214 protein-coding genes, 15 pseudogenes and 1 riboswitch (2 of these 230 only partly in view) are annotated in these 230686 nt (G+C 44.7%); of the genes and pseudogenes, 199 read left to right on the top strand and 30 right to left on the bottom strand.

Features of this window, described 5'->3' with window-relative positions; genetic code table 11:
- The 29 genes from ADU23_RS27745 to ADU23_RS27610 form a co-directional block, all read left to right on the top strand.
- Positions 1 to 510, top strand: partial view of a purine-nucleoside phosphorylase gene (locus ADU23_RS27745; protein WP_053376721.1) — the 3' portion only. 330 nt of this gene lie to the left of the window's left edge; only the last 510 of its 840 coding nucleotides appear in the window; its start codon lies off the left edge, out of view; the stop codon is at positions 508 to 510.
- 111 nt (positions 511 to 621) lie between these two features.
- Positions 622 to 780, top strand: a complete 159-nt coding sequence (locus ADU23_RS32495; protein WP_141680465.1) for an aspartyl-phosphate phosphatase Spo0E family protein — start codon at positions 622 to 624, stop codon at positions 778 to 780.
- A gap of 37 nt (positions 781 to 817) precedes the next feature.
- Positions 818 to 2149 (top strand): pyrimidine-nucleoside phosphorylase, encoded by a 1332-nt coding sequence (locus ADU23_RS27740; RefSeq protein ID WP_053376720.1) that lies wholly within the window; start codon positions 818 to 820, stop codon positions 2147 to 2149.
- Positions 2150 to 2301: 152 nt separating this feature from the next.
- Positions 2302 to 3510 carry a D-alanyl-D-alanine carboxypeptidase family protein gene (locus tag ADU23_RS27735; protein WP_082311234.1) on the top strand — a complete coding sequence of 403 codons (1209 nt, stop codon included), beginning with the start codon at positions 2302 to 2304 and terminating at the stop codon, positions 3508 to 3510.
- 251 nt (positions 3511 to 3761) lie between these two features.
- Positions 3762 to 4115, top strand: a complete 354-nt coding sequence (gene spoIIAA / locus ADU23_RS27730) for an anti-sigma F factor antagonist (protein WP_053376719.1) — start codon at positions 3762 to 3764, stop codon at positions 4113 to 4115.
- Positions 4112 to 4558 carry an anti-sigma F factor gene (gene spoIIAB, locus ADU23_RS27725; protein ID WP_053376718.1) on the top strand — a complete coding sequence of 149 codons (447 nt, stop codon included), beginning with the start codon at positions 4112 to 4114 and terminating at the stop codon, positions 4556 to 4558. Before spoIIAA ends, spoIIAB begins: the two co-directional genes overlap by 4 nt.
- 19 nt (positions 4559 to 4577) lie before the next feature.
- Positions 4578 to 5333, top strand: a complete 756-nt coding sequence (sigF, locus tag ADU23_RS27720; RefSeq protein ID WP_053376717.1) for an RNA polymerase sporulation sigma factor SigF — start codon at positions 4578 to 4580, stop codon at positions 5331 to 5333.
- Between the two features lie 116 nt (positions 5334 to 5449).
- Positions 5450 to 6100, top strand: coding sequence for a stage V sporulation protein AA (locus ADU23_RS27715; RefSeq protein WP_053376716.1), 651 nt, complete (start codon positions 5450 to 5452; stop codon positions 6098 to 6100).
- Entirely contained in the window at positions 6093 to 6521 is a 429-nt protein-coding gene (locus ADU23_RS27710; protein ID WP_053376715.1) for a stage V sporulation protein AB, read from the top strand. Before ADU23_RS27715 ends, ADU23_RS27710 begins: the two co-directional genes overlap by 8 nt.
- A 25-nt stretch (positions 6522 to 6546) precedes the next feature.
- On the top strand, positions 6547 to 8196 hold the full coding sequence (locus ADU23_RS27705; RefSeq protein WP_053376714.1) for a spore germination protein: 1650 nt from the start codon (positions 6547 to 6549) through the stop codon (positions 8194 to 8196).
- Between the two features lie 131 nt (positions 8197 to 8327).
- Positions 8328 to 9659 carry a diaminopimelate decarboxylase gene (gene lysA / locus ADU23_RS27700; RefSeq protein WP_053376713.1) on the top strand — a complete coding sequence of 444 codons (1332 nt, stop codon included), beginning with the start codon at positions 8328 to 8330 and terminating at the stop codon, positions 9657 to 9659.
- 53 nt (positions 9660 to 9712) lie between these two features.
- Complete coding sequence (locus ADU23_RS27695; RefSeq protein ID WP_053376712.1) at positions 9713 to 10144, top strand: peptidylprolyl isomerase; 432 nt, start codon at positions 9713 to 9715, stop codon at positions 10142 to 10144.
- Between the two features lie 33 nt (positions 10145 to 10177).
- Positions 10178 to 10386, top strand: a riboswitch (FMN riboswitch).
- Positions 10387 to 10606: 220 nt separating this feature from the next.
- On the top strand, positions 10607 to 11704 hold the full coding sequence (gene ribD / locus ADU23_RS27690; RefSeq protein WP_053376711.1) for a bifunctional diaminohydroxyphosphoribosylaminopyrimidine deaminase/5-amino-6-(5-phosphoribosylamino)uracil reductase RibD: 1098 nt from the start codon (positions 10607 to 10609) through the stop codon (positions 11702 to 11704).
- Between the two features lie 20 nt (positions 11705 to 11724).
- Positions 11725 to 12384, top strand: coding sequence for a riboflavin synthase (gene ribE / locus ADU23_RS27685; protein ID WP_053376710.1), 660 nt, complete (start codon positions 11725 to 11727; stop codon positions 12382 to 12384).
- Between the two features lie 585 nt (positions 12385 to 12969).
- Positions 12970 to 14205 carry a bifunctional 3,4-dihydroxy-2-butanone-4-phosphate synthase/GTP cyclohydrolase II gene (locus ADU23_RS27680; protein ID WP_053376709.1) on the top strand — a complete coding sequence of 412 codons (1236 nt, stop codon included), beginning with the start codon at positions 12970 to 12972 and terminating at the stop codon, positions 14203 to 14205.
- A gap of 22 nt (positions 14206 to 14227) precedes the next feature.
- Entirely contained in the window at positions 14228 to 14698 is a 471-nt protein-coding gene (ribH, locus tag ADU23_RS27675) for a 6,7-dimethyl-8-ribityllumazine synthase (RefSeq protein WP_053376708.1), read from the top strand.
- Between the two features lie 36 nt (positions 14699 to 14734).
- Positions 14735 to 15514: a segregation and condensation protein A gene (locus ADU23_RS27670; RefSeq protein WP_053376707.1), complete on the top strand. Its 780-nt coding sequence runs from the start codon at positions 14735 to 14737 to the stop codon at positions 15512 to 15514.
- Positions 15483 to 16085: an SMC-Scp complex subunit ScpB gene (gene scpB / locus ADU23_RS27665; protein ID WP_053376706.1), complete on the top strand. Its 603-nt coding sequence runs from the start codon at positions 15483 to 15485 to the stop codon at positions 16083 to 16085. The genes ADU23_RS27670 and scpB overlap by 32 nt, the downstream gene beginning before the upstream one ends.
- A gap of 58 nt (positions 16086 to 16143) precedes the next feature.
- Positions 16144 to 16836 carry a DUF2953 domain-containing protein gene (locus tag ADU23_RS27660; RefSeq protein ID WP_053376705.1) on the top strand — a complete coding sequence of 231 codons (693 nt, stop codon included), beginning with the start codon at positions 16144 to 16146 and terminating at the stop codon, positions 16834 to 16836.
- Positions 16809 to 17294 (top strand): GerW family sporulation protein, encoded by a 486-nt coding sequence (ytfJ, locus tag ADU23_RS27655; RefSeq protein WP_053376704.1) that lies wholly within the window; start codon positions 16809 to 16811, stop codon positions 17292 to 17294. The genes ADU23_RS27660 and ytfJ overlap by 28 nt, the downstream gene beginning before the upstream one ends.
- A gap of 133 nt (positions 17295 to 17427) precedes the next feature.
- Positions 17428 to 18618, top strand: a complete 1191-nt coding sequence (locus ADU23_RS27650; protein ID WP_053376703.1) for a D-alanyl-D-alanine carboxypeptidase family protein — start codon at positions 17428 to 17430, stop codon at positions 18616 to 18618.
- 66 nt (positions 18619 to 18684) lie between these two features.
- The gene (locus ADU23_RS27645) at positions 18685 to 19344 is read left to right on the top strand and encodes a nucleoside recognition domain-containing protein (RefSeq protein ID WP_053376702.1); all 660 of its coding nucleotides are present in this window, start codon (positions 18685 to 18687) and stop codon (positions 19342 to 19344) included.
- A 25-nt stretch (positions 19345 to 19369) separates the two neighbouring features.
- The gene (locus tag ADU23_RS27640; protein WP_053377859.1) at positions 19370 to 19873 is read left to right on the top strand and encodes a spore maturation protein; all 504 of its coding nucleotides are present in this window, start codon (positions 19370 to 19372) and stop codon (positions 19871 to 19873) included.
- Between the two features lie 54 nt (positions 19874 to 19927).
- Positions 19928 to 20674: a pseudouridine synthase gene (locus ADU23_RS27635; protein ID WP_053377858.1), complete on the top strand. Its 747-nt coding sequence runs from the start codon at positions 19928 to 19930 to the stop codon at positions 20672 to 20674.
- Between the two features lie 87 nt (positions 20675 to 20761).
- Positions 20762 to 21292 carry a redoxin domain-containing protein gene (locus ADU23_RS27630; protein WP_053376701.1) on the top strand — a complete coding sequence of 177 codons (531 nt, stop codon included), beginning with the start codon at positions 20762 to 20764 and terminating at the stop codon, positions 21290 to 21292.
- Between the two features lie 17 nt (positions 21293 to 21309).
- Entirely contained in the window at positions 21310 to 22968 is a 1659-nt protein-coding gene (gene resB, locus ADU23_RS27625) for a cytochrome c biogenesis protein ResB (RefSeq protein ID WP_053377857.1), read from the top strand.
- Entirely contained in the window at positions 22965 to 24224 is a 1260-nt protein-coding gene (gene ccsA / locus ADU23_RS27620; RefSeq protein WP_053376700.1) for a cytochrome c biogenesis protein CcsA, read from the top strand. The genes resB and ccsA overlap by 4 nt, the downstream gene beginning before the upstream one ends.
- Before the next feature lie 26 nt (positions 24225 to 24250).
- The gene (locus tag ADU23_RS27615; protein WP_053376699.1) at positions 24251 to 24967 is read left to right on the top strand and encodes a response regulator transcription factor; all 717 of its coding nucleotides are present in this window, start codon (positions 24251 to 24253) and stop codon (positions 24965 to 24967) included.
- Positions 24968 to 26443, top strand: coding sequence for a HAMP domain-containing sensor histidine kinase (locus tag ADU23_RS27610; RefSeq protein WP_053376698.1), 1476 nt, complete (start codon positions 24968 to 24970; stop codon positions 26441 to 26443).
- 127 nt (positions 26444 to 26570) lie between these two features.
- Here ADU23_RS27610 and serA read toward each other — a convergent pair whose 3' ends face one another.
- Positions 26571 to 28163 carry a phosphoglycerate dehydrogenase gene (serA, locus tag ADU23_RS27605; protein ID WP_053376697.1) on the bottom strand — a complete coding sequence of 531 codons (1593 nt, stop codon included), beginning with the start codon at positions 28161 to 28163 and terminating at the stop codon, positions 26571 to 26573.
- A 240-nt stretch (positions 28164 to 28403) separates the two neighbouring features.
- On the opposite strand from serA, the gene ADU23_RS27600 reads away from it, so the two are divergent.
- Positions 28404 to 28730 (top strand): rhodanese-like domain-containing protein, encoded by a 327-nt coding sequence (locus ADU23_RS27600; RefSeq protein ID WP_053376696.1) that lies wholly within the window; start codon positions 28404 to 28406, stop codon positions 28728 to 28730.
- A gap of 20 nt (positions 28731 to 28750) precedes the next feature.
- Here ADU23_RS27600 and ADU23_RS27595 read toward each other — a convergent pair whose 3' ends face one another.
- Positions 28751 to 29671 carry a hypothetical protein gene (locus tag ADU23_RS27595; RefSeq protein ID WP_053376695.1) on the bottom strand — a complete coding sequence of 307 codons (921 nt, stop codon included), beginning with the start codon at positions 29669 to 29671 and terminating at the stop codon, positions 28751 to 28753.
- Between the two features lie 112 nt (positions 29672 to 29783).
- Here ADU23_RS27595 and ADU23_RS27590 point away from each other — a divergent pair, with 112 nt between their 5' ends.
- The gene (locus ADU23_RS27590) at positions 29784 to 30377 is read left to right on the top strand and encodes a CPBP family intramembrane glutamic endopeptidase (RefSeq protein WP_053376694.1); all 594 of its coding nucleotides are present in this window, start codon (positions 29784 to 29786) and stop codon (positions 30375 to 30377) included.
- Complete coding sequence (locus ADU23_RS27585; protein WP_053376693.1) at positions 30374 to 30607, top strand: hypothetical protein; 234 nt, start codon at positions 30374 to 30376, stop codon at positions 30605 to 30607. Before ADU23_RS27590 ends, ADU23_RS27585 begins: the two co-directional genes overlap by 4 nt.
- Here the strand turns inward: ADU23_RS27585 and ADU23_RS27580 are convergent.
- A complete protein-coding gene (locus ADU23_RS27580) occupies positions 30597 to 31448 on the bottom strand; it encodes a polysaccharide deacetylase family protein (RefSeq protein ID WP_053376692.1) in 852 nt (283 codons plus the stop codon). The genes ADU23_RS27585 and ADU23_RS27580 overlap by 11 nt on opposite strands.
- Before the next feature lie 177 nt (positions 31449 to 31625).
- Between ADU23_RS27580 and ADU23_RS27575 the strand changes: the two genes are divergently transcribed.
- The 47 genes and pseudogenes from ADU23_RS27575 to ADU23_RS27355 all read left to right on the top strand — a co-directional run bounded on the left by ADU23_RS27575 (position 31626) and on the right by ADU23_RS27355 (position 69651).
- Positions 31626 to 31949 carry a hypothetical protein gene (locus ADU23_RS27575; RefSeq protein ID WP_053376691.1) on the top strand — a complete coding sequence of 108 codons (324 nt, stop codon included), beginning with the start codon at positions 31626 to 31628 and terminating at the stop codon, positions 31947 to 31949.
- 203 nt (positions 31950 to 32152) lie between these two features.
- Positions 32153 to 32767 (top strand): genetic competence negative regulator, encoded by a 615-nt coding sequence (locus ADU23_RS27570; RefSeq protein WP_053376690.1) that lies wholly within the window; start codon positions 32153 to 32155, stop codon positions 32765 to 32767.
- A 137-nt stretch (positions 32768 to 32904) separates the two neighbouring features.
- Entirely contained in the window at positions 32905 to 34155 is a 1251-nt protein-coding gene (locus ADU23_RS27565) for a Glu/Leu/Phe/Val family dehydrogenase (protein ID WP_053376689.1), read from the top strand.
- 15 nt (positions 34156 to 34170) lie between these two features.
- On the top strand, positions 34171 to 34866 hold the full coding sequence (gene prsW, locus ADU23_RS27560) for a glutamic-type intramembrane protease PrsW (RefSeq protein WP_053376688.1): 696 nt from the start codon (positions 34171 to 34173) through the stop codon (positions 34864 to 34866).
- Between the two features lie 74 nt (positions 34867 to 34940).
- Entirely contained in the window at positions 34941 to 35102 is a 162-nt protein-coding gene (locus tag ADU23_RS33360; RefSeq protein WP_176707684.1) for a hypothetical protein, read from the top strand.
- Positions 35103 to 35206: 104 nt separating this feature from the next.
- Positions 35207 to 36562 (top strand): germination protein YpeB, encoded by a 1356-nt coding sequence (gene ypeB / locus ADU23_RS27555; protein WP_053376687.1) that lies wholly within the window; start codon positions 35207 to 35209, stop codon positions 36560 to 36562.
- 58 nt (positions 36563 to 36620) lie between these two features.
- Entirely contained in the window at positions 36621 to 37274 is a 654-nt protein-coding gene (locus ADU23_RS27550) for a flagellar brake protein (RefSeq protein WP_053376686.1), read from the top strand.
- Positions 37275 to 37328: 54 nt separating this feature from the next.
- Complete coding sequence (locus ADU23_RS27545; protein WP_053376685.1) at positions 37329 to 37526, top strand: hypothetical protein; 198 nt, start codon at positions 37329 to 37331, stop codon at positions 37524 to 37526.
- A gap of 171 nt (positions 37527 to 37697) precedes the next feature.
- Positions 37698 to 38366: a (d)CMP kinase gene (cmk, locus tag ADU23_RS27540; protein WP_053377856.1), complete on the top strand. Its 669-nt coding sequence runs from the start codon at positions 37698 to 37700 to the stop codon at positions 38364 to 38366.
- A 3-nt stretch (positions 38367 to 38369) separates the two neighbouring features.
- Positions 38370 to 38948: a lysophospholipid acyltransferase family protein gene (locus ADU23_RS27535; protein WP_053376684.1), complete on the top strand. Its 579-nt coding sequence runs from the start codon at positions 38370 to 38372 to the stop codon at positions 38946 to 38948.
- 81 nt (positions 38949 to 39029) lie between these two features.
- Positions 39030 to 40265 carry a 30S ribosomal protein S1 gene (gene rpsA, locus ADU23_RS27530; RefSeq protein ID WP_053376683.1) on the top strand — a complete coding sequence of 412 codons (1236 nt, stop codon included), beginning with the start codon at positions 39030 to 39032 and terminating at the stop codon, positions 40263 to 40265.
- Positions 40266 to 40362: 97 nt separating this feature from the next.
- Positions 40363 to 41007, top strand: coding sequence for a YphA family membrane protein (locus ADU23_RS27525; RefSeq protein ID WP_053376682.1), 645 nt, complete (start codon positions 40363 to 40365; stop codon positions 41005 to 41007).
- Positions 41007 to 41825, top strand: a pseudogene (locus ADU23_RS27520) (YIEGIA family protein); the annotation flags it as partial. The gene ADU23_RS27525 and the pseudogene ADU23_RS27520, both read left to right, overlap by 1 nt.
- A gap of 91 nt (positions 41826 to 41916) precedes the next feature.
- Entirely contained in the window at positions 41917 to 42096 is a 180-nt protein-coding gene (locus ADU23_RS27515) for a capping complex subunit for YIEGIA (protein ID WP_053376680.1), read from the top strand.
- Between the two features lie 78 nt (positions 42097 to 42174).
- The gene (der, locus tag ADU23_RS27510; protein WP_053376679.1) at positions 42175 to 43497 is read left to right on the top strand and encodes a ribosome biogenesis GTPase Der; all 1323 of its coding nucleotides are present in this window, start codon (positions 42175 to 42177) and stop codon (positions 43495 to 43497) included.
- A 12-nt stretch (positions 43498 to 43509) separates the two neighbouring features.
- Positions 43510 to 44106: a glycerol-3-phosphate 1-O-acyltransferase PlsY gene (gene plsY / locus ADU23_RS27505; protein WP_053376678.1), complete on the top strand. Its 597-nt coding sequence runs from the start codon at positions 43510 to 43512 to the stop codon at positions 44104 to 44106.
- Positions 44107 to 44116: 10 nt separating this feature from the next.
- Positions 44117 to 45151, top strand: a complete 1035-nt coding sequence (locus ADU23_RS27500; RefSeq protein WP_053376677.1) for an NAD(P)H-dependent glycerol-3-phosphate dehydrogenase — start codon at positions 44117 to 44119, stop codon at positions 45149 to 45151.
- A gap of 81 nt (positions 45152 to 45232) precedes the next feature.
- Positions 45233 to 45508, top strand: a complete 276-nt coding sequence (locus ADU23_RS27495) for a stage VI sporulation protein F (RefSeq protein ID WP_053376676.1) — start codon at positions 45233 to 45235, stop codon at positions 45506 to 45508.
- A gap of 138 nt (positions 45509 to 45646) precedes the next feature.
- On the top strand, positions 45647 to 45826 hold the full coding sequence (locus ADU23_RS27490; protein WP_053376675.1) for a DUF2768 family protein: 180 nt from the start codon (positions 45647 to 45649) through the stop codon (positions 45824 to 45826).
- Positions 45827 to 45882: 56 nt separating this feature from the next.
- Complete coding sequence (locus ADU23_RS27485) at positions 45883 to 46179, top strand: 2Fe-2S iron-sulfur cluster-binding protein (protein ID WP_053376674.1); 297 nt, start codon at positions 45883 to 45885, stop codon at positions 46177 to 46179.
- A 38-nt stretch (positions 46180 to 46217) separates the two neighbouring features.
- The gene (locus tag ADU23_RS27480; RefSeq protein ID WP_053376673.1) at positions 46218 to 46820 is read left to right on the top strand and encodes a hypothetical protein; all 603 of its coding nucleotides are present in this window, start codon (positions 46218 to 46220) and stop codon (positions 46818 to 46820) included.
- On the top strand, positions 46820 to 47167 hold the full coding sequence (locus ADU23_RS27475; RefSeq protein WP_053376672.1) for a 2Fe-2S iron-sulfur cluster-binding protein: 348 nt from the start codon (positions 46820 to 46822) through the stop codon (positions 47165 to 47167). Before ADU23_RS27480 ends, ADU23_RS27475 begins: the two co-directional genes overlap by 1 nt.
- Positions 47168 to 47256: 89 nt before the next feature.
- Positions 47257 to 48009, top strand: coding sequence for a DUF3939 domain-containing protein (locus ADU23_RS27470; protein WP_053376671.1), 753 nt, complete (start codon positions 47257 to 47259; stop codon positions 48007 to 48009).
- A gap of 297 nt (positions 48010 to 48306) precedes the next feature.
- Complete coding sequence (gene spoIVA, locus ADU23_RS27465; RefSeq protein WP_053376670.1) at positions 48307 to 49785, top strand: stage IV sporulation protein A; 1479 nt, start codon at positions 48307 to 48309, stop codon at positions 49783 to 49785.
- Positions 49786 to 50014: 229 nt separating this feature from the next.
- On the top strand, positions 50015 to 50290 hold the full coding sequence (locus tag ADU23_RS27460; RefSeq protein ID WP_053376669.1) for an HU family DNA-binding protein: 276 nt from the start codon (positions 50015 to 50017) through the stop codon (positions 50288 to 50290).
- Positions 50291 to 50536: 246 nt separating this feature from the next.
- Entirely contained in the window at positions 50537 to 50758 is a 222-nt protein-coding gene (mtrB, locus tag ADU23_RS27455) for a trp RNA-binding attenuation protein MtrB (RefSeq protein ID WP_053376668.1), read from the top strand.
- A 131-nt stretch (positions 50759 to 50889) separates the two neighbouring features.
- Positions 50890 to 51465 carry a hypothetical protein gene (locus ADU23_RS27450; protein ID WP_053376667.1) on the top strand — a complete coding sequence of 192 codons (576 nt, stop codon included), beginning with the start codon at positions 50890 to 50892 and terminating at the stop codon, positions 51463 to 51465.
- Between the two features lie 125 nt (positions 51466 to 51590).
- Complete coding sequence (locus tag ADU23_RS27445) at positions 51591 to 52460, top strand: heptaprenyl diphosphate synthase component 1 (protein WP_053376666.1); 870 nt, start codon at positions 51591 to 51593, stop codon at positions 52458 to 52460.
- A gap of 8 nt (positions 52461 to 52468) precedes the next feature.
- A complete protein-coding gene (locus tag ADU23_RS27440) occupies positions 52469 to 53179 on the top strand; it encodes a demethylmenaquinone methyltransferase (RefSeq protein WP_053376665.1) in 711 nt (236 codons plus the stop codon).
- Between the two features lie 2 nt (positions 53180 to 53181).
- Positions 53182 to 54057 (top strand): UbiA-like polyprenyltransferase, encoded by an 876-nt coding sequence (locus ADU23_RS27435; RefSeq protein WP_053376664.1) that lies wholly within the window; start codon positions 53182 to 53184, stop codon positions 54055 to 54057.
- A gap of 8 nt (positions 54058 to 54065) precedes the next feature.
- Positions 54066 to 54701 (top strand): UbiX family flavin prenyltransferase, encoded by a 636-nt coding sequence (locus ADU23_RS27430; RefSeq protein ID WP_053376663.1) that lies wholly within the window; start codon positions 54066 to 54068, stop codon positions 54699 to 54701.
- Positions 54688 to 55539, top strand: coding sequence for a menaquinone biosynthetic enzyme MqnA/MqnD family protein (locus ADU23_RS27425; protein WP_053376662.1), 852 nt, complete (start codon positions 54688 to 54690; stop codon positions 55537 to 55539). Before ADU23_RS27430 ends, ADU23_RS27425 begins: the two co-directional genes overlap by 14 nt.
- Before the next feature lie 8 nt (positions 55540 to 55547).
- Positions 55548 to 56522 (top strand): polyprenyl synthetase family protein, encoded by a 975-nt coding sequence (locus ADU23_RS27420; protein WP_053376661.1) that lies wholly within the window; start codon positions 55548 to 55550, stop codon positions 56520 to 56522.
- A 29-nt stretch (positions 56523 to 56551) separates the two neighbouring features.
- Positions 56552 to 56995 carry a nucleoside-diphosphate kinase gene (gene ndk / locus ADU23_RS27415; RefSeq protein WP_053376660.1) on the top strand — a complete coding sequence of 148 codons (444 nt, stop codon included), beginning with the start codon at positions 56552 to 56554 and terminating at the stop codon, positions 56993 to 56995.
- A gap of 27 nt (positions 56996 to 57022) precedes the next feature.
- A complete protein-coding gene (locus ADU23_RS27410; RefSeq protein ID WP_053376659.1) occupies positions 57023 to 57802 on the top strand; it encodes a CheR family methyltransferase in 780 nt (259 codons plus the stop codon).
- A gap of 73 nt (positions 57803 to 57875) precedes the next feature.
- Positions 57876 to 58043, top strand: a complete 168-nt coding sequence (locus tag ADU23_RS33355; protein ID WP_176707683.1) for a hypothetical protein — start codon at positions 57876 to 57878, stop codon at positions 58041 to 58043.
- A 198-nt stretch (positions 58044 to 58241) separates the two neighbouring features.
- Entirely contained in the window at positions 58242 to 59411 is a 1170-nt protein-coding gene (aroC, locus tag ADU23_RS27405; RefSeq protein WP_053376658.1) for a chorismate synthase, read from the top strand.
- A 2-nt stretch (positions 59412 to 59413) separates the two neighbouring features.
- Positions 59414 to 60514 (top strand): 3-dehydroquinate synthase, encoded by a 1101-nt coding sequence (aroB, locus tag ADU23_RS27400; protein WP_053376657.1) that lies wholly within the window; start codon positions 59414 to 59416, stop codon positions 60512 to 60514.
- Complete coding sequence (aroH, locus tag ADU23_RS27395; protein ID WP_053376656.1) at positions 60514 to 60882, top strand: chorismate mutase; 369 nt, start codon at positions 60514 to 60516, stop codon at positions 60880 to 60882. Before aroB ends, aroH begins: the two co-directional genes overlap by 1 nt.
- Positions 60883 to 61238: 356 nt before the next feature.
- On the top strand, positions 61239 to 62807 hold the full coding sequence (trpE, locus tag ADU23_RS27390; RefSeq protein ID WP_053376655.1) for an anthranilate synthase component I: 1569 nt from the start codon (positions 61239 to 61241) through the stop codon (positions 62805 to 62807).
- A complete protein-coding gene (trpD, locus tag ADU23_RS27385; RefSeq protein WP_053376654.1) occupies positions 62807 to 63859 on the top strand; it encodes an anthranilate phosphoribosyltransferase in 1053 nt (350 codons plus the stop codon). Before trpE ends, trpD begins: the two co-directional genes overlap by 1 nt.
- Positions 63846 to 64646, top strand: coding sequence for an indole-3-glycerol phosphate synthase TrpC (gene trpC / locus ADU23_RS27380; protein ID WP_053376653.1), 801 nt, complete (start codon positions 63846 to 63848; stop codon positions 64644 to 64646). The genes trpD and trpC overlap by 14 nt, the downstream gene beginning before the upstream one ends.
- Positions 64643 to 65320, top strand: a complete 678-nt coding sequence (locus ADU23_RS27375) for a phosphoribosylanthranilate isomerase (RefSeq protein WP_053376652.1) — start codon at positions 64643 to 64645, stop codon at positions 65318 to 65320. The genes trpC and ADU23_RS27375 overlap by 4 nt, the downstream gene beginning before the upstream one ends.
- A complete protein-coding gene (gene trpB / locus ADU23_RS27370; RefSeq protein WP_053376651.1) occupies positions 65317 to 66522 on the top strand; it encodes a tryptophan synthase subunit beta in 1206 nt (401 codons plus the stop codon). The genes ADU23_RS27375 and trpB overlap by 4 nt, the downstream gene beginning before the upstream one ends.
- Entirely contained in the window at positions 66509 to 67318 is an 810-nt protein-coding gene (trpA, locus tag ADU23_RS27365) for a tryptophan synthase subunit alpha (protein ID WP_053376650.1), read from the top strand. Before trpB ends, trpA begins: the two co-directional genes overlap by 14 nt.
- A gap of 139 nt (positions 67319 to 67457) precedes the next feature.
- The gene (hisC, locus tag ADU23_RS27360; RefSeq protein WP_053376649.1) at positions 67458 to 68555 is read left to right on the top strand and encodes a histidinol-phosphate transaminase; all 1098 of its coding nucleotides are present in this window, start codon (positions 67458 to 67460) and stop codon (positions 68553 to 68555) included.
- Between the two features lie 4 nt (positions 68556 to 68559).
- Positions 68560 to 69651, top strand: a complete 1092-nt coding sequence (locus ADU23_RS27355; RefSeq protein ID WP_053376648.1) for a prephenate dehydrogenase — start codon at positions 68560 to 68562, stop codon at positions 69649 to 69651.
- A 395-nt stretch (positions 69652 to 70046) separates the two neighbouring features.
- Here the strand turns inward: ADU23_RS27355 and ADU23_RS32490 are convergent, their stop codons facing one another.
- The 3 genes from ADU23_RS32490 to ADU23_RS27335 all read right to left on the bottom strand — a co-directional run bounded on the left by ADU23_RS32490 (position 70047) and on the right by ADU23_RS27335 (position 72484).
- Complete coding sequence (locus ADU23_RS32490) at positions 70047 to 70838, bottom strand: recombinase family protein (RefSeq protein ID WP_082311231.1); 792 nt, start codon at positions 70836 to 70838, stop codon at positions 70047 to 70049.
- A 296-nt stretch (positions 70839 to 71134) separates the two neighbouring features.
- Complete coding sequence (locus tag ADU23_RS27340) at positions 71135 to 71509, bottom strand: hypothetical protein (RefSeq protein WP_197286172.1); 375 nt, start codon at positions 71507 to 71509, stop codon at positions 71135 to 71137.
- Between the two features lie 375 nt (positions 71510 to 71884).
- Positions 71885 to 72484: a TetR/AcrR family transcriptional regulator gene (locus ADU23_RS27335; RefSeq protein WP_053376645.1), complete on the bottom strand. Its 600-nt coding sequence runs from the start codon at positions 72482 to 72484 to the stop codon at positions 71885 to 71887.
- Between the two features lie 231 nt (positions 72485 to 72715).
- On the opposite strand from ADU23_RS27335, the gene gap (ADU23_RS27330) reads away from it, so the two are divergent.
- From gap (ADU23_RS27330) to ADU23_RS33830, 12 genes and pseudogenes are all read left to right on the top strand, one after another.
- Positions 72716 to 73726: a type I glyceraldehyde-3-phosphate dehydrogenase gene (gene gap / locus ADU23_RS27330; protein ID WP_053376644.1), complete on the top strand. Its 1011-nt coding sequence runs from the start codon at positions 72716 to 72718 to the stop codon at positions 73724 to 73726.
- A gap of 27 nt (positions 73727 to 73753) precedes the next feature.
- Entirely contained in the window at positions 73754 to 74161 is a 408-nt protein-coding gene (locus ADU23_RS27325; protein ID WP_082311225.1) for a MarR family transcriptional regulator, read from the top strand.
- 55 nt (positions 74162 to 74216) lie between these two features.
- A complete protein-coding gene (locus ADU23_RS27320; protein ID WP_053376643.1) occupies positions 74217 to 74456 on the top strand; it encodes a NifU family protein in 240 nt (79 codons plus the stop codon).
- 99 nt (positions 74457 to 74555) lie between these two features.
- Positions 74556 to 74777, top strand: a pseudogene (locus tag ADU23_RS32485) (aldo/keto reductase); the annotation flags it as partial.
- A gap of 406 nt (positions 74778 to 75183) precedes the next feature.
- Positions 75184 to 75513 carry a glyceraldehyde 3-phosphate dehydrogenase NAD-binding domain-containing protein gene (locus ADU23_RS33995; RefSeq protein ID WP_269433141.1) on the top strand — a complete coding sequence of 110 codons (330 nt, stop codon included), beginning with the start codon at positions 75184 to 75186 and terminating at the stop codon, positions 75511 to 75513.
- Positions 75514 to 75564: 51 nt separating this feature from the next.
- Positions 75565 to 76197, top strand: a complete 633-nt coding sequence (locus ADU23_RS33990; RefSeq protein WP_269433140.1) for a type I glyceraldehyde-3-phosphate dehydrogenase — start codon at positions 75565 to 75567, stop codon at positions 76195 to 76197.
- Between the two features lie 40 nt (positions 76198 to 76237).
- A complete protein-coding gene (locus ADU23_RS27310; protein WP_053376642.1) occupies positions 76238 to 77611 on the top strand; it encodes an MFS transporter in 1374 nt (457 codons plus the stop codon).
- Between the two features lie 176 nt (positions 77612 to 77787).
- The gene (locus tag ADU23_RS27305) at positions 77788 to 79152 is read left to right on the top strand and encodes a cytochrome ubiquinol oxidase subunit I (protein WP_053376641.1); all 1365 of its coding nucleotides are present in this window, start codon (positions 77788 to 77790) and stop codon (positions 79150 to 79152) included.
- Positions 79152 to 80165 (top strand): cytochrome d ubiquinol oxidase subunit II, encoded by a 1014-nt coding sequence (locus ADU23_RS27300; RefSeq protein WP_197286117.1) that lies wholly within the window; start codon positions 79152 to 79154, stop codon positions 80163 to 80165. The genes ADU23_RS27305 and ADU23_RS27300 overlap by 1 nt, the downstream gene beginning before the upstream one ends.
- 75 nt (positions 80166 to 80240) lie before the next feature.
- On the top strand, positions 80241 to 81974 hold the full coding sequence (gene cydD, locus ADU23_RS27295) for a thiol reductant ABC exporter subunit CydD (RefSeq protein WP_442950663.1): 1734 nt from the start codon (positions 80241 to 80243) through the stop codon (positions 81972 to 81974).
- Positions 81971 to 83710, top strand: coding sequence for a thiol reductant ABC exporter subunit CydC (gene cydC, locus ADU23_RS27290; RefSeq protein ID WP_053376639.1), 1740 nt, complete (start codon positions 81971 to 81973; stop codon positions 83708 to 83710). Before cydD ends, cydC begins: the two co-directional genes overlap by 4 nt.
- A gap of 172 nt (positions 83711 to 83882) precedes the next feature.
- Positions 83883 to 84510, top strand: a pseudogene (locus tag ADU23_RS33830) (MFS transporter); the annotation flags it as partial.
- A 621-nt stretch (positions 84511 to 85131) separates the two neighbouring features.
- On the opposite strand, the gene ADU23_RS27285 reads toward ADU23_RS33830, so the two are convergent.
- The 3 genes and pseudogenes from ADU23_RS27285 to ADU23_RS27275 all read right to left on the bottom strand — a co-directional run bounded on the left by ADU23_RS27285 (position 85132) and on the right by ADU23_RS27275 (position 86975).
- The gene (locus ADU23_RS27285; RefSeq protein WP_157265996.1) at positions 85132 to 86052 is read right to left on the bottom strand and encodes an IS3 family transposase; all 921 of its coding nucleotides are present in this window, start codon (positions 86050 to 86052) and stop codon (positions 85132 to 85134) included.
- Positions 86010 to 86247 (bottom strand): annotated as a pseudogene (locus ADU23_RS34420) (helix-turn-helix domain-containing protein); the annotation flags it as partial. The gene ADU23_RS27285 and the pseudogene ADU23_RS34420, both read right to left, overlap by 43 nt.
- A gap of 284 nt (positions 86248 to 86531) precedes the next feature.
- On the bottom strand, positions 86532 to 86975 hold the full coding sequence (locus ADU23_RS27275) for a GNAT family N-acetyltransferase (protein ID WP_053376638.1): 444 nt from the start codon (positions 86973 to 86975) through the stop codon (positions 86532 to 86534).
- A gap of 1066 nt (positions 86976 to 88041) precedes the next feature.
- Between ADU23_RS27275 and ADU23_RS33000 the strand changes: the two genes are divergently transcribed.
- Positions 88042 to 88197 (top strand): hypothetical protein, encoded by a 156-nt coding sequence (locus tag ADU23_RS33000; RefSeq protein ID WP_157265992.1) that lies wholly within the window; start codon positions 88042 to 88044, stop codon positions 88195 to 88197.
- A gap of 32 nt (positions 88198 to 88229) precedes the next feature.
- Here the strand turns inward: ADU23_RS33000 and ADU23_RS27265 are convergent, their stop codons facing one another.
- The 3 genes from ADU23_RS27265 to ADU23_RS34415 form a co-directional block, all read right to left on the bottom strand.
- On the bottom strand, positions 88230 to 89210 hold the full coding sequence (locus tag ADU23_RS27265) for an NAD-dependent epimerase/dehydratase family protein (RefSeq protein ID WP_053376636.1): 981 nt from the start codon (positions 89208 to 89210) through the stop codon (positions 88230 to 88232).
- A 579-nt stretch (positions 89211 to 89789) separates the two neighbouring features.
- Entirely contained in the window at positions 89790 to 90440 is a 651-nt protein-coding gene (locus tag ADU23_RS27260) for a DUF2306 domain-containing protein (RefSeq protein ID WP_231637546.1), read from the bottom strand.
- Positions 90441 to 90562: 122 nt separating this feature from the next.
- On the bottom strand, positions 90563 to 90757 hold the full coding sequence (locus tag ADU23_RS34415; RefSeq protein WP_082311228.1) for a response regulator transcription factor: 195 nt from the start codon (positions 90755 to 90757) through the stop codon (positions 90563 to 90565).
- Positions 90758 to 91256: 499 nt separating this feature from the next.
- Between ADU23_RS34415 and ADU23_RS27250 the strand changes: the two genes are divergently transcribed.
- Together ADU23_RS27250 and ADU23_RS27245 are read left to right on the top strand one after the other, a co-directional pair.
- The gene (locus tag ADU23_RS27250; RefSeq protein WP_053376634.1) at positions 91257 to 91856 is read left to right on the top strand and encodes a TetR/AcrR family transcriptional regulator; all 600 of its coding nucleotides are present in this window, start codon (positions 91257 to 91259) and stop codon (positions 91854 to 91856) included.
- A gap of 241 nt (positions 91857 to 92097) precedes the next feature.
- The gene (locus tag ADU23_RS27245; protein WP_442950631.1) at positions 92098 to 92400 is read left to right on the top strand and encodes a transposase; all 303 of its coding nucleotides are present in this window, start codon (positions 92098 to 92100) and stop codon (positions 92398 to 92400) included.
- Positions 92401 to 92577: 177 nt separating this feature from the next.
- Here the strand turns inward: ADU23_RS27245 and ADU23_RS34410 are convergent.
- Positions 92578 to 92916, bottom strand: a pseudogene (locus tag ADU23_RS34410) (transposase); the annotation flags it as partial.
- 287 nt (positions 92917 to 93203) lie between these two features.
- On the opposite strand from ADU23_RS34410, the gene gap (ADU23_RS27240) reads away from it, so the two are divergent.
- The 8 genes from gap (ADU23_RS27240) (at position 93204) to ADU23_RS34405 (ending at position 98480) form a co-directional block, all read left to right on the top strand.
- Positions 93204 to 94205, top strand: a complete 1002-nt coding sequence (gene gap, locus ADU23_RS27240) for a type I glyceraldehyde-3-phosphate dehydrogenase (protein WP_053377852.1) — start codon at positions 93204 to 93206, stop codon at positions 94203 to 94205.
- A 27-nt stretch (positions 94206 to 94232) separates the two neighbouring features.
- On the top strand, positions 94233 to 94640 hold the full coding sequence (locus tag ADU23_RS27235) for a MarR family transcriptional regulator (protein ID WP_082311225.1): 408 nt from the start codon (positions 94233 to 94235) through the stop codon (positions 94638 to 94640).
- A gap of 147 nt (positions 94641 to 94787) precedes the next feature.
- Complete coding sequence (gene hemQ / locus ADU23_RS27230; RefSeq protein ID WP_053376632.1) at positions 94788 to 95534, top strand: hydrogen peroxide-dependent heme synthase; 747 nt, start codon at positions 94788 to 94790, stop codon at positions 95532 to 95534.
- A 186-nt stretch (positions 95535 to 95720) separates the two neighbouring features.
- On the top strand, positions 95721 to 95924 hold the full coding sequence (locus ADU23_RS27225) for a hypothetical protein (protein WP_053376631.1): 204 nt from the start codon (positions 95721 to 95723) through the stop codon (positions 95922 to 95924).
- Positions 95906 to 96574 (top strand): GerAB/ArcD/ProY family transporter, encoded by a 669-nt coding sequence (locus tag ADU23_RS32460; protein ID WP_082311224.1) that lies wholly within the window; start codon positions 95906 to 95908, stop codon positions 96572 to 96574. The genes ADU23_RS27225 and ADU23_RS32460 overlap by 19 nt, the downstream gene beginning before the upstream one ends.
- A gap of 63 nt (positions 96575 to 96637) precedes the next feature.
- Positions 96638 to 96820 (top strand): hypothetical protein, encoded by a 183-nt coding sequence (locus ADU23_RS33350; protein ID WP_197286113.1) that lies wholly within the window; start codon positions 96638 to 96640, stop codon positions 96818 to 96820.
- A gap of 107 nt (positions 96821 to 96927) precedes the next feature.
- Positions 96928 to 97605 carry a helix-turn-helix domain-containing protein gene (locus tag ADU23_RS27215; protein WP_053376629.1) on the top strand — a complete coding sequence of 226 codons (678 nt, stop codon included), beginning with the start codon at positions 96928 to 96930 and terminating at the stop codon, positions 97603 to 97605.
- Entirely contained in the window at positions 97563 to 98480 is a 918-nt protein-coding gene (locus ADU23_RS34405; protein ID WP_157266197.1) for an IS3 family transposase, read from the top strand. Before ADU23_RS27215 ends, ADU23_RS34405 begins: the two co-directional genes overlap by 43 nt.
- A gap of 214 nt (positions 98481 to 98694) precedes the next feature.
- Here ADU23_RS34405 and ADU23_RS27205 read toward each other — a convergent pair whose 3' ends face one another.
- On the bottom strand, positions 98695 to 99405 hold the full coding sequence (locus tag ADU23_RS27205) for a response regulator transcription factor (protein WP_053376627.1): 711 nt from the start codon (positions 99403 to 99405) through the stop codon (positions 98695 to 98697).
- A gap of 341 nt (positions 99406 to 99746) precedes the next feature.
- On the opposite strand from ADU23_RS27205, the gene ADU23_RS27200 reads away from it, so the two are divergent.
- From ADU23_RS27200 to ADU23_RS27160, 9 genes and pseudogenes are all read left to right on the top strand, one after another.
- Positions 99747 to 100400 (top strand): response regulator, encoded by a 654-nt coding sequence (locus tag ADU23_RS27200; RefSeq protein ID WP_053376626.1) that lies wholly within the window; start codon positions 99747 to 99749, stop codon positions 100398 to 100400.
- The gene (locus tag ADU23_RS27195) at positions 100400 to 100726 is read left to right on the top strand and encodes a c-type cytochrome (protein WP_053376625.1); all 327 of its coding nucleotides are present in this window, start codon (positions 100400 to 100402) and stop codon (positions 100724 to 100726) included. The genes ADU23_RS27200 and ADU23_RS27195 overlap by 1 nt, the downstream gene beginning before the upstream one ends.
- 450 nt (positions 100727 to 101176) lie before the next feature.
- A pseudogene (locus tag ADU23_RS33820) lies at positions 101177 to 101773 on the top strand (SDR family NAD(P)-dependent oxidoreductase).
- Positions 101774 to 101857: 84 nt separating this feature from the next.
- A complete protein-coding gene (locus ADU23_RS27185) occupies positions 101858 to 103033 on the top strand; it encodes an MFS transporter (RefSeq protein WP_197286112.1) in 1176 nt (391 codons plus the stop codon).
- Between the two features lie 512 nt (positions 103034 to 103545).
- Positions 103546 to 104490 carry an ABC transporter permease gene (locus ADU23_RS27180; protein WP_053377851.1) on the top strand — a complete coding sequence of 315 codons (945 nt, stop codon included), beginning with the start codon at positions 103546 to 103548 and terminating at the stop codon, positions 104488 to 104490.
- Positions 104484 to 105380, top strand: a complete 897-nt coding sequence (locus ADU23_RS27175; RefSeq protein ID WP_053376622.1) for a carbohydrate ABC transporter permease — start codon at positions 104484 to 104486, stop codon at positions 105378 to 105380. The genes ADU23_RS27180 and ADU23_RS27175 overlap by 7 nt, the downstream gene beginning before the upstream one ends.
- Positions 105381 to 105491: 111 nt before the next feature.
- Positions 105492 to 107096, top strand: coding sequence for an extracellular solute-binding protein (locus ADU23_RS27170; RefSeq protein WP_053376621.1), 1605 nt, complete (start codon positions 105492 to 105494; stop codon positions 107094 to 107096).
- Positions 107097 to 107217: 121 nt separating this feature from the next.
- A complete protein-coding gene (locus tag ADU23_RS27165) occupies positions 107218 to 108663 on the top strand; it encodes a response regulator transcription factor (protein ID WP_053376620.1) in 1446 nt (481 codons plus the stop codon).
- 165 nt (positions 108664 to 108828) lie between these two features.
- Complete coding sequence (locus ADU23_RS27160; protein WP_231637544.1) at positions 108829 to 110490, top strand: cache domain-containing sensor histidine kinase; 1662 nt, start codon at positions 108829 to 108831, stop codon at positions 110488 to 110490.
- Between the two features lie 45 nt (positions 110491 to 110535).
- Here ADU23_RS27160 and ADU23_RS27155 read toward each other — a convergent pair whose 3' ends face one another.
- Entirely contained in the window at positions 110536 to 113241 is a 2706-nt protein-coding gene (locus ADU23_RS27155; protein ID WP_053376618.1) for an MGH1-like glycoside hydrolase domain-containing protein, read from the bottom strand.
- A 146-nt stretch (positions 113242 to 113387) separates the two neighbouring features.
- Here ADU23_RS27155 and ADU23_RS27150 point away from each other — a divergent pair, with 146 nt between their 5' ends.
- The 15 genes and pseudogenes from ADU23_RS27150 to ADU23_RS27095 all read left to right on the top strand — a co-directional run.
- Positions 113388 to 114320 (top strand): AraC family transcriptional regulator, encoded by a 933-nt coding sequence (locus ADU23_RS27150; protein ID WP_053376617.1) that lies wholly within the window; start codon positions 113388 to 113390, stop codon positions 114318 to 114320.
- Between the two features lie 4 nt (positions 114321 to 114324).
- Positions 114325 to 115236: an extracellular solute-binding protein gene (locus ADU23_RS27145; RefSeq protein WP_269433138.1), complete on the top strand. Its 912-nt coding sequence runs from the start codon at positions 114325 to 114327 to the stop codon at positions 115234 to 115236.
- A gap of 111 nt (positions 115237 to 115347) precedes the next feature.
- Positions 115348 to 116139, top strand: a complete 792-nt coding sequence (locus ADU23_RS33815) for a response regulator (RefSeq protein ID WP_053376616.1) — start codon at positions 115348 to 115350, stop codon at positions 116137 to 116139.
- A 13-nt stretch (positions 116140 to 116152) separates the two neighbouring features.
- Positions 116153 to 116503 (top strand): hypothetical protein, encoded by a 351-nt coding sequence (locus tag ADU23_RS33810; protein ID WP_053376615.1) that lies wholly within the window; start codon positions 116153 to 116155, stop codon positions 116501 to 116503.
- Entirely contained in the window at positions 116485 to 116649 is a 165-nt protein-coding gene (locus ADU23_RS33805; protein ID WP_231637542.1) for a helix-turn-helix domain-containing protein, read from the top strand. Before ADU23_RS33810 ends, ADU23_RS33805 begins: the two co-directional genes overlap by 19 nt.
- Before the next feature lie 165 nt (positions 116650 to 116814).
- Complete coding sequence (locus tag ADU23_RS27130; protein ID WP_053376614.1) at positions 116815 to 117114, top strand: hypothetical protein; 300 nt, start codon at positions 116815 to 116817, stop codon at positions 117112 to 117114.
- 134 nt (positions 117115 to 117248) lie between these two features.
- Positions 117249 to 117473 (top strand): DUF6597 domain-containing transcriptional factor, encoded by a 225-nt coding sequence (locus ADU23_RS34400; protein ID WP_442950630.1) that lies wholly within the window; start codon positions 117249 to 117251, stop codon positions 117471 to 117473.
- Positions 117474 to 117614: 141 nt separating this feature from the next.
- Entirely contained in the window at positions 117615 to 118067 is a 453-nt protein-coding gene (locus tag ADU23_RS32450; protein WP_053376613.1) for a helix-turn-helix transcriptional regulator, read from the top strand.
- A gap of 86 nt (positions 118068 to 118153) precedes the next feature.
- The gene (locus tag ADU23_RS27120) at positions 118154 to 118534 is read left to right on the top strand and encodes a VOC family protein (protein WP_053376612.1); all 381 of its coding nucleotides are present in this window, start codon (positions 118154 to 118156) and stop codon (positions 118532 to 118534) included.
- 238 nt (positions 118535 to 118772) lie between these two features.
- Positions 118773 to 118994: an AbrB/MazE/SpoVT family DNA-binding domain-containing protein gene (locus ADU23_RS27115; protein ID WP_053376611.1), complete on the top strand. Its 222-nt coding sequence runs from the start codon at positions 118773 to 118775 to the stop codon at positions 118992 to 118994.
- 597 nt (positions 118995 to 119591) lie between these two features.
- Positions 119592 to 121511, top strand: a complete 1920-nt coding sequence (locus ADU23_RS27110; protein WP_053376610.1) for a family 43 glycosylhydrolase — start codon at positions 119592 to 119594, stop codon at positions 121509 to 121511.
- A gap of 193 nt (positions 121512 to 121704) precedes the next feature.
- The gene (locus ADU23_RS32990; RefSeq protein WP_157265990.1) at positions 121705 to 121857 is read left to right on the top strand and encodes a hypothetical protein; all 153 of its coding nucleotides are present in this window, start codon (positions 121705 to 121707) and stop codon (positions 121855 to 121857) included.
- Between the two features lie 284 nt (positions 121858 to 122141).
- Positions 122142 to 122555: a hypothetical protein gene (locus tag ADU23_RS27105; protein WP_053376609.1), complete on the top strand. Its 414-nt coding sequence runs from the start codon at positions 122142 to 122144 to the stop codon at positions 122553 to 122555.
- Positions 122548 to 123381 (top strand): uroporphyrinogen-III synthase, encoded by an 834-nt coding sequence (locus ADU23_RS27100; RefSeq protein WP_053376608.1) that lies wholly within the window; start codon positions 122548 to 122550, stop codon positions 123379 to 123381. The genes ADU23_RS27105 and ADU23_RS27100 overlap by 8 nt, the downstream gene beginning before the upstream one ends.
- 24 nt (positions 123382 to 123405) lie before the next feature.
- Positions 123406 to 123888: pseudogene (locus ADU23_RS27095) on the top strand (nitrilase-related carbon-nitrogen hydrolase); the annotation flags it as partial.
- Between the two features lie 161 nt (positions 123889 to 124049).
- On the opposite strand, the gene ADU23_RS27090 reads toward ADU23_RS27095, so the two are convergent.
- The 4 genes and pseudogenes from ADU23_RS27090 to ADU23_RS34395 all read right to left on the bottom strand — a co-directional run bounded on the left by ADU23_RS27090 (position 124050) and on the right by ADU23_RS34395 (position 126395).
- Positions 124050 to 125240 (bottom strand): MFS transporter, encoded by a 1191-nt coding sequence (locus tag ADU23_RS27090; RefSeq protein ID WP_053376607.1) that lies wholly within the window; start codon positions 125238 to 125240, stop codon positions 124050 to 124052.
- A gap of 104 nt (positions 125241 to 125344) precedes the next feature.
- Positions 125345 to 125437, bottom strand: a pseudogene (locus ADU23_RS33800) (sugar ABC transporter permease); the annotation flags it as partial.
- Entirely contained in the window at positions 125421 to 125951 is a 531-nt protein-coding gene (locus ADU23_RS27085) for a DUF2306 domain-containing protein (protein WP_231637541.1), read from the bottom strand. The pseudogene ADU23_RS33800 and the gene ADU23_RS27085, both read right to left, overlap by 17 nt.
- A gap of 219 nt (positions 125952 to 126170) precedes the next feature.
- A complete protein-coding gene (locus ADU23_RS34395) occupies positions 126171 to 126395 on the bottom strand; it encodes a response regulator (RefSeq protein ID WP_442950662.1) in 225 nt (74 codons plus the stop codon).
- A 121-nt stretch (positions 126396 to 126516) separates the two neighbouring features.
- Here ADU23_RS34395 and ADU23_RS34390 point away from each other — a divergent pair.
- The 4 genes and pseudogenes from ADU23_RS34390 to ADU23_RS32445 all read left to right on the top strand — a co-directional run.
- Positions 126517 to 126648, top strand: a pseudogene (locus ADU23_RS34390) (glyceraldehyde 3-phosphate dehydrogenase NAD-binding domain-containing protein); the annotation flags it as partial.
- A 134-nt stretch (positions 126649 to 126782) separates the two neighbouring features.
- On the top strand, positions 126783 to 127259 hold the full coding sequence (locus tag ADU23_RS34100; protein ID WP_331459292.1) for a sirohydrochlorin chelatase: 477 nt from the start codon (positions 126783 to 126785) through the stop codon (positions 127257 to 127259).
- Positions 127260 to 127276: 17 nt separating this feature from the next.
- Positions 127277 to 127576 carry a hypothetical protein gene (locus ADU23_RS34095; RefSeq protein WP_331459291.1) on the top strand — a complete coding sequence of 100 codons (300 nt, stop codon included), beginning with the start codon at positions 127277 to 127279 and terminating at the stop codon, positions 127574 to 127576.
- A gap of 22 nt (positions 127577 to 127598) precedes the next feature.
- Positions 127599 to 127809: pseudogene (locus tag ADU23_RS32445) on the top strand (diacylglycerol kinase family protein); the annotation flags it as partial.
- 251 nt (positions 127810 to 128060) lie between these two features.
- Here the strand turns inward: ADU23_RS32445 and ADU23_RS27070 are convergent.
- A complete protein-coding gene (locus ADU23_RS27070) occupies positions 128061 to 129266 on the bottom strand; it encodes an IS110 family transposase (RefSeq protein WP_053373193.1) in 1206 nt (401 codons plus the stop codon).
- A 314-nt stretch (positions 129267 to 129580) separates the two neighbouring features.
- On the opposite strand from ADU23_RS27070, the gene ADU23_RS27065 reads away from it, so the two are divergent.
- The 9 genes from ADU23_RS27065 (at position 129581) to ADU23_RS27025 (ending at position 141236) form a co-directional block, all read left to right on the top strand.
- The gene (locus tag ADU23_RS27065) at positions 129581 to 129976 is read left to right on the top strand and encodes a nucleoside 2-deoxyribosyltransferase (RefSeq protein WP_053376604.1); all 396 of its coding nucleotides are present in this window, start codon (positions 129581 to 129583) and stop codon (positions 129974 to 129976) included.
- Positions 129977 to 130271: 295 nt separating this feature from the next.
- Entirely contained in the window at positions 130272 to 131759 is a 1488-nt protein-coding gene (locus ADU23_RS27060) for an IS1182 family transposase (protein WP_063846267.1), read from the top strand.
- Between the two features lie 844 nt (positions 131760 to 132603).
- Positions 132604 to 134325 carry a cache domain-containing sensor histidine kinase gene (locus ADU23_RS27055; RefSeq protein WP_053376603.1) on the top strand — a complete coding sequence of 574 codons (1722 nt, stop codon included), beginning with the start codon at positions 132604 to 132606 and terminating at the stop codon, positions 134323 to 134325.
- The gene (locus ADU23_RS27050) at positions 134318 to 135394 is read left to right on the top strand and encodes a response regulator transcription factor (RefSeq protein ID WP_053376602.1); all 1077 of its coding nucleotides are present in this window, start codon (positions 134318 to 134320) and stop codon (positions 135392 to 135394) included. Before ADU23_RS27055 ends, ADU23_RS27050 begins: the two co-directional genes overlap by 8 nt.
- A gap of 110 nt (positions 135395 to 135504) precedes the next feature.
- On the top strand, positions 135505 to 136683 hold the full coding sequence (locus tag ADU23_RS27045) for an acyl-CoA dehydrogenase family protein (RefSeq protein WP_053376601.1): 1179 nt from the start codon (positions 135505 to 135507) through the stop codon (positions 136681 to 136683).
- Between the two features lie 47 nt (positions 136684 to 136730).
- A complete protein-coding gene (locus tag ADU23_RS27040) occupies positions 136731 to 137996 on the top strand; it encodes an ABC transporter substrate-binding protein (protein ID WP_053376600.1) in 1266 nt (421 codons plus the stop codon).
- 85 nt (positions 137997 to 138081) lie between these two features.
- Complete coding sequence (locus tag ADU23_RS27035) at positions 138082 to 138951, top strand: carbohydrate ABC transporter permease (RefSeq protein ID WP_053376599.1); 870 nt, start codon at positions 138082 to 138084, stop codon at positions 138949 to 138951.
- Positions 138952 to 138956: 5 nt separating this feature from the next.
- Positions 138957 to 139802, top strand: a complete 846-nt coding sequence (locus ADU23_RS27030) for a carbohydrate ABC transporter permease (protein WP_053376598.1) — start codon at positions 138957 to 138959, stop codon at positions 139800 to 139802.
- A gap of 33 nt (positions 139803 to 139835) precedes the next feature.
- Complete coding sequence (locus ADU23_RS27025; protein ID WP_053376597.1) at positions 139836 to 141236, top strand: Sapep family Mn(2+)-dependent dipeptidase; 1401 nt, start codon at positions 139836 to 139838, stop codon at positions 141234 to 141236.
- Positions 141237 to 141711: 475 nt separating this feature from the next.
- On the opposite strand, the gene ADU23_RS32440 is transcribed toward ADU23_RS27025, so the two are convergent.
- Positions 141712 to 142035 (bottom strand): DDE-type integrase/transposase/recombinase, encoded by a 324-nt coding sequence (locus ADU23_RS32440; protein ID WP_269433175.1) that lies wholly within the window; start codon positions 142033 to 142035, stop codon positions 141712 to 141714.
- Positions 141939 to 142226 (bottom strand): transposase, encoded by a 288-nt coding sequence (locus ADU23_RS34385; RefSeq protein ID WP_176707681.1) that lies wholly within the window; start codon positions 142224 to 142226, stop codon positions 141939 to 141941. The genes ADU23_RS32440 and ADU23_RS34385 overlap by 97 nt, the downstream gene beginning before the upstream one ends.
- Between ADU23_RS34385 and ADU23_RS33345 the strand changes: the two genes are divergently transcribed.
- The 41 genes and pseudogenes from ADU23_RS33345 to ADU23_RS32970 all read left to right on the top strand — a co-directional run bounded on the left by ADU23_RS33345 (position 142128) and on the right by ADU23_RS32970 (position 191420).
- On the top strand, positions 142128 to 142430 hold the full coding sequence (locus ADU23_RS33345) for a hypothetical protein (protein ID WP_053376595.1): 303 nt from the start codon (positions 142128 to 142130) through the stop codon (positions 142428 to 142430). The two genes, ADU23_RS34385 and ADU23_RS33345, sit on opposite strands and share 99 nt — an antisense overlap.
- 462 nt (positions 142431 to 142892) lie before the next feature.
- On the top strand, positions 142893 to 144635 hold the full coding sequence (locus ADU23_RS27010) for a sensor histidine kinase (protein WP_053376594.1): 1743 nt from the start codon (positions 142893 to 142895) through the stop codon (positions 144633 to 144635).
- Between the two features lie 5 nt (positions 144636 to 144640).
- Positions 144641 to 146233: a response regulator transcription factor gene (locus tag ADU23_RS27005; protein WP_053376593.1), complete on the top strand. Its 1593-nt coding sequence runs from the start codon at positions 144641 to 144643 to the stop codon at positions 146231 to 146233.
- Positions 146234 to 146307: 74 nt separating this feature from the next.
- Positions 146308 to 147585 (top strand): extracellular solute-binding protein, encoded by a 1278-nt coding sequence (locus ADU23_RS27000; RefSeq protein ID WP_053376592.1) that lies wholly within the window; start codon positions 146308 to 146310, stop codon positions 147583 to 147585.
- Positions 147586 to 147614: 29 nt separating this feature from the next.
- Positions 147615 to 148493, top strand: a complete 879-nt coding sequence (locus ADU23_RS26995) for a carbohydrate ABC transporter permease (RefSeq protein WP_053376591.1) — start codon at positions 147615 to 147617, stop codon at positions 148491 to 148493.
- Entirely contained in the window at positions 148493 to 149323 is an 831-nt protein-coding gene (locus ADU23_RS26990; RefSeq protein WP_053376590.1) for a carbohydrate ABC transporter permease, read from the top strand. The genes ADU23_RS26995 and ADU23_RS26990 overlap by 1 nt, the downstream gene beginning before the upstream one ends.
- A gap of 28 nt (positions 149324 to 149351) precedes the next feature.
- Positions 149352 to 150407 (top strand): Gfo/Idh/MocA family protein, encoded by a 1056-nt coding sequence (locus tag ADU23_RS26985; RefSeq protein ID WP_053376589.1) that lies wholly within the window; start codon positions 149352 to 149354, stop codon positions 150405 to 150407.
- A complete protein-coding gene (locus tag ADU23_RS26980) occupies positions 150404 to 151135 on the top strand; it encodes a ThuA domain-containing protein (RefSeq protein WP_053376588.1) in 732 nt (243 codons plus the stop codon). The genes ADU23_RS26985 and ADU23_RS26980 overlap by 4 nt, the downstream gene beginning before the upstream one ends.
- 106 nt (positions 151136 to 151241) lie before the next feature.
- A complete protein-coding gene (locus tag ADU23_RS26975) occupies positions 151242 to 152804 on the top strand; it encodes a response regulator transcription factor (RefSeq protein WP_053376587.1) in 1563 nt (520 codons plus the stop codon).
- On the top strand, positions 152801 to 154540 hold the full coding sequence (locus ADU23_RS26970; protein WP_053376586.1) for a cache domain-containing sensor histidine kinase: 1740 nt from the start codon (positions 152801 to 152803) through the stop codon (positions 154538 to 154540). The genes ADU23_RS26975 and ADU23_RS26970 overlap by 4 nt, the downstream gene beginning before the upstream one ends.
- Before the next feature lie 125 nt (positions 154541 to 154665).
- Positions 154666 to 155985 carry an ABC transporter substrate-binding protein gene (locus ADU23_RS26965; RefSeq protein WP_053376585.1) on the top strand — a complete coding sequence of 440 codons (1320 nt, stop codon included), beginning with the start codon at positions 154666 to 154668 and terminating at the stop codon, positions 155983 to 155985.
- 63 nt (positions 155986 to 156048) lie between these two features.
- Positions 156049 to 156912: a carbohydrate ABC transporter permease gene (locus ADU23_RS26960; RefSeq protein ID WP_053376584.1), complete on the top strand. Its 864-nt coding sequence runs from the start codon at positions 156049 to 156051 to the stop codon at positions 156910 to 156912.
- Positions 156913 to 156948: 36 nt separating this feature from the next.
- Positions 156949 to 157758 carry a carbohydrate ABC transporter permease gene (locus ADU23_RS26955; RefSeq protein WP_053376583.1) on the top strand — a complete coding sequence of 270 codons (810 nt, stop codon included), beginning with the start codon at positions 156949 to 156951 and terminating at the stop codon, positions 157756 to 157758.
- A 58-nt stretch (positions 157759 to 157816) separates the two neighbouring features.
- Positions 157817 to 158725, top strand: a complete 909-nt coding sequence (locus ADU23_RS26950) for a dihydrodipicolinate synthase family protein (protein ID WP_053376582.1) — start codon at positions 157817 to 157819, stop codon at positions 158723 to 158725.
- 28 nt (positions 158726 to 158753) lie between these two features.
- Positions 158754 to 159659 (top strand): aldo/keto reductase, encoded by a 906-nt coding sequence (locus ADU23_RS26945; RefSeq protein WP_053376581.1) that lies wholly within the window; start codon positions 158754 to 158756, stop codon positions 159657 to 159659.
- Between the two features lie 264 nt (positions 159660 to 159923).
- Positions 159924 to 160868 carry a carbohydrate ABC transporter permease gene (locus tag ADU23_RS26940; RefSeq protein WP_053376580.1) on the top strand — a complete coding sequence of 315 codons (945 nt, stop codon included), beginning with the start codon at positions 159924 to 159926 and terminating at the stop codon, positions 160866 to 160868.
- A 2-nt stretch (positions 160869 to 160870) separates the two neighbouring features.
- Positions 160871 to 161716 (top strand): carbohydrate ABC transporter permease, encoded by an 846-nt coding sequence (locus ADU23_RS26935; RefSeq protein WP_053376579.1) that lies wholly within the window; start codon positions 160871 to 160873, stop codon positions 161714 to 161716.
- 68 nt (positions 161717 to 161784) lie between these two features.
- Positions 161785 to 163542, top strand: coding sequence for a cache domain-containing sensor histidine kinase (locus ADU23_RS26930; RefSeq protein WP_053376578.1), 1758 nt, complete (start codon positions 161785 to 161787; stop codon positions 163540 to 163542).
- Entirely contained in the window at positions 163520 to 165127 is a 1608-nt protein-coding gene (locus ADU23_RS26925; protein WP_053376577.1) for a response regulator transcription factor, read from the top strand. The genes ADU23_RS26930 and ADU23_RS26925 overlap by 23 nt, the downstream gene beginning before the upstream one ends.
- 93 nt (positions 165128 to 165220) lie before the next feature.
- Entirely contained in the window at positions 165221 to 166534 is a 1314-nt protein-coding gene (locus ADU23_RS26920) for an ABC transporter substrate-binding protein (RefSeq protein ID WP_053376576.1), read from the top strand.
- Between the two features lie 47 nt (positions 166535 to 166581).
- Positions 166582 to 167409, top strand: coding sequence for a sugar phosphate isomerase/epimerase family protein (locus ADU23_RS26915; RefSeq protein WP_053376575.1), 828 nt, complete (start codon positions 166582 to 166584; stop codon positions 167407 to 167409).
- A gap of 268 nt (positions 167410 to 167677) precedes the next feature.
- On the top strand, positions 167678 to 169540 hold the full coding sequence (locus ADU23_RS26910; RefSeq protein WP_053376574.1) for a sensor histidine kinase: 1863 nt from the start codon (positions 167678 to 167680) through the stop codon (positions 169538 to 169540).
- Positions 169518 to 171071, top strand: coding sequence for a helix-turn-helix domain-containing protein (locus ADU23_RS26905; protein ID WP_053376573.1), 1554 nt, complete (start codon positions 169518 to 169520; stop codon positions 171069 to 171071). Before ADU23_RS26910 ends, ADU23_RS26905 begins: the two co-directional genes overlap by 23 nt.
- Positions 171072 to 171289: 218 nt before the next feature.
- Complete coding sequence (locus ADU23_RS26900; protein ID WP_053376572.1) at positions 171290 to 172543, top strand: sugar ABC transporter substrate-binding protein; 1254 nt, start codon at positions 171290 to 171292, stop codon at positions 172541 to 172543.
- 96 nt (positions 172544 to 172639) lie between these two features.
- Positions 172640 to 173509 (top strand): carbohydrate ABC transporter permease, encoded by an 870-nt coding sequence (locus ADU23_RS26895; protein WP_053376571.1) that lies wholly within the window; start codon positions 172640 to 172642, stop codon positions 173507 to 173509.
- The gene (locus ADU23_RS26890; RefSeq protein ID WP_053376570.1) at positions 173509 to 174345 is read left to right on the top strand and encodes a carbohydrate ABC transporter permease; all 837 of its coding nucleotides are present in this window, start codon (positions 173509 to 173511) and stop codon (positions 174343 to 174345) included. The genes ADU23_RS26895 and ADU23_RS26890 overlap by 1 nt, the downstream gene beginning before the upstream one ends.
- A 163-nt stretch (positions 174346 to 174508) precedes the next feature.
- Entirely contained in the window at positions 174509 to 176122 is a 1614-nt protein-coding gene (locus ADU23_RS26885; protein ID WP_053376569.1) for a glycoside hydrolase family 13 protein, read from the top strand.
- Between the two features lie 96 nt (positions 176123 to 176218).
- Entirely contained in the window at positions 176219 to 177193 is a 975-nt protein-coding gene (locus ADU23_RS26880) for an aldo/keto reductase (RefSeq protein WP_053376568.1), read from the top strand.
- 79 nt (positions 177194 to 177272) lie between these two features.
- Entirely contained in the window at positions 177273 to 177887 is a 615-nt protein-coding gene (locus tag ADU23_RS26875; protein ID WP_053376567.1) for a hypothetical protein, read from the top strand.
- Positions 177888 to 177941: 54 nt separating this feature from the next.
- Positions 177942 to 178121: pseudogene (locus ADU23_RS34380) on the top strand (class I SAM-dependent methyltransferase); the annotation flags it as partial.
- A gap of 66 nt (positions 178122 to 178187) precedes the next feature.
- The gene (locus tag ADU23_RS32975) at positions 178188 to 178364 is read left to right on the top strand and encodes a hypothetical protein (RefSeq protein ID WP_157265983.1); all 177 of its coding nucleotides are present in this window, start codon (positions 178188 to 178190) and stop codon (positions 178362 to 178364) included.
- A gap of 3 nt (positions 178365 to 178367) precedes the next feature.
- Positions 178368 to 178612 (top strand): annotated as a pseudogene (locus ADU23_RS33790) (IS110 family transposase); the annotation flags it as partial.
- 856 nt (positions 178613 to 179468) lie between these two features.
- The gene (locus ADU23_RS26865) at positions 179469 to 181691 is read left to right on the top strand and encodes a helix-turn-helix domain-containing protein (RefSeq protein ID WP_053376566.1); all 2223 of its coding nucleotides are present in this window, start codon (positions 179469 to 179471) and stop codon (positions 181689 to 181691) included.
- Between the two features lie 758 nt (positions 181692 to 182449).
- A complete protein-coding gene (locus tag ADU23_RS26855; RefSeq protein WP_053377849.1) occupies positions 182450 to 183367 on the top strand; it encodes an ABC transporter permease in 918 nt (305 codons plus the stop codon).
- A gap of 14 nt (positions 183368 to 183381) precedes the next feature.
- Positions 183382 to 184257, top strand: coding sequence for a carbohydrate ABC transporter permease (locus tag ADU23_RS26850; protein WP_053376564.1), 876 nt, complete (start codon positions 183382 to 183384; stop codon positions 184255 to 184257).
- Positions 184258 to 184317: 60 nt separating this feature from the next.
- Positions 184318 to 185955, top strand: coding sequence for an extracellular solute-binding protein (locus ADU23_RS26845; RefSeq protein ID WP_053376563.1), 1638 nt, complete (start codon positions 184318 to 184320; stop codon positions 185953 to 185955).
- 32 nt (positions 185956 to 185987) lie between these two features.
- Entirely contained in the window at positions 185988 to 187595 is a 1608-nt protein-coding gene (locus tag ADU23_RS26840) for a glycosyl hydrolase family 28 protein (protein ID WP_063846110.1), read from the top strand.
- The gene (locus ADU23_RS26835; RefSeq protein WP_053376561.1) at positions 187595 to 188596 is read left to right on the top strand and encodes a glycoside hydrolase family 130 protein; all 1002 of its coding nucleotides are present in this window, start codon (positions 187595 to 187597) and stop codon (positions 188594 to 188596) included. Before ADU23_RS26840 ends, ADU23_RS26835 begins: the two co-directional genes overlap by 1 nt.
- A gap of 31 nt (positions 188597 to 188627) precedes the next feature.
- The gene (locus ADU23_RS26830) at positions 188628 to 189965 is read left to right on the top strand and encodes an FAD-dependent oxidoreductase (RefSeq protein WP_053377848.1); all 1338 of its coding nucleotides are present in this window, start codon (positions 188628 to 188630) and stop codon (positions 189963 to 189965) included.
- Entirely contained in the window at positions 189962 to 190963 is a 1002-nt protein-coding gene (locus ADU23_RS26825) for an SGNH/GDSL hydrolase family protein (RefSeq protein ID WP_053376560.1), read from the top strand. Before ADU23_RS26830 ends, ADU23_RS26825 begins: the two co-directional genes overlap by 4 nt.
- Before the next feature lie 109 nt (positions 190964 to 191072).
- Positions 191073 to 191420: a hypothetical protein gene (locus tag ADU23_RS32970; protein ID WP_053376559.1), complete on the top strand. Its 348-nt coding sequence runs from the start codon at positions 191073 to 191075 to the stop codon at positions 191418 to 191420.
- 40 nt (positions 191421 to 191460) lie between these two features.
- Here the strand turns inward: ADU23_RS32970 and ADU23_RS32425 are convergent.
- A pseudogene (locus tag ADU23_RS32425) lies at positions 191461 to 191727 on the bottom strand (transposase); the annotation flags it as partial.
- A gap of 362 nt (positions 191728 to 192089) precedes the next feature.
- Between ADU23_RS32425 and ADU23_RS26815 the strand changes: the two are divergent.
- Complete coding sequence (locus ADU23_RS26815) at positions 192090 to 192452, top strand: YmaF family protein (RefSeq protein WP_053376558.1); 363 nt, start codon at positions 192090 to 192092, stop codon at positions 192450 to 192452.
- Positions 192453 to 193005: 553 nt separating this feature from the next.
- Here ADU23_RS26815 and ADU23_RS26810 read toward each other — a convergent pair.
- The gene (locus ADU23_RS26810) at positions 193006 to 195141 is read right to left on the bottom strand and encodes a fibronectin type III domain-containing protein (RefSeq protein WP_053376557.1); all 2136 of its coding nucleotides are present in this window, start codon (positions 195139 to 195141) and stop codon (positions 193006 to 193008) included.
- Between the two features lie 305 nt (positions 195142 to 195446).
- On the opposite strand from ADU23_RS26810, the gene ADU23_RS26805 reads away from it, so the two are divergent.
- The 6 genes and pseudogenes from ADU23_RS26805 to ADU23_RS33985 all read left to right on the top strand — a co-directional run bounded on the left by ADU23_RS26805 (position 195447) and on the right by ADU23_RS33985 (position 204079).
- Entirely contained in the window at positions 195447 to 195908 is a 462-nt protein-coding gene (locus ADU23_RS26805) for an MFS transporter (RefSeq protein ID WP_331459289.1), read from the top strand.
- 514 nt (positions 195909 to 196422) lie between these two features.
- Positions 196423 to 196545 (top strand): annotated as a pseudogene (locus tag ADU23_RS33780) (hydroxymethylbilane synthase); the annotation flags it as partial.
- A 542-nt stretch (positions 196546 to 197087) separates the two neighbouring features.
- A complete protein-coding gene (locus tag ADU23_RS26800) occupies positions 197088 to 199124 on the top strand; it encodes a GxGYxYP domain-containing protein (protein WP_053376556.1) in 2037 nt (678 codons plus the stop codon).
- Positions 199125 to 200297: 1173 nt separating this feature from the next.
- Positions 200298 to 201386, top strand: a complete 1089-nt coding sequence (locus ADU23_RS26790) for a GntR family transcriptional regulator (protein WP_053376554.1) — start codon at positions 200298 to 200300, stop codon at positions 201384 to 201386.
- A gap of 359 nt (positions 201387 to 201745) precedes the next feature.
- Positions 201746 to 203932, top strand: a complete 2187-nt coding sequence (locus tag ADU23_RS26785) for a glycosyl hydrolase family 95 catalytic domain-containing protein (RefSeq protein ID WP_053376553.1) — start codon at positions 201746 to 201748, stop codon at positions 203930 to 203932.
- Between the two features lie 24 nt (positions 203933 to 203956).
- Complete coding sequence (locus ADU23_RS33985) at positions 203957 to 204079, top strand: hypothetical protein (RefSeq protein WP_269433136.1); 123 nt, start codon at positions 203957 to 203959, stop codon at positions 204077 to 204079.
- 405 nt (positions 204080 to 204484) lie between these two features.
- On the opposite strand, the gene ADU23_RS26780 is transcribed toward ADU23_RS33985, so the two are convergent.
- The 4 genes from ADU23_RS26780 to ADU23_RS26765 are packed head-to-tail and all read right to left on the bottom strand — an operon-like array spanning position 204485 to position 208579.
- Complete coding sequence (locus ADU23_RS26780; RefSeq protein WP_053376552.1) at positions 204485 to 205594, bottom strand: GerAB/ArcD/ProY family transporter; 1110 nt, start codon at positions 205592 to 205594, stop codon at positions 204485 to 204487.
- A 26-nt stretch (positions 205595 to 205620) separates the two neighbouring features.
- Positions 205621 to 205863, bottom strand: a complete 243-nt coding sequence (locus ADU23_RS26775) for a hypothetical protein (RefSeq protein WP_053376551.1) — start codon at positions 205861 to 205863, stop codon at positions 205621 to 205623.
- A gap of 2 nt (positions 205864 to 205865) precedes the next feature.
- Entirely contained in the window at positions 205866 to 207035 is a 1170-nt protein-coding gene (locus ADU23_RS26770) for a Ger(x)C family spore germination protein (RefSeq protein ID WP_053376550.1), read from the bottom strand.
- Complete coding sequence (locus ADU23_RS26765; RefSeq protein WP_082311216.1) at positions 207035 to 208579, bottom strand: spore germination protein; 1545 nt, start codon at positions 208577 to 208579, stop codon at positions 207035 to 207037. Before ADU23_RS26765 ends, ADU23_RS26770 begins: the two co-directional genes overlap by 1 nt.
- A gap of 268 nt (positions 208580 to 208847) precedes the next feature.
- On the opposite strand from ADU23_RS26765, the gene ADU23_RS26760 reads away from it, so the two are divergent.
- The 4 genes from ADU23_RS26760 (at position 208848) to ADU23_RS26745 (ending at position 214715) form a co-directional block, all read left to right on the top strand.
- Positions 208848 to 212105: an S-layer homology domain-containing protein gene (locus tag ADU23_RS26760; RefSeq protein ID WP_053376549.1), complete on the top strand. Its 3258-nt coding sequence runs from the start codon at positions 208848 to 208850 to the stop codon at positions 212103 to 212105.
- Positions 212090 to 212302: an S-layer homology domain-containing protein gene (locus ADU23_RS26755; protein ID WP_053376548.1), complete on the top strand. Its 213-nt coding sequence runs from the start codon at positions 212090 to 212092 to the stop codon at positions 212300 to 212302. Before ADU23_RS26760 ends, ADU23_RS26755 begins: the two co-directional genes overlap by 16 nt.
- 820 nt (positions 212303 to 213122) lie before the next feature.
- A complete protein-coding gene (locus ADU23_RS26750) occupies positions 213123 to 213917 on the top strand; it encodes an SDR family NAD(P)-dependent oxidoreductase (RefSeq protein WP_053376547.1) in 795 nt (264 codons plus the stop codon).
- Positions 213918 to 214526: 609 nt separating this feature from the next.
- A complete protein-coding gene (locus ADU23_RS26745; protein ID WP_053376546.1) occupies positions 214527 to 214715 on the top strand; it encodes a hypothetical protein in 189 nt (62 codons plus the stop codon).
- A gap of 270 nt (positions 214716 to 214985) precedes the next feature.
- Here ADU23_RS26745 and ADU23_RS26740 read toward each other — a convergent pair whose 3' ends face one another.
- A complete protein-coding gene (locus ADU23_RS26740; RefSeq protein WP_053376545.1) occupies positions 214986 to 215969 on the bottom strand; it encodes an ABC transporter substrate-binding protein in 984 nt (327 codons plus the stop codon).
- 732 nt (positions 215970 to 216701) lie between these two features.
- On the opposite strand from ADU23_RS26740, the gene ADU23_RS26735 reads away from it, so the two are divergent.
- From ADU23_RS26735 to ADU23_RS26720, 4 genes and pseudogenes are all read left to right on the top strand, one after another.
- The gene (locus ADU23_RS26735; protein WP_053376544.1) at positions 216702 to 217151 is read left to right on the top strand and encodes a MarR family winged helix-turn-helix transcriptional regulator; all 450 of its coding nucleotides are present in this window, start codon (positions 216702 to 216704) and stop codon (positions 217149 to 217151) included.
- A 24-nt stretch (positions 217152 to 217175) separates the two neighbouring features.
- Positions 217176 to 217706: a GNAT family N-acetyltransferase gene (locus tag ADU23_RS26730; protein ID WP_053376543.1), complete on the top strand. Its 531-nt coding sequence runs from the start codon at positions 217176 to 217178 to the stop codon at positions 217704 to 217706.
- Between the two features lie 271 nt (positions 217707 to 217977).
- Positions 217978 to 218684: pseudogene (locus ADU23_RS26725) on the top strand (L,D-transpeptidase family protein).
- Positions 218685 to 218887: 203 nt separating this feature from the next.
- Complete coding sequence (locus ADU23_RS26720) at positions 218888 to 219133, top strand: glycine zipper domain-containing protein (protein WP_053376542.1); 246 nt, start codon at positions 218888 to 218890, stop codon at positions 219131 to 219133.
- Positions 219134 to 219885: 752 nt separating this feature from the next.
- On the opposite strand, the gene ADU23_RS26715 is transcribed toward ADU23_RS26720, so the two are convergent.
- On the bottom strand, positions 219886 to 220236 hold the full coding sequence (locus tag ADU23_RS26715; RefSeq protein WP_053376541.1) for a hypothetical protein: 351 nt from the start codon (positions 220234 to 220236) through the stop codon (positions 219886 to 219888).
- 1405 nt (positions 220237 to 221641) lie between these two features.
- Between ADU23_RS26715 and ADU23_RS26705 the strand changes: the two genes are divergently transcribed.
- The 4 genes from ADU23_RS26705 to ADU23_RS26690 form a co-directional block, all read left to right on the top strand.
- Entirely contained in the window at positions 221642 to 222580 is a 939-nt protein-coding gene (locus ADU23_RS26705) for an ABC transporter permease (RefSeq protein WP_053376539.1), read from the top strand.
- Positions 222581 to 222590: 10 nt separating this feature from the next.
- Positions 222591 to 223472 carry a carbohydrate ABC transporter permease gene (locus ADU23_RS26700; RefSeq protein WP_053376538.1) on the top strand — a complete coding sequence of 294 codons (882 nt, stop codon included), beginning with the start codon at positions 222591 to 222593 and terminating at the stop codon, positions 223470 to 223472.
- 98 nt (positions 223473 to 223570) lie between these two features.
- On the top strand, positions 223571 to 225160 hold the full coding sequence (locus tag ADU23_RS26695) for an extracellular solute-binding protein (RefSeq protein WP_053376537.1): 1590 nt from the start codon (positions 223571 to 223573) through the stop codon (positions 225158 to 225160).
- Positions 225161 to 225263: 103 nt separating this feature from the next.
- Positions 225264 to 230686, top strand: partial view of a fibronectin type III domain-containing protein gene (locus tag ADU23_RS26690; protein ID WP_157265980.1) — the 5' portion only. 844 nt of this gene lie beyond the right edge of the window; 5423 of the gene's 6267 nt are visible here — the first part of the coding sequence; its start codon is at positions 225264 to 225266; its stop codon lies off the right edge, out of view.

Genomic DNA, 230686 nt, shown 5'->3' with positions numbered 1-230686 from the left:
GGCGTCAAAACATTGCTCGTTACAAATGCAGCTGGCGGCGTGAATACGGATTATGAAGCGGGCAATCTCATGCTGATTTCCGATCATCTCAATATGACAGGCAAAAACCCTTTGATTGGACCAAATGACAATGAGCTTGGCGTTCGTTTCCCTGATATGTCCGAAGCCTACAGCAAGCGTCTGCGCGCAATCGCTCGCGATATTGCAACAGCACAAGGCATTACGCTTCGCGAAGGGGTGTACGCGGGTCTTCTTGGACCAACGTATGAAACGCCTGCAGAAATTCGAATGCTGAGAGTAATCGGTGCTGATGCTGTCGGAATGTCGACTGTTGCCGAAGTCATTGCAGCGCGCCATTCGGGAATCGAAGTAGTTGGCATTTCGTGTATAAGCAATATGGCCGCGGGTATTTTGGATCAACCGTTGTCGCATGCTGAGGTCATGGAAACAACTGAACGCGTCAAGTCCCAATTTTTGGGACTAGTTAACGCGTTAATTGCTGCTATGTAATGTTTTTTGTAACACAATTGTAATAATTGCGTCGACTCAATATGACAGTGTTTTTTTTGCGTTTCGTCGTATAATGTCCATGATTAAAGAAAGATGGAGTGGACAAAGCCCATGGACAAGCAATTAATCACGCAGATGGAGCAGTTGCGTAAAAAGATGATTGAAGCTGCTCTATTGAATGAAAGCCTTCAGCATTTGGACGTGCTCGTGCTAAGCCAATCTCTTGATGAGATTATTGTCCAGGTGCAAAGGGAACGACGCGCGTTATAAACAAATCAATAACGGGCAGGCGAATGGAGAGGGAACTATGCGGTCGGTAGATCTTATTCAGAAGAAAAGAGATGGCGGCGAGCTGACCGCTTCGGAGTTAACATTTTTGATAGACGGATACTCTCGCGGCGACATACCGGATTACCAGCTCTCAGCATGGGCGATGGCCGTGTTTTTCCAAGGAATGACGCCAAGGGAGACAGCGGCGCTGACGCTTGCAATGGCTAATTCTGGCGATCAGGTTGATCTCGGTCCAATCAGCGGGATTAAAGTGGATAAACATAGTACAGGCGGCGTTGGCGATAAGACAACGTTAATTCTTGCGCCATTAGTCGCTTCGGTTGGCATTCCCGTTGCGAAGATGTCCGGACGCGGCTTAGGCCATACCGGCGGCACGATCGATAAGCTTGAATCTATCGAAGGCTTTCGGACGGAGCTCTCGCGCGAGAAGTTCATGACACAGGTAAATGAGATTGGACTAGCTGTTATCGGCCAAAGCGGGAATCTTGCGCCGGCAGATAAGAAGCTATATGCGCTCCGCGACGTTACAGCTACCGTGGAGTCTATTCCGCTTATTGCAAGCTCGGTTATGAGCAAAAAGATTGCCGCGGGTGCTGATGCGATCGTGCTCGATGTAAAAACGGGCAGCGGCGCGTTTATGAAGACGCTCGAGGATTCTGAGCAGCTTGCTCAAGCGATGGTTAACATTGGTACCGAAGTTGGCCGACATACGGCTGCAGTTATCAGCGATATGGATCAGCCGCTTGGTTTTGCGATAGGGAACGCGCTAGAGGTTCAGGAATCGATTGATACGCTTAAAGGCAACGGACCGGAGGATCTCACGGAACTTTGCTTGACACTAGGTGCCCATATGGTCGTGCTAGGCGGGAAGTCAGATTCCGTGGAAGCGGCGAAGGAACTGCTGCGCGCCCAGATTGAAAGCGGAGCAGCCTTAGCGAAGTTCAAAGCATTTTTGGCTGCCCAGGGCGGCGACGCAGCAGTTGTCGATGATTTTTCGAAGCTGCCGCAAGCACCTGCAATTATTGAGGTAACGGCAGCTTCCTCTGGTTTTGTCAATGCGATTGAAGCGGAGCAGCTAGGCCTTGCTGCCATGCTGCTTGGAGCAGGACGAGCAACCAAAGACGCAACGATCGATTATGCGGTAGGCGTTACGCTTCGCAAGAAGGTTGGCGATTCCGTGGAATCCGGCGAGACGCTTGCGCTCCTCCATGTTCGGGAAGCGAATGAATCGGCGAGAGAGGTCGCTGAACGGGTTCGCCATGCGTATACGATTCAAGCAAATCAACCAGCGGCGCGTCCGCTGTTGTTATCCGTTATTACGGCGGATGGTATTACTCGCTATAACTAACTTATAAAATTCAAAATCCGTCCCAGTCATGGGCGGATTTTTTTGTTGTCCATTTCCATCTAGCTAATGGAATAATTTCCAACTTAAGAGTCAACACTAAAAAGAGAAATATAAGCGAAGTGTGCCGCAATAAAATTCAGGAGGAGATCTCGTTGAAAAATCGTTCTATCAAGCTATGTATACTAATTCTCGCATTTGCGCTTGCGCTTCCGGCGGCCGCGTTTGCCGCTGTGGAGCCAACACCGGCCCCAGGGCCCAAGCCATCAGCTCCGAATCAATCGCCTTCCGCCAATTTGGCGGCATCGGCTCGTTCCGCCATTTTAATGGATGCAGATAGCGGGACGGTTATTTATGAAAAAAATAGCCATGATAAGCTTCCGCCAGCTAGTATCACGAAAATTATGACGCTGCTTCTCATTATGGAGGCGCTTGATGACGGAAAAATCAAGCTGTCTGATAAGGTGCAGACAAGTGAGTATGCCGCTTCTATGGGCGGCTCCCAGATCTTCCTTGAGCCGGGAGAAGAGATGAGCGTTGACGATATGATTAAAGGGATAGCGCTTGCCTCAGGAAACGATGCCTCCGTGGCCATGGCAGAGAAGCTGGCTGGCACGGAGCAGCAATTCGTAGCGATGATGAACGAGCGGGCGCGGCAGCTCGGCATGAACGATACGCAGTTTTCCAATCCAAACGGCTTGCCGGTTGCGAATCATTTTTCCTCGGCACATGACATTGCGGTGATGTCGAGGGAGCTGCTCAAGCATTCGGAAGTTACTAAATATACTGGCTTGTATCAGGATTATTTGCGCAAATCGTCGGAGAAGCCTTTCTGGCTTGTCAATACGAATAAGCTGGTTCGTTTTTATAGCGGTGCGGACGGTCTGAAGACGGGCTACACGAGCGAAGCGAAATATTGTTTATCCGCTACGGCTAAACGCGATAACATGCGCGTCATCGCAGTCGTAATGGGCGAGCCGGACACCAAAACGAGAAACGCGGAAGTATCCCAGATGTTTGACTACACATTCGCGCAATATATGAACCATTCGATCATTAAGGAAGGCGAATCGATGGGGACGCTGAAAATTGAGAAGGGCGTAGCGCCGGAGCTCCCGCTTGTTGCTAAGCATGCGTACAGCGTGCTTCTTAAAAAAGGCAGCCAAACGAAGGATATCCGCTACGAGCTGAAAATTAACGGCCCTCTCAAAGCACCGGTCCAGATCGGGCAGCCAATCGGCAAGCTTGTCGTCTATCAAGGCGATCAGGTGCTCAAGGAATTTGATGTGGATGCGCCGCTCTCGGTTGAACGGGCGGGCTGGTGGAAACTGCTGAAACGTTCCTTCTCCGGGTTGTTTGCTTAATAGTGTACGGTTTCTTCCAGATTACAGCGCATTTTTTGTCAGCTGTTAGCGGTATGCTTCTAGTTTTGTCGGCATGCAGGAAATGGCTTCCGCGGCGGAGAATTGCTAGTTCTATCTCGGCAAGTGTAATCGTTTGTGTCTTGTAGCTTGAAGACCAGCAAACGTTACACGGTGGAAATGTAAGGAAGGGAAATAACGTTTGGCTTATTCTTTCTTATGTTTGAAAAAACCTAGAGGAGATGAACAGCATAATGAGTCTGCAAGCAGAATTGGAGCAATACCGCAATGTGCTGATCGTGAGGCTTCGGGGAGAGCTGGATCACCATACAGCCGATGTCGTGCGCTATAAAATGGAAGAGGCTCTGCTTCGGGGCAGCAGCGAGCATGTCATCCTAAGCTTGAAGGAGCTGCAATTTATGGATAGCTCCGGTCTTGGCGTTATTCTGGGCAGGTACAAGCAAGTGAAGAGCAAGGGCGGCAAAATGGTCGTTTGTGACGTAAATCCGAATGTCCATCGCTTATTCGAGATGTCGGGCCTATTCAAAATATTGACGATTCACGAAAACGAACGTACCGCAATTTCCAGTTTGGAGGTGGTGTCATGAACGGTTCCAATGAAATGACGCTTTCCTTCAGCGCCCGCTCGGAGAACGAAGCCTTCGCACGAATTGCGGTCGCTGCATTTGTGTCACAGCTTGATCCGACGCTCGAGGAGCTGAACGATTTGAAGACGGCTGTGTCTGAGGCAGTGACGAATGCGATTATTCACGGCTACGAGAGCGATTCTTCCTGCAGCGTAACGATCGAGGCGAAAATCGAGGGCGATTCCGTCTCCATCACCGTATCGGACAGCGGCAAAGGGATTGAAGACCTTGAGCTGGCTCGTCAGCCGCTCTACACGTCGAAGCCGGAGCTAGAGCGCTCTGGCATGGGCTTTACGATCATGGAAAACTTTATGGACCATTTCGAGGTTTCGAGTAGGGTGGATGGCGGAACTCGCGTAGCGATGCTGAAGAGAATCGAATCGAAAAAAGCGCTCTACAATTAGCGTATAGGGGTTGAACCTCATGGATGTCAATCTAAAGCAGACGGCCCAGCCATACTTGGATGACGCAGAAGTAAAGCGGCTTATTGCGTTAAGTCAGTCCGGCGATACGCTTGCAAGGGATACACTCGTACAGTGCAATATCCGGCTTGTCTGGTCGGTCGTGCAGCGTTTTATCAACCGTGGCTATGAGCCCGAGGATTTGTTCCAAATCGGCTGTATCGGATTGCTAAAGTCAGTAGACAAATTCGATTTGTCCTACGATGTAAAGTTTTCCACTTATGCGGTGCCGATGATCATTGGGGAAATTCAGCGGTTCCTGCGCGATGATGGTACGTTGAAGGTCAGCAGATCCCTCAAGGAAACCGCCAATAAGGTGCGTAAAATGAAGGATGAGCTGTCCAAAACGTTAGGTCGCTTGCCAACCATTAGCGAGGTTGCGGAACGGCTTGGCATTACGCCTGAGGACGTTGTTTTCGCTCAGGAAGCGAATAAGCCTCCGACCTCCATTCACGAAACGGTGTTTGAGAATGACGGCGACCCCATCACACTGATGGATCAAATAGCGGATGAATCTCAGGATCGGTGGTTCGACAAGCTAGCGCTGGTTGAAGCCATCGAAGGTCTGAGCGAGCGCGAACGGTTAATCGTGTATTTGCGTTATTATCGAGACAAGACGCAATCCGAAGTAGCCAGCAGGCTGGGAATATCACAGGTGCAAGTATCACGGCTAGAGAAAAAAATACTGCAGTCCATCAGAGACCAAATCGCCCTTTGAGGCGATTTGGTTTTTTCTATTTTTTACCTCATATTCAATGAGTATCCGAATCCTCCTTTTCTCATACTAAAAGGGAAACAAACACCAAAGCCTATATGCAGAAGGGAAGCTGACAGATGGCAACATCCAAGCATTCGGTCCTCTATCTGCGTTTGAAAAAACGAATCTATACGAAACCGAATCAACGGGTCTCTTTGGGGCAGGCAGCCAGGCTTCTAGCTGAAGATGATGTGCTTGAGAGACGGCTGAAGGAGCTTGTTCTGTACGAGCACAAAAGCGCAGACGGCAACCGCGTCGTGATCGACCTGCTGCAGATCGTCAAAGCAATCAGGCAGATGGTGCCGGATTTGACGGTTGAAGCTTATGGAGATCCTCAGGTACTGGTCATGGTAGCGGAGAAGCCGGTTAAGCCGCGAATTGCGGTGCTCGTTTTTGCGTGGCTGCTCTTATTTTTTGGAGCGGGACTCGCCATTATGAACTTCCATACGGACGTCAGCATGAAGGAGGTTCACATTCGGATTGTTGAGCTGATTACCGGGAAGCGAACGGAGCATCCGCTATGGTTTCAAATCCCTTATTCGCTCGGAATCGGGCTTGGAATGGTGCTGTTTTTCAATCACCTGTTCCGCAAACGGTTCAATGAGGAGCCGAATCCCCTTGAGGTCGAGCTATATATGTATCAGGAAAACGTGAATGCCTACGTCATTGCTGATGAAATGCGCAAAAAGTCGGATTACGACCAGACAAATGGTAACAAGCATGATTAATACATTATCCAACGTCTTTGTCGCTCTGCTTGGTTTGGCAGGCGGTCTTGCGGTAGGCAGCGGACTGGTGGCACTGCTAATCGTGCTTGATCTGATTCCGCGCCTGGCACAGGTGGCCAATGCTTACCGCATGTCGGTATGGTTTGAGACGGCGGTTATTAGCGGCTCGTTATATTGGACGTTCGCAGATTTTATGAATTGGCGATTAATGCTGCCTTCCGGCGTTTTTTTGAGCGGTGCGGGATTAATCGATGGCATGTTTGTCGGCATGCTGGCCGCCGCGCTGACGGAGGTAATGAACGTTCTTCCTATTTTGGCCAAAAGGATGAATCTATCGGCTTACATGGTTGGACTTGTAATGGCGATGGTACTGGGGAAAACGCTTGGGTCTCTATTCGATTGGCTTGTTTTTCAGTGGTAGCTTATAAACGACGAGGTGACGGAATATGAAGGATCATCATTCAGAACATGGTCATGAAGACGGAGATAGCCAAGAAGCATCCTACGCACAGATTTCCGGAGAACAGCAGCAGCGGGAGGAGTCGGGTTCATCACGCGATGAAGCCTCCGCCGCGCATACAGAGAAGAGGCCAAGAATAGGGAAGTCTGCTACTCATAAAGTGGGGGAGGAGGACAAATCTCCGATTCCTGATGACTTGGATGAAGTGCTCTCCCGCTTGGAGCATGAGATCGGTTATAAAACAAGCTTCGATGTGGTCGTCAGGGAGATGACGTTCGGCGAGAAGAAAACGGCGATGCTCTGCATGAATGGTTTGGTGAAGGACACCGTGCTGACAGAGGTGCTCAAGCGTTTGACCTTCCTGCAGCCAGAGGATTTGTCCGCTCATGCGTTTCATTCGTTCCTTGATTTGTACGTCCCGGCAGCCCAGGTGACGAAGGAAGCGGATTGGAACAACATGCTCACGGGCGTAATGTCCGGCGTGACCGCTTTTTTTATAGACGGGGAATCATGGGTCATCATGATAGACGCGAAGTCCTTCCCTTCAAGGGGGCCGGAGGAGCCGTCGCTAGAGAAGGTTGTACGCGGCAGCAGGGACGGCTTTGTAGAGACGTTGATGGTCAACGTTTCACTTGTCCGCAGGCGACTCCGCGATCCGCAGCTTCGCTATGAAATTGTAAGAGTAGGCGAGCGAACGCAGACCGATGTATGTATCGCTTATATTAATGATATCGTCGACCAAGAGCTTCTTAAATCGATTAAAGATAAAATTTCAATGGTGAAAATAGACGGCTTGCCGCTTGCCGACAAGCAGCTCGAAGAGTCTACCGTAAAGCGCGGATGGAACCCGTTCCCGCTTGTACGGTATTCGGAGAGGCCCGATACGGTAGCGGCGCATTTGCTTGAAGGTTACGTGGCGGTATTCGTTGATACTTCGCCAAGCGTGATGACCCTTCCGACGACGTATGCCGATCTCATGCAGCATGCGGAGGAAAACCGCCAAACTCCGTTTATCGGCACCTATTTGCGCTGGGTGAGATTTATCGGCATTTTTGCTTCTTTGTTCATGCTGCCCCTTTGGCTTCTGTTTGTTATGCATCCGGAGCTGAAGCCGCCTGCGCTTGAATTTCTAGGACCTAATAAAACGGCAAAGCTGCCGCTCGTCGTTCAGTTTCTCCTCGCCGAGATCGGTGTCGATCTGCTGCGGATGGCTTCGGTGCATACGCCAACCTCGCTCGCAACGGCGATGTCGCTCGTAGCTGCGATTTTAATCGGCGATATTGCGGTAAAGACCGGTATTTTTGTCAATGAGGTTATTTTGTATATGGCAGTAGCCGCAATCGGCATGTTTGCCACGCCAAGCTATGAGCTGGGGCTTGCGAATCGAATCGTGCGTCTCGTGCTGATTGTGTCGGTGTCTGCCTTCAGTGTGCCTGGCTTCGTCATTGCGACGACTGCCATATTGCTGATGCTGGTGATGGAGCGCTCATTCAACCGTCCGTACATGTGGCCGTTCATCCCGTTTGACTTGAAGGCGCTGTGGAGCATCCTTATACGCCAGCCGGTGCTGTACAACCGGACGCGTCCAAATAACCTGAGAGCGCAGCAGATCGATAAAATGCCTAAAACCGAGTAGATTCACAAAATGCAAATGAAATGTTGATTTATCCATTTCGCAGTGCGGGTAGATTGCGTTATACTGATGCTATTGATGCAAATTCTATCCGTTCTATCTGCATGCAGATAGAAGAAAGCTGAGGGGAAATTATGTACCTGCATGGAACTAGTAAAATTAACACTAAAGGACATTTGGAAATTGGCGGTTGTGATGTAGCTGATTTGGCTGCACAATTTGGAACGCCACTATATATCGTGGACGAGGCACTTGTACGTCAGCGTGCGAGCGAGTATGTTGAAGCATTCAAGGCTTCCGGCCTTCGTTTCCAAGTCGCTTATGCAAGCAAAGCGTTCAGCGTAATGGCTATGTGCGCGATTGCTGAGCAAGAGGGGCTATCGCTGGATGTCGTGTCCGACGGCGAACTGTACACAGCTATGCAAGCGGGTTTCCCGGCGGAGCGCATTCATTTCCACGGCAACAACAAAACGCCTGAAGAAATCAACATGGCGCTTGATGCAGGCATTGGCTGCTTCGTAGTAGACAATTTCATGGAGCTTCAACTGCTTAACGCACTTGCAGGCGACAAAGGCAAAAAAGTGAATATTTTGCTTCGCATTACGCCAGGCGTAGAAGCCCATACGCATGATTACATCTCTACAGGCCAACAGGATTCTAAGTTCGGCTTTGACCTTGGAAATGGCGCAGCAAAACAAGCTATTCAAGAAGCTCTTGCTTTGCCTAACCTTGTTATTTTGGGCGTTCACTCCCATATCGGTTCGCAAATTTTCGAAGTAGAAGGTTTCCGTATGGCTGTGGACAAGGTTGCTGATTTCGCGGTTTCGATCCGCAACGAGCTTGACCTGACATTTAAAGTAATCAACCTTGGCGGCGGCTTCGGCATTCGTTATGTTGAAGGCGATACTCCGCTTCCAATTGCTGAATATGTTGCTGCCATTACGGGTGCGATTATTACGAACTTTACAAACGCAGAATTCCCATTGCCTGAGATTTGGGTAGAGCCGGGCCGCAGCATGGTAGGCGATGCAGGAACGACTTTGTATACAGTGGGCACTAGCAAAAACATTCCTGGCGTTCGCAAATATATCGCTGTTGACGGCGGCATGACGGACAACCCTCGCCCAGCGCTTTACCAATCGAAATACGAGGCTGTGCTTGCCAACCGTGCGAATGATGCAGCAGAGGAAACCGTTTCTATCGCGGGCAAATGCTGTGAAAGCGGCGATATGCTGATTTGGGATTTGGAATTGCCTAAAGCCGAAAATGGCGATTTGCTTGCTGTTTTCTGTACAGGTGCTTATAATTATGCAATGGCGAGCAACTATAACCGGATCCGTCGTCCTGCTGTCGTTTTTGTTAAAGAGGGCCAGGCTGACCTTGCAGTTAAACGTGAATCGCTTGAAAATATCGTATGTAACGACGTCATTCCGGCAAGACTTCAAAAATCACCGCTTGCGAAATAAGGGCGATATTGGTAACGTAGTCTTATCTGGATAAAAGAAAGGTAGATGCAGCAATGGCAAAACAAGCAAAAATCACACTAGCAAACGGCGGAGAAGTTCTAATCGATCTATTCGATCAAGACGCGCCAAACACAGTAGCAAACTTCGAGAAGCTTGCTAACGAAGGCTTCTACAACGGTCTTACTTTCCACCGTGTTATCCCTGGTTTCGTTGCACAAGGCGGTTGCCCGAACGGAACTGGTACAGGCGGTCCTGGTTACACAATCAATTGTGAAATCAATCCGAACAAGCATGAGCGCGGAACGCTTGCTATGGCACATGCTGGCCGTAACACAGGCGGCAGCCAATTCTATATCGGTTACGCTCCACAGCCGCATTTGGATGGCGGACATACTGTTTTCGGTAAAGTATCGAAGGGTATGGAGTTTGTTGATGCTTTCAAAGGCGGAGACAAAATGGAAAAGGTTGAAGTTGAAACGATTTAGTGTTAAGATACTAACTATAATTATGTAAGTGCAGCTTTCCTTCGGGGTCAGGTGAAATTCCTAACCGGCGGTGATCGGCAGGTGCAGGGGGATCGGATAACCGAACTTCTGTGCTTGTCGTCAGTCCGTGACCCGGTCTAAGATGCTTTTACTCGGAGTTATCCGAATAAAATGCGGATTGGAACGGTGGACCTGGTGTAAATCCGGGACCGACAGTACAGTCTGGATGGGAGAAGGGGATGCTACGACAGCTATAATATCAGCTTATTTGTGTGTGTGTTTTATTTCACATACGAAGTAGGTTTGTTTTTTTAGCGTATTTTACAAACCGTCATCGCGATTTTGCGGTAAAGGATTAGTCGGATTTCAAAGCCGACAACGCCGATCGGTTTTGTCGCAGTTATCTATTCATTCACTCATCACCCCTGTCGGATCGTTTGCCGATAGGGGTGTTTTTTGTATATGGACTTGTTAAACGATGAGTATTACATGGGGCTAGCGTTAGATATGGCTTCAAAAGCTTCCGGTCAAACAGGGATTAATCCCGTCGTCGGCTGCGTAGTCGTAAAAGATGGACGTATCATCGGAATCGGAACGCATCTGAAGCGCGGAACCGGTCATGCTGAGGTGCACGCCCTACAGATGGCTGGGGATGAGGCGGAAGGCGCCACGGTATATGTGACGCTAGAGCCTTGCAGCCATTTTGGCAAGACGCCTCCCTGCTGCGAGCGCATCATCGCTGCGAAAGCGGCAAGGGTAGTGGTCGCGTGCGGTGATCCTAACCCAGAGGTGTCGGGCAGAGGAATCGCTAGGCTTCGCGAAGAAGGCATTGACGTTACCGTAGGCGTTCTGGCGGAGCGCTCCGAGCTCATGAACGAGAAATTCAACAAGTTCATTACGACAAGGCAACCGTTTGTCACTTTGAAAACCGCCAGCACGCTTGATGGAAAAATTGCATCGCGAACGGGTGACAGCCGCTGGGTAACCGGCTCTGCAGCACGTGAGCAGGTTCATACGCTCCGACATCAGCATGAAGCCATTATGGTTGGAATAGGTACGGTGCTGGCCGATGATCCTTTATTGAACACACGTGCTTCCGTTCCAGCTATCGACCCGGTACGGATTATCGTAGATTCAAAGCTCCGATTGCCGCTTGATGCTCGGGTAGTAACCGATCGTTCGATCCGCACCATCGTGTTAACTTCTGGTGAAGCAAGTGCAGAGCAGCGCGTCGCTTTAGAAGCGGCTGGCGTTGAAGTCGTCGTCTGCGGTGCAGATGCGAAGGTGGATTTATCCGCAGCGATGAAGAAGCTCGGAGAGCTAGAGATAGGATCGATCCTGCTTGAGGGCGGGGGACAATTGAACGGCGCGATGCTGGAGGCAGGACTAATCGATAAAATTGTACTGTATTATGCAGCTAAAATTATTGGAGGGACAGATGCGCCTGGCACATTCACCTTCGCGGGATTCGAGAAAATGGCGGATGCCATTCAGCTTGAGCGAGTGAGCGTGGAGATGGCTGGCGAAGACATTTGTGTCTCGGGTTATCCCGTTTATTAAGGTTTTTGAGGAGGAAGCCCATGTTTACCGGATTAGTGGAAGAATTGGGAAAGATGAAAGGGATAACGAAGCAGGGTGAAGCGATGCGTCTCGTCATCGGGGCAACCCGTGTGACAGACGGCGTCATGCTCGGGGACAGCATCTCGGTTAACGGCGTATGTCTTACCGTAACGTCGTTTGACAGCTCTTCATTCACAGCAGACGTAATGCCTGAAACGTATCGCAAATCCAACCTGCAACAGCTTCGGGCCGGTGAGCGAGTAAATTTAGAGCGTGCCATGCAGGCAGGCGGTCGGTTCGGCGGCCATATCGTGCAGGGGCATATCGATGGAACCGGAAAAATAGTCAATCGGGAAACGGACGCGAATGCAGTCGTTTATAAAGTGCAATTAGATGATGCAGGCATGCTGCGTTACGTTATTCCGAAAGGCTCCATCACCATAGACGGAATCAGCCTTACCGTGGTGGATACATCCGCAAGCACCTTTTCCGTATCGATCATCCCGCATACCCTTGGCGAAACAGCCTTGCAGCATAAGCATGCTGGCGACTCGGTCAATATTGAGTGCGATGTCATCGGCAAATACGTCGATCACCTGCTTCATTTCAAGCAGCCAGAATCGGCACCGGCAGGATCAAAACTCACCACATCATTTCTTATGGAAAATGGTTTTTTATAATTTAAAAGGTAAGTATTTTAATAAATAACGGTAAAAACTCCCGTTAAATATTGAAAATGTACGCAATTTCAGCAGTTAACTGGAAAATCTCCATCTAAATACGAGGAACTGGCTTGTTTGGGTGAATATTCGCCAATTTAGCAGGAGAAATTCCATCTAAACGATAAATAAGCAGAAATTCAAGCAAATTAGATGGAGTTTTTCCAGTAAATTTATAAGTTACTCAGGTACGCACCAGAAAGCGTGTCCCGCAGGGACGAAAGCGATCAATGTGAACACTCAGCAGAATATAGCCTTGGTAACCAAACGTTATTTAAGTAGCTAATTTTCAAGTCGGGTGCGCAAACAGAAAGCGTGTCCCGCAGGGACGAAAGCGAGCCTACAGAAAAAGCAGCACACAACCACCTGTTTCCCTTCAACGTTAGTCCAATTGCAGGTGTCCAGAGGACGCAGTCCTTGGGGCCCTCCCTTGGAAGGGAGGGTTTGGGAGGGTTCAAAAAGCCTTTAACGGTTTGGAACTAAAGCCTTTAAAGGTTGGGTAAAAAGCCTTACTAAGGTTGGTTGTCACAAAGGAGGGAATCCCATATGGAACATACAGAAAAAGTTACATTTGATAAAATCGAAGAAGCGCTGGCTGATCTCAAGCTAGGGAAGCCGATCATTGTCGTAGATGACGAGGATCGGGAAAACGAGGGCGACCTAATCGCACTCGCAGATAAAACGACGCCGGAGGTCATTAATTTCATGATCACGGAAGCGCGCGGCCTTGTCTGTGTTCCGATTACGCAAGAGCGTGCGGAGCAGCTTGATTTGCCGCCGATGGTGACGCATAATACCGACTATCATGGCACGGCGTTTACCGTATCGGTTGATTATATTGGGACGACGACCGGTATTTCGGCGTATGAGCGCTCGGAAACGGTCAAGGCGCTTGTTGATCCAACGACAAAGGCAGCCGATTTCCGCCGGCCTGGTCATATTTTTCCGCTGATTGCACGCTCAGGCGGCGTCCTGCGACGTGCTGGACATACGGAGGCGGCGATTGATCTTGCTGTTATGTGCGGTTCCGCGCCAGGTGCAGCCATTTGTGAAATTATCAACGAAGACGGCACGATGGCTCGTTTGCCGGATCTGCTTGTTTTCAAGGAAAAGCACAATCTTAAGCTGATTACGATTCAAGAGCTGATCCAGTACCGCAATGCAAAGGAAAAGCTCGTTGAGCGCGCGGTTGATGTGAAGCTGCCGACTGATTTTGGGACTTTCCGCGCAATAGCTTATACAAACTTGGTCGACAATAAAGAACATATCGCGCTCGTTAAAGGTGATATCGACCCTGAGCGTCCTCTGCTTGTGCGCGTTCATTCGGAATGCCTCACCGGCGATGTATTCCATTCACACCGCTGCGATTGCGGTCCGCAGCTTGAAGCAGCGCTGAAGCAGATTGAAGAAGCGGGAAGCGGCGTACTTCTCTATATGCGTCAAGAGGGAAGAGGCATCGGCCTGATCAACAAATTAAAGGCTTATGAGCTGCAAGAGCAAGGTTTCGATACCGTTGATGCAAATTTAAAGCTTGGCTTTCCGGCTGATTTGCGCGATTATGGTATAGGCGCGCAAATTTTGAAGGATCTTGGCGTTCGCCAAATGCGACTGCTAACGAATAATCCTCGCAAAATCAAAGGATTAGAGGGCTACGGACTCGAGGTTGTAGAGCGCGTTCCTATCCAAATGGACGAAAAAGAAGATAACAAAAGTTATCTCCGCACAAAAAAAACGAAGCTTGGTCACTTATTAAGCTTTGAAGATATTGACTATATCATTTAAAATAACGGAAGGAAGATGACAAATGACACGAATTTATGAGGGACATTTAGTATCAGAAGGTTTAAAATATGGAGTAGTAGTAGGCCGTTTCAATGAGTTTATATCAAGCAAGCTGCTTGGCGGAGCGCTGGATGCGTTTAAACGTCACGGCGCGCAGGATTCCGACGTAGAAGTCGCATGGGTGCCGGGAGCATTCGAAATTCCGTTAATCGCGCAAAAAATGGCGGAGAGCGGCAAGTATGACGCTGTCATCACGCTAGGCGCAGTTATTCGGGGATCAACGCCACATTTTGATTTTGTCTGCAACGAAGCGGCTAAAGGCGTAGCGGCGATTGCATTAAAAACAGGTATTCCGACGATTTTCGGCGTACTGACGGTAGATTCCATTGAGCAAGCCATTGAGCGTGCCGGTACGAAAGCAGGCAACAAAGGCTATGAAGCTGCAACAAGCGCAATTGAAATGGCGAATTTGACCAAACAATTGCAAGGCTAAGCAGCGAAGTTTAAGGCTAGGCGGGAGGAAATGTAAGTGTCGGTGCTTTATAAGCTGGATTCTTTTGAGGGGCCGCTTGATCTGTTGCTCCACTTGATCGACAAAGCCGAGATCGATATCCATGAAGTATCTATCAGCGAAATTACGATTCAATATATGGATTACTTGCATGCGATGAAGGAGCTGGAGCTTGAGGTTACGAGTGAGTTTCTAGTCATGGCGGCCACCCTTTTGGCGATAAAAAGCAAGCAGCTTCTCCCTAAGCCTCCCGTATTTGAGGATGATTATGAGGATTGGCCAGACGACGGACTAGATCCGCGCGATGAGCTCATCCAGAAGCTTGTCGAGTACCGAAAATTCAAACAAATTGCCGAGCAGCTGCGCGAGAAGGAATTCGAGCGCAGCCTTGTCTATTCACGAGAGCCGGAGGATATGTCTCCTTTTATGAAGGAAGAGAAGGTTAATCCAGTAGAAGGCTTGCATCTATCGGACTTAATCGTCGCTTTCCAGAAGGCGCTGCGCAGAGCTTCAAGGCGCAACGTAGTGGCGACGGTACAGCGTGACGAGATTTCGGTAAAGGACCGGATTCGCGATATTGTTGTCGTACTGAAACAATTTGAAACGGTTCGTTTCTCCAAGCTCATTCGCGAAAATATGGACAGGCATGAAATCGTGGTTACTTTTCTAGCGATACTGGAGCTCATGAAAATGAAGCATATTCGCTGCTTCCAGCATCAGTTGTTTGACGACATCGTCATACATTGGAGAGGAGAGTCGTCAGAAATTGGATTATCAGAAGTTGAAGACGATTATTGAGGGCTTGCTGTTCATGGCAGGTGATGAGGGATTGACGAAGCGGCAGCTCGCCGATATTTTGGAGCTGGATGCCGAGCTTGCCTCGGATTTGGTTTATGATTTGCAGCGGGACTTGGAGCGTGAGGGACGCGGCATTCAAATCGCCGAGGTAGCCGCTTCTTACCGGTTAACGACGCATTTGGAGCATGCTCCTTATTTTGAGCGGATGGCTTACACGCCTACGCGCTCACAGCTCTCGCAAGCGGCATTAGAGACGTTGTCGATTGTCGCCTATCGCCAGCCGATTACTCGAATATCGATCGAAGAGATCCGTGGCGTAAAGAGCGACAGAGCGATTCAGTCGCTTGTATCCAAAGATTTGATCGAGGAGGTCGGCCGCGCCGAGCAGATCGGCCGTCCAATTTTGTACGGCACAACGAAATCATTTTTAGATTATTTTGGTTTACCTTCGATCAAGGAGCTTCCAGAACCAGGAAACGTAGATCTGGATGACGCGCTTGAGGAACAAACGCAGCTGCTATTCGAGCGATTGGATGGCAGGCAGATGACAATTGAAGAAATAAAAGAATGAGATTTGACCGCCGGGTCATACTATATTCAACCCATATGAGGGAAACGGAGGAAGCATGATGATGCTCAGTTACCCTTACGGTTGGATAACGGCGGCCGGTCTCTTTTTTTTGCTCATTTTTGTGCTTATCTTTAGCTCTCGGGTCGTTATAAACGGGCATTTGCGGAGACTTGAAGACAACGATGATATTGAATTGAATATAAGAGCACTTTACGGAATCATTCACTACCGATTCAAGGTGCCCATTATTCGATTTACCGGTACATCTGTCCAACTGAAGGAGCAGGTTTCAAAAACGAATGTATCAACGGACACTTGGTCGCAGTATTACGAGGACATCGATGCGGAAAAAGTAATAAAAGGCATCGATAAATTCAAGCATGTGTTGCAAATGACCCGAAATTTAAAGGGCTGGGTTAGGCAGACGCTAACTAAGGTTAGTTTGGTGGAATGGAATTGGACAACATCGGTAGGAACGGGAGATGCGATGTGGACAGCCATGACGACGGGAGCGGTGTGGTCTGTGAAAACATCGATCATCGGCGTCTTATCCCAAATGGTTAAGCTGAAGACGGAGCCGAAAATGACCGTGCAGCCCGTTTATCAGGGATCTTCCTTTCGAACAGAGTGGTCATGCATAGCTCAAATACGCTTCGGTTATGCTATTCTTGCCGGGCTACAGCTTTCAGTTCGGATGAGGAAATTGAAAGGAGGCGTCAAAGCATGGCAGAACATCCTATTCAAGGCTTAATGCAAACCGCAATGGAAAATATTAAAGAAATGGTTGACGTCAATACAATCGTAGGTGATCCTGTTCAAACGCCGGACGGCAGCATTATCATGCCGATCTCCAAAGTGGGCTTTGGATTTGTGGCAGGCGGCAGTGACATTCGATTAGATGATGCCGACCATAAGAATGGATCAAATTCCGATGCACAGCATGCTTCCGTATCGATGCCGTTTGGCGGCGGCAGCGGCGGCGGCGTATCGATTACGCCAATCGCTTTTTTGGTCGTCGGCACACACGGCGTAAAAATCGTTCCGCTCGATAATCAAACGCATCTGCTTGAGCGTGTTATCGATTCTGCTCCGCATGTGTTCGACAAGCTTCAATCCATGATGAAGCAGCCCATTAATACAGCAGCATATAGCGATCCGTCAACTAGCGTAATCAGCGGACGTGTCGAAGCTAACGATCACCTCTTATGACAGAACTGCCCGAGAGGGCAGTTTTTCATTTTTAGTTAGCTTAATTTCGTCTAGAGCAACATGTACAGGCATATACTGGAATATACGAGCAGAAGCTTTACCTACTAACGCTGCGAGAGGGGCAAGCATAAACATGTATTCCAAAAAGCTGCGGCGGATTGCTGCAATAGGTTTATTGGCAGTCTTGTTGGTTGGGACCAGCCAGTGGCCTGCTGTAAGCGCCAAGCCTGGTCCGCTACATACGAATGCGAAGGCTTCGGCGCTGATTGATGTAGAGTCTGGCAGATTGCTGTACAGCGCTAATGGCGATACATCGATGAGAATTGCAAGCCTGACAAAGATAATGACAGCAATCGTGGCTATTGATCATGGAAAGCTGACGGATATGGTGAAGACAAGCAAACGTGCGGTAGGCAAGGAAGGGTCATCCATCTATCTTCAGCTTGGCGAAGAAATGAGCCTTCTCAACATGCTGTATGGACTTATGCTTAGATCCGGCAACGACGCAGCAACTGCAATTGCTGAGCATGTAGGAGGCACCGAAGAGGGCTTCGTTCATCTCATGAACGAGAAAGCAACCTTTCTTGGACTGGAGCATACGCAATTTAAAAATCCGCATGGGCTTGATGAGGATGGGCATTTTTCTTCTGCAAATGATTTGGCCAAGCTTACCGCATATGCGCTGAAAAACGAAGTGTTCGCAGAAATCGTAAGCACGAAGGAGAAAAATGTGCCAAATCCGCACGACAACTGGGAATACAGCTATAAAAACAAAAACAAAATGCTCACGATGTACGAAGGAGCAGATGGCGTGAAAACCGGCTATACGAAGAAATCGCTGCGCTGTTTAGTCAGCTCGGCAACCAGGCAAGGCCAGCAGCTCGCAGCCGTTACCATCAATGACAGCGATGATTGGTCGGATCACCGCAAGATGCTGGATTGGGGATTTGGCAACTACCCGTTGCAGGAAATAGCCTCAAAAGGACAAACGATTGCGGGTTATCCTTACGCGGTTGGACAATCATTCAAATACCCGCTTGCAGAGGAAGAGTCACAAATGATTCAGTCGCGACTGGTTCTTCACGATATGGAATCGATGCGCTACACGTTTGGCGAACGCGGCATGTTGGAGTGGTATATGAATGAGTATCGGATAGGCGCAGTACCGGTCTATGACGTTGCTGGCAGCAGGCTTCAGCTTCCGACGAAATCATTGCATGTTATGCAATCGTTAGAGGAATTCAAAAAAGCGTCTGCGAATGATGATCGCGGGAAGTTGGCTGAGTCCATATCGAAGGTATTAGACGCATTATTTGATCATTAGGACATGCCGGCGAGGGAGACGCTTCATGTCTATCTAAGCAATGTTGCAAATGGGGAGGCGGCATAGATGGTTAACTGGATTTGGTTGTTTTTCATCGTAGCGAGCGTAGTTGTAGCTGCGGCAACCGGCAAGATGGATGCGGTGACGCAAGCTGCTTTCGAAGGAGCCAAATCAGGGGTCACCGTGAGCTTTGGCTTAATTAGCATTATGGTATTTTGGCTTGGAATGATGCGGATTGCGGAGGACGCCGGATTGCTTCAAAAATTAGCTCGCATGCTAGGACCAATCGTGCGTATGTTATTTCCTGACGTTCCCCGCAATCATCCCGCTATCGGATACATCATGAGCAACTTGAGCGCAAATCTGTTTGGGCTTGGGAACGCGGCTACCCCTATGGGAATAAAAGCGATGCAGGAGCTGCAAAAGCTGAATCCTGATCCAGCCACGGCAACCCCGGCGATGTGTACGCTGCTAGCGCTTAATACATCCAGTATTACGATCATTCCGACCACTCTCATCGCCATTCGGATGAACTATGGATCGGCTAACCCAGCTGAGATAATCGGCACGACATTGGCTGCTACATTCGTTGCCACCACCGCTGCCATCCTTGCTGACCGCTGGTATAGAAGGAAATCGCCGCCGCCGCCAATTACGCCAACGCTTTCCGGTCCCACGAATATGAAGGGGGCGCTTCCTGCCGCGGGAGGTGAGACGGTTGTATAGTGTATTTACCAGCTTATCCGCGTGGATGATTCCTGCCATTATCGTATTTATTCCGCTTTATGCAGCTCTCAGACGCAAAGTGCCCGTCTATGAAACATTTGTCGAAGGCGCGAAGGACGGTTTTGGGACAGCCATTAACATTATTCCTCATTTGGTTGGCATGATGGTTGCTATAAGCATGTTCCGCGCATCGGGAGCTTTAGAATTGATGCTATCTGCCGTTAGGCCTTTATTCGATTATGTGGGCATTCCAAGCGAGGTGCTCCCACTCGGCATTTTGAGGCCGCTCACCGGAGCGGGTTCGCTTGCCTTCACTACCGATCTCATTCAAAACTTTGGGCCGGATTCCATGATCGGGAGAATAGCTTCCACCATTCAAGGCAGCACGGATACAACCCTTTATGTGCTTACCGTTTATTTTGGAGCTATTGGCATTCGTCGAACGCGTTATGCACTAAAAGTAGGATTATTTTCGGATTTGGTCGGTTTTTTTGCAGCGATTTTCATTTGCTTATACATATTCGGATAGTGAAGCTTGTACTTTGTTCTTCATATCGTTATGATGGAGATTGAGGTGAAAGCATTGGAACGTTTACAGAAGGTATTAGCCGCTGCGGGAGTCGCATCCCGTCGCAAATGTGAAGAAATGATTTTGGCTGGCATGATTGAGGTTAATGGTGAGAAGGTGACGACGCTTGGCGTCAAAGCAGATCCTGCTGTCGATACCATTACGGTTAACGGCAAGCCGATCCGGAGCGAGAAGAAGCTCTATCTCATGCTAAACAAATCTAAGGGAGTCATAACAAGCGCCAAAGACCCGCAAGGACGCAAAGTGGTTGCTGATTTCCTGCCAGGCATCAAAGAGAGAGTATATCCCGTCGGTCGATTGGATTACGATACGGAAGGACTTCTAATTCTAACGAATGACGGCGAATTCGCCAATTTGTTAACACATCCGAGCCATCACGTACCGAAAACCTATCGCGCTACCGTCAAAGGTGTTCCTCATGGAACTGCGCTTGAGCAGCTTCAGAAGGGCATTAAGCTGGAGGACGGCATGACCGCTCCTGCCGAGGTAGAGTATCATGATGTGGATACGGAAGGTAATGAAGCGACGATTACGATTACGATTTTCGAAGGACGCAACCGTCAGGTTCGCCGTATGTTTGAAGCGATTGGACATAAGGTAATCAGACTGAAGCGCATTCGTTTTGGCGAGGTTGGACTGGAGAATCTAGGCCGAGGCAAGTATCGCCATTTAACGCCGCAGGAAATCAAAGAACTGCTAGCAATAGCGCAAAACAAGACACATAAAGTTCATAAAAAGTAATCGACGGCGGCAGTAATTGCCGTCGACTTTTCGTTATAATGGTAATATTCGTGGCTGTATAGAAAGAAGCTGGTGGTGAATTTAATTATGGGAAAATCGCGCAAGACGGTACAAATCGTCATTTTGATTGCCGTCTTGATCATAGGTGGGTATGCGATAGGATCTACCTTATTTGCCGCGGATGACAAAGGCCCTCTCAAGGAAGGCAGCAAGCCGCCGGCGTTTGAGCTCGTTGACTTAGAGGGGAAAACGCAGAAATTGTCAGACTATGAGGGTAAAGCTGTCGTCGTCAATTTTTGGGGCACATTCTGTCCGCCATGCGTGAAGGAAATGCCGGAATTTGAACGACAATATGCGAAATGGAAAGATCAAGGCCTCGTTATCTTGGCGATTAATTTAAGCGAGGATACGTTAACCGTGAACAATTTTGTTCGCCGCTTTGATTTGAATTATCCTATTTTGCGCGACGTGAATCGTAAAACGGAACGCAGCTACGGATTAAAGTCATACCCTACTACTTTTTTCATAAAACCGGACGGTTCGATTAATGAGATAAAAGTAGGCGGCATGACAGAGGTGGAAATTGACGAACGGATTGAACGGCTTCTTCAGCTGTAGGAGGTTTTACGGTGTTGGTGGTTGAAAACACAAAATGCGAGTGCGGACATCAAAATGCGATCGGTACCGTGCTTTGCGAGAGCTGCGGCAAGCCGCTCGAAAACAACGATGTATCGGATCTGCCGCTTGAGATGCGTTATGACGGGGTAGCGCGAAGGTCTCAGAAGAGCAATCCGAATTACATCGATAAGATTTGGAATTTTTTCTCGTCGGTCAAAATCGCGATTTACCTTATTGTGATCACGTTTATGACCGCGATGCTCGGAACGATATACCCGCAAGAAAACACTTTTGTAAATAACTTTGATCCATCCGTTTATTATGAGGAAGCCTACGGCTTGCCCGGCAAATTGTATTATTTGTTCGGCTTGTCGCACACCTACGAAACTTGGTGGTTTATCGGCTTGCTCGTAATGATCGGCACATCGCTTGTCATTTGCAGCCTTGACCGGGTGCTGCCGCTTTATCGGGCGCTAAGCAAGCAGCAAATTCGCAAGCATTTGCAGTTCATCCATCGTCAAAAAACGGTGTACAAGCAGTCGATTGAAGGTGACGCTGAGCAATGGGTGGAGAAGTTCGGCGCACAGCTGAAACGCAGAGGATACCGCATTCATCGTGATGGCTCCGCGCTTCTTGCCGAGAAGAACCGCTTTAGCCGCTGGGGACCTTACATCAACCATATCGGTCTAATTCTGTTTCTGCTCGCTATACTGGCAAGAAGCATACCGAGCTGGCAGATGGATAGCTATATTACGATTCCCGATGGCGACACGGTGCAGATTGCGGATACTAATTATTTTGTCAAAAACGAAAAGTTTACCGTTGAGTATTACAAGGACGATGAGCTGCCTGATAAGCTTAAGGGAACAGCCCGTGCCAAGCTTTTCGAAACGAAAGCGGTTTTATACGAATGCGTAAGCAACTGCGCCGACCAAACGAAGAAGCCAGAGCTGAGAGAAGTGAAGCGCCACGATATTATCGTGAATGAGCCGCTGAAGTACAAAGGGTTGAAGTTGTACCAATTCGATTTTGATACGACGCCGCGCCTAAATGCGGTTCATCCTGTTCTCGTGAATAAGGAAACAGGCAAAAAATACGGGCCGTTCGATCTTCCGATGAAGGACTCCGCGCTCCAGCATAAGCTTGGGCCGTATACGCTTGATCTCTATGCGAATTACATGGAGTTTGCAATTGGCGACAATGGTGAGCCAACTACCTTATCGCGTGACCCGATCGCTCCGGCTTTCGTCTTTACGGTCAAAGGGCCTGGACTTGCTCCAGAGGGCGAGCCTTATATGTATTTCCCTATGCAGAAGGATAAGGTTAAATTTTCGCAGGATGCCATCAATCACGGAATTTCGGACAAGATTGAAATCCGGGTTGACGGGATGGAAAATGTAGACTTTTCTGAAGCATCCACTTACTTAAATGTCCGTATGGACAAAGCACTGCCTTATGTATGGATTGGAGCAGCTTTCTCGATGATCGGACTGTTGATGGGGTCTTATTGGCAGCACCGCCGCATCTGGCTGCGCGTCGACGACGGAGAGCTGTCATTAGGCGCACATACAAACAAAAACTGGTACGGTATGCGTTCAGATGTTGCGGGAGCGCTTCAAAAAATAGGGATAACCGTAGATCCGAAGTCGCTTGATAACGGAGGGAACAACGCGTGAGTTTAGTCGATTTTAGCAGCGACGCATTTATCGTCGCATTCTTTCTTTACTGCTTTGCCTTTATGTTTTATGTGATCGCGATTGCGGGTAAGAAATGGAGCAACCGTGATCCCAAGCAGCATGAGAAACGTTGGGGCCGGATTGCATTCATTACATCGAGCCTGGGGCTCGCATCGCATTTGACCTTCTTCTTCACCCGCTGGGCAGGAAGCGGTCAAATTCCAACAAGCAATATGTATGAATTTATGACATTTCTCGGAATGGCGATTATGATCGCTTTCACAATCGTATACAGCATCTACAGAAAACCATTGCTCGGCATGTTCTCGCTGCCGCTGACGGTTATCATCGTAGCCTATGCTTCTGTTTTTCCACAGGAGGTACAGCCGTTAATACCGGCACTCAACAACTATTGGTTGAAGGTGCATGTAACGACAGCTGCACTCGGTGAAGCGTTTTTTGCAGTCGGGTTCGCTGCCGGTTTAATGTATTTGCTGCGCGTAGTCGATTTTAAAGGGAAAACAAAGGAAGCAAAAAGATCGCAGTTCTGGGTCGAGTTTTCCCTGTATTCGATTATTCTGATCGTCGGATTTATCGTAGCGGTGTTCGCTTTCCGCGGAATGGGCTATGAGGCTCAATTCGTACAAGAGAAATCCATCATCGATGCAAAAGGCATTGAATCGACAACGACGGAGACAGTCGCTTACACGCTGCCGCCAATCTTTAAACCGTATAACAGCGAAGCAGAAAAATTTGATTCGTTCCTCGGAATGAAAGAAGCTCTCTTCGAAGCTCCATCATGGATGACGGGCGCTAATTCCGGCAGGAAGCTAAATACGGTTGTATGGTCCATCATTGCAGGCACATTGCTTTACGGCTTGCTGCGCCTCGTATTCCGTAAACCGTTAGGGGCAGTCATCCACCCGGTAATGGATGGGATTGACCCGGAAGATTTGGATGAAATCAGCTATCGCTCGATCGCGATCGGTTTCCCAATCTTTACGTTAGGGGCTTTAATTTTTGCCATGATCTGGGCTAACATTGCTTGGGGCCGCTTCTGGGGCTGGGATCCGAAGGAAGTATGGGCGCTTATCACATGGCTGTACTATAGTGCCTACTTGCATTTCCGTTTATCGCGGGGCTGGCAGGGCAAACCGTCGGCTTGGCTTGCGGTAATCGGCTTTGTCGTCGTATTGTTTACGCTTGTCGGGGTTAACCTCGTCATAGCAGGTTTACATTCATATTCTGGTGTTTAGGTATAGATAGAGAGGAGTATTGCCCTATGTCTGATTATTCAAGCCGTATTTTGGTCGTAGATGATGAAGAACGCATTCGTCGTTTGCTCAAAATGTATTTAGAGAAGGAAGGCTATACGATCGACGAGGCGGAAGACGGTGAAACCGCACTAAGGCTTGCCTCGAATACCGATTACGCGCTCATCTTGCTGGATGTGATGCTTCCGGGAATCGATGGGGTAGAAGTGTGCTCGCGTCTGCGCCAAGTGAAGGCAACTCCTGTCATCATGCTAACCGCAAAAGGCGAAGAGATGAACCGTGTGCAGGGCTTTGAGGTTGGAGCCGATGATTATGTCGTCAAGCCGTTCAGCCCTCGCGAAGTCATCTACAGGGTGAAGGCGATCTTGAGGCGCTCGTCAGCAACGGCATTTCTTACAAAAGAAATTAACTCGAGCAACAACATCGTGTTCCCGCATCTTGTTATTGAGCATGATGCGCACCGCGTAACCGCAGGCGGGCAGGAAGTAAGCCTGACGCCTAAGGAATACGAGCTGCTTCACTATTTGGCCGTATCGCCGGATAAAGTGTTCTCGCGCGAGGAATTGCTTAAGGATGTTTGGAACTATGAGTTTTTCGGAGATTTGCGTACGGTCGACACGCATGTGAAGCGGCTTCGCGAGAAGCTGAACAAAGTATCGCCCGATGCCGCATCGATGATTACGACCGTATGGGGCGTCGGCTATAAGCTTGAGGTGCCTAAGTAAATGAAGTTGTGGCATCGCTTAGCCGGTAAGCTGTGGCGCAGTGTAGTCGGAAAGCTATGGGCGACGATTATGCTGCTTGTTGCAGTCGTATTGCTTATAGTAGGCGTTTTTCTGCTTCAATATGTCGACATCTGGTTTGATGACACTACACGAGGCAGCTCACATCAAGTTAAAGTGCTGTTTGTCCTTACGGCGATTGTTGGTTTTCTATTATCGACCTTTTTCGCATTTTTCTTATCCAAAAAGATCCAACAGCCGCTATTGCAGCTTAAAGATGCTGCTGTTTCGATCTCGCAAGGCAATTACACGACAAGAGTGAATATCCGCTCCAGCGATGAAATCGGAGAGCTTGCGGATACGTTTAACCATATGACAGAGCAGCTGGATAAGCTTATTCACGATTTGAATCATGAGAAAAATCATCTGGCCAGCATTTTAAGAAGTATGGGCGATTCAGTCATTACGTTTGATGCGGACGGCAAGGTCATCTTAACGAATCCTAGCGGTCATTTGCTGATTAACCAGTGGTCGGGTGTCGAGCTGGCTTGGCAAGAGGACTTGTATGACGGCAATTCTTCCAGCTCCGAGGTGCCTTTGCCGCTCCGCGATTTATATCAGAGCGTTATGGAAGAAGGACGCGATGCTACGGACAAAATTCATGTGTTAAGCAATGTATGGTCTGTCGTTATGGCGCCCTTGCAATCCAAAGGCGTCGTTCGCGGAGCGGTTGCGGTCATTCGGAACGTAACGGAGGAGCATAAGCTCGAGAAGCTTAGACGGGACTTTGTTGCGAACATTTCACACGAGATCCGAACGCCGCTATCCATGCTGCAAGGCTACAGCGAAGCTCTCCTTGACGATATCGTTGTCTCCGAGGAAGACCGCAAGGAGCTTGTTCAAGTCATTTATGACGAGTCGCTTCGGATGGGAAGGCTCGTAAATGATTTTCTGGACATTGCAAGAATGGAAGCTGGGCATGTGGACATGAACTTTCAACAGGTTGATCTCAGCCATGTCTTGAAGCGTGTCCATCGCAAATTCCAAGTGTATGCGAAGGAGCGGGAGGTTAGGCTTCTGGCCGATCTGCCGGATGAGTCGCTTATTGTTAAAGAAGCAGACGAGGACCGGCTCGAGCAGGTACTGACGAACTTGCTAGACAACGCCTTGCGGCATACGCCTTCCGGGAAGTCCATTACGATTGCAGGCAAGCACGAAAACGTAAATGGCGGCAAGTATGTTCAGCTAAGTGTTAGAGACGAGGGCCAAGGCATACCTAGCGAAGATGTACCGTACATATTTGAACGCTTCTACAAGGCGGATAAGGCGCGCAAAAGAGGAGCTTCAAGCGGTACGGGTCTAGGCCTTGCCATCGTCAAAAACCTAATCGACCTTCACCATGGCCGAATCGTTGTTGAAAGCAACTCCGGAACGGGAACTTCGTTTACATTATTGCTTCCTGTCGAAGCACATCAATAGTTGTCAGGGCGTTCCTTCGGGAACGCTTTTTTTGTAGAATGCAGCAGATAATTCTTGTTGTTCGTGAAACAAAAAGAGCCAATCGGTTACCCGATTGGCTCTTTTGCTATAAATGATATTCTATTTATTAAAATAGTGTAATTTCTTTTGCCGTATTAAGCTCAGGCATATTCGTAAGCTGCTCAAGTACTGTTTTTGGAGTAGCTTTGTCCACTCTAAGCACCATAATTGCGGAACCGCCAACGAGCTGGCGACCTACTTGCATCGTAGCGATGTTCACGTCATTGTTGCCAAGAAGCGTACCAACGCGTCCGATAATACCAGGCTTATCGTTGTGCGAGATGAGGATCAAGTTGCCTTCCGGCGTAACGTCAACAGGGAATTTGTCGATTTGTACGATGCGGGGACCGTAGCCTGTCAGCAAAGTACCCGATACGACGCGCTCTTCTTTTTTCGTGCGAAGAGCTACCGTTACAAGGTTAGTGAAGTCCTTCGAAGCGTGCGACTTTTGAATGACGATGTTCACGTCGCGTACTTTCGCAAGGTGAAGCGAGTTAACGACATTGACATTTTCAGAGCCAAGGTGATGTGCAAGAACGCCACGAACGATGTGGCGCGTAAGCGGCTGCGTGTCAACCTCTGCAAGCTCGCCTGCGAAACCAACTACGATTTCGATTACTGCGCCTTCAGTCGATTGCGCAATAAAGCTGCCAAGCTTCTCGCCAAGCGTAAAGTATGGCTGAAGTATGTTTTGCAGATTTGCCGGAATCGGAGGCATGTTCACTGCATTGATAAACGGCTCGTTGCGAAGAATGTGCAGCACTTGCTCCGATACGTCAATCGCTACGTTTTCTTGCGCTTCAACCGTTGACGCGCCAAGATGCGGCGTTACGATAATTTTAGGATGCGTAAGGAATGGATGATCCTCTGCAGGAGGCTCTACCTCAAATACGTCAAATGCTGCGCCAGCTACAATGCCAGCGTCTACAGCGTCAACCAAAGCAATTTCATCGATGATGCCGCCGCGCGCGCAGTTTACGATACGCATGCCGGGCTTCATGACTTCAAATTGTGCTTTGCCGATCATATGACGAGTTTCTGGAGTAAGCGGCGTATGCACCGTCATGAAATCAGCACCACGGACGATTTCGTCCACGCTAGCCAGCTTCACGCCGATTTTTTCCGCTCTTTCTTCTGTCATAAACGGGTCATAACCCAGAATTTCCATGCCGAAAGCTTTCGCGCGTTTCGCAACTTCGCTTCCGATACGGCCCATGCCGAGCACGCCGAGCGTTTTGCCGCGAAGCTCTACGCCTAGGAAGGATTTGCGATCCCATGATCCATTAACGGTTTTCATGTACGCTTGCGGGATGTGACGGGCAACCGCCATCATCATGGCAAAAGTATGCTCGCAAGTCGTAATGGTGTTGCCGTCTGGCGCATTGATAACGATGATACCACGCTGAGTTGCTGCTTCAAGGTCGATGTTATCAACGCCAACGCCTGCACGTCCAACTACTTTAAGCTGCTTGCCAGCCTCCATAATTTTTGGTGTTACACGCGTTTGGCTGCGAACAAGCAACGCATCGTATTCACCAATGATGGCGACCAATTCGTCTTCGCTTAGTCCAGGTTTTTTGTCGACTGCGACATCTGACGCATCAACAAGCTGCTGAATGCCCAAATCGCTGATTGGATCGGAAACTAACACTTTAAACATGTGAAGTATGCCTCCTAAATTGGGGCGAAGCTAATATGCTCCGCTTAATATGAACAGAAAAACCCTCTTCCCGGCACCGATATGCAGCAGCGGGACGAGAGTTTGATCATCGATCTCAGACTTTACTATTTTAATGCAAGCCAGTGGACAAAAGCAATCCTCAAACTTGCTGAATTGTGAAAATTTCGTTATGATTCAAGCATCATTCGCAACAAAATACGACACAGGAGGTCTTTATACATGAATAATTGGCAGGATGTGACTCCTCGAGATCTGCTTGATTTGCTGAAAAATGGCCAGATCGAAAGCGATCAAATCATAGATGTGAGAGAAGAGTTTGAATGGGATTTTTATCATTTGGAGGCTTCGGTCTTGATCCCAATGAATACGATACCGGCACGTTTGAGTGAAATAGATGATTCAAAACCTATATATATCGTCTGTGCGCACGGCGTGCGCAGCGTCGCGGTTTGCAACTACTTAGAAGAACAAGGCTACAGCAGCCTCCACAATGTTACCGGCGGAATGGCTGCTATAGCCTCGTTAAATGGATTTCAATATGATTAGTGCTTAATTGATTCCTGGATTTAATTTGTTTCTGGGTAGAAGAATGGCAGCTGAGGCAGGAGAGCCTTCTGGTATAACCGTGATTTGCTTTCCGTAAAGTCGCCATTGCGCACGGCCTCCGTGTTAATAAGGAGATCGACAACAGCTGACAAGGTGTGCATTTTCATCTTAGCAGCTTGTCCGGATAGGACAAACTCGTCAACGCGGCTCGTTAAATCTTGCGGATAGTAGGAAGTTAGCTGTTTGCGCGTCATAAGTTGATCGGCGATCAGCTTGTTTTTTGTCGTAATGGCCAGCGTCTTCCAATGCTTCAGCTCCAGGATCGCCGGTGATTTGTAGTCCTCCGGAATATCAAGATCAACCGTAGAAGACCACTTCAACATGGCTGAGTAATATGCTTGCTGCGCACTAAGCGCGAATTGTGAGGCGGATTGGTACGTTTTCTCCTGCTCGACATTTTTCTTAAGCTCATTGAATGACAATGTTTTTGCGCTTGTCGCCGCTTTGTCGGCTGCTTCATTAAACAGCTTTAGGCTGCGTATGTAGCCGACCTGGGACTGGCCAAGCAAGGGAGACTTTTGCATATCGATCGAGCTTGCGTCCTTCGCTTTGGATGCGGCAAGGTTTGCCAAATCCTTGAACATGGACGTTGCATCGCTTGTATTTCCTTGCGATAATTTATTCATTGCTGCGAACCATTCGTTTTGAAATTCACGATAAGGCAAAAATACAGTATGATAGAAAGAGACTAGGTCTTGCTGTTGATAAGGGCTTACGGAAGCAGCCGCCATCTTCGAGCTTTCGTCCTTTTTCTCATATTTAGCTTCCGTTTTTTCGGTACCGATTTGGATGCCATAAAAGAAGGCTCCAACTGTACAAATCAGCATGAATACAAATCCAACACTAAATAACATTGCGGTGGTCGTTAATCGTTTTTCCATTACTTTCTCTATCTCCTTCTATGTAAAAAAAATTATGCTGTCGAATTGTTCTACCAGTATAGGTGAAAAGGTCGAAAAAGAAAATATGAATGATTCAGACAGGCGGGAAGCTATGAAGAAATTTGATATTCGAAATATTCGCATTCGCAAGGTATCCGTAGATGATCTAGATGACCGCATGCTGCTTATTAATTTATACGCAACACAAGGGTTTACTTTTATTATCGGTTTGATATGGGTTTTATTTCAGCATCAAAATGTGATTCGACTATTTACGCCTCCGAAGGAGCTTGCATTCGTATATTGGGGAGTGGGACTTGCCGCCGCCGTTATCGTTGTAGACCTGCTGATTTCCCGCTTTGTGCCTGAGGAAGCGGCTGATGATGGCGGGGTGAATGACCGGATATTTCGAACGCGTCCGGTATGGCATATTGCCGTGCTCTCATTGGTAGTCGCGATATGCGAGGAACTGCTCTTTCGCGGCGCGCTGCAGCATGCCATTGGTCCCTATTGGACAAGCATAATTTTTGCTACGATACATGTACGATACTTAAAGCACTGGATTCCGACAGGCCTCGTTTTTTCGATCAGCTATGGCTTAGGTTGGATCTACATGCAATCAGGCTCAATATTGGCGCCGATTATCGCTCATTTTCTAATTGATTTCATAATGGGGTTAATTATACGATTCAGGAGGGAGTCATGAGCAGGAAAGAAAAATTTGGAAGCTCGAGGGGAACTAGACAACATGAAATGACGGCAGAGCCGTACAGCATCGGAACGGATTCCAACGAAGGTGAGGCTCTGCCGCCAAGGCGAAGAAAACATCCTTCAAGTATAAATAAAGTTACAAAATGGTATTATAATCTGTTGTTTCTATTGTTCGTTTGCCTGGTTGGGGGATTGTTCTGGTACGGCCTGAAGTTCAGCGAATAAGCTCGATGGTGGCCGGATCGATAAACCCGTAGCCCTTGCTCTCTAATGCAGTCAACAATTCCTCAAGTGCGTCGGCTGTCCATTGCAGCTCATGCATGAGAATGTTGGCGCCGGGATGGAGCTGCTCGAGCACGTTTTTAATTACGACATCCGGCTTACCTTTTGCTGATTTATCCCAATCTAGAGAGCCATTCGACCACGTCATGTAAAGCATGCCGTGGTTTTTTGCTGTTTCCTTCACAATTGCGCTGCCCGAGCCGTAAGGCGGTCTGAAAAATAGAGGCTTTCGTCCTATTAAGGCATCAACATCCGTCTGTACATCGCCGATTTGTTTTTCAACGACTTCCTTGGATTCTTCTTTTAAGTTGTTATGGTCGAAGGAGTGATTTCCGATCGTCTGTTCCCGCTTGTTGATCAGTTTCAGGAGATCGGGATTTTGCTTAACCCGGTAACCGTTGACGAAAAAGATAGCTTTCGCCTTATGTCGATCAAGCGTGTCGAGTATGCTGGTCAGAACCTCTTTATCCTTTGGTCCGTCATCAAATGTAAGCAATACGACTTTGCTTGGCGTTTGATCTTCGATCGGTACGAAGCGGTAAGCCTCGCTCATACGGTACAGAGGAGCTGCCGAAGTCTCTTCTTCGCTGACGGGTGATTCAGTTGGTGCTGGCTGGCTCGTCACAAGCGCGGCTTCTGTATCTGGAGTTGATGACGCAGAAGGCTCCTGTGAAGCCGCTGCTTCGCCAGATGCAGGCAGATTATCCTTTGGCTGCTGTTCGGAGCAGGATGCGAGCAGAGCTCCGATAAGCAGGATGGCGATCGTTAGGTTGATTCGCTTCATTATGTTGAACCTCCATAGCTAAGTTGTCTTTCAAGCTAAATCGTCATCATTGTATCATATTTACCCATTCGGAGAGCTAGAATGATTTCCTTATTTTATATGGAATGAGGCTATGCCTAGGCGGTCAAACTAACACCTGAATACGCAAGATGATCTAGGAAAGAGGTGTTCGCGATCATGAAGTTAAGTGGTTTTTTAGTCGGAGGATTGATTGGTGCGGCAGCTACCGTGTATGTCTCGCGCAGACGGCCTGGAGCAGTGTCATGGGCGGCAAACGCGGTGTCGGATGTTTGTTCATCGGTTGCCCGTAAATCTGTATCAAAAATCATGAGTAAATCGTTTAAGGAAGAGGCGGCAAATCTTTCCCCAAAGCATGCAGACGATACCGCCGTAAAATCCGAAGCCGCTTGGGGACAAATTGAAGCAATCGTAAATAGCGACCCGGCGCTGAAGCGCGAGACGGACAAGATCAAAGCGGAATCGTCAGCGGTTGCCCATTAAAAAACACAGCAAGTTAGCTGAATCGTTGGACGTAACGCAGAGATGCGAAGCGCCCAAACGATTCTTTTTTTTCGTTCAATATTAGTGCATTCGATGAAAAGAAATGATAAAGTAGTTACATAGCATGATTTGATCAATTTGATCACATCTTTCTAAAAAAATCATACGTTATTACAACAGATGCTGCAGAGGAGGATCCTGTCATGAAAATCGAACGACTGAGCCAGGATAAGATACGGATTTTCCTGACGTTCGACGACCTGCTGGAACGGGGGATCCAGAAGGACGACATGTGGCGCGAAATTCCAAAAGTACACGAACTATTCAGTGAAATGATGGATCAAGCATATAGTGAACTTGGATTCGATGCCAGCGGCCCATTAGCGGTCGAAGTGTTTGCCCTCCCCGCACAAGGTATGGTAGTGATTGTCACCCGTGGCAAAATGAACAGTCATGCAGGAGATCGGGCAACCGAAGATGACGACACGGAAGACGAAATATATGAGATGGAAGTGACGCTTGAGCAAAGCGATGTGGTTATGTATTCCTTCCGAGAATTTGAGGATGTCATATCGGTATGCAAGCAATTGCAAAGCTCCACACTCACCGAAGACGGACGTTTGTATTCCTATAATGGCAAGTATATATTAGCGTTAGAGCCTGCTCTAATCGATGCTTCCAGGCACAACGCTGTTATCGCATTGCTTGCAGAGTATGGGGAAGCTACTTCAGTTACCTACGCTATGCTTGAAGAATATGGGAAAGTGATTATGCCTGAATCAGCGGTTCGGGAAATTTGTAATCATTTTAAATTTTAAGCGAACGAACATGCTAAGAGCATCTGCAGGCTGAATCTTGTCTGTAAGATGCTCTTCTTGTATGTTAACTGTCTTGAAAAAGGGAATACAGTAGGGTAAAGGCGTTCATATTAGATGTAGACAAAGGCGGTGGAGTAATGAGTGATAAAGAAGCAAACGATGTATTGCAATCTACTCAAATCGTAATTGAGCAAGCGCTGCGAAGACTTGGCTATGATCAGGATATGATTGACCTATTGAAGGAGCCGATGAGGCTTCTGACCGTACGTATTCCCGTAAGGATGGACGATGGCACAACGAAGGTATTTACAGGATACCGCTCCCAGCATAATGATGCGGTGGGGCCTACGAAGGGCGGCGTGCGCTTTCATCCTGCCGTATCGGAAAATGAGGTTAAGGCGTTATCCATTTGGATGAGCTTGAAATGCGGAATAGCGGACCTGCCTTACGGCGGCGGCAAGGGCGGCGTCATTTGTGACCCAAGGACGATGTCTTTCCGCGAGCTGGAGCGGCTCAGCAGAGGATATGTACGAGCTGTCAGCCAAATTGTTGGTCCGAGCAAGGATATTCCAGCGCCGGATGTGATGACGAATTCGCAAATCATGGCATGGATGATGGACGAGTACAGCCGTATCCGCGAATTTGATTCGCCTGGCTTCATTACCGGCAAGCCGCTAGTTCTAGGCGGCTCCAAAGGAAGGGAGACCGCGACGGCGCGAGGCGTTGTCATCATGATTCATGAGGCGCTGCGCATAAAAGGGATAGAGCTGAAAAACGCGCGCATCGTCATTCAGGGCTTTGGAAATGCGGGCAGCTACCTTGCCAAATTCATGCATGAAGCCGGTGCGAGAGTAATAGGTATTTCCGATGTGAACGGAGCATTGTATAATGAAGAAGGGCTCGATATTGAATATTTGCTGGATCGTCGAGATTCCTTTGGCAATGTGACCAATTTATTTACGCAGACGATAACGAATTCAGAGTTGTTAGAGCTTGATTGCGACGTGCTTGTGCCTGCGGCAATCGAGAATCAGATTACGGATCAGAATGCCGCGCGTATTCGTGCATCAATCGTCGTGGAGGCAGCGAATGGGCCAACTACGCTTGAAGCTACGCGTATTTTGTCCGAAAGAGGGGTATTGCTGATTCCCGATGTGCTTGCGAGCAGCGGCGGCGTAATCGTATCCTATTTTGAATGGGTGCAAAATAATCAAGGCTACTACTGGGATGAGCAAGAGGTTGATGATAAGCTGAAGCTTATGATGGTCCGAGGCTTCAACCACGTGTACGAAATACACCGCACCCGTAAAGTCGATATGCGTCTTGCCGCTTACATGGCTGGCGTGCGCAAAATGGCCGAGGCTGTTCGCTATCGCGGCTGGGTGTGAGAAAGTAGGGACGAAATGCTTTTGTTTTCTGTTTTGACTGCGGCCGTTGCGCCAGGCGTTTCGCTGCTTACTTATTTATATTTAAGGGACCGCTATGAAGCGGAGCCGATCCATATGGTTGCCAGAATGTTTGTGCTCGGCATGCTAGTCGTCGTTCCTATAATGGTTATCCAGCGCGGCATGCAGCTGTGGCTGGGGGAGCATTCGGTCTGGTTTGCATTTGGCGAATCGGCAGGCGTCGAGGAGTTTGTGAAATGGTTTGTTTTGTATCACGTCATCTATAACCATACCGAGTTTGACGAGCCTTACGATGGAATAGTGTACGCAGCATCGATTTCGCTTGGCTTCGCCACTCTCGAGAATGTCCTTTACGCGATCTATTCGCCGGCTACCTTCGGCACGCTGCTCGTAAGGGCGCTGCTGCCGGTGTCCGGCCATGCCTTATTCGGCATTATGATGGGCTATTACTTAGGTAAAGCGAAGTTCGCCCCTAAGCATACGAGCAAGTATTTTATAGCCATATCTTTGCTGCTTCCGGTCTTGCTGCACGGCACTTACGATTGGATTATGATAACGGTACGCACCAATTGGATGTGGTTTATCATTCCGTTTATGATCGTGTTATGGGTATGGGGCCTGCGCAAAATGAATCACGCAACTTCCCGTTCTCCCTTTCGTTTTCTTGTCCGCGAGGATGAGATTAAACTGTAGCTGATCCGTCCATACTTACATTATATAGAAATGCCTGAAATGACGGCATTCGAATAATGGCTGAGGAGGAGCATATGGAGGCTGCAAGGATTAAGGTTACAATCCGGTGCAACGTGTGCGGAGAGAAGTTTGTACTGCGCGGACGAAGAGACAAAGGCTCGATAGATACCGGTTTTAAGCAATGCATTTGCAATAACGCAAACGATCTGGATATCGAAGAGCATAGTGTATTTTAAAGAAAATGAAAGCTGCTATGACAATTAAATAGATGGATGCATAAAGCTCCCTTGGGCAAACCAAACTAAAACCAGGTTTTGCACAAGAAAGGAGCTTTTGTATTATGTACCATCGACTCAGCTCGATCCTATTTCCGATTATGTCCCTGCTTTTTATCGGCGCTACTTACTGGGGCTATCAAGAGCATCAAGAAAAAAACTCGATATTGATAAAAGCCGAAAATCAATATCAACGTGCGTTTCACGACTTAACTTACCATGTCGAGCAGCTGCACAAACAGCTAGGCAATACGCTCGCTGTTAACTCCACCTCGCAAAGTTATCACCGTAAAGGGCTTGTCAACGTTTGGCGTCTAACTAGCCAAGCACAAAACGAGATTAACCAGCTTCCGCTTACGCTGCTTCCTTTCAATGAAGCGGGAGATTTCTTGTCGAGAATCGCTAACTTCTCGTACAAGACAGCGGTTCGCGATTTATCTAAGCAGCCGCTTACGCCTGATGAATTCAAAACGATGAAGACGCTCTATGCAAGTTCAGAGGAAATTTCAAAGAGTTTGGCCGGCATGCAAAAAGATGTGCTAGCGAACCATTTGCGCTGGATGGACGTTGAAATCGCTCTAGCCTCCGAGAAATCGAACAATGACAATGTCATCATTGACGGTTTCAAGTCGGTTGACAAGAAGGTAAGCGAATATCCTGAAATCAATTGGGGCCCATCGGTCAGCAGCATGTATCAAAAGCGCACGATCAACATGCTGAGCGGAAAATTGGTAACCGCAGAGGAAGTCAAAAAGCTCGCAGCCAAATTTACTGATGCCAAAAATGCCGAGATTCGTGTTGTCGAAAACGCGAAGGGAACGGAATATGCCTCCTTTTCGGCTACAGTGAATGAGGGCAATAAGAAAAAGCTGCAGATGGATTTTACGCAAAAGGGCGGGAAGCTCATTTGGTTTATGAATCCGCGCGATATTGGAGAGAAAAAGGTTGATCTGGCGAAGGCACAGGCCAATGCGGAATCTTTCCTTGATAAACATGGTTTCTCCGATATGAAAGCCGTAAGTTATGATATGTTCAAAAACATGGGTGCGTTCACCTATGTGAGCATGCAGAGCGGGGTACTCATTTACCCGGATAAGCTGACGGTAAAGGTCGCACTTGATGATGGTGAAACAGTAGGCTTGCAAGCCAATGATTATGTTTATGAGCATCATAAGCGCAACCTGCCCAGCCCGATTATTTCAAAGCCCGATGCGCGCAAAGCGTTAAATCCGGAAATGAAAGTCCAAACGGAGCAATTGGCGCTGATTCTTAATGAATTGGGCGAAGAAGTGCTGTGCTACGAATATACGGGAAAAATCAACGGTTCACTTTACCGCGTGTATATAAACTCGGAGACTGGCGTAGAAGAATCAATTGAGGAAATGACTCCAAACGATACCAAGGTAGCTTCTGACAAATAACGATATGGCTCCCCTCAAATCGACGTGTTATAATGCATGTAAATAGGGGGGAGCCAATTTGTTGCCTAAAGTGAATCAAATGCTTCATTATCAAATCGCTTCTTCGGACGAAGAGGAAGCATCGATTGAATATAAGTCTCGAATTGCCGATGAGCAAGGGGACGGCTTACTGATAGAGATTCCGATTAATGAGAAATCAGGGCGTTACAAGCGGCTTTTTCTTGGCGACGAGCTTTCCGTGTTTTTTGTATCCGCGGACGGTATCAAACATTATTTTGATTCGCATGTACTCGGTTTTATGGAGGATGGCGTCAAGCTGATCAAAATTCGCAAACCGGAGCCAGACCGGATTACGAAGGTGCAGCGCAGAAGTTTTCTGCGCGTTCCGGCGGAGCTTGAAATTGCGGTTAAAATGTCGAATCACGTAAGATTTGTGTGCGAGACCGACGATGTCGGCGGAGGAGGCATTTCGTTTATTTGCAACGGCAAATGGCAGCTTGTGCCTGAGCAGCTGCTGGAATGCTGGCTCCTTGTTCCTTTCAAAAACGGATCAATTGAGCATGCTTTTTTTCAGGGAGAAGTTGTACGAGTTGTCGAGCTTGAATCCGGCAGGAAGCAGGCGATGATTAAATATGCCAGCATTAATGACTCAGAGCGGCAGAAGGTTATCCGTTATTGCTTTGAGAAGCAGCTGGAATATCGCAATCGATGAATAAGTTTTATCAAACATGGAAAACTACCCTGAAATAGGCAGGGAGGAAGCCATGTGCTGAAACATATATTTCGACAAAAAAGAAGCCGCAAGCAAATGCTAAAGCTGACGGAGGAAGTGAGCGGCGTGCTGCGGAAAATCATTATTGGGCTTGTTATTTTATTGGTTTGCTCGCAAGCAGCTTTGCAAAATAATACCGTTCGGCATTGGTTAACGGGCGTAGATCAGTGGGAAGGAACCCGCTTGAACTGACGACCGGCTTTTGCATCTGTGTCTATAGTGTGGTATAATTTTCACGTTCGCAGGCAAAGCCTGCTTTTTTCTTGAGAGGTTTGCGTCGCATTCTTACATGCATTCGGCCAGCCGTCTCTACTAAAAGGGGGTTGACCTTAGGTGGTGCAACACGAAGGTGACAGCGACCGCATGAACATTGCCATTGACGGGCCGGCAGGCGCGGGCAAGAGCACGGTTGCGCGAAAAGTCGCCGAGCAGCTAGGTTATGTGTATATCGATACGGGCTCTATGTATCGCGCAGTAACGCTGTGCGCGCAGCAAGCAGGAGTATCGGTAGAGCAAACTGCCAAACTAGCTGAACTAGTAAGATCCTTAGAGATTGAGCTTGAGCCAGGCGAGCAAGGTCAGTCGGTATTCGTGAATGGAGAAAATGTAACCGCATTGATTCGCTCGCGCGAGGTGACGCTTCAGGTGTCCTACTTTGCAGCGAACGAAACGGTACGTGAAGTTCTCGGGGTCATGCAGCGCAAGCTTGCGGAACGCAAGGGCGTCGTCATGGACGGCCGGGATATTGGTTCGCACGTACTGCCTAACGCGGAACTGAAAATTTTTCTAACCGCATCCGTTAAGGAACGGGCACTTCGCCGTTACCGTGAAATAGTGGACAGCCAATCTATTACGCTTGCGCAATTGGAAGCCGAGATTGCCGAACGTGATCGTTTGGACGAGCAACGTGATATTTCACCGCTGATCTGTGCATCTGACGCGGTTGTTCTCGACAGCACCGCCATGACAATTGACGAAGTAATTGCCGCAATTGTGAAATTAAGCCGAACCAAAATGGCGGAGGCGAAGTAAACTATGTCATATCTGTTTTTCCGTTTTATCCTGCGTGTTATTTACACGCTGCTATTCCGATTGGAAGCTAGAGGCACGGAAAATATTCCAGCCACCGGCCCAGTCGTCCTCGCCTCGAATCATCTTAGCAACTTTGATCCTCCTACTGTAGGCGTCAAGGTAAAGCGCAAGGTGCATTTTATGGCCAAAGAGGAATTGTTTAAAATTCCTGTCTTCGGACCTCTCCTTCGCTCGTTCGGCGCATTTCCGGTCAAGCGCGGCGGCGTGAGCAAGGACGCGATCAAGTCTTCAATCACGATGCTGAAGGAAGGCAATGTGATGGGCATTTTTCCAGAAGGCTCGCGAAACAATCAGTCAGGAGCGGCCAAGAAAGGCGCTGCTATGATTGCTATTCGAAGCGGCGCAGCGATTGTTCCCGTTGCGATCATCGGAAAGTATAGACCATTTAGCAAGGTGGTCGTTTGTTATGGCAAGCCTATCGATCTTACAGCAATTATTGAAGAATCATCGCCAGATATGCTTGAGCAAGTAACAGACGCCATTATGGCTCGCATTCGCGAGCTTGCTGCAAACAATCGTTAATTTATGTTTTAAATGCTGCTTACGCTCTAGGCGATAGCGGATTTAAATAAAGTTGGGGTATGAACTGAGGAGGTTATTTCAATGTCAGAAGAAACTAATGTGCAAGAATCCGTGGCGGAAGAAGTAAGCCAAGACGCTTTGGATAATTTCGTGTCTTTGAAAAAAGGCGATTCCGTTAAAGGTACGATCGTCAAAATCGAAGATAACCAAGCTTATGTAAGCCTTGGATATAAATATGACGGTGTTATTCCAATTCGTGAGCTTTCTGCTGTGCAGATCGAAAACGCTACGGACGCTGTTCAAATCGGTCAAGAGGTTGAGCTTAAAGTAGTAAGCATCGACGACGAGAAAGAGAAGCTTGTTCTCTCGAAACGTCAAGTTGATGGCGAAAAAGCTTGGGATACATTGCAACAACGCTTTGAGAGCGGCGAAGTATTTGAAGTTGCCGTTGCCGACGTTGTTAAAGGCGGTCTTGTAGCTGACGTGGGTGTACGCGGATTTATTCCGGCATCTATGGTAGAACGCCACTTTGTTGAAGATTTCTCCGATTACAAAGGCCGCACGCTTCGCGTGAAGGTTAAAGAAATCGACCGTGAGAACAACAAAGTAATCTTGTCCCAAAAAGAAGTGCTTGACGCTGAGTTCGAGCAAAGCAAGAAGCAAGTAATCGCAGCGCTTGAAGTAGGTCAAGAGCTTGACGGTACAGTTCAACGCCTTACACCGTTCGGCGCTTTCGTTGATATCGGTGGCATTGATGGCCTTGTTCACGTATCTGAGCTTTCATGGCAGCATGTTGCACATCCGAAGGATGTTGTAGCTGAAGGCCAAGCAGTTCGCGTTAAAGTGCTTAAAGTTGATCCGGCAGCTGGCAAAATCAGCCTTAGCTTGAAAGCCGCTCAACCAGGTCCTTGGGATTCTGCTGGAAGCCAATTCGCAATTGGCGATATCGTAACGGGTACTGTTCGCCGCATCGTTCCTTTTGGAGCTTTTGTTGAAATCGCTCCTGGCGTTGAAGGCCTTGTTCACATCTCGCAAATCGCGCACCGTCACATTGCAACGCCTAACGAAGTTCTTCAAGAAGGGCAAGAAGTTCAAGCGAAAGTTCTTGATTTCAACCCAGCTGAGAAACGCGTTAGCCTAAGCATCAAAGAAACAGAAGAAGCGCCTGAGCAAGCTGCTCCTAGCGCTAGACCAGAAAGAGCTCCACGTTCGCCAAAAATCGAGAAAATCGACAATCCGAACGTAAGCTTGAGCAACGAGAGCATGAGCTACTCGCTGGCTGAGCGTTTCGGCGACAAGCTGAAAAACCTTAAATAAACTAATTTTCATACACAAAGGAGCTATTCCTGCGAACCATCGCAGGAATAGCTCCTTTTTTTTGGTGCATAATAGGGGTTACAAGAGGTGATATAACGTGAATCCTGGATTTATGTCGTTATGGATTGTTCTTATTTTGTTCATCCTGATCGCGACGGGGTGGAAGCCCTATCTTGCACCGGAAATAAGTCGTCGTACGCTGGCGATTCTTGGTATCGTGATGGTTTTGCTGCTAAGTTTGTCGATATGGTGGTCGCCATTCTCCGAACATATTCAGGTCGAGCTTCATGTCAGTGTTTGCTTTCTCATGCTAGTCAGCTTGCTGTCTTACAAAGGCTCGGACGATTGGAGTTATATCGGCTATTTGATTTTGTGCACGATGATGATAGCCGTAATTTGGGGTTTCATTCGAAAGATATACAGCTTCGATCCTATTTTCCATTGGGTAGGTCCGAGCTGGGACGCACCGCTGCTCACCGGAATATTTTGCGGCGCATTTACCTCTCAAGCGAAGCATCAATTCGGCATGCTCGTATGGGGGGCCGTACTCGGCGAAACGTTAAATGCCCATTTGCAATCTGGAGCGTATACGGCACACCTTGGGTCATTATCTTGGTGGGACAGCTTTTGGATTGCCCTTGCTGCGGCAAGGCTGTTCAGCCTGCTGCTTAAAACGATTAGGATAGGCACATCAAAGCTAAGCCTTATGCTCATGCAAATCAAAGGGGGACGTCCTTCATAATGCAGCATTTTCTCGTCGAAAATAAATATTTGGTAGGCGTGCTTCTTGGCATCGCTTTTGGCATCCTTTCACGCTTGCTCATGCTCAGAACGGATTATCGACAGTATCCGACATACCCGCATGGCCAGATCATCCATATTTCATTGGGGGTAATAGCTGCGGCACTCGGGGCTGTGGCGGTTCCGGCTTTGTTTAACAAGGACTACACGGCGATAACTTTTTTGACGCTTGCGGCACAGCAGTTTAGAGATGTCCGGAAGATGGAACGTGAAACGTTAACCAAAATAGACAGCATGGAGCTGGTAGGGCGAGGCTCAACTTATATAGAAGGGATTGCCATGGTGTTTGAGGGGCGGAATTACTTGGTCATCATGACGGCGCTGCTTACAAGCTTATTTGGGATATTAGTGAATATTTGGATCGGCATATTAGCCGGAATTATTTCACTTATTATTGTTGAGAAACTAAAATCAGGAAAAGCCGTATCTCATATAGCTGATGTACAAGCAGCCCAGGTAAAAATAGATGGGCCGGACTTGTTTGTCGGAGACGTTTATATTATGAACGTGGGCTTGAAATCAAATCAAGAAATAATTGCAGCGCGAGGCATGGGATTTATATTGACTCCACACAATTCAAACGGAAAGGTTACGCTCAGCAACCTGGGCCAGCGCCAAGCTATCCTTTATGATTTGGCAACCATTCTTGGCGTGTATCGAGACGACGGGGAGCCTGCGCTAATACCGATGGCGAAGCTCGATATGAAGGACGGCCGGTTAGCCGTATTTATTTTGCCGCAGGAGCTTGATTCCAAAAAAGGCAAGGAAGTTATTTTGCGTGTGCCAATCTTGGAATCGGCTGTTCGCATGCCATCAGAAGCATCTGTGAACAAGAAGGAGGCGGGCGAGAATGGCTAATATTGTAGCTGTAGTTTCCTTGAAAGCAGAATCCGTTGGGGGAGGAGCGCCTATTTTCATTGCGGAAAACGAACACAAATTAGAGGAAACATCCTTTCTTTTGGAGAAGATTTTGGATGCAAGCGCACATGATTTGAAGAATGGCACAATTATATTGGTCAATCATCGATAATATGAAAAGTTAGCCAAGAACGTACTTTTTTGCTATGATGGTTATCGTGAGTATTTTTGAAGGAGTGGAAAACAAACTATGGCAAGACCCGTTATCGCTATTGTCGGTCGTCCGAATGTGGGTAAGTCCACCATTTTCAATCGGGTAATCGGCGACCGTCTAGCAATTGTTGAGGATAAACCGGGAGTCACTCGTGACAGGCTTTATGGCACCGGAGAATGGAATGGAAAATCGTTCAGCATCATCGATACCGGCGGTATTGAAATTGATGGTGAAGATGAAATTATGAAATCTGTCCGTATGCAGGCTGAGCTGGCTATTGAAGAGGCAGACGTGATTATCTTTATGGCCGATGCGAAAACAGGCTTGACGCATGCGGATGATGAAGTGGCTCAAATGCTGTTCCGTTCTGGCAAGCCTGTCGTATTGGCCGTTAATAAAGTGGACAATGAAGGCCGTATGGATGAAGTTTATGAGTTCTATGGTCTAGGCTTTGGTCAGCCAATCGCGATATCCGGCTCCCATGGACTCGGAATCGGTGATTTGCTTGATGCAGCAGTAGAGCTTCTGCCTGAGCTTACCGATGACGGCTACGATGAGGATGTCATTCGTGTCGCCCTTATTGGACGCCCGAATGTCGGGAAATCATCGCTTGTTAATGCTTTGCTTGGCGAAGATCGCGTAATCGTAAGCAACGTTGCGGGTACGACGCGCGATGCGATTGATACGCCGTTCGAGCGTGACGGCCAGCGCTATGTACTGATCGATACGGCTGGTATGCGCAAGCGCGGCAAGGTGTATGAATCTACGGAGAAGTACAGCGTTATGCGTGCGATGAAAGCAATCGAGCGCGCAGATGTCGTTCTTGTGCTTATCAATGGCGAAGAGGGCATCATCGAGCAGGACAAGCACATCGCGGGTTATGCTCATGAAGCAGGGAAAGCATCGATATTTGTTGTGAACAAATGGGATGTCGTCGAAAAGGACGAGAAAACGATGCAAAACTTCTCGCAAAACATTCGCGATCATTTCTTGTTTATGTCGTATGCGCCTATCGTTTATCTATCTGCCTTGACGAAACAGCGCTTACAAAAGCTGCTGCCTGTCGTCAAGCACGTATCCGAGCAGCATGCTATGCGCATTCAGACGCATCTGCTTAACGATGTCGTATCCGATGCTGTGGCGATCAACCCGCCGCCGTCTGACAAAGGCAAACGTCTGCGCATTAACTACGTAACGCAGGTTGCCACTAAACCGCCGACGATCGTTGTATTTGTCAATGATCCGGAAATCATGCATTTCTCGTATGAGCGATATTTGGAAAATAAGATTCGTGCTGCATTTAATTTTGAAGGGACGCCAATACGAATATTCTCGCGTCGTAAGTCCGAAGAAGATTAGGGGAGAAGTAGCTTGTTATACGGAGTAATCGCGGTTGCTTTAAGCTATTTGCTGGGATCAGTTTCATTTAGTATCGTTATTGCAAAATGGGTCAAAGGGATTGATATACGCCAGCATGGCAGCGGCAACGCTGGCGCTACGAACACATTGCGGGTGCTCGGCAAAGGGCCGGGCATACTCGTATTTGTTCTTGATATCGCCAAAGGCGTTGCGGCTGTATGGATCGGACGCGTTCTTGGCGAGAATGATTGGATTCCCGTTATTTGCGGTCTTGCGGCTATTATCGGGCACAACTGGCCTATTTGGTTCCGCTTCAAGGGCGGCAAAGGGATTGCCACTACGGTTGGCGTTATCGCGACGCTGGCTTTCTTACCTGCTCTATGCGCAGGTGTCGTTGCGATTGCAACGATTGCATTAACAAGGTATGTGTCTCTCGGCTCGTTATTGTTTGCTGCGCTAACGCCATTATTCATTTCTATCTTTTATTTTTCCGTACCTTTACTTTGTGCAAGTCTTCTGATCTGTATATTTGCTTTTGTACGCCATCGGACGAATATCGTAAAGCTGTTCCAAGGAACGGAGAACAAGCTAGGGGCTAAGAAAGGATAGTGAGCGTCGCATGACAAAACGTAATCCATCAACGACGAAAATTGCGGCAGTGTTAGTTGCAGGCAGTTGGGGAACGGCGCTTGCCTCGGTTCTCGCGAATAATGGCTATCATGTGAGGCTGTGGACGCGGAATGCGGAGCAAGCGGATGACATGAATCAAAACCATGTGAACAGCAAGTTTTTGCCTGGCGTCAAGCTGCCGGAGCTAATCCATGCTACGACGGATATGAAACATGCGCTGCAGGATGCCGAGCTTGCCTTGTTCGTGGCGCCATCGGGGGCCATGCGCGAGGTAGCAAGGCAAGCAGCGCCTCACTTGCACAGCGACACGCTTGTCGTTCATGCAACAAAAGGTTTTGAAACCGATACGCTGAAGCGGATGACAACCGTTCTCTCCGAAGAGCTTAACCGTCCGCTCGAGCAGCTTGTTGTGCTGTCAGGACCAAGCCATGCGGAAGAAGTCATCTTGAAGCAGCCGACTACGGTTGTTGTCGCATCCGCTGACAATCAAGCGGCTGAGCAAGCGCAGGATGCGCTCATGAATACGCATTTCCGCGTTTACACAAATGTTGATGTCGTGGGAGTGGAGGTTGCAGGCGCGATCAAAAACATTATTGCGCTTGGAGCCGGTCTCTCTGACGGTCTTCAGTTCGGCGATAATGCCAAGGCGGCGCTTCTTACTCGCGGCCTGGCTGAGATCGGCAGATTGGGAGCAGCCATGGGGGCGAATCCGCTTACCTTTGCCGGCCTGGCCGGCGTTGGCGATCTCGTCGTTACTTGCACAAGCAAGCATAGCCGCAACTGGCGCGCGGGATACATGCTGGCTGACGGAACGTCTCTTGATGAGGTGCTAAGCCGAATGGGAATGGTCGTTGAAGGCGTTCGGACAACTCGCGCTGCCTTTGACCTTGCGAAGCAGCATAACGTAGAAATGCCGATTACGTTCCAGCTGTACGAGGTTTTATTCGCGAATAAAGCGCCGCGAACGGCTGTCGAGCATCTAATGGGACGTCTTCGCACGCATGAAATCGAAGAGATAGGCTAAGGACCAGCGCCTACACCAAACCTACATTCACCTCATATGATGCATGGAGCAAGACACTAGCGCATCCTGGAGGTGTAGGGCATGGCGAAGGACTTTTCCAAAGACATTCTTAGTTCGATCAACAAAAAAACCGGCAAGAACATTACGGAAAGCTCGGTCAAAAAGCTTGCCAGCGGCGTTACTGCAGAAACAATGCAAGACGAAGCCGAACTGCGCAAGCTGATCAAGCAGGTGTCGGATATGGCTAAGGTCAAGGTTACCGAATCGACGGTCAACGATATCGTGAAAGCAGTCAAGGCCAGCGGCATGAGCGCAAGCAGCATGGAAACACTCATGAAAATGATGATCAAAAAATAAAGCTTAACGGCAAAAGCTAGGGGTGCTTCCGAATTTTCGGATTCGGTGCAGTACCTTGTCAGCTTTTGTCCTTTTTTTTGAGCGATGTTATAATGGGTGAGAATTCATTATGATATAGATTAGGAGAATGGGATTACTATGGATGCAATGACAAAAATGTGGGTTTCGCTGTTCGGCATTGGAATGATGGCGATTGCGGCCCTTTTAATTACGTTTGCCCGTTTGAAAACAAAAGGCGTTCTGAAATTTGTTCTTTCGCTGATTGCCTTTATCGTCCTCATAATCGGATTTATTTGCGGGCTTATTTCAATTATCTAGCCTATCTTACATACGAGACTCGAATAAGCTAACATAAAGGGAGACTTTGACATACAATGATTGAATTGAAGGGTAGAACGAAAACAGCTGTAGTAGAAGGGGAAGCAGGCTTGTCGCTGCTTGATCTTGCGCTGAAGCATAACGTTGATTGGAGCTTTTCCTGCGCCCGTGGAACCTGCGCTCGCTGCCGCTGCCTGATAACCGAAGGAGCGGACCAGCTGGAAGGCATTACGGACGAGGAATGGGACCGCCTTGAGCCGGAGGAATTCGAAGAGGGCTACCGGCTTGGCTGCCAAGCCATTGTCAAGCAGGATAATGCAACGATTGCTGCCGCCAACAAGCCATATTTCTAATGCTACATTACGCCATACGGAAAGAGGATGTGCCGGCGATGACAGAACATGAACGCATTCATAAAGCGCTGGCTGTCCTTATAGATGCCACAGGATCATGCAACGCGAATTGGGTAGTCGGCGGCAGCGCAAGCTTAATGCTGCGAGGGCTGCCGCTGCCAGCGAAGCCGCGGGATTTGGATATTTATTGCGATGACGAGGATGTTGCACCCATTTATGAGTCGCTTAGAGCATTTGCGGTGGATGAGCCGGCAATAAGCGTAACGGATATGTACCGCTCCACCTTGAGCCATTTTCTCATTCATGGCGTGCAAGTTGAGCTAGTTGGCGGATTCCAGGTGCAAGCTGCCGGCAATCTTTATGAAACAAGGGTTCGCGAGCTGCTTATTCCGCATGCCGAACACATTCAATTGTATGAACAGGAATGTCCGGTGCCGATCGTTCCGCTTGCGCATGAGCTGTGGTTCAACTACCTTCGGAATCGGATGGACCGGGTTGAGCTGATCGTCCAAGCATTTGCGGAAGCTCCTAAAAATCATGAAGCAGCCCTGAGAGCCGTTGAAGCTAACAATACGTTCACTGCTGAAGCGAAGGAGAACGTTCATCATTTGATATCAGTTCGAGAGGCTGGAGGCTTGTAATGGACGGAGAGGTTACTTTTTGGCCTTCTGGCCGCAAAATAAAGGTGAAGCCCGGCACGACGCTGCTAGACGCCGCCAGACGCGCTAATATACCGATTCGCACACGCTGCGGGGGCAAAGCTGCCTGTTTCATGTGCAAGGTCACAGTGAGGCCAGGAAGCGAGCTACAGCCGATAGCAGATAATGAAAGAAATAAGCTATCCGGCTTAGATGGCGACTATGTAAGGCTGTCCTGCCAAGCAAAAGTGGCAGGCAAGGTAGAGGTGGAGATTCCGCTCGATCCGCTCCGTGCAGCCGTCGCGCGCCAGCTCGCCCGGCAAGCGGAGGAAGACGGAAGTTTATGGTGACAACGCTTACGATACAGGTTTGTTGCGCAAAGCTTTAACTCATGAATCGCGCTGAAGCTTTGCGCAGCAAATCTTTGAGGAGGAAGGACATGAATCATATTTTTAAGGGCGAGCTGCGCCGTCACACGCGTCAACTGTCGGTGTTTGTTGCTTTAATCATTATGCTGCTTTCTTTATCTGGCTGCTTATATCCTAAGGATCAGTTGAAGCAAAATAAAGTGGCGCCAAAAGAGGCGATAAGAAATGTGCAAGCTGCAATCGACCAATATCAAGCGGAGACGGGTATGCTGCCCATCAAAAATAGCACAGCCGAAACGCCAAAGTATGAAAAATTTCAAGTTGATTTCTTAAAGCTTAACCGGACAGGCTATCTGACCGACATCCCTACTGCCGCATTTGAAAACGGCGGCAACTACAGCTTCCTTGTCATTGATGAAGAGACTAAGCCTCGGGTTAAGCTGCTCGACATTTTGGCCTTCCAAAAAATTAACGATATCCAGAGCTGGGTGAAGGCGTTTATCCAAGCAAATAGCGTGCTTCCAAAAGGGGAGCAAATGTATCCCGGTTATTATCAAATCGATTACAAAAGCATGAAGAAGGAAGCGCCGGTTATTCGCAGCGTTTTCTCCGGCCAGTCGATTCAAGCCTTAGTCGATGAGAATGGCGTCGTTTACTCCGATTACGGAATCGATGTCATGCAATTCGTTCAAAAAAGCGGAAAATCCGATTACGATGAAAATTTTGATTTGCGGACGCTGTTAGTGGATGGAAGCGATTTTGTGCCTGTCAAAGCGCCGGCTTATCGATTGGTAAATAATGAGCCACAGGCCGTGCAGCAGTAGGACAAGCCAGATTTTATCTATAGTTACGCCATTTCCTTTCCCAGACAACTCGTCTTGGAGAGGATTTTTTTTGCCTATTGCGGTCATAGATACGCTTTTAATCTCATATATTTCAATCTTGGAAGGGAAGCTCGCAGACGAGGGAAAAAAGATTTCGCAGAAGGAATCGTCATAATCGGAAAGCTTGCACATATGATGTTACTAGTCCAAAAAGCATGTACGAGTTGCGTCGCTGGCCTGCCCTATTGACCGGTGGATGGCGGCGAACCGGAAAAATCAATTGGGAGGGGATATTCAGTGGAGAAAGTAGATATTTTCAAGGATATAGCCGAAAGAACCGGCGGGGATATTTACCTCGGGGTTGTCGGGGCTGTCCGGACGGGCAAATCAACGTTTATCAAACGGTTTATGGAGACGGTTGTACTTCCGAACATCGCTAACGAATCAGACCGTGTGAGAGCCATTGACGAACTTCCTCAAAGCGCCGCAGGCAAGACGATTATGACAACAGAGCCTAAATTTGTGCCGAATCAAGCGGTTCAGCTCAGGGTTACCGATGGACTTGAGGTAAACGTGAGACTGGTCGATTGCGTCGGATACGCAGTTGAGGGCGCGAAAGGCTATGAGGACGAAAATGGTCCGCGCATGATTACGACTCCTTGGTTCGATGAGCCGATTCCTTTCCAAGAAGCGGCTGAGATTGGAACACGCAAAGTTATCCAAGAGCATTCTACACTCGGTGTTGTTGTCACAACAGACGGTTCGATCGCAGAAATTCCGCGCAACTCCTACGTTGTAGCTGAAGAACGTGTCATTAACGAGCTGAAGGAAGTCGGCAAGCCGTTTGTGCTCGTCATCAACTCCACTCGGCCTAAGAGTGAAGAAGCGCTTCAACTGCGCAGCGAGCTGCAGGCGAAATACGATATTCCGGTAATGACGCTTAGCGTAGCGACAATGGGCGAAGAGGAAGTTATCTCAGTACTGCGGGAAGTGCTCTACGAATTCCCCGTGCATGAAGTGAATGTCAACCTGCCAAGCTGGGTAATGGTGCTGAACGACAATCACTGGCTCCGCACCAACTACGAAAGCTCCGTTCGCGATACGGTAAAAGATATTCGCAGACTGCGGGATGTCGACCGCGTCGTAACCCAGTTCATGGAATATGATTTCATCGCACGGGCCGGACTCAGCGGAATGAACATGGGGCAGGGTGTCGCCGAAATCGACCTGTACGCGCCAGATGAGCTGTACGACCGCATCCTCATGGAGGTTGTGGGCGTGGAAATTCGGGGCAAGGATCATTTGCTGCAGCTGATGCAGGACTTCTCTCATGCCAAAAGGGAGTACGACCGCTTTGCCGAAGCGCTGGAGATGGTCAAGACGACCGGATACGGCATCGCGGCACCGTCACTTGCGGAAATGGCACTCGACGAGCCGGAACTAATTCGCCAAGGCTCACGCTTTGGGGTTAGACTGAAGGCCACAGCACCGTCCATCCATATGATCCGCGTCGATGTGGAATCGGAATTTGCTCCGATTATCGGCACGGAGAAGCAAAGCGAAGAGCTGGTTAGATACTTAATGCAAGACTTCGAGAATGATCCAATCAAGATTTGGGAGTCTGATATATTCGGCCGTTCCCTGCACTCGATCGTGCGAGAAGGCATTCAAGGCAAAATCGCGATGATGCCGGACAACGCGCGCTACAAACTGCAAGAGACGCTTGGACGCATCATCAACGAGGGCTCCGGCGGATTGATCGCGATCATCCTGTAGGTAACTGAATCTAGCATATCGAATAAGCCGCTGCCAAACAGGGAGCGGCTTATTTGTTTTGGAGGAAATGATCGTTAAGTACTTGAAATTGGCAAACGGCTGTATTACTATAGGTTTGTTCGGTCAAAAGGTATATTTTTGAAGTTTTCCGTTAATAAGAGGGATAAGATGAGAGTTTATATGCTTACAGCAAAATCATGTGATGCAGCACTTTGGAGGAGGTGAAACAATGAACAAAACAGATTTGATTACTAAAGTAGCTGAATTGACTGATCTTTCGAAGAAAGATGCAACGAAAGCGGTTGATGCTGTTTTCGATGCGATTTCCGATGCTTTGCAAAGCGGAGATAAAGTGCAATTGGTTGGATTTGGTAACTTCGAAGTTCGCGAGCGTCAAGCCCGTAAAGGCCGTAACCCGCAAACGGGAGATCCAATTGAGATCGCAGCTAGCAAAACGCCTGCTTTTAAACCAGGAAAATCACTTAAGGACCTTGTATCCAATTAAGCATAGGAATGCGTAAGCGGCGATTGCTGCCGATCATCGGCGGCAATGCCCGCAGCGCAGCAAAATATAAGCATGAACAAAAGGCTCTAGCCTATAAATGATTATATTTTGAGCAAGCAACGCTCGAACGGAATGCCGTTCGGGCGTTTTTTTGCACATCCGCAAGCCTGAAGAGATTGCACAAACGTCGTACTTCCACTATAATTCACATGGATAGTTTGCAATTTCGGAAGCGGAGGGATAATGATGGAGCCTACACATGGCGAGTATATTGTTATAAAAGCAAAGGACCAGGGCGTTCAAGTCATCGGTTTAACACGCGGACTGGACACAAAATTTCATCATACGGAAAAGCTGGACAAAAACGAAATATTAATTTGCCAATTTACCGATCATACTTCAGCTATTAAAATACGGGGTAAAGCGGTCGTCATGACGAAATACGGGACGATGGAAACCGATCAGTAGCAACAAACGTGCAGGGCAGGCGAAGCCTGCTTTTTTTTTGCCTGATCCTGTCCGAATAAACAACCTCCAACGCTCGTACAATGAAGTATGAGTCTTTTTTCTATGGACGAGCGACTATTTGGAGGTGCAGGGTGAACATCGGAAAACCACTCCTAACCGCATGCGTGTCGGTTCTGGCTGTCACTTTATTCTTAACCTGGCTGCCGCATATGGCGTCAAAGCGTTCAGCAAATGACCATGATATAGCCGTTTTTCGCGCTTCACCGGCCGTTAGGCTTACCAACAGCAATCTTGTTGATGTTCTTGTGGCTATTTCGCTCAGCGAGCGATTGAATAAGGCGGAGTGGAGCAATGGCATTTTGTCCGTTGACCTAAGGGTGAGCACAAGCAAAGGCAGGCCGACAGTCTGGTTTGCCGACGTGGAGAAGCTGGTGCGCGTATCCTTCCTTCAACTCGAAAATGTGAAGCGGGTGCTCATACGGATCGTTGAGGAGAAGGAAAGCGGCGAAGCGCTGCTTGCCGCTGTCGACGTGAGGAAGACGGATGAATGGCTCATCCATGAGCTGAATGGTCTTGCCGAGGCCGATCCCGTACATGACGAGCTGTGGCGAAACAGGCTGCGGGTCAGCTTTACCTCTGCTTGGGAAGAGCGGTTCGGGCCAGTATCTGGGTTTACAGTAAAGCCTTCGTCTATTTCGCAGCATTAGCTGTGATGGATGTTGCAATTTGTTGAACACGCAGGTTGAATCGTATGCTCTTTAGAAAAAGTTGTGCTATAATAGTTTAGATTATTGAGCGGCGATTTGCGCTTCTCTGTTCGGAGGCTTCCCCCATGAAAACATACCGTATACCTGAAATAGCTCAAAAGTATGTAGAATATGACATGATTAAAGCGCATACGGCGCTACCTGACTTACCGGACGCAAGGCTGCGATTGCTCCATGTATTCCTAAATGAGCAGCAGTCCTTAAAGTCAAACAGCGAGCTCTATACGCTTGTCGTATCTCTCGTTCAGCTAGGGATGGATACGCATGATTTGATCGATACGGAGCAAGAACAGCGCTCTGAGCCGGAGATGCGGTCAAGACAGCTTAAGGTGCTGGCCGGCGATTATTTTAGCGCGACTTTTTATCAATTGCTTGCGCAGGCCGGCCAAATTGACATGATATCCAAAATCAGCAGCGCGGTTTCCGAGGTCAACAGGCTGAAAGTGAATTTATATGTCCGGATGAGGCAGCTCAAAATAACCGCAGAAGATTATTTGAGCTGCACAGTGCAGATTAGAAGCACCTTGTTTCACATTTTCTCGGGCGTGCTTGAGGGAACGCTTGCGCAGGCCTGGTCCGAGATTCTGCTCGGCGTTAGCCGCTGCGAGGTTTTGCGCGAAGAGTTAGCCCGTTTGGAGAGTTCGGCTCGGCTTGATAAGAGCTGGGCCTACTGGCATCTCATGCAGGAGGGAACCGACGATGAGCGGCAGCAGCTATCTTCGCGCATGCAAGATGCTGCATTTGTTAACAGTTTGGCACAAAAATACAAGGTGCGCAGCCAGCTTACAACGAAGCTGAAGCAGTCAGCGGATGCCGTGGTGGCTTTAGCTGGAGAGCTGGAATCGGACAAGTTGCTCGGTGAATTGACTTCTATCGTCGATGCTCTGTTATACGAAAAGCCCGGTTACACGCCTGCGCTCAACGAGACGAGGTGACTTTAGAGATGGATTCGAACTCCAAAAGCCATGTGCATGGCGTATTTGAAAGAATTGCTCCAAAATACGATTTGATGAACGACCTCATCAGCTTTCGCCGCCATAAGGCTTGGCGGAAGTTTACGATGAAGAAAATGAACGTAAAATCAGGACAAACCGCGCTGGATCTTTGCTGCGGAACTTGTGATTGGACGATCGCGCTGGCGGAAGCAAGCGGAACCGGGGAAGTTGTCGGCCTAGATTTTAGCCAAAACATGCTCGATGTCGGAGCCCTCAAAATTGAAAAGCTTGGCCTGAATAAGCAAATTAAATTAGTGCAAGGAAATGCGATGAGCCTTCCCTTCGCGGATAGCTCCTTCGATTATGTGACGATTGGTTTTGGCCTTCGCAACGTGCCCGACTACTTGCAGGTTTTAAAGGAAATGCAGCGCGTTGTTAAGCCTGGCGGGCTAGTCGTATGCCTAGAGGTATCCAAACCTACCTGGCAGCCTTTCAAAGCGATGTACAACTTATATTTCGAGCGTATATTGCCGCAAATGGGCAAGCTTGTAGCCAAGAGCTTCCAAGAGTACAAATGGCTGCCGGAATCGCTTAAAATGTTCCCCGGTCGACAACAGCTTGCTGAGCTGTTTGAAGATGCGGGTCTTGATCAGGTGAAGGCATATCCTCTGACCGGCGGAGTAGCTGCGCTGCATATGGGGACAAAGGAGAAGAAATAGCAATGATTCGCAAATTACGCATTATTTTAGAAATGATTAAGTTTGAACACACCGTTTTTGCATTGCCTTTCGCTTTTATGGGCGCTATTCTAGGGGCGGTGATGATGGAGCAGCGGCTTCCTTCCTGGGCTGAGATCGGCTGGATTACGCTTGCGATGTTCGGCGCCCGCAGCGCGGCAATGAGCCTCAACCGTCTAATCGATAAAGCGATTGACCTGCGCAACCCAAGAACGGAGAAGAGGGCGCTTCCGGCCGGACTGCTGAAATCCGCGGAGGTTTTATTGTTTATTATCGTTTCATTCGTTCTGCTGTTCGTAGCAAGCGCTAATTTGGAGCCTATCGCTCTTAAGCTCATGCCTATTGCGGTAGTCATGCTTGTCTTATATTCTTATACGAAGCGTTTTACATGGTTATGCCATATCTTTCTTGGATTTACGATTGCGCTTTCGCCTCTTGGCGGCTGGGTAGCGATTACGGGCGGCTTTGATTTGGCTGCATGGCTATTGTATATAACAGTAGCGCTATGGATCGCAGGGTTTGACATCATCTATGCTACCCAAGATTTTGAGTATGACCGAAACGTTGGTTTGCATTCGATTCCGGCTCGCTTTGGCATCGCAGGCGCACTATGGATCGCGCGTGCCCTGCATATGGTGACGGCAATCGGCTTTGTTACGTTGTTTTGGCTCACGGACTTAAGCTGGATGTATCTGCTTGGGACGTTAATATCGATTTCCTTATTGTTTTATCAGCACTGGCTCGTTCGTCCAAACGATCTGTCACGGGTCCAAACGGCATTTTTCGGTATGAATGGTACCCTTAGCGTCGTGCTGTTTTTGTTTACAATCGTTGATTTGCTCGTTATTCACGAATGGTAGAAGCTAACATGGCTGCCAGCCCATCGAATTGGACGAATCGTTGGGTGGTCGGCATTACAGGCGCAAGCGGCTCGATTTATGGCATTAGGCTTATCGAGGTGCTGCTTGAAATGAACTATGAGGTTCATCTAGTCGTTACTGAAGCAGGCTGGAGGGTGCTGAAGGAAGAGCTTGGCTGGGAGACGACACGTCGCTCCGCAGCTCTTGAGGCGCGCTTCGGCGAGGCTATCGCGACGAAAAGGCTTGTGTTCCATCCGAATGCGGATATTGGCGCAAGCATAGCAAGCGGCTCTTACCGCGTACAAGGAATGGTTATTGTGCCGTGCTCGATGGGGACGCTTGCCTCAATCTCGCACGGCATTTCCGATGATTTGATGACTAGAGCTGCGGACGTTATGTTAAAGGAGAATCGGAAGCTGTTGATCGTACCGAGAGAGACGCCGCTTCACGCGATTCATCTTGAGAACATGCTGACGCTCGCTCGCCTTGGCGTTCGAATGATTCCGGCAATGCCGGCTTTTTATTACAAACCGCAGTCGATGGATGAAATGATTGATTTTCTGGTCGGTAAAGTGCTTGACAATATGGCTATCGACCATGATTTGTACAGAAGATGGGGAGATGAGCAGAATGGGCATGAATAATCGCCCAATCACCATTGGAAGAATTGATTACGCGAATGCTTGGCCGCTATTCCATCAGTTCGAGGAGCGAGCTGATCGGGACAGCTTTGAAGTGATTAAGCGTGTACCTTCTGAATTAAACCGAATGCTTCAGGTTGGTGAACTGGATATATCAGCAATATCGTCCTTCTCTTATGGACAAAACGCAAATGACTATGTACTTTTGCCGGAATTATCGGTAGGCTCTGTTGGAGCGGTAAACTCGATCCTCTTGTTCTTGAAGGAGCCCATTGAACGCAAACGGCCTGAACGAATTGCCGTAACGACCACATCGGCAACTTCAGTCAATTTGCTCAAAATAATGATGGCTTTGCATTTTGATTGCAATCCCACTTATTTTACCGCAGCACCCGAGCTTGATCGTATGCTTGAGACAGCCGATGCGGCGCTTATTATCGGCGATCCGGCGATTCAAGCCTCTTGGCGAGACCACGGGCTTCATGTCATTGACTTGGGGCAATTGTGGAATGAATGGACGGGTCTTGGAATGACTTATGCCGTTGTTGCGGCACGCAAGGAAGCGGCTTTATCCGCGCCTGAAGCCGTTCATGCTGTATATAAGACGTTAATTGCGAGCAAACAGTATAATAAGGCTCATCTTGGTCCACTAATTGAACAAGCATGTTCACAGCTTGGGGGAGTATCGACATACTGGGAGATGTACTTTCATTCGCTTCAATATGATTTTGGGAGCAAGCTGCAAGAAGGACTTAAGTTATATTTCGATTATTCGAAGCAGTTAGGACTGCTGCCGAATGACGTGGAGCTTACTTTTTTTGAAGACCAATCTGCCCAATAGGTGAAAGAATGAAACTACTAGACTTGTATGCAAAGATGAAAGGCGACCTAAATCAGATCGAGCAGGAGCTGGAGCGAAGTGTGTCAGATGACCATTTGCTGCTCGGCGAAGCTTCTTTGCACTTGCTGAAAGCCGGAGGGAAACGGATCAGACCCGTTTTCGTCCTGCTTGCCGGCAAGTTTGGCGATTATCGGCTTGATGTGATGAAACGGATCGCAGTACCTCTTGAACTTATACATATGGCTTCACTCGTGCACGATGATGTCATTGACGATGCGGAAACTAGGCGCGGCCAGCTAACCGTTAAATCCAAGTGGGACAATCGCATAGCGATGTACACGGGTGATTTTATCCATGGCAAAGCGTTAACGATTGCAGCTCAGCTGCCCAATCCACTGATCCATCAAATTTTATCAAATGCGCTCGTACAGATGTGCATTGGTGAGATGGAGCAGATTCGCGATTTCTTTAATACCGAGCAAACGATCCGCAACTACCTGCTGCGGATAAGGCGCAAAACGGCTTTGCTCATCGCCATTAGCTGCCAGCTTGGCGCTATTGCAGCGAACGCCGACAGTAAAACTGCGAACCGTCTGTACCGTTATGGCTACAATGTAGGCATGGCATTTCAGATCGGAGACGATTTGCTTGATCTCTATGGGACCGAGAAACAGATCGGAAAGCCGCCAGGCTCCGATATGCGTCAAGGCAACATTACGCTTCCGGTATTGCTTGCTCTCCAGGACCTGAGCATACGTGATTCTCTGTTAAAAGAGATCGCATCCATCAGGGAGCATGGAGGCCAAAAGGATGCGGGGCGCGCCATTGAATTGATCCGTAAAAGCGATGGCGGACAGCTCGCTGACCAGCTCGCGAATCGGTATATAAAAAAAGCTCTGCAAGCATTAGAGGGATTACCGAACGTTGCAGCGAAAAAGAACTTGATCGATCTCGCGCACTTTATTGGCAAACGTAATTATTAAATATGCGAATTCGAAAGGAATGGATGTAGATGGAAAGAACTTTTCTGATGATTAAACCAGATGGCGTTCAGCGGGGCTTAATTGGCGAAATCGTGTCAAGGTTTGAAAGAAAGGGACTGCAGCTGTCAGCAGCCAAATTTATTTTGATCAATAAGGAGCTGGCGGAGCGCCACTATGAAGAGCACAAGGGCAAAGTGTTTTATGAGCCGCTGCTTGAATTCATCACATCCGGTCCGGTATTTGCGATGGTATGGCAAGGCGATAACGTCATCGCGCTCACTCGCGCACTAATCGGCAAAACGGATTCTGTCGATGCAAGTCCCGGAACGATTCGTTCAGACTTTGCTGTACATACGAACTTTAATCTCATTCATGGCTCGGATTCCGTTGCTAACGCTGAGCGGGAGATCGCCATGTACTTCACGCCATCTGAGCTGGTTAATTACGAACATACTATTCAACGGTGGGTGTAAATTACCCGCTTAACGATGGAGGCACCTATGCTTGAGGATCGTGATTTTGCACAGTTTATAGCTCGAATAAAGCAAAAGACCGAAATCGATTTGTCGCAGTACAAGGAAGCCCAAATGAAGCGCAGGCTGACTACACTGCGAATGAAGCACGGTTATCAAACGTTCGAGGAATATTGGAAAGCGATTGAACAAAATCGCAGCATGCTGAATGAGTTTTTGGACCGCATGACGATTAATGTATCTGAGTTTTGGAGAAACCCTTCCCGGTGGGAGGTTTTGCAAAAACGGTTTTTTCCGGATATGCTAAGCGCCTCGAGTCGCCTTAAAGTATGGAGCGCAGCTTGCTCGACGGGTGAAGAGCCGTACACGTTAGCCATGATTTTATCGGAGCTTGGCGCGCTGCAGCGGTCCTCGCTCCTCGCGACGGATTTGGATGCGAATGTGCTTCAAAAAGCGATGGAAGGCAGCTATTTGGAACGCTCGCTGCGCGACGTTCCGGCGGCATGCCGGCAAAAATATTTTAAGCAATCGGAAGGCGCATATCTGATTTCGGACTCATTAAAGCAATTCATCCAATTTAAGCAGCAAAATTTGCTTCATGATACATTCGACAGCTCGTTTGACTTAATCGTATGCCGGAATGTTATGATTTATTTTACTGAAGAAGCTAAGCATCAGCTGTATCATAAGTTTTCCAAAGCGCTTAAGCCCGGCGGGCTGCTTTTTGTTGGAAGCACGGAGCAAATATTCTCGCCTGCGCAGTACGGCTTCGAGACGGCGGATACCTTTTTTTACCGCCGCGTGTAAGGGGCATGTATACCGTTTTCCATCTTCTCCTATACTAGTTATAACGTAAGCGACTTGGAGGATGAAGCAACCGATGGATAAGCGTAAGGTAATTGCCGCCTATAGGCGTGGTTTTATTTCGATTCAAGAATGCGCGCAAATTATCGGAGTAGACAACGGACAGATGACAAGGCTTGTAAATGACCCGATGCTAATGAATGAAGCCGTGCCGCTGCTTGAGAAAAAAACAGTTAATAGTTAATAGCTGCTGCCAGAATTGGCTGCCTGGAATTGTCGTTCATGCGGACAATTCCGGCAGCTTTTTTTATGCGGCGGCAGCGGCTGAAACAGGCTCAAATTCTTGTCAAACCGGAAGGGCTGTACTATAATGAGCAAAGATGTTTAGTGCTGTAAAGCATAGCAGGCGCATATAGGCTTGCTTAGAAGGAGGAGCTTTGGTTTGAGTTTAAGATATTTGACAGCGGGCGAGACGCATGGCCCCCAATTAACCGCTATTATTGAAGGTCTTCCAAGTAATTTGACGATTGATTTTGAAGAACTGAATTTCCAGCTGCACCGCCGCCAAAAAGGACATGGACGCGGTCGCCGGATGCAAATTGAGAAAGATACCGCTAACATTGTCGGAGGCGTTCGTCATGGCAGAACGACAGGTGCTCCTGTAGCGCTAATCGTAGCTAACAATGATTGGAAGCACTGGACCTCCGTTATGAATATTGAGCCTATTGAAGGCAGCGACGAAGAGAAACGCCGCGTACATCGCCCGCGTCCAGGCCATGCAGACTTGAACGGCGGCTTGAAGTATGATCTGAAGGATTTGCGCAACGTGCTCGAGCGCTCCAGCGCCCGCGAGACGGCGGCACGTGTTGCGGTTGGTGCGGTTGCACGTCAATTGCTGGCGGAGTTCGGCATTAAAGTTGCGGGACAAGTAATTCGAATCGGCGAGATTGAAGCGCCGGCGAATCAGCTTCCTGTCGATGAATTGATCCGCTTGACGGAAGAATCTTCGGTTCGCGTCGTAGACAAGGAAACCGAACAGAAGATGACGGATTATATCGATCAAATTAAAGCGGAGGGCGATTCGATCGGCGGGATTGTGGAATGCATTATCGAAGGCGTGCCGATTGGCCTCGGCAGCCACGTGCAGTGGGATCGCAAGCTTGATGGCCGAATCGCGCAAGCGGTTGTATCCATCAATGCATTCAAAGGCTGTGAGATCGGCATTGGTTTCGAAGCAGCAAAGCTTCGCGGCTCGCAGGTGCATGATGAGATCATGTATGAAGCAGAGCGCGGATACCACCGCGCTACGAATCGCCTGGGCGGCTTCGAGGGCGGCATGACCAACGGCGAGCAAATCGTCGTTCGCGGCGTTATGAAGCCGATTCCGACGCTTTACAAGCCGCTTCGCAGCGTGGACATCGATACGAAAGAACCGTTCACCGCGCAGGTTGAGCGTTCAGATAGCTGCGCTGTGCCTGCTGCCAGCGTTGTAATGGAGCATGTGGTCGCGTGGGAAGTGGCGAGAGCGTTCCTTGAGAAGTTCGGAGGCGATTCCATCGAGGAAATTCGCGCGAATTTGAACAACTACCTTGAGCAGCTGGGACGGTACTAAGCATGCGTGAGCTCACAGTCGAATTAGGTGACCGCACTTATCCTATCTATATTGGGGAAGGCCTTCTGAAGGAGGCTTCCTCCTATTTCGTTAAACATGGCATTAGCAAGAAGTCGCCGCTGCTCATCATTACGGACAGCCACGTTGCTGATTTTCATTTGCAATCGCTTGAATCCGAGCTATCAGCTGCAGGCTTTAAGACGTCAAGCATCGTCGTTCCCGCAGGGGAGAGCTCAAAGTCGCTGACGATGCTGGAGTCGCTCGTTACCAAAGCTTTGGAGGAAGGCCTAGACCGTAAATCAGCCATCGTTGCGCTTGGCGGCGGCGTCGTAGGCGATCTTGCCGGTTTTGTAGCTGCATCGTATATGCGCGGCATCAAATTCGTGCAAGTGCCAACGACGATTTTGGCGCATGACAGCAGCGTTGGCGGCAAAGTGGCGGTTAACCATCCGCTTGCCAAAAATATTATCGGAGCGTTCCATCAGCCGGAGCTCGTCTTGTACGATTTGCTGACGCTTCAAACGCTGCCGCCGCGAGATGTCAGCGGCGGCTTGGCGGAGATGGTCAAGCACGGACTTATTTGGGATGAAGCGTTTGTCGTTTGGTGCGAGGAGAATGCGGAGAAGCTGTTAGCGCTCGATCCGGAAGCGTTAGGCTACGGACTGTACAAAGGCTGCAGCGTGAAGGCGGCTGTCGTATCGAAGGACGAGCGTGAAAATGATCTGAGAGCGATCTTAAATTTAGGCCACACGATTGGGCATGCCATCGAGGCGGTTGCCGGTTACGGCGAATTCATGCATGGCGAAGCGATTTCAATTGGCATGATCGGCTCTGCAAGGCTCGGCCTGCGCTATGGCGCACCAGAAGAGGTTTATACGGTAACGAAACGAGTGCTTGCGAAATGCGGGCTGCCCGTTCGTTTGCCTGAGCATATTGACGTAGACAAGATCATGGAAGCGATGATGCATGATAAGAAATTTGCTGAGGGTACGATGGTTTTTGTTGTACCGACAGCAATCGGCAAAGTCGAAATCAAACCTAATGTTCCCGTTGAGTGGGTTCGTGAAATAGTAGAGCAATTGAAACAGGAGGCGGAGCTGTAATGAGTGTTAGAGGTATACGCGGTGCGATTACGGTAGATGCAAACGAAGAACAGCCGATTTTGACTGCGACAATCGAAATGCTGAATGCGATCGTAGCAGACAATGAAATTGTGCCAGACGATATTTGCAGTGTGTTCGTGACGGTAACAAGCGATCTAGACGAGACGTTTCCGGCTCGTGCGATTCGTCAAATGAAGGGCTGGGAGCTCGTGCCGCTTATGTGCGCGCTTGAGGTTCCGGTTAAAGGCAGCCTAGAGCGCTGCATTAGACTGATGGTTCTGATTAATACCGACAAAACGCAAGCGGAAATTCGTCATGTATATTTGAGCGGCGCGAAAGCTCTGCGTCCCGACTTGTCCAAAGCTTAAGCAATCATTAGCTCGTAACTTAACAATCCCTGTGTTGACGCACGGCCGTTCGTTGTTGTATATTTAGTAACGTAAGTGAGAGTAGCAGAGCCGAGTAATGAGCTGAGTTGAGATGAGTAGAGACTAGTTGAGAGTAGCAGAGTAGAGCAATTATTTGTACGGAATGATGAAAGAGCTGAACGATTATTTGTGCATAGGCGCATAGAATCGTAAAAGTGCTGTTTCGCCGTACCTACGATTGTATCTTTTTCCGCTTACACACTTCCGTCATCATCTAAACCAACGCTCCTGCTTAGGCAGGAGCTTTTTTTGTTCACATTAAAGGCTAGGTTTATTAAACAGGGAGGTTGTTCGGAATGTCAAATGAGCTGCAGCATGTTACACGTCTTGCCGATCAATACAATTTAATTCCAATTGTTCGTTATATGATGGCGGACACAGAAACACCAATCCGGCTGTTTCAGCATTTTGCGAAGGAGGATCATGCCTTCCTGCTGGAGAGCGTCGAGGGCGGTGCGAAGTGGGCGCGTTATTCGTTTATCGGAACAGATCCTTTTATGATGCTTTACGGTAAAAACGGCGAGATGGTGCTGGAGCATAGAGGCGAGAAGCATGTGCTTAACGATAAACCGATTGAGCTGCTCAAAGCTCATTTGCGTTCCTTCCGCAGTCCGTCGCTTCCAGAGCTGCCTCCCTTCACGGGCGGTGCGATCGGCTTTTTTGGATACGATTTGCTGCAATATTACGAGAAGCTTCCGGCGCACCGAATTGACGATTTGAATATGAACGATATGCAGTTTATGTTCTGCGACCAAGTCATCGTCTTCGATCACTTCAAGCAGCAGCTGCAAATTGTCGGCAACGTTCATATAGCCGAAGGAGCGACCGATGCTGATATCGCAAGAAGCTACGAGGAGGCGGTTGCCAAAATCGAAGCGACGATCGAGCGATTGCAGCAGCCCGTAACGATTCCCGTAACGGCTGGCGGATCAATCCAGTTTGATCAAGAGCTTGGCGATATTCAATCGAACGTAACGAAGGAGCAATTCATCTCCAATATCGAGCAGGCGAAGCAGTACATTCGTGCAGGCGATATTTTCCAAGTGGTATTGTCGCAGCGCTTCAACATTGATACCGATATTGATCCGCTTCATGTGTACCGTGTGCTGCGTACGATGAATCCATCTCCGTATATGTATTATTTGAAAATGGGCGAAGAGGTTATCGTCGGCACATCGCCGGAAGCGCTGGTGAAGGTAAACGGGGATCGCGTGGAGACACGGCCGATTGCCGGCACAAGGCCGCGCGGCAAAACGCCGGAAGAGGACAAAGCGCTTGAGCTTGAGCTGCTTGCAGACGAGAAGGAGCGCGCGGAGCATTTGATGCTGGTTGACCTTGGCCGCAACGATATCGGACGCGTGTCGGAGTTCGGGACTGTAAAATGCGACTCGTTCATGGAGATTGAGAGATACTCGCATGTTATGCATATCGTTTCTAACGTTTCAGGCAAGCTGCACAAGGACAAAGACTTCTTTGATGCATTCATATCCTGTCTGCCTGCCGGCACGGTCTCGGGCGCGCCAAAGCTCAGAGCGATGGAGATTATTGCGGAGCTGGAAAATGAAGCTCGCGGCGCTTATGCGGGCGCAATCGGATACTTGGGCTTTGGCGGATCGATGGATACTTGCATTACGATTCGGACGATCATTTTTAAACACGGCAAAGCTTATGTGCAAGCCGGAGCGGGCATCGTATGGGATTCCGTGCCGGAGAGTGAATACTTAGAGACGGTGAACAAAGCCAAAGGGATGCTTAAAGCGATTCGCGCAGCAGAAGCGATCTTCGCGCAGCCGAAGCCATCAGATAGCTTCAATTCAATCAATATGGATTATTACGTCAAGGCCGGAGAGGGGCTTGGTCAATAATGCAAGGGAATGAAGCGATAACGATGCAGCGTGCGCTTAGTCAGCTTATCGGCGGTGCGGATCTTACGAGAGAGCAAGCAAGCGCGGTCATGAACATCATCATGAACGGCGAAGCAACGGATGCTCAAATTGCCGGCGTTGTAACTGCACTGCGGATGAAGGGCGAGACGAAGGACGAAATAACGGGTTTTGCGGAAGCGATGCGCGCGAATTCCAGCCATCTCCATACGGAGCAGGAGGGATTGCTGGATACATGCGGGACCGGCGGATCGGGCATTCATAAATTCAACATTTCTACCGCATCCTCCATCATTGCGGCAGCAGCGGGCATTCGGGTAGCCAAGCATGGCAATCGTGCCATGTCGGGCAAAACAGGCAGTGCAGATGTGCTGGAAGCGCTCGGCGTGCAAATTGCGATTTCACCGGAGCAAGCCGCGTTATGCTTGAACGAGATCGGTATTTGCTTCATGTTCGCGCAGCTGTACCATCCTTCGCTTCGCCATGCTGCAGTACCGCGCCGTGAGCTTGGCATTCGGACGATATTTAACATGCTTGGGCCGCTTACGAATCCGGCAGGAGCAGACAGGCAGCTCCTTGGCTTGTATGACCGTGCGAGAACGTCGACCGTTGCTGAAGTGCTAGGCGAGCTCGGCTTGAGGCGGGCGCTGGTCGTGAGCAGTCATGACGGTCTTGACGAAATCAGCATCTCTGCGCCAACGCAAATTTCGGAACTGTTAAACGGTAAGGTTCAAACCTATGATGTTACGCCTGAGGAGCTGGGGCTGACGCGCTGGCCGATCGCGGATGTGATGGGCGGCGAACCGGAGGTGAACGCTGCGCTTATTCGCGCGATCTTCTCGGGTGAACAGCGCGGAGCTTACCGCGATATCGTGCTTGCGAACGCAGGAGCTTGCATTTATGTGGGCGGACTGGCAGCTTCCCTTAGCGAGGGTGTAACGATAGCAGCCAAAGTAATCGATTCTGGCGAGGCGCAGCAGAAGCTCGTCAGCCTCATTCAAACGACAGGAGAGTTGGCACATGTTTCTAGATAAAATTGTAGCAACCAAGAGGGCAGAGGTTGAAGAGCTCGCTGCTCGCTTTGATCTGGCAGAGGTTGAGAAAGAAATCGCAGCTTTGGCAGCATGCAGAGGCTTCGAGAAGGCGTTGTCGAAGGAAGGCCGCAATAGAAACATGGGTCTAATCGCGGAGGTGAAGAAGGCATCGCCGTCCAAGGGCTTGATCCGCAGCGATTTTGAGCCAACGTCGCTTGCTGCAGCTTACGAAGCTGCCGGGGCAGATTGTATTTCGGTGTTGACTGACCGTGACTATTTCCAAGGGTCAAACGCTTTTCTGAGCGCGGTGCGCGACACGGTAAAGGTTCCTCTTCTTCGGAAGGATTTCACAATCGATGAGCGTCAAATTTATGAAGCGCGCTTGATCGGCGCGGATGCGATTTTGCTAATTGCCGCAATTCTGACACCTGCACAGCTTAGTAAATTTCATGATCTTGCGAAATCGATCGGCATGGACGTGCTTGTAGAGGTGCATAACCTAGAGGAGCTTGAAGGTGTTCTTGAGCTGGATAAAGCGACGCTGATTGGCATAAACAATCGTGACTTAAAATCATTCGTAACTGATTTGAAAACAACCGAAGCTCTCATCGGGCATATGCCCCGAAATGTAACAGTTATCAGCGAAAGCGGCATAGCAGGCAAGTCCGATATGGACTATTTGCAAACAATCGGCGCTCATGGCGTGCTGATTGGCGAGCATTTTATGCGTCATGAAAATGTAGGCCAAGCGGTAGAGGATCTGATGGGTACGGTGATCGCTCGATGAAGCAGCTGCCGCGTATCAAAATATGCGGGTTAAAGGATGTCCAAACGATTGAGGCGATGAATGGTTTGCCTATTCACGAGATCGGCTTTGTGTTTGCTCCAAGCAAGCGGCAGGTCGATAAGGAAACGGCTGCTCAGCTTATAGAAGCAGCAGCCAGGCTGCAAGCAGCTGGCGGTGAACGTCCGAGGACGGTCGGCGTCTTCGTGAATGAATCTTACGAGAATCTGCATGCTATTTTAGCGGAGGCGCAACTGGACGTCGTTCAGCTGCATGGCAATGAATCGGCTGCATTTTGCAGGTCGGTTCGCGAACAGCTTAAGGTGCTGGTATGGAAGGTATTTTCTGTAAAACGGGACACTGATGGAAATGGTCCTGTCTCCGCACTTGAGCTTTTGTCGCCATACAAGGGGGCTGTTGATGCGGTGCTTATCGATGCTCCTGGCGGCGGTACAGGGCAGACTTTCAACTGGGAAGCGATAGAAGACTATAATAAAGCGGCTGACGAGCTTGGCCTAACACTATATGTTGCTGGCGGATTGCATGAAGGAAACGTACAAGAGCTGCTTAGGACATATGCTCCAAGCGGGATTGATGTATCTAGCGGAGTAGAGACGGATGGTCGCAAGGATATCGACAAGATCCGATTATTTGTAAGAAGGGTGATGGAAGCATGACACAGGTACCAGATGAAAATGGCCGCTTTGGCGCATTTGGCGGAAGATACGTGCCGGAAACATTGATGAACGCATTGCTTGAGCTGGAGGAAGCTTATGCTCATTACTCCAAGGATCAAGCGTTTCAAGACGAGGTTCGTTATTTATTGCATAAATATTCGGGACGCCCTACATCGTTGTATTATGCGGAGCGATTGAGCGCGCATCTCGGCGGAGCGAAAATATACTTAAAACGAGAAGACCTGAACCATACCGGCGCACATAAGATCAACAATACGATCGGGCAAGGCGTGCTTGCAAAGCGCATGGGCAAATCGAAAATTATTGCCGAGACCGGCGCAGGTCAGCATGGTGTAGCGTCTGCTACGATCGCTGCTTTGCTTGGCCTCGAGTGCAAGGTGTTCATGGGCGAAGAGGATATGAAGCGTCAGCAGCTCAATGTGTTCCGCATGCAGCTGCTCGGCTCTGAAGTGGTGCCTGTGCTGTCGGGTACAAGAACGCTTAAAGATGCTTGCAACGAAACGCTTCGCTACTGGGTTAGCAACGTTGACGATACTTATTATATTTTGGGCTCGGTTACTGGCCCGCATCCTTATCCGATGATGGTTCGTGATTTCCAACGCATTATTGGGGATGAAGCCCGTCAGCAGATTTTGGCCGATGAAGGCAGATTGCCTGACTACGTAGTGGCAGCAGTAGGCGGAGGCAGCAACGCGATGGGTATTTTCTATCCGTTCGTTAACGACGAAGGCGTGAAGCTGCTAGGGGTTGAAGCAGCCGGCCGCGGAGTGGATACGATAGAGCATGCGGCTACAATGACTAAAGGACGCCACGGCGTATTCCAAGGCTCCATGAGCTACGTGCTTCAGGACGAGCATGGACAGGTTCAGCCGGCGCATTCGATATCCGCAGGACTCGACTATCCAGGCATTGGACCGGAGCATGCTTACCTGAAGGATTCAGGCCGTGCGGAATATGTACCTGTGACTGATGCGGAGGCACTCGAAGCACTGCAGTTGCTGTCGCGCACGGAAGGAATTATTCCGGCGCTTGAATCCGCGCATGCGATTGCTCAGACGATTAAGCTTGCTCCAACGCTGGATAAAGACAAGGTTGTCGTTGTAAGCTTGTCCGGCCGCGGTGACAAGGACGTAGAGGCGATTATGGGGTATTTGGGGGTAGAAAAGCATGAATCACATTGATACGGCGTTTGCGCGCCTGAAAGCCGAAGGCAAAACGGCGCTTATTCCTTTTGTAACGATGGGAGACCCTGATCTGGACACGTCCGTTCAGATCATCCAGACGCTTGAGAAAGCCGGCGCCGATATGATCGAGCTGGGCGTTCCTTACTCCGATCCGCTCGCAGACGGCCCAGTTATTCAGCGGGCATCCGAGCGTGCGTTGCTCCATAACAGCATTACGTTAAAGGATTGCATTTATGTTGCGGAGCGGGCTCGCGAAGCCGGCGTTACCATTCCTTTTATCTTATTTACTTATTATAATCCAGTCTTTCAGTTCGGATTGAAGGCGTTCTTTGAGCTTGTAGCAAGCAAAGGGATCAGCGGACTAATTATTCCTGATTTGCCGATTGAAGAGGATGAGGAAGTACGTCAGCTTGCCGAAGAGGCTAACGTTCATCTAATCCCGCTTGTTGCACCAACCTCAAAGGATCGCGTGACCCGGATTTCGCGCAAAGCAAAAGGTTTTGTGTATTGCGTATCCTCGCTTGGCGTAACGGGAGTGAGAGCGGATTTTCATACGGGCATTGATGAATTTCTTGCGACAGTGCGCGAGGCGACTGATTTGCCGATCGCCGTTGGCTTTGGCATTTCAAGCCGCGAGCAGGTAGCTCGCTTCGAGAAGCAATGCGACGGGGTAATCGTAGGAAGCGCTATTGTACGCACGATTGAGGAAGCGATTCCGCTGCTGCAAGATCCAAGCAAACGTGATGCAGGCCTTAAGCAAATCGGCGATTTTGTCGCACAGCTTAAAGGATAATGATAAGATTTTATGAAGAAGAGCTTCTTGCATACGGCGAGGGGCTCTTCTTGCGTAAAAAAACTTTAAAACCTTAAACAGATATGAGACAATGTATCAAGTAATTAGACTAGTCCATAATAAAAGAGGTGAGCGGCTCATGCAGCCCAAAGGTAATATCGTCCACCTTCCCGTCTACCAGCCTGGAAAGCCGGTTGAGGATGTTAAGAGGGAGCTTGGATTAAAGGAAGTTATTAAGCTTGCATCGAATGAAAATCCGTTTGGATGCTCCGAACAGGTTAAAACAGCCATTATTGAAGAAATATCAAATTTAAATATTTATCCCGATGGAGCGAGCGTTGAACTAACAGCTGCACTTGCGGACGAGCTTGGCGTGGAGTCAAATCAAATTATTTTTGGAACGGGCTCCAGCGAAATCATACTTATGATTAACAGAGCGTTTATTGTACCTGGCGACGAAACGATCATGGCGGATGAAACATTTCCCCAATACAAGCATAATGCAGAAATCGAAAATGCGCGCATAGTAGAGGTTCCTCTAAAAGAGGGCAAACATGATTTGCCTGCCATGCTTGCTAAAGTGAACAGCCGCACAAAAATCATTTGGATTTGCAATCCGAACAACCCGACGGGAACGATTGTAACGCTGCCGGAATTGTCCGCATTTTTAAAGCAGGTTCCTGCGAACGTCCTTGTCGTGCTGGATGAAGCTTATGGCGAATATATTGATGATCCTGCGTTCCCAGATGGGGTTAAGCTGCTTAAAGAGCACCGCAACCTGATCGTATTACGTACTTTTTCGAAAATCTATGGCTTGGCAGCACTGCGGATTGGGTATGGCGTTGGACATCCCGATGTGATTCGCTTCACGAATCAAGTGCGTGAGCCGTTCAATACCTCGCGGGCGGCGCAGGCAGCGGCAAAAGCTGCACTTGCGGACAAGGATTTTATTGCTTACTGCCGTGAGCAAAATAAACAAGGCGTTGCGTATTTGTCCGAGCAATTTGACCGCCTTGGCTTATCCTACTTCCCCGCATACGGGAACTTCGTTATGGTAGATACGAAGCGTTCATCGCCCGAGGTATTCGACGGATTGCTTCGAAGAGGAATTATTTCGAGACCACGCTGGACTTATTATCCGAATCATATTCGGATTACGGTTGGCACAAGAGAGCAAAATGAAAAGTTTATCGCAGCGCTTGAACAGGTTTTGCAGGAAGCGGCGGTGCAAGGATAACGTTATGACTACTGTTGCTATTTTTGGGGTAGGGCTGATCGGTGGTTCGATCGCCCTTTGCTTTAAGGGAAAACCGGATATTACCGTGATCGGTCATTCAAATCGGCAATCTCAAGTCGAGAAGTATGTGCAGCGCGGCGTCGTGGACTATGCGACTACATCCATGCAGGAGGCCGCGGAGCAAGCCGACTTTATTTTTGTATGCGTACCGGTTGGGAATATTGAAGAATATATGGTGAAGCTGAGCAATTTCAACTTAAAGCCAGGTTGTATTGTTACGGATGCGGGGAGCACAAAGGCTTCGGTTATGGCTTGCGCGAAATCGCTTGATTTTGGCCCAGCAACGTTTATTGGCGGACATCCGATGGCGGGTTCCGAGCGTACAGGAGTTGAAGCCGCGTCCTCGCATCTCTACGAGAATGCCTTCTATGTCTTGACTCCGGATGAACATACATCTGAGGAAGCGGTTGGCCGCCTCGTAGAGCTTCTTAGCCATACGAAAGCGAATATCGTCAAAGTAGACGCGAAGGAGCATGACGAGATTGCAGGAGCAATCAGTCATTTGCCGCATATCATCGCTGTTTCGCTGGTGAACCAGATTCGTGGCTATAACGAAGAGAATGGGCTGTATGAATCGCTTGCCGCAGGAGGCTTCCGTGACATTACGCGTATTGCTTCCGGCGATCCGATCATATGGCGTGATATATTAATTAATAATCGCAAGGTTGTGCTTGAGCTGCTGCGCGATTGGAGCAAGGAAACGGATAAATTTGTTGCGATGCTGGAGAATCTCGATGGAGATGCGATAGCAAACGCATTCGAAACAGCAGGGGAATTCCGCAGCAAAATGCCTGAGCGCCGCAAAGGCATGATCCAATCCGCCTTTGATTGTTATGTCGATATTCCGGATCATCCCGGTATCATCGGTAAAATAACAAGCGAGCTAGGGAATAGCCTAATCAACCTGAGCAACATCCACATTATCGAGAGCAGGGAAGACGTGCCGGGCGTGTTAAGACTTTCGTTCCGAAGCCAGGAGTATTTGGACCAGGCGGTTGCCGTGCTTTCTGCAAAAGGCTATGACGTGCACCTTTAACCAGGTGTTCGTCTTTTGTAACATCTAAGCGCTTACAAATTAATTAAAACAAAAATGAAAGCGCTTATTGACAAAGTGGAAGCGTATACATATAATAAAGGTACAGTATGGTTTCTCTCCACTCCTATCCAAATCCTATAGTACTCATCATGAGTGCGGACCACCCTTCGGGGTGGTTTTTTTTTAGAAAAACGAAACCTCATTATCTCTATACTTAGGCTTAGTAAAGTTAACGTTCCTATTTCTCCCTATTTAAATGTATCTTTGTAACGCTATTCGGAATTATTTTTTCAATGATAAGTTCAGTCATTATTCTTTTGTCCACTGGATCTAGTCCGATTTCAAATGCGATTGCCAGTTCATTAAGAAGATCGTCAAAACTGCCATACTTATTATTAGTTTTCGGTAGGGGCATTTTTTCTAATTTTTTTTTGAATTTCATTTTGTCTAACTTCATAGCGTTTCATTAATTCACTATAATGATGTTCGCTAAGTTTCTTGTGGATATAAAAGTCGTCGAATACTTCTTGAATAGCAGAAGATAAATTATTGAATTCGGTTTGCAATTGTTGGAGAATCTTTGAAGACTCATCATTCTCGACTGCTAATTTACTTGATATTTGTTCTTTACTATACCGACCGTTACTGATATCAACTATTTTTTTCAGAACGGCATCGTTTAACGAGGGAAGGTCTATTGCGGGGCTTTTGCAATTTCCGTGTGAATTTTTATTACTACATACATATCTACGTGTTTTCTTACTTCCGGTTTGTCTTGAATGTATTTTTCCGCCACAAGTGGGACATTGAAGGATAGCAGATAATAATTGTCGTTCTTTACCTCGCCAAACTTTTTCTTTACTAAATAATGTACTTTGTATATAGAGAAAATCATCCCAGCTCACTAAGCTTTCAAAATTATTCAATGAATAAAAGATATCTTTCCATCTTTGCATGGCTGCATAAGTCGGATTAGATAACATATATCTAACTCTTCTTGGTGTCCATTCTAAATTCGTTTCTGTAGGTAATGATTCTTTATTAAGCCATTTTGAAATAACATATGGCCCTTTTCCGTCTTTAGCCATTTGAAATGATTGAATTACGGCTGCTGCCTTATATCCATCTGCAACAAAAAAATCCTTATTATTTTTTTTTAGCCAAAGGGAGCAGGACCGCCATTCCAACGTCCCTATTCAGCATTCGTTTTTTTATTATCATTTGTAATATCGCTCAAATTGTCGCTATAGTATTCATTAAAGTTAACAAGTATATTTGCTACCAACCTTCCAGTAGGCGAGCCGAAATCTAATAATTCTGCTGTTGAACAGATATCTAGGAACTTATTGGAATGATGGCTTACGAATCATGGGGATTATTTTTATTTATAGGATTGGCATTTATAATAATTTAAGTTTTAGGGCTATCGGCTATCCAGAAAATATTCCTTATATAAGTTCTTATGCTAACGAGGAACGATAGCTTAAGATGAATAGTGCAGCAGCCGATCAATATTATCAAAAATATAAGGTTTAAAAGAATGAACAAAATCAGCTCGAAATGACGGTGGTGCGTACGCATTTACCACTTGATACATTCTAAGACCTAATAGCATCTTTTGTTCATTTCCTGTAAATTGCCAGCCATTATCATGAGGGTATAAATAATGGGGCGATATGAAAAGTTGGTATCCCTTATTCATGGCAGTTCTCATTAATAGTTCAAGGTTTTGTATAGTATTGTTTCGTTCAATAGTTCCTTTAGTCAGATGATAGTCTCTTCCCCCAGGACTCATATAGTCATTTTGTAGGTCTGTGATTACAATAGCAGTATTATTGGGATGTGGTTTACACGGCAAATTACTTACCTCCCTCGCAGCATGAGCTTGCGGAAATGTTTGCATCCTGTTCAGGGAAGATAGTGGAGTAAACGCCATTTGTTCGGTGTGTTCGTTGGACTTTATCGTTACCGAATACGTTTTAGTTTGGACATCGCTTGCACTTTTCCACATCGAAATAGTACGTATTCGCTTGGTTTTTGCTGATCATGAACTGCCCGCCAATTGTTAGACACGACTAACAATTGGAGGTGCAGTTTTTTTGCCTTATTACAGTATGTCTAGTATGGGGACAATTACGTTTTGTATGCATCTCTACCTAGGTATATTTTGAACCTTACTTGGACTGCCATCGATTATACCCAGTTCTATTCCGATGTGCCAGTTCACCACAGTTTAACTGGTCTTTAAGCAGCATTGCTGCAAATAGGACGAGAAGATTGTTATATTCATTAGCATGTGCTTGTTATCCCCATCCAATTTGCTGAGCAAAATGCCTCCTTCCAACAAGGAAAAGGCAAATGAAGCAAGCGCATCCGAATCCAGATCTTCCCTAAACTCCCCAGCTTTAATCCCGTCACGAATAATACTTTTCATCATATCCAAGAAGGTATGCAGCCCCTGCCTTGCTCGATCATAAAGTTCCGCATGAGTATCGTCACTTTCTACAGCTGTATTCTGCATGGGGCATCCGCCAATAAATGGTGGATTATCGACAACATCTTCATATACACGAAAAAATGCAAGTAACCTCCCTGACGCAGACTGCTCTAGGTCGACCGCCTCAGCAAATTTCCCGCTAACCTGACTGGCAGCGTAATTGTAGGCTTCAAGTGCAATCTCATCTTTACTGGCAAAATGTCGATAGATGCCCCCTTTCTTAATACCGGTGTCGGCAATAATATCATTTAACGATGTACCGGCATAACCTCTTTGATTAAAGATTGCTGCCGATTTCATAATAATGTGCTCTCTTGTTCGATCTCCTTTTTTCATAGGTTCCTCCGAATGATCTTATTCTAATTTAACATTATATCAAATTTTACGGCCGAAACCTTGCCAATGTCTAAAATTCTGATATAATAAAGGTACCGATCGGTATCTTTTATTATAAAACAAACCCATTCCAAGGGCAAACTTGTTTGGCTTCGACTCAGTGCTTACCTTTAAGTTCTATTGGACAAACTTATGTGGAATGGATTTCGAACGAAACAGGAGGGTTATTCAATGAGTGTAAAAGTAGGAATTAATGGTTTTGGGCGAATCGGAAGACTCGCTTTCCGTCGAATTCAAGAGGTGGAAAATATCGAGGTTGTGGCCATAAACGACCTGACTGACGCAAAAATGCTGGCCCATCTGCTCAAATATGACACTACACAAGGCACTTTCCATGGTGATATCGAAGTTCATGATGGAGCCTTTACTGTTAACGGTCAAGAAATTAAAGTGCTGGCTAACCGCAACCCTGAAGAAATCCCTTGGGGCGAGCTTGGYGTAGATATCGTACTCGAATGTACWGGTTTCTTCACCACCAAAGAAARGGCSGAGMTTCACCTGAAAGGCGGAGCAAAGAARGTYGTTATTTCCGCTCCGGCAACAGGCGACATGAAGACCATCGTGTATAACGTAAACCATGAAAYACTGGACGGAACRGAAACCGTCATTTCSGGYGCTTCYTGCACAACGAACTGTCTAGCTCCCATGGCTAAAGCTCTGAACGATAARTTTGGMATTCARTCSGGRTTRATGACAACCGTKCACRCYTATACAGGYAAYCAGAAYACYCTTGAYGCGCCAGATTCAAAAGGARACTTCCGCGCAGCACGGGCTGCAGCAGAGAAYATTGTTCCTTACTCYACCGGTGCKGCWAAAGCCATTGGCCTCGTTCTTCCYGAAYTGAAGGGCAAACTTGATGGTGCMTCTCARCGTGTRCCTGTWSCAACAGGCTCCGTAACRGAACTCGTARCCGTWTTGAACACTAAGGTAACGGTTGAGGAAGTTAACGCCGCTATGAGAAAAGCATCAGATCCAGAAACAYACGGATACACGGAGGACGAGATCGTATCTTCCGATGTGAAGGGAATGACATTGGGGTCTCTTTTTGATGCCACWCAAACAAAAGTTCTAACAGTTGGCGACCAGCAACTGGTGAAAACTGTAGCCTGGTACGATAATGAAATGTCTTACACCGCGCAACTGGTTAGRACATTAGAATATTTCGCAAATATCGCCAAGTAACATTGCTGCAATTCTTCTTGATTCTACCTGCAAGAGTCAAAAGAGCAGGGGATTTCCGAATATTCTGCTAATCTTACATCTTTATACGTCATTGACTGTATTGGCAATAATGATCCCATCAACAATACAGCACTTGCCGAAAAAATGGATTTAACGAAAGCAAGCATAACAAGGATAACGACCACATTATTAAAAGATGGTTTTATTGAGCGTATCCGTCTTAACGATAACAAGAAGGAAATCCACTTCAGATTAACGGCAAAAGCGCAGGAATTATATGTACTGCACGGAAAGCTGCATAAGCAGGAGCAAGATCGGTACTTCAGATTTCTAGAACGTTGCACTAGTGAAGAGTTAAGCTTTATCAAGCGATTTTATCAAGTCATGATTGATGAATTAGAGGAAAGAATGATAGAGAGAAAGGCCATTGATTAAGAGGAAATGCGAACAGTGAAGCTGATAGCACAGCCTCTATGAAAGGAGTCATAAAATGAGAGATTCTGAGGAGTTGTTCGAAGAGGTAGACGATGTATTGAGAAAACTTCGTCCTTTTTTAATGCGCGATGGCGGGGATGCTGAATTGGTTGAGGTTAAGGATGGAGTGGCTAAATTAAAATTTTTGGGAGAGTGTAACGGCTGTCCTAGTGCAACGATCACATTGAAGGCTGGCATTGAACGTGCCATTTTTGAAGAAGTGGATGACATTCATGAAGTCGTTCAAGTCTTCTAGAAAAAAGGGTGACCAAACAAACAGCTTCCTTGCTGACATACGTTTGGACCTGCCTTTTCGCTACAATAAGAGTGTAAACTAACTTGAAACGCATGCAGCGATGTCCTCGGCAAAGTGCGGAAGCTGAACGACCTTGCCGCAGCCCGCGGGCAGAAGTTGTCGCAGTTGGTCCTCTCCTGGGTGCTTCGTGGCGGTAGAGTGACCTCTACATTGATCGGCACCAGCAAAGTTAGTCAAATTGAGGATGCGGTGGCGTCCTTTAATGCACCGGAGCTTAGCGCGGAAGAACTTGAGCAGATCGAAGCGATTTTGCGCGGATAATTTACTTTCAATATGGAGGGCGGGGACAATGGTCCCCGCTTATTCTATTTTATCCACTTTAATAGTGTCAGTTGTTTTGAACTGTGCTTGGATTTGCCGAATGGCTAAGCAATAGATCGAGTTGACGCACATAAGGTCTCAATTCACTTACCATTTCAAAAGCCTCATTTGACATGTAAACCTCTCCACGAACTTCTACATAAGGTGAATCCGTAGGGATTGTTTTGGGTATGGACATATTTCCGACCTTGCCATGCACTAGAATTATGCTAAAATAAAAGATACCATTCGGTACCTTTTTATTTTAAAACAAGACGGTCCAGAATGAAAAAGCGCCGAGCCATTTTGATTTCATGAGAGGTATTCGCCTCTTTGGAATAAATAAATCTTATAGGAGGACTTGAGAATGACTGTAAAAGTAGGCATTAACGGCTTTGGACGGATCGGACGACTCGCTTTTTGCCGAATTCAAGATGTGGATGGCGTCGAGGTTGTAGCAATTAACGACCTTACGAATGCTAAAATGTTGGCTCATCTGCTCAAATATGATACAACGCAAGGCACTTTTCACGGTGACATTGAAGTCCATGACGGAACCTTCAAAGTAAACGGGAAAGAGGTTAAGGTTCTGGCTACGCGGAATCCTGAAGAACTTCCATGGGAGAGCTTGGGGTTGACATCGTTCTCGGATGTACAGGCTTCTTCACCACGAAAGAAAAAGCTGAGCTTCACCTGAAAGGGGGAGCGAAGAAAGTCGTCATTTCCGCCCGCCCCTGCTACAGGCGATATGAAGACGATCGTATACAACGTGAACCATGACACGCTGGACGGAACGGAAACGGTTATTTCCGGTGCTTCCTGCACAACGAACTGCCTAGCCCCTATGGCTAAAGCTTTGCACGATAAGTTCGGTATCCAATCTGGGCTAATGACGACAGTTCACGCTTATACGAGCAACCAAAACACGCTTGATGCTCCGAGTCCAATAGGCGACTTCCGCGCTGCGCGTGCCTCTGCGGAGAACATCGTTCCCTACTCCACAGGTGCCGCAAAAGCCATTGGTCTGGTTCTTCCGGAACTGAAGGGTAAACTGGATGGAGCATCCCAACGTGTACCTGTACCAACAGGTTCCGTGACTGAGCTCGTTGCCGTTTTAAATACCACGGTAACGGTCGAGGAAATTAATACCGCTATGAAAGAAGCGTCCGATCCGGAAACTTACGGATACACCGAAGACGAGATTGTATCTTCCGATGTTAAGGGGATGACATTCGGATCACTTTTTGATGCCACTCAAACAAAAGTTCTGACGGTTGGGGACCAGCAACTGGTGAAAACCGTAGCCTGGTACGACAATGAAATGTCTTACACGGCTCAATTGGTTCGCACTCTGGAGCACTTCGCTAAGATAGCTAAGTAAATAACTTTCCAAAATCAAAAAATGAAAAAAGGAAAATTCCATGAAGGACACACTCCACAATACGAAGGTCGAGAAAAACGAAGTGCTCCTTCTTTCCCATGAAGGCGTCCTAATTACGTTGCTTTGCATTACCGTTGTGTTGGTCACTATGAATACGTCCATGTTTAATTTGGCGTTAAACGATTTAAACCATTCTTTTAACTTACCATCATCCATCGTTTCATTGACAGTCACCGGCTATTCTATCATGTTCGCCATCTCCTCGATCACCTACAGCCGGTTGTCTGATTTTGTTCCGTTAAAGAGGTTGTTCGCCATTAGTCTGGTTTTGACGGGAGGCGCGTCGGTTGGGGCGATGCTGAGCAACCTTTTCTGGGTGCTGCTTGCGGCCCGCGTTGTGCAAGCTGCCGGTGCAGGTGCGGCGCTCTCCTTGTCCATCGTGCTTCTGACCCGTTATGTACCGTTGGCGCGTCGGGGAAAATCGATGACGTTCATCATGTCCTCAGTATCACTGGGGTTTGGACTTGGTCCTGTGATTGGTGGCTTGGTGGTGCAATATCTGGGTTGGAAATATCTTTTTGCAATTACATCCTTGCTGTTGTGCATTGCCCCACTGCTTGTGCGGTATATTCCAAAAGAGTCGCTTCCCAAACGCCCTTTTGATTTACTGGGGGCATTGACTTTGAGCGCCGGTACGGCGGGTTTGTTGCTATTTTTGACCAACTATCATTCCATTGCCTTGTTGATCGGAATCTCGGGACTGCTCTTCTTTTCTCTTTGTATCCGCCGAGCGAAGCACCCGTTTGTGCTTCCGTCGTTATTGGCTAACAGAAGCTATCTTGTGCTTGCCTTAATAGGGGTCTTGTCCTATTTATGCAACTTTGCCACGCTGTTTTTGTTGCCGCAAATGCTATTGAAACATTTTGATTTGAGCGCAAGTCAGGCCGGTTTTGTTATTTTTCCGGGGGCTATTTTGTCCACACTGCTATCAAGAATGATCGGGGCGATGATCGACAAGCGGGGAAACAGCAGTATGTTGCGCACGACTCCTATAATCGTACTATTGGCGGCCGTATTGTTTGCAGGAGTGGGTACCCAATTTTGGGTAGCGAATGTGTTCGTGTACATGCTGATGAGCTTAAGCTTTGCTATCATCAGCAGTAGCGTTTCAAACGAAATTTCGTGCATATTGCCCTCTTCTCAAATTGGCTCAGGCACGGGATTGTTTCAACTGATGCAGTTTATCAGCGGCGCATTCAGCATTGCCATTTTGTCTAGCGTAATGGAATGGCAAGAGCATCTTCCGCCTAGCCATTCATATGCAAACCTATTCTGGGGACTAGCCGTGGTTGCGGTTTTGGCCAATTTATGTTCTTTTCTGTACGTGAGACGACTAGCCCAAAGTGCCGTGTAGCTTTCTTCATCTCAGGCACGGTGAGCTGAAACGTTATCGGTTTCATCAAGTTGTCAGAAAGAATTGATCCTTTCTTGAACGAATATGGGAGAAGATGTGACCGCGATTGAACTGCTGAAGGACAGAAATATAATCAACTCAAATTACAAATCGTTTTGGAAGGGAGGCAGTAAGGAATGGGAATTGATACGGTACTATGGAGCAGGCTGGTGACAGGAATGACACTAGGGTTCCATATGATATTCGCGACGATTGGTGTCGGTATCCCTCTCATGATCGCGATTGCTGAGCTCATCGGCATCCGCAAGCAAGATTCTCACTACACACTGATGGCTAAGAGGTGGGCGCGGGGGTATGTTATATCCGTCGCAGTCGGTGTCGTAACAGGCACGGCAATCTCACTGCAACTGGCATTGGTGTGGCCGAATTTTATGAAGTTGGCGGGGAACGTTATTGCGCTTCCGTTATTCATGGAGGTATTTGCATTCTTTTTTGAAGCTATCTTTCTAGGCATTTATCTGTATACGTGGGATCGGTTCAAGAATCCATATATTCATTGGCTGCTCACACTCCCCATTGTCGTAGGGGCAGGCATGTCTGCTGTTTTTATCACGACTGTGAATGGTTTTATGAACCAACCTGGAGGATTTACAATGCAAAGTGGACAATTTACAGCGGTTAAACCGGTGCAAGCGATGCTGAATACGGCGACATTCTCTAAAGTGTTCCATGTATTAAGCTCGGCCTACTTAACAGGAGCGGCTCTGCTAGCAGGAATTGCGGCCTTTACGATGCTTAGAAATGGGGTCACTGGATACCACAAAAAAGCGTTAAAGCTTATGATGGCCGTTGTCATGTTGTTCGGACTGCTAAACACAGTAGCTGGAGATGCGTCCGCCAAGTTCTTGGCCGAGCATCAACCGGAAAAGCTGGCTGCTGCGGAATGGCATTTTGAGACCGAGAGCGGCGCGGAGTTGATTCTATTTGGATGGCTTAATGCCGAGCATAAAATTATAGGCGCACTTCACCTGCCGAAGATTCTCAGCTTCCTGGCTTTTGGAAATTTTAACGCGAAAGTAACAGGTCTGAATGAATTTCCTCCAGATGAACAACCTCCGCTCCTTGTGCATTATTTTTTTGACTTGATGGCTGGCATAGGGTTTGCGTTATTGGGCATATCCGTTCTGTATTTCCTATTTACTTTATGGAAAAAACGCAATGAGCACAACAAATGGCTGCTCCGCATTATTGCTTTAGGCGCGCCGCTCGCATTCCTGGGAGTCGAGCTGGGCTGGTTTTACGCCGAGTTGGGGCGGCAACCGTGGATTTTACGAGGATATATGCGTGTAGAAGAAGCGGCGACGACGTCGCCAAGCGTGAGAATTCTTTTTTTCCTCTTCCTTCTTCTTTACATCGTATTAGGAGTGGTTAGTGTTCTTGTTCTTCGGCGCTTATTCAACAATAATCCGGCAGAAACTGAGATGGAGAAGTGGGCGCAGCATGCGGGCGACAAGAGGACAGGGAAGGAAGCGCATGCCTGATGAGTTATGATTTGATTGGGATTTCGGTACTTTGGCTGTTTTTGTACGGGTATCTTATTATAGCCTCCATTGACTTTGGAGCCGGTTTCTTTGCTTTTTATGCCCGGCTGACCAAGCAGGACCACCTCATTAACCGTCTGGTTTCTCGTTATTTGTCACCTGTATGGGAGATCACAAATGTATTTTTCGTCTTTTTCTACATCGGCATGATCGGATTTTTTCCGGATACAGCCTATTACTATGGCACGGCGCTGCTTGTACCAGGGAGTGTTGCGATCGTGCTGCTTGCTATTCGCGGTTCGTTCTATGCATTTGAAAACTATGGTTCCAAAAATAATATCGTCTATCAGTTTTTGTACGGCGCATCGGGTTTGCTGATCCCGGCTTCATTGTCCGTGGCGCTGACCCTGTCTGAAGGCGGCTTTATCTTGAAGCAGGGTCAGACGGTTTCTCTGGATTACTGGGCTTTATTAACCAATCCATTGTCGTGGAGCATCGTTGGATTGGCGATTGTGTCTGTCTTGTTTATTAGTGCCTGTTTTCTGGCGTTTTACGCTTCACGGGCAGAGGATCAAGCTGCGCTAAAGCTTATGCGGACCTATGCGCTGTTTTGGAGCACACCTACGATAATTATCGCCCTGACGGCCTTTATCTATTTGGGGCAACACAATGAGAGGCACTATCAAAATATGATGGATTTATGGTGGCTGTTTGCACTTTCTGTTACCTTTTTCATGATTGCGATGTGGCTGTTATACCGCGGCCGCCGCTATGGGTTAGCATTTATTTGCATTATGCTGCAATTTTTCTGTGCCTTTTTCGCTTACGGGATTGGCCAGTATCCCTATATTCTGAATCCCTACATTACGATTCAGAGCAGCGTCACCTCATCCTCAATGGGCTTCGCGCTGGTTGTCGTATTTATCGGGGGCATGTGTCTATTGATTCCTTCCCTTATTTTAGTTTTCAAGTTGTTCCTGTTCGATGCGGATTACGTGAAAGGGAAAAAATAGGCCGATTACTCGCAGGCTATTACCATAAAGGAGTGGAGTTGGGTGAAGGGGGAAAAAAGCTTGATCGCAATAGAGATGACCGCCCAGCGCAAGCGTCTTGTTTATCTGGCATTCATATCGCTCGCACTTGGCGCCGCCATCGTAAGTCAGGCTGCATTGCTGGCTGAAGCCGTCCAGCGGATCTTTGTGGAGAGAGCATCTTTTTCATCGATTGCCCTTCTGCTCTGCATCCTGCTGATCGTGATGGCGATACGTACACTGTTGTCATATGGGAACGGGACAGTTGGTTTGCAAATGGCAGCAACCGCCAAAAAAAATATGCGAGCAGCCGTGCTTGAGAATTTCACGCATGCTTCCTTGCCTTCCTCTCTTCGAGGGCAAACGGGGGGAAAGGTCAGTATGGCGCTGGATGCTGTGGATGAGGCGGATAGTTATTTCAGTCAATACATGCCGCGTATGGTGGAAACGGTCATTATCCCCATTCTGATTTTAGTCGTTACGTTTACCCAACATGCCAATTCAGGGATCATCATGCTGGTTACGGCGCCATTTATCCCGATTTTTATGATTTTGGTAGGGCTGAAAACGAAAAATAAATCAGAAGAAAAGTATGAGCAGTTGGCCGAGTTTGCCGGTACATTTCTAGATTCTCTTCAAGGGCTCGTTACGTTAAAAATCTTCGGACGGGCCCGCCGTCAGCAGCAAGAAATCGAACGCAGTAGCTTAAGATACCGTGATGCCACAATGGATATTTTGAAGATTGCGTTTACGAATACCCTCATGCTGGAATCGATTGTGATGCTGAGCATCGGGATTGTTGCTCTCGAACTGGCCATTCAGCTGCTTGTCTTCAAATCGATGTCGTTTCAAACGGCCTTTTTTGTTTTGTTGCTCGTGCCCGAGTTTTACAGCTTATTAAAGAGTTCGGGCACAGCTTTTCACAATGGGCGAACCAGTATGGGGGCGATTAGCAGGGTTGAAACCATGCTCGCGGACACGAACGATAGAAACGATCTGAAGGATCAGCCGATAGGGCACCGGACATTTCCGAAGAAGCTGTTTCCAATGCCGCCCACCATTGAACTGGACAATGTCCGGTTTCAGTATGCACCTGACTCATTTGAGCTGAATACAGGTTCGATCACAATTGGACCAGGAGATCATATTGCCCTTGTTGGTCATAGCGGGTCCGGCAAAACAACCTTGCTCCATCTTATAGCGGGATTACTAAAACCGGCGTCGGGGACCATTTTAGTGAATGGAAACCCGCTTACTCAACAGAATGAGACGATATGGTTCGAACATATTAGCTACATTACGCAGCATCCTTACATTTTTTCAGGTACCTTCGCTGATAATATCGCGATCGGTGCTGGGCGGAAGGTCTCTAGGGCTGAAATTGAGGCGGCGGCTGCGGACGCGGGTCTTTCGAAGGTTGTATCTCAACTGGAGCTGGGATTTGATACCCCTGTCGGTGAAGGCGGTAGAGGACTATCCGGTGGGGAAAAGCAACGGCTTGCCGTAGCGCGGGCTTTTTTGAAGCGACCTTCCATTATTTTGTTCGATGAGCCGACCGTCGGACTCGATCTTCACACCGAGAGCATCCTGCAACATTCGATTGGAACCTTGGCAAAATCGGCGACGATGATTACGGTGGCTCACCGATTGTATACCATTCGAAATGCGGACAACATTTTGTTTATGGACCATGGCGTCCTAATGGGCTCGGGACATCACGACGCGCTTATGAAACGCCTGCCTGCGTATGCAGAGATGGTCGATGTCCAACGCAAAGGGGTGCCGAGATGAACGAGTTGGTTATTTTGTTCCAAGCTATGATTCGGGAGCGCAAAGATATTATTCTTTCGATTTTAGGCGGATTTGTTGCCGGTATTGCCGGAGTGATCCTCTTTTCTGCGAGCGGATATCTGATTTCGCAAACGGTGTTTGCACCTCCGCTTTATACGCTGATCGTACTTACTTCGTTGGTCAAGCTGCTTGGTTTACTTCGAGCGGTGAGTCGTTATGGCGAGCGCTTATATTCACACCGAGCGACATTCTCTATGCTTAGCCGTTTGCGATCATCCTTTTTTACCAAGCTCATCCCCTTAACGCCAGGCATTTTAAATAAAAACCGAAGCGGGGATCTGCTTGCACGAATCGTTGGGGATGTAGAGAGTTTGCAGCACTATTTTTTACGCGTCGCGTATCCGCCGATCATTGTTGTCATGGTGTTCTTGACGACAATGCTGGCTACCGCCTCCTTTTCTTTCTGGATGGCTTGCTTGATGCTACTTGGTATGCTGGGAACCGTATTGGTCGTGCCGGGAATCGTATTGCTAGGATATCGGAAAATCAATGGGCATGTTCGCAAGCAGCGAGCGCTGTTGTCTACGGAAGTAACAGAGGTGTTGTATGGTTTCCGGGATCTTAAAGTTTATGGGCAGCTTGCGCAGCGGGAACAGCAACTTCGCCAAGCTTCTGCTACATTGGCAGCCGAGCAGCAGCGAGCGGCCGGACAACTGCTACGTGGACAATCGATGCATGCCTTTGTCACATATCTGATCTCCTGGGGGGTGTTGGCACTTGGTGCTTATCTGATATCGGATGGAACGCTGGCTGGCGTATATCTGGCTATGCTTGTCATGACCTCATTAACTGTATTTGAAGAAGCAGCGGCTATGGCCACGTTGCCAGCATATAAGCAAGATAGCGAACATGCAGCCAAGCGGCTGACGGAAGCAGTATTAACTCCTGCCATGCAGCCAGTGCATCCAAGTCGTACGTTGAATACCGACCATGCCGTTTCTATTGAACTATCCGGCGTTTCCTTTCAATATGAAGGGGAGTGGAGGCCAGCGTTAAAGAACTTTTCGTTGCAAATTCCACCAGGATCCAAAACGGCGATTGTCGGACCTAGCGGTTCGGGAAAGTCCACGCTGATTGAGTTGTTGCTCAAGCTGCGTACGCCAACGGATGGGGATTTGCGACTAAGCGGCATATCGGTACAAGAGCTGGAGGAGTCGAGCATTTGGAAAACTGCTAATGTCGTGCTGCAGCAAAGCCATTTTTTCCGGGGAACGATCCGGGATAACTTGCTCATGGATGGTGAGAATCATTCTGACGGCGACCTATTGGATATTCTCGCTAAAGTGCAATTGCCGACCATTTCGTTAACGGACCCCGTGTATGAAAAGGGAGAAAATTTATCGGATGGCGAAAAACAGCGCTTGGCCCTGGCGCGGGCCATGCTTCGCAAGGGAAAGCTATGGCTGCTGGATGAGCCGACGTCTTCGCTGGACTATGTGACAGAGCAACGTGTTTTGACGCACCTATACGAGCAGGCGTCCGAAGATACGCTTCTGCTAATCTGTCACCGGCTTAACGGTTTGGAAGGAATGGACAGAATCGTCGTTATGGAGCAAGGAAGAGTGATCGAAACGGGTTCTTATTCCGAGTTGATGGAGCAAAACGGCTATTTTTATAAGATGAAACAAATTGAGTTACAATTAATCGGCGTACGACAAGTAGAACTTAGGATCTAATGGTAAAAAAAGGGAAATTATGAATTATTTATTTAACTCATTTTAGCTCAAAAACTTAAGTCGTTATGCCTCCGATGTGTCAATATTCCGTAGTCAACAAAGATGGTATTGCTAATGACTAGCACTACAATCACTATGTTGGTCGGGCGGTTGGTGGTGCTGGATTGATCATACAGCAGGATTTGCATTTGGGGTGCCATTGACCTCTTATCTTGCAGAGTGAATTTCAGTTGAGGTTGCATTCATGTTTGGTGCCATAATTAGTATCATAGCCTTTTTCGGCATATTGATCTGGCTTCCTTCGATGCCTGTTAAAGAAAAAATGACTTATGGACAACAACTCAGTGTTTTACGTAAACCTGCTCTGGGTTAAACATTGCGACCGTTATATGTTTATTTGCAGCTATGTTCTCTGTATATAGTTACTTTGCCGAATATCTTGGACAAGTAACACAAGTGAATGGCTCATGGATAAGCATTATGTTATTCGTATTTTTTGGGGATTCATTTTATTCCTATGTTTGTTCTAATCTTTCTATGGGGAATGGTCCATGCCGGCGGACTTATCATTGGACAAAGCTGGCTGATCATCGAATCACAGTCAGCTCCTGAATTTGGGAACAGCGAATTTAGGAATAACTATTGGAACAACTATTGGTGGCTGGTTTCTTTTGCAATGGGATGTACGTCAACTTGTATGGAGTGGAATTGGATTTGCTGTACTAGCTTTTCTATTGATTATTATCAGAATAAAAGTTTATGGTAAGCCTGCATCCCAAAAGTTGAATCTGCATCCCTAATGAGCTTTTACTTATCTGGTTGCTTAAACTGTTGTTTATGGCATCAAAAAAATGTGTCACTCTTCATAACTGATCAGCGGACGCAAAGCCAACCAGTTCGAGCCGAGGGGCATTATGGCTCGTGCCGAAGCGGTAACGGTGTTGATGAGATTGCTAAAATAGTACGCTGAGGCCCTGAGGGCCGATTTAATGACGGTCAAGACAAATCAGGATGGAGCACAGGTTCAGGTAGCTGCTTCATCCTGTTTTTATTTAATCATATTAGAATTTATTACTTTTTGGGGTGGAGTTATGCTTCACCTGGTACAAACATGATTCTTATGACGACTGATGGTCTTTTAGAGTTTGGAAAATGTTATTACAGTAATCCTAATATATGAATGCATAAAATCTCAATTTAAATCTTCTTTAGACACATGTGTTCAAGAATTGCTAACAGACGTCCACGTTGGTAATGGTCGAGATAGTGCGACGATAATTTCTTGGACCATTGAAAATGATTCACTTGCTTGTTACCCTTCTGATTAAGCTATTATCGGGGGAATTTAGTTGAATTAATTAGGAGCAGATTGCAAACTGAACAGCATCCCGTCAAGTAGACAGTACAAATAATAAAAACAGTTAAGCGGCCTTGCTCCTGAATTTCATAGGACTGAGGCCGTTTAATTTTGCTTGTAATCGTTCGTTATTGTAAAAATAGATGTAGGCTTCGATGTCTCTCTTAAGGTCCGCAAAGGTTTCGTACGTGTGTAAATAATACTTCTCAYATTTTAGAGTTCCCCAGAAAGATTCCATTGGTCCGTTATCGATGCAACGACCAACTCGGGACATGCTCTGAGACAACTCGTTTTGGTCCAATAACTTCTTGAAGTCCAGTGAGGTGTATTGAAATCCACGATCGCTGTGAAGCATGGGTTTGCTTCCTGGAGCTGCTTGTAGGGCTTGCTTTAAAGTCTGGAATACTAGCGGATTGTTATTTGAATGCCCCAATACATAGGAGACGACGGATTTATCATGGAGATCTAGAATAGCGCTCAAATACGCTTTCTGACCATGTCCATATTTGAATTCGGTCACATCCGTCACCCACTTCTCATTTGGTTCAGTGGCTTGAAATTCACGGTTTAACAGGTTTTCAGCCACTTGMTGTGGAGTGGAGCGTACATATTTCGKTTTCTTCCTGCGGATGACGGACTGCATACCTTTTAGTTTCATTAGCCGGTATATACGCTTATGGTTGAGYTTTTTCCCAGTTTGTTTACGYACATGTAAGGTTAATTGACGGTATCCAAAGGTACGTTCTACTTTCTCATAGATGTTTATCATCAACGATATCAAMTGTTCATTCTCTAATTCACGAGAACTAGGTGTGCGATTTAACCACTTGTAATAGCTTGAGCGTGCAATTCCAGCAACTTCACAGAGAAGCTGAATACACATTGATGCCTCCTGTTGAAGCGCTTGAATARCAAGGTAGGTTGTCTCCTGTCTTACTTGACTTAGCGTCGCCTTCTTTCGAGTTCCTCTAACTTTTTTAAGAATGCATTTTCCGCCCGAAGGCGCTCCATTTCGTACGCCATCTGCTTCATCTTAAGTTTCTGTTGTTCGGCTTCCGTTAGCTCTTCCGGGGCTTTCTTTCTTCCACGGCCATCTTTTAATGCATCCTGACCGCGATCCTCGAACTTCTTCACCCATTGGTATACTTGCTGGTAGGAGACCTGAAATTGTCCCGCTGTCNCCATACAGCTTGTAGCGACGCTGCCATTTCATCAACGTTGTTTTGTTGATCTCATACTTCTTAGTCGCAGCTAAAAAACCAATTTCCCCATTTGACACTTCTTCGAGAATCGTAAGTTTCTCTAGTGCATTATATTTTCCTTTAGCCATGAAAAAGCTCCCCTTACAGTAATCAGGTTTTATTATTTCACCTGTCTACTGTAGGGGGAGCATATCAAAACGACAGCTGCTCCTTGTTTTGATCAAACTATTGGGAGGATAGTTTAATCAGGAGGTACGTCGAATTACAAAGGTTTCGACATATATACACGTCTATAACCATCTTCTGTTCGGCGTTCCAATTCAATAAATCCGAGTTTGGGATAATACGCAAGGTTTTCAGTCATTACCTCGTTTGTGTATAGGCGAACTTCCTGAAACAATGCTTCTTTAGCAAAGGACATTGCAAACTCAATTAATTTGCGTCCGATTCCCTGTCCTTGGAAAGTAGGGTGGACTGCTATATTTTCGATCAACAAGTAATTATCCTTCGGAATTAGCACAATTAGACCTATTAATTCATCCCTGTCAGTGACTATATATACAAAATTATTCGAGACAAGTTCTATATAATCTGCAAGCATAGGGGCAGGTCTTTTCCCAATTCTATCAATGTATTGGTTGTAAGCTGCATTCACACACTCAACAATAGCTTGTCGATGGTGTTGTTCAGCGATCCGAATGTTCACAACATCCGCCTCCTTTATTTAGTTTCTATTCTACCAATAATGTTTCACAGTTGAAATAAAGGGGATGATAGTTGTAACTAATACGAAAGCAACCGCTCGAGGATCATCTGCTGTTATGAGCCAATATGGTTAGATACATACGAGCGTTCACTCGGCTTTTAAATTCTGCGTGGAATCATTTAAAGTGACTTGACCTACTTCTTAGAGAGTGACAAAGGGAGTTTCAAACTTACGGAGGAGGAACTTTCTATCTATCGTTATCCCACTTCGCATATTGTCCATCGCGACTAGGGCGGCTCGGTTCCGATCTCGAGCCGGTGCTGGGCAGCTGGCTGCTCGAGTGGCTGAAGGTGCGCGTCTTCGAGGTGAATTGGATTGCCCGGGGGCGTCCTCATCGCCCATCTGAAAACACGCCACTTCGGCGTGCTTGATCCCGGGGGAATGGGATCTGAAAGGAACGACCGAAAGGGGAGAAGGTTGGCAAAGCTTGACCTTCAATCAAGGGGAAACGCTTATCGCTCAAGGGAAAGCGGCTTTCCAGGCTAATGGAAACCAGCGTCTTGAATCAGGACGCATGGGTTTCTTTGTTTTTTTTTTTGGGATAAGAGGGATCGTTTGGACAGGAGAATCGAGTGTTTTGTTTTCAAGATCCAATTGCCTTAGACTCTGATTGTTTGTCGGCACCGATCTGTAGGGGAAACCAAGAAAGTGATCAACGCGTGGCAATAAGTGTTTCAAACTAATATATATAATTATGAATAAATAAAAGTAATTACAAGAGTAAATATTTACGAAAAAATATTAATTTGAAAAAGCTCTCATAATAAATTCCGTTTACTATAGGTGACGCGCTCATGCACTGCATCATGTTTTAACTAACTAGGAAGGAGAACTGAGTTGTGGATTCAAAGCATTTTCAAAAAATTTTTTTAGAGAATCTAGAAGATGCGGATGTAGCGAAGCTGCTCAAATATCGAATACGGGCTGTAAGCGCAGATAATGATAGTGATTAGAGCGGAATGCTTAACGCGTATACTACACCGGAAAAAGTTACGGACGCGTGAGCGTGACCTCAACTTCAACTACATCCTTAACGGTAAACTGGCCAATAGTTGTCGGCGCTACTAATTATACAGCTGAAATCGATGGAACGCCGATTTTGGCTTACATTGCCAAAATCGGCGTTCCATCGACAAAAAGAGCAAGTCCAGAGAACGACTAGCCGGCGATTGCCGTCGTTCGCCCTCTAAAGCACTATCGTCGAGCAGATGGTTCCTCATAGCTTTGCAAGCCGGCATCGCGCAAAGTTCTTCCGACATAGCCCAACTCTCGACGTGCAGCGGCATCGTTGACTGTGAACTCACGCCCGATCATGCGTATCATCGAGCGTGAGATCGGCGGATCGCCGTCTTTCCGCGTGACGGCCCAGATAGTGTCGAGCAACCGGCCAATGGCAGAGGCAAGCCAGTAGGGCATGGAACGCAGTTTATCGATGGACAGGCCCTGCAAGTTCGCGAGCGAGGAGACGAACTCACGGAAAGTCTGCCCTTCCTGGTCTTTGATGAAGAAGGCATGACCGCCTTCTCCGCGTTCAAGAGCGCATTGTATGGCTTCGACCACATTGTCAACGTGACAGGTTGCAAAAGCGTAGTCGCCGCGGTCGATGAAGGCGAACTGTCCAGATCTGACTGCTTCGGGAAGCGCTCGACTAAACGGATCATCAGGCCCCCAAATAACCGGTGGGCGGAGCGCGATGGTGCGAAAGCCGGGTCTGTTGGCTGCCAGAACCAATGGCTCGGCCATTGCCTTGCTCGCCAGGTAGGCGGAGAAGTGGTTCGGGAAAATCGGCGCGCTTTCATCGGCGTCGCGGACGGGCGTACCGCCATTATCCATGAGGATCCCCGCCGCACTGATGTAGACGAATGTCTTCGCACCGGCGGACTCAGCTGCCTTCAACAAGGCTACGGTACCATCGACGTTGGTACGGAAGAAGGGTTCGCGAGGCCCTGAGAAGCGGAACAGGGCAGCCGCGTGCACAACCGCATCAATCACCGGCAACATGAGTGGCGTGTTGCTTTCGAGATCGGCATCGACTGGCGTCGCACCCATGGACTTGAGTTTGGCGTGAGATGATGTGGAGCGTGTGAGAGCGAAAATCTGGTGACCGTCCTCCACGAGTTTCGTGATCAGGCGGCCGCCGAGTAGACCGGTGCCTCCCGTGACTAGAAGTTTCATTGTGTTCGTCCTTTCTGTTCGGGATTTAGGATGGACCGTATGGCGTCCTCGCGGATTTGCTCCAGGACCTCAGAAGTGGGTAGCACCACCTTGCGTAGCCGAGCTGTGACGTGAAGTAGGGATGCAGCATTTGCAGACGCCCAAGTGAAATCGGCAGCCACCTCCACCGTCGTTTTGAGCCGGCCCTCAGCGGCAATGGCCGCGATGCGTTGGATCAGGCGTCAGCTTGTCCCACTGGTTCAAGCTGTACGCTGTCGCCTGACCGATCAGACTTTTGGGCATAATCCGGGACTTCTGCCAATGTGAATCGGGCAACCGTGCAGTACAACTTGACACACAATTATCTGGAAAAATGAATGGAAACTTATTATTCTATTAGTTAATTAGGGGCACAGCGTAACTTTTCTTTGCTTGGTGATTATGAAAGAAAATTAACAGCCTAGAGTTCAGTTAGGCTGACGAGAACCATTCATGTTCCCATCGATTCTCCGTTTCATAAAGAACGCGTACCTCTAGACACTTGCGGTTTAATCGTCGGTTTGTGAGTCCGTCCATTAAAGAAGCGGTGGATGTTTATTATCACCGAAACGACACTGTACTCCCGCCGGCCTTTCGTCTCCGAATGATCCATTCCGCCGCCAAAAAAAGAAGTACGATCGTTCCTATAACACTCGCCGTATATCCGACCTCGTAGCTCATTCCCAGCGCGTTGATGAAGAGAAGCATAAGCGTATGAATCATCTGATTTGTAAAGCAGAACGCGTAGCTGCGGATCATCCAGCGGCGGTGGTCTTCAACCCGTCCTTGTCTAATATGGAAGTATGCGGTCACTGTTATAAATATCCAAATGATATTAAGCAAATTGAAGGCTACACTCACGACCTTGCCTCCGGTCGCAAAAGGAGCCATATAGCCTGATGTGATGCATACGGCCAGTACGGCGACGACATAGACGTAGCCGAGAATACGATGCGTTTTCCGGTACTTACGGAGCTTGGCGCTAGCAAAGTTTATGGCGCCCGCAGCGATTGCGATGCAAGCGAAGATGACGTGAACGTTCAGCATAGTTAGCCAGACAGGTAAGTTCATCGGACGGGTGAGCTTGGTCTTGTGGCTCAAAAAAACCGACGCATCCGGATCCAGGGCGAAACGATTCAAGAGCGTCCAGAAGACGAAGGCTGCCGCAACGGTAATCAGGAGGCGGAAAGCACTTTTAGCGTTCATCAGCATGAGGCGCGTCACCTATCAATCGGCGAGAATCACATTCACTGCGCAGCCGGGAAAAACGGAAACCGGCGAATGTGAAAAATGAAACGAAAAACCAGCAATTAAGCGAGAACAAGAGACTGTGACTAATCGTCATGGCGCAACTCCTTTACATGTTGTTTAGAGTCATCAGCGCCAGCTTGAAAACTCTCCAGCATCTGATGGTCGTTATGAGTCACCAAGATAACCGGCACCTCATTATCTTTCTTGATCTTAGAGCAAAGAGTGATTCCATCCTGATAAGGTATTGCTGCATCCAATATAACGAGACTATAGTCGATCTGTCATGCTTTAAGAAATGATGATTTACCATCATATGCTTGATTAACCATGTATCCTTCCTTCTCAAGATTTGATTTAAGAAACATTTGAATGCGTCTATCACGAGCAACAATGAGAATTTTGGTTCCGTATTTAAAAAATATATAATCACTTCCTTGTCCTTGCGTACCCTACATATTCATTATGCGATACGAATCGAAAAACAAGAATAACTCAATGGGGCTATATACGAGTCATCCGATCCGTCCAAAGCCGTTTATGCCTACTTTTACAGTCATTCTCAAGTCCTCCTATAAGTGTTATTTATTCCTAAGAGGCGAATACCTCTCATGAAATCAAAATGGCTCGGCGCTATTTCATTCTGGACCGTCTTGTTTTAAAATAAAAAGGTACCGAATGGTATCTTTTTATTTTAGCATAATTCTAGTGAATGGCAAGGTCGGAATTGTATAATTTGTTTATAATAAATGATTAGAATAAGATCATTCGGAGGAACCTATGAAAAAAGGAGATCGAACAAGAGAGCACATTATTATGGAATCGGCAGTAATCTTTAATCAAAGAGGTTATGCCGGTACATCGTTAAACGATATTACTGCCGACACCGGAATTAAGAAAGGGGGCATCTATCGACATTTTGCCAGTAAAGATGAGATTGCACTTGAAGCCTACAATTACGCTGCCAGTCAGGTTAGCGGGAAATTTGCTGAGGCGGTCGACCAAGAGCAGTCTGCGTCAGGGAGGTTACTTGCATTTTTTCGTGTATATGAAGATGTTGTCGATAATCCACCATTTATTGGCGGATGCCCCATGCAAAATACAGCTGTAGAAAGTGACGATACTCATTCGGAACTTTATGATCGAGCAAGGCAGGGGCTGCATACCTTCTTGGATATGATGAAAGGTATCATTCGTGACGGGATCAAAGCTGGGGAGTTTAGGGAAGATCTGGATTCGGATGCGCTTGCTTCATTTGCCTTTTCCTTGTTGGAAGGAGGCATTTTGCTCAGCAAATTGGATGGGGATAACAAGCACATGCTAATGAATATAACAATCTTCTCGTCCTATTTGCAGCAATGCTGCTTAAAGACCAGTTAAACTGTGGTGAACTGGCACATCGGAATAGAACTGGGTATAATCGATGGCAGTCCAAGTAAGGTTCAAAATATACCTAGGTAGAGATGCATACAAAACGTAATTGTCCCCATACTAGACATACTGTAATAAGGCAAAAAAACTGCACCTCCAATTGTTAGTCGTGTCTAACAATTGGCGGGCAGTTCATGATCAGCAAAAACCAAGCGAATACGTACTATTTCGATGTGGAAAAGTGCAAGCGATGTCCAAATTCAAGGAAGAATGCTATACAGACGGAGCTAAAACTAAAACGTATTCGGTAACGATAAAGTCCAACGAACACACCGAACAAATGGCGTTTCAAGAAAGTGAGTACTTCATAGAAAAGTCGAAGGAACGTTACAAGATTGAAGTCAAGAATAGCGAACTTAAGCACAGGAACGGGTATGATGTAGCCACATCCTCGGGTCTATTAGGCATGGAGATGCAAGGAACTATGGCGATATTTGCTGCTAATCTAAAACGAATACTCAAATTAACAGACTTAAAAGATAACATTGCATAGAAAAATTGGCCATCTGCTTCGTTTTCGAGAGCAACGGGCCATTTTTTATGCTACAGAATCATTAAGACTGAAAAAAAACTAAGTTCTTCAGTGGCCTCGGAATTCCTCGGCTGTCTTTTTCTCGTATCGATTAATACAATGAGCTCATCCCTTGTAGACGATATCCTCGTTACTTTGTTCGGGACTATAGGGAGGCAAAAAGATAAGTTCTAGACGATCGCGCTGCTTCTTAAGGAAGCGCTCGAGCACCTTGGCGTGATATGCCCTGGCATTATCCAATGCTAGGGTGATTTTACCTTTAGGATAGGATTCTATTTAACAAACCATATATGATGAAGAGCTTGGTAATCACGAATCATGGCTTCATCTTCAAACCATAAGTGATCAATTTCGCCGTTCTCGTAATTTTTTTAAACCTTTGGAAGGTTGATTCGACAAACTTTTATTGCTTTTCTTTGTCGGCTGCCGCCAGGGTATACGTTGGCTGGTATAGCTTATACCTAGCCGGTACCGAATGGAGTAACTAATTTTTCACGCCTCGACACCAATAGAGTCGATGAGCGTTCGTTGTAGTCACACCTGACTTGATTACTGCCTTCGATATAGGTTACCAATTTTGTCATACGTGTATGCAATGGTTGTTCCATCTACCCGTGTTTCCTGCGAAACAAGCCGCCGTTTATGTCCGCAGCCAGGTGTCGTTATGTCATCGTTTCCAGTTAGTGTGGCAATTCAATATCAAATTTTACGGCCGAAACCTTGCCAACGTCTTAAATCCTGATATAATAAAGGTACCGATCGGTATCATTTGTTTTAAAATAAACCCATTCCAAAAGCGACTCGTTTTCCGTCGAATTCAAGAGGTGGAAAATATCGAGGTTGTAGCAATAAACGATTTAACTGACGCAAAAATGCTGGCCCATCTGCTCAAATATGACACTACACAAGGCACTTTCCATGGTGGTATCGAAGTTCATGATGGAGCCTTTACTGTTAACGGTCAAGAAATTAAAGTGCTGGCTAACCGCAACCCTGAAGAAATCCCTTGGGGCGAGCTTGGYGTAGATATCGTACTCGAATGTACWGGTTTCTTCACCACCAAAGAAARGGCSGAGMTTCACCTGAAAGGCGGAGCAAAGAARGTYGTTATTTCCGCTCCGGCAACAGGCGACATGAAGACCATCGTGTATAACGTAAACCATGAAAYACTGGACGGAACRGAAACCGTCATTTCSGGYGCTTCYTGCACAACGAACTGTCTAGCTCCCATGGCTAAAGCTCTGAACGATAARTTTGGMATTCARTCSGGRTTRATGACAACCGTKCACRCYTATACAGGYAAYCAGAAYACYCTTGAYGCGCCAGATTCAAAAGGARACTTCCGCGCAGCACGGGCTGCAGCAGAGAAYATTGTTCCTTACTCYACCGGTGCKGCWAAAGCCATTGGCCTCGTTCTTCCYGAAYTGAAGGGCAAACTTGATGGTGCMTCTCARCGTGTRCCTGTWSCAACAGGCTCCGTAACRGAACTCGTARCCGTWTTGAACACTAAGGTAACGGTTGAGGAAGTTAACGCCGCTATGAGAAAAGCATCAGATCCAGAAACAYACGGATACACGGAGGACGAGATCGTATCTTCCGATGTGAAGGGAATGACATTGGGGTCTCTTTTTGATGCCACWCAAACAAAAGTTCTAACAGTTGGCGACCAGCAACTGGTGAAAACTGTAGCCTGGTACGATAATGAAATGTCTTACACCGCGCAACTGGTTAGRACATTAGAATATTTCGCAAATATCGCCAAGTAACATTGCTGCAATTCTTCTTGATTCTACCTGCAAGAGTCAAAAGAGCAGGGGATTTCCGAATATTCTGCTAATCTTACATCTTTATACGTCATTGACTGTATTGGCAATAATGATCCCATCAACAATACAGCACTTGCCGAAAAAATGGATTTAACGAAAGCAAGCATAACAAGGATAACGACCACATTATTAAAAGATGGTTTTATTGAGCGTATCCGTCTTAACGATAACAAGAAGGAAATCCACTTCAGATTAACGGCAAAAGCGCAGGAATTATATGTACTGCACGGAAAGCTGCATAAGCAGGAGCAAGATCGGTACTTCAGATTTCTAGAACGTTGCACTAGTGAAGAGTTAAGCTTTATCAAGCGATTTTATCAAGTCATGATTGATGAATTAGAGGAAAGAATGATAGAGAGAAAGGCCATTGATTAAGAGGAAATGCGAACAGTGAAGCTGATAGCACAGCCTCTATGAAAGGAGTCATAAAATGAGAGATTCTGAGGAGTTGTTCGAAGAGGTAGACGATGTATTGAGAAGATTGCGTACTTTTTTAATCGGCGATGGAGGGGCTGAAGTAAGATGAGTGAAGCAACAGAAACGCTAGAGGGTTGGTACGCGCTGCATGATTTCCGCACAATCGACTGGGTTGCCTGGAAAGGTGCAACCGCAGAGGAACGCGAGACTGCAAAGCATGATTTGATGATGCTTATCAACGAATGGTCGGCGGTCGAATCACGGATGGAAGGCAGTTTGGCAATGTACGCCGTCGTCGGACAGAAGGCAGACATTATGTTTATGAACCTACGTGAGACACTCGAGGAGCTGAACTCAGCGGAGAATGCATTTAATCGTTCCGAGTTCGCCAAATTCGTGAAACCAGTTTACTCGTACGTCAGTATCGTCGAGCTGAGCAGTTATTTAGCACCTACCGGCTCCGATCCGATGCAAGTACCCGAAGTAGTCGCTCGCCTTAAGCCAATCCTACCCAAGGCGAAACATATCTGCTTTTACCCTATGAACAAGCGACGCATGCTCAACGATAACTGGTACATGCTGTCTCTGGAGGAGCGCAAAAACTTCATGCGCAGTCACGGTATGATCGGCCGCAATTATGCGGGCAAGGTCAAGCAGATTATCACCGGCTCGGTCGGCTTCGACGATTGGGAGTGGGGTGTCACACTGTTTGCGGACGAGCCGCTGCAGTTTAAGAAGCTCGTCTATGAGATGCGGTTCGACGAGACTAGCGCACGCTTCGGCGAATTCGGCCAGTTCTACGTCGGCAACATACTCACACCCAGTGTCTTGACAGAGTTGCTGAACGTGTAAAAGAGACGCCGACGGCTAAATTATGCTTCACGGATTTGTTGTTTTTTATCTTTTGACAGTTCTAGGTCCTTCTGCTCTAGTGCAATGATCGTCGGGTTACCCTCTCAAACCACTAAGATGACAAGAAGGCACGCCAGTGAGGGGCGTGTCTTTTTGTCATTTGAAAATAAAAAGAGGTGATCGATTATGAACAAACAAACGAGCTTTTTAGGAAGCTATTCGTTTATTACATGGACAATAGCGATACATATTATTGACTATTTTATGCCCGAAATGCCGATCATCCTTGCTGTTCTGATCGGAACCATTTTTTCACTCTTTGTCGCTTATCATGGTATTGAGGTGATCTCCAGACTTGCGCTGCTGGCTCTATTCGCTTCATTTTTTTAGATATAGGCCTACTTGCAGGTACGGTAGGAAATTTTGAAATCGATCGGTTTCGCCCTGTTTTGGAAAACGGATGGCTGAATACCATCTGGTCAGGTCGTCATTTTGGTTCGGATCGGGCTATATCCGCAGTTATGACATTATTTATATTGCCTCATGTGAATAATAATCGGACTTGGAATAAGCTCGGAATTGTGTCAATGATATTGGCGGGAGGGCACATATTACTATGGCCTGTTCTGGAAGTTGGTTTTTTAGGTCCAGAAGTGACATCTCAATATATCATTCCCTGCATGGAGCTTTTCATAATGGTAAAAGTAGGTATTTTATACCAACGATTTGAAATCGAGATGCTTAGCTTTGGACTATTACCGGCAATCACTCAACTTACGATGAGTCTATTGTGCGGAAGTTTAGCAATTTCGCAAACTTTTGGGTTAAAAAACCACAAAACTCTCCTTGTGCCAGTAGCTTTACTTTTTACAGTTGTCTCCTACTGGGTAACAATTGAATATAAGAGAGCTTCAGACTTATTGTCTCGAGTTTGGCCCTTATTATCTCTTTCGATTGCCATTATAGTTCCCTTGGTAGTTTGGCTCCTTGGACCTTGGTTGCTAAAAAAACATTTGCACTCGGGGGAGGGGCATACATAAAGTATCCTCGCCCCAGCTGCTAGTTCGAGCCCCCCTAGCAGTACATTTGTGGCGCCTCGCTTCTTGGACAATATTGCTGTGGTGTTTGGGCTTGATAAAGAGCGCTATCAACCAGTTATGATTATTTCTGTGGGAAAAGCTATCGGAGAAGTAGTTCTAAAACAACGATCGTTGGAATTGGGATGGGATATGGATTTAAGAAGAGATTCTGGCCGAACTACACTTGTGGTATGGCAGACAAAGTAATTGGAAGGAACGAAAGGGCTGCCCAAGTTCATCTGACTTGTGATATGCTCCCCAAATAGTGGACAGGTGAAATAATAAAAACCTGCTGCTATGAGGGGAGCATTTTCATGTCTAAAGTTAAATATCACGCATCGGAGAAACGTACCATTATCAAAGAGATCGAAAGTGGTGAACTTGGCCTTATGGCCGCTGCGTATAAATATGGGATATCAAAAACAACCTTGGTGAAATGGCAACGCCGGTATGAAGTCTATGGTTTTGATGGATTAGAGATTCAAACGAACAACCGTAGCTATTCCGCAGAACTTAAGCTACAGGCGGTGTTGGATTACCTCAAAGGGGAATTATCCCAATACGATATYATTGATAAATACAAGATTGCGAGCAGAACACAGCTTTCCGATTGGGTGAWGAAGTATAATAGTCATAGCAGCTTAAAAGCCTATAAAGGGGGAGCAAAGGCTATGACGAAAGGACGTTCTACGACCTGGAAGGAACGCATAGAGATTGTTCAATATTGTCTGACTCATAACGAGGACTACGGGAAGACAGCRGAGCAGCATCAGRTCTCTTACCAACAGGTGTACCAGTGGGTGAAGAAATACCAAGACGGCGGGCAAGATGCGCTTCAGGATGGACGGGGACGTAAAAAGACCGAAGAAGAGTTAACTGACACAGACCGCCAGAAGCTTGTCATGAAGAAGCTGGAGGCTGAAAATGAGCGTCTACGGGCAGAAAATGCATTCCTAAAAAAGTTAGAGGAACTCGAAAGAAGGCGACGCTAAGTCAAGTACGTCAGGAAAATATCTACCTCGCTATACAAGCCGTTCAGCAAGACGGCCAATTCAGCATAAAGGCGTTGTGTGAAATTGCAGGGATTCCACGATCCAGCTATTACAAATGGCTGAACCGCAAGCCCAGCGTACACGAACGGGAGAACCAGCAACTCACAGAAGCGATGATCGCGCTCTATGAGAAGGTAGACGGTATCTATGGGTACCGCCGTTTARCGCTTCACTTATGCAGAGAGATGCAGCGGCGGATTAACCAYAAACGCATCCAGCGCCTCATGCAGCTGCGAGGTATTCAGTCGGTGATTCGCAGAAAGCGAAAGAAATATGCACCGTCAACGCCTCAACACGTGGCAGAGAACCTGCTAAACCGTGAATTCACTGCGACAAAGCCGAACGAAAAATGGGTAACAGATGTAACGGAATTCAAATATGGTCATGGTCAAAAGGCGTATTTAAGCGCCATCTTAGACCTCCACGACAACACCATTGTRTCCTACGTATTCGGGCACTCGAACAACAACAGCCTCGTGTTTCAAACCGTCAAAAAGGCGATGAAGGCAGCACCAAGGWGCAGACCCATGCTGCATAGTGACCGAGGCTTTCAATACACTTCTCTACGATTCAAAAAGTTATTTGGCAAAAAATTAACCCAGAGCATGTCTCGCGTAGGGAGATGCATCGATAACGGTCCCATAGAATMCTTCTGRGGAACTCTAAAATGCGAAAAGTATTATTTGCATACATACCGAACTTTTGATGAGCTTGAACGGGACATTGAGGCCTACATCCACTTTTACAATAACGAACGATTACAGGCAAAATTAAACGGCCTCAGTCCAATGGAATTCAGGACTAAGGCCGCTTAACGGTTTTTATTATTTGTAGCGTCTACTTGACGGGGTGCAGTTCATTCTACTCTTGTTGCATCCGTTTATTGGTTTTGACTAACTTGTCTTGAATTTCATTATCTTCTCGTACTAGCTTAGCACCTTTTAACATGACATAGGCGCCACCGCATAGAAATAATCCTCCTAAGATAAACCAATACAGCATTTCGATTACCCCTCTCGCTAGTTGGTATTATACGGGGTCTCGTAGAATATATCCGATTCCCCATATAGTTTGAATCATGTTACGTGAAACGGTAGATGCTTTGGACAATTTATCTCTAATTCTTTTTATATGGGTGTCAATCGTACGGTAATTTCGAGGTTGCTCATGTTTCCAAACCACATGAAATAAATGCTCCTTCGTTAGTACAACATTAGGATTATTAGCCATATATAAGAGTAATTCATATTCCTTCAATGAAAAATGAACAGGTATATGGTCCACAAGAATTCTATGCGCAGATCTCTCAATAATCAGATGAGAAAGCTTAATTAATTCCCTGTCTCTAATAATTAAACCGTCAGATCTCCAAGCCGTGTAGCGTTTAATGATCGCTCGGATGCGTAGCACCAACTCTGTGGAACTGAAGGGTTTGAGTACGCAGTCATCAGCGCCAGCTTGAAAACTCTCCAGCATCTGATGGTCATTATCAGTCACCACGATAACCGGTACCTCATTATCTTTTTTGATCTTAGAACACAGAGTGATTCCATTCTGATAAGGAATTGCTGCATCTAATACAACGAGACTATAGTCGAGATGTCGTACTTTAAGTAATGAGGACTTACCATCATAGGCTTGATCAACCATACAGCCTTCCATCTCAAGATTTGATTTCAGCAGCATTTGAATGCGTTTATCACGAGCAACAATGAGAATTTTCGTTCCATATTTCAACAAATAGATAATCACTTCCTTGTCCTTGGATATCCTACATATTCATTATGCGGAACGAATCAAAGAACAAGAATAACTCAATGGGGCTAGATAGATGGAGGGATGTTACAGACTTTTGAACAATAAGAGCACTCACCGTATGCTTGAACTGAACAACTCATAAGATTCAAATTATATTCATACAATAGGGACTTCTTTAGCTCTATCGAGTCATGTGAAGTCCTTCAGATTCGGGCACAATGATAGGTATATAAGTCGAAATGAGAAGGTTAGTTCAGAAATATTGGAAGGTTGTACTTTTGTGATTTTCAGAAGATTAGAGGAGCGGAGGTTCATTAATAACAATGGCGCAGCCAATACGTGTATTAATTGTAGATGAACATAGGCATGCACGTGAGGGAATGAAGGTCATTCTAAGTTCAAATCCCATCTTTGAGTTAGTTGGAGAGGCCGAGAACGGCGTGGAAGCTATTCAACTCACAGACATATGGATGCCGGAGTTAATCCTTATGGATATTAACATGAAAGGTATGGATGGGTTAGATGCTACGAAGGAAATTAAATCTCGTTTTCCCTACGTTAAGATTGTTATGGTTACGGTATCAGATGATATCACTCATTTATTCGAAGCCCTAAAAAAAGGGGCGCAGGGCTATTTGCTTAAAAATTTAAATCCTGGAGCCTGGCATGAATATTTGAAAGCAGTCATTTTTGACGAAGCACCGTTATCCAAAGAACTAGAACTGCGTATTCTTCAAGAATTCGCCCACAAGGATACTCCTAGAGTATTCAGCGATCCATTAACGCCAAGAGAACAAGAGATATTACTCTGGGTTACTCGTGGATCCTCCAATCGTGAGATAGCAGATAATTTGAGTATTTCTGAACATACTGTTAAGAATCATTTGAAAAATATATTACAAAAACTGCAGATGGATAACCGCATTCAATTAGCAAGGTATGCTTATGAACAAGGGTATAATAAAAGGGGATATTAATGATTATGAAATGGACTCGAACCATTGCACTATTGGCTATTACAGGTACAATAGCTGGATGCAGCAGCGCTTCAGAGCAAGACATACAAGCTGTAAGTGGAGTTAATGATGCAGAAACTATCTATAAACAAAAATGTGTATCCTGCCATGCAATTGATCTTCAAGGTAGAGCTGGCCCTAACCTACAAAAGGTTGGTGCAAAATATACACAAGACGAGCTATTCGGTGTAATTAGTGAAGGAAAAGGAGGTATGCCTTCCTTCGAAAAACGGTTAAGTGAGGAACAAATAGATGCACTAGCTGTTTGGTTAGCATCTAAAAAATAATACATGTTATTATTTCAAACAGGCAACCACGAAATGGTTGCCTGTTTGAAATTTTCCTTTGTTGGTCCAAGACATTCTTGATTAAGTTATAAAAAACAAAACGAGAAAGAGAGATTTTGTGAATAAGTGTTCGTCCAGGTGCGGATTCAGCGTCAATTAAAAAGAATCTTGATAAACTCTGGGCCATTGTAGCTCAAATGACCTCCAACCTTGATTGTGTTACCATTGGAGATTTTTGCCGGCAGCATGGACTGGAATAATATATATTCCCGTCACAACAGGAAAGGCTATTCCAATTTAGGTATCATTGGTGGAGGTAAGGGGACGGAAACGCACCCATCATTCAACCAATAACACATCTAACCCATGTAATACCCGTATAAAGATTTCGTCATTTTGTTTGTACTCACATAAAAGGCTTTATTTTTATAACCCAAATAGAGATATACCATTAGATTCAAGGCGGACGTGTCGAAGGCGAACGAGATGGAGGCCCTGTACAAAGAGGTGGTCAATCGGTATGGTCACCTTGATGCCATTGTAGCCAACGCCGGTATCGGGGACCACGCTACGCTGGCGTCGACAACAGAGGAACATTTCGATCGGACCTTCAGCATCAACGCCAAGGGCGTCCTCTTCACCGTTCAAAAGGCTATACCGCACATGAGTGAAGGAGGAGCGGTCGTCATCATCGGCTCTACAGCTTCGATCAGCGTGCCTCCCGGTATGGGTATTTATGGCGGCTCGAAGGCGGCCGTTCGGAACTTCGTCAGGGCTTGGATCCAAGACATCCGGGGCTAGGGGATCCGAATCAACGTTCTCAGCCCTGGCGCCATTGATACTCCATCTCTTCGCAACGAGTTGGCGGTCGCATCCGGGCCGGAGCAGGTTGACGCTGCCGTCAAGTCGATGGGGGAAGGAAATCCCCTCGGCCGCTTGGGCAGTCCACGCGAGATTGGTACTGCCGCTGCCTTTCTCTGCAACGATCTGTCGAGTTTCGTCACTGGCGTCGAGCTGTTCGTTGACGGCGGTATGGAGCAGTTCTGAGAGTTGTTAAGATAAATTTTGCTTCTAAAAAAGGACCTCATCCCCATAGCTTCTCTTCGAGAAACAGAAAGGAAAGTGATTTATGTGAATTTAAAATCCAGAATTTCTTTGTTGGTTCTAGCCGTAACGGCAACTTTCGGTACCCTGATTGCTGCACCGGCGGTTAATTTGTTAGCTGTTACTTTCCCGCACGTTAATACGCTACTTATTCAATGGGTTGTAACTCTGTCCTCACTGTTTATATTACCGTCCCTGTTCATGGCAAGTTATCTCGCAAGAAGGTTCCCAAGAAAACACATCCTAATAGTTGGGCTGCTGCTCTATCTAATCGGCGGCATAGGCCCAGCGTTTGCTAGCTCATTTACGGTAATATTAGTGTTTCGGGCTATTTTGGGCATCGGTGTCGGGTTGGTCTCACCTGCATTCAACTCCTTGATAGCAGAGAATTTCCAAGGCAAAGAACGAGTGAAGATGAATGGATACGTTTCAGCCATTAACGGACTCGGAGGTGCCTTATTCCTTACCGTCGGAGGGATTATCGCTTCATATGGCTGGAGGGCGGTATTTCTCACGTATTTTTACACAGTGATACTACTAATTCTTGTCGTATTATTTCTCCCGAAATTTCCACCGCTACCCGTACGCGAAAAAAGCCAAATAAAATCAAGCAAGATACCACGCACATTCTATTTTCTTGCAGTCGGGGGCGCGCTGGCTGTCATGCTGTATTTTCTAATTCCCACCAATCTGCCGTTATATTTGTCGGATAACAAGATTGGATCCGCATCTACGGTTGGTTATCTAATAGCGCTTTCCATGCTCGGCACCTTTGTAGCTGGTTTGAGTTTGCCTGCATTAGCCCAAACATTTCGCAAGATGCTTGTCCCTATTGCTCTAGTGATGTATTGCCTTGGTTTCTTGACAATCAGTATGGCGCATTCGGTATGGGTAGTGGGCATTTCTGTAACACTAATAGGCTTTGCACAAGGGTTGATATTCCCAATAACATTAAACAAAACAGGCGAGATTGTACCTACAGCAAGCTTACCGGCGGTGATGTCATTATTCCTAGCACTCGTTTATATCTTTCTGTTTTTAAGTCCGTTATTTATGAAAGTCATCCAAGCACTGTTTCACTTTTCCTCAACTCGAGAAACCTTTATGTTGTTGGCTAGTGGACTGCTCTTAACAGCGATTGGTTTTGTATTTTCAGCAAGAATGCAAAATCGTAAATCGTTTCAAGTCAGAACAAGTGATTAAGTAAAGCATTCTTTGAGGCAAATAAACAATCCGATCAGAGACTTAGTGCAAGAATGGTTCTTATTAGTAATAAAACAGGAGCAGTTCAACGAGTCGCGATTTACGTAGAAGAGATGAAGAGGGCGTTGGATTTTTATCGTGTGCTGGGGCTGTCTATTCCGGACAGCGCCGACGAAGCGCATCACGTAGACGTGGAGCAAGAAGGAATTGTGTTTGCATTCGATATGGTGGAAGCGGTAAAGCGTGTTTTTGATGGCTGGGAACATCCAGTCGGCTACCGAACAGAGCTAGCTTTTCAGTTCTCCAGCAACGAAGCACTGGATGACGTGTACCGTCAGTTGACGTCGCTTGTTTTTATACGCGTAGGTGGCTGCTTAAGCCCGCATGACTTATGTCGCCACGGTTATAAGTTATTACCAAATTCATTTATAAAAGTACATTTTTATAATTTCCCCGGTAGCTATAATGAAAATATGAGAGCTCCTCTTAATACAGCCGGAAGGATGAAAGAAATGAAAGCGGTTTTAGAACAAGACTACGCTTCAATTAACAAGAAAAATAAATTTCTTCACAACGTCAAAAGAGACAAATGGTTATACGCTCTTCTACTGCTGCCCTTTGCCTTTATCCTGATCTTCAAGTATGCCCCGATCTACGGCGTTGTTATGGCCTTTCAAGATTACAATATTTTTGCGGGAATACAGGGGAGTGAGTGGGTTGGATTGGATGTGTTTGAGTTCATTTTCCAGCAGGACAGCTTCTACCGTGCGCTCAAGAATACGCTGCTGCTGAATGTTTATGACTTGATCGCGGGCTTCCCGGCGCCGATTATTCTAGCAATTTTGCTCAATGAAGTGAGAATGGCGAAATTTAAGAAAATAACGCAAACCGTATTATATCTGCCTCACTTTTTATCCTGGGTGATTATTGGCGGCATGGTCTATCTGATGTTCTCCAACAGCGGCATGGTCAACACGTTCCTGGCGAACCTGGGCCTTGCGAAGATCGAGTTTCTGTCGCAGAAGGTGCCTTGGTTAATGACTTATATCTCTGTTGGCGTATGGCAGCATATCGGCTGGGGAACGATCATCTATCTGGCGGCAATGACGGGAATCAACAAGGAATTGTACGAGGCCTCCGATATTGACGGATGCAGCAGACTTCGCAAAGTATGGCATATTACGCTGCCCGGCATTAAGTCAACGATCAATATTTTGCTGATACTCCAGATTGGCAGAATGGTTTCCATAGGGTTTGATCGACCGTTTGTAATGGGCAATTCATTAGTCAGCGATTACTCCGACGTGATTAGTACATTCGTATACAGAGTTGGTATTAGTTCGGGGGATTTCTCCCAAGCGACTGCGGTAGGATTGTTCCAATCCGTCGTTGGCCTAATCCTGCTGATTGGTGCTAACTATATCGCGAAGAAATTGGGTGAGGATGGGATATGGTGAGCATGGCGAGCAGTTTAGGCAAAAAGAAAAAAATGAGCGTGGCGGATATCGTCATTATCGTATTTATCGTGGCGTTATCCTTCACGTGTATCGTTCCGTTCCTTTATATGATTGCGCTTTCCTTAAGCTCCAACGAAGCGATTATCTCTCAAAAGGTAGGGCTGTGGCCGGTGGGCTTCACCCTCGAAACGTACAAAACCATCTTAAGCGACGTGGAGATGCTGTATACGCTTGGTTACAGTATTCTGCTTACGGTTTTCTACACCGTGGTATGTATGTTCCTGACCATTTGCGGAGCTTATCCGCTGACAAAAAAGCGGCTGATGGGAAGAAACTTTATCCTGTCGGCATTGGTCTTCACCATGTATTTCAGCGGTGGTTTGATTCCTTCTTATATACTGGTTAAAAACCTGGGGATGATGAACACGGTGTGGAGCTTGGTGTTGCCGGGCGCCATGAGCGTGTTTAACCTAATCATCCTGAAGACGTTCTTCACCAACCTTCCAGAAAGTCTGGAAGAATCGGCTGCGATTGACGGCTGTTCGGATCTGGGCATTCTCATGAAAATCGTGCTTCCTCTGTCGCTACCATCGATCGCCACGTTAAGCCTCTTCTATGCGGTAGACAGATGGAACGGTTTCCAGGATGCGCTGTTCTATATTACGGATAAAAATCTGTATCCGATGCAGATGAAGCTGTACCAGATCATTTCGGCCAATCAGCAGCTGGACAGCCAGCAAGGCGGAGAAGGAAGCGCCGGCTCCTTCATTGTGCCCGAGTCATTGAAAGCGGCCAGCGTTATGTTTACGACCATACCGATCCTGCTCATCTATCCCAAGCTGCAGAAGTATTTCGTAGACGGCGTAATGACGGGAGCCATTAAGGGCTGATAAGGATAAAATTCGGATGGAAAGGGGTGATTGCCGGGCTGGGCTGGTGGATGTAAAGAGGCTTTGCGATAAGAATCAGTTCATATCTATCATTTGAAAGGGTGGTTTTAAGTGAATACTGGTACAAAGAAAAAAGCAGCCATTCTGTTTAGCACAGCGCTGCTTGTCGGTGTTATGGCAGGCTGCGGTGGGAATAACGGCAATAATGAACCGGCGGCATCAAACGGTGGATCCCCGGCTGCAGAAGCTTCTTCTGGTCCCGTTGAAACCTTGACTGTAGAAGTGTTCGATAGAGGGATTCAAGGACAGTCGGACTTGAATAACAACACGTGGACCAAATACGTCAACGAAAAATTCGGTAAGCCTAATAACGCCGTCGTAAAATTTGTTTCCGTGCCTCGTTCCCAGGAAGTCGACAAGCTGAACGTACTCATGGCTGCCAACGAAGCGCCAGATATTTCCTTCACCTACGACGGTACGACCGTAACCCGTTTTGCCAAAAACAATGGCCTTTATACGCTGGACGAATTGCTCGAGAAGGATGGCCAGCAATTGAAAACTTATCTCGGCGATACCGTTCTTGACTACGGGAAATACGAGGGCAAACAGGTCTCCATCCCGGCGAAGCGGACTTTGCTTGCCTGGAACGGATTGTTTATCCGCAAAGATTGGCTCGATAAGCTTGGACTGCCTGTTCCGACGAACAAGGAAGAATTGTACGATACGCTCGTTGCCTTCCGCGACAAGAACCCCGGCAATGTAAATGGCGTCATTCCGTGGGCGACTGCGGCTGCCGGCATGAACTACACCTTTGGCAATCTGGTTCCATCCTTCTGGGGTCCTATGTCGGAGGAAGAATTCGTTACCACCACCAACTGGCTGAAGCCCGGCAACAAGGATGCGTATAAATGGCTGAATAAGCTGTACGCGGAAAAACTGATCAGCCCCGACTTTGCTTTGGACAAAACGGCTAAGCAGGCGGATGCCAACGTAACGAACGGCAAGGTAGGCTTCTATGGGGCCAACTGGGATTATCCGATGGTGCAAAAAATTCGCGAGCCGCTGAAACAAAATGCGCCGGATGCGAACTATATTCCTATCGATGTCTTCAAGAACGCGGAAGGGAAATATATAAAAGAGACATATAACGAAAACGGACTTTTCTCTTTTATTCCGAAAAGCAGCAAACATGCGGAACTGGCTATAAAGTATCTGAACTGGATGGCCGATCCGGAAGTGTTGTTCTTCCTGCAGTTCGGCGAAGAAGGCGTCAACCACACGATGGTAGACGGCATCCCGCAAGGGATTGCGCAAACCGGCGAAAATATGCAGATGAGCAATCTCAATCTGGATTATACGCTCGTTGTTAACGGCGCGGAGCTGGGCGACACCGAGAAAAATGTCAAAACGTACGCGGCAGCCTTGGCGACCGGAGATAAAGACTATGAGAAAATGGCTGTTGATTCCTATAAGATCAACACGACAGACGGCTATACCGGCTTTTACTATGGCGTCCCGAACGAAGCCAGCATCAAATACGGCAAAACGCTGGGTGATATGAACAAGCAAATGATGGATCGGCTGATTGTTGTCAAGCCGGCCGAATTCGACGCCTTGTATGACAAGCTGGTGAAAGAATATATGGACGCTGGCGGTAAAGCGGTTCAAGAAGAGAACGTGAAGCATTACAGAGAAATTAAAGAGAGCAGTAAGTAATTCATAAGATACGGATAAACCATCGTTTGCTAATGACTGTGGTTTATCCGTATTTTAGATTGCTATTACTGGGAAGCTTTGCTATCATTTCGAAGAAATCCACAAGTTCAGGAGGATACCCATGTACAAGGTCATGATTATTGATGATGAGTCGTGGGCGCTTAAAGGAATTCGCAACGCCTTTGACTGGGATAAGTACGGTTTTGAAATTATAGGCCAATTTACAAGCGCTTACAAAGCGTGGGTTGCTATTCTAGCAGAGAAACCTGACTTGGTATTTACGGATATACGCATGCCGGACATTTCCGGACTTGATCTCATGAAGAGAGCCAAATCGCATAATCTGGACACTGAGTTTGTCGTCGTTAGCGGATACGCGGAATTTAAATATGCCCAGGAAGCGATGCGCTATGGCGCGCTTAATTATTTCCTGAAGCCTTTGGACGTAGATATGGCAGATTCATTTATTGAGGAGCTTGCCATGCATTTCTCCAAAAGAAGCGCGGCACGCAATCAGCTCCTTCTGGATGCGCTGACCTCGCCCAATGAGGAGGAGATCAAACGCTATATGCCGCTTCCGGGTTGCGGGGCGGTATGTTACTACCAAGTGCTTTCCATCGATTTCGCAGGAGGCAACAAGGATTTTGGAAAGCTGCTCTCTTTGGAAGAAAAGCCTGTTACGGCTGTGGTAGTTGAATCCGGAACAAGTAAAAGGCTGATTGTTCTAATGACGGAACATAAAGCTTGTTTGGAGGAACTTTGGGATGAATTAGTCGCGAACAATACTGGCATGAATACGGTGGGCGTCAGCAGCATTTCCAGTCAGCTAACGCATATGAGCAAGCTGATTAAAGAGGCGGATCTGTCTGCCTCACAGGTTTTTTTGAACGAAGTTGGAAGGGTCGTTCATTACAAACCGAAGGTTCATTTGGTGAAACCATGTATCGAAGAGATTAATCGGATCGTTCGGGAGGACCAGCCTGGCGACATGGATGCGTACATAAACGGGCTGCAGGCATACTTCAAAGAACAGCAGCTCGGCATGAGCGAGGTTGTCTACTTATGGAACCAGGCAGTCGGGATCCTTATAAACGCCTACGCCGAAGAATTGAAGGATATGGAAATGGAATTCCTCAATTATTCCGAGATTAAAGAACGATTCGAACACTTCGAATCTTTGTGCAGCTTTTTGCATGACGTCCTCGCTTCCATTACGCAAGGGAACAACCGACCGTTGCAGGAAGGGGACATTGTATCTTGCTTTAAACGAATGGTAGCCTATATCGACGGTCACTATGAACAGAAATTGTATTTGAAAGATTTGTCCGCCCAGTTCTATATTAATCAGGTGTATTGCTGTCAATTATTCAAGAAAATTTTGGGCAAAACCTTCTCCGAATACGTGTCGGAGCTCAGGATTAAGAAAGCCCGCGAGTTGTTGAGGAAAACGGACCTGTCGATCGAGGAGATCGCCATTCAGACCGGGTATGTGGAATACTACTATTTCAATAAGGTTTTCAAGAAACATTGCGGAATAACGCCTTCTAAATTCAGAAAAAGCAGTTAACGATGAACGGAGCGGCAGGCCATGAAGACCAGTAGACTGAAATTGAAACATCAGATATGGCTTATCTTTTTTTTCGCTATCGTTATATTTACAGTCATGGTGTTGTATTTCTTCAATAGCTTCTCTCATCTAACCCAGAATAGGGCCGCCAATTTTGGAAACCAAATGATAGAGCAAACGCGAAGCAAGATTGATACCGTGTTTAATGATATCCGGGTCAGCACCGGCATTGCGGTCAACAGCAAACTGATTCAGGAATATACCGTAGTGGATGATGATTACAAAAGGGCGTTTGATAGCGGTAATTATGCACTGGATCTCATGGATTATATGAGATCCTTTAATTCGTATGTGAGCGGAATCGTCATTGATGACGTTCGGGGGAAGCAGCTTTACAGTCTGGATTCATCGGGCGGCGATATTTTCTTTCTCAAACGCTACGACAGCTTTATCCGGACGTATAAGAAGGACCCTTCGCTTCGGGAAAAGGGGCAGTTCACCACTACTTTAAAAGACGATAGCACGGGATCGGAACAGTTTTTTTATATCGCGCCGATTGTGGAATCTATTGGTGGCATCTATTTCTCGCAAATAACGGGTTATTTCACCGTAATGGTTAATATGGACAAGCTTCAGGGGCTTGTGGAAAATACGGAATTGACGCCGCACACCACTTTGTACATTTTGGACAGCCAGGATGAGGTTATTGCGTCCACGAATGCCAAGACACGAGGAATGTTGTTCAAGGATGTACTGTCTATGAATAAGGACAACCTGCTTAACGGCGTGAATACAACCATCGACGGTGAACGTATTCTCGTTCAGGTCAAAGGTTTGGAGCAGGCGGATGGGTGGCGAATTGTTAGTTTGATTCCGGTTCATGAACTAACTGCGGACATGAACCCTATGAGGAAGGTCAGCATTATCGTGGGGATCGGGATTATTCTCATTCTGATTATGATGGGCATTTTCTTCATGAATAGCCTGATGAATCCGGTGATGGGGCTTGTTATGGATATGAAGAGGGTAGGGAGAAGGGACAGGGGCTTCCGAATTAAAGTCCGCTCTACCAATGAAGTAGGCTCGCTGGCTCGCGATATCAATCGGATGATGGATGAGATGGAGGAAATGACAAGGGATATGTTTAATACCCAAGCCAGATTGTACAAATCCGAGCTCAGCCAGAAGCAAGCGGAGTTTTCTGCCCTGCAGAGCCAGATCAACCCGCATTTCCTGTATAATACGCTGAATTGCATCAGCAGCATCGGATTGGAATACGGAAGCAGGGAAATCGCGCAAATGACGTCAAGCATGTCCAAAATTTTCCGGTACAGCATCAAGCAAGATGAGCTTGTGCAGATCAAGGAAGAAGTGGACTGTATTCAGGCCTATATAAAGATTATCTCTATTCGGTATGATAATAAATTCTCTATGAACGTGGATGTGGAAGAGCGGCTGCTTGAGTTGAGAACCCCAAAGATGATTCTCCAGCCTATTGTCGAGAATTCCGTCTATCACGGGCTCGAGCGGATGGACCAAGGGGGGCGGCTAGAGGTTACCGGGAGCATGGATGAGCAGGAGGATGTGTGCTTCTGTATCAGGGATACCGGAAAAGGAATGGAACCGGAGGAGCTGGCCGCTCTCCAGGCTAAGCTGGACACGGATTATCCGGAACGCGCGCAAGACGGCCAACCGTCGCAAAGCATCGGATTAACCAATATCCATAACAGGCTTCGGCTCCTTTTCGGAGAGCGCTATGGGATCACCATAGAAAGCCGGATTGGCTATGGAACAATTGTAGTCGTTAAGATTCCGTCATTGGAATAGCAGGCAACTAGTAAAGGCCTGAATGGCGTATTCAGGCCTTTACCTTTATTCAGCGGGCTGAATCCGGATCGACGCTTGCGACAGACAGTTGGTTATCATGAGCTCCACTCCTCCGTCAGGGTGGCTTGTGCATACGACTTCGCATCCTGTGCAGTTAGCCTCGTATTCGAATCCTTCGGCCAGATTGACCCGTATATGAAAGGGCTGATCGGATTGTCCGGCGTAATGAAACTCTGCCTGATATTCCGTAAAGTCATCCTTAATGCGTTGCTGCAGCATCCAGACGTTAAAGCCTGTCGTAACCTTACCCAACTGATAATAGGACGCAAACCAATTGATGACAGGCGCCGATAACCCTCCGAAGTGATGCCAGCCTGCGCCGCATCCCGACTGCACGATAAAATGCTCGTAACAATTGTAAGTGGCTTCGGTCTCGCGTTTCCATAATTCCAGCGCCGTGTTTGCAATACGGTAAGCGAGGTCCGGATAACCGTAATCGAACATCGTTTTCCAGAAATACCACTGATGAGGCATCCAGACCGCACCGTTCCAATAACCGTCTGCCCGATAATACGGGGCGCTTTGATCAACGGTGGATAACCCGATTGGCGTCCAGAAACGTTGTTCGTCAAACAAGGCTTCAATCAGACGCCGGGCACGGTCTTTGCTGCAGATCCCTGCCAGGAGCGGGTATAAACCATCCATTCCCCTATTGTAATTCGCTCCGGAGCCGTGATGCAGAAGACCTTCGTATTCTCCTTTTTCGTTATGCAGCACATAGCCGTAATAGCCGGTCTCCTCATCCCAGGCATAAGCGTCAAGGGCATTGCTCCATCTACGGATATCCTTCTCGTATTCCTGGATGTCTATATCCCAATCATCAGAAGATGCCGCCGCCATCCTAAGGATTTTGGCGATTCGTATGAGCTGACTCGTCGCAATGACGGGAGCTGCTTTATCTTCTAATTTTTGCTCATGCACGTATTTCTGAGGAGGGTAGTCATCCCATCCCCCGGAGTTATAGAAATAATCCCAGGTTTGAAGCAGACCGGTTTGAAATACGTCCGTTGTTGAACCATTCAATTTGCCTGCAAGGAATAAGTAGTATTGCTGTAACCTCGGGTAGAAATAGTTAAGGAACTCTGGAGACTGCTTGCGGTTCCATAACTCGTGGAACAAATAATGCTGCACGGGAACCGGGCTGCCGTGATGAATAAAGGCTGCTTCAGGATCTCCCGGCTCCGTCATATAAGCATTTAAGCAATCAATCGCCCGGCTGTCATCGAGATCGGCGAAGCCAAGTCCGATAAACCCGGAATCCCATGTGTACAGGGAATCCCACCATCTCCCCGGCGTGTTGTGACGAATAAATTGTCGCTTGGTGTAGACCGGGAAAACCGTATTGGTCAGCAAGGTCGCCCGCATGAGCTGCTGGCTGAAGGAATATCGGTCGCCCGAAGGATAAGCGGGAGGAGACTCCAGCTTATTGCGTTCCGCTAGATAGATAGACTCGCAGCTGCTGGCATCCAATGCAAAGCATGCCAGACGGGCATGTACTTCTTCCAAAGTCCCGCCGCACACCATGCCGTGAAGAACAAGGGATGAAGCCGGGTTTAGGGGAATAGGACGCATAAACACATTCGTATAATTTCCTTTTCCGTTGCCTTGCAAAATAGCACTCACATGATTGTGCACCGTGTAACGGGCGAATTGATCAAGCTCGTCCGTTCTGAACTGTCTGATCTCCGCATCGGGATAATTCCACAACAAGCCGTAATAGCAGGGGTTATCCGGATAATGAAGAATAAGACTGCCGGGAACGGGACCTTTCAGTAGTTTCGGTTCCAAGCCCCAAGGGAGATCCACGAACGCAACCTCTTCGGAAGTCTGCTGCTCGACAAGCGTAAAGCCGTCAAGAACAAGCGGGTTAGCACTCCGCGTGCGAAGACTAACGGCAACTTTTCCTGCAGGCAAGTTCCCGATATGCAGTTCTGACAACGTTAAGCTGCCGGATGGTTCCAGATGAAGCCGGTACTCCTGCTCCCCGAGCCGAAGCTCGAGCTCCACTCCTCGAATGGCTTGACCGCGCAGCAGGAACACGGCGTCCTTCAGGGAGGTCTCGAGGTTTATCTCATATCGGAGCAGATCTCCGGGATCCGTTCCGAATGAACCGCCAACAGCCGATCCGCCCGTAAAATGCTGTCCGCGAATTTCCCCGCGCGCCAATCCGTCGTAGACAAGACCGTTTGCAGGCCGCGGCTTGGCAAAGATCAATTCCTTGTAATCCAGCGCATTTACCCATTTTGCTCCATCAGGAAGCCGTGCTTCCGCGAAGATTTGGACTTCGCCGTGTCCCGGCAGCCGGGGAGGCTGGAGCGAAGCCATCGCGTTTAGCACCAGATTTTGCGGATACTCCGTTTGATTGGCGAAGTTAACGCGGATAAGCCGGCTCTGCTCATCAATCCGGCTGAACGATATATCCGCGTAGACGCGGTCCTTCCATTCGAGTTCATGACGATGGGAGAAATGGCTGAAATCCGGCGAAGCCTCCCAGGGATGATAGCCGGATTCCCATAAGACATTAGGAATGTCTATTTTTCGCCGATAGAATCCGGGCATTAAGCTTAAATCAAATCGAACGCCTTTCGACGGATCGTTAATGTGGGAAATACCTATATATTGCTTGGCATAAGGTCCCCAGGAAGGCAGGTTCAAGTCATGATTATTGGAAAGACGCTGATAGTCATTCATGTCGGACGGCTCCTTAGGCTATGGCATTTTCTCTTTATTGTAAAGGCAAGGTGCCCGAAAAAGCCTCTTGATAGCCGATTCCTTTGTCTTGAAAACGGACATTCATGATACGATAAAGGCACTATAGCCAATGTGGAGGCAAGAAAATGATGGTGAGTTTCAGTGCTTATGACAAGGAACAGGTCGATTACGCCGATCCTTATTTTCGCATGAAAATATGGAAGATTAACCACCAAAGATTAACCTCCGAGGAATACGGACCATGGCACTATCATGAGGAAGTGGAGTGGATTGCTGTTCTGAAGGGCACGATGGCCATTGAAACAACGAATCATCATTATCCGCTGCAAGGCGGCGATGTGATGCTGTTAGGCTCAAATGAGCTTCATCGATCCCATAAATACGGAACTTCCGAACTGATATACATCGTGTGCCACGTTGATATGACCGCTTTTATGGACCCGTCCCTGCTGACGTATTATGCGGCTTTTACCGGCAAATCCGCCAATCTGACGACGCTGTACGAGCCGTTAAGCGAGTCCGGCTCAAAGGGACAAGCCTTTGAGTTGCTCAATAGAATGCTCCAGGATATTACGGCCAAGAAAAGAGGATACGAGCTCGCCGTTAATGCCAGCTTCAAAATGCTTTTGTATACGCTGATTCAAATCGATGACAGGAAGGTTATTGCGCCGATGGACCCGCATCTGGCGGAAAAACTGCGGCCTGCGTTAGCGCTGATTGAGCAGCAGTTGGAGACGTCTTGCCTGATCGCCGATATCGGCAGGGAGTTGAACTACAACGGCAGTTATTTTGCCAAGCTGTTTAAGAGAGGAATGGGAATGACGTTTACGTCTTATGTGCAAATGCGGAGAATGAAGCGGGCCGCGCAGCTTCTACTCACGGAGTCTTGGTCGGTAACCGAAATCAGCGGCAGAGTGGGATTTGCAAGCCCGGCTCAATTTTATCAGTTGTTTAGAAGACATTTTGGTTGCTCCCCGAAGCAGTTTATATGCCGTCATGGACGGGATAACGGATCGATAGGGGAATATTCGCTCATGCAATGGGAAAGCGGAGACTGATGCGTTGTTACCGCAGAAAACAAAAAAATCAGCCCTTATTCCTTATGGAATAACGCTGGACTCGTATAGCTATTTTTGGACCCACGATAAATACATAATAATACGGCGGAAACTATTGATCAGCCCCGACTTTGCTTTGGACAAGACGGCTAAGCAAGCGGATGCCGACGTAACGAACGGCAAGGTAGGCTTCTATGGGGCCAACTGGGATTATCCGTTTACTTCAAAAATTCGCGAACCGCTGAAACAAAACGCGCCGGACGCGAACTATGTTCCGATCGATGCCTTCAAGAACGCGGAAGGAAAATATATCAAAGAGACGTATAATGAAAATGGACTTTTCTCTTTTATTCCGAAAAGCAGCAAACATGCGGAACTGGCTATGAAGTATCTGAACTGGATGGCTACTCCTGAAGTGCTGTTCTTCCTGCAGTTCGGCGAAGAGGGCGTCAATCATACCATGGTGGACGACATCCCACACATGGTGGACGACATCCCACAATGGATTGCGCAAACCGGCGAAAATATGCAGATGAGCAATCTCAATCTGGATTATACGCTGGTTGTAAACGGTGCGGAGCAGGGCGATACCGAGAAAAATGTCAAAACGTACGCTGCAGCCTTGGCAACCGGAGATAAGGCCTACGAGCAATTGGCTGTCGATTCCTACAAGATCAATACGACAGACGGCTTTACCGGTTTCTACTACGGGGTTCCGAACGAAGCCAGCATCAAGTACGGCAAAACGTTGGGTGACATGAACAAGCAAATGATGGATCGGCTGATTGTTGTCAAGCCGGCCGAATTCGACGCCTTGTATGACAAGCTGGTGAAAGAATATATGGACGCTGGCGGTAAAGCGGTTCAAGAAGAGAACGTGAAGCATTACAGAGAAATCAAGGCAAGCAGCAAATAATTCATAAGATACGGATAAACCGTTTACCCACGGTTTATCCGTATTTAGATTGCTATTCCCGAAAATCTTTGCTATTATCTCGAAGAAATCCACATGTTCAGGAGGATACCCATGTACAAGGTCATGATCGTTGATGATGAGTCGTGGGCGATAAAAGGAATTCGCAACGCCTTTGACTGGGGTAAGTACAGTTTTGAAATCATAGGGCAATTTACAAGCGCTTACAAAGCGTGGGAGGCTATTCTAGCAGAGAAACCTGACCTGGTATTTACGGATATACGGATGCCGGACATTTCCGGACTTGGGCTCATGAAAAGAGCTAAATCGCATGATTTGGACACGGAGTTTATCGTCGTTAGCGGATACGCGGAATTTAAATATGCCCAGGAAGCGATGCGCTACGGCGCCCTTAATTATTTCCTGAAGCCTTTGGACGTAGATATGGCAGATTCGTTTATTGAGGAGCTTGCCATGCATTTCTCCAAAAGAAGCGCGGCACGCAATCAGCTCCTTCTGGATGCGCTGACCTCGCCCAATGAGGAGGAGATCAAACGYTATATGCCGCTTCCGGGTTGCGGGGCGGTATGTTACTACCAAGTGCTTTCCATCGATTTCGCAGGAGGCAACAAGGATTTTGGAAAGCTGCTCTCTTTGGAAGAAAAGCCTGTTACGGCTGTGGTCGTTGAAGCCGGAACGCGCAAAAGGCTGATTATTCTGATGACGGAGCATAAGGCTTGTTTAGAGGAACTTTGGGATGAATCAGCGGCAAACATTACTGGCATGAATACCGTGGGCGTCAGCAGCATTTCCAGTCAGCTTACGCTTATGAGCAAGCTGATTAAAGAAGCGGATCTTTCTGCCTCACAGGTCTTTTTGAACGAAGGTGGAAGGGTCATTCATTAAGAACCAGATTCATTTGGTGAGACCATGTATCGAAGAAATTAACCGGATCGTTCGGGAGGACCAGCCTGACGACGTGACTGCGTACATAAACGGGCTGCAGGCATACTTCAAGGATCAGCAACTCGGCATGAGCGAGGTTGTCTATTTATGGAACCAGGCGGTTGGGCTCCTTATAAACGCCTACGCCGAAGAATTGAAGGATATGGAAATGGAGTTCCTGAATTATTCCGAAATTAAAGAACGATTCGAACACTTCGAATCTCTATGCAGCTTTTTGCATGACGTCCTTGCTTCCATTGCAGTCAATTATTCAAGAAAAATCTGGGCAAAACCTTCTCCGAATACGTGTCGGATCTCCGAATAAAGAAAGCCCGCGAGTTATTGAGGAAAACGGACCTGTCGATCGAGGAGATCGCCATTCAGACCGGGTATGTGGAATACTACTATTTCAATAAAGTATTCAAGAAGCATTGCGGGATAACGCCTTCTAAATTCAGAAAAAGCAGTTAACGATGAACGAAGCGGCAGGGCCATGAAGACCAGTAGACTGAAATTGAAGCATCAGATATGGCTTATCTTTTTTTCACTATCGTTAAATTTACAGTCATGGTGTTGTATTTCTTCAATAGCTTCTCTCATCTAACCCAGAGTAGGGCCGCCAATTTCGGAAACTAAATGATAGAGCAGACCCGAAGCAAGATTGATACCGTGTTTAATGATATCCGGGTCGGCACCGGCATTGCGGTCAACAGCAAACTGATTCAGGAATATACCGTGGTGGATGATGATTACAAAAGGGCGTTTGATAACAGGAATTACGCATTGGATCTCATGGATTATATGAGGTCCTTTAATTCGTATGTGAGCGGAATTGTCATTGACGACGTTCGGGGAAAGCAGCTTTACAGTCTGGATTCCTCGGGCGGCGATATTTTCTTTCTAAAACGTTACGAAAGCTTTATCCGGGCGTATTAGAAGGACCCTTCGCTTCGGGAAAAGGGGTAGTTCACCACGACCATGAGATGGTATACAGTCCTTGGCGAGCCAAGTTAGCCTTGAAAGCCGCCAAACTGTCAAGATTATTCACGTAATATGAGGAAGAAGTGCAGATGAGCCATCCTTACCGACCCTTGCATGCTCCCCAATTGCAGCCGCAGCTGCATATCCACTCGCACAAATTCCGGGAGTTTGCGCCGAGCCGTCGCCTGGCGTCGCATGTAATTGCCTATTGGACGGTGGATTTTCTGTTGGTACCGGGAAATCCGGGACATCGAGTCATCCCCGATGGTTGTGTCGATATTATAGTGGACCTGTTGGCTTCATCAAGCAGGTAGGCCGCTTATGTCGCAGGGCTAACGACGCAAGTCGAAGTTATGCAATTTGCAAAAGTACGCTCGGTATGGCGCATCCGGCTGTATTCAGAGTCGGCCCGCACGATCCTGAAGTCTCCAATATCGACTTGAACGTCAAATCGTGTGTTTTTGGAGGATCTCTGGGGACAAGAAGCTCTCGATTGGGTTGAAAAGCTGCTGACTGCCCAATCGTTATCAGAAAGGATCGAGATCGTCGAGCAGCAATTGAGCCAAATACTGGCTGCGACCGAGGCGCCTGCCCCCACTTTGGTCTACCAGAGCATGCAGTATATATACGAAGTCAAAGGTAATCTTTCTGTAACGGATTTGGCGGATAAAGTGAACTTCAGCGAGAGACATCTGCGAAGGGCCTTTGAACTGGAGCTTGGCCTCAGCCTGAAGGAGATGCTCAGCATCATTCGCTTTCAAAGCGTGCTGGAGGAATTGTACAGCGGAGACTATTTCAACTTGACGGATTTGGCGCTTCAACACGGGTACTACGATCAGTCGCACTTCGCTGGCGTTTTTAAACGATATTACGGACTTCCACTCAAACGGCTGACCAAGCAGGAGTGAGGAAGTCCGTTTTTTACTATTTTGCAATGAGGGGCAATCACTATAATGGGAATGAAAATCAAGCAAGGCGAGGGGAGTTGTAAAGCATGACGACGGTAAAGTTGAAACGAATCGCGATTTACGTAGAAGAGATGAAGAGGGCGTTGGATTTTTATCGCGTGCTGGGGCTGGCTATTCCAGACGGCGCCGACGAAGCGCATCACGTAGACGTGGAGCAAGAAGGAATTGTGTTTGCATTCGATATGGTGGAATCAGTAAAGCGTGTTTTTGAAGGCTGGGAAGATCTTGTCGGCTACCGAACCGAGCTCGCCTTTAAGTTCTTAAGCAACGAAGCGCTGGACGACGTGTACCGTCAGTTGACGATGCTTGGGTATAACGGATTCCTCGAGCCGCGAGATACACCGTGGGGAGAGCGATATGCGATTATAAAGGACCCCGATAACAATTTAATCAGTCTCGTCGCTTAGCGAAGAGAAGGAATGCGCCATTAAACAACTATCAAATGGGAAGCACTTATGGATTGGCCAACCTTTCGATCCATCTGTTTCTCACTCTATTTACACTGCTTTACATTGAACATAAATAGCCCATTGCCATGTAAAATTGGAAACTAGAAGCTTCCAAATTACGGTGATGGGCTCATTTGCATTTTTCAAAGCACTACACTACATTAGACTCCTACCGTCGTCGCTGAACTGATATGATATTGTACGTAAAGTCGACGAATTGGGTCGTGTTGTTATTCCAATCGAATTGCGCCGTACCCTTGGTATTGGCGAGAAAGATGCTCTGGAGATCTATGTAGACGGCGAGCGTATTATGCTTAAGAAATACGAGCCTGCATGTATCTTCTGCGGCAATGCAGAAAACGTATCCTATTTCAAAGGCAAAATTGTTTGCCATAATTGTTTATCTGCAGAAAAATAGTACCTATCAGAAGGGGCTGTTGAGCTAATGCAACTTTAGTTAAATAACCCATTACCGGCGGGGAATCCAAAGTATTCAAATCCAACTAGCGAAAACAAACAATTCAAAAAAATATGTAGACCAGTTTGTAGCTCGATTAAAAATATAAAAAAAATCAGCGTTACCGAATTAAAACGGTAACGCTGATTTTTTTTTTGGACAGCAGGAGTGCATTTTTGTCATCTCTTCAAATCTTTATTTTTTTGCAAAAATCATTTATAGAATTACATTTTTAATAAAAATTCATGAGCGTATAATACTTTACATGAGATCTCTGTTTAAGATTTCCGACAGAGGACTCCTTTCGAATCACATTTGTGCTGAGCGGAGACCACATGGCCGTATAATGGGTGTCAATTCATAATCGGGATTACAGGACAAGACTACGCATCCATAGCAGCTAGGCAGCAGTGGCGAAGACAGCTTCTAGGAGGAGGTCAATATGTAACGATTGATTCAATAGGTGATTCATTAATGAACCATTCAAATTTCATTAATTTGTAAGCGCTTTCTTGTAACAAGGGGAGTAAACTGTCAACTACAGAAGGAGGTTGTATTATGAAAAAAACTAAAAAATCTAATTATGTATTGTTTTGCGTTTCGATTGTATTTTGCTTGATTGTATCTTTACCGGGACTAGCAAATGCTGCTCCAATTCACGCTGGTCCACAATTTGTGGATGGCTATTATGCAGATCCTGACGTACAGATATATAATGGCACATATTGGGTGTATCCGACTCGTTCGACTCAAGTTGGTGAATCCGGCACTGGCGCAAAATCGGTGGACATCTTCTCTTCAACAGACATGGTCAATTGGACCAAATACTCGAATGTCATAAGCTCGGCCAATATATCCTGGTTGCAACACTCATTGTGGGCGCCGAGCGGGGCTTATCGCGATGGGAAATACTACATCTATTTTGCTGCTAACGCAATCAATGGCGATGGGCAATTAGGCGGAATAGGCGTTGCGGTCGCTGATAATCCACAAGGTCCATATACCGATGCGATTGGCGCTCCCCTTATCAACGTTGTACGAAATGGTGCAGGCCCAATGGATCAAGATGTATTTATAGATGATGACGGTCAAGCGTACATGTATTATGGCAGTTGGGGCGAGTGTAATGTTGTAAAACTTAACGTGGACATGAAGTCTTTGGGAACATGGTCTGACGGAACCGTCTATAAGAAAGTTACGCCCACTAAAACGGGCGATAATGATTATTTTGAGGCGCCTAAAGTGTTCAAGAGAAACGGGATATACTATTTGACTTATGCTGCAGGCGTTTGGGCAGATTCATCTTATAAGGTCATGTATGCAACGTCCAGCTCTGTAACAGGACCATTTGTACCGCAAGGTATTATGCTACATACCGATACGACAACAGCAGACGGACCTGGTCATAACGGTATTGTTCAATCACCTACAACAAATGATTGGTACATTTTTTACCATAAGCGTTATCTGAGCAGTTCACAACGCGTACTGGCATTTGATAAATTTGAGTTTAATGCTGATAATACGATAAAACCAGTCGAAATGGCAGAAGAAGATACCTTTGATGACAGTACTGATACGGGATGGACCAAATATGGCGGTGCATGGACCGTATCTGGCGGCCAGTATAATGTAGCATCAAATCCGGGTGCCAAGGCACTTTTGGATACCGATTTCTCAGATGTAATTTATGAAGCTGATGTGACACCGGGGTCAACCGGCAATGCGGGTCTGGTATTTAGAGTATCCAATCCTGGAACGGGTACGGATGCTTACCAAGGCTACTATGCTGGACTCGATGTTCCCAATCAGAAGGTTTTGATCGGAAAGGCTAACAACAATTGGACATCGCTTTCCACTGCTTCTATGAGCTTAACGGCTAATACAAAGTATCATGTTAAAATCGTCGCACAAGATGCTTCCATTAAGGTCTATGTTGATGATATGACGATACCTAAGATTAATGTAACGGATTCAACCTATATTGGAGGCAGTGTTGGTGTTAGAACGTATGATTCAGCTGCCAAATTTGATAATATTTCAGTTCAAAGCAGCCGATATGAAACAGAAAATTTATTTGTAAGCGCAACCTCAGGCGACAAACACACCATGTTTGGGAATGGAACCGGTCGAGACCTAAATTTGAGCGGTGGATTTGGAACTGCACTGGACGCCAATGCAGTCAACGACTTTGTGACATACACGGTGAATGTGCCCGAAGCGCGCAGCTATAGTGTAAGGGTCGGCGTGAAAAAGGGAGCGAACCGAGGGCAGTTTCAATTGTCTGTAAACGGTGTCAATCATGGTCTGGTTCAGGATTTATATTCCTCTGCATTTAACTATGTAGAACTGAATGTTGCTACTATCACCTTCAGCTCGGCAGGCGTTAAATCTTTTAAGTTTAACGTTGCAGGTAAAAATGGCTCAAGTTCAGACTACGATCTGTCAATTGATTACATTAAACTAATACCAAACTGATGCAAAAATGCAAAGGTATATGTAATTAGAAGTTAAGCAAAACACCTATGCCTATAGCGAGGCCACTGAAAAGTAAACTAATCAAATCGATCTGCACCAGGACGCATACCGATAGCAGCCGGCCAAAAGCTGGCCGCGCGTAGCCGTGAGCCGGTTGCAGGGAGTCTCGGCCGGCAGAGGAGGCATACTGACGATGAAAGCATTTATTCTTGACCGAGATGGTGTAATTAATGTTGGTAGCAGCATTAACAAGAAGAAGGAGTTTATCCTGATTGCTGGTGTACCTGGGGTTAAATACGGAATTTGTGAAAATGTCTGCGAAAAATCAAGCAATCAATGGAGCTGACCGTAAAGATCTTGAAGCGGTTGTTGCAATTACGATGAATACTTTGTCTTTTTAATGCATTGAGCTAGAATTGAAGTGTCAGACTAGAACTACACACAAACGAAATAAGCCTCCGTTTCCACGGGTACAGTGGATGCGGAGGCTATTTGTTGTATAACGGGCAAAGGGTAACTCCAACCAGAATGGATGGGTACAAATATACCAATATTGGATGGTTATTTTTAGCGTTTTTTCGTTTATCATTGTGATCAAATCAGAATTAAATAAGAGAGTGAGTTCGGTTTATGAAAACATCAATTGACGAAAAGGTATCCAAGGTCGAGATCATCAAGCGGCAGGGCCGTCATCTACGGGGCACAATTAAGGAAGCGTTGCAGGACGAAGAACCGAATTTTTCCGAGGATAATATTCAAGTGCTCAAGTTTCATGGCGTCTATCAGCAGGATGATCGGGATTTACGGGCACAGCTTAAGAAAGAGGGGAAGGAGCGGCATTACAGCATGATGATCCGCGCCCGCATTCCGGGCGATGTGCTAACTTCGGACCAATATCTCGTCTTTGACAGGCTGGCGGATGAGTATACAGATTACAAAAACATGCGCATCACCACCCGCCAAACCTTGCAGCTTCACGGAATTCTCAAGGGTGATTTGAAGACGACGCTCAAGAAAGCAGGAGTAGGTGAACATTTTGCCTAAAGGATTGTCAGGGCGAAAGATCGCCATCACCGGCTCACGCAAAATACAGGAGCTCGGTGAGATTATTGAGCGGCAGGACGGTGAGGTGATCGTTCGTCCGCAGCAGGGTTTGCTTGTGCTGCAAGAGCGGGAATTGGAACGGGACTTATTTCGTCTGCTCGAAAGCGGCACGGATTGGGCCATCTTCACAACAGGGACGGGACTTGGAGCTCTTTTGGAACTAGCAGAACGAATCGGGGTTCAGGTGCAGTTGCTGGATGTGTTGCGGCGCTCCAAAGTTGGAGTAAGGGGCTACAAAACCTTTGCTTTGCTGAAACAGCATGGTATCAAGCCGCTTGTTATGGATGAGGACGGAACGACAAATAGCTTGGTCAGGGCGCTGCTGGCCTACGAATTTACCGGTCAAGGCGTGGTGATTCAACTTCATGGCGAACCGATGCCTGAACTTGTTTCGTTTTTTGAAGAGCGAGGGGCTAGCGTTCGAGCCATTTTGCCTTATCAGCATGTTGCTCCCGATCTGGAAATGTCGAGCCGGCTTTGTCAGGAAATTGTGACAGGAGCTGTGGACGCGGTTTGTTTTACAACCGCTGTCCAAGTTCGTTACTTTTTCCAATATGCCAAAAATTATGATCTCTATCTGAAAATCAAGGAAAGTTTTCACCACCGGGTACTTGCGGTGGCGGTTGGCAGAGTCACGGCTGAGGCGTTAAAGGAAGAGGGGATTAAGCGGATATTGTCGCCCGAGAAAGAACGTATGGGCGCTATGATCGTAGAACTGGCAAGTTATTATCGCCATGCGTCTACACTGAAAGGGATGGTTGAATAAAAAAATCGTCATGTTCGGGTTGCCATTGTACAGTCTGCGCCCACATTATTTGAGAAACAATCCGCTTTGGATAAAATCGAGAGTATGACAAGAGAGGCCGCCGGACAAGGCGCGCAACTGATCGTGTTCCCCGAGGTATTCCTGCCCGGGTATCCGCGGGGTCTCAGCTTCGGTATGCGTGTTGGCAGCCGTACAGTGGAAGGGAGAAAAGATTGGCAGCGCTACTGGGAAAGTTCGATTGACGTTCCGGGATCCGAAACTGAAATGTTGGGCCAATTGGCAAAAGAATTGGAAGTTTATTTGATTATCGGCGTGGTAGAGAGGGATCAGGAGTTCAGTACGGGCACTTTGTATAATTCGATGGTTTATATCGGGCCGGACGGGACTTTACTGGGCAAGCACCGTAAGCTGGTTCCTACCGGCTCCGAACGTATCCTGTGGGGGCAAGGGGATGGCAGTACGTTAAATGTCATCGATACCCCGTTCGGCAGAATAGGCGGCTTGATTTCAAATTGTAGATTGGAAAAGCACAGAACTATAACAAAAAAGCACTTCAACTCCACAATTAGGAGGACCTGCTTTTAAAAACCTTGATTGATAAATAGAAAAGGTCCTGAATCGTAAGGTTATATACCAAACGACTCAGGACCTTTTTTGTTGGAGAGATATTAAGCTGCTAACTTAGATGTATCTTTTATATTGGACTTACGGGTAAGAGGTATAAATAATAGGATAGATAAGAACCCAAGTAACAAGAAGACAATTCCTACCCACATGACGCTTTGAATACCCATGCCATTGATAAATGCACCACTAACCATTGTACCAATGGTTACTCCAAGATTTGCAAACGCTACGAACAGACCATTAGAGAAGTCTGGTGCTTCGGACGCGGATGAAGTGATCATGTACTGGGAGATATTAAGGCCAAAAGTAAACAATACGCCCCAGAAAGCAATAAGAAGTATCATGGGAACAGTAAACGATCCGAGCAAGAATATTACCAAATAACTACCAACAAACACGAGTGGATAGACAAAGGCAGTCTTTAACGCATTATTTGTAATTAATTTACCTGCGAGTAAATTACCTATCATCCCTGTTAAACCAAATAGAATAAGCATTAAGCTAATCGTATTTGAAGACATTTCCGTTACACGCCCAAGGTACTCTGCAAAGAAGCTGAATGTTGCATACATACCAGAAAGGATAAAGATTGCACCAAAGATGGCTGCCCAAACAACACCTTTCTTCAAAACACGAACCTGTGAGCCATAAGACTGTTTTTGTTTCACGGGAAGGGAAGGGATAAAGAGAAGAATGGCCAAGAATGTTAAAGCATTTACAACAGCAAAGAATAACATCGCTATCTCAAGATTCGCATAGTCCGAAATGAAAGAGGCAATTGGAGTTCCAATAACCATACCCGCGGTGAGACCCATGAATACACGACCGATTGCTTTTGGAGCCATTTCTGGACTAACTGAGGAAGCAGCTGCAGTAAAGGCAACAGACACGTAAACCGGATGTAGGAATGCAGGAACAATTCTTGCTATTAAGGCTATTGTAAAATTGGGGGCAAACATAGAAACAACGTTACTAACCACAAATAGCCCGATAGCAAGAAGCATAACGCCTTTACGGTTAAATCCTGAGAATAACAATGGCAAGATAGGACCTGAAATTGCAACTGCGAGTGCGAATAGGCTAACAAGCTGGCCTGCAGTTGAAACTCTAACTCCAAAGTTTTCAGCAATGAGTGGCAATATCCCGATAATGCCCATCTCTGTATTAATGATTCCAAAAATCCCGAAAGCTAGGATGAAAAGAATAAATGTTTTTGATTTGGTAACAGACACAATATTCACTCCTATTTATATTATTTTGTATAACAACTGTGAAAATGAAAAAGATATACTGGTATTTTTCTATTAGGAATCAATCTATAATCAAAGATTCATCAGAGCATCTTCCCGATTTGTAAAATTAGCAAAATAACAATGGTAGGCTTAATCCCAGGCAAAGTAATATGCCATATTTTACGAAGCCTGCTCGCCAGCCTTTCGTCTCCGAATGGTCCATTCTGCCGCCAAGAAAAGAAGTACGATCGTTCCTATAACACTCGCCGTATATCCGACCTCGTAGCTCATTCCCAGCGCGTTGATGAAGAGAAGCATAAGCATATGAATCATCTGATTTGTAAAGCAGAACGCGTAGCTGCGGATCATCCAGCGGCGGTGGTCTTCAACCCGTCCTTGTCTAATATGGAAGTATGCGGTCACTGTTATAAATATCCAAATGATATTAAGCAAATTGAAGGCTACACTCACGACCTTGCCTCCGGTCGCATAAGGAGCCATATAGCCTGATGTGATGCATACAACCAGTACGGCGACGACATAGACGTAGCCGAGAATACGATGCGTCTTCCGGTACTTACGGAGCTTGGCACTAGCAAAGTTTATGGCTCCCGCAGCGATTGCGATGCAGGCGAAGATGACGTGAACGTTCAGCATAGTTAGCCAGACAGGTAAATTCATCGGACGGAAGAGCTTGGTCTTGTGGCTCAAAAAAACCGACGCATCCGGATCCAGGGCGAAACGATTCAAGAGCGTCCAGAAGACGAAGGCTGAGGCAACGGTAATCAGGAGGCGGAAAGCACTTTTAGTGTTCTTCAGCCTATCAATCGGCGAGAATCACATTCACTGCGCAGCCGGGAAAAACGGAAACCGGCGAATGTGAACAATGAAACGAAAAACCAGCAATTAAGCGAGAACAAGAGACTGTGACTAATCGTCATGGCGCAACTCCTTTACATGTTGTTTAGAGTCATCAGCGCCAGCTTGAAAAGTCTCCAGCATCTGATGGTCGTTATGAGTCACCAAGATAACCGGCACCTCATTATCTTTCTTAATCTTAGAGCATAGAGTGATTCCATCCTGATAAGGAATTGCTGCATCCAATAACGAGACTATAGTCGAACTGTAGTGCTTTAAGAAATTGTGATTTACCATCATACAATTCCGACCTTGCCAGTCACTAGAATTGTGCTAAAATAAAAAGGTACCATTCGGTACCTTTTTATTTTAGCACAAGACGGTCCAGAATCAAATAGCGCCCTAGGAGGACTTGTGAATGACTGTAAAAGTAGTAGGTATTAACAGCTTTGGACGGATCGGACGACTCGCTTTTCGCCGAATTTAAGATGTCGAAGGTGTCGAGGTTGTAGCAATTAACGACCTTACGAACGTTAATCATTTGTATCATAAAAGAATACAAGATCCTGCATTACCAAGTGTAATGCAGGATTTTTGCCGTTTATTAAGGGCTCAATTAACATGTGGGAACACATTGAGTAGCATAGGATTGTAGCCATGGATAGAACGGGTGGGGAGAACATCATGAGTAAGGTTGGTGTCCTGGTTATAAGCCATGGATCAAGGGATAAAGGCTGGGTTGACCTCGTTGACGAAGCCGTAACTGCGATTCATTTGCCGGCAGACGTTCCTATTTATGACTCATATCTGGAGCTGGTGGAAGGTCGGTTGATTCAAGACGGTATTACTAGCTTAGAGGGGCAAGGTGTGACGGATATCATCGTCGTTCCTCTGTTCGTGTCCTCAGGGAGTACACATATTGATGAAATCAGCTACTCCTTTGGAGTCATCAAACAGCCGCTGCTGGAGACGGACATGAAGCCTTTTGATATCAAGGCACGTATTCATTGTACATTGCCGATTGATAACGATCCTGTTATTGCTGAGATTATTTATGACAAAATCAAGGAAGTGTCCGAATCGCCAACGCAGGAAATCCTTCTGCTGATTGGGCACGGAAGTAAAGAGAGGGCTTTCATCAGAAGTGGCTTCAAGGCTTAGAGCAGTTAGCAGGGCGTTTGAAAGCTCTAGGCGGCTATGACGAGACGGGTGCTGCTACGCTGTTGCCGGATCAAGTGCATGCTAAAATGACAGAGTGGGCGGATAAGAAGCCTGGACATACTGTTATTGTGGCGCCGCTTTTTCTGAGTGAGGGCTATTTCACGAATCAAGTAGTCCCTTCCCGTTTGAAGGGATTTGCATATAAATATAATGGACGGGCGCTGCTGCCAAGTCCGCTAATTTCCAAGTGGATGGAGAAGCAGATTGCTTCAATTCGAGACAGTGAACAGGTGATGAGACACAAGACTGATCTATAACCCGACTTCTGGACGGGAAGAAATGAAGAAACGCCTGCCAGAAATCCTTCAGCGCTTAGAGCGCGGCGGTTTCGAAACATCCGCTCACGCGAGTATCGGTGAAGGAGACGCTATACTTGCCGCGGCTGGGGCCGTGAATCGTGGCTTTGATCTCCATTATCGCCGCAGGCGGCGGAGACGGCACCTTGTGCAATGTCGTCAATATGGCTGAGAAAGAGGGGCGGCCGCCGCTAGTGGTCAAATGTCTCCAATAAAGTCTCTTAAAATATGAACAATATTAAACTGATAGATATAAGTTCATGGTAGAATCTGTTCTGAGAAAATAAAGTTTAGACTGCGGGTGGGTATTAAGCTATACCAGCTAATAGCCTGTCAATATTTAATAATTAATGAAGTAAACGAAGGATGCTATACTGGTAAAAATGCATGTCAAATAACCGTCCCATAGAATTTGGGAAGGTTTTCCTCAATATCTAAACGTTGCTTATTCAGTCAAGCGGAAAGGTTCTTTCTTGGTCAAAATCGCATAAATCCAATGGATCAGTCTATTTACACAAGCGATCACAGCTACTTTAAATAGTTTGCCTTCTGAACGCTTTTTGTCGTAATAAGCTCTTATTTTCTTGTTACGTGAGCCTTTCAGTCCACACCTTACAGCTTGATATAAGGCTGTCCGAAGCCTTCTAGAACCACGTTTGGTGATTTTATTTCGGGTTGCTGTAAACTTGCCGGAAGAGAAGACACTTGGATCAATACCGGCAAACGCAACTAGTTTCTTTGGGTGATCGAACCGATCGATTTCACCGATCTCAGCTAAAATTGTTGCAGCAATTTTAGTGCCAATGCCGGGTATCGATTGGATTAAATCATATTCCAGTAATTCTTCAGCAAGGATCTCTATCGATTTATCAAGTTTTGCTAAATGCTCCTGGTACTGAAGAAGTAAATTAACGAACAGCTCCAATGAGATTAAATGACTCGGAAAAGCGGTCTCCCTGAAGGGATTTCGTTCTGCTGCAGCCATTAGTTTCTGTGCCCGTTCCAGCGACCATCTGTTTGAACTGACATGTCCAACTAGGCGTTGTATGCTTGCTGTAACGTTTTCCTCGGACATCGCTAGCACGGATTGAGACGTTGGATACTGCGCCAGGAAACGAAGTGATACCTTAGAATAAAGGTCACCAAACACGCCATGATACTCTGGAAAGACTTGATCAAGCACTGCTTGAAACTGCAACTTTACCTGGACATACATTTCAGTAAGTGACTCATGTTGCCGTGTCAGGTAACGCAGATTCATGAGATACTGACCCCGTTTTTTGTAAGGCTCCAGCTCTTCTTTGAAGAACATTTCACCCAACTGGTATGCGTCAGCAACATCCGTTTTCACCTTACGTAAATTCATCTTTTTCGCTTGGTGTGAAATTAACGGATTGATAACGATATACAGATATTGATGATCATCTAGAAACTGTATAACTGGACTATGATAATGCCCCGTTGCTTCTAACACAATGGCCGGACGCTGCCCAGTAAAAGACTCCAGGTTTTGAGTAAAACGGAGGAAGGACGCTAATCCCTCAAGATTGTGCTCAAATCGAAAGGTCTTTCCGTAGGGCGATCCTCGATCTGAAAAAGCTTGTGCATGACTTTCTCCTTTAGATACATCTAATCCAATGACAGGGTTCATTCAATCACTCCCGATATTATATTCGCCGGCAACCCCTAACCTTCTCGTCGTCCACATTATCGCATGTGATTCGGGATCATTGTCCCAACTAGCCTAATCATGGTTTAACAAGTAGGGGGGATGAACTGTATAGCTCTCGGGATCCAACTCCCACGGGCAGAAACGTTCGATCCCCGGCTACCGCTATCTTATGACCTCACAAAAATGAGGTCTACCAGAAAGATCTGGTGACCTCATAATACGAACGGGCAGAATACTTTCAATATGTGCTAATATATAAATGCATGTGTAGAAGGCCGAAATGGGGGAACGAAATGAGGTTTTATATAGCGTCGAGTCTCAAAAACATAGAAAACGTGCGGCAAGTAGCTGAGAATTTGAAAGCACGAGGTTTTCAACAAACGTACGATTGGACAACACATTCGAATATAGACTCGATTACCAAACTCCGTAAAATTGGCCAAGAAGAAGTTTCAGGGGTACTGGCTGCAGATGTAGTAATTGTTATGATCCCAGCTGGGAAAGGGAGTCATGTTGAGTTAGGAATTGCTCTGGGAGCAGGTAAGAAAATTTATTTATACTCCTCAACCAATGAACTGAATGAAATCGGAAACACATGTACGTTTTATCATGTAGATTCAGTTGAAAAGAGGATTGGTTCCTTAGATGATTTGATAAATTCAGTCTGTCTTGAATACCAGCTTCAATAAGCTATCGGGTAACATTAGTTCAATGCCTTCAGTAGCAGTTCTATTTCTTCATCACGTACGAATGTTTAACTGTTTTAGAAAAGGACTCTTTTTAGTGAGAATACACTGAGAAAATAGTCTGTATATAAAGGGGGGGGGGGGCGATGCCCCTCGCCTCTATACCCACAATGGAAAAACTCGACCTCATGGAGAGCCCTGCAAAACGAATACATTATCTGTAAAAAATGCCCCAGTACCGCACCGGTACTGGGTTTGTTGTATACTTGGAAGAAAAGGAAAAGTGAGTTGAGTCTTGTTGTTGCATCCAGCCAGACAATTATCTGTATCATTTCACTCGGAGTTATATAAATTTGTGCCAGAAGACCATCTGCTGCGCAAGATTCATTCAGCCATAGATTTTAGATTTATTCATGAATTAGTAGAGCAATCTTACTGTAAGTATTATGGCAGGCCTGCGAATGAGCCAGAACTGCTTTTTCGGTTGTTGTTTTTGCAAATCCTCTACAACCTCTCAGACGAACGAGTGGTACAAGAAACGCAAGTGAACTTGGCCTACAAGTGGTTCCTCGGTATCAACCCAGAAGATCTGGTACCGGACGCCTCGCAGTTGTCTCGCTATCGCAATCATCGGTTAGGTGCAAGTCAGGTTGAAGATATATTGAAACATGTGGTTCGCCAGTGCATCGAGCAAGGCCTGGTGAAAAGCAAAGCCATCATCATGGATGCAACCCACACTCAAGGAGGTAGCCCAAAGCAGCGACCACTTGACGTTCTGCGAGACGCGGCCAAACGGCTGTTTCGCGTCGTCAGCAAACGGCATCCCAAGCTGGAAAAGAAGCTGCCTAAGCCACCGCACGTAAAAAGCGAACAAGCAGATGCCGCGCAAATCATGTTAGCTTATCTGGCGTCACTAGGCGAGACGGTAGAACAATTGCTGCCGGACCATGAAGGCGCAGTGAGTGAGAAATTGGGCATCGCCAGACAAATAGTCGAAGATGAGCGGCTGCTTTCACACAAAGGCATCCTGTCCGCATTCGACCCGGATGCGCGCTTCGGCTGGAAGAGCATCTCGAAATCGTTTTTTGGCTACAAAGAACATATCGCTATGACAGAAGAAGAAATCATCACTGCTTTAGAAGTAACGCCAGGAAGCACCGACGATGGCAAACAGTTGTCTGTGCTGCTGGAACAATCAACAGCAAACGGAATGAACGTAAATGAGATCATTGCAGATAAAGCTTACTCCGGCAAAGACAACTTGGAGAAAATGAAAACGGAAACCATAACGCCCGTCGTACCTCTGCACCCCATTGTTCACGAGGGAGGCGAGCGTCAAGAAGGATTTGAATACAACAAGGATGCCGACTTTGTTGTTTGTCCTGCTGGCGAGCACAGCATACGGAGAGCCATTCAAGGCAGCAAGAAAACCGGGAAAAGCCGCTCCATGGTCTACTATTTTGACATTGAAAAGTGTAAAGCCTGCCCACTGCAGGATGGCTGCTACAAGTCGGGGGCCAAGAGCAAATCCTATTCCATTCGAATTATCGCCGAGCATTTTAAAGAACAAATCGAGTTCGAACTCAGCGATACGTTCAAAGAACGGATCAGACGCAGACCAATTATTGAACATAAAAATGCGGAGATGAAGAGATTCCACGGCATGGCTACAGCGAGATACCGAGGTTTATTCCGCATGCGCATACAGGCGTACCTTACCGCTTTCGTAGTAAACGTAAAGCGAATGGTGAAGCTAAACGAACAAAAGCAGCCCGCCCTCAGTTGAGGAAGGACTGCTTTTTTACTGCACACCTTAGTTTTTTTTCAGTTCGAAGCCCTCATTTGAACAGAAGTTAGACTTTTGCGGGCTCTCCCCTTCGGGGTGGTTTTTTTTTAGAAAAACGAAACCTCATTATCTCTATACTTAGGCTTAGTAAAGTTAACGTTCCTATTTCTCCCTATTTAAATGTATCTTTGTAACGCTATTCGGAATTATTTTGTCCATTTGTTCTAGTCCGATTTCAAGATAGGAAAGTAACGTTACGTTTTGAAGGATGTTCCCATTGCAGTTAAAGAGCATCTCTAGGCAATTAAATCGGATATTTATGACATATAGCAATAGCTTTCATCTAAATTATAAGCATACTCACAAACTAAATTTCCTGAATGGATACAAATGAGGGAAGAAATTATCCTTTAACAAGGTAGTCGCTTCGCTTGTCAACATTCCTTCAAAACTCCACTGTTGTTTATACATAGTTGAGCACTGGTATAAAGATGGAGCTATTTTTATTAAAAAAATTCAGTAAATTTAACTTACTTATAATATTTGAGTATATCTATCATTCGTATATCAATTCCCCCTCAATCAACTCTCTTAAATCCTCGATTTTTTAATATTCCTAATATCCTTAATTGCTTTCAATTTTATATCTATCTGATTTTTATATCTTGATTCGTTTTGTAATTTCATATCCCCAACAAACTATATTCTTATTTCCTTATTGTTTTACTAGGAAATATAGAGTATTTTTTATTAGAGCGTTGATCTATTCATCTACATTAGTACTTCTTTATTAGATTATTTTAATACGATGGAAGTGGTATACGGTGTACGGGGAGAATTAAGAATGAAAAAAAGAATAAGACATAAGCTGGTATTGTTTGTATTGATCGGTGTTCTATTGACGAGTGGCATTAGTCTTTTGTACGTACAAAATATGCATAAGTTATATGAACAGCTTGTATATGAACAAACAAGTGAGAAGCTATATTTGTATTCAGAGCGAATCGAGGATATGCTAGCAGCTATTGATCGAATGACGCAATCGATAGCAAGTGACGCTGACATTCAACAAGGACTGGAGAAGATAAAGCAGAACAAGAATAGTCGCGAAACCTATTTTACAATTCGAGCATTGGAAGATAAGCTGCTGTCGTATCGTTTCTTTAATTATCCGATTCGCTCTATGGCGATTATTGATTATTGGGGTAATGAATACTGGCTAGGCACCACCAAGGATGAAACTGCACCAGCCTATAGTAAGCAATTTATCGCAATGGCCGCTGAGGCGGAAGGGAAGAGTCTGTGGAAGGGTGGGGAAAGAGATTCCAAGATTTTTACTTCCTTAAGGGAAATAAGGGCAGTAAAGAGTATGGATTTTCCAAAGTTAGGGACGTTAATTGTTCGAGTGAATGCAGATGATTTGATTGATTCCATTAGCTCCGGTCAGTCAACTTCCAATAATATATTACTCATCTATGAGGATCATACCCCCATCTATTGGAATGATGAGCAATGGAAAGATACAATTATGCCGAACTCTCTAATACAGAATGAACGATCAGGCGAACGCTATGAGATGATCACGTTAAATGATCACAAATATTTAAGTACCTTATCTACAATAAGCTTTACAGGTTGGACATTAGTGAATCTTGTACCTTATGAATCGTTATTTCAGAAAGCCATTCTGATGAAAAAAATCCTGCTGCTTTTATACAGTCTCATTCTTGTCTCACTTGTGTGGATAGGCTTTATTTTTGCAAGAAGCATTACACGTCCATTGGAGATGCTGGCTTTTCGGATGAGCAAGGTAGAGAAAGGAGATTTTGCTACCTATCAAGATGAGCCTGTAAAAAATATGGATGAAATCGGTTGGTTAACGAACAGCTTTGACAAAATGACCGTTTCATTAGACCGTTTAATTAAGGATAACTATATCAAACAAATTCATATAAAGGAGTCTCAGTATGAGGCGCTGAAGGCGAAGCTAAATCCTCATTTTCTCTACAATACGCTGGATTCGATTAACTGGCTAGCACGCAGACATGGACAAGAGCGTATCTCTAGTATGGTTAAAGCTTTGGGCGATATGTTGCGAAGTACGACAAGTAAAAAGGAAATGGTCATGTTACAGGAAGAAATTCAGCATGTGAATAACTATTTACTCATTCAGAAATATCGTTTTGAAGAACGGCTGCAATGTGAAATCGATATTCCGGATGAATTAAACAGATGTTATATTCCTGCAATGATCCTGCAGCCTATTGTTGAAAATGCTATTAAGTACGGAATCGATGAATTGACAGGAGAATGTAATATTACGATTAGTGGGGAACGTTTTGGTGAGCAATTAGATATTTGGATTGCGGATCAAGGCCCAGGAATGGACACGCACTATTTAGAGCAGGAAACAGGGGATGGAATTGGACTAAGAAGCATTCATGAACGTTTGCGATTACTGTATGGAGAGCCATATGGTATTGGGATATTGAAAGGTATTGATCAAGGAACAATTATTCGGATTCGAATTCCTGTTTTATTGGAAGGGGCAGATGGTCATGTCTAGCTATCGGGTATTAATCGTCGATGATGAACGAATGTCGAGAGAAGGTATTGCAGCATCTATTGACTGGTCAGCTCTTGGTATGGTGTTAGTAGGAACAGCTGTCAATGGACAGCAGGCATTAGAGAGGATTCAAGAGCTACAGCCTGATGTTGTCATTACAGATATTAAAATGCCAATCGTTGACGGACTTCAATTAATTGAGCAGGGTTTAAAAAAATCTTCGCACATTATATTTATTGTATTATCAGGATTTGGAGAGTTTGAGTTAGCTACTCAGGCGATGCGTTTTGGTGTGCGACGGTATTTATTAAAGCCCAGTAATGAGCAGGAGATTACTGAAGCTTTGCTGTGGTCTAAAGGGGAGGTAGATACTATTCGCAATAATTTTGCGAAAAATACAAGCCCCAACGTTTCAATTGCACTTGAAAGTGAAAGGATAATTTCTTCAACGATACCTAGTGATTTGTTACAGGCGATTGTTGATGCTGATGAAGCCCGGTTAATGAAGATATCGAGGTTATGGATTGAGCAATTATGGAGTGAGGGGGTATCATCACCTGCCATTCAAGAAAATAATAATGATGTTCTGTCCTATATTCGCGATCAGTTGAAATCAGAATATGGCATTCGTACAGCATCTACTGTTGTAGAGAGTCAAGATATACAAGCTTTCCAGAAGGAACTAGGGAGGCTGTATACGAGCTATCATTATTATAAGATTGATAAGAAGGCAATGCTGGTTATAAAAATAAAACAATTAACCATCCGGCACATTCAGAATAGACAGCTTTCTTTGCAATGGCTAGCTCAAAATTATTTATTTCTTAACTCCGAATATTTGGGTAAGCTGTTTAGGCAACATGAAGGAGAGAAATATACTCAGTTCTTGACCTCTGTTCGCATGAAGAAGGCGAAGGAGCTATTGCTTTCACATCCTACGTTGAAAATATATGAAGTAGCTGAACAATGTGGATTTGAGCAAGATCCGCAGTATTTTTCCAATGTATTTAAGAAATTTTATAGCGTTACACCTAATGAATGCCGTAAACAGCCTGTGGAGGACAACTAGTACGGTTTTTTACAATAAAAAACTCGGTTTTTTTATATTCAATTAGCATCAAAATACGTTTATCATAAAACAAAGTAAACCAATAAGATTTATGAGAGAGGCAGTTGTTAATGGTGACATACTCTGATCCTTCAGATCGTTTTATACGAAATGAGCGGGAAGCGAAAATTGCGGCGAGAGCAGATCAGCTGGCAAAGATATTTGCAGGTCGAGCTCCTAAGCATGATCTTGAAGGAACATTTCCTTTTGAGAATTTTAATGAGTTACGAAAGAGCAGATACACTGCTCTTACCGTCCCAAAGCAATACGGAGGAGAGGAAGCGTCGATTTACGAACTAGTTCTATCTCAAGAGCGACTGGCAAGAGGAGACGGCTCCACTGCACTAGCAATCGGTTGGCATATTGGTTTATTGAAGCAGCTTCATCTATCAGGTGCAATGCCAGATGACCTGTTTAGTGAGTTATGTTATGAGATTGTACATGATGGGCTAGTGTTGAATGAATTGGTAAGTGAGCGAGCAATGGGCAGTCCAACTCGTGGCGGAAAGCCTGAAACGAAAGCAGTTAAAGTGGAGGGCGGCTGGTTGATAACGGGTCAAAAATCTTACTGCACGTTAAGTCCGATTCTCGAAAAGTTTATTATTGCGGCTACGATGTCAGATAGCGATACTGTAGGGTCATTTCTTATGGAAGCTGGCGATGGCGTGAAGGTGCTTGAGACATGGAACACGATGGGGATGCGTTCTACAGGCAGTCACGATGTTGTAATGAAAGAGGTATTTGTACCGGACAGATATCTGATTCGTAGTAAAGCAAGTGATCAGCTACGTAAGCCTGTTCCAACAGACGGTAATATGCTTCATATTCCTGCATGTTATCTTGGAATTGCACATGGAGCTCGAGATCTAGCCGTTTCATTTGCAGCTAAACACCAGCCTAATTCATTACATGTACCAATTGCTGAGCTGCCCAATATTAAGTCTCTAATCGGAGAAATTGAACTTGATTTAATTACAGCAAGAACCTTCCTTTATGATACTGCAGATCGTTGGGATAAGGAAAAGGATAATCGTGAAAATTTGAAGATTGAGCTAGGTGTTTCAAAGCATCTTGTTACCAATGCAGCACTACGTGTTGTTGATCGCGCGATGAGAATTGTAGGGGGCCTTAGCCTCTCCAAAGATTTTCCGCTTGAGCGTATGTATCGTGATGTTCGTGCAGGGCTTCATAATCCGCCAATGGACGATGTTGTCATAACGAATTTAGCCAATCGTGCATTAGGAAAGTAAAGCTCTATATGGAGTCCATAAAAAAGAAGTAGTTAGGGGAGAAAGAGATGAGAAGAAGTGTGAAGTTATCAGTTATAGCTATGTTATTAGTGTCCATAATGCTGACGGCATGCAGTAAGGAAAATGCACCAGCTAACGGAAATTCAGGTAAGAGCGATAGTATTAAAATCGAGTTTTTCCAGCAGCAGGGTGAGGAAGCGATTCAAAACGCCTATCGCGAAATTATTGCTGATTTTACAAAGGAATACCCGAACATTTTAATTGATATGAATACAGTACCTGATCCAGTTAAAGTGTTAACGTCTCGTTTTGCAACGAACGATATTCCACCATTATTCACTGATTTCCCTACACAGCTTCAATTTAAGGAAAAAGTGAAAAATGGATACATCGAAAACTTAAGCGATCAACCCTTTATCAAGGACATTAACAAAAAGTATTTGGACATGACAGCAGCAGATGACGGTGGATACTACTCTCTACCATACGCTCGAAATTATATGGCTGTATATTATAATATCGATCTATTTGAGCAAAATGGAGTGAAAATCCCAACAACGTATACTGAGTTTATCGAAGTATGCAAAGTATTCGAAAGCAAAGGCATTACACCGTTATATCTTCCACTGAAGGATGTAGGTCATATCTTCCAGGCAACCAACATTGCATTTGCACCTGGTGGTGTTGAGGAAATGGTTAAAGTGGCTAAGGGTGAAGGACAAGTTGAGGGAAATCCTGCATTCTTGGAATTTGCTAAAAAACTTAAAGAGCTAACAGAATATGCGAATAAGGATGCGTTTGGTGTGAGTGCTCAAATGATGCAGGAAGCATTTGCTAATGGGCAAGCTGCTATGATCATTTCTGGCTCTTACGGTCGTGGAAATATTAAGCTTGCTAATCCTAATTTGAAATTCGGTGCGTTCCCACTTCCAAATGATACGGCAGATACAACGACAGCTCTATCGGGTGTTAATGCCTCCCTGTCAATCTCTGCGAAAGCAAAGCCTGAGGAAAAAGAAGCTGCACTTACGTTCTTGAAATATCTTGCTAAACCAGAAGTTGCTCAGAAGTGGTCTGATTTATCTGGCGAACCTTCCATTATTAGCGGGACAACGTATGGCGATCAATATTTGCAGCCTTTACTAGACTTTATCGACAACGGTAATGTTCATGATTGGATGTCTTCGAAGATTCCAAGTGCGATCGTAACGGAATTATATAGTACAACTCAAGGCTATCTCATTAATAACGAGACGCCTGAGCAATACCTGAAGAACATTGATGAGACCATTAAGCTGAACGCCGTTAAGTAAATTCAATAGCATTGATCTGGACGACAATTTGAGCATATCAAGTTGTCGTTCAGTCTTTTTAACTACGAGATAAGGAAGGTATAGCATGATAAGCAAAGTACTAGAACGCTCAACTTATTTCTTATTCACTCTTCCTGCTGTCATTCTGTATACACTATTTTTTACTTATGCAGTGATTATAGGTATTCAATATAGCTTTACAGATTGGAATGGGATTAGTTCTAGCTATAATTATGTTGGTTTTAGTAACTATGTAGAACTATGGAATAATCCTAACTTTAAGCAATCCTTAATCGTCACTGGGAAGTATGCGATTATGCTTGTAGCAGGAGTAATGATTCTATCTTTAATTTTAGCTTTAAGCTTAAACTCCCTTAGGAAATTTAAAACATTCACAAAGTCTGTTTATTTTTTGCCGGCTATGATTAGTGCGGTAACCATTTCATTAATATGGGATCAGCTATTTTTTAGAGTTGTTCCACCCCTTGGCGAGGCCTTAGACATTGCCGCGCTGTATCAGAGTCCTATAGCTCATCCTAAATATGCATTGATTGCTGTTGCAATCGTCAATATCTGGCAAGCTGTCGCTTTGCCAACCCTTATTTTTATTGCGGGATTGCAATCTGTTCCTGCCGAACTGTACGAAGCGGGACGAATGGATGGAGCAAGCACCTTTAATCGTTTTCGTTACATTACATTCCCGTATCTAATGCCTACAATTACTGTAAATATGGTGCTTGCAATTAAATCAGGAATTACATCCTTTGACTATGCCTATACCTTGACTGGTGGCGGTCCAGTGAAATCTACCAATTTAATTGGAATTATGATTTATAACGATGCTTTTCAAAACTTAAGGTTTGCTATGGCTAATGCCGAATCGGTTATTTTGTTTATTATTATTGCTCTGTTGTCATTCTTACAAATAAAAATATCACGTAAAGGTGGTATCTAATAAATATGAATTTATTGATACGACAAGAAGGGTTTGGCTGGCGCATTCTCCGTAATATCATTTTGCTAATTGGAATCATCATTATTTTGGGGCCGATGTATCTGGTCATAATCAACTCTTTCAAGACATTGGAGGAGGCAGGCAGGGGCTTTTTCAGTTTTCCTCGAGCATTGAATTTTTCCAATTACGCAGAATTACTCTCTAAAGGGAACTATTGGAGATATGTATGGAATACTGCCTTTATTACAATCGGATCTATCATTATGCTTCTTATTATTAACCCTACCGTTTCCTATGCGATTGCTCGTAATCGTCATAAGAAATATTACAACTCTATATATGTTTATATACTGTTAGGATTATTTGTACCCTTTCAAGTGATTATGCTTCCTTTAACGAAAATAATGACCAATCTAAACCTACTAAATCCGATTGGGCTTATTTTGTTATATGGTGCTCTTAGCTTAACAAGAGGGGTATTTCTACTCGTAAACTATATTGAAGGAATGCCAACCGAAATTGAAGAGGCGGCAAGAATTGATGGCTGCAGCACCTTTCAAATTTATCATATTATTGTGTTACGTTTAATTATGCCGATGCTAGTTACGCTCGTCATTATGGATGCATTATGGTTCTGGAATGATTTTATGCTTCCACTTCTAATTTTGAATAAATCGAAGGAATTTTGGACTTTACCCTTATTTCAATATAACTTCAAGACCGAATATTCCTTTAATTATACAATGGCCTTCACTTCGTATTTAATGGCGATGCTGCCTATCATTGTGTTATATGCAGCCGGTCAGAAGTACATTATCGCTGGGCTAACAGAAGGTGCAATTAAAGGATAACGATCAAGCTACGCCAGGATAGGGGGGAAGTTAATGAGAGGTTTAGTTAATGAAACACAGATTGAACAATGGATTGAGAGGCACAAGACCGAGCTATTAGAAGATATTGCTGGATTAGTAGGTATTCCAAGCGTGGCCATTTATGATCCATCCTCTTCGTATCCGTTCGGGGAAAAATGTGCGGAGGCTATTCAGTATATATTAGATTTAGGTCAACGCTATGGATTGCAAACGTTCAATAGGGAATATTATTGTGCAGAAATTAGTATGGGAGATGAGACAAAGCGGTCTGTAGGCATTTGGGGACATATCGATGTTGTTCCTGCAGGAGAGGGCTGGATCTACCCACCTTTTTCTTGTACACATAAGGACAGCTTTCTCATAGGCAGAGGTGTACAAGATAATAAAGGTGGAGTAATTGCTGTTCTCTATGCACTTAGATTTATTAAGGAGCTGGGTATTCCCTTAAACTATCAAATTCAGCATATTATTGGTAGTGGTGAGGAAATAGGTATGTTTGATGCTGCCTATTATCGTAAGCATTATGATGCTCCTGACTTTAATATTGTGGCTGATAGCGGATTTCCGGTTTGTTATGGAGAGAAGGGAATGCTCTCTGTTACTTTAAGCTGTGATATTACTGATTGCTCAATCCTTCGCATACAGGGGGGAGTGGCTTCTAATAGTGTGCCTGGTTATGCTGAGCTTATTGTTCGACGTGATGAAGCAGCGGTCGCCAAGCTAAGTCTCCTGCCTTCTCATATTCAGTATAGTCAGACGGAAGAAGAGATTACTTTATTTGCAGTCGGCAAGTCTGGACATGCTGCATTTCCTGAAGGGACAAGCAATGCGATTGCGATCCTTTTTGAGCCATTGTTGAACAGTGCATGGTTTGAGGGGTCTACCCACAAGCAACTTGAGAAGATTTATAATATTTGCAAGAATTATGATGGACGGGCATTAGGGATACAGTGTGAGGATGAGTTATCTGGAGCTTTAACATGTGTCGGGACTTTGTTAGATGGACGGGATGGAAGGCTGGCGTTAGAGCTAAATATCCGATATCCTATCCAACAGTCATCCAAGGTGGCGCTGCAGCAGTTGCAGGAAAGTGGCTTTACAGTGACTAATGTTCATGACAGTCAGCCAAATTATTATAATCCCGATACGCCAGAGGTAAAATGTCTAATGCAAGTTTTTCAAGTCGTAACAGGAGAGCAAGTGAAGCCATTTGTAATGGGTGGAGGTACTTATGCCAGAAAGCTGCCTCATGCGGTAGGCTATGGCCCTGGCTTGACGACTGATCTGTCATCGCTTGATTTGCCTCCTGGTCATGGTCAAATTCACGGTCCAGATGAGGTGCAGTCGATTCCTAATCTGATAACTGCATTAAAGATTTACATTGTAGCACTATTAGAGCTAAATGAGCTGTAAAAAGTGAATATTCAATATTGTTGACAAGGTAGCTCTTGCGGTATTCATAAAAGCCCAGCGCCTTGGGTTAAGGTGAGTTTTCCGAAAGTAACGGTTCAGGACAATGTTCGTCTACAACATCAGCTGCTTACCGAGTGCGTCAGAATTAACAAGCTGTCTCTAGTTACCGGTTGGTCACTTTGGGCTCTCCAAACTTGGCCCATAAATCTGTATTTTTCGAAGGGGTAAATGCGTCGTTGGATGCAGACCATGCTCATCGTCATCGTCATCACAAACGCAATCGTACGATCGAGCGCGTGAAGCAATGTGGAAAGAAGGCAATTATAGCGCCTTGCATGACTATACTAACTCTTCTGCTTGGGATGCTTAATATCACAAAAACTTGTTGACAGACATCATTGTAGAAATGGCAGAGAATATTAAAGGCTACCTGAACAGTGATAAAGAAGAAACGTATATGCTTGACGTTGGAATGCTACATATACTCGGCGATCAGGGAGTAGTTCCATTGGCTGGAGAAGGAAGGCTTCAAGGTGGAAAAATGAAGTAGCACGGCACCAACCTGTGGTAGCATGTCGTGGTAAGCATGAGACGTGTACTGGCTTCCTTGATCGCTGTGAACGATCAGTCCAGTCACGTCTTTATGCTTTTCAAATGCCCTTCTAAACATCTCCAAGACAAACGGATTGTCCTTGTGACGGCTCAATTGATAGATGAAGATTCCATTGTTCCACAGATCCTTGATGACAGACAAATAGAACCGCTCATCCAATACGCGGTATTGTGTAACATCCGTAATCCACTTTTGATTAAGGCCATCAGCCTTGAAGTTTTGTTGCAGCTTATTCTCTGAATCCCGCCATCAGAAACCGCGGCCTCATAGCTGGTTCGATGAATATATTTACGACGTTTAATCTCTCTAATGCCGAGCTCATACATGAGGCGTTGAACATTCTTGTGATTGACTTTAAGGTTGTATTGACGATACAACTCGTCTTGTATGCGACGATAATGGAGCAATCAGTTTATGTATTTGAAAGAAAAGAAAATAATCGAAGACAGCTCACGGAGCAGGATCTATTAGCGCTGAATGAGCTCAAGAAGCTCATTCAGATCATGACGCTAGAAGAAGCTTGTCTGCGTGTTATCCAGTTTATTCCGAAAGGAAAGGCTAAGGGACAGGCAAGCAGATGAAGAAGTTTTGGAACAATTACTTGCACGGCTGCTAAAGCATCCTCCGATTTAACATTTTTTCACTTAACTTCATGTTCTCTCTACCATCCTTTTTAAGGTGATTTCACTATTAACCACTACAAGCGTTTATTGGTATTTTTTTGGTTACTTTACGAATCACTCAGCCAATTCCACCGGAAAATAATCCAATGATAGAAGCAATGATATTATAACAAATAAAATAAACAATACTGTTCCCACTTAGTACAAAATATAGTATGATCCTACCACGATTTTCAATTGGGTAGGAATAATGCCTTCTAGCAAATTGAATATCGTCAAATTAACAAAATGACAGGCTAGGGGGACGTGGACTGTTGTTCTGATTGTTGTGAATGGACAACACAGTCACCTCTCTTGCAAAAGTATTTGTTATAATTATCGCCAGTCAACAAGAATTATCGATAAGGATGTGGTATACCCATGATTCGAAAAAGCCTATACATGAAAATCAGCTGCTTGCTGCTGCTTACTGCTGCCATTCCTTTTCTAATATCGAACACGATTACGTATTTCTCGACCGCTCGAGCGCTTGAGGACAATATGATTCATACAAACCTGAGTCTGATGCAGCAGGGGGTGGAGCATACGATAAGTTATATGAATGAGCTCGAAGCGTTATCTTTACAATGGTATTTCGATAAGGCGTTATTTCAATTGCTGGAGAAAAAGTCATTGAATTATGAAGAAACGACCTATTTGGAAAATAAGATGATTTCTTTATTGTATAGTCGTGAGGAGCTACAGGCGATTTCTTACTATAGCAATCAAAACGGTATGAATTACAAGAGGACGAAGGAGCCCATTGACGGCAAATATATGGAGAAGCAGGCGATGGTTGAGGAGAAGCTGCGTGAGCGTTTTTTATTCATTGAAACTGCAAGTGTCGGAGACGAGGTTGTTTTATATGTTCATCGTAAGTTAGTTGATATGCCTAAGGGAGAGATTCTCGGTTACTTAACACTCGAATTTTCCTATGAGCAGTTAGAGCTAATTCAGTCGAGGCTGCTAGATCAATCAAATGAGCAACTATATGTCTTGTACAATCAAGCAGATGAATTCACAGTTTTATATCAAACCGCTAAGCATGAAAGGGGAGCTAAGCTTGATAAGGCATTAGAACCTGCTCTTTCTCAAGAAAAAACGACCGGTTACAGGCATATCGAACTTCAGAAAATAAAAGGGTTGTCTCTTTCTATTCATAGTGAGGAGGAAGGCAAGTCGTACATCATGATAAAATTTATTCCAAAGAAAAACATTACGGCTCGTGCTCAGGAGTCATTATATATGATTTTAGTTGTCCAATTTGTCACATTACTCCTGATTATTTTGCTTGCTATGGTGGTATCCTATTCGATTATCTCTCCTATTCGAGGCCTAATCCGGAATATAGGTAGGGTTGAAAAAGGAATCTTTAAGATCGACAACTTTAAAGCAAGAGAAGATGAAATCGGACTCTTAGAAAAGCGTTTTCAGGTCATGGTACTTGCGCTAAAAGATTTGATTTTAAAACAATATAAACATCGTATAGAGTTGACCACGTCACAATTAAAGGTTTTGCAAGCCCAGATTAATCCTCACTTTCTAAATAATATACTGCAAACAATTGGTACCTATGCCTTGAAGCAAGGTGTTCCTCAAATACAAGAACGAATAAGCGAATTAGGAGCAATCCTTCGCTACAGTATGGATATGCGTGAGGAGATCGTAGAGTTTGAGAAGGAAATTGCACATATTCAGGATTATTTATCGTTACAAAAAAGTAGATATCAAGATCGGCTGTATTATTTTATCGAATCGTCTGAAGACACTCGCCACATTAAGGTTCCTAAAATGATTCTTCAGCCGCTCGTAGAAAATTGTATTGTTCATGGTATTGAAGAAGAATTAGGGACTGGATTCATTCATGTTTCATCTGTTAGGTATGACCATTTCTTGATTATTAAGATAATCGACAGCGGTAAAGGGATTGAGGCAATGCAAATTAGCAAAATTCATCAACAGCATAGTAGAAATCAAGTACACAGTGAAGAAGAAGGCATTGGACTGATGAATGTTTTAAATAGGCTGAGTTTGGCATACGGTGAACATTTTACATGGAGCATGACCAGTGTGCCTTATGTAGAGACGATGATTGAGCTTCGCATTCCATTAGATCGAGGGTGAAATTTTTGAAAGCAGTTATTGTAGACGATGAACAGGCTGTCCGTGATGGAATTAATTTACTTATAGAGTGGGAGAAGTTTGGCATTACAGAACGGTTCGTAGTAGGCGATGCACAAACCGCTCTTCAAATTGTAAGTCGAGAAAATCCAGCCGTTATATTTTCTGATATGAGAATGCCAGGAGTAGACGGAATCGAGTTGCTTCAGAGACTAAGAATGACTAATCGTCACACACAGGTGATTGTCGTTAGCGGATTTGATGAATACAGCTATATGAAAGCTGCGATCCAAGCTAAAGGAGTAGACTACATTCTTAAGCCTTTACGCAAATCCGAGTTAGAGTCCAGCCTTGGGAAAGCGGTGAAACAATGGCGAGAAGAGCAAGGTTTGTCCTATTCAGCCATTGATAATCTGTACAAGCTCAAATCGGCGAATACCATTCTTCATGAACGCAAAATGGTTTCTTTCCTCCAAGGTGAACTCAGCTATTCCAAGCAGATCAAAGACCTATTCCCCCTTCCATATATTAGCGATGTATGTGTACTGCTCATAAAAAATGGACAAGACATTTTGAGACGGAGATTTGATGGAGACGTCTCGTTGATGGACTTTGCGATTAGAAATATTGTAAGAGACACTGTACTGCCTGTGCATCAGATGATACTTCTGCGACTAAAGACAGACCAGTGGGCGATGTTAAGTTTAAGTGAATCCGATGTTATGCACAGTGCAGGTATAAAAGAGCCTAACCATAAGAAAATCCAGAGTGTAGTTCAGTCCCTTCGCGAGACAATAGAAATAGAAGTGCTATATGGCTTTAGCAGTTCAACTGCTCATGTGTCTCAAGGGGCCCAACTCATGAGGGAAGCGCATCGTTCTCTTCTGGCCTGTAACATATTCCAAACCTATGGAACGCAGCAGCATTCTTTACAAACATCTAAAAATGAGACATTTTTACTAGCTGCACAGTTTGAACGTTTAAGCAGAATGATTGAATCTGGGAATAAAAGGGAAGTCTCGGCATTCATCCATGACTTTGTGCAAAATAACATGCGTAGCGGACGAATGTCGTTAAGCGAATTGCAAGGGTATACGTTGGAAGCGAATCTGTTCCTACGCCGGACAGCAGATCAATATCAACTGCAAGAAACTGAGCGTTTGGACGTAGAAATACCTTTATGGATCAGTGATTTGCAGCAATGGGAAGAATGGTTTATCCATAAACTCTGGGATTTGCAGGAGCGTTTGAGCGGGGAGGAGCAGGGAGATCTGTTTGAAGAAATAAAAAAATATATACAGACTCACTACCATAAGCCTCTTTCATTGAAAGAGCTTGCGGACCGTTTCTATTTGAGTCCGCCATACATTTCACGAAGATTTAAGGAGGTATATGGCAGTACCTTTATTCAATTTATAACAGAAATGCGAATTATGAGAGCAAAGTCGCTGTTAATGCATACTTCTCTGCCTATTGTTAAAATTGCCCAGCTGGTCGGTTATGATGATGAAGCGTATTTTAGCAAAGTATTTAAAAAGGATTCAAGCCTCTCTCCAAAACAATTTCGTAACTTGGATAAAGATAAGAATGTACAAGTGTGAAGTAGAAAAATTCCATGTTATCCCTCTGTTTGGCAGGGTAGTATGAAGAAGCATATAAAACGAGGAGGGGTTATATGAACAAACGGTTTCTAGCTGTTCTTGTATTTTGTATTGTAATGGTATCAGGTTGCTCATCAGAAACAACAGATGGAAAGGATTTGAGCAGCGGTAAAGGTAACAAAAGTTCCTCAGATGAGAAGGTAACGATCAAAATTTTGCAATACAAGGTGGAGTTGACCGAGCAAGTAAAGCAGATGGCGGAAGACTATATGAAGGAGCATCCAAATGTAATTGTTGAGGCGCAGGTTTCTCAAGATTTCGAGACACTTCGAAAGACAAGATTTGCTTCTGGGGAAGGGCCGGATATCTTCTTTGTCAAAGCTTTTTCAGATGTGAAGGATTGGAAGGAGCACCTGGTTGATTTGTCGGAAGAGCCTTGGATGAATGATGTTGTAAAAGAGGCGATCCCGGGTATGACGATAGAAAATCGCCAATATGGTTTCCCAACCAATCTTGCTGGCTATGGGTATATCTACAATAAAGATTTATTCGAAAAGGCTGGTATTACCAAGCTACCGGCCACACAGACCGAACTAAAAGAAGTGAATGAAAAGCTAAGGGCTGCAGGAATTCAATCCTTCTCCGAAGGTTATAAAGACGGTTGGCTGTTAGGCTATCATCTGCTAAACCTACCGTTTGCGGCAATGGACGATCCGGAGTCATATATTAAAGAAATCGAAGCAGGTACAGCTAAGATTAAAGATAATCCATTTATCGGGCATTATTTTGACTTAATTGATATGGCTCTGAAATATGGAGATGGAAAAAAAACACTTGGCATTGATTACAATACACAAGTTATTCATTTTGCATCGGGCAAGACGGCTATGATGCAGCAAGGCTTGTGGGCGTTGGAACCAATTATGAAAGCGGATTCAAAAATAAATATCGGTATGTTTCCGATTCCAATCAGTAATAATCCGTCAGATGCAAAGATGCCAGTAGCCGTCCCGTCCTATTACGCAATCAACAAGGCTTCCAAGCACGTAGATGAAGCCAAGAAGTTTCTAATCTGGCTGCACGAGAATGGGCAAAAGTATATTGTTGATTCGTTCAAAATGCTGCCCGCATTTGAATCTATAAACGGAATTGAGAAGCTGGGAGCTTTAGCGCAAGATATAATGCTTTACACATCAGAAGGACGTACGATGCCTTGGGCAATGAGCTTATGGCCAGCCGGGTCTGACAAGGAATTTGCATCACCTGTTCAAGCCTACGTAGCAGGTGAGAATACGAGAGAGCAAACCATTGACCAAATTCAAAGCATCTATGATCAAAAGGTGAAAAGATAGGCACTGCCGGCTAGGGAGGTGAGAATGATTTGACATACAAAAACTTTAAAAACGGTTCAATCTACGCCTTGTTTGTACTACCAACCCTTCTTTTCTTTACGATGATCAATGTGGTGCCGTTTATTCAAGCGATCATTTTTTCCTTCCAAGATTGGAATGGAATTAGCTCCGATATCCGTTGGGTTGGGCTATCGAATTATTTGTCCTTGCTGGATGACACAAGGTTTTTGACCTCTAGCTGGCTGACAGTAAAATTTGTAGCGACAAGCACAATTCTTGTCAATCTAGCCGGATTAATGCTGGCGTTAATATTGAATACTACACTAAAAACGAGAACACTTCTGCGCGCCCTATTTTTTATGCCACAAGTGATAGGTTCACTTATCATTGGATTTGTTTGGCAATTTATATTTGTTCAAGTTTTTGCTCAGCTAGCCGATTTAACAAATTGGCCGCTATTCGAATTGAATTGGCTTAGTACGCCTAGCTATGCTTTTGCCTCGATTATTCTGGTGTATATGTGGCAGTCATCCGGCTACTTTATGGTGATCTATTTGGCCGCTCTTCAAGGGGTTCCGCATGATATTCTAGAATCCGCGTCCATAGACGGTGCAAATTGGTGGAGGAAAATTTGGTATATTGTTTTTCCTCTAATTCGTCCTGCAATGACCATCTGTATCTTTTTGGCTATTTCGGGCGCATTCAAGATGTTTGACCTCAATCTGGCTCTAACCCGTGGAGGACCTTTCAACTCAACTGAGTTGCTCCCGCTGCATATTTATCAAGTGGCGTTTTTTAACAATAATTATACACTTGGAACAACAAAAGCCGTCGTATTTTTCTTTATCCTGGTCACAATTACCTTGATTCAAGTAAGTATCATGAAACGCAGGGAGGTGGAAATGTGATGAGAAAGATCTACAACTGGAGAACGTTTAGTCTAGAAGCGGTTGTCGTGTTATTCGCTCTTCTATTTGCATTTCCCCTTTATCTGACGGTAATCAATGCATTTAAATCCTATGATCAGGTTGTATTGGCAACGATTTCTTTGCCGCAGAAGCTGGATTTATCCAATTTTATGACAGTCTGGAAACAAATAAAATTTCCAACTGCGTTTATGAACTCGCTCATCATCACGGTATGCAGTGTATCAGGGATATTATTATTCAGCTCCATGACTGCGTATAAGCTAGTGCGTTCGCCTGGTTGGTTAAGCAGTGTGATCTTCTTCACCGTATTATCGGCGATGATTGTGCCTTTCCAAACGATGATGATCCCGTTAGTTAAGGTAGCGAAGGATATGCATTTAATTAACAGCATCCCAGGCATTATTGCCGTTTACTTAGGGTTTGGCACCTCCATGGCCTTGTTCTTGTTCCATGGATTTATTAAGGGGATTCCGCTTGAACTAGAGGATTCTGCTAAGATAGACGGCTGTAGCCCGATCGGCGTGTTTTTTCGTATTGTTTTCCCATTGCTCACGCCCATTACGGTTAGTGTCGCGATTTTGAAGACACTGCAAATATGGAATGATTTCTTGTTGCCATTATTGATGCTAAGCGGAAAAAATAATCAAACGATTCCATTAAGCTATTTTATTTACTTTGGTGAATACGTCAATCAGTGGCATCTTGCGCTGGCTGCAGTTGTGCTTTCAGTATTACCGGTTCTGATCTTATATTTATTTTCGCAAAAATACATCATTCAGGGGATTATGGCTGGTGCCATAAAGGGGTAACTTCTCAAATAGAGCAGGAGGAATGGAATTGAAAATTCGGATGGGCATTATAGGCATGGGTGGAATTGCAGAGGGTCATATAAGAGGTATTCTACAAAGCAATGATGCTGAGCTAGTCGCCATTTGCGATGTAGACCCGTACACGCTGCAGCAAAAAGGAGCACAGTATTCGATTGCAAAACGATTTGCGAATTACAGGGAACTTCTACAATGTCCCGAAATTGATGCAGTATCCATTTGTACGCCTAATCATATGCACTATCCAATTGCTAGGGAAGCGATAATGAACAAGAAGCCTTTTGCTTTGGAGAAGCCTGTCTCCTTAAACGAGCAAGAAGCACAGGAGTTAAAAAGGCTTGCTGACGAGCATGGCGTGACCAATATGGTTTGCTTCTCTTATCGGTTTAAAGGTGCGGCGAGATATGCTAAGTGGTTAATCGATCAAGGGCACTTGGGAGATATCTATCATGTCTATGGGCAATATTTGTTTTACACCTCGATTGTAGGAAATAAACCACTGCTGTGGCGATTTCGCAAGGAATTAGCCGGTTCCGGGGCTCTCGGAGATCTAGGATCTCACATGCTGGATTTAACGCGATTTCTGGTAGGTGATTTTCAGTCAGTTTGCGGCCATACAGGAACTAATATTTCTGCTCGCAAGATGTTGGATTCGGAGAGGATGGGAGAGGTTACGGTAGATGATTACTGTCATTTCATGGCCAAGCTAGACAACGGGATATCTGCTAATTATTCGATCACGCGCTGTGCGTTTGGTAGATTTAATTATCAACGGTTTGAGATTTATGGTAGCAAGGGAGGCCTAGTCTATCATCTCGATGATTCGGATACATTAGAGGTTTGCCTAGGTGATGTGTATGGCCAATCCCGCATGTATCAGAAGATGTCTATTCCGCCTCATTTTCAAGCTAATCAGATGCAGGCCTTTTTTGATCTCATTAATGGGAAAGGCGACGGTCTTGCTGCCACGTTGGAAGATGGTGTGATGAATCAAAGGCTGCTAGATACGATTCTTCACTCGGCAGAAGAATATAAATGGATGGATTTAAAGGGGGAATTAGGATGAGTACGAAAGTTACGGTCTGGAATGAATATCGCCATGAAAAAATAAACGCCAAAGTGGCACAAATCTATCCTGAAGGTATCCACAAAGCATTAGCAGCATATTTGGGAAAGGATGCAGACTTTGTTGTACGGACTGCTACCTTGGATGAGCCAGAGCATGGTTTAACAGATGAAGTGCTAGCTAATACGGATGTTTTATTATGGTGGGGACATAAAGCGCATGATGAGGTTAGAGATGACATTGTAGAGAAGGTTTATCAAGGCATCCTGAATGGGATGGGGTTAATTGTCCTTCATTCAGGTCATGTATCTAAAATATTTAAAAAACTAATGGGTACATCATGTAAATTAAAATGGCGGGAAGCCGATGAGAAGGAACGGTTGTGGATTGTAGAGCCAGGGCACCCGATCGTTGACGGCATTCATTCTGAATATATTGACATTGAACAAGAGGAAATGTATGGCGAACGCTTCGATATTCCTGCGCCGGATACATTAGTGCTCGTCAGCTGGTTCGAGGGTGGTGAGGTGTTCCGGAGCGGTTGCTGCTACTACAAAGGGCGGGGCAAAGTATTCTATTTTCGTCCTGGTCATGAATCGTACCCTACTTATCATCATCCGGAGGTACTGAAAATTATATCCAATAGTGTCAAGTGGGCAAAACCGGTTGACGGGCCGATACCAGCATTAGGGAAAAATGTGAAGCCGCTTGAACAGATCGGGAAATAAAAAAAGGTTGTTGGGGTAAAAGGAGTACAAACGACAGGCGGTTCTTGTACATCAGTATGAGAGCCGCTTTTCCTTATAGCAGTAACTACCATCAGGAGGAAGCCAATTGAAAATCATTGTGATAGAGGACGAGATGGATATCTTGCGTGGACTTCACGATACTTTGGAAGTCCTTGACCGGCGCATAGAGCATTTGATTACAGCGCGAAGTGCGGAGGAGGCCATCAAGCTCATTGATCAGTACAGACCTGATATTATCGTAACTGATATCGTTCTCCCTGAAATGACAGGACTTCAGATGCTGGAATTGATGGAAGGGATGAATGGTTACAACCCAAAGGTGCTCGTTATTAGCAGCTATAGTGATTTTCATTTTGCTCAGCGAAGCATCCAACTGGGCGCGAGTGATTACATCTTGAAACCAGTCGATAAGAGTGGTTTCGGTCAGAAGGTCGTTCACATGCTTGATTTAATTGAGGAAGAAAAAACTACACAGCAGTACGTGAGTGAGCAAGTAGGATTAGCGAAATTTGGTTCAAGATTTCTAAGGGATAAGTTTGTACTGAGCCTTTGTTTGCACAAAACAACCCTTCAAGAGCATATTTTCCATCAATTACGAATCTGGCAACTGGAGTGGCTGACCAGCAGCCCCTACTATGTCCTTTCAATCAAAAAAAACAGTGAAGCACAAAATGATGTGGAAATGGAGCTAGACCATTTTTCAATTGGTAATATTGCTGAAGAATTGCTCGAAAAGTTTCCCATGTCGATTCTATTTCGAAATGTCAGAACGCAATGGACTATTATTACATCCTACCCCGACGTTCATCATTTGGCTGAAATGATTCAAGAGCAAATCTTTTGCTATCAGAAGTATCGCGTTGTACTGGGCGTAAGCGACAGGATGAATGCCTTTCAAGATATGTCATCTGCTTTTACACAATCTTTGCAAGCCTGCAAGCTACCTCTTAACGATAACAATCAAGAAATAATCTATTATGCTTCTCTCATGCATGACACGAATGAGGTACACGATTATCCAGCCTTATTGTCTACTTGTATATTGGCGGGTGATATTAAACAAATGAGTAACTATATTGGAGTGGCATTAAACGAACTGGCTTATATGGATGAGGTTCGTAGCTTTGGTGAATTATCAGCCAAGGCTTACCAGTTTATCCTGCAAGTATATGCCGATTTAAGTGAAAAAACAGATAAACAGCATCACTTTTCACCAATTGAACTATGGGAAGAGATGGATAAGCTATCGAGTATAGCGGATATGAAACGATATATCTATGATTTTTTCCTGGAAAAATATTTATATTTTAAAGAGGAAGAACATATAGGAGAGCATTTTATTGTTGGAAAGGCAAAGCAAATTATGGTCGAGAAATTCAATTCAGCCTTATCCTTGCAGCTTGTTGCTGATGAATTAAAAGTTCATCCCGTGTGGCTCAGCCACTTGTTTAAGCGAGAGAGCGGGCAGAACTTTCTGGATTACCTGACCGAGCTACGTATAGATGTTGCCAAGAAGCGCCTGAGAAATTCGAATAAAAAAATTTATGAAATTACATTAGAAGTCGGGTATCACGATTCTCAACATTTTGGCAAGCTGTTTAAAAAACGTACAGGAGTAACTCCAAGGGAGTACCGCTATTCCAAATGAAAAAAATAACATGGCTTCCTAAAATGACGTTATTCAAGAAAAATTTTATTTTACTCTTTCTATCCGTCTCGTTATCGATTATTGCGCTGGGCGTATTATCCTATTACAGCTCAAGCAAACAGATTGAACAAATATCATCCGCATTTTTAGAAATTAATCTGCAGCAAAATAGCGAGCGCTTGAGGGATTTTTTTCGAGAGGTACAAGATAAATCTGACAAGGTAATTGGCAATAACAAGCTGCAAATGCTACTGGAAGAGCAATTGAACAATAACTATAACGAGCAATACTTTATTAATGCCTTGTTTCCTATCATGGAAGAAATGGAGAATCCATTTCAGTTAACCATTTACCCAGTGGGAATTGAAGCCTATAAGAACTATTTAAACAGGATACAGTCTGACGGTGTTGATAAGGAAACATACTGGTACAACAAGTCCTTACAGTTGGAGGGGACGCCGTTTTGGCAGGCGCACACATTAGATAGGGATTCTGCTCTGCCAGCAGGGTTTACATTTATTCGCACTATCCGCTCCTTAAAAAGCTTGGAGAAGCTGGCAGTTCTAACGATTGACGTACCGGAAGAATTGCTGAGCAAGAAACTCATTAAGCCGCCACAATATGAGCGATATAGTTTTCAGATGATAGATGAGGACAATAACGTTATTTATGCGGATGAAAGGCAACATATTGGGAATGTATCCAAGGGGCAATTAGTGAATAATAAGGTTTCCGGTGGTTTTCATATAAATGTCAATCATGTGGATCACATGCTAGTAGCGTTTTCAGCAATAGAGGACACCAATTGGTCACTAGTTGCAATGATACCTAAAGCGGATTTGCTTGGACCTATAAAAGTAATACGGGAATTTTCCATAATTATTATTGTCGTGAGTCTAGTCGTCATGTCTATTTTTTTAGCTTTAATTACGAATAAATTTACAATGCCTATTCGTCTGGTTGTTCAATTAATGAAAAAGGTGCAAATGGGTGAGTTAGCTATTATTTACCAATTTGTTACACGAAGCGATGAGATCGGCCAACTGGCAAGAGGATACAATTCGATGGTTGGCGGGATGAGGGAACTTATTAGCACGACTAAACAAGTGGAAGAAGAAAAGCGCGAGCTTGAAATGAAGATGCTTATTAATCAGATCAACCCACACTTTTTATACAATACACTGGACTCCATAAAATGGAAAGCGGATCATTCAGGGAATAAGGTGATCTCGGAAATGGTAGCCTCACTTGCTAACCTGCTGCGGTTTAGTATAAGCGGTGGAGAGCTATTTGCGTCTGTAGAGAGAGAAATGGAGCATGTCAAATCATTTATTAAAATCGAACAGATGAGGAGCAATTATTCCTTTCAAGTGATTGTCCAAATCCATCCTTCAATCTCGCATATGCCCATTTTACGATTAACACTGCAGCCCATTGTAGAAAACGCAATTAAGCACGGTACGAATCGATTGCAGGATGGAATCGGGAAAATCGTGATCCAAATGTTTCGACAAGACGATTTGCTGCTTTGTGTTGTGGAGGACAATGGACCGGGCGCAAGTAAGCCAATTCGGCTCGATAGAATTCACGATGTTATTCCTGCTGGAGAGAGTGGTTTAGGATTATATAATGTAAATCGGCGCATGAATATACAATATGGCGAACGTTATGGCATTACTGCAGGAAATATAAGCACCAGTGGCTTCCGAGTTGTTTTGAAGTACCCTGTTCATTGACCTGATGTGGGCTGCCTTAAAAACACACCATAAAACATTGAAACTGTCGTGTTTTTTGAGTTCAAGCATTTTGTTATGATTTATTTGTAATCAAAACATAGGTGCGAGGGGAGTAGATAGAAGGTATGAAAATATGGAAGAGTGTCGTAATGATCTTAAGCTTGTCTCTAGTTGTTATGGGATGTCAGACGGGATCAGAATCTGAGAAAACAGACCGGGATGGGAATCAAGCTGATGAAAAAATTAAACTCACCTTATGGGCGGGAACGGGACTGAAAAATGTTGAAGGTGAAGACAGTCCCAATTATGGCGACTGGGAACGTGCAAAAGCGAAGAAATTTTCAGAAATACATCCCAATGTCACCATTGAGATTGTCTCTATTCCATGGGGAGAAATCGAGCAAAAAGTCAATGTAGCAGTGGCAGGCAACAATCCGCCAGATATCTTGTTTGATAACGTACCAATGAGAATTATGAAGCATGCTAAAAATAATCAATACGAACCGCTCGATGAAGTGATTGCGGACCAGAAGCAGGACTGGAAACCTGAATATTTGGCAACGGGTATGGTCAATGATCAATTGTACGCGTTGTCACTATATACGCAACCAAGCGTCTTGTTTATAAACCAAACACTGTTTGAAGCAAAAGGATTGGGGCATCTCATTCCGGATAACAGAGAGTGGGATTGGATGCAATTAAAGGAAGCTTTAAAGCAAGTTGTAGATAAGAATGTTTATGGTACAGCATTTTTTGCAAAAAACAATCAATCCGATCAAGTCAATGCTGCTTGGCTATTGTCTGGCGGTGCCAGCTGGGCGAACGATGATTTTACAGAATATTTGTTGAACCGTCCTGAAGGTGTGGAAGCGCTATCGTACATGTTGAGCTTAATGGATGAAGGATTAGTTGCTCCAGGAGCTTCTTCTATGCAGGCGAGTGACTCCATTGAGCTGTTCAAGCAAGGAAAACTGGCCGTCATCTATAATGTTCCGGAAATTTATGGCCATGTTGCTGGCAGTGATGTTAAGCCATATGGCATTGTGCCGATCTTCAAAAACGGGACGAAGCCAAGAATGCTGAATACTGGAGAGAATGGCTATGCATTGTTTAAGCAAAAGGATGAAAACAAGCGTAAAATGGCCCTTTCTTTTATTAAGTTTTTGACAGAGCCAGAAAACGTTAAAGCCATTTCTAAAAATGTGCTAGGTGTGCCAGCCAGGATATCTTCGGAGTATGCGATTAAAAACGAAGATTTCGGTGAGTTGATGAAAAAGATCAAGCCACTTGAGCAGGTCAACCTTGGGAAATCCGTACCATACTACGCAGATTTAAGGCAAAAGTTGTACCCAGAACTGCAAGCAGCATTTCAGAAAAGTAAAACACCCCAGCAAGCACTTGATGATTTTGTGAAATCGGCTAATGCGCTTGCCCTTAAAAAATAGAGGAATAACCTATGACCAAAATAGCAAGATGGATTTTTATTCTTACAACTGGGGTGCCAGCACATGAAAACGCGCAGTACGATATGGAGCTACTTCTTCATAGCGCCAAACTTCATTTTTCTTAGTTTGTTTCTTATTTACCCATTGTTTTACACGATGTATTTAAGTCTGTTTGATGCTGATATCTATTCGCGGAAATTTGTAGGGTTAAGCAACTATTTCGATATTTTTCAAAGTACATTATTTCTCAAGTCCCTTGCCAATACATTCTACTATATTTTACTAATCGTTCCGGCAACAGTTTGTATTTCGCTGATATTTGCTTCTTTGATACAAGGGCTTAATAAAAGGTCAAAGAGCCTTTATCGACTTGTATTCTACTTGCCTGTTGTCAGCACTCCGGTAGTCCTGTCCTTAGTTTGGAGTTGGATGTACAACCCGAGCATTGGTATTGTCAATTACTTGGCAAGCATGATCGGAATAGAAAATGTGGATGTGCTGCAAACGCAGCTTAGTGCGCTTGTTGCAATATCGGTAATTGTCATTACATGGATGGTTGGGCAACCCATTATTTTATACTTATCGGCGATGGATGGCGTATCCCAAGAGTTGTATGAAGCAGCAGAAATAGACGGTGCCAGCCCGATACAACAATTTTTCACGATTACATTGCCCATGATTTCTTATACAACACTATTAATCGTCATTACATCAACTATTAGTGTCTTTCAAATCTTTGTCGTTATTCATCTCATCACCAATGGTGGTCCCTTCCATGGTACAGAATCACTCGTATATACGATCTACCAAACAGCGTTTATATCGCTTGATTATGGGACTGCTTCTGCTCAAAGTGTCGTATTGTTTATTATTATTATACTGATTGCTTTTTTACAATTTAAGCTGTTTAAAACAAAATCGAATTAAGTAGACAAGTTTGGGGTTAACGTAAGGAGCATCGCTATGAAAATAGTTCGTTATATCAGTCTGAGTGCAGCATCATTGCTATTTGTCTTCCCGTTGTATTGGATGATTACAGGTTCATTGAAAAATCAGACGAGTATTTGGTCAAGACAGCCGGATTGGTTTCCTAAGCAAATCATTTGGGATAATTACATTCATTTATTTTCAACAAAACCGGCTCTTAATTGGATATTCAATAGTGTCTTTACAAGTCTTGCAACTGTCTTGTTCGTGTTATTTTTTTCAGCTATGGCTGGTTATGCCTTTGCAAAGCGGAAATTTCCCGGCAAAAACATAATATTTGCATTAGTGTTGGGAACGATGATGATGCCACATCAGGTTACTTTAGTTCCACTGTATATGCTTATCCGCAATTTGAATTTACTAGATAGCCAGATGGGACTTATCTTGCCAGCAATTGCTTTTCCGCTTGGTGTATTTCTTGTCCGTCAATTTGCGTCGACCTTGCCTGATGAAGTGATAGAGGCTGCTAGAATTGATGGCGCCGGAGAGATGCGGTTATTTACGAACATCATCTTGCCATTGATTAAACCAGTGTTAGGGGCGCTAGCCATTTTTGCCTTCATGCAAACCTGGAATGATTATTTATGGCAACTTATCGTTCTTCAGTCAAGCGATAAGCTGACTTTGCCATTAGGGGTATCAACAATGGCTTATGATGAGTTGACCATTAACTACGGCTACGCCATGGCGGGCGCGTCAGTCGCTGCTATTCCGATGATTACTTTCTTTTTATCGTTACAAAAGAGCTTTGTTAAAGGGATTACAATGGGCTCTGTGAAAGGTTAGCGCTCATTTTAACCATAAGGTATGTTTCATATTATTTTAACTACTAGGAGGATAAAAGATGAAATTACGTAATGAACAAGCAGTTGGCGGGATTGTTCCACCCCTTATGACTCCATTATTAGACAATGAGACCTTGGATGAGGTCGGATTGGTCAAGCTTATTCATTATAATTTAGACAATGGTGTTCACGGTATCTTCACAGCCGGTACCTCAGGTGAAGGAGTTATGGTTTCTAGAAAAGTATGGAAAAGGCTCAACGAAATCGTATTACAAGAGGTTGGCGACAGAGTGCCAGTGTACTGTGGCGCAATCGACTGTGGCACCTCCAGGGTAATTGAGAACATAAAAGAATTGGAGCAGCTCGGAGCTAAAATTGTTTATTCCACACCACACTTTTATATGAATACGTCATGCCAACAAGAGATTGTAAGACATTATGAAGTGCTGGATCGTGCTACAGACCTAGACATCATGGTATATGGGCACACAACAGCAACTGGCGTCGATATTAGTACAGAAGCTATTGTGGAGATAGCCAAACTGGATTCCGTGGTGGCCTTCAAGGATACCCGTCCGGATTGGGGAACTCATTTACTGAATTTAATTGCCTTGGAGAACTCCGGTGTCACTGTTTTTGGGGGTGGAGAAGAGATGTTTGTGGCAAGCCTTCTACTAGGCTCACACGGCAATATTTCAGGAATGACCAATATTTTTCCAAAGTTGTTTGTGGATATCTATAATGCCAGCAAGGGAGGAGATGTAGCCAAGGCATACGAACTGCAAAAAGACCTTCTGGAGATTAAAAAGCATATCGGCGGGCCGACATGGCTAACAGGAATGAAATATATAGCTAAAAAAATGAATTTGTTTGCATCAGAGAGGACATCAAGTCCTATTGAGCCATTAAGCAATGAGGATCGTAGAAGGCTGGACGCTCTTGTTGAGCGTTATGTCGTTGTAACATAATATTTTGAAACAAAGAGGTGGCATCTAGATGGAACGTCTTGTACTAACGGATGAGGTCCAATTTTCGAGAATGATACATGGCCATTGGAGGTTGGCGGAATGGAACCTTGGTCCTTCTAAGCTGATGGAGCTCATGCAGTTTTGCATGGAGGAGCAAGGTATCACAACCTTTGACCATGCAGATATTTATGGCGATTATACCTGCGAAGCGTTGTTTGGGCAAGCATTAGCGTTACAACCAAGTTTGCGGTCCAATATGCAAATCGTAACCAAATGCGGGATTAAGCTTATATCGGGTAATCGATCAAATCATGCTATCAAGCACTATGATACTAGGAAATCACATATTATCTCGTCTGTCGAACGATCCCTTATGAATATTAAGACGGATTACATCGATTTGTTATTGATACATCGCCCAAATCCGCTTATGGACCCGGCTGAGGTTGCAGAGGCTTTTGTCCAACTTAAAGAGACAGGTAAGGTTAGAGCCTTCGGGGTGTCGAACTTCTTGCCTGCACAGTTCCAGAACCTTAGCTCCTATTTGCCGTTTCCACTAGTGACCAATCAGCTTGAAATTTCAGTCTCACATGTGAACGCTTTTTCAGATGGGAGTTTGGATCTTTGCCAAGAGAAAAGAATAGCGCCTATGGCTTGGTCCCCTTTGGCAGGAGGACAGCTGTTTCAAGCCACTCACGAAAAAGCTTTAAAGCTGAAGAAAAGGCTGCAAGTGCTTGCGGAAGAGACAAATGCTGAGTCGATCGATCAGGTGATGTATGCCTGGCTGCTGCACCATCCTTCTAGAATCATGCCGATTATTGGATCAGGAAACCGTGAGCGGATCGCAGCGGGAGCAGCGGCACTTCGGATAAAGCTGAGTGACCAGCAATGGTTTGATATTTGGCAAAGCTCTAATGGGAAAGAAGTAGATTAATAAATATGACAGCCTATTACTATGTGATTGTTACTAGTAACAGGCTGTTTTTTCATTCTTCAGCATTTATTAATTGGCTTTCAGCGCTGAAGTAAACCAGAATCGAATAAAAAGAAAAATCTACGACCGAAGCGGTGCTTTGTATTAACATAAACTGCTTAATGTGTTCGATTGTGAAATATAAGTGTTCGATCCTCTCATGTTAAAGTTATGTTTGTCCTTCTATAATTGAGGAGCAGGCTATTTTGAGAGAGAGGTTAGACTATGATAAAAACAAAAGCGAATGCAGTAATTGCTTCACGAATCCCTTACCTGAAAGGTCGATGGGAATCACCCTTAGCAGGTTATTTATTCATTTCTCCCTGGCTGATTGGCTTATTTCTCTTAACAGCGTGGCCTATGCTGCAGTCTCTTTATTATTCATTCACAAATTACACTTTACTAGATGCACCTCAATGGATTGGATTAAGAAACTATGAGCGGATCTTTACGGATGATGAAATATTCGTTCAGTCTTTGAAGGTCACAATATTGTTCGTCGTTTTTTCAGTACCACTTAAGCTTCTCAGTGCTCTTATGATTGCTATCGTCCTGAACAAGAAACTAAAAGGGATTTCATTGTATAGAACGCTTATATATCTGCCGTCCTTGATTGGAAGCAGTATGGCAGTATCCATTTTATGGAAGAATATTTTTGGAATAGATGGATTTCTGAATCGAATCCTGTCCTTCTTCGGTATTGAAGGAGTTAGCTGGATCAGTAATCCATCTACTGCACTTGGGACGTTAATTATCCTTGTTGCGTGGCAATTTGGTTCTTCAATGGTCATTTTTCTTGCAGGCTTGAAACAAATCCCCCTTGAATTGTATGAGGCTTCGTCAGTGGATGGATCTTCTAAAATAAGACAATTTTTTAGTATTACTTTACCAATGCTATCACCGGTACTTTTATTCAACCTCGTACTGCAAGTTATTGGTTCATTTCAAATGTTTACACAAGCATTCATTATTACGAAGGGTGGACCTGTAAACTCGACCTATATGTATGCTCTCTACTTATATGATCGCGCATTCTCAAGATATGAGATGGGGTATGCTTCCGGCCTAGCCTGGATTTTACTCATTATTATTGGCCTAGCTACTGCTTTTATCTTTATATCTTCAAAATACTGGGTATTCTATGAGACAGAAACGGAAGGGAGAAAGTAGGCATGAATGTTGCTACAATAAAAACATTTCGTTCCCATATATTTTTAACTGTACTCAGTGTTTTGATGATTTATCCGATAATATGGTGGATTGGGGCTTCCTTTAAATCTAATGAAGAAATGAACTCACCTTCCTTATTTCCAAATGAATGGATGTGGAGTAATTTTACAGATGGCTGGGCAGCATTGCCTAAATATACATTCACACATTTCTACATGAATACTTTTGAAATCATGTTAGGCGTTGTGATCACTTCGGTCATATCTTGTAGTTTAGTTGCTTTTGGATTTGCAAGACTCGATTTTCCACTTAAAAAAGTGTGGTTTTCAATACTTATGATTACGCTAATGCTTCCTACACAGGTTACACTTGTGCCTCAGTATATTATGTTTAATAACTTTGGCTGGGTGAATTCATATCTTCCTTTCTACATCCCCCACTTACTTGCTGGAGGGGTCGGAGGACCTTTCTTTATCTACTTATTAATTCAATTTATTAGAGGAATTCCGAAAGAGCTGGATGAGTCTGCAAAGATAGATGGTTGCAACTGGTTTGGTATTTATTGGAGAATTGTTTTGCCGCTTACAAAGCCAGCTTTAGTTACCGTTACCATATACTGCTTCTTGTGGAACTGGGATGATTTCTTTGGGCATCTGCTCTATATCAATTCCGTAGATAAATACACAGTTGGACTTGCATTGAAGCTATTCGTAGACAGCTCATCAGAGATGCCGTGGGGTCAGTTACTAGCGATGTCACTTATATCTGTTATACCGTCACTGATTATTTTTTTCTTGGCACAGCGACACTTTGTAGATGGCATTGCCTCTGGAGCAGTTAAAGGATAAAATGAGACAAAAAAATGAAAAGCTGCTAAGACGCAGCTTTTTTTTCTATTGAGAGGAGCATAGATGATTTGGGTTTGTTTAAACGATTAAGTGTAGGTCGCCTGCTTTTTGGAAGCTTCTTGATCTTTATAACGCTGCTCCTGATGATTTTTACATGGGTGAGTTATAGCTTAACCTCCAAGGAGCTCACAAATACAACTTCTAAATATCAGCAGGATGTATTGAATGAACTGAACAAGCAGTTGGATATTCAATTAAATGCAATTGAGCAGATATCATTATCGGTGGCTCTTAACATGGACAGAATTGGTTTTGATCATAAGGATTTGGATCCCTATGATCGCCTGAGGAGAAAGAGAGATTTGGAAAAAATGCTCTCTAATATCAGCTATAGCACAACGATGATTCAATCTATTAATTTTTATATGGAGAAGCCTTTTATAACCTCCTTTCAAGATCCTGTTCAGTTCATTGAGTTGGAGAAGCTAAATAAGGAAGAGTGGTTTTCCGACATTCAACATAATGATTATGCGTGGATTTCCACACATCGTATTCATACAAATAATGGAACAAGCAGGGTAGTTAGCTTTGCCCGAAAGTTATATAGCAATTCGGGTAAGTATTATGGTTTATTGTTGCTAAATATCAAGGCATCTGACATAGAAAGTATGCTGCACGGCGAAACAAATAATAGAAGCCGGATGTTAATAGACATTAGCGGGAAAATCATATCCATGATTGGCAGTCCCCTTTTGACAGAATCGATGAAAGAGAGGATCAGTGATTCGATTAGTCAGAAGAAAACGGATAATTTAACTCTAATCAATGAGAAAGAAGCATTGCTCGTTTGGAGTAAGCTGGATTCTGATTGGGTGTTGGTTGAAGTTACGCCTTGGAAAGAGATTACACATGCGAGCGTCCGTTTGGCGAAGATCTTCATAGCTTTAGGTTTTTCAGCTATCGTAATCGTATCTATTTTTACTTTATTTCTCTCGAGACAGTTTACAAAACCAATTCTTTTATTAGTTGGAATATTAGAGAGATTACCTTCGAAGTTACTAATTGACGATATTCCTACTGATTATAAGAATGAATTTGGATATTTATTTAATGGATATCGCAAGCAGATGGAAAAGATAGATGAACTTATGGTTTCCCTTAATGAACAGCATCAAAGGCAGCGCGAAGCAGAAATTAAAGCTTTGCAAGCAATGATTAATCCCCATTTTTTATACAATACACTAGATTTAGTGAACTGGATGGCAATTAAATCAGGAGAGCACAAAATAAGTAAAATACTTTCTCTTATGGGCAAGATGTTTCGGGTAGGCCTATCCAATGGAGAAACGATGATTTCGATCGTAGATGAAAAAACTCATATTGAATGCTATTTGCAAATCCAAAAAATACGTCTCCAAGATCATTTAACATACACGATAACAGTAGAAGATAATATGAGGAATCTCTATATCCCTAGAGTTACACTGCAGCCCTTTATTGAAAATGCAATTATTCATGGTTTTCATGACAGAAGGAAAGGAGATATTCAAATTAAAGGGTATGTCGAGAATGATAAGATGGTGTTCTCTATTTCAGATAATGGTGTTGGACTTAAAGAAAATTGGAATGAAAAGAAAGCAATGAAGACTGGAGGCTATGGGATACGCAATGTGGTTGAGCGAATTGCGGCTTATTTTGGAACACCCTTTGGAGTAGAAATATTTAGCATACACAATGAAGGAACTACTGTAATGATTAAACTTCCAATAATAAAACATCAAAAGGTTATGAAGGAGGGATTAAATGTGGAAGGTTCTCATCATTGATGATGATTTTCAAGTTATAGAAGGAATGGAGAGAGCAATTGCTTGGTCTTCTCTTGATGCAGTATGCGTTGGAACTGCAATAGACGGTAAAGAAGGATTGAAGAAGATTCGGGAGCTTCAGCCTGATATTATAATTACAGATATTTATATGCCAATTATGAATGGACTCGAAATGATTGAGCAGTTGCGAGATGAGGATTTTTGCTGCGAGATTATTATATTGAGTGGTTATTCCGATTTCCAATATGCTCGTCAGGCTCTGCGCCTACAGGTAAGTGATTATTTATCTAAGCCATTAACAGTGGATGAATTGAACGATGTACTTGAAAAAGTAGTCAGGTCCCTTGAGGTTAAGGAATTAAATGTACTTGAGAAAGAAGAGATTAAATATCGTCTTATGCGTTATGAGCCTTTTGTGCAGAAGGAATGGTTGAAGGCAGTCGTTACTGGGACGTTCGAAAAGTCACTAATGAACGAGAAATTGAATATAATCGAGCAAAAGCGCTGGCTGCAAAATAAGCATGTCGTGATGGCAATCGAGCTGGTACATACGAATCGTATTTCAAATTTAGCCCTTGCGGATTGGAATTTATTTCGCTTTGCTTTAGAAAATATTATTTGTGAAATATTAAAAGATGATTGGCCAGAGTCAAAATTTGTAGAACTGCATAGTCATCACGTAGCTGTTGTTCTTCATATTTCTCCTGATTTAAGTATAGATACATCACTAAGTAGAATACGTGCTGTTGGAGAACGAATTATACAATGTATATTCACGTATCTTAACATTTTGATTCGGGTAGGGATCGGTGATGTTAAGAGCTTAATAGAACTTTCTGATTCTACTGAACAAGCATTTCTTGATGTATTACAGCAGTCAACGAAACAATATCATACGAAGCAGAGGGTGCATTCAGAGTTAAGTGTCGTGACATTTCGCCCGATTAAATTTTATCAGGATCTTTCTGAAGCAGTTCTATATGCTAAAGAAGATACGATTAACCAAGTCATAGATGAATACCTGCTGCAGTTTAGTCAATTGTCAGAGATAGATTCCGAATATTTGCAGTATTTATGTACAGAGCTTTGGACGATTCTCTCATTTACACTATATAAAGCAAATACATGGTCGGATGAGGTCTTTTCAGAGCTTAACATTAGCCACGAAATTAAAAGCATTCATTCTATTGATGATTTCAGGCATTGGTTAATCGCTAAGATCCAAATTATTTTTACGAATCGTGGATGGTATGAGAACAGGAAGCATAAAGAAGTCGTTGATTTCATGATTGATTTTGTTCATCAGCGTCATGCTGAAGAAGTAACGTTAGAAACGTTGTCCAAGCAACTATATCTATCTCGTAATTATTTGAATCAAATTTTCAAGAAAGCGACGGGAGAGACTTTTACGAATTATTTGATTCGAGTGAGAATGGAAAAAGCGAAGGCACTTCTACTTGATGGTAAGTTTAAAATTTATGAGATATCCGAAATGGTGGGTTATAGGAATGTTCCATACTTCAGTTCCTTATTTAAAAAAAATCATGGTGTCAACCCAAGTGAGATAGGAAAAAGTAAATTGTGATCAATAGTGTAAGAAAACTGTTCAATGCTCATATTTTAGTATTTTCTAATAGCTCCTATAATGAAGAAAGATCAACTGAGAGGAGACTAATTGATGAAAAAAAGAGTTGAAACGAAAATAGTAAGCATCTTATTTTTTGCTTTGGTAATTATGGTGACTCTATCTGCTTGCAGTTCAGGGAAAGAGACAGGCACGTTAATTAACGATGGTTTAACTGATAGTTCGAAGGGGCAAAAGCCTGTCAAATTACGTATTGTTTGGTGGGGCTCACAGACGAGGCACGAACCTACATTAAAGGCGTTGGAGCTTTACACCAAAAAAAACCCACACGTCACCTTTGATCCAGAATTCTCGGGCAACGACGGCTATGCGGATAAGCTAGCCACTCAGGCAGCATCTAAAAATGCACCGGATATTTTTCAATTAGATCTCAAATATTTCGCTGAATATGCAAGCCGCAATCAGCTTGCAGAATTGTCTACCGGCATACGTTTACAAAATATTGACGTTGCGCTCCTAGAGACAGGCAAGTATCGAAATAAGCAATATGCCATACCGCTTGGTAACAATGCTACAGCAATGGTCTATAACAAAAATGTAGTAGACAAGCTGGGAATAAAGCCGCCGAGTAATGATTGGACGTGGGAAGAATATTTTCAATTTGGTATAGATGCTAAAGCCAAGCTAGCGGATAACAAATATGCTTTGCTAGATTCTACATCAGACTATGATATGTATACGCATTATCAGTTAAGCAAGGGTCAGGGGGCTCCTATTACTGATGATGGCAAATTTAATATTAATAAAGAGACTTGGCTTGAATTTATTAATAAATACGCTGCACTTAGAGCCAAAGGAGTCGTTCCTCCTGCTGAAATAACGGCAACGGATATTGAATATGATGCCAAGCTGGACTTGTTACACAACGATAAAGTGTTGATTAGACGTTCACTTGGCGCAATATTTACTGGTTATGATAGCTTAAAGCCAGGAGTGTACCAGCTCGTTAAAGTGCCAAAGGGAGAGCAAGCCGGGGGTTTTTTAAAGCCATCGATGTTCTGGGCGGTAAGTGCTGATACAAAGCATGCGGAAGAAGCTACAAAGTTTATTGATTGGTTTATAAATGATGAAGAAGCAGCGGATATTCTCACAACAACAAGAGGTGTCCCTGTGTCTAGTACCATACTAGAACATTTGAGACCACAATTAAAAAATGCTGATATGCAGCAGGTCGAATTGAACAAAAATGTGGCACCAGATGCGCAAAAGTACAGTCAAGGAGCTAAAGGTTGGAGTAACTACACAGAAAAGGATTATAAAGATATAGGAGAGCAGGTTATTTTCGGGAAAATATCCCCTGAGGCTGCTTATGATGTGCTTATCAAAAAAGCAAAGGATTATGAATAACTTAGCTTATTATGGTAGCTGCATAAAAAGAATAAGGAGTGAGTACGATGATTACATTAACTGGTTTTGCTGATGAGATCTCCTCTGATTTGGAGGTGCAATTGGATGTAATGGCTTCAGAAGGAATTTCACATCTCGAATTTCGAGGTGTTTTTGGGAAAAATGTATTAAAACTAACAGATAGTGAAATTTCTTATGTAAAAGATAGACTGGATGCACGAGGATTTAAAGTATCTTCTATCGGTTCTCCAATTGGAAAGATTGAAATTATGGATAAATTCGATCCACATTTGAATGATTTTAAGCGAGCAATAGAAATAGCTAATTATTTTGGTACATCAAATATTCGTATATTCTCTTTCCATATTCCTAAGGGCGATGATCCTAGTTTACACCGAAAAGAAGTAATAACTCGGATGAGACACCTAACCTGGATAGCGGAGCAAGAGAACGTGCAGCTTCTCCTTGAGAATGAAAAAGGTGTTTATGGCGATACTGGGGAGCGTTGTCAGGATATATTAATGAGCTGCAACTCATCAAACCTACGTGCAGCGTTCGATCCCGCCAATTATGTTCAATGTGGGGTTCGGCCTATGGAGGAAGCGTATCCAATCATTCAGCCATTCATCTCTTACATTCATGTTAAGGACGCGCTTATGGGAAGTGGAAAGGTTGTGCCTGCGGGAGAAGGGGACGGGCAATTGCAGCGTTTAACGGCTGAGCTCAAGCGACAGGGGTATAACGGATTCATGTCCCTTGAGCCACATTTGGCAGCTATAGATAAGTTTCATGGCTTTAAGAATGAAGATCTATTCGTTATTGCTGTAAGAGCACTCAAGAAGTTGTTAAAAGAAGTAGAATTGGAATGGAATTAGCCGTTTATTAATTATGCTTATGTTCTATCAGTACTTTATAAACATGAATTAATTAACTAGAGGAGCGTAAGCTCCTTTTTTAATTGTATTTATTAACATGGATAAAACCATCAAGAACACTTTAATCTTCTGCTTGATCGTGTTGGTCAAATGAGCGGACTGCAGCGTCTTACGAAACGGCAAGTGTGCAAGGCGCGTCCGCGTCTATGTTACGATTTTCCCTATTGCTGTGCTACAATGTACGGGGGAATGAGTGGAGGATGCCTAGATGAAGCTTATAAAAGGGAGTATTATAACAAAAATTATTATTAGCTTGGTCGTAGCGACAACTGTTCCATTCATTATTTCGAATTATTTGTCGTATCACATTACAGGCAACGCAATCAAACGCCAGCTAGTTGAGCTGAATCAAAATTCTATGTCAATTACGATGTCAGCATTGCAGTCTTATTTTCATGAATTGTCACTACTTGGCTTGACATACTTTTCTGATCCTGAGCTTGTTAGACTGTTGTCGGAAAAAAAACCTCAAAATCCTGCTGAAAGTGTCTATATTGAACAAAGGCTTGAAAAAATATATGCGAATTATAGCGAGATTGGTGCAGTTTCTTACAAAAGTGCGCTAACAAACAAGCAGTTTAATATTCGAAATCATTATAATGACATAGTTATTATTCCTGATTTTAAAGATCATGAGATTTCGTATGCACATAGTGAGCTGAAGCAGCCATTTCAAGTTACACTTAAAAATAGAGAGCCAAGATTGCGTATCAATAAGCCATTCATAGATATTTATACTCGCGAAGTAATCGGTTTGACTACCTTTGATGTTAAACCATTACAAATCAGCAATATGCTTACTTCCTTAACAACAAGTGAGCAAGGACCTGTATATCTATTTATCGGAAATAATCTCGATTTACTCTATACAACTGCAGATGAGATGGAGTCGACATCTGATCCATCACTCTCAAAAGGAGATCAACAACCTACGCATCAGGAGACTGTACAAAAAACTAGAGAACCATGGCTGGTAGAACTTTATCAAAGGCTTCATACACCCCATCTACTTACAGATAAAGGGGAACTTCAAACTAATGAAGGCAGTTATGTCTATTTTAGCAAGACAGATGAAAATGGTTCAATCATGACAATCGTTAGTTTTATACCTCGCACACTTATTAATAAGGCACGTACTTCTGCACTTGGTAAAACGGTGTTAATTCAAGCAATTTCAATTGTTTTTGTTTCCATTTTGGCGGCTTTTATCTCTTATTACATGTTGCGTAGAATTAAAATAATGTTGCGGCACATTAAGAAGCTGCAAATGGGTAACTTTCAATTAAAGCGCAAGCCTGTACAGACAACACCGGATGAGTTAGATTTGTTAGAAATTAGATTGTTTGAGATGGCTGATGAGCTAGATGAGCTATGGAATAAGCAATATCGTCATCAGCTTGAGTTATCGCAAGCTCGTTTGAAAATGCTGCAAGCTCAAATCAATCCTCATTTCTTTTATAACACGCTGCAATCGATTGGAACTTTAGCGATAAAATCCAAAGCTCATGACGTCAGTGATCGACTTGCTGAATTTGCAGCTATGTTTCGCTATTCTATGGATATTGAGAACGAGGATGTTACGCTGGAAGAAGAAATCGAACATATACAGCATTACATGGTGCTTCAGCAAGGTCGCTATAAGCAAAGGCTTCAATTTGAGTTAGAATATCCAAATGAAGCGAGTTGCATTTATGTACCTAAAATGACTTTACAGCCGCTTGTTGAAAATAGTATTATACATGGTTTAGAACGAGGAAATGGTCAAATCCATATTATTGTAAGCATTGTTTTGACTAAGTGTTCACTGTTAATTGAGGTAATCGATAACGGAAAAGGCTTTACAGATCAGCAAATTGAACAGGTCAAAGCTGGTTACCTTGAGCAGGTTGTTGTATCGGAGAAGCGGGGAATTGGTTTGTCCAATGTATTGAAGCGATTAATGCTTTATTATGGAAACGGATTTAATTGGTCGATTTCTAGCAGTCCTTATAAAAAAACGATCGTAGCATTATCGTTGCCAATTGAAGCATCAAGAGAGGGACAAGAAGATGAAGTTATTAATCGTAGATGATGAAGAGCATGTACGTGAAGGTGTTGAGCTATCGATTGAATGGCAAAGTTATAACATCAATCAAATATTTATGGCCGAAAATGGGTTGGAGGCATTGGAACTTGTACGGAAGCATAGCCCAGAGTTGATAATTTGCGATATGAGCATGCATATTATGGATGGCACAGAGTTTTTAGAGAAGCTTCGGGAGGAAGGCTGGACCTCCAAAGTTATTGTGCTAAGCGGTTATCAACAGTTCCATTACACTAGGGCGACTCTGCTTGCTAACGGTGTGGATTACTTACTAAAACCATTTAAAATTCGAGATTTGGAAAAAGCTATTCAAAAAGCGTGCGATCAAATAAAACAAGAGCAGGAAGTTAGGCTAAAGGAGCTTAGCACTAATTTTCGCTTAAATGAAGTGAATAATCTCGTTATGGAGCAGCGTTTTTCTCGCTTGATTGAGGAGGAACAGGTTTCCAAAGAAGAGCTTATTACTTTTCTTACTACCATTGGAATCAACCCTGATTTTTTTTATGTTGTTACTTTTTTGCCGCGAAACAAAGATGCAATCGTAAAGCAATATTATGCTCGAGACGAGCAGCTGTTTAATTATTCGATGAAAAATATTGTTCAAGAGCTGGTTGAATCGTTTGGTAGTTGGTATGTGCTTCAACATGAAGAATTTATCCTATTGTTTATAAGTTCTAATTATTTACTTACGGATATAGAGTTGGTTGTAAAAAAAATACAGGCAGCATGGAAAAGAACTTTGCGCCTATCTTCATTTTCAGGGTTCTATAAAATGGGCTTGACAGCTAGTAGACTTCAATTAGCCTTGTTTGAGGAAAAATCGATTATTCTAAATTGTAATATTTTTGGCCACAATAAGAGTGGTCGAAAATCAACAGCCATGCACTTTTTTATAGACAAGGAGCGTGTTATTTTAGAAGCAATTCTCGCAAAAAATAAACAATATCTTCATGAGTTGGTCGAGTCTTTCGAAATGGAGTTGGCTTCGTATGAGATTGTAAGCTTAAGGGAGCTCCAGCACTATACCGTAGAAATTAACCTTTTGCTAGTGCGAATTTATATTCAACTTAACAGTGATAACTTTCATGAGACGATGCCGCTTTGGTTATCACAGCTGGAAGAATGGTCGTCAAAACTTAAACAAATTTTTAGTGATTTGCTAGAATCAGTCAACTACAGTAGGCTGGAAGTAACTCAAGTTCAGTCAATCGCTGCGGTAAGAAATTATATTAATGATCATATGAAGGAAGAGGTTACATTATCGGGTTTGGCAGAGAAATTTCATTTTTCACCGCAATATTTGGCGAAAAAGTTTAAAGAAGAGTATGGCACAACGATTATGAATTATCTAACTCAGTTAAGGATAGAAAAAGCATTTTCATTGCTTGATCATACTGAGTTATCCATTCAAGAGGTTGCGAGTGAAAGTGGCTTTGAAGAGTTGAATTATTTCAGTAAGGTATTTAAAAAACATACTGGTATCACGCCTAGCGGTTATCGAAAGAAATACAAAATGTAACATAAAACACATTCATTATAATCCAAAATACTTCTGTCAAAATTGTTGATAGTAGTTGGTTGGAACTGAATGTGTTTTTTTGTTTTTTAATACTTTTTAAGAACTTCAGGTTCATAATTTACTCATTTAGGCGAATATTTCACCTGTGATCGGTAAATTTTTATAGTTATAATCAAGTTGTGTAATAAACTTCAAAATCGTAATAGGGGGATGCAAAAATGAAGAGAAGATGGGGTCTTGCACTAGTTACTACAATGCTTTTTATTTTTTCAGCATGTGGCAACAATACAGGCAGAAATCCAAATGAAGGAGCAGGTGATGGTGGAAATAAGGTTGAGAAGCTTGCTAAAATTTCTTTATTCCAAAGTAAAGTTGAAATTGCAGAGTCGCTTGAGAACTTGGCTTCTAAGTATAAAAAAGAAACAGGAAATGAAGTTGAGGTTTGGGGTTCCGCAGGTGATTCTTACATTACACAGTTACAGACAAAGTTAGCTGCTAATGAAGGTCCCACCATTTTTTCTGTGCAACAAGGTGTTGAAGCTGAAAAATTCGCATCATATTTCTATGACATGACGAATGAAACTTATGCGAAGTACATCGTTCCAAATATGGCTTTGGAGATTGACGGTAAAGTTGTAGGTGTTCCAATTGGAATTGAAGGGTTTGGGCTTGTATACAATAAAGATTTATATGATCCTTCAACTGTGAAAGACACAGAGTCATTAATACAATCTCTTGAAAAATTCAAAGCTGATGGTATCAATGGTTTGGGACTGTCTCAAACCGCGTATTTCTTGATTGGACATATTATTAACACGCCATTTGCATTGCAGAAAGATCCTGTAGCTTTCATTAAGAAAGTAAACAAAGGTGAAGTTGATTTGAAAGAAGTACCAGAATTCCAGGAGTTCTCCAAATTGATGGAAGCTATTCGTGCTTATACGGTTAATCCAGTTGAAGTAACGTATGATCGACAAATGGGTGATCTGGCATCAGGTAAAACAGCAATTGTACACCAAGGTAACTGGAGTTACAGTATGCTCGCTGACTATGATGATATTAATATCGGTTTGGCTCCACTTCCGATCGCTGGAAACGATAAATTGGAAGTCGGCATCCCATCTGGTTGGGTTATAAACAATAAAGCATCTCAAGAACAAATTACAGCAGCTAATGCATTTTTAGAGTGGTTGTATACTAGCGAAACAGGCAAAAATACAATTCTTAATGATTTTGGTTTTGTTCCAGCGGTTACAACGATTAAACCAACGGGCCTAGATCCATTATCACAGCAAGTTTATGAAGCATCACAATCGGGAAATACAATTCCCCGGGCTTTGAATTATTTCCCGCAAGGCATTATCATTAATGATCTTGCACCGCTAGCTTCTGAATTTTTTCTTAATCCTTCCATAACACCAGAACAATTCCTTGATAAGCTTCGAGATGTTTGGGTAAAAGCTGCTAAGTAATACAGAGACATACATTGTTTAAGGCCTAAACCCTTACAAAGGATGTTAGGCCTTTCTTTTTTCATCTAAGACAAACTTGATAAAAGGGAGTTTCGTATGCCAAATAAAAAACTATGGTATTTTATATTCACCATGCCGCTGTTTTTAGTTTTTTGTATTGTTGTTCTAGTTCCATTTTTGATTGGAATTTACTATTCCTTTATTAGTTGGGGTGGAATTGCTAGTACCCCTAAAGTTTTTGTTGGCTTTGATAATTATTCTGCGTTGTTGCAGGATAAGCGTTTCCTTGCATCTGCGTGGAATACAATAAAATTCACTGTATTTGCACTATTTAGCGTTAATTTATTTGGTTTAGTGTTTGCTTTGCTGGTTACTTCTGGATTCAAGACAAGTAATCTTGTTCGCACGCTATTATTTATGCCGAATCTTATTGGCGGCTTGATTCTGGGATACATCTGGCGCTTCATTTTTACTGATGGAGTTAAACAGATAGGGTCTATAACAGGAAAAGACTCTATCTTCTTTAATTGGCTTATTGATTCAAACTACGCTTTAATTGCATTGGTAATCGTCTTCACTTGGCAGATGGCAGGCTATACGATGGTTATCTATATTGCTGGTATTCAAGGGATTTCTGATGAAGTCATGGAGGCCGCTAAAGTAGACGGAGCAAATATGTGGCATCGCATGACCAAAATCGTATTTCCATTATTGATGCCATCGTTCACAGTTAGCTTGTTTTTAACGTTATCGGGTGCGTTCAAAATTTATGATGTGAACTTGTCATTAACGAATGGCGGCCCAATCCACCATACTGAGTTGTTTGCTATGAACGTATTTAATGAAATATTCGGATATGGTAACTATGGACTTGGTCAAGCGAAAGCAATCGTGTTCTTTGTCATTATTGCGCTTGTAACGGTTACTCAAGTCGTAATTACAAAGCGAAGAGAGGTGCAGATGTAATGAGTAAGACTAAAAATGCAATATTTTCTGTGTTAATCGTTATAATCTCACTGATGTTTTTATCGCCAATTTACATCATGATTGTTAATTCATTCAAAACACGTGCTGAATTATATGAAAATGTACTCTCTTTACCAAGCACCTTCAGCTTTGAATATTATGCAACAGCAATTAAGAAGATGAATTTCCTAACTGCACTTGGAAACTCACTCTATGTGACGATTGCTACTGTTATTTTTGTCATTGTGCTTGCTTCAATGACGGCGTGGATGCTAGTACGTCGCGATAATGTCATGAGTAAAATCATTTTCTTCTTGTTTATCGCAACAATGCTTATTCCATTCCAAACATTAATGATGCCACTTATGCAAGTAATGGATTGGATACGTACCTATTTGCATGTGCCAGTGCTTAATACGCATGGTGGATTGATCTTTATGAATATTGGTTTCCACGCTGGCATAGCTGTCTTTCTATATCACGGTTTTATTAAGTCAATCCCTATAGCTTTAGAGGAAGCGGCTGTTCTTGATGGTTGCAGTACATTTGGCGTATTCTGGAGAATTGTATTTCCTTTACTAAAAAGCATATCAGTAACCGTTGCTATTCTCGATGTTATTGCTTCATGGAACGATTACTTACTCCCGTCACTTGTGCTATCGGAAAAAGGCTTGCGTACTATCCAGCTATCAACTTTTTATTTCTTCGGCGAGTTTACAATCGTTTGGAATCAAGCGATGGCAGGCTTGACCGTAACCATTATCCCTGTTCTCATTTTCTATGCTATAGCACAAAAATATATTATTAAAGGGATTGCGGCAGGGGCAGTAAAGTAAAATTTAGTATTTGTAAAAGCCAAGCAGCGTGATTCTGCGATTCGGATGGACGACGGCCAACTAAGCGTTGAAATGCAAAGATCAAAGACGGATTATGACCTGCATGTGACGGCGCTAAGCAATACGACCGACTATGCGGTTGAAGTGGAAAGGGAGAGAATAAATGAACAAAACATGGTGGAAAGAAGCGGTAGTCTATCAAGTGTATTGGCGCAGCTTTTATGACAGCAACGGCGATGGATATGGGGATCTTGAGGGAGTATTCAGCAAGTTGGATTATATTCAAAGCCTGGGTGTGGACGTCATCTGGCTGAATCCATGCTACAATTCGCCTGACGTCGACAACGGCTACGATATTGCGGATTACCGTTCGGTCATGCCGAAGGCGGGCACGATGGCCACGTTCGAGAAGTTACTGACTGCCGTCCATGACCGAGGAATGAAGCTTATTATGGATTTGGTCGTCAATCACACCTCCAATCAGCATACTTGGTTTCAGGAGTCGCGATCCAGCATCGAACATCCGAAGCGCGATTATTACATTTGGCGCAAGCAGCCGAACAATTGGCGTTCCTATTTCGCCCCCTCCACTTGGACATACGATGAAACAACGTGCGAGTATTACTTCCATTCCTTCGCCGCTGAACAGCCGGATTTGAATTGGGAGAACGAGAAGGTACGGGAGGAAGTCTATGATTTTATGCGTTTTTGGCTGGATAAAGGGATCGACGGCTTCCGGATGGACGTCATCAATTTGCTTGCCAAAATCCCGGGCTTCCCAGACGCCGAGCGGCCCGAGGAAATTTCGTATTTGGGCAACAACCCTGGCATTCATGAGTATTTGCAGGAAATGCACGACAAAGTATTAAAGCATTATGATGTGTTTACGGTCGGCGAAATTCCGTTCGTGAACCCCGAGGACGGCGTGCTCTACGTCGGCGAGGAGCGAGGAGAATTAAACACTCTTTTCCACTTTGAAGTATGCGATTATATGGCCCATTGGGATTTGCCGCGCTTCAAGCAAATCCAGGATCGCTGGTACAAGGGATTGTGGGGAAAGGGCTGGAACTCCCAATTTTTGAACAACCATGACCATACGCGGGTTGTATCGCGCTTCGGCAATGATACCGAATATCGAGAACAGTCGGCCAAATGCTTCGCCACCCTCATTCACACCCTGCCGGGCATGCCTTATATTTATCAGGGTGAAGAAATCGGAATGACGGGCATCCGTTTCGATTCTATCGACGAATATAACGATATTGCGATGAAGAACAAGTATAAGGAAGAGGTCGGAACTGGTCGCGAACCTGACGCTGTACTGAAGGAGCTTCAGCATTTATCGCGCGACAATTCCCGCACTCCTATGCAGTGGAATGCAGGATCGCAAGCGGGCTTCACGGAAGGACAACCATGGATCGGCGTCAATCCTAATTACAAGGATATCAATGTCGAGCAGGCTTTGAAGGACGAAGATTCCGTTTTCCATTACTACAAGCGGCTCATCGCTTTGAGAAAGAGCAACGAGGTCATGGTTTACGGCGAGTTTGAGACTTATCTGGATCAGCATGAGCAGATTTACGCTTATACGAGAAAGCTCGGAGAGGAATCCTGGCTGGTGGTGCTGAACATTTCGGAGCAGCTCGCGACCTGCAACGTCTCCGACCTCGGCGTAGGGAAGCTGGGCGAAATCGTCATCAGCAATAACCCTGAACGAACCATTCAGGAAACGGTGATCGATTTTCTGCCTTATGAGGCAATTGTATATCGGGTGTAAGAAAAATCGAGCGCTATACGGGTGAAACCCGTTATCTTTCGCGTCTCGATGAACAAGTATTATTAAAGATTAAAAACATGATATGGAGGATAAAAAATGAAACCATTGCAATTGGAAAAACGAGGAATAACCACAAGTCGTATGGTGATGGGATGTATGGGATTGGGTGGTGGCTGGAATCAAAATCCAATTACAGAAGATGATGTAAAGCAGGCCCATCAGGCAGTTGATGCAGCACTATCAATTGGGATTAATTTTTTTGATCATGCGGATATTTATACCTTTGGAAAGGCAGAAATAGTATTTGGTCAAGTTTTAAAGGAACGTAAGGATCTGAGAGAAAAAATAATAATTCAATCTAAATGTGGTATTCGATTTGAAGAAGGTCCAGGAAGGCCCGGAAGATATGATTTTTCTTCAGACTATATTCGCAACAGTGTCGACGGAATCCTAAAAAGACTTGGAATCGAATTTATTGATTTTTTACTACTACATCGTCCAGATCCACTGATGGAACCGGAAGAAGTTGCTGAAGTAATACATGAATTAAAAGAATCCGGTAAAGTAAGACACTTTGGCGTTTCGAATATGAGTGCAGCACAAATCAAACTGCTACAATCCTATTCTAATGAACCTTTAATCATCAACCAATTGGAGATGAGCCTCGCTAAACTTGATTGGTTAGAAATGGGGGTACTTGTAAACCATGAAGAACGAATAAACGCTCATTTCCCTGAAGAAACTTTAGAACACTGTCGTCTTGAAAATATACAAATTCAAGCCTGGGGATCTTTAGCACAAGGACTATTTTCGGGAAGAAATTTAGATGGTCAAATCGAATCTATAAAAGAAACATCACGACTAGTTAAAGATATGGCTGATCAAAAACAAACATCACCCGAGGCAATTCTATTAGCATGGCTAATGAGACATCCTGCAGGTATTCAACCTATTTTAGGTACTACTCGACCAGACCGTATTCAAAAATGTGGAGAGGCAATGAAGCTAACCCTGACGAGAGAAGAATGGTATTCTCTATTTGTAAGTTCAAGAGGCAGACGACTACCATAAGAGAAATTTGTTGTTTTCCATATACATTATTCGCTGAAATTAAAATCAACAAATTTCTTGATAGCTGTTGGAGGTATCTATGAGTCAGGTGAATTTTATAAGTGAAGATATTGGAAACATAGATTTAAAGGGTTCCATTGAAAAGGTTGATGCAGGGTACGATGTAATTGCAGGCGGGAAAGACATCTGGGGGACGTCAGATCAATTCCATTTTAGTTATGTAACGATTCACGATGATTTCGATATGGCAGTAAGGTTAGAATCACTTAGCATGGCTGATCTCTATACGAAAGCGGGTCTTATGGCTCGTAAATCTTTACTTGCTGATAGTGAACATGTTTTCTTCATGGTTTTTCCTGATAATAGCCTTCGTAATAAAAATAATGGAGGTTATGAGTTGCAATATCGGGAAAAATCTGGAGATGATTCTTTTGCAATATATCCCATGGATTATTGCTCAGAACCAGCAGAATTCCCAATTAATTTTCCAAATACTTGGTTAAGACTAAAGAGGTCTGGTAATGTTTTTTACGGATTTTATAGCTCAGACGGTGAGAAATGGAAATTATATTCGACTCATGAAATGAAAATCGATCGAACTGTCTATTTAGGGTTAGCTGTCACTTCGCATAATGAGAACAATATGGCGAAAGCATCATTTAGGGACATAACGATCACAAATAACTCCATATGAGTTCGGAGGTGGTTGGAACCGGAATCAAGACCTATATAAAATAGGAGAAGGCACCAAGGAAAGTTGAGTCAAACCGAGTTGCAACGCTTTGCGATGCGCTGGTATGGAATAGAAGAGCTTAAACTTTTATTAAAAAATATCGGATTCATTGATATTACATGTTCTGCTGATTATGTTTACAAAAAGCAACGATCTAACAAAAAAATTGTATTATTCTGGTATTATCCCCTTTAAGTAGACACTCAAAAAAACCGTCATGTTATCATGGGGGTAGGAGTGACGCTCGGAGGGGATATTTTTATGGATAAAAAGGGGCAAGCATTTCGAAACTATACTGAAGAATTTAAAATAAAGGCAGTTAGAGCATATCTTGAGGTTTCTTCAAGCGATAAAAGGATAACTGAACAGTTAGATATCCGTAATTGTTCACAACTAAAAGCTTTGAAGAATTGGAAATGCACTTGGATGAACGGCTGATGCAAATACAAGGGACAGGCTAAAATTACGAAGAGAGGCAGGAAGCGACTTCGAGCCTTACTCTTCCGTGTGCTGATGCCATTGGTGGCCAAGAACGAAGCCTTTAAAGCGTTGCACGAGTATTACACCAAACGACCGGATAATCCTTTGAAAAAATGCAGTCCCTTATCGCCTTATGCAACACACTCATTCGGGGTCTGTTCGGCATATTGAAAAAGTGCCTAAATGCAGGTATGACGAAACATTGAGATCGTAGAGACAACAGATAAAAAAAGCGCGGATGAGTCGGAACGCAACTATCTTACGGACGAAGATTCATGGACAGGTCTCCAATTTAGCTCCACATGAATTTTTTCTGGCACGAGCACCACGGTCAGATTCTAAGAATGAATGAGCATGTAAGAGCAAAACGTTTCTCCATAGAGGGAATATACGATAATTCACCAGGTCAAAAAATAGTGTTATAATTTTGGGTAGAAATATTAGTTTGTCCAGTAAGTGGGGGTAAAATGATAATAATAAATCAATTAGACACAAAACTCTCAAGCCGATATGAGGAGCTGGGCTCAAGCCAAGATGGAAATAAGAATACTCAATTTGCTGACATTATTGTTGATGGCAAATCGATTTACGATAGACTCAGGAAATATGACATGGTCCGCATTAGGCTGGGGCACTAGTGATAATCAACGGCAAATGATTGATTATTTTCTTTTAAGGCAACCTCACGAATATTTGTACTATAGGTATCCCGTTTTAACATCTGGAGAGATTTTATATTAGAAGGTGAGGATAAAAAAATAAACATAGGCCCTTTCTATTTTAAATGGGATAATTATTCCACGGCAATTAACAATACCTATGGCCTTACGGACGGTAATTCTAATTAATCATTGAGCTATCGGGTAACGTTAGCTCAATAAAACAGCGTAAGTCTAGGACTTTATTTACTCGTCCACGGCTTACGCTGTTTTTATAGTTGAGACCAGTCTAATGCTTTATTTTCTTTCTAGAACAGAAATGTATAATTTCTACATCATGGACACCTTCATCGAATCATGCGACAATGAAAATGTTTTTTAAAAATGTTCAGTGGGGGAAGGTATGACTAGACAGTGGTTGAAGCGGCAAATTATTTCATATTTGCCCGTGTTCTTTTTGCTTACATTTGTTCTATTAACGGTGATGTTTCTATCGATTGCGCAATTATCGAAGAATGCTGTGGTGAGCGCTAATGGCGTGTTTGCGAGACATGTACAGCAAGTCGTTGATTATAACTTGAAGACGACTGAACGTCTTGTGTTAAACGCCGTGCTTTATAATGAAAAGTTAAAGCAGTATTTTAGTGCGGACGATAAAGAAGACAAATATTACTGGAAATATGAGATATCGAATGAAATAGCTAAATTAAAGGTTTCGAACTCGATGATCGATTCGATTTATCTATACCGCATGAGTGATGAGAGCGTTCTCACGGAAAATATGCTTACTCCACTTGTGAAATTTGGTGATCAAGCATTTATTCAAGAAATGGTAAGTTCTTCACCCAAAGCTCAGAAATGGTCTAACGCTCGGGTCTACCAAGAAACCAAGTATGCGGAGACATCGAACAAAGTAGTTACATTTGCAAGCAGAGTTACACCTCCCTCAGGGGAGCTAGGCGTGATTGTTGTGAATGTGAAAGTCAAAGCTATTGAGCAACTTGTGAATGAGATGTCATCATCGTCCGATGTAAGTTATGCGAATTTAATAGGTACCGACGATCATAATATCTATGATCCGCAAAATACTGGAGACGGTAAACAGTTGCATCAATTTATTTCGAGTTACACAGGATGGGAGCTTCATACTGGGATTAAGAATGAGAAGTTATATCAATTTGGTTCATGGGTATATTATGTGTTTTTCAGCATTGGAATCGCGGTGTTATTACTCGGGACACTATGGATTATTTATACAGCACGCAGTAATTATAAACCCATTCAGTCGATTCTTGGACGGATTACGAGTCTGTCATCCAAGCCGAGCAGTATCTTTCAAGATCAATCGGTGGATGAGTTTAAGTTCATTGAAGCAGCATTTGAGGATTTATTCGAGCGGGTGACAGAATATGAGAAGGAGCAAGAAGAAGGACTGATTTCAAAAAGACGTCATATGTTGAAGGATTTAACAGATGGCAGTCTTATTCTGCAGGAAGCGGAATGGAAGAAAGAAATGTCGAGTCTGAGGCTTTCTTCGGAATTTACTTATATGTGCATAGCGGTCGTTGAGGTGGACCGTTATGCTGAATTTGGACAAAGTTATTCTAACCGAGACCAGTATTTATTGAAATTCATCATTAACAGCGTACTCAAGGAAATTGCAGATCATTATCAGATTGAGATTTGGGCGGAATGGTTAGAAAGTCACCGGCTATGCATACTATTTTTGACTCAAGCGGATCTTGAGCAATCCGATAACAATATATCGGTCATTTGCAACCGATTGGTGGATTGGGTACAGAAGAATTTAGAGTTCAGTATCACCCTTGGCGTGAGTCAATGCGTTGCTGACAGTGCACAAATCTACCATTTGTACGACCAAGCCCAGATGACTCTGAATTATAAGTCAGTAAAAGGCAATAATCAAGTGATTACCCAAGTACATATGAATGAAATCCAACAAGGTGAAGCTTATAAATTGATTCATTATCTCCGCTCTCTTTCTTATTATTTTCGTATGGGGGAAGCTCGTTGGAAGGACGAATTTGAGATTTTCTTTCAACAAGTCTTAGAGGGGATGTACGCAAAAAGCGAAGTTTATTATTTAATCAACGATCTCATTAATCATTTATACCGAGAAATTATGGAACTGTCGGATGAATTCCAGGTTAGTTGGAAAAGAGACATACTGCCAAGAATGAACAACATTTTAAAGGGAATGGAGACTGTCGAAGAAACAAAGATACAGATGCTGGATGTGCTGCTTCATGCAGAACAGCAATTTCAAGAGCTTCGCGACACCAGGAAACATCATGCGTTAATGCAAAACGTCCGCAAATATATTGAAGAACAGTATTCGAATCCGGAATTGTCGCTAAAGCATCTTGAGGATGAGTTCGGTATGAATGGAAAATATTTGAGCTTCTTGTTTCGGGAAGAGATAGGCGTTAAATTTGTTGACTATTTGTCGCAAGTACGCTTAGAAAATGCAAAAGTTTTGCTTGCGGAGACGCAATTATCTGTTCAGGACACTGCAAGTCAAGTTGGATATACCAACTCCATGACATTCATCCGAGGGTTCAAGAAGTACTTTGGAATGACTCCAGGTGATTATAGAAAAATGTGATTAACGAGAAGAAGCGCCCGAAGTACTGGCTAATATGTCAGTTGCGACGGGCGTTATTTTATTCTGCCGTTTTTGAAAAAGATCAATCGCAAAAACCGAATCTTAGTAGCTGATGATTGTCGTTTATGTGCCGCGTAATCAGGTTGCATCCGAGAGGTTGTGATGGATACGATATCTATCGACGTAGGTAAAATTGACGATTTGGAATGATGACCTGGCAGCCCATATCGAACGAAACCATTATGGTTAAGGAATGAACAACTGGAAGCAAGTGAATTGGAAAGGCAATAGGAAGCGAACAATCGCTTTCTATAAAAAGACGGACCAAGATTATTAATGTGGACAAGCACAACGTGTAAATTTGCCGCTCCCCCAGATAAGATTGTCTTGCGCTTGTTCGTGCACGGGCTAAAAGTGCGTGCTTTTATCTGGGACCCATACGAAGCGGACATCACGCCGTTTCTGCGAAGCGGGGAAAAGCTCATCGAGATCGAAATGGTAGCAGTTGCCGCAATTTGCGTTTTTGGGCTTAACCGTGCGGTTTTTAGAAAATAATCAATCCTAGGAATTATCAAGATGAGCGCAAAAAACGATGATTTCGGAAAAAAGTATATGATCTGAATCTTAGCCATTGAGCAATTGGACGTTCAGAAGCTATAGTCGATTGGCGGCCGCAAAGAAATACATATGAGGATTGCAGGAGGTGAAGAAACTTGAAGGAAATGCACAGTACCGCTAATGGAACACTAGGAATTCAAATGAAGGAGCGACGACGATTTGAAGCGAAACGAAGATTGAAAGATAACATCCCCTTATTAATTTTATTTGTACCGGTATTGTTGTTCTATATTATCTTCAAATATGTTCCGATGTTTGGATCAATCATGGCGTTTAAGGATTATAATTTTGGACAAGGGATTCTTCATAGCCCTTGGAATGGACTAAGAAACTTCGAAATTCTTTTTAGCAACCCGCAAACGCTTAATATCATTCGTAACACGCTGTTGCTCAGTGTGTTGAATATTGTTGTTGGATTCCCAATTCCAATTATACTTGCTGTTTTATTGAATGAAGTCAGGAAACAGTGGTTTAAGAAGTGGGTTCAGACGCTCGTATATCTACCTCATTTCTTCTCCTGGGTCATTGTAGGCGGGATCGTTATCACTTTATTCGCTGAGCAAACAGGTATTGTGAATACTGTGCTTGAACGTTTAACCGGCAATACCTTTTCTTTTCTCTATGACGACGTATCATGGATAGCTATCTTCTTAGGTTCCGGGATTTGGAAAGAGGCAGGATTCAGCACCATTATTTTCTTAGCAGCCATTACGAGCATTGATCCATCGCTGTATGAAGCAGCCAGTATAGATGGAGCTAACAAGTGGAAGCAGATACTGAACGTGACGTTACCTGGCATAAGCTCGACAATCGTCTTGATTCTCATCTTGCAGATGGGCAATGTGATGAGTGTAGGCTTTGATCCGGTTTATGTGCTGCAAAATTCAGGCGTATTTGATGTGTCGGAAGTGATTAGCACATACATCTATAAGGTCGGTATTCAGGGAGGGCAATTCAGTTTAACATCTGCCATGGGATTATTTGAATCGGTAGTCGGATTTATTCTCATATTTACTACCAATATAGTTGCTAGGAAATTTGACCGAGGTTTATGGTAAGGAAGGAGGAAAACATGAAAATTACTCGCGGTGAGAAAATTTTTATCATAAGCAACTACATCTTTCTGACAATCGCTGCTCTAAGCTGCTTGTTGCCGCTGGTGCATCTGTTCTCCGTTTCCTTAAGCGACCCTCATGCTATTTTATCGGGAAAGGTTTCTTTCTGGCCAGTAGGTTGGACCATTGAAACCTATCAGTCGTTGTTTGAAGGCACGCGTATTGTTAGCGCTTTTAAGAATAGCGTTATTATTACCGTTGTTGGGGTTGCTTTAAGCATGGCTTTTACGATTATGGCGGCTTATCCTCTTTCTAAAAAGCGCTTTTATGCAAAACGTACATTCACCTTACTCATCGTATTTACGATGTTATTCAGCGGTGGAACCATTCCAACATTTTTAGTGTTGAAGGCCTTAGGAATTGTTAATACTTATTGGGCATTATGGCTTTCAGGGCTGGTAAGTACGTATAACATGCTGATTATGCGAACATTTTTTGAAAATATTCCTGAAGAAGTTGTTGAAGCTTCAAGGATCGACGGGTGTGGAGAGTGGAGGCAATTGTTAAAGATTATACTTCCACTATCAATGCCAGTGATTGCCACCTTGACGTTGTTTTATGCTGTTGGTTATTGGAATTCATTTTCGAGTATCATGATCTATATTCATGATTCTACAAAATATAATTTAGCGGTATTGGTTCAGCAAATGGTTCAGAGTCAATCGATGCTGCAAGAGATGAATAATCTCCAGACGGATGATGTTCAACAAATGACACCGGAATCGATTAAAGCAGCAGCACTGTTCGTTATGCTGATTCCGATGCTAGTCGTATACCCGTTCTTACAAAAGTACTTTGTTAAAGGCGTTATGATTGGAGCCGTTAAAGGCTAATCAGATGAAATGAAGTCAATAGATATGCTAATTATTCTACTAATAATTGGGGGAATTCGAATGAAACATCCTTTTATGAAATCTGTGTCGTTAAGTTTAACCGCATTATTTGTAGCAGCATCCTTATTTGCAGGTTGCTCATCAGAGGATAATTCAAAAGCGTCATCAGAAACAGAGGATAGTTCAAAGAGAGGCTCAATCACTGCGACATTATATGATCGCGGAAAAGTTCCGCCGGAAGCAGGAACGATTGATAACAATATTTGGACGAAATGGATGAATGAAAAGGGACCAGTTGATGTTAAGTTTGTACCGTTCCCTCGCTTTGAGCAAGTACAGAAACTAAATCTATTATTCGCGTCAGGAGATGCGCCTGATTTGATCTTGGAATACGATGGCGGCTTCTTCAATCAGCTGTATGCTCAAAAACAGCTTTTGCCTTTGGATGATTTGATAGCGGAGCATAGCACGTCGTACAAGGAATTAACAGTGAAGTATCCGCAATTGCTGACGCTCGGCCAAAAGGATGACGGGAAGACCTACAATTTTGGACGTATACTGGGCGCGAAAAATAACGATTATATTTTAGTACGTAAAGATTGGCTGACAAAGCTTCAGTTAGATGCTCCAAAGACAGTAGATGAATTGTTCCAAATAGCAAAATCATTCCGTGAAAATGATCCCGATGGAAATGGGCAAAAAGATACGTTTGGCATGAACATCGGCGGGGCATCTGCTGAATCCGTGGTTAACTCCATGTTTAATAATGCTAGCCGATTTGTCAAAGATGGCAAGCTTGTAAACCCGAACATTGGCGAACAAGCCAAAGCTGCCGTGCAATTCCAGAAAGATTTGTTTGATGCAGGGATCATTGATAAAGATTTCTTGACGGATAAGAACGGGGAAAAAGCGAAGCAAGATTGGGTGAACGGTAAGCTTGGATTCTATTTCGCAAGCGGCGGAGTAGACAGTGCATCATTGCTGGATGAGTATAAATCTTTGCTTAAAAATGTTCAGGGCGCAGAAGTCATGGCGATACCAGTACCTGCGGGACCATTCGGGCAGTTTAACCCTGGTTTCAAGTCTCCGATTCAAATGACGGGCGGTATTAATGCTAATGCGAAAGATCCCGTTGCGGTAATGAAATATATCGATTTTCTCGTTGAGAAAAATACGATTATGACGCTTAAGAACGGGATAGAAGGTGAGCATTATACTCAGGATAGCGAAGGCATTGCTACGCCGATAGATCCAGAAAAGAACAAAAAGGATTTGGTGGGCACGTTAGATTTAAGCATTATGAGCTCCATCGGAACATTGCCGAAGGGCGAACAAGTTAGTGTTAAGCTTGATCCAAGCATTCCGGAAGAGAAGCAATTCGCAGAAATTCTTGCAGCGGCTGATGCAGCTTATTTTAATCCAGCCAATGATTATGCCTATCCGATTACGAACTGGCCGGGATTGCCGTCAAACTTGCAAATTATTGATAAGAGCGTAGCAACGATTAATGATATGTGGAAGAAGTCGATTGTAAGCGGCAATAAATATACATCAGATCAGGCTTTGGCAGATGTTCAAGATTTATGGAACAAGTCTGGTGGACAGCAAATCGACCAATTCTATAGTGATTGGATTACGAACAATTCAGACAAGATCATCTATAATCGAGATTTCATTAAAATGATTAATGAACAATAGTTCACTGACGACTCATTTTGGGAGGGATCAATTTGAACAGAAAATCTGTACCTGTAGTAGATCATCAGGGGAAGGGGATAGCGGAGGTCTATCCCTATCCTCTACCAGAAATGTATAATACCTCCGCCGAATATGCATTAGCTGCAAATGGCGTTTCGATTCCGTTTACGACTTATACGAAGGATTACGATTATGCTAGTTTCTCCGTGACGGCTGGTCAAGTAACCTATGAACTGACTTTGCTTGATGATAGCGAGATCAAAACGTATACGATTAGTCCGCTAAAGTTGAATATTTCACCAGTTATTACAGGGAATAAGATGACGTTCATCGTTGATCGAGATGAATATCTTATCATCCGTGTGAATAATCGGGAGAAACGGGTAGTTCTTGCAGCAGATCCTGGGGAAACGGATGTTCCTTCTGCGACGGATGAAGGGGTCTTCGATGTAACACGCGGTCCGTATGATATTGTGCCAGCCGCCGCTAAAACCGGGATACAATTTAGAACCGCCGCAATTCAGCAAGCACTCGATGATGCCAGCCAATATGGTACATCTCATGGTAACGGTGCTCAAGGTATAGTTTATTTTCCAGCAGGAACCTACTTTATTTCGAATCTGGTGATCAAGAGCAATACAGCAATCTATCTGGAGCCAGGTTCCGTGTTAATCAGCACAAGTAATATGTCAGACCTTAAAGAGCACTGGTTTAAGGATTCTGTCGGTAAACCTGTGACGTGGTGGATCTCGACTGCCTACGAATCCACCAATATCAAGATATACGGCCGCGGAACCATTGACGGTAACGGAGAAGCACTCTCTGAAAATGGGATGATCAATAATTTACTTGTCCCGATTGCTACCTCGGCATTCAGCGTGGATGGTATTACCATTCGAAATGCTTCAGCCTGGGCAATCACGACGATAAGATCGAAGGTATTAAACTTCGTTAATTTGAAGATGTTCAACAGCTTGAATATGGGAGAAAATGACGGAATCGATGTATGCGAGTCGCAACAAGTCGTTGTTAGAAACGCGATTGGTATAGGGCTAGACGATCCATTCTCAACCAAAGCCTGGAAGGAAACGACAGATATCGCATCCGGGAAAGTATGCTGGCCGGGAGATCCTGAGCCTGTAGATGATGTTCTGTTTGAAGATTGTATGGCATGGACGATTTGTTATGGTTTTAAGATAGGTCAAGGCGTCATGCAAAATCAAGAGAACATTACATTTAGAAATTGCGTTGTTTATGACGCAGCCGTTGGTTTCGGCATTCATCATAAATATGGAACAGCTGAAGCGAAGCATATTACATTTGAAAATATGGAAATCGAACATATTAGCTATATGAACGATGATAATAGCGCCTGGATGACCATGTTCATCGTGAACGGAAATCAGTTAGGCATCGGACCGATTACAGATGTTAAGGTGAAGAACATCAAGGTATATGACAAAGGCAGAGGCAGCGCCAAGATACAAGGTACTAAAGGTGCTCCGATCACGAATGTCATGTTTCAAAATATTTATATGCCCGGACAGGAGAAGGCAGCTGCGAGTTTAGCGGACATGAATTTCTTGATTCGAGATTTCAATAGCGGAATTATGATATTGCCCGAGGAGGAGGTTAAGTGATGGATTTCACTATTGGTAATCTTCAATCAAGTGTCTTGGTTCATCGTCATCCTGCAAACCCGATACTCGCTCCGAAGGATATCCCCTATAACCCAGCCATGGTATTTAATGCTGGTGTTGTGAAATATCAAGGAAAATATGTCATGGTGTTCCGAAATGATTATGGAGATGAAGAGAGTCAGACCATTTTACCGCATAATACTACGAATTTGGGTCTCGCATTTAGTGATGACGGTGTGAAATGGGAGGTTAATCCGTTCCCTTGTTGGAGCTGGGAGGATGAAGAGGTGATTCGGGTCTATGACCCGAGGTTAACAGTCATCGAAGGGAAATGCTATATGTGTTTTGCTGTGGATACGAAGCATGGGCTTCGCGGCGGTATTGCCGCAACGGATGACTTTAGTTCTTTTGAAGTCCTCAGCTTGTCTGTCCCGGACAATCGGAATATGGTGCTGTTCCCAGAAAGAGTAGGCGGGAAATATATTCGGCTGGAACGTCCGTTCCCGGTTTACAGCCGACATGGGATCGATAGATTCGATATGTGGATGAGTGATTCTCCAGATTTGCGTTATTGGGGAAATTCCAAGCTTATGCTAGCTGTAGAGCAAGTTCCATTTGCAAATGACAAGATTGGTCCAGGGGCTCCGCCGATTAAGACGGATAAAGGGTGGTTAACGACTTTTCACGCCGTTGATATTAATCCTTCACGAGGTAAGAATGGTTGGGAGGAAACCTGGAAGAAAAGATATACAGCAGGTATTATGCTACTCGATTTAGTTGATCCAAGCCGGATTGTAGGTATGTCTAGTTCACCGATACTCGCACCTGAAGCAGCCTATGAGATTGATGGGGGTTTTCGTAATCATGTCATTTTCCCAGGCGGAATGATTCTTGAAGACTCGGGGGAAGTCAAAATTTATTACGGTGCTGCCGACACAGTGGAATGTCTCGCAACTGCAGATGTTCATGACTTAGTACGCCTATGTTTAGAAGGCAAGTAACAGAGGGGGAGACGCAGTGAGTTACGGTGAAATGATTATACCAGCACAATCAATTCCTGTATCGCATGAGGTGGATGTTGTTGTTGTTGGCGGTGGACCTGCCGGGATAGCGGCTGCCATTAGTGCGGCTGCAAACGGCGCGAATACACTATTAATTGAGCAGCGTGGTTTCTTGGGGGGGATGGGAACGGTAGCGCTTGTTCCAGCATTTTGCCCATTTACAGATAAAGTGAAGCCTGTAATTCGGGGACTCGGCATGAAGCTGATGGAACGGATGAAGCAGTCTTGTAACGATGATTACCGCAAAAAATATGCGAATACGCTGGATTGGGTGCCGATTGATCCTGAGGTTCTCAAACGTGTGTATGATGATGCTTCACTCGAGAACGGAGTTTCCTTGCTTTATCATACATTTGTGTTCGATGTGATTTTGTCAGAGGATCATCGCAACATCGAAGGGATCATTATCGTGAACAAATCTGGTCGTTCAGTCGTACGATGCCGTTATGTGGTTGATGCGACTGGAGATGCCGATATTGCAGCGAAGGCCGGTGTTCCATTCCAGAAGGGCGGAGAACAAGGAGAGTTGCAATCTGCCAGCATGTGCTATCTGCTCGCAAATGCGGATCGCAAGAAGTTTAATCGTTTCGTTAAGGAGTCAGGGGATACGAGCCAGCTTCATCAAACCGTTGAACAGGCTATGGCTGATGGAGTCCTTCCGGAAGGACGGAAATTGGTATCGGGGCTCGCATGGGTTAATGATTACTTGGTTGGCGTTAACTTTGGTCATATATTTGGTATTGATGGCACGAAAGCTGAGGATTTGACGCGTGGGGGTATTGAAGGACGTAGGCTTGTTGAGCGTCAGGTTCAGTTCTTTCGAGCGTATGTACCAGGATTCGAGCAAGCTCATGTCGTTGCGACTGGGGAACAGGTTGGAATTCGAGAAACACGGCGAATTCAAGGCGATTATGTGCTCACAGAGGAAGACTTTATGCAGGCGCGTTCATTCGAAGATGATATTGCCCGCAATGCATACTATATTGATATCCATATGGCAACCAGCAAACAAAATATGACATTTAAGCACTTGGCACCAGGTGAATCACATGGGGTCCCTTATAGAGTTTTATTGCCCGTAGGGATCGATAATATGTGGGTTCCGGGACGAGCTGCATCTTCGGAGCGGGCAGTACAAGGTTCGCTGCGCGTAATGCCGAATTGCTTCGCTATGGGTGAGGCATCCGGTACGGCTGCTGCCTTAGCTATGAAATCATCTGTAAAGTCAAGGGAAGTTTCTGTTGCTGAGCTCCAGCAGATGCTTTTACGGAATGGCGTATGGCTGGGGGAAGAAGGTGCGGTGAGTTGAAGGAAATCCCAATAACGGATGAGTTGTTTCTCGGGGCGGTCTCATTAGAGCGTACATGGAATGGGATTAAGCCTTGGCGTATTCCATACCAAGATTATGATTTGTATCCTCCAAATGGGATCGATTCAAAAGCAGAGATATGTGCGGGAGTGCGACTTTGTTTTCACACAGATTCGACGGTAATTGTACTGAAATTCTCTCCAATTAAAGGGGAGGCCCGATTAGATTGTATGGTGGATGGAAAATTGTTCGCTACAGCAGTGTTGAACGAAAGTGATAGGGAGGTTACCTATACTAACCTATATCATGGACGAAAAGAGATCATTATTTATCTGCCACAAAATATTGGTATGACGGTATGCAGCTTGTGGATCGAGCAGAATGCAGAAATGAGGATTTTCCCGGATACACAACCGAAATGGGTCACCTATGGCAGTTCAATCACGCAATGTGTAGGTGCGCACAGTCCATCTCGCACATGGCCAGCGATTACAGCGAGGGAAAGCGGTCTTAACTTAACTTGCCTTGGTTTTTCAGGAAACTGCCATCTGGAGCCGATGGTTGGGAAACTCATCCGTGATTTGCCAGCTGATTTCATCTCACTTTGCGTGGGAATAAATGTATACGGGGCTGCTTCGTTAAGTCCTCGTACGTTCAAACCGGCGCTAATTGGTATGTTGGAAACAATAAGGGATAAACATAAGCAAACGCCTCTGCTCGTTATTTCACCGCTCTATGCCACGCATCGTGAGACAATCGATAATGTGCTCGGTTTCACTCTGCCGGAGATGCGGGAGGATGTGCGTCAAACCGTAGAGATGGTACGGGCGCGCGGTGATCATCACATTTACTATATGGATGGGTTGGAGTTATTTGGTTCGGACGATGCGTCCCACCTTCCTGACCATCTGCATCCTGATGGGGATGGGTATGAAATCATAGGTTCACGGTTTATGGAAAAGATCATAATGCCTTTCCGTAAGAAGGACATTATATAGTGATTTATGGGTATATCAACGGGTTCATGAACTTATTAAAGAAGTTAAAGGCTTTAGTTAAGAAGACCTTAAGGGATTTTGTCTTAGGGTCTTTCTTTAGTATTTTCGTTTGAAGGAGCTGTTTGAAGAATTCATCTTAGAGTCAAAATCTCAAACTAATGAAGTAGAAGAGACTTTAGCGGCTTTGCTAGAATTATCAGATAGACAGTGGCATACGTATGAATTATTGGATAATGTTATTAAGAATGAGGTTGAAAATTGGATAATTAGTAAGTGTAAAAAAGAATCATTTAATGCAATAGATCTTATAACATTAATTATTGGTAGATTAGGATTAGTTAAAGCGTATGAGCACGTAAAAAGCTTATTGGATGATCTGGCTAATGAAATAAGAGCCACTATTCAAGAAACAGTTGCTGAACTAGATGGGCATGTTGAAGATCCATGGATGAAGTAAGTAATTTTGAACAATTTACCTTAATTGGCTTCATGCCTTTTTTACTGCATAATTTCATGATGGATTTCATCTTCATCTGCTTCTTTTCCTCTACATTGTGACGCTGTAATGCCCGAACTTCTGGGTTTGTCATAACCATACACATCGTCATGAGATAGAGGAAATGTCGCAAACGTGAACGGGCTCGCTTACTGAGCATCATCTTTCCACCCCATTTCCCGGAACTTGCCTCAGCTAGATTGACCCCTGCATGCCGCAACAGAGCATTTCCGTGCGTGTAGCCGCCAAGATCACCGGCCCCACCGAGGAACAGGGGAATAATACCCGTTTTTGATCATATCTGCAATGACAAGCGCGTCCCCTTGTTCTTTTTGACGAGATGAGGGTTAACCCAGAACGGTCTCAATCCCTTGATCGACAAGCCGGTGTGCTAGGCTGAACTCGTGCGTAACCCCATCGTACCGAGGCGCTCGTTTTTGTTCAAACACCAAATTTTTCGTTTTACAGGAATTCTAACGGGCAGAGTAAATCAATGAAATTATGGTCATAAATAAAATTATTATTAGAATCGTTGATAATAGCCTAGCACATTCATTTGTTTACCTTAATAGGATAATGTGAGTCATATAGTCAGTTATGAGTCACGTAATCATAGGAGGTATGCAACGAATGCAGAGGAAAAAAGCTAAGATAATAAAGAAAACTAGAGCTTGTAAAAAGAGACAGCGGCACGTACATGAATTTGAAGGAAGTACAAAACTGGCTGAAGAGGGCAATGATCGACATAATCACCGCTTTGCAGGAGTTACTGGGCAAGCGATTCGAGTCGGAAAAAGCCATGTCCATGAAATTGATCTTACGAACACAGATTTCTTGAACCATTTTCATAAACTGAAAAAGATTGTAACTGGTCCGGCCATTCCAGTCGGAAATGGCAAACATGTACATTTTGTAACAGGCCAAACGACATTAAATGATGGTCATGTTCACCCATTTAAATTCGCAACATTGATTCAAGCACCTCTTATTTAATGAATAAATTATACAGAAAGATATGAATGGTCATGAAGAAACGATTTTAAGTACAACATTCAACTAACAGAAAACGATAGTCGAATATTAGACATTGATGAGCAGGTGCTACGGTAGCCTGCTCTTTTTATTAAGCGCGTGCCGATAGGCACGCATCATCTAGCCAATGAAGGCCCGGCCATTAAAAAAATAGACCGCGTAAGAACTAAGGTATATTTTGAGGAAGGTTATTGATGAACCAGAGTAAATATCTGAGCCAGGCAAGCAACCCCTTGAACTTGAAAACGGGAAACAAGCATATTACGAAGAGGGTGAGACTAGCCAATCAATCTGGTGGGAAAGTGAAAATTGATTTTTGGCTCGATCTTTTATTTTATCAACGGAAATCTTGATCAGTTAGGTAATTATGAGGTCTAAATCAAATGAAATGATTTGAATACCAACTTTCGAAAACGAAAAAAAGGGACTTACATAATTATAGTCCCTTTTTCTCTATTTACCGAATGACTTAAGATCAAGGCACTATTATTGACTAAGTGGCAGACGCAGCACCTTAGAAGACGATCAGCAAACTGCTTGCCGCATGTACAATCCCCTTTGTTATCGTGTCAATGGCATCCGTTCTAATTACTTCCGATATGTTTAACATATTAATTTGCTTGATCGCCGCTTTTCCTGCATTCATCAATTCAAGTAGCAACTGTGTTTGCTCATCGTGCGTTGTCGCAACGTTAAGCTTACGTTGTACTTCACCCCGCTTGCTTTCGAAATCATTCATGATGCTCTGGAGAATTATTGCTGGGTCTTTGTCAGCGATGATGGTTACTTCTTTCTGGAAAATAACTTTATTAGCCCCGCTATTTAGGTTGACGATAGCCGCTTGAATAACCGCGGTTGCTATATTCACCTGTTCAGGAATGGAGGCGGTGCCGTCCGGCAGGATATTGAAAAGAGAACTTCCGGATACCTTCTTCCATGCCAGTGCTTGCGGCGGAATGTCAATAGAGGCAACCTTTAAACTGTAATTACGCTGATAGCCGCCGCTGCTAAGTTTAACCGACGCCTGTGCCATTGATCGGATATAGGCAACAGTCCATGCTTGGGCGGCTGGTTCGTCATGTACTAGCTTTTTCTGGAAATTCATTATTGTAGACTGAACATCATAAGGAGTGACATTAAGATTCCTCAAAATCTTGCTTATTTTGTAATAGGTTGATTGACTAAGCTGATTGGTTATGGCTTTCATAAGGATGTCAGTCATTTTCTGATTATTGCCTAAATGTCCTAACAGTTCAATTGGTGACAATTGCGAGAGATAATATTGAATATGCCCTTCGATACCTCTGAGATCCTTGCCATCCCCAAAAATGAACGAAACAATATCCTCCATCGTTAGTTTCGTTTCTCCACCTGCCGCAGCTATTGTACTAAGTGTCAGCAGAAACTCGGGATCAGACAAGGTGTCTTCTAACCTTGATTCCAGTTGATCGTATGGAAGGGAACCTATCGACAAAATGATATGAAAAAGCTTCTTTTTCAATTGAGCCTGATCAACAGATGCAGGCAGCTTGAGTTTGATTTTGTTCCAGATCGGATCAATCAAGGACAGGTCGTTTATCTCGCCCAGTTCTGCAAATTCAGAACTTAGCTTACGTACATCCTCTAAATCTGCAGGATCACCTGCGTCAAGAGCAGCACGAAGCATGTTGCTCCATTCCAGAAACGGCGCTCCTGATTTGTATGTTATGGTAAAGCTGCTGTTGTACTGCGTTTGATTACCATCGTTATCTGTGGCAAAGATGAGAAGGGAGTGAGTGCCGCTAGGCAATCTGGGAGTAATTGCAGTCAACGTCTCAGATGCTTCGTCATAACTGAACGGCACCATCATATTGTCGACCCCAACCATGCACATGCTAAGATTTATGCCGGAGTTCTCATCGTATACTTTAGCAGTGATCTTCGACCAAGCCGTCGTTAAGCTATTGCCGTCAGCGGGAGACACCGATTCAATATGCGGTTCTAAACGATCCTGAGGGTAGGTTGACACCTTAAGGGCAGGGCCGTCTGTCGTCCAACTGCCATCGGAGCGCTCCGCCTCAACCTTAAAGTTGTATGTGGTATTTGGCCACAGATTAGTTGCATCAAATGTGGTGATGTTTCCGTTCACTGCCCCTAGGAGTATGCTATTACCATATATTCTGTAACCCATGCTCTCTTTGGCAGGCGTCCAGGATAATCGGAGTGAATCCGCTTCGATATTCGCTGCTTCCAAGACACTATTTTCCCATACTGAGAGCCGGACATTGAAGCTTCCGTTGTATTCCTGCAATAATTTCTTATCATGGTCTAAGACACGAATGTTTAAGGAGTGCGTACCATTTTGTAGATTCGAGCAGTACGTGAATACCAAACCATGCAGATAATTCGGCTCTATTAGTTGTTGGTCATCGACCATGATAAGGATTGAACCTGTTTCTGCTAGTGGAATCCCGAGTCCAAAGCTGATGATCGTAAAGTTCTCGGTAATCATTGTGCCGTCTGAGGGACTTACGTTTCCGATAACAGATGTTAAATCAGCAGCTTCTGGGCTGCCTCCACTCTCTTGCGCGTAGGAAAACTGGGGAACGAAAAGCATGAGCAAAAAGCTTATAATGAGCAAGTTCGGTATTCTTAAACGATATGACTTCATAATCTCCTCCTTAATCAAACTGATTATTCATTTAGAGTAATAATATACCATGATGTTCGCGTTTTGAATATTTATTAATTCATTCATAAGCTATCCATGTTAAGCGAGGAGGCAATGGATAGCAACGAACCAATGAATCCCCTGAGAAAATCAAGAAGATACGGGGCAAGCGGTTAAACTGTATAAAGCTTTATGTAGAACTATAGAATTGACGAAGGCTTATGCTTGAATGAAATTTTAGCGAAACGAGTCGATTTGGAAGGACGGAAGGAGAGGCTCCCGTTCCTATTCGGGAACTGCTCGCTTTGCTAAAAAGTCCCCGAATCTCGGTCGCGCTGTCCATCAGTTTTTTCTGGATATTAGGATATATGATTCTGTACACATATATAACTCCGTTTCTTCTGGACATGACGGGGATGAGCGAGCGGATGGTAAGCATCGGATTGTTTGCCTTTGGGCTGGCTAGTCTCCTAGGCTCCCAGGTTGGCGGCTTCGGTGTAGATAAATGGGGGATCCCCCGCACGATGATTGGAGGATTGCTCTTACACTCCGGTATATTATTTTTACTCGCGGCATTTTCGCACTCGACCATGTTCGTGTTGCCTTTGCTGATGTTATGGTCATTTTTTGCTTGGTCGACGGGGCCGGTTCAACAAGTTTATTTAATCGGTATGGCTCCTCAGGCTTCGGGGATCATCCTGAGTATGAACAATTCCATCGTGCAGTTGGGCATGGCCGTGGGGCTGTACTCGGGGGCGTCATCGTAGAAAACATCTCTCTTACAGCAGCCGGTTGAATTGGTGGGGTTGGCGTTGCACTAGGACTCAACCCAGCTATTTATTCCTTATCCCTGCGTCGTAGATCCGGAATGCTGGAACAGAAATTGAGCGTATCAGATAAAGCGGATGTTTGAAAAGATATCTATTGATGGATAATGAAATGGCACAATTTATTGGATTCACGAGTTTTAAGCGGATAGGAGTAGTGCAGCAAATAAGTAATTATCTATGCCGTCAGGCATATTTATTATTTTATTATGCTTTACCCTTTAACCTGCTTAGTATTCACATTTAGTCATTTCAAAATTGTGGCAGTTGGTTTAATAATGGATACCGTTCTAATTGAACGATAAATAAAGACAACACATCAGAACAGCAGCCGGTAAGTAACTAGCTGCTGATTTTGTTGATATAATGGGCAGACTTTAATCGTTATAATAAGTTGTTCAAATAAATTGCATGTATTGCCTGTAGTGGGGATTAATAGAAAGATAGGGAGTATGACGATACTGAATTAAGGAAGTTACTGGACTTGTATAATGATCCACAAACAGCGTTGGAGGTAACTACGGAGAGAGCATTTCTCGGGGTACTAAATGGTGGATGTCACGTGCCAATTGGTGCAGAAACCGGGCACCGGTTGCCATTATTTGTTGAACGAGCTCGTCTATGTTATGTGCAATTTGAGAACATAGGAGATTAAACGGTATCAAAAGGTATTATTAATAGAATGCTTGCATCCTTTAAGGGTCCAGGCATTCTATATTTGTTTTATAACTATAGTGTCTCTCTTTTTCTAAGTGCTGGTGTTCTGAATTACTATTTCACATCCTGCATGAGGCTGTCGCTATGAGTAATAAATGAATCGAGTAAATATATATTCAATATATTTTTAGTTCAGAGTGATTTCGTATTTTCGAATTCGAAAATGAAACAAAACTCAAATTGGAAACCAACAAAACATGCGTTATTTTTGAAAATAACGTCGTTTTATGTAATTGAATGTAGAATTTTAGGAACGTTTGTCAAATGTGTTGAAGTTTATATACAATATATTTAACATATAGATGAGTCCTATTTTGCTTGTTTCTGAAGGAGGGGTGTATAAGAAGAGAACGCTGATTGTTCTGTTGCATCACATCACAATTAAAAGGAGAAATGAAAATTATGATTCGTAAGTTTGCCGTTCTGTGTATTACCTTAGTCTTTACAATAGTATTATCGGTTAGTGCATTTGCTGCTACTGATGCTTCAACGGAAGGGAATTCATTAAAATGGCCTAAAAATCAAGCGCTTCCAAACTTCGGTCAAGCTAAACATTTGGATGTTGCCAATGTGTATGAGGCATCAGGGGATATTAAATTGCTTCTGACGACCCTTGAAGGAATTATTAACAGGGAACAACCACGAATTTATGTGATTCAGAATAAAGTTGACCCTTGGCTGAAAGATTTAAAGGTTCCTTATAAGCAACATGACAATGCTATGGATGTTCTCAAGAAATATGTAAAAGAGGTTAAAGGCGTTATTGTTTATGATCCTAATATACCGGATTCGATTAATGTGGCAACTACACTTGCAGGACTAAAAGATGCCGTTGTCGCGAGTCCTGAACTTGCACAACAATTAACTGCAGCACCATATCACCTGACGGTACTAGAAGATTTACAGGGCAAATTTAAAAATCGTATGGACGCGTACAATTGGCAATATGAGAATCTCTGGAGCCAAACGACTCAGAGAATGTTGGTCGGATTGAGTCCGGACACATCCATCCCGATCCCGCCAGGAAATTCTGAATTGTTCCAAACGATTGCTATCGAAAAAGAACAAATACGTGATGGAAGCAATCGGAAAACATATGAATTTGATTTGTCTTCATATTTGGGAAAAGAGGCAGTATATCTCCGCTTCGATGATGCCTTTCCTCAGGATGGCTGGGGGCCAGCAGTTCATCAAGTGACTGTGAAGGCAGACGGACAGGTCATCTCAGATTTTAAAACGGGTACCACCGAGGAAGAAGCCTTTCTCTATGACCGACATAACTCCAAATTTTTACCTGGAAGCGATCACCGCTTCGTAGATCACGGTAATTACTTTGTATACGAATTTAAACCTAGTGCAAATACGAAGCAATTAACAGTATCTATTGAAATGTGGAACCAATACAAAGTATCTGCAAGCAGTACTAAACCACTTTCATCCGAGGAGAAGGAACCTTTTGGTTTTCTACGTGATTATGCCGTAGCAAACAAAGCGATGGTCTTCTGGCTGTCAACTAGTATACCAGAAGAAAAGGCGCTTTTTGAGAAGATTCTTTCCGACGTAAAGCCAGGGACACCTTATATGGGGTGGTTCGACAATGATTTCGAAGGCGAGGTCGCTGGTCTCGAACTAACATCTCGACATAGCGTTTATGTATTACCTTCTGACTGGTTTCATAACATGACCGTATTTTCAGGAACAAAAGTAAAACAAGAACCAACACCAAAACAAGTTGATCCTAAGCTGGAGAATAAAATTTACGTGACCTATACCTTTGGCGAAGGTGACAACTTGCAATACGACCAGAATCATATGCGTAACTTATGGGATGATCCCGCTCGAGGCAAAGTGCCAATTAACTGGACCTCAAGTCCGCTTTTGTATGATGCAGCTCCTGCCATTCTGAATCATTACCGTGCAACTGCAACGAAAAATGATCTGCTTATCGCAGGACCGTCTGGAGCGAGCTACTTCAATCCACATGTCTGGCCGAAGGAGACATTCTCGGAATACCTGAAACAATCTTATTCGTATCTTAAAAAAACCGACATGTCGTACCCTTATGTGCTGAATAGGGAACTTGGAAAAGACATTCCACTCAGCGAGTCGACGGCAGCAGCGTATGAAAAAAATTACAAACTCCCTGGCCTTTTCTTGGCAGGGGAAGATAAAGACGATATTAAGATCATGAACGGGAGTCTTCCTGTATCTATCATGCGGGGTATCTCAACTATCCAGGACGGTAAAAATTTATTGTCTGAAGTGAAAAAAGATTGGGATGGAAAATCTTCAAAGTTTATTTCGATTGGGATCAACGCTTGGAGTATGACACCAACGGATGTTTTAGCTATCACAGAATCACTTGGGCCAGAATACAAAATCGTTAAGGCTGATGAATATTTTTCACTCGTCAGAAAAGCTTATGGATTGTCCAAATAAGTTTGAGAAATAATTATTGTTCTTAGTAATTAGTGAGGGCTGTCACAAAGGTAATAGACCTTTGGGACAGCCCTTTAAGCAATAATCCCATTGTGCTATAAGGTGGTGATATCCTCAAAGCCGATACGAAAAGAGTCTTCGGCTTTTCAATCGTTACAAGATGCATTACGAGCTAGAAGCATTTCCTGCACTGTAGCAAGTATGCGATAGCATCCAGTGCAAGACAATACGACATCAACATGGAGCTGTCGTTAATTTTTACGACTATTCAAAAGTACAACGAGACTTCGTAAGTAGCCCGCCTTAGTCATTACGATAACGGGACACAATAGCTTAACTATCACCAGAACGAGGCTGCCGGCATAAATCGGCAGCCTCGTTGAGTTAATTGGCTGAATAACGTAAATATCAATAAAATTGATTTTATAAAAAGTTTACCTAGAAATCAGATGGCATTTTAAGTAAAATTTGGGGCAGAAAAGCTGAAAGGAGCGATCTATCTATGTTAAACAAGGTGGTTATTATTTAAGTCCACAAAAGGATTTTGTACCTATTCATCCTTATTGGTCAATTTTTTGAGCCGATGAACTCTTCCGGTTTATCAAATTTAGTTTGAACTTCTGAAGGGGGGGATTTCAACTTGGAGGGGCGAATGAATGGTCCGTCCTTATTCCCTGGCGCTCCGATAAGGCCAACAAGCACCTTTAATTCATCGTTTCTTAATCGATCGTACGGTGCTTCGGCATCTTGGCCTTCCATGTTTCACAACTGGCTGAGTTTTTATTCCTCTTTGGAGGAAGCAAAAGAAGGGATAATCAGTGCCGGAAACATTATGAATGAATTGTATGAGAAAAAACATTAATAGATATGGATGTAAGAAGTGGATTTTTTTCGGTGATGGTTTTCAAACCATGTGCGACAGTTCATCCAGGAAGGCTTCATAAGCTATATCCATTTTAGTTACTTCGGGGACAGTGACTGATGAGACGGACTGCCTCTGCTAGCTCCTCGAGCGACTTATCTGGTAGTAGTTAGGGAATCTCGTCGTTGGTCAATTGTCCTTGCTTAGACTTGTAGTCAGAAAACGAGGTACTTGTATTATCTGTATCAAAAAACTTGACACAGCGATAGCGAAAAGTTAATGTGGTAATAAAAACAGGGAGATTTCATTTTGTGGCTAAGTACATTATTCTTAAACAAGACATTCTTAGAAGACTAATGGATGGGGAGTGGGCGGAAGGCCTTAGACTGCCCTCCAGCAGAGATTTTTCCGAATACTACGAATCCAGTGTGAATACGGTGGAGAAAGCCATCAAAGAATTAGTGGAAGAAGGGTGGCTAATCCGGGATACCCGAAGAGGCACTTTCATGGATAAAAGGAAGCTCACTGTTCAAGGCAGCACTCATCTGGTGGCTGCTTTCGTTTTTGGCATTGAAAATCCGCTTTGGTCGGCCGCATTGAGAGGAATTGAAGATGTATTATATTTACAAGAATATCAACTGATAAGTTCAAGTAATGATCGAAATTTGGAGAAGTTGGAAGTGCTTGCAAAAGGTGCGGTAGCGAGAAAAGTCAAAGGAGTCATTTTATGTCCGATTTTGAGTCATGGACATGAAGATATCAATAATCGAATCTTCACCCTCCTTCAAGATAATGGAATTAAAGTTGTATGCTTAGATCGAACAGTATATAACAGCAATATCCCGTATGTAACAAGCGATAATATTACCGGGGCATATCAATTAACGAAGTTGTTAATCAATCATGGCCATCGTCGTATATTATTTATCCGTAATTCGAACATAAGTACAATGAATGAACGGTTAGTGGGATTTAAACAAGCCATTATCGATTCTGATTTAGAATATTCCGAGCAATTTGATGTGATTATACCAACAAGAATGGAAGATTTTTCGGACGAATTTAATTGGTATTGTGACGTATTTGAGCAGAAAATGAAACAATTGAATTTTACGGCTGTATTGACAGCGAATGATCAGATTGGGGAAGCGGTTATTCATTCTTTCCAAAAACTAAAATATAGCATTCCCGAGGATGTATCGCTTGTAACGTATGATGCTTCCAATTTAAACCGGAAAATTAATTTCAATGTAACGGGTATTTCGCAACCCTTCTATGAAATGGGACAGTGTGCCGCCAGATTATTGCTCCATTTAATCGATGGAAAAGAAGAACAATATAATATCGGGCAAGTTTGCAAATCCAGGATGGACATTGGGGAATCTGTAAAATCGATTTAGATATAGCTGGTTATTGAAATTAAGACGACTGTGATTCCAAATATCTGGGATAATAGTCGTCTTTTTGTTGACCAGAAGCCCTTAGTTCAGTTTTGGATATCTTTTACACTTCTCCACTTTGTTATTTGATTAACATTGTATTAAAATCTGTATCATAAACATGATGTTAAATGAACTTTTTATTGACACAGATATCTAATTATTATAACATCTGACTTATCGAACTGAATTATAAAACGCTTTCTTAAGAGATGCCAAGACAGAGTGGAAAAATAGCGGTATGAGCGAGCCCGCAATATTCCTTATTGATAATGATATTGCGGGTAATTCTATTATTTCATGTACAGGAGTGACGATGGTTGAAAAGTGAATTTGAATGGAAAGAGCGAATGGCCAAGTATAACGGAATTTTCACGGAACCGCCCAAAAACATACCTACGGACAAAGTTGTGGACGGCCCTTTAATTGGAAACGGTGATGTTGGCGTAGTGATCAGTGGATCACCAGAACGGCAGCGTTTATGGATATCGAAGACCGACTTTTGGAAAGCGAAGCGGATTTATCCGAACGGCAGTCCTTGCTTGCTCGGGGGAATCGATATTCATATGCCTGCGTTGGCAAAAGCTTCATATTATAGCGAACAGAGGTTGCTTGAAGCGGAAGTTACATTGGTATTACATAATGACGCGACATCGGTATCCATAAACTATTGGGTTTCGGCTGGCGAGAATGCGGTAATCGTTGAGCTTTCATGTGAAGGCGATGCCGTAACGATTTCGGTTGACTTGTGGGTACAGCAAGGGAATGAATCCGAGACGGAAGAGGGGCAGCAGGACGATGTTGTTTGGGTGTCTCGAAAGTTTAACGGCGCCGACCTCGATTGGCCTACAGAAGGTACGGTAGCTATGCGCAGCTTGGGCGGCGGGCGAGGTTCAGTCCTGCTACAGCCGGGAGTAAAGACATATATCGTTGCATATGTATTAACGAATCATAATGTTGAAGATTATCAGCTAGAGTCGGTTGGAAGAGCCGGACTAATGGACGTAAACCGAATTGAGATGCTTCGTTCAGAACATAAACAATGGTGGAGCCGGTTTTGGGCAAAATCCGAGATTGAAATCGGCGACGACGTGCTGGAGAAGTATTGGTACGGCTCTCACTACATCATGGCTTGTTGCAGCCGCAACAAGGCGTTTCCGCCTGGTTTGTTCGGCAACTGGATTACGACGGACGCCTCTGCCTGGGCGGGGGATTATCATTTGAATTACAATTACCAAGCCCCTTGGTGGGGAGTGTATTCGTCGAATCATATTGAATTGAGCGAACCCTACGATACGCCGTTGCGGGAATACATGCCGAACGGACGTAGGTATGCTGAACAATATTTAGGCTGCAAAGGAATCTATTATGATGTCGGTATTGGACCTAAAGGATTACCGACCGCCCTATCCACTTCACATGCAAGCATAAAATATGAGAACGGCCATTTATTTTTGGGGCAAAAAAGCAATGCGGCGTATTGCGCAATCAATATGCTGATGCGTTATTACTACTCTTATGATATGCAATATGCGAGTCAGGAGGCATATCCGTTCCTACTTGAAGTTGCCGATTTCTGGGAGGATTATTTGACATTCGAAGAAAACCGATATGTCATATATCGTGATGCGATTCACGAAGTCCCCACTTTTTCGGACTCACATCCTAACGATGAATGGTTGCGGGAGCTCGAGGAAAAAAATCCGATCCTCTCGTTAGCGCTAATTCGGGCTGTATTCAAAGGGCTGCTGGATATGTCCCATGAATTGAATCTCGATTCGAACCGGCGGGATAAATGGTCTCATATATTAGAGCATATCAGCAATTTTCCAACATACGAGCGCGATGGAAAAATGATATTTCGCTTAACGGAAGAAGGGCGAGATTGGTGGAATGATAATACGCTGGCCATTCAGCATATCTGGCCTGCCGGAGCGATCGGACTTGGCTCGGATCCGAAACTGCTTGAAATAGCCCAAAATACGATTACTGTTTTGAACCGTTGGACGGATTATAATGGTTTTCCGACAATATTTACAGCCGCGGCTCGGGTCGGATACGATCCGGAAGTCATCCTGCGCGAGTTACGTCGTCAGTGCCTTAAACATGGCTATCCGAATCTGTTTATTTTCTTCGGTGGAGGCGGCATTGAGTGCTGCAGTGGTGTACCTTCGGCAATCAACGAGATGCTAATGCAAAGCCATGAGCATGTTATCAAGCTATTTCCCACCTGGCCCCGTGAAAGAAACGCCCGCTTTACAAATTTAAGAGCCGTTGGAGCATTCATGGTATCGAGCGAACTAACAAATGAAAACGTAACTTACGTAGACATTACAAGCGAGAAAGGAAGAACATGTCAAATCGTCAGCCCATGGCCGTTGGAAGAAGTTGTGGTTATGGAGAAATGCGGAGATATTCAAAAAAAAATCGATGCGCAGTTGTCGGGAGACATCGTTTCTTTTACTACGGAAGAAGGCAAGCGTTATAGCTTAAGTTCAGGAAGATAACATTAAAATATAGGATGAGTATTCATGTCAAAAATTAAAGAAGTACTTATTCACTATCATAGTCACATAGGTGTTGGTTACACACACCCTCAGCGTGTATTGCTTGAGCAGCAAAAGAAATATACCGATCAAGCGTTGCAGTTGTAGGTGCAGTTCGGCAAGGATTACGGGGAGAGAACGGCGATTGTATCAGTCCAGTTCCTGCTATGTAATTTTTGCTTTATTACCAAAACTGTGTGTATCCATCTATATAAACTCTATTTAATTTGGAAAATTTATTTGGATGATGGAATAAAAGCAGGTCTGAGTTCACCTGGATTAGGGGAACATCAGGCCTGCTTTTTTGTATTTCACTATGTTGGTAATACTAATGGGCATTAGCGTATGTGCTGTTTTTATCGGCTTGGCGTCATAAGCCAAGAGAGTCTGACGTCTAGCGATAGGATTCGATTCTGGATGATGTGCATCCTGTTTATTGTCATCATTGCTGGAATGACTATTCATCGATTGAAGAGTGTTGATGTGCTGGCTTGAATGTCAAGTCAATCACAACTACTGCTCCTTGCTTCGATTGCTATGATACCGAATAACCGTGACCACTAGAATCAGAAGAACGGGTAAGGTGTAGGCGAGACTATTCAGCAGCGGCCATGTCACTTTGACGAACTCATCCAGTTGAGACTCCTTCGTATAGGTGGTTAACGACAGCATGAGGCAAATGAATGCTACGGGGAATACAACTAAGCGTTCATTTTTCAAGCCTAGAAGTTCTTTCAACATTTTAATCAGGATGATCAGGAGAATTGAAGCTTTGAAATAAAAGCCAATAATAAGCGAGAATCCGATGACGGATTCGATTCGCTCGATCACCTCCTGAAACGATATTAGCCTGGCTAATTGGTACAAAGAGTATTTCAAATCTCCGGACAATGGTCCCAGTACCATAATGCTGCTAATGACCGAGGCTATTAGCGTCAAGGAATTGATAACAAGCGCAACGTACATATGTTTGCGCAGCTGAGAATTCTCATCCTTACGTACATACGATAATATGACCGAAAATACGACCATCTCGGAGAAGGGAAACCCATAAACCACATAAGAGGCGTTCAGGATCGGTCCAACTCCATCTGGCATTATTGGGAGAAGGTATTGCGGGTGGTACAGGTTTGAGACCAGGATCAAGATCAGAACAATACAGCCGAACATCAGAAACATAAATACGGCAGCCATCCGAGCAATTACCTCGATTCCTGCCATCGCTGTTAGTCCGATCATTATAAAAAACAATGTGCTTACAGCATAAGTAGGGGTTTCTTTCATCATCGTATTCTTGAAGAAGATTCCGATCTCAATGACAACGCCCGAAATATTCCAAAGCAAAACGCAGGCGAAAGGGATCAACACCAAGAAGGTGAGTCCCTTTCCCAATACGGAGCGGCCTTGCTCGACTAACGAAAGCTCTGGGGCTAGCCGGTTTAAATAAAGGATAGCAGTCAGCAGAAGCATTCCCATCGCCGAGGCAATGAGAAGAGAGAGCCATGCTCCATTGCCTGCAATGTTCGTTAAGGGAGCGGGGACAATTACGACGGAGGAGCCTGTCATGAAAAAAAGGAACAGCATGGACAATTGAATTGAACTGATACGTTCTTGTTGTTTCATGGGTGCTCCTCCAAATTCTATAGAAATCACGTATACGTGGGATCGAGCCAATGAATGAAAAGCTTAGCCGGCCCGGTAAATAAATTGAAAATCATATCCAGGTTAGGCCATGGCTTAGCCGTTAAAAAGATAACAGCAAGATAGAGGAGCGGCGCTAACGTCGCTATGTACACAAGCCGATCCCGGTTGCTGGCGGCCATCACTTTCGGGATGTCATGGATCAGCATAGCGGAGGCCAACAGCAAGACGCAGATGAATTTTCCTATCACATCTAGTACTCCTTTTTCCCAAATATCGTACCTGCGTTCATGCCAGTGCTTAACACATGAACTTGAACGTGGGTTTGAAATTGCATTTGCGCAAGCTTGTCAACCCAAATGGGTTCCAGCTGTTTCCAGAGTTTCGGGTTGTTCTGATAAATTTGATTCCCGATTCCGAGCACATCAATTTTTTTGGCCTTTAAGGTTCGGATAGTATGTTGAATCTGATGTTCCACTTGATCTTTAATCGTCTGTTCAAAACGCTCCATATCTTGCTTGGTCTTCAGGTCTGAGCATCGCAATTCTCCGGTCGTACCTTCGATCGACATATGGATGTCGACGATTACATTCTCGTTTTTCACTTTCGAAACCAATTGACTGTTGAGATTGATTATTTCAAGTGATTCTTTGTTATAGATCTGCTTTTTTTCATGATTCATGCACGGGAATTCAAATACCCCATAGTTATATCTGTCTGTCAGCATCATCAGCGTTTCGGTATCTTTTTCCTTAAGTATCCCTACCATTTTCCCGTCTTGAATCAATGCGACTCCGGATATTGCCGCCTTATTATCCAAGCTGTTTTTATGCAAGTAAGGCATAGCAGAGGTTTTGGAAGGACTGCTTAGTTGTATAGCGAGATCATATAACGGCAGGTTAGACGTTTTGGCGGAATAGAGAGATCCGATCGTCTCCATTTTTCTATACTGTTGACCTATGGTCTGCTCGATAAACGGTTTGATATCCAGAAATTCTGCCGCTGATTTCTCAGCAATGATGGGTAGAATCGTGCCCCGTGGTTCATGGTCTCTAGAGAAAAAATCAAGCACTTCTCGGATGTTCAATGTTCTGGCTAATTTCTCTCCGATGATAATGACACGCATATGATCCCATTTGGCTTTACGTCCGAATTTTGTAGGAATCTCTCGCATCGCTTCAAAAAAGGTTTCACCCGTTGTATGAATATTAATTCCTTTAACAGATGCATTCGTTGCCATACCGGATTGCATTTTACTGGAAGGGTTATAAAAGTGAGTCGTGATATCGATAAAACCGCCCTCGCCTTGATCAATCGATATCGCCTGCACATAGCCATACTCGTCCAGTTCATTATTATCCCAGCATCCGCTAAGCAGGCAAAGAACAAGAAATGAAGCGAGAAAGGAGAGGAGTGGCTTCACTATGATTTCTTCCTTTCTGCGGATTTTTTATGTAGATGTCGACTCCGAGGCGAATGAACCAGCAATCGTCTTGGCAGCACGAAAATTGTATCTCGCAGCCTTGTCAAATCCAGCGGGGCCAGCGAATCCAGATAGGGCTCACCCAAGGTACGCAGAGTCGCCAGATGAAGGTAAATGAGAATAAAGCCAACCATGATGCCTAGCCCTCCAAACGTCGCTGCGAGAAACATTAACGGAAAGCGCAGAATCCGCAGTGCGATGGCCATATTGTATTGAGGAAGCGCAAAGGAAGCGATGCCCGTCAAGGCAACGACAATGACCATGACTGGAGATGCAATCTGTGATTGAATGGCTGCTTGGCCGATAACCAACGCCCCAACTATGCTGACGGCCGAACCGATCGGCCGGGGCAGTCGAATGCCCGCCTCCCGCAGCAACTCAAAGAAAAACTCCATAATCAGCGCCTCTATCACAGCCGGGAAGGGGATTCCTTCCCGTGTATCTAATATGGCTAGCAGGAGAACCGTCGGTATGAGTTCGGAGTGGAACGTTGATAACGCTATATAGGAGCTGGGCAGCATGAGCGCCATGAGGAACGCAGCCAGTCGGATCAATCGAATCAACGAAGAAAAAATCGTCCGATAGTAATAATCCTCGCTGTTTGTAAAGAATTCTATGAATTTCCCCGGACAGATCAGAACCGAAGGGCTTCCATCCACTAATGCAATGATTTTGCCATCCAGCAGAGAAGTAACCGCCGTATCCGGGCGTTCCGTATACCGAACTTGTGGAAAAGGCGAGTAGTTGGAATCATTAACCCACTCTTCAAGATAGGAAACTTCAATAATTTCTTCTTGATTAATGCCCTCAATCTTTTGTTTAAACGCTTCTAATATCTCCGGCTTTACGACGCCTTCCAAATAACCGTAGGATATGGTTCTGTGGACCTTTTCCCCGGATATAAAATACTCAAATTTAAGATCAGGAGATTTCAGCAAGCTTCGAATGACACCGATATTGCGGTCCAAGCTTTCAATGAAGCTGACATGCGGGCCTTGAACGGTAGGCTCCGTGATGGGCTCGGAGGTTTGACGCTGCTCGACATCAAGGGCAAAATAGGCGATAGCTTTAGACCATCCATGGAAAAAAATGATGACTTTGCCGTCCAGAATACCCCTGACAGCTTGTTGCATATCGCTCACAAGCTCAACGTTAGGGGAAGCTATGCCATGGTTCTCAAAATAATCGATAACATTTTTAATCGTAACCGTCTCGGCTGGCCCAAGCTCATACGGGACCAGATTTTGCAGCGTTTCCTTTGCAAAATTCGTAACGGTCGTTTTAGTTAGCGTATCGAAATAGACGGTAAAGGCAGATTGCTCCAAGTCCTGTCCATAACTCCAACGGTAAATTTTCAAGTCTTTGCAGTTGGCAAAAAAACCTTGAACCGACTTCAAGTTTTCTTCCAGGCGGGGAGAAATATTCGGGTAAGAAGGCTTGTCGGATGAAGTGTGATTAGTTGAAGGATTGGGCAATTTCCGCATGCGAGTCTCCTATCCGAAGCGAAATGTCGAATCATTTACATCTTTTCCCTGATGGAGGAAAGATATTCGGCTGCCTTTGGATTGGGGAAGGGGCGGAGCCAATAAACTAGCTTATTTGCACATGCGACCAAATCCACTTTATGGGGCGTTCCTTCGGCTTTTATGCGTTCGTAAAACTCTTTGAGCTTAGTGTTTCGAGAACGGATAAGTATACTTCAAGTCCTATTTATTGGGAAATTATTAATTGCAATTCATGTGAATATAATGTATGTATGATGCAACGCTGCACTTGGAAGATAACAAGAAGCATGTAAGAAATGGACAATATTCGGCTAGAATTGATTACGATATGATTGGTATAGTAGATAATCCTTCTCAAATTGAAGTAGGTTATAAAACGGGTAATATCCCAGTAACAGGTTACCCAACTAAAGTAGGCATGTGGGTTTATGGGAACAATGAAGGACATTTGCTAACGACAAAATTTAGAGATAAAGGCGGATCTTCTTTCCAAGCAGAATTCTATGATCAAAATCAAATGGGTATAGATTGGTCTGGTTGGAAATATATCGAGGCGGATGTTCCGCAGGGTAAACCAGGACCGGTTGTCCTTGAACTGTTTTTCCAATTGAAACAATCGAATATGAGCAAGAAAAATAAGGGTTCTATTTGGGTAGATGATATTGCCTTTATCTATAAGGAACTTGATGAGGATAAAGACGTTCCAAACATTAAACCTATAGCCCCTGTTGAGAATGAAGTATTAAGCGCTCCACTTGATGAATTAAAGGTTGAGTTGACCGATAACGGATCAGGATTGGATTTGGATACTTTATCAGTTCTTTTGGATGGAACGAATATTACGGATGAAGTTCACTATTCTCCAGATACAAAATTATTAACTTATCCAGGAGAAAATGTGGATGGCGGTTATCATGAGCTTGTTATTGAAGTAAAGGATAAGAATGGCAACCCGGCAGGGAAAACTTTCGCCTTCACGATGAATGCAGGAGAACGTTTGCTCATGACCGCTGTCAAAGAAGCGGTAAGTAATGAAAACTATTCTGTTCAAGTCAGTATCAAAGATTACTTGAATGCAGAACGGGCTGAATTCGCATTAAACTATGATGCTAATACTCTTCAAGTTGAAAATATTACTCAGGCGACTGGAGTTGCCCTAACCTCTGATATTGATAATGAGCATGGAGTTGTTAAGGTAGCTCTTAATAACGTAATAGCAGCAGCCCAAGATCTCGTTACTGTTAACTTCAGAGTGAGCTCTCATGCCGCGTTAGAACGCGGTGAAGATTACAAAACCATAACAATGAGCAATACGAATCTCACAGCTGGCGAAGTTCAGACTAGCTCACCAATAGCTGCTCCTATTCACTATACAATCGCATTTCCATATCAGTTGGAGATGACGGGAGTTGGTTTGGGCGCACCTTCTACGTTTACAGTATTAGACCGTGAGGGCAAACGGTATGAAGGTGCGGATATTGTTTTCACTGGATTATTAAAGCAGAGCTCAGTAGTTACGGTTAACACAGTAACGTCTAATGTATATGAGGACGACGATACGTCATCTAATGTATTAATGGTTGCAAAAGCTGGTGAACGTTACTATGCTTCAGCAGAAGCTGAAGATGGATTATTCGAGGTTATTCTCGCAGATGGACAAACAACAGGCTATATCTCTGAATCAGATGTTAACAAAAAGTTATTGAACAGCAGCCTTGGTAAAACAGATGCTAAAGGACAATTAACGACAGACTTAACTACATTGGCACTTGGAACCTATCAGGTTCAAGCTGTCAACGGTGATCAGAACAGCAAGGTTGTCAATTATGAAGTCGTGGAGCAGTACGGTACATATGAACCTCAATATGTTCAAACTTATGTGACAGAAGATATGTCTTCGCAACTGAGTGCTGCCTGGCAAACGAAACCTGACCAAACCTTTACTTATCTTCAGTACATCGAAGCTAGTGAATGGGGAACAGGAGAAAGTCCTGATGTCAATCATGTGAAACAGTATGAAGCTGAGAGTGAACTTCAAGTGCTTAGTATGAAGGAAAATGGAACGAAGGGTGAAATCCGGTTTCATAATGCTCTAATTGAAGGCTTGAAAGCAGACACCACTTACAAATACCGTGTAGGCTATGAGGGCAATTGGTCGGAGTGGCATGAATATTCTACTGTAGATCAGAACAAATCAACACCGACCTCATTCTTGTTTATTACAGATTCTCATACGAATCAATCACAAGGAATACAAGCCTATCAAGAACTAATGACTAACGCTTTGAAACAATTCCCATCAACACAATTTGTTATGCATGGTGGAGATATGGTTGATGTAGGTGGCGCATTTGAAGAATGGCAAAAGTTCTGGCAAGCTTCTTCGGTTTATGCAACAAAACTTCCAACTGCTCTAACATTGGGTAATCATGATGTGAAGAGTGAAGGGAAAGAAGTATTCACCAAAGGTGCGAATTTCCCAGAGAACGGACCAGAATCCCAACTGCAATATGCTTACTCTTATGAGGTCGATGATTCTCATTTTGTCGTATTGAACTCAGAAGGTACAGAGGAACAAATGGTTGATCAAGCAGCATGGTTGGAAGAAGAATTGGATCGGAATGATAAAAAATGGACTATCGTTATGTTCCACCGTCCTGCCTATCACACAGAAAATGGTCGAGAATCCCTTGTTGAGTATACACAAACGTATTTTGCACCTATTTTAGAAGAGAAGAAAGTTGATTTGGTTCTAGTTGGTCATGATCATGTGTATGCGCGCACCTATCCCATGCTGGATGGAAAGCCAAACAAGGCTACAAATGAAGGTACCGTATATCTTGATGGCGGTGCTTCGGGCTGGAAATTCTATGATGGCACTCAATATAATTACTTGAATTATATTTTTGATGAAGACGTGCCAGTATATTCAGCTATTGAAATTACTGAGGATGGGATTCATGTGGAAGCACGTACGAGTGCGGGGAATAAGATCGATGAGTTTACTGTCGTGAAGACAACAGGAAATGAGACAACGCCGACACCGACGCCAACATCGACACCAACAGTAACACCAACACCAACACCAACACCAACGCTTTCGAAGCCTGTCTTCAACGACAAGATAGATGTGGACGTAGTTAAGTCAATTGTGGAAAAAGAGAAATCTGCTCCTGCAGTAAGCTTTAAGGATCTTCCAGCATCTTCATGGAGTGCTTCAGTAGTGGAACGTGCTGCTAAGATGGGTATTGTAACGGGTTATAGCGATGGTTCTTATCATCCTAATGAGAAGGTAACTCGCGCCGAGTTCGCCAAGATGATTGCAAAAGCTTTTGGTTTAACGGATTCAGGCGGTTCTTCCTTCTCTGACACAAAAGGGCATTGGGCTTCAGAAGCGATTGCAGCATTACAGGCTAAAGGGATAATCACAGGATATAGTGATGGTTCTTTCCATCCTAATCAAGAAATCTCTCGTGCCGAGATCGTTACATGCTTGCACGGCTGACGAACTATGTTCCTAGCACATCCAATCCATTCTCAGATGTCGTTACGAACTGGGCTTCTGAGCCAATCAATGCTTTTGCAAATGCAGGAATCGTGAGCGGTAAAAGCAACGGATTGTTCAAACCGAATGAATCTGCTTCCCGTGCTGAGTCAGTTGCGATGATCATTCGCTTGTTGGATAAATTGCTTGCACCATGAGTGGGATTTGAAAAAGTAGTATCAATAGGCGGGCAGTCAACTGTGACGGTTCGCCTCCACCATCATGAACACCATCCGCATGCGGATGGTGTTTTTTTTTTTAGTGCTTCAGTTCATTTAACAGCGATTATATAGAGTGAAATTAAAAAAAGTCTTTCCATTATTCGTTTCAAATGATCAAATCAATTTCTAAAATTTACTCTTAATTGGATCCCAAAGCTTCTTTAGTAATCTTTTTGCTATCAACAGGACAATTTGTGCTTTTTTTTACGATGTCGGGCAGACGATGCTTTAAAAAATAATCAACGCAATGCGACCATCCGTTTGAAGCTACCTTACGTCTGACGAAATGTGAAGGATATCCTTCTGAATAGCCTCACTCACTGCAAGATCCAATGTAAGTACCATCTCTGTCAATTCCATGTTCCACCACTCCAAATCATGGTTAATTTGTCTCCGGAGAAATTCACTTATGCTGCGACTTACAACTCAACAATTTCATACAGGTGCCGAAAAAAATCGCTTTAGCCACTTCGAATTATTTTTTATAGCAAATAACTTTACTGGTATAAATATATTTATGAAACTTGCTATTTTATATAATTATTATTATTTTTTTGAACGTATTATAATCAATCCGAAATCAAAAAATCTAACGAGGCCATCACAAAGGTAAACGCATTGATGCAGATATGACGAATCACTCGGAAATTAGAGTAGGCAAAGCGTCGGATATTTGGTGATCGGCGTTTGCTGCAGTCTAAGCTACGGATGACCGTCCGAGTGTTTTACAAATACAATTGAAAGTGAGAGATCGAAAATGCAATTGAACTTAAAAGATAAATTAGTACTTGTTACGGGATCTACAGCTGGGATCGGTAAAGGAACCGCAATCAGTTTCTTGAAAGAGGGAGCAAAAGTAATCATTAACGGCCGCTCTGATGAACATGTTGAAAGCACGGTGCAAGAGCTTTCGGCATTGGGTAAAGTGTATGGGATCCGAGCTGACGTTTCCAAACAAGAAGACTGTGTCGAACTCGTCAACAAAGTGAATAATCTAGGTGATTTGGATGTGTTGGTCAACAACACTGGCGTTTTTACCGTAAAGCCTTTTTTCGATGTGACGGACGAGGAATGGATGGATTATTATCAAATTAATGTAATGAGCGCCGTCAGGATGTCCCGTGCTTTTTTACCGAAAATGATAAAACGCAATACCGGAAGAATCATTAATCTTGCCAGCGAAGCGGGTATCAAACCGTATCCGGAACTCATCGCTTACGGGGTATCGAAAACCTCACTCGTTACGTTATCCAGGGGCTTGGCGGAAGTGGCGAAAGGCACGAATGTGACAGTAAACTCTGTTCTCCCGGGACCGACCTGGACAGAAGGTTTCAGCACATTCATTTTGGAGCTTGCCAGAGAGAATGGGAAGGACTTGGATACTTTCATAAAGGATTACTTTGAGAAAGATCAGCCTTCTTCATTGATTCAGCGTTACGCGACAGTCGAGGAAGTAGCCGATACGATTGTTTTTCTTGCTTCCGACAAGGCGTCTGCCATCAACGGGGCAGCTCAACGAGTAGAAGGCGGGATTATCCAAAGCATTCTATAAACTTCGCAATCATTTGAGCAATAAGCCGTCTAATTTATCAAATAGCGTACAGAGCAAAGCGATGCATAACACGCGGAGCTCATATTTAATCATTATATATCCGTTTCAAATGGAGAAAACGCTATAAGAGCTGTATTGAATTTTACTGCTGTTAACGATAGCTGAATAACTCACATGGATGAGCAGGCGTTTCGATTGCCTGCTCTTTTTATATGCATACGGGCAAGATAGCGTGGTGGCAGACAGCTGCCTATGTTGATTATAACTCCTATATATAGGGCTCATTAAAATTAGCACGACACTTGGGCCCCTTTTGTCTCTGTTCATATTTTTGTTGTTAGTTGTCCGAGCTGAGAACTGCTAGGGGTGCTAGCTTTAGGATTCTATTTTCGGAAGGCCATCGCACGCCAAAAATGACCCTCATTGAAGGAATCGTTTCCGGCTAAGGATGGGGAGGCGATGACGTTATAGAGCATAAAAGCTGAAAGGTTGGACGAATGGGCAGGAAACTGGTATACTTGCCGGGATTGCTCCCGTTAAAGCGATTTCAAGTTTCGGATTTATAGGGAGCCTGTCTAATTTCGGTTGCAGTCAGGAGTGTCAAATCAGTTGAAAAATTATAATATTATGCGTCCGCTATTGCTGATCGTAACGGCGCTGCTTGTTAAGAGCTTGGTTACGAATCTTTGCATGGTGTTCGGGATGGAACAGGGACCAGCAGAAAATATTGGTTTTATTAGCATGCTTATCACTGCAATCGTTTTCTATTCTAGAATTGCCCGGAAACGCCGCAAATAACAAGGAGCACAAAAGGAGGGGAGCAGCCATGGAAGGAAACAATATTACGCATGGTATGATTGACGAGTATATCTCGGTTTCCCTCCGAAGGTCCAGGAAATACGGTAGAAGGTGAGCGGTTTCTATCCGGCCCCAAGGGGAATTCATGCCTTTCAGCAAAGGCAGCAGGAAATTCAAAAAGTAGAGGTAAAACAAAATAATACCTAGCATGGTCCCGATGAATTGAAAGTCAATCGGGCGGCTAAGCCACCCACGATTAAACGAGCATTTTCATTTCGTTATAGCATCTACTACACGATCAACTAATACTTTAGAGGAGAGGGGGCCACCGAAAGTCCAGGTGTCTCCACCTATGCCATAAGTCCGGTTTTCTTTAACGAAATTTAATCCGTTCCAAACTTTATTATCCTTCACTGGGTCACCGAAAACGTTATCCTCTTCCTGAACAATGTAGATGAAATTGGAGTTGCTCACTGCTGGAAGGGACTCGAAGGTGGCGTCCGTAAAACCATACTTCTCAAATTTCTCAGACTTCCAGTCGCTGGTTAAACCAATACGATTGAGCGTTTGAACGACTGTCGAGGTATCCGTAAACATCCTCAACGTTACAGCATTCTGGCTACTGAATGCTTGGGTAATGACATAATTGAATTTTTCCTTGCCGGCTGCTAAAAGTCTTTCTTTAGCTGCTGTATAATGCTCATCAAGATCCGCGAGCACTTTATCTGCTTCTTCTGATTTATCTACCGCTTTAGCAATGGTTTTAAATACGTCCACCATCCCTGTGTAGGCGTCTCCTTCGTTCGGATAGGGATCAAATTCAATCGTGGGAGCAATAGCATTAAGCTGCTTGTAAATCGCATCGTTATTATCCGTATTCGAGATAATCAGATCAGGCTTCAACGACGCGATCGTCTCTAAGTTGGGCTCCCAACGAAAGCCGACATCCGTAACGCTGTCTGCGAGTGCAGCTTCATCAGTTACCCAAATCGAGTATTCTTTATTGTCGGCATTGCCTACAGGTTGAATACCTAGTGCGATTAACTCCTCTGAAAAGATCCACTCCAAGGCGACGACTCGCACTGCAGGTTTGTTAAGCTTAGTTTCGCCTTTTGCATGTTTAATAATAATAGGATCAGTGTTCGTAGTATTCGGGACGACACTGTTAGTGTTATCCGAATTTTTCGAGCCACAAGCTGCGGTGATAAATAGGATAGATAATAGTGCGATACTAATCTGTAATAGCCGTTTCATTGTATTTCCCCCGATATCCGTTTTTCAATCTAACTAATAATGATAATCAATGTCAATTAGGCAAAATAAGACTATCATTGTCCAATAGATGTTGTCAATATATTTAATTATTTGAATAATTTTTGCAGCAGATGTTGTGATATTGGAAGCTTGGTCCAAGCGTGGCATTAAGGGAGTAAAACGATTGGATCATAGCTACAGCTAAAGACTAGGACTCTCCGCTCCTATCCAAATCCTACAGCACTCATCATGAGCGCGGGCCATCCTTTTTAGTGGACGCAACGCTCAACGGCTTTTTCAACCGGAGACATGCTTGTCGAAAATGCAGCTTATAGCTTGCTTTCCGGATCGCCTTGAACTGAGAAGGGTGACTGGGAGTGAGATATGCTCCCCGAATAGTAGACAGGTGAAATAATAAAAACCTGCTGCTAATGAGGGGAGCATTTTTCATGTCTATTGCAGAAGAGAAACTCGCCATTATCAAAAAAATCGAATGTAGTGAACTTGGCATCATGGCCACTGCGGATACATATGGGATATCATAAACAACTTTGGTTAAGTGGCGACGCAGATATGAAGTCTACGGAATCGAAGGGCTAGAGGTTCAAAAGAAAAACCTAGATGGTTAGTATGGCATTTCTTACAGGAAATTTTGTTGTAAATACAACAAAATTGATGTACTATTTTCATACCACTTTTGAAAAATATTAAATTAGCGGGGAGGTAGATAGGATGGAAATCCTACGGGAAATTGGAATGATTGCTAGGGTATTAGATTCAATTAGCAATATAGAGTTCAAAGAATATGACCTTACAAAAGGGCAGTATTTGTACCTCGTACGAATAGTTGAAAATCCAGGAATTATTCAAGAAAAATTAGCTGAACTGATAAAGGTAGACCGGACAACAACTGCTCGTGCGATAAATAAACTAGAGATTAATGGATTTATTGAAAAGAATGATGATCAATATAACAAGAAAATAAAAAAACTATTTCCTACAGAAAAAGGGCTGACTGTTTACCCTTTTATAAAAAGGGAAAACGATTATTCCAATTTGGTCGCACTATCTGGATTCTCCGAAAGTGACGTGAAAACGATGTTTAACCTGCTGCATAGGGTCAAAAAAAATGTAGAGAAAGACTGGGAGTATGTAAAAAAGGGAAACAAGAGAAATTATTGATTTACTAAAAGGAGAACAATCAACATGACTATAAATATAAAAAAATGCACATTTGAGGATCTAGGATTACTTCAAGAAATTAGTGTCGAAACATTTAATGAAACTTTTAAGAAGCAAAATTCACCTGAAAATATGAAAGCTTACTTGGAAAAAGCATTTCATTTAAAACAATTAGAACAAGAATTATCGAACATCTCTTCGGATTTCTATTTTATTTATTCTAATAAGGAAATTGCCGGGTATTTAAAGCTAAACTCCAATAATGCTCAAACTGAAACCATGGGCGATGATTCACTTGAAATCGAGAGGATTTATATAAGGGGAAAATATCACAAACAGGGGCTTGGTAAATATCTAATAAAAAAAACAATAGAAATAGCAATAGAACGGAATAAAGAGAAAATCTGGTTAGGGGTTTGGGAAAAAAATGAGAACGCAATTACCTTTTATAAAAAAATGAACTTTGTTCAAACGGGAGCTCACTCTTTCTATATGGGAGATGAAGAACAAATCGATATTATAATGAGTAAAACACTCATAAAATTGGATTTTTGATTTCAGCGATTTAATGTCGAGTAGAACACAAAAAAATGCTGCATATACGATTTAATTCGATATGCAGCATTTCCATGTAACAAGGCGATGAACATTTTGTATGGTTTCCTGAGAATTCCATTTTATACATTCTGGAAATTTGAACAACATCGCTTGAGATGACTTAAATGAATTCTCACTATCGTTCAAATTTATGGCACTTATACCCAGTGCGTAATCGAAAAGCTATATCGATAACAGGAAAAAAAACCTTGATCATGAGGTGATTACAATTATGAATTACAAGATAACTCACTTCTGTATTCAAGTTATTGCATTAGCTTTGCTATATTTAAGCATTTCTGGAGTAAGCAATTCCCAAACGGCTTACGCCATTCCATCACTTCCAATTGTAACTGACCATAGGGGGTATTCTATCGAAGTTTATCCTCAACAACACCGACTAATCGTGCAGAAACAGGGTCAGAAACTGAAGTCGTATAACGTCGCTGTTGGTAATCCTTCCACCCCTACCCCCGTGGGAGAATACCAAGTCGTATCAAAGGGGGAAATTGGTGATCGTCTTTTGGTCCACGATGGCTAGGATTAAACGTCCCTTGGGGAACTTACGGTATTCACGGGACGAACAAGCCGAATTCTATAGGACAGCATCAGAGTCATGGTTGTATCCGAATGAACCATAACGATGTCATTGAGTTATTCAATATGATTCCACTCGGAACAAAAGTATCAATTTATGGGCATATATTGGGAGAACCATTTCAAGATCCCAAGGAATTGGCGGAAGGAGACGTCGGGGGAGAGGTGCAATTAATTCAGTCCCGTTTGAAGAGCGCTGGATACTTTCAGGTAATAATTAATGGCAAATTTCGTTCGAATACAACAGCCGCAGTGAAAAATTTTCAGCGCGACCATCATTTGATGCAAAATGGCGTCGTCTCCATTAAGGTATATGAAGAGTTAGGACTGTTAGAGTGAAGGGCATGCTAGTATCATTCCCTTTTGTTTTACATTCGGCATTAAAAGTATCAAGTTTGCTATCTGCTATTTAAATTAATAATGATGACGATGCCCTCTATGTTAAATAATGTTTAAGAATCCTTTCTAATTGTTTAGGGCAATATAATTTTGAGACTGCGTTATACGCAGTAGGGTTTATTAAAATTAGGGAGTGACAGTAGATGACTAAAAACGATGATTTCAATCGACATGATGATTCAGACCACAAAAGATTTAATGAGAATGACGATGAAGTTACCGCTGGAGAAGCTGTAGGAACTGTGAGTGGCGGAGCAATCGGTGCTGTTGTAGGTACCGCTTTGGGTCCTGTTGGAACAGTAGTTGGTGGCATAGTAGGCGCGGCGTTGGGCAACAAGGCTGGCGAGGCTGCTGAAGATAACGATGGCGACTCAAACCGAAAAGAGTAAAAAATTGAATCATTTACCTATTGAGTCATTTGATTCGATATTAATGAAATAACAAAAAGCCGTCGTTTTGATCAAATCTTGTTGTGATCCCCTTTAAGTAGGCACTCGAAAAAACTGTCATTTTATCATGGCGGTAGGAGTGACGCTTGGAGGGGATATTTTTATGGCTATATAAATAAGAGTACACAGTACAACTACCCTCTCACGAGCAAGCTCATGTCTCCGGTATGAACAACTGTACCTATGGGTGTGTAAAACATACATGTTCTTTCCGATTTCATACACTCCGCCGAGGGCGCAGATTGAGAGTCTGTTGTTTTCAATATTTTCTTTGTTCACGACTGTTTCCTCTGATTCCTTTATTAAAGCACTTCTTATCATGTTCATAGTGTTTAGTTAGTGAGTGGGAAGAATGCCTGCTGGTTATAAGATGGATTTCGATAACGATAAACAAAAAAGATTGTAATGCGGATCAAGGTTAAAAAAATAAAACCCTGCAGACGAGCAATACAGGGTTTTATGTATGTTGCTTAAAGGTGTCTGGAGAGTTGGTTCATTTCTTGTAAATTAATTCATGTTTCCCAAGTACCATTGTTTCTGCTAAGTGCTTGTTGCTTTGCCCCCATCGACGCCAAGCGTTTCATGTAAAACCTTGGCCGCTGCTGGATCAGGTATAGATTAATTCTTTTTTATAGAAGTACCTATTACCTCATTCCATACATTCTTTGCATGAAAATACAAAGGACAAATAATTAGTGTGAATAGTGATTTACTCCAAATGCTTGCTGATTATTCATATTTGAATAGGCATTTACCTGCGAGTTAGTTGTTTGTTCATGTGAAATTTGATTGCAGATATTGGAGATTTGTTGTAGTTGTTGCAGTGCCGTTTGATGTCCTTGTAAGGCTGTTTGAATAATATGTGCAGCTTGTTGTTCACGTTGAGCGATTTGCTCAAGCAGTTTTGCGTTATTTAGTTCTTGATTTAATAACTGTTGATATTGACCTGATGCTTGTTGAGTTTGGTTTACCAATTGTTGAATGAGTTGTTCTGCATGTGCGATTTGTTGAGAAATTTGGTTATTTGGTTGAAATTGAATCATTGTTTGTTCCTCCTGTTATTGTACTTTTTGACTTGTTTATTTTTTCTTAGAACGAAAAATATATTCATCCATTTTTTATAACAAAAACGATTTCAAACTTGTTTGCTTTAATTCATCACTTAAGCACGATTGCGATCTCGACATAAGAGTCAAATGTGTCCACCTTGGTTAATTGCGATCACATTAGCTAATACTTTGAAGGGGAATGTGTGACAGCACTTCCTTGTAATTTGCCAGGACGAGTGACAAGAGTATGATAAAGACAGGATAATTCTGTATTTGATGACGCCGTGAATTTGGAAGGAAAATAACCACCCTATGAGAGAGAGTGAAACTGGTGATAACACCTGAACCGATAGAGTTGCAGTACATAAAACGACTAAGTGACGAAGAGAATACTCTGATCGAAGCGCTACGGACGATTCATATGCCTCCTGCTGCGGCTTTGCTGCTGGTTAGGAACGAGCTGAAGGGGCCGTTGGAAAACGGGCCAATGGCAGAGATTTTGGACGGGTTCTTGGCGAAGCATGCACAAAGAGGTTCTAATTAATGAGTAAAACAAGGGATGGAGTCGATTTCGGATAACTGCGGCAGCTGTGCGATTACTTAGAAGTGACCTGACGAAATGGCACAAATTGAGTGTAGCCGCCATTGCGGCTGTGCTCAAACTGTTCCTGTACCGACGTATCGTCTGCTTGTCTGAAGCATTTCCTGCACTGCAGCAAGTAAGCGATAGCATCCAGTACAATACAAAACGGCATTTTCATCTCCAGAGTTGTTTGGATTGGTCAAAGATGTTAGTATGCTGTCTTCACCAGAGGAAACAGCACAACAAATTATTGAGTTTTTATAAAAAAGACTTCGAACAGGGTGCTGTCGTTCATATTTACGACTATTCAAAAGTACATCGAGACCTTTCATTGTCCAATAGATGTTGTCAATATATTTAATCATTCGAATAATTTTTGCAGCAGATGTTGTGATATTGGAAGCTTGGTTCAAGCGTGGAATCAAGTGGGTTAAACGACTAGATCAAAGCTACAGCTGAAGACTAGGACTCTCCGCTCCTTTCCATATCCTACAGCACTCATCATGAGTGCAGGCCATCCTTCGGGGTGGTTTTTTTGATGGGGTTCAATATTGCCCCTAGTCCAGTCAGTATCGCTGGCTAACCGACAAGTAAATTTAACCTCGTCATTACAAGCCAGATGCAATCGTCGAGGATATATGGAAAGCAGCAAGCTCGAAAAGGTTGCCCAGAAGGTCGAGTACAGATCTTCGGGGCAACCTTTTTTTAGTTTGGACGATTACTATAGTAAATCGAATTCTGCTCACATTGTTGGGAGAGACCACCCGGGCCTATACTTATCTTACATTACAAACAAGCCATTACAGGAGGCGCAAAATGACAACTGTTACGCAGCAATCCACCGTACATCATCGAAAGCTCTGGCGATATCTTATCCGTCATCGTGCTTTCTACATTATGCTTCTGCCGGGCATCGTGTTTTTCTTACTGTTCAAATATGTACCGCTCATGGGCAGCTTCATCGCCTTCCAGGACTACAATATTTTCAAAGGTTATGGAGGAAGCGAGTGGGTAGGGCTCAAATGGTTTAATCAGTTCATTACGTATCCGAACTTCGGACGTTTAATGAAGAACACGCTGATCATCAGCTTATATCAAGTTGTATTCGCTTTCCCGCTGCCGATTCTTCTAGCGGTCATGCTAAACGAAGTGCGCCACATGTTCTACAAGCGATTCGTACAAACGCTTCTGTACTTGCCGCATTTCTTGTCTTGGACGATCGTGTTCGGCCTCACCTACATGCTGCTCTCGCCGACGAACGGACTGGTCAATCAGTTCATTCACGCTCAGACGGGAGATACGATCGCCTTCCTGCAGCAACCGGAATATTTCCGGTCGATAATTATAACGTCGGGCATTTGGAAGGAGATGGGGTGGAACGCCATCATCTTCATTGCCGCCATCGCCGGTATTAACCCTTCCTTGTACGAAGCGGCTAAGATGGACGGTGCCAGCAGATGGAAGCAGTTTCTTCATATTTCGCTGCCAGGACTGCTGCCTGCCATTATGATATTGCTGCTTCTAAAGCTTGGACATATTATGGATTCGGGCTTCGAACAAATCTATCAATTCCTCAATCCAGCGACATTCGAGACGGGCGACGTGCTCGATACTTACACGTACAGGGTCGGTATTTTGCAAGGCCAGTACAGCATAACGACAGCAATCGGTTTGTTCAAGTCTGTTATTGGTTTTATCTTCTTGGTCGTTGCGAACCGCATCAGCAGATGGACAACGGGCGAAGGTATTTATTAGGAGGACGAACATGAGAATCAGAAGATCGACTGGGGAAATTTTTTTCGATACGTTCAACTATGTGCTGCTTGCCGTATTTTGCTTAGCCATCGCGATACCGCTCCTTCACGTCGTGGCAGGCTCGTTAAGCTCCAATGAAGCAATTACGCATTCCGAAGTAAAACTGTGGCCGGTCGGCTTCAATTTGGAGAATTATAAGTTCGTGATTCAAAACCGCGTGTTTTGGCAATCGTTCGGCGTAACCGTCGTCATCGTGCTCGTCGGAACCGCGATTAATATGGTCATGACACTGCTCACGTCGTATCCGTTGTCCAAGACATGGCTGGGCGGACGCAAATACATTCTTCTCTTCATTATATTTACGATGATATTCCAAGCACCGATGGTGCCGATGTACCTGATGATTAAGGACCTCAACATGCTGAACAGCATCTGGGCGTTGATCATCCCGAGCGCTTTAAGTGCCTTTAATATGATGCTGTGCATCACCTTCATCCGCTCGATACCGGAGGAGTTATTTGAAGCTGCCAGAGTCGATGGGATGTCCGAATACCGCATTCTATGGAGGATCGTAACGCCGCTTTCGATGCCAATTAATGTAACTTTAATTTTGTTTTACGCTGTAGGACATTGGAATAATTACCTGGGTCCCTTGTTGTACATTACCGATCGGGAGAAGCAACCGCTGCAGCTGTACTTGTATAAGCTGATCTCGCAATTCGATATGGATTCTGCGGGAGGACAATCCGTCACGGAGCTGTCTACGGCGATTACGCCGCAAGGGCTGCAGATGGCAACGATCGTCGTGGCGACGATTCCGATTATCATCATCTACCCGTTCCTTCAAAAACATTTTATCAAGGGCGCATTGCTTGGCTCGGTCAAAGAGTAGAGATAGACGCCGTACATCACACTAGGGAGGTGATGCTTGCTAAACATGTTGTGCACAGCCATATTTAAGAAGGAAACTATCTGGGAGGGTCAATCAAAGTGAAACCAAATGATAAGAGAAAATGGCTATTGGCAGGCGTTACTGCTCTATTCTTGATCGCTTCGGCATGCAGCAATAATACCGATAACAGAAATAACACGGGAGCTTCCACGGCTCCGGGGGCATCTCCAGCGGCGAACGCGACCGACGCTCCGGCGCCATCGGCCGATCCGGCTAAAATCAGTATTTTCGTATCCAACCATGCCCGCCAAATTCCGCCAGGCAAGTCGATGGATCTGCCTACGGTCAAATATCTTGCGGAAAAGACGAACACGGATCTCAATATTACGTTCCTGCCGCATGAGAATTATATGGAGCAGCTGCGCCTTAAGTTCGCTTCCGGCGATCTGCCGGACGTGCATATGGTATGGGGCATTGAGAACTCGGAGCTTGTCACGAATGACCTCGCCCTCGATTTGAAGCCTTATCTGGAGAAATATGGACAGAACTTATTGAAAAACACGCCGCAATCCGCTTGGGATGCGGTAACCCTTAACGGTAAAATACTCGCTATACCGCAAGTAGCCCAAGGCAATGCGCCAGCGGAACGCGTCATCTTCGTTCGCAAGGACTGGATGGATAAACTTGGTCTGGAAGCGCCTAAAACATCCGATGAGTTTCTTGACATGCTAAGAGCTTTCCGCGACAAAGACCCGAATGGCAATGGCAAGAAGGACGAGATTCCGTTCTCCAGCCGCGAGAAGTTCGAATGGGCTGACAACATCTTTGGCATGTATGGCGTTAACCTCGATTCGAATACGTTGATTAATGGCGAGGTTATGCCTGGCTTCGTTACGCCGAATATGAAACAAGCGCTCGGCATGCTCCGGACGATGTATGCGGAGAAGCTGATTGATGCGGAGTTCCTGACGAATACCAGAGCGGTATGGGATCAAAAGATCAAGTCCGACCTCGTAGGCTCTTGGAACCATGTTGTGTTAGGCGTATGGGAACCATGGCAGAAGGAGCTTAACAACCTGCTTGCGGACAAAAATCCGAACGTGGTCGCGATTCCTACACCGCATGGCGTTAACTACAACGGAGAAGTAGGGCGCGTCGAGAAGGCGATACTGAAAACCTTCGTCGTGAAAAAGGATGCCAAAAATCCGGAAGCAATCGTAAGCCTGTTCGACTGGCTCATTTCGGAGGAAGGCCAATTGTTCTCTGATCTGGGCATCGAAGGACAGACATTTACGAAAGAAGGCACGGCACTCAAATATGTTGGCGACAAAAAAGATCCCGACCTGCTCTGGAGACAGGATATTTTCACGATGCACGGGTTCAATGAAGAGGCGCAGAAGGTTAAGATTAACAACGAAGAGGCGTATAACAAGCTGATCGAAACGATTGGAATATCCCGTAACGAAGGCATCGCAAATCCGACAGCGGGTATGCCGCCATCCGAGACGTTGACTAAAAACGCCGAGTTGTCATACAAAGGCGGACTGTTCCAAGAGGCTGCAGCCAAAATCATTATCGGCGAGAAGCCGCTCGATTACTTCGACGAGTTCGTGGCGAGCTGGAAGAAACAAGGCGGCGAAGCAGCTATAAAAGAGATGACGGATTGGTACAACGCCAACCGTAAATAATCGATGTCGTAAATAACGAGCGAAGCTCTCTCTTCCAATACCGACGGCAGGTCGTGTTTATTGGAAGAGAGGGGAGTTCGCTTAAGAGGAAGGATGAGAGTAGTTGCGAACAGGATCACTCAAGTGGATTTCTTTAATATTGATTGGACTTCTGATCTGGCTGCCGATGCAGTCTATTGCCGTATATGCGCAAGCATTGACCGAGGAGGAGCTGGGCGAGGTTGCCGGAAGTGAAGTGCTGCTAGATGATTTAGAGCTGGATGGCGCTGCGCTTAATTCGGAAGCGTCGGCCTATGGTACTGTCGAAAAGGTGGGGGTCGAGGGACAGACATTCACAAAAGCACTTCGTTTCACGACGAGCACGCAACCGCAAGGCACTTATCTGTTCCAATATGTGCTGCCGATTGAGGGGCAGATTGAGAAGGATGACGTGCTGCTAGCTTCTTTCTATGCGAGGACGATCAGTTCAACGCATGAGACGGCCGAGGGACAGCTGGCAGTCGTTTTGGAGAAGACACAAACCTGGGATAAGTCGATTAACGAAACGATTGCGATTCCTTCGCAGTGGAAAAAATTTCTGATTCCAATCAAAGCTGCACTGCTCATGCCTGTCGGTGAGTTTCCTGCTAATAATGCGCAATTAACGCTGCGCCTTGGCTTTAAGCCTCAGGTCGTTGAAATCGCTGACCTTCAATTAATCAATTATATGAAAGCGATTACAATTGATCGGCTGCCGAGTACGCCCGTCACGTACGAGGGGATGGAGGATGACGCGCCTTGGCGTGCGGAAGCGAACGAGCGTATTGAGCAAAATCGCAAGGGAGACTTCACGATTACGGTAAAAGATAAAGAGGGACGCCCGGTTGAAGGGGCGGATATTCATTTGAAGATGAGGAACCACGAGTTTAAGTTCGGCACAGCGGTGAACAGCCAGCTTGCGCTCGGTACGGACGCCGTTTCGGAAATGTACCGGACAAAGCTGAAGGAGAACTTCAATTCGGTCGTCATGGAGAACGATATGAAGTGGTCGTGGTGGGAAGGTAACCGAGCCAGAACGGTGCAGTTGTACAATTGGCTTGGGGAGAACGGGTTTGCCGTTCGAGGGCATGCTCTGCTATGGGACGGAGCGAGCCGGATGCCAGCCGACATCGGCGGGCTACTGAACGACCGCGAAGCGATCGATAAGCGGATTAAGAATCATTTTCACGAATTGGCTGGTTATTTCCGGGGGCGTCTATTCGACTGGGACGTGCTTAACGAGCCCGTGCTCAACAAGTTGATTCGCGGGCACTATGGCGACGAGATCGCCGCAAATTGGTTCAAGATTGCCAAGGAAGCTGATCCGAATGCCAAGCTATACGTGAATGAAACGCAAATCTTGGGCGTTGATGCTCCGGTTATCAGCAACCTTTCCAATATTCTACAGACGTTGAAGGACAACAATGCGCCGGTCGATGGCATCGGTATTCAGGCACACTTCGGAAGTACGCCGGTAGCGCCGATGGACTTCTATGATCAGTTGACGCACTTCACCAAATATGCGGATGAAATCGCGATTACAGAATTCGATATGAATTCGCCGCGCCAAGATCTACAGGCGATGTTCACGAGAGATATCCTGATTGCGACCTTTAGCCACCCGAACGTGCAGTCGTTCACAATGTGGGGGTTCTGGGACGGCGCGCATTGGCAGAACAATGCTCCGCTATTCCGCAGCGATTGGAGCTTGAAGCCATCCGGTGAGGAGTGGCGCAAGCTCGTCTATGAAGCCTGGTGGACGGATAGCCGAGGAAGAACCGACGAAGGCGGGGTCTACAAGGAACGCGGCTTCTATGGCGATTACGACATTATCGTCGACTACAACGGTGTCAGCGAAGTAGTAGAGCGGTCGCTGTACAAGAACAGCGACAACCATGTGACGATCGTGCTTGGCCAAGAGGAAGAAACGCCGGAAGCGTTCGTACCTCTGCCTATACCTGATCAAAATGCGGAAATAACACCGCCAGTATGGCCCTACGGCAGCGTGTTTGGCGCATCCGCAGCTTCAGCGACAGCCGTGACGCTAACTTGGCCGGATGCTTATGACAATACCGCCGTGAAAGGCTACCACATCTATCAAAACGGCAGCTTGCTCCACGAAGTGGATGCAACGATTACGAGCTTCGATATGACGGGGTTGGCGCCTGGAACGAAATACACGTACGAGGTAGAGGCTGTAGATGCGCAGGGTAACCGTTCACTTATGAGCGAGCCCATTGCAGTCACGACAACATCGGAAGATGTCGCCGATGCTACGGCGCCAGGCTGGAAGAAAGGCTCTTTCCTAACGGTGACCGAGCTCGGCATGGATGGAGCGGGATTGAGCTGGCCAGCCGGCGTCGATAATGGCATCGTTGGCGGTTACCGTATTTATGTGAACGGGAAAATTCGGAATGACACGACAGAACGAAGCTATGCGCTGACCAATTTATTGGCAGGTACGTTGTATACAGTGCGCGTGGAAGCGAAGGACAGTGACGGCAATCTATCGCTTGGCGGACCGATCGTGACGTTCAAAACATTGGGTGCTGAAGATCAGACTGCTCCTGTATGGGCAGAGTCTAGCTTGAAGGCAATGGGAGTCGAGGGTGACCGCGTAACGGTGAATTGGAGCGGTGCTTTGGATCCCGGCGGCATAAGCGCATATCGGTTGTTCGATGGGGACAAAGAGATGATTACGCTGCCGTCATCAGTCGAGTCCTACCGTATTAGCGGATTAACTGATAATCGTACGTATACGTTCAAAGTGGAGGCTGCCGATCAAGCAGGTAATTGGTCAACAACGGGACCTAAGGCAACGGTGAGCACGACTGCATCGCAAGATACCACTGCCCCAGTGTGGCCGAAGTCGAGAATGCTACAGTACAGCTCGGTAACGGATCGATCTATCCGTTTGAATTGGACGGCTGCGACGGACAACAACGCAATCACCGCTTATCGAATCTATCAGGACGATACGATGCTTGTGGAAGTAGACGGAAATACGCTTCAATATAACGCGTTAGATCTGGAGGACGGCCTAACTTACACGTTCCGGGTCGAAGCGGGTGACGCGAAAGATAACTGGACATCGGCAGGTCCTGCGGTCACGGTTCATACATCCTCTGGCATCGTTCGCAATAGTACGGCGCTGCATCCGAGCGACGATGTCTTCATTCAAGCGCCGGCTGTGTTCGGGGGAGACGGAACGACGAACAATATCGCCTATCTGAGGTATAAGAATGCGGCAGGCGCTTCGGGTACAGAGCAAAACAAAAATACGGGCAACAACCGAAGAGCTTATTTGAAATTCCCGCTCGATACCGTAACGGGCAGCGTGTATGAAGCTACATTGAATTTGTACGTCTACGCGGTACAAACGCCGAATTTGGATATCGGCTTGCAGCTGTATGAAGCGGGAGACAGTTGGTCCGAGACTTCTATGAATTGGAAGAACAAGCCAGCTGACGGCAGCTTGCTCGGCAGCAAGACCGTGCGAAATGCTGGCTATTGGGTGTCGATTCCGGTAACGGATTACGTACGTTCGGAACTGAATGGCGATGGCATTGTCAGCTTCAAGCTAACAGATGACAGCTGGCTCGATCAGAACGTCGATGTTTATTCCAAGGAAGCGACAGGGGCGAACGCTGCCTTTAGGCCTTATCTGTCTATAGGTACGGATGAGATTCCAAAGGATGTTCATGCTCCGGATTGGGGCTCATCTACTCTGATCGTGAGTGATAAGAAGCCCAATATGCTCAAGCTTGCTTGGCCAGCAGCAGCGGATGACACTGGCGTGAACGGTTACCGCATCTATCGAGATGGCGAAGCGATCGATACGGTAGCAGCAGACGTATTGAGCTACGCGGTCACTGGGTTAACGGCAGCAACCACTTACACGTTTAAGATAGAAGCGCTGGATGCGGCTCAGGAAACGACGACAGGACCTGTACTGCAAGCAACAACTGCAGCAGCCGACACGGCGGCGCCGACTTGGCCCGAAGGATCTGTTGTCAAAGCATCCGATTTAAAGCGCTCAGCAGTTAAGCTAGAGTGGACACCAGCCGAGGATCAATACGGCATTGCTGTTTATGCCATCTACAAAGGTAACGTGAAGATTGCTGAAGTTGCTGGAGACATTCACGCGTTTACCGTAACCGGTCTGCTGCCTGGCACAGCATTTACGCTCAGCGTGAGAGCGATAGATACATCAGGGAATGAAGCGAGCGGTCCATTCATTTCGGTCATGACACTAGCCGCCGACGATAAAGCCCCGGCATGGTCAGAGGGAAGCGTGCTTGAGGAAATGCTCGTAACGACGTCTGGCGTATGGCTCCATTGGCCGGAAGCGGTGGATGACACGAACGTAACGAAGTATCGCATTTATAAGGACGGTGCTGTTATCGGTGAAGTGGGTGCGGAGATTGGAAGCTATTTTGCGGCAGGATTACACAGCGATACGCCGTATACCTTTCATATCGTCGCAGTCGATGACGCAGGAAATCTCTCTGAGCCGCTTGCCTCTAAGCATGTGAGGACACTGCAGATGGATACGATTACGCCGCAATGGCCGACCGGCTCACGAATCCGTGCGACGGTTGAAGCAAACAAGATTGTTCTCACTTGGGACGCTGCGGTAGACAATATTAGTATGAAGCACTACCAGCTTTATCGAAACGGCGAGCCTATCGCCTTGGTTGATGGCGCCGTAGCTAGATATGTGGATGAGACAGGGCAACCGGATGCCGTCTATAAAGTAGAAGCGGTCGATCTTGTCGGCAACTGGACCGTATTTGGGCCGAGTACGACAGATCCCGAGGTTCCAGTACCACAAGACACGATGCCCCCTCGCTGGCCGCTTGGCAGCAAGCTGTCGACAGATCGCGTGAGCCAGACATCCATCCAGTTAATCTGGGATGCTGCGGTCGATCAGATCGGCGTAACGGGCTATAAGTTGTTCATTGACGGCATCGAAGCGGCAACGACTTCCGAATTAACCTGGACGGCTGCCGATCTAAAACCGGGTACGGAATACGACTTTAAAGTAGAAGCTGTTGATGAAGCAGGTAATTGGTCCGCCAACGGACCAACGCTCCATACACGGACGGACACAGCAGGGAACCCAACTCAACCGCCTGTAAAGGTAACCGAGAAGCCCGTCATAGAGGTTATCGATGGCGAGGTTAGCATTCACTTTCCCAATTCGCATGCTACGGCTGGCGACGGGGCGTTAGTCTTGTCGCTTGACGGGACGAACATTGACGATGCTTTCGCCAAAGCGACAGCGAGCGAGACGGGCAAGTACAAGATTAGGATTAAGCTGCCTCGTGCGGCTGGCGCGACCTCTTATGGCTTGCAGATACCGTCTGCTTACTTGACGGGCAGCGGCAGCAAATGGATAGAGCTGTCCACTGAGTGGGGGACATTGATGCTTCCTGGTCATATGCTAGCCAATAATAAAGCAGCGAAATCGTCGCAATTCGTTACCGTCACTATCGCACAGGCTTT

This window comes from Paenibacillus sp. FJAT-27812 (genome assembly GCF_001273905.1).
Classification (GTDB): domain Bacteria; phylum Bacillota; class Bacilli; order Paenibacillales; family Paenibacillaceae; genus Pristimantibacillus.
This window is presented reverse-complemented; position numbering and strand designations above follow the sequence as displayed.

Excerpts from the sequence above, each read along its gene's own strand:
- ADU23_RS27040 (WP_053376600.1), top strand. The coding sequence starts at position 136,731 with ATGAGAAGAAGTGTGAAGTTATCAGTTATAGCTATGTTATTAGTGTCC.
- ADU23_RS33995 (WP_269433141.1), top strand. The coding sequence starts at position 75,184 with ATGACTGTAAAAGTAGGCATTAACGGCTTTGGACGGATCGGACGACTC.
- ADU23_RS26810 (WP_053376557.1), bottom strand. The coding sequence starts at position 195,141 with ATGAAGTCATATCGTTTAAGAATACCGAACTTGCTCATTATAAGCTTT.
- ADU23_RS34400 (WP_442950630.1), top strand. The coding sequence starts at position 117,249 with ATGAGCCATCCTTACCGACCCTTGCATGCTCCCCAATTGCAGCCGCAG.
- ADU23_RS27335 (WP_053376645.1), bottom strand. The coding sequence starts at position 72,484 with ATGAAAAAAGGAGATCGAACAAGAGAGCACATTATTATGAAATCGGCA.
- ytfJ (WP_053376704.1), top strand. The coding sequence starts at position 16,809 with ATGGCAGAACATCCTATTCAAGGCTTAATGCAAACCGCAATGGAAAAT.
- ADU23_RS26990 (WP_053376590.1), top strand. The coding sequence starts at position 148,493 with ATGAGAAAGATCTACAACTGGAGAACGTTTAGTCTAGAAGCGGTTGTC.
- ADU23_RS26855 (WP_053377849.1), top strand. The coding sequence starts at position 182,450 with ATGAAGGAGCGACGACGATTTGAAGCGAAACGAAGATTGAAAGATAAC.
- ADU23_RS26960 (WP_053376584.1), top strand. The coding sequence starts at position 156,049 with ATGAAAACGCGCAGTACGATATGGAGCTACTTCTTCATAGCGCCAAAC.
- ADU23_RS32495 (WP_141680465.1), top strand. The coding sequence starts at position 622 with ATGGACAAGCAATTAATCACGCAGATGGAGCAGTTGCGTAAAAAGATG.
- ndk (WP_053376660.1), top strand. The coding sequence starts at position 56,552 with ATGGAAAGAACTTTTCTGATGATTAAACCAGATGGCGTTCAGCGGGGC.
- ADU23_RS27475 (WP_053376672.1), top strand. The coding sequence starts at position 46,820 with ATGGACGGAGAGGTTACTTTTTGGCCTTCTGGCCGCAAAATAAAGGTG.
- ADU23_RS27245 (WP_442950631.1), top strand. The coding sequence starts at position 92,098 with ATGTCCAAATTCAAGGAAGAATGCTATACAGACGGAGCTAAAACTAAA.
- ADU23_RS27610 (WP_053376698.1), top strand. The coding sequence starts at position 24,968 with ATGAAGTTGTGGCATCGCTTAGCCGGTAAGCTGTGGCGCAGTGTAGTC.
- ADU23_RS27705 (WP_053376714.1), top strand. The coding sequence starts at position 6,547 with ATGAAGGATCATCATTCAGAACATGGTCATGAAGACGGAGATAGCCAA.
- ypeB (WP_053376687.1), top strand. The coding sequence starts at position 35,207 with ATGTACCATCGACTCAGCTCGATCCTATTTCCGATTATGTCCCTGCTT.
- ADU23_RS27535 (WP_053376684.1), top strand. The coding sequence starts at position 38,370 with ATGTCATATCTGTTTTTCCGTTTTATCCTGCGTGTTATTTACACGCTG.
- ribE (WP_053376710.1), top strand. The coding sequence starts at position 11,725 with ATGTTTACCGGATTAGTGGAAGAATTGGGAAAGATGAAAGGGATAACG.
- ADU23_RS26845 (WP_053376563.1), top strand. The coding sequence starts at position 184,318 with ATGAAACATCCTTTTATGAAATCTGTGTCGTTAAGTTTAACCGCATTA.
- ADU23_RS27165 (WP_053376620.1), top strand. The coding sequence starts at position 107,218 with ATGTACAAGGTCATGATTATTGATGATGAGTCGTGGGCGCTTAAAGGA.
- ADU23_RS26915 (WP_053376575.1), top strand. The coding sequence starts at position 166,582 with ATGATTACATTAACTGGTTTTGCTGATGAGATCTCCTCTGATTTGGAG.
- ADU23_RS32990 (WP_157265990.1), top strand. The coding sequence starts at position 121,705 with ATGAAAGCATTTATTCTTGACCGAGATGGTGTAATTAATGTTGGTAGC.
- ADU23_RS26890 (WP_053376570.1), top strand. The coding sequence starts at position 173,509 with ATGAGTAAGACTAAAAATGCAATATTTTCTGTGTTAATCGTTATAATC.
- ADU23_RS27570 (WP_053376690.1), top strand. The coding sequence starts at position 32,153 with ATGAAAATCGAACGACTGAGCCAGGATAAGATACGGATTTTCCTGACG.
- ribD (WP_053376711.1), top strand. The coding sequence starts at position 10,607 with ATGGACTTGTTAAACGATGAGTATTACATGGGGCTAGCGTTAGATATG.
- cydC (WP_053376639.1), top strand. The coding sequence starts at position 81,971 with ATGAACGAGTTGGTTATTTTGTTCCAAGCTATGATTCGGGAGCGCAAA.
- ADU23_RS26955 (WP_053376583.1), top strand. The coding sequence starts at position 156,949 with ATGAAAATAGTTCGTTATATCAGTCTGAGTGCAGCATCATTGCTATTT.
- sigF (WP_053376717.1), top strand. The coding sequence starts at position 4,578 with ATGGATGTCAATCTAAAGCAGACGGCCCAGCCATACTTGGATGACGCA.
- hemQ (WP_053376632.1), top strand. The coding sequence starts at position 94,788 with ATGAGTGAAGCAACAGAAACGCTAGAGGGTTGGTACGCGCTGCATGAT.
- ADU23_RS26715 (WP_053376541.1), bottom strand. The coding sequence starts at position 220,236 with ATGATTCAATTTCAACCAAATAACCAAATTTCTCAACAAATCGCACAT.
- ADU23_RS33355 (WP_176707683.1), top strand. The coding sequence starts at position 57,876 with ATGGATAAGCGTAAGGTAATTGCCGCCTATAGGCGTGGTTTTATTTCG.
- ADU23_RS27055 (WP_053376603.1), top strand. The coding sequence starts at position 132,604 with ATGAAAAAAAGAATAAGACATAAGCTGGTATTGTTTGTATTGATCGGT.
- ADU23_RS27070 (WP_053373193.1), bottom strand. The coding sequence starts at position 129,266 with ATGAACCCTGTCATTGGATTAGATGTATCTAAAGGAGAAAGTCATGCA.
- ADU23_RS26895 (WP_053376571.1), top strand. The coding sequence starts at position 172,640 with ATGCCAAATAAAAAACTATGGTATTTTATATTCACCATGCCGCTGTTT.
- aroH (WP_053376656.1), top strand. The coding sequence starts at position 60,514 with ATGAGTGTTAGAGGTATACGCGGTGCGATTACGGTAGATGCAAACGAA.
- ADU23_RS27715 (WP_053376716.1), top strand. The coding sequence starts at position 5,450 with ATGGCAACATCCAAGCATTCGGTCCTCTATCTGCGTTTGAAAAAACGA.
- serA (WP_053376697.1), bottom strand. The coding sequence starts at position 28,163 with ATGTTTAAAGTGTTAGTTTCCGATCCAATCAGCGATTTGGGCATTCAG.
- ADU23_RS27000 (WP_053376592.1), top strand. The coding sequence starts at position 146,308 with ATGAACAAACGGTTTCTAGCTGTTCTTGTATTTTGTATTGTAATGGTA.
- ADU23_RS27490 (WP_053376675.1), top strand. The coding sequence starts at position 45,647 with ATGGATGCAATGACAAAAATGTGGGTTTCGCTGTTCGGCATTGGAATG.
- ADU23_RS27250 (WP_053376634.1), top strand. The coding sequence starts at position 91,257 with ATGAAAAAAGGAGATCGAACAAGAGAGCACATTATTATGGAATCGGCA.
- trpE (WP_053376655.1), top strand. The coding sequence starts at position 61,239 with ATGTCAAATGAGCTGCAGCATGTTACACGTCTTGCCGATCAATACAAT.
- ADU23_RS26905 (WP_053376573.1), top strand. The coding sequence starts at position 169,518 with ATGAAGTTATTAATCGTAGATGATGAAGAGCATGTACGTGAAGGTGTT.
- cmk (WP_053377856.1), top strand. The coding sequence starts at position 37,698 with ATGAACATTGCCATTGACGGGCCGGCAGGCGCGGGCAAGAGCACGGTT.
- ADU23_RS27200 (WP_053376626.1), top strand. The coding sequence starts at position 99,747 with ATGGCGCAGCCAATACGTGTATTAATTGTAGATGAACATAGGCATGCA.
- ADU23_RS27225 (WP_053376631.1), top strand. The coding sequence starts at position 95,721 with ATGAACAAACAAACGAGCTTTTTAGGAAGCTATTCGTTTATTACATGG.
- ADU23_RS27485 (WP_053376674.1), top strand. The coding sequence starts at position 45,883 with ATGATTGAATTGAAGGGTAGAACGAAAACAGCTGTAGTAGAAGGGGAA.
- ADU23_RS27155 (WP_053376618.1), bottom strand. The coding sequence starts at position 113,241 with ATGAATGACTATCAGCGTCTTTCCAATAATCATGACTTGAACCTGCCT.
- spoIIAB (WP_053376718.1), top strand. The coding sequence starts at position 4,112 with ATGAACGGTTCCAATGAAATGACGCTTTCCTTCAGCGCCCGCTCGGAG.
- ADU23_RS27320 (WP_053376643.1), top strand. The coding sequence starts at position 74,217 with ATGAGAGATTCTGAGGAGTTGTTCGAAGAGGTAGACGATGTATTGAGA.
- ADU23_RS27460 (WP_053376669.1), top strand. The coding sequence starts at position 50,015 with ATGAACAAAACAGATTTGATTACTAAAGTAGCTGAATTGACTGATCTT.
- ADU23_RS26815 (WP_053376558.1), top strand. The coding sequence starts at position 192,090 with ATGCAGAGGAAAAAAGCTAAGATAATAAAGAAAACTAGAGCTTGTAAA.
- ADU23_RS27305 (WP_053376641.1), top strand. The coding sequence starts at position 77,788 with ATGGGAATTGATACGGTACTATGGAGCAGGCTGGTGACAGGAATGACA.
- ADU23_RS27105 (WP_053376609.1), top strand. The coding sequence starts at position 122,142 with ATGAAAACATCAATTGACGAAAAGGTATCCAAGGTCGAGATCATCAAG.
- ADU23_RS34395 (WP_442950662.1), bottom strand. The coding sequence starts at position 126,395 with ATGGTAAATCACAATTTCTTAAAGCACTACAGTTCGACTATAGTCTCG.
- der (WP_053376679.1), top strand. The coding sequence starts at position 42,175 with ATGGCAAGACCCGTTATCGCTATTGTCGGTCGTCCGAATGTGGGTAAG.
- spoIIAA (WP_053376719.1), top strand. The coding sequence starts at position 3,762 with ATGAGTCTGCAAGCAGAATTGGAGCAATACCGCAATGTGCTGATCGTG.
- ADU23_RS27595 (WP_053376695.1), bottom strand. The coding sequence starts at position 29,671 with ATGGAAAAACGATTAACGACCACCGCAATGTTATTTAGTGTTGGATTT.
- ADU23_RS26750 (WP_053376547.1), top strand. The coding sequence starts at position 213,123 with ATGCAATTGAACTTAAAAGATAAATTAGTACTTGTTACGGGATCTACA.
- ADU23_RS27565 (WP_053376689.1), top strand. The coding sequence starts at position 32,905 with ATGAGTGATAAAGAAGCAAACGATGTATTGCAATCTACTCAAATCGTA.
- ADU23_RS27425 (WP_053376662.1), top strand. The coding sequence starts at position 54,688 with ATGGGCATGAATAATCGCCCAATCACCATTGGAAGAATTGATTACGCG.
- ADU23_RS27440 (WP_053376665.1), top strand. The coding sequence starts at position 52,469 with ATGGATTCGAACTCCAAAAGCCATGTGCATGGCGTATTTGAAAGAATT.
- ADU23_RS27160 (WP_231637544.1), top strand. The coding sequence starts at position 108,829 with ATGATAGAGCAAACGCGAAGCAAGATTGATACCGTGTTTAATGATATC.
- ADU23_RS27050 (WP_053376602.1), top strand. The coding sequence starts at position 134,318 with ATGTCTAGCTATCGGGTATTAATCGTCGATGATGAACGAATGTCGAGA.
- ADU23_RS26965 (WP_053376585.1), top strand. The coding sequence starts at position 154,666 with ATGAAAATATGGAAGAGTGTCGTAATGATCTTAAGCTTGTCTCTAGTT.
- ADU23_RS26950 (WP_053376582.1), top strand. The coding sequence starts at position 157,817 with ATGAAATTACGTAATGAACAAGCAGTTGGCGGGATTGTTCCACCCCTT.
- ADU23_RS27150 (WP_053376617.1), top strand. The coding sequence starts at position 113,388 with ATGATGGTGAGTTTCAGTGCTTATGACAAGGAACAGGTCGATTACGCC.
- ADU23_RS27515 (WP_053376680.1), top strand. The coding sequence starts at position 41,917 with ATGGCTAATATTGTAGCTGTAGTTTCCTTGAAAGCAGAATCCGTTGGG.
- ADU23_RS27650 (WP_053376703.1), top strand. The coding sequence starts at position 17,428 with ATGTATTCCAAAAAGCTGCGGCGGATTGCTGCAATAGGTTTATTGGCA.
- hisC (WP_053376649.1), top strand. The coding sequence starts at position 67,458 with ATGCAGCCCAAAGGTAATATCGTCCACCTTCCCGTCTACCAGCCTGGA.
- ADU23_RS27260 (WP_231637546.1), bottom strand. The coding sequence starts at position 90,440 with ATGCTGATGAACGCTAAAAGTGCTTTCCGCCTCCTGATTACCGTTGCG.
- ADU23_RS27010 (WP_053376594.1), top strand. The coding sequence starts at position 142,893 with ATGATTCGAAAAAGCCTATACATGAAAATCAGCTGCTTGCTGCTGCTT.
- aroB (WP_053376657.1), top strand. The coding sequence starts at position 59,414 with ATGCGTGAGCTCACAGTCGAATTAGGTGACCGCACTTATCCTATCTAT.
- ADU23_RS32975 (WP_157265983.1), top strand. The coding sequence starts at position 178,188 with ATGGATAAAAAGGGGCAAGCATTTCGAAACTATACTGAAGAATTTAAA.
- ADU23_RS33990 (WP_269433140.1), top strand. The coding sequence starts at position 75,565 with ATGAAGACGATCGTATACAACGTGAACCATGACACGCTGGACGGAACG.
- ADU23_RS26720 (WP_053376542.1), top strand. The coding sequence starts at position 218,888 with ATGACTAAAAACGATGATTTCAATCGACATGATGATTCAGACCACAAA.
- trpB (WP_053376651.1), top strand. The coding sequence starts at position 65,317 with ATGACACAGGTACCAGATGAAAATGGCCGCTTTGGCGCATTTGGCGGA.
- ADU23_RS27195 (WP_053376625.1), top strand. The coding sequence starts at position 100,400 with ATGATTATGAAATGGACTCGAACCATTGCACTATTGGCTATTACAGGT.
- ADU23_RS27310 (WP_053376642.1), top strand. The coding sequence starts at position 76,238 with ATGAAGGACACACTCCACAATACGAAGGTCGAGAAAAACGAAGTGCTC.
- ADU23_RS27445 (WP_053376666.1), top strand. The coding sequence starts at position 51,591 with ATGAAAACATACCGTATACCTGAAATAGCTCAAAAGTATGTAGAATAT.
- trpA (WP_053376650.1), top strand. The coding sequence starts at position 66,509 with ATGAATCACATTGATACGGCGTTTGCGCGCCTGAAAGCCGAAGGCAAA.
- rpsA (WP_053376683.1), top strand. The coding sequence starts at position 39,030 with ATGTCAGAAGAAACTAATGTGCAAGAATCCGTGGCGGAAGAAGTAAGC.
- ADU23_RS26740 (WP_053376545.1), bottom strand. The coding sequence starts at position 215,969 with ATGAAACGGCTATTACAGATTAGTATCGCACTATTATCTATCCTATTT.
- ADU23_RS27435 (WP_053376664.1), top strand. The coding sequence starts at position 53,182 with ATGATTCGCAAATTACGCATTATTTTAGAAATGATTAAGTTTGAACAC.
- ADU23_RS27600 (WP_053376696.1), top strand. The coding sequence starts at position 28,404 with ATGAATAATTGGCAGGATGTGACTCCTCGAGATCTGCTTGATTTGCTG.
- ribH (WP_053376708.1), top strand. The coding sequence starts at position 14,228 with ATGACACGAATTTATGAGGGACATTTAGTATCAGAAGGTTTAAAATAT.
- ADU23_RS27740 (WP_053376720.1), top strand. The coding sequence starts at position 818 with ATGCGGTCGGTAGATCTTATTCAGAAGAAAAGAGATGGCGGCGAGCTG.
- ADU23_RS26875 (WP_053376567.1), top strand. The coding sequence starts at position 177,273 with ATGAGTCAGGTGAATTTTATAAGTGAAGATATTGGAAACATAGATTTA.
- ADU23_RS33345 (WP_053376595.1), top strand. The coding sequence starts at position 142,128 with ATGAATATATTTACGACGTTTAATCTCTCTAATGCCGAGCTCATACAT.
- mtrB (WP_053376668.1), top strand. The coding sequence starts at position 50,537 with ATGGAGCCTACACATGGCGAGTATATTGTTATAAAAGCAAAGGACCAG.
- ADU23_RS26925 (WP_053376577.1), top strand. The coding sequence starts at position 163,520 with ATGTGGAAGGTTCTCATCATTGATGATGATTTTCAAGTTATAGAAGGA.
- ADU23_RS27575 (WP_053376691.1), top strand. The coding sequence starts at position 31,626 with ATGAAGTTAAGTGGTTTTTTAGTCGGAGGATTGATTGGTGCGGCAGCT.
- ADU23_RS26700 (WP_053376538.1), top strand. The coding sequence starts at position 222,591 with ATGAGAATCAGAAGATCGACTGGGGAAATTTTTTTCGATACGTTCAAC.
- ADU23_RS27420 (WP_053376661.1), top strand. The coding sequence starts at position 55,548 with ATGAAACTACTAGACTTGTATGCAAAGATGAAAGGCGACCTAAATCAG.
- ADU23_RS27025 (WP_053376597.1), top strand. The coding sequence starts at position 139,836 with ATGAGAGGTTTAGTTAATGAAACACAGATTGAACAATGGATTGAGAGG.
- ADU23_RS26755 (WP_053376548.1), top strand. The coding sequence starts at position 212,090 with ATGCTTGCACGGCTGACGAACTATGTTCCTAGCACATCCAATCCATTC.
- ADU23_RS27680 (WP_053376709.1), top strand. The coding sequence starts at position 12,970 with ATGGAACATACAGAAAAAGTTACATTTGATAAAATCGAAGAAGCGCTG.
- ADU23_RS27120 (WP_053376612.1), top strand. The coding sequence starts at position 118,154 with ATGACGACGGTAAAGTTGAAACGAATCGCGATTTACGTAGAAGAGATG.
- trpC (WP_053376653.1), top strand. The coding sequence starts at position 63,846 with ATGTTTCTAGATAAAATTGTAGCAACCAAGAGGGCAGAGGTTGAAGAG.
- ADU23_RS26765 (WP_082311216.1), bottom strand. The coding sequence starts at position 208,579 with ATGCGGAAATTGCCCAATCCTTCAACTAATCACACTTCATCCGACAAG.
- ADU23_RS27300 (WP_197286117.1), top strand. The coding sequence starts at position 79,152 with ATGAGTTATGATTTGATTGGGATTTCGGTACTTTGGCTGTTTTTGTAC.
- ADU23_RS27265 (WP_053376636.1), bottom strand. The coding sequence starts at position 89,210 with ATGAAACTTCTAGTCACGGGAGGCACCGGTCTACTCGGCGGCCGCCTG.
- ADU23_RS27495 (WP_053376676.1), top strand. The coding sequence starts at position 45,233 with ATGGCGAAGGACTTTTCCAAAGACATTCTTAGTTCGATCAACAAAAAA.
- ADU23_RS27500 (WP_053376677.1), top strand. The coding sequence starts at position 44,117 with ATGACAAAACGTAATCCATCAACGACGAAAATTGCGGCAGTGTTAGTT.
- ADU23_RS34100 (WP_331459292.1), top strand. The coding sequence starts at position 126,783 with ATGAGTAAGGTTGGTGTCCTGGTTATAAGCCATGGATCAAGGGATAAA.
- ADU23_RS27615 (WP_053376699.1), top strand. The coding sequence starts at position 24,251 with ATGTCTGATTATTCAAGCCGTATTTTGGTCGTAGATGATGAAGAACGC.
- ADU23_RS27585 (WP_053376693.1), top strand. The coding sequence starts at position 30,374 with ATGAGCAGGAAAGAAAAATTTGGAAGCTCGAGGGGAACTAGACAACAT.
- ADU23_RS27030 (WP_053376598.1), top strand. The coding sequence starts at position 138,957 with ATGAATTTATTGATACGACAAGAAGGGTTTGGCTGGCGCATTCTCCGT.
- ADU23_RS27480 (WP_053376673.1), top strand. The coding sequence starts at position 46,218 with ATGACAGAACATGAACGCATTCATAAAGCGCTGGCTGTCCTTATAGAT.
- ADU23_RS33360 (WP_176707684.1), top strand. The coding sequence starts at position 34,941 with ATGGAGGCTGCAAGGATTAAGGTTACAATCCGGTGCAACGTGTGCGGA.
- ADU23_RS26885 (WP_053376569.1), top strand. The coding sequence starts at position 174,509 with ATGAACAAAACATGGTGGAAAGAAGCGGTAGTCTATCAAGTGTATTGG.
- ADU23_RS27640 (WP_053377859.1), top strand. The coding sequence starts at position 19,370 with ATGATTCCTGCCATTATCGTATTTATTCCGCTTTATGCAGCTCTCAGA.
- ADU23_RS26850 (WP_053376564.1), top strand. The coding sequence starts at position 183,382 with ATGAAAATTACTCGCGGTGAGAAAATTTTTATCATAAGCAACTACATC.
- ADU23_RS26940 (WP_053376580.1), top strand. The coding sequence starts at position 159,924 with ATGATAAAAACAAAAGCGAATGCAGTAATTGCTTCACGAATCCCTTAC.
- ADU23_RS27110 (WP_053376610.1), top strand. The coding sequence starts at position 119,592 with ATGAAAAAAACTAAAAAATCTAATTATGTATTGTTTTGCGTTTCGATT.
- ADU23_RS26920 (WP_053376576.1), top strand. The coding sequence starts at position 165,221 with ATGAAAAAAAGAGTTGAAACGAAAATAGTAAGCATCTTATTTTTTGCT.
- ADU23_RS27410 (WP_053376659.1), top strand. The coding sequence starts at position 57,023 with ATGCTTGAGGATCGTGATTTTGCACAGTTTATAGCTCGAATAAAGCAA.
- ADU23_RS27660 (WP_053376705.1), top strand. The coding sequence starts at position 16,144 with ATGATGCTCAGTTACCCTTACGGTTGGATAACGGCGGCCGGTCTCTTT.
- ADU23_RS26780 (WP_053376552.1), bottom strand. The coding sequence starts at position 205,594 with ATGAAACAACAAGAACGTATCAGTTCAATTCAATTGTCCATGCTGTTC.
- ADU23_RS26935 (WP_053376579.1), top strand. The coding sequence starts at position 160,871 with ATGAATGTTGCTACAATAAAAACATTTCGTTCCCATATATTTTTAACT.
- ADU23_RS27630 (WP_053376701.1), top strand. The coding sequence starts at position 20,762 with ATGGGAAAATCGCGCAAGACGGTACAAATCGTCATTTTGATTGCCGTC.
- ADU23_RS27035 (WP_053376599.1), top strand. The coding sequence starts at position 138,082 with ATGATAAGCAAAGTACTAGAACGCTCAACTTATTTCTTATTCACTCTT.
- ADU23_RS27375 (WP_053376652.1), top strand. The coding sequence starts at position 64,643 with ATGAAGCAGCTGCCGCGTATCAAAATATGCGGGTTAAAGGATGTCCAA.
- cydD (WP_442950663.1), top strand. The coding sequence starts at position 80,241 with ATGACCGCCCAGCGCAAGCGTCTTGTTTATCTGGCATTCATATCGCTC.
- trpD (WP_053376654.1), top strand. The coding sequence starts at position 62,807 with ATGCAAGGGAATGAAGCGATAACGATGCAGCGTGCGCTTAGTCAGCTT.
- ADU23_RS27710 (WP_053376715.1), top strand. The coding sequence starts at position 6,093 with ATGATTAATACATTATCCAACGTCTTTGTCGCTCTGCTTGGTTTGGCA.
- ADU23_RS26735 (WP_053376544.1), top strand. The coding sequence starts at position 216,702 with ATGGAAATCCTACGGGAAATTGGAATGATTGCTAGGGTATTAGATTCA.
- ADU23_RS27695 (WP_053376712.1), top strand. The coding sequence starts at position 9,713 with ATGGCAAAACAAGCAAAAATCACACTAGCAAACGGCGGAGAAGTTCTA.
- ADU23_RS26800 (WP_053376556.1), top strand. The coding sequence starts at position 197,088 with ATGATTCGTAAGTTTGCCGTTCTGTGTATTACCTTAGTCTTTACAATA.
- ADU23_RS27175 (WP_053376622.1), top strand. The coding sequence starts at position 104,484 with ATGGTGAGCATGGCGAGCAGTTTAGGCAAAAAGAAAAAAATGAGCGTG.
- ADU23_RS26970 (WP_053376586.1), top strand. The coding sequence starts at position 152,801 with ATGAAAAAAATAACATGGCTTCCTAAAATGACGTTATTCAAGAAAAAT.
- ADU23_RS26760 (WP_053376549.1), top strand. The coding sequence starts at position 208,848 with ATGTATGATGCAACGCTGCACTTGGAAGATAACAAGAAGCATGTAAGA.
- ADU23_RS27470 (WP_053376671.1), top strand. The coding sequence starts at position 47,257 with ATGAATCATATTTTTAAGGGCGAGCTGCGCCGTCACACGCGTCAACTG.
- lysA (WP_053376713.1), top strand. The coding sequence starts at position 8,328 with ATGTACCTGCATGGAACTAGTAAAATTAACACTAAAGGACATTTGGAA.
- ADU23_RS26705 (WP_053376539.1), top strand. The coding sequence starts at position 221,642 with ATGACAACTGTTACGCAGCAATCCACCGTACATCATCGAAAGCTCTGG.
- ADU23_RS26730 (WP_053376543.1), top strand. The coding sequence starts at position 217,176 with ATGACTATAAATATAAAAAAATGCACATTTGAGGATCTAGGATTACTT.
- ADU23_RS27130 (WP_053376614.1), top strand. The coding sequence starts at position 116,815 with ATGATAGAGCAGACCCGAAGCAAGATTGATACCGTGTTTAATGATATC.
- ADU23_RS33985 (WP_269433136.1), top strand. The coding sequence starts at position 203,957 with ATGTCAAAAATTAAAGAAGTACTTATTCACTATCATAGTCACATAGGT.
- prsW (WP_053376688.1), top strand. The coding sequence starts at position 34,171 with ATGCTTTTGTTTTCTGTTTTGACTGCGGCCGTTGCGCCAGGCGTTTCG.
- ADU23_RS27065 (WP_053376604.1), top strand. The coding sequence starts at position 129,581 with ATGAGGTTTTATATAGCGTCGAGTCTCAAAAACATAGAAAACGTGCGG.
- ADU23_RS26900 (WP_053376572.1), top strand. The coding sequence starts at position 171,290 with ATGAAGAGAAGATGGGGTCTTGCACTAGTTACTACAATGCTTTTTATT.
- ADU23_RS26865 (WP_053376566.1), top strand. The coding sequence starts at position 179,469 with ATGACTAGACAGTGGTTGAAGCGGCAAATTATTTCATATTTGCCCGTG.
- ADU23_RS27180 (WP_053377851.1), top strand. The coding sequence starts at position 103,546 with ATGAAAGCGGTTTTAGAACAAGACTACGCTTCAATTAACAAGAAAAAT.
- ADU23_RS27590 (WP_053376694.1), top strand. The coding sequence starts at position 29,784 with ATGAAGAAATTTGATATTCGAAATATTCGCATTCGCAAGGTATCCGTA.
- ADU23_RS27580 (WP_053376692.1), bottom strand. The coding sequence starts at position 31,448 with ATGAAGCGAATCAACCTAACGATCGCCATCCTGCTTATCGGAGCTCTG.
- ADU23_RS26945 (WP_053376581.1), top strand. The coding sequence starts at position 158,754 with ATGGAACGTCTTGTACTAACGGATGAGGTCCAATTTTCGAGAATGATA.
- ADU23_RS27355 (WP_053376648.1), top strand. The coding sequence starts at position 68,560 with ATGACTACTGTTGCTATTTTTGGGGTAGGGCTGATCGGTGGTTCGATC.
- ADU23_RS27645 (WP_053376702.1), top strand. The coding sequence starts at position 18,685 with ATGGTTAACTGGATTTGGTTGTTTTTCATCGTAGCGAGCGTAGTTGTA.
- ADU23_RS26835 (WP_053376561.1), top strand. The coding sequence starts at position 187,595 with ATGGATTTCACTATTGGTAATCTTCAATCAAGTGTCTTGGTTCATCGT.
- ADU23_RS27430 (WP_053376663.1), top strand. The coding sequence starts at position 54,066 with ATGGCTGCCAGCCCATCGAATTGGACGAATCGTTGGGTGGTCGGCATT.
- ADU23_RS26830 (WP_053377848.1), top strand. The coding sequence starts at position 188,628 with ATGATTATACCAGCACAATCAATTCCTGTATCGCATGAGGTGGATGTT.
- ADU23_RS26910 (WP_053376574.1), top strand. The coding sequence starts at position 167,678 with ATGAAGCTTATAAAAGGGAGTATTATAACAAAAATTATTATTAGCTTG.
- ADU23_RS26980 (WP_053376588.1), top strand. The coding sequence starts at position 150,404 with ATGAGTACGAAAGTTACGGTCTGGAATGAATATCGCCATGAAAAAATA.
- ADU23_RS27045 (WP_053376601.1), top strand. The coding sequence starts at position 135,505 with ATGGTGACATACTCTGATCCTTCAGATCGTTTTATACGAAATGAGCGG.
- ADU23_RS26880 (WP_053376568.1), top strand. The coding sequence starts at position 176,219 with ATGAAACCATTGCAATTGGAAAAACGAGGAATAACCACAAGTCGTATG.